The following is a 230,064-nucleotide window of genomic DNA, read 5'->3' as shown; positions in this document are numbered from 1 at the left end:
AGCTGTTCGGGCTGAAGCAGCACCCGGCCATTGCCGGCGGCCGCCTGCCGCTGCTGCTCGAACTCACGTCGCCGGCGCACCGGCCGATCCAGACCACGCGCGACCTGCCGGGCTTCTGGGCCGGCTCGTGGAAGGATGTGCGTGCGGATATGCGCGGCCGCTATCCCCGTCATCCCTGGCCGGAGCGGCCGGAAGATGCGTTGCCGACGACACGGGCAAAACCGCGTGGTACATGAGGCCCATTCAAGGAGCCCGCGGCATGATCGACAAGCCTGGCATGATCGACAAGACGGAAGGCTATACGCTGGAAGACCGGCATAATAGCCGCAGGCTGCGCCTGCAGACGCTGGTGCGGCTGCGCTGGCTGGCGGTCGGCGGACAGGCGCTGACGGTGTTCATCGTTGCCTTCTGGCTGAAATTTCCCTTGCCGCTGATTGCCAGCTCTTCGCTGATCGCTGCCCTTGCCTGGGTGAATTTCTACCTGACGATCCGTTATCCGCCGACCCACCGACTGGAAGCGCCGGCCGCCTTCGCTCTGCTCGGCTTCGACCTATTGCAGCTCTGCGCGCTACTCTTCATCACCGGCGGCCTGGCCAATCCCTTCGCCGCGCTCGTCTGCGTGCCCGTCATCATCTCCTTTGCCTCGCAGCCGATCCGCTACAGCACCGCGCTGATCGGCTTTGCGATGGTCTGCATCACGGTGCTTGCCTTTTCGCCCTTTCCGCTGCCCTGGTTCGACGGGGTCGAGATCAACGTGCACAATGTCATGCAGTTCGGCGTCTGGTGCTCGATCGCCTCGACAATGGCATTCGCCGCCTTCTATGCCTATCGGGTCTCGATGGAAGCGAGCCAGCTTGCCGATGCGTTGGCTGCGACCGAACTGGTGCTGCAGCGAGAAAAGCACCTTTCGCAACTCGATGGGCTGGCGGCGGCCGCCGCCCATGAGCTCGGGACGCCGCTGGCGACGATCAGCGTCGTCGCCAAGGAAATGGAGCGGGAACTCAAGGACGACGATCGTTTCCGCGAGGACGTGATGCTGCTGCGGAGCCAGAGCGAACGCTGCCGCGATATCCTGCGGCGGCTGACCACACTTTCCTCCGAGGGCGAAGCGCATATGCGCCGCCTGCCGCTTTCCTCGATGATCGAGGAGATCGTCGCGCCGCACCGGGAATTCGGCATCAGATTGGAACTCATCGAAAAGAGCCCACGCAAGGGCGAGCCGGTGACCGACCGCAATGCCGGCATCATGTACGGGCTCGGCAACCTGATCGAAAACGCCGTCGATTATGCCCGCGAGAAAGTGACCGTCACCATCGAGCACGATCACGACAAAGTGCTGATCGTCATTGAAGACGATGGGAACGGTTATGCGCCCGATATTCTGACGCGGATCGGCGAGCCCTATGTGACCAAGCGGCAGAAAGAGGATACGGCCGGCGGCCTGGGGCTCGGGCTTTTCATTGCCAAGACGCTGCTGGAGCGCTCGGGCGCGTCGCTGATTTTCGAGAACCGCGATCCGGAAAGTGCGGGCGCGCGTATCCGAATCGAATGGCCACGTATGCTGATCGACGCAAATTCGACAAAATGACTTTGTCGGCATAAACAGGATAGAGCGGCTGACGCAGATCGGGCGTTCAACCGCCGGGACCGAAACGATGACAGAACAGAACCATGACAATTTCGCCGCGTCAGATGAGGATCATATCGGTCCCGACGCCAGCCTGCTGATCGTCGACGACGACGGGCCGTTCCTGCGCCGCCTGGCACGGGCGATGGAGACGCGCGGCTTCCAGGTGGAGACGGCCGAATCAGTGGCGGAGGGCGTTGCCAAATCGAGAGGCAGGCCGCCGAAATATGCGGTGGTCGACCTGCGGCTCGGCGATGGCAATGGGCTCGACGTCATCGAGGCGATCCGCCAGCGGCGTGACGACACCAGGATCATCGTGCTGACCGGCTACGGCAATATCGCAACGGCGGTCACGGCCGTGAAGCTCGGCGCCGTCGATTATCTGGCAAAGCCTGCGGATGCCGACGACGTGTTTTCGGCGCTGACGCAGCGGCCGGGCGAAAAGGCGGAACTTCCCGAGAATCCGATGTCGGCCGACCGGGTGCGCTGGGAGCACATCCAGCGGGTCTATGAAATGTGCGAGCGCAATGTTTCCGAAACGGCGCGCCGGCTCAACATGCACCGGCGCACACTGCAGCGCATCCTTGCCAAGCGCGCGCCAAAATAAGCAGGCGCAGCATCAGACATCGTCCACGGTGAACGGTTTTCCGTTCGCCCATTCGGCCATCATCAGCCTTTGGGCGGCGGCACGCGAGAAATTGAGCGTGACGGATTTGCGCGTGGCCGGCGCCATGCGGTGTTCCGGCGCCTCGCGAATCATATGGGCGCCATAACCATCCGACAGGAACAGACCGCATTCCTCGGGAAATATGTCTAGCGGCACATCCTGGTGAGTCGCAAAGAACAGGCGGTCGCAATGCAGCCTGTATTCCGGCCATTTGCGATCCACCCGGAAATCCTCAATCGATGTCTTGATTTCGATGATCCAGACCTCGCCCTTCTCCGAAAGCGTGATCAGATCGGCGCGGCGGCCGCTGGCGAGCGGCAGTTCGGGCAGCACGGCATGGCGCATTTCATGCAGCAATATCTGCGTTCCCCGCCGCACCATCATGGCCCTGTCCGATTGCCGGCCATCGATTAACGGATTGTTATTGTAAACACTCAAAATCGTCATGGATAACCACCGCAGGGGCTGGCGTGTTGTTGCAAAAAAACCATGCGCTTCTAATTTGCGCCGCAGACGGATTTGTCGCGCTGCAGTAGCCTTGCAAAGCGCAAGTTAATCGAAAATAAACCATAATCAACGATGGTCGAGAGACCGTTCTCCTTGCCCCAAAACTTCAAGAGTCATCCATGCGCATCCGCAATGCATTCCCTGTATTTGGCCTGCTGACAACGCTCGCTCTGGCCGGTTGCTCCACGAGCTCAGACAGCGCGTCCGTCGACGACAAGGGCGCAGGCCCGACAGTACAGACGGCCCAGATCTTCGATGACGCCTACGGCGTGACGAAGGATGCCGGATACTCGCTGCCGGCGATCCCGATCAGCCGGGTCAAGCCGCAGTTCCGCCGCCAGGTCGTCAACTACGAGACCACCGAGCGCCCCGGCACGATCATCGTCAACACGCGCGAGCGCTTCCTCTATTACATCCTGGCCAACGGCAAGGCGATGCGCTACGGCATCGGCGTCGGCAAGCAGGGCTTCGCATGGGCCGGCACCGCCTACGTCGCCTGGAAGCAGGAATGGCCGACCTGGCACCCGCCGAAGGAAATGGCTGTCCGCCGGCCCGACGTCGCCAAATATGTCGAAGACGGCATGGGCCCGGGTCTCAGCAATCCGCTCGGCGCACGCGCCATGTATCTCTTCAACGAGGACGGCAAGGACACGCTCTTCCGCCTGCACGGCACGCCGGAATGGGCTTCGATCGGCACCGCCGCTTCCTCGGGCTGCATTCGCCTGATGAACCAGGATGTTATCGACCTCTACAGCCGCGTTCGTCCCGGCAAGGGCACATCAAAGGTCGTCGTCATTCAGTAAGCTAGATATCGAATTCGGTAAAAAAAGGGCCGCTGGGACTGTCGTTCCGGCGGCCTTTTCGTATCTTCCTATCACGCAGCCTGCTTCGCCTTCAGCTCGAGGCGGCGGCGGTGAAGCACCGGCTCGGTGTAGCCGTTCGGCTGCTCCCTGCCCTTCAGGACGAGATCGAGGGCGGCCTGGAAGGCGATCGAATCGTCGAAATTGCCGGCCATCGGCTGATAGGCCGGATCCGATTCGTTCTGCCGGTCGACAACAGCGGCCATGCGCTTCATCGTCTCGACGATCTGCGCTTCCGTGACGACCTTGTGATGCAGCCAGTTCGCCATGTGCTGAGCCGAGATGCGCAATGTGGCGCGATCCTCCATCAGGCCGACATTGTTGATGTCGGGCACCTTCGAGCAACCGACACCCTGATCGACCCAGCGCACGACGTAGCCGAGGATGCCCTGGGCATTGTTGTCGAGCTCGCGCTGGATTTCCTCCGGGGTCCAGTTCGGCCGCACCGCAACCGGCACGGAGAGAATGTCGGAGAGCTTGGCGCGGGCGCGATCCTTCAGTCCTTGCTGAATGCGGGCGACATTGACCCGGTGATAATGGGTGGCATGCAGGGTTGCAGCCGTCGGCGACGGTACCCAGGCGGTGTTGGCGCCGGCCTTCGGATGGGCGATCTTCTGTTCGAGCATCGCCGCCATCAGATCCGGCATCGCCCACATCCCCTTACCGATCTGGGCGTGGCCGGCAAGGCCGCATTCGAGCCCGATGTCGACATTCCAGTTCTCGTAGGCGGAAATCCAGGCCGCCTGGCGCATGTCGCCCTTGCGAATCATCGGGCCGGCTTCCATCGAGGTGTGGATCTCGTCGCCGGTCCGATCGAGGAAGCCGGTATTGATGAAGACGACGCGCTCGCGGGCGGCACGGATGCATTCCTTGAGATTGACGGTCGTGCGGCGCTCCTCATCCATAATGCCCATCTTGATGGTGTTGCGCGCCAAACCAAGCGCATCTTCGACCCTCGAGAAAATCTCGACGGCGAAGGCCACCTCTTCAGGTCCATGCATCTTCGGCTTGACCACATACATGGAGCCGGCGCGGGAATTCTTCTTCCGGCCGGCCGGGCCGATATCGTAAAGCGCGATCAAGCCGGTGATGACGGCATCCATGATGCCCTCGGGCACTTCATTGCCGTCGCGGTCGAGGATCGCCGGGTTGGTCATGAGGTGGCCGACATTGCGCACCAGCATCAGCGAGCGGCGATGCAGCTCGAAGGAGGTTCCGTCCGGACCGGCATATTGCAGATCCGGATTGAGCTTGCGGATGAAGCTGGTTCCGCCCTTTGCCACCTCTTCCTGCAGATCGCCCTTCATCAGGCCGAGCCAGTTGCGATAGACGGTGACCTTGTCCTCGGCATCGACAGCCGCAATCGAATCCTCGCAGTCCATGATCGTCGTGATTGCCGATTCCAGCCAGACATCGGAAATATGCGCCGGATCGACTTTTCCGATCGTCGTCGCCGCATCGATGACGATCTCGATGTGAATGCCGTTGTTCTTCAGGAGAATATGCGTCGGAGCGGCGGCGTCGCCGCGATAGCCGGCAAAATGGCGTGCGTCCGTCAGCGTGGCCTGCTCGCCATCGATCGATCTGACAGCGAGCACTCCATCCTTGACGGCGAAACTCCCGACATCCTTCCAGCGCAAATCCTGCAGCGGCGCTGACGTATCGAGGAAATCGCGCACCCAGGCGATGACCTTCTCGCCGCGCTTCGGATTGTAACCCTTGCCTTTTTCGGCGCCGTCGCTCTCGGCAATGGCGTCCGTGCCGTAGAGCGCATCATAGAGCGAGCCCCAGCGAGCATTGGCAGCGTTCAGGGCATAGCGGGCATTCATGACGGGAACGACGAGCTGCGGTCCGGCAATCGAGGCGATCTCCGGATCGACATTTTGGGTCGAAACCTGGAAGTCTGATCCCTCAGGCAGGAGATAGCCGATTTCGCGAAGGAAGGACTGGTAGTCGTCCATATCCGTCGGCGCGCCATGCCGGCGATACCAGTCATCGATCTTGACCTGTAGCTCGTCGCGTTTTGCCAACAGCGCACGATTCTTCGGAGCGAGATCGTGAACGATCGCCGAAAAATCGGCAAAGAACTTGTCCGCATCGACCGCCAAGCCCGGCAGCACCTCGCTGACGAGGAAATCATGAAGGACGGTTTCGACGGCAAGACCGTTCTTATCAACGCGGCTCATGCGGCATTCTCCCTGGCAACGACTTTGAATGCTGCCACTTTGCCCGGCTTTCATTCACAGTCAATTCCACAATAATTCGAAAGATTTATGCTTTCGCGGAAATTATGCGCGGGGTTACGCGCATCGGCAATCCATTCTGCGGCTGCGTCGTCAGCTTTTGCACCGGCCAAGGGTTGGTCTGATCGGTGGAATCGAAACGATAGCGATGCATCAGAACGGCAAGGGCGATCACCGCCTCCTGAAGCGCAAAGGTTGCGCCGATGCAGACACGTGGACCGGCGCCGAAAGGCAGGAACTGGAAGCGACCGATGGAGCCGCGATTTTCCGGCAGGAAGCGTTCGGGCATATAGGCGCGCGGCCTATCCCAATGACGTTCGTGGCGATGCAACGTCCAGGGCATGATGAGCACCGTGACACCGGCCTCGATCTCTATCCGCTCGCCCTTGGCGCTTGTCCAGGAATCATCCGATATGGCGGCACGATTGATGGATGGCGCCGGCGGATAGAGGCGCAAAGTTTCCTCGAAGGCGGCGCGCGTCTGCGGCATTAGATCCAGCCATTCCACAGGTTCGGCCCCGGTGGCGAGCACCGCGTCGATTTCTGCTTCCATCGCCTCGCGGATATGCGGGCTGTTCGATACGCAATACAGCGTCCACGCCAAAGCCCGGGCTGTCGTCTCATGGCCGGCGCCGATGAAAGTCAGAATATTGTCTTCGATCTCCTCCTTCGTCAGCCCCTCGGGGCCGGTCTGCTCCAAGAGCAGGGTCAGGAAATCTTCGGGCACAGCGCTGCGGTCAGCCTTCATCTTTGCGAGCCGCATATCCATCGTGTTGCGCACGATAGCGCGGAATTTCTCCAGCACTTTCTGGCCGCCGATGCGTGTCACACGTGGAACCCAGGACGGAGCGCGCATCAGATCCATCGGATCGACGCGGCCCATGCGATGCAGGAGTTCGTTGACGTCATCGGCGAAATGGCCGCTCGAGGTGACGATTTCACCGGAGAACAATGTATCAGCGAGAATCGCGAAGGTCAGCTCGGTCATGTCGGTGCTGATATCGAAAATTGTGCCTGCCTCGCCTGCGCTTTCATATTTGCAGGCATAGTCTTCGGATTGGCTTAACATCTGCCCGGCGAAGCCTTGGGCATGGCGGGGGGTGAAAACAGGCGCAACCGCCTTGCGCGATCTTTTCCAGACGGGACCTTCGGCGGTCAGAAGTCCGTCGCGGAGGATCGGACGCAGGACGAGCTGGCGCACATCCGACATGCGGTAATTATTGGCATTGTCGACCAGCACATGTTTGATGAGGCCGGGATCGTTGACGATCAGCGTCCTCTGGCCGAAGAAATTGGTGCGGATCCAGGGCAGCGTGTAGGACGGTTCGCCCCAGAGTTCGAGCGGATTGCGCAGGATAATGCGGATGATTTCCAGCCGGCTCGGCGGCACGGTACGCGGCAAGGGTGCTGGCGGAACGAAGGGGTCAGGACGCATGTCCATCGGAAAAGCCTTTCGGGGAAGATCTACGCTTCCCGTCAGGCTTGAAGCTAGAGCAGGCCCTTGAGTTCGTCCAGCTTGTCGTTGATCAGCCAGCCGTAATAATTCTCCTCCGGCCAGGCGGTCGTGCCGGCGCCACGGTTTTTCGCAGCAAGGGCTGCGGCGCGCTGGCGCGAATTGCCGACATTATAAAGCGTGGCGGTCAGGCCGGGATTGCCCGAAATATCCATGCCGGCAATCTCCTTGTAATCGTCGATCGACCTGCGGATCGAGGCCGCGACGAAGGCGAGCGAGATATCTGGATCCATGATGGCCTTGTAGACGGCGCCGGCATTCTTCTCGTTCAGCTTCGGATAACCCGACACGCGGGAGACGAGATCGGAGAGCATCAGCGCCGTCAGCGGATTGACCTGGCCGAGGCCGAAGGTCTGACCGGCATAGAAGGGCTGGAAAAACACCGCGCTGAAGCGGTTGTTGGGGAAGCTCTTGCCGCCCACCGACTTGCCGCGGAAATCGCTTTCCCAGACATCTTCGCGGCAGGACCAAAGCGTATAGGAATCACTCTTGCCATTGCATTCGGCAAATTGCGGCCGCGCCACGAATTCATCGACGCTTTCGCCGTCATAGGCGAAGCGGAAGCTTTCCCCGGCATAGGAGGCGGCCTTGACATAATAGGCCTGCAGCCGGTCGTAGGCGTCGACATTGTAGGTGTGCTCGCCGACGATCGCGCCGACGACATGGATGGGATTGATGCCGTAAGCGCTGGAGACCTTGCGAATCTTGCCCATCAGCTCGCGATCGGTCGCCAGCAGCTCATGGACCTTTTCATATTTCAGGTCGAAGCTGCTCTTGGTGCCCTTGGTGCGCCTGACCGAGGCGCCGGGAATATCGGGCTGCTCGGCGTGCCGATTGCCGGCCGGCACCGTCTGCATGGCGAAGGCGGGCGCCGAATTCACTAGGGCAACGGCAATCAAAAGGCTTGTCAAAAGGCGTCGCACGATCCGCTATCCCGTCCGTTCATCGTCCTGTTTGCGATGCGGCTGACTGGACCAGAATCTTGGCCGAATAAAGCCGGAGCGGAAAACAAAACGGGCCTTCACTAAAAAGTAAAGGGCCCGCTGTCGAGAGTCGAGTTCGTCACAATCCGGTATTCACATCGGTAAAGACATGAACCGGTGCGCCGATATCACAGAATGAAGCGCGAGAGATCGGTATTCTGCGCGAGATCACCGACATGTTCGCGGACGTAGGCGGCATCGATCGTCACGGCCGTCCCGCCCCGATCCGGCGCGTTGTAGGAAATATCGTCCAGGACCCGCTCCATTACCGTCTGCAGGCGGCGGGCACCGATATTCTCGACGGAGGAGTTCAAGTGCACGGCGACATCGGCAAGCGCGTCGATCGCGTCGTCGGTGAATTCGAGGCTCAGGCTTTCCGTTTCCATCAGCGCGCGGTACTGGCGGATGAGGCTCGCTTCGGTCTCTGTCAGGATCCGGCGGAAATCATCCTTGTTCAGCGGACGCAATTCGACACGGATCGGCAGGCGGCCCTGTAATTCCGGCAGGAGATCCGAGGGCTTGGAGACATGGAAGGCGCCGGAGGCAATGAAGAGGATATGGTCGGTCTTGACGGGCCCGTATTTGGTCGAGACGGTCGTGCCTTCGACGAGCGGCAGGAGGTCGCGCTGGACGCCTTCGCGCGAAACGCCGGCGCCCATGCCGCCGTCGCGGGCGGCGATCTTGTCGATTTCGTCGAGGAAGACGATACCGTCATTCTCGGTGGAGCGAACGGCCTCGCGCTGGATCACCTCGTTGTCGATCAGCTTGTCGGATTCGTCGCGGATCAGATCGCTGTAGGAGGCCTTGACCGTCGTGCGGACTTTCTTGGTGCGGCCGCCCATCGCCTTGCCGAACATTTCCGACAGGTTCAAAACGCCGATATTGGCGCCCGGCATGCCGGGAATTTCGAAGCCGCCCATGCCGGAACCGGCATCGGCCACCTCGATATCGATTTCCTTGTCGTCGAGCTCGCCGTCCCTGAGCTTCTTGCGGAAGTTTTCGCGGGTGGCGGGCGACGCTGTCGTGCCGACCAGCGCATCGAGAACACGCTCCTCGGCGCTCACATGCGCCTTGGCCTGCACCTCGGCCCGCTTCTTCTCGCGCACCAGACCGATGCCGACCTCGACCAGATCGCGGATGATCTGCTCGACATCGCGGCCGACATAGCCGACTTCGGTGAATTTGGTGGCTTCCACCTTGATGAAGGGTGCGCCGGCGAGTTTTGCCAGGCGGCGCGAGATCTCGGTCTTGCCGACACCGGTCGGGCCGATCATCAGGATGTTCTTCGGCATGACTTCGTCGCGCAGGCTCGGGTCGAGCTGCTGGCGGCGCCAGCGGTTGCGCAGCGCAATCGCGACGGCGCGTTTGGCGTCATGCTGGCCGATGATGTAACGGTCGAGTTCGGAAACGATCTCGCGGGGGGAAAAAGTCGTCATTGGGTGTCATTCTCCTGGCGGTCCGGGGCCTTCAGCAGCACCCGGCCGTAATTCGTCGTTGTTTCGCCAAGTCCTCGAAGGCCTGTCTGGTCTAGGCCAAGCGCCTAGAAGGCATGCGGTTCAGCCTTCGACATCCAAGGATTCCACCACGATGTTGTGGTTTGTATAGACGCAGATGTCGGCAGCGATATCGAGGGCGCGGCGAGCGATCTCTTCAGCCGATTTGTCAGTATCCATGAGAGCGCGGGCAGCCGCGAAAGCAAAATTGCCGCCGGAACCGATCGCCGTCGTGCCATGCTCAGGCTCCAGGACATCACCGTTGCCGGTGATCGCCAGCGTGATCGACTTGTCGGCGACGAGCATCATGGCTTCAAGATTACGCAGGTATTTGTCGGTGCGCCAGTCCTTGGCGAGTTCGACGGCAGCACGCATCAGCTGGCCGGGATATTGCTCGAGCTTCTTTTCAAGCCTTTCGAGCAGGGTGAAGGCATCGGCTGTGGCGCCGGCGAAACCGGCAATCACCTCGCCTTTGCCGATGCGGCGCACCTTCCGGGCATTGCCCTTCATGACGGTCTGGCCGAGGCTCACCTGGCCGTCGCCTGCCATCACCACCTTGCCGCCTTTTCGAACTGTAATGATTGTTGTCATAAAACACCTGTCTGCCCATGACACGGGCGTTACGCCATTCGTTGATTTCGATCCGGATTCCGACTTTAGGTCAGTCAGGCCTAAAGTCATCCGGGCCAGGCCGTTACCAGCCGTGTTGAGCCCTATGTAAGTGGGCCGGAGCCGATTGCAAATGGGCCGGCTTTTCTCGTCCCCGGCTTCTGGATATTTCCCGATGCGCCTGATAAGGAACGGCCTTATTCCCGATGGAGGGCCATATGGCCGAGACCGTAACAAGCCGCACGGGCAGCGTTTCCCGCAAGACCAACGAAACCTCGATTTCCGTTTCCGTCAATCTCGACGGCACCGGCAAATCGTCGATTTCGACAGGCGTCGGCTTCTTCGACCATATGCTCGACCAGCTTTCGCGACACTCCCTCATCGACATGGAGATCGAAGCCAAGGGCGACCTGCATATCGACGACCACCACACGGTCGAGGATACGGGCATCGCCATCGGCCAGGCGATCTCAAAGGCGCTCGGCGACCGGCGCGGCATCACCCGTTACGCTTCGATCGATCTCGCCATGGACGAGACGATGACCAAGGCCGCGGTCGATCTGTCCGGCCGGCCGTTCCTCGTCTGGAACGTCGCCTTCAGCGCGCCGAAAATCGGCACGTTCGACACCGAGCTCGTTCGCGAATTCTTCCAGGCGCTCGCCCAAAATGCCGGCATCACCTTGCATATTCTCAACCATTATGGCGCCAACAACCACCATATTGCCGAGACATGCTTCAAGGCCGTTGCCCGCGCATTGCGCACGGCGACAGAGATCGATCCGAGACAGGCGGGCCGCGTCCCTTCGACCAAGGGCACGCTCGTCTGAGCCCCTCAAGGGAGCGGCGACAATGACATCCAGCTATATTTTCCTGACACCGCCTGGCGGCTCGAGCGCCACGGTCAACGAGACGCGAACCATCCGTGACGGCTTCACGCTGCTCGGCTTCCTGTTTCCATGGGCTTGGCTGCTGGCGCATCGGCTGTGGCTGCATGCGGCCGCAGCCTTTCTGCTGCAGGGGATTGGCGGGGCGCTGATGGACGAACCGGGCCTCGGGCCGGCGGGAGCGGCAATCATGCTTGGCGTGAATATGCTGGTCGGTCTCGAGGGCCAGAACTTCCGTATTCGCAGCCTTGCCGCCAAGGGCTGGAACGAAGACGCGCTCATTGCAGCCGATACGATCGGCATTGCCGAGCAGGTCTATTTCGCAGACAGGACGGGCGTCGCGGCGAGTGACGACACCGCGGCACCGGACTGGGACAACAAGGCCCGTTCGAACAGCCCGCACGGCCAAGCCACATCGCTTGGTCTCTTTGGTTTTGATGGAGGACGCTGACGATGCGCGTCGCGATTATCGACTACGGCTCCGGCAATCTGCGCTCGGCGACCAAGGCTTTCGAGCGAGCGGCCCGTGAGGCGGGTATCGATGCGCATATCAATCTCACCGACAAGGCGGAGGATGTTGCCGAGGCCGATCGCATCGTGCTTCCCGGCGTCGGCGCCTATGCCGATTGCCGGCGCGGCCTCGATGCCGTGCCTGGGATGGCCGAGGTGCTGATCGAGGCTGTCGAGAAGAAGGCACGGCCGTTCCTCGGCATTTGCGTCGGCATGCAGCTCATGTCCTCGCGCGGCCTCGAGAAGACCGTGACGCATGGTTTTAACTGGATTCCCGGTGACGTCATCGAAATGACTCCTGACGATCCTACGCTCAAGATCCCGCAGATCGGCTGGAACACGCTCGACCTGAAACGCGAACATCCGCTCTTCGACGGCATTCCCACCGGCTCGCAGGGGCTGCACGCCTATTTCGTGCATTCCTACCATCTTGCCGCCGAAAACGCTGAGGATGTCATCGCGACCGTCGACTATGGCGGCCCGATGACCGCTTTGGTCGGGCGCGACAACATGGTCGGGGCGCAGTTTCACCCGGAAAAGAGCCAGAAGCTCGGCCTGGCGCTGATCGCCAATTTCCTGCGCTGGAACCCGTAATACCGCCGCCTTATTTCCCCTTTATGGAAACGGCGGAACAGGAGTGCGCTCGATGCCGACTTCGCGGAAATCAGGCAAGGTGTTCTACACGCTGAGACCCTCCAGGGAAGGCCTGCCGCCCTTCTCGGATATTCGGCTTCCCGACGGAACGATCATTCGTCGTGTCGACGAAACCATCCATAAGAAAGCGCTCTCCAATGCGGCCAAGGTGTTGAAAGAAAGGCTGGACCGATGATCCATGAATTTCTTGCCGGCAACGAGAATTCGCTGCTGCGCGCCAACGGCATCAACGCCGGCGACGTCACTGAAGCGGTGCTGGAATTCTATATCGAGGGCGAGGATGACCTGATCGGCCTGCTTGCCTATGCACTCTATGAGCGGCAGAAGCGCGATTTCGTCCTCAGCCATCGCAAGCGCAACGCCGGCCGTTCGCCCAACGAGGCCGAGCTTGCCGCCGTCAGCAGCAACTATCTCTCCACCGACCTGCGCAACACGCTGCGCGATCGCGCCTCGCAGATCCTGTCGAGTTATGCCGAGACCTATGTCGAGGCGATGGAGGCTGAAATCCGGCTCACCGCCGTCAACAGCGAAGCACTGCACCGGGTGCGCGAAATCGAGAAATCGATGAAGAGGCGCCTCGGCTTCTGGCGCCAGGTCCGGGCCGGCTTTGCCGTCATCCTGCTCCTTCTTTTGCTTTTCGGCGCGGCCACCATTGCCGCTGTCTTTTTCCGCTCGGATATCGTAGATGCGTGGAATGCGCTGATGGTACCGACCACTCTACGGACGTAAGACGACATGATCCTTTTTCCCGCGATCGACCTGAAGGGCGGCCAATGCGTCCGCCTGAAGCTCGGCGACATGCAGCAGGCGACGGTCTACAACACCGATCCGGCCGCCCAGGCGAGATCCTTCGAAGACCAGGGTTTCGAATGGCTGCATGTGGTCGATCTCGACGGCGCTTTCGCGGGACATTCGGCCAATGGCGATGCCGTCGAGGCGATCCTGAAGGCAACTGATAATCCGGTGCAGCTCGGCGGCGGCATCCGCACACTCGATCATATCGAGGCCTGGCTGTCGCGCGGGCTGCGGCGCGTCATTCTTGGCACCGTCGCGGTCAGAAATCCGGCTTTGGTCATCGAAGCCTGCCGGAAATTTCCTGGTCATGTCGCCGTCGGCATCGACGCCAAGGGCGGCAAAGTGGCCGTCGAGGGTTGGGCGGAGGCCTCCGAACTCGGCATCGTCGAGCTCGCCAGGAAATTCGAGGGCGCCGGCGTTAGCGCGATCATCTATACCGATATCGACCGCGACGGCATCCTGACCGGTATCAACTGGAGCTCGACGCTGGAGCTTGCCGATTCCGTCTCCATTCCCGTCATCGCCTCGGGCGGCCTTGCCTCGCTCGACGATGTCAGACGCATGCTGGAACCCGATGCACGCAAGCTGGAAGGGGCGATCTCGGGCCGTGCCCTTTATGACGGCCGTATCGATCCCAAGGAAGCGCTGGCGCTGATCAAAGCGGCCCGGGCGAAGGAGACCGCGTAAATGACCCTCAAGGCCCGTGTCATCCCCTGCCTCGACGTGAAGGACGGCCGCGTCGTCAAGGGTGTCAACTTCCTCAACCTCGTCGATGCCGGCGATCCCGTCGAAGCGGCGAAGGCCTATGATGCGGCCGGCGCCGACGAACTCTGCTTCCTCGACATCACCGCCTCCTCGGACAATCGCGAGACGATCTTCGATGTCGTGTCGCGCACGGCCGACCAATGCTTCATGCCGCTGACGGTCGGTGGCGGCGTGCGTGCTATCGCCGATATCCGCAAGCTTTTGCTGTGCGGCGCCGACAAGGTGTCGATCAATTCGGCAGCCGTCAGCAATCCCGACTTCGTCGCTGAAGCCGCCGACAAGTTCGGCGACCAGTGCATCGTCGTTTCGATCGACGCCAAGCGCCGGCGCACGCAGGCGGTCGGCGGCGACAATCTCAGCGCCTGGGAAATCTATACGCATGGCGGCCGCAACGCGACCGGCATCGACGCCGTCGAATTCGCCCAGAAGATGGTGGCGCGCGGCGCCGGCGAGTTGCTGGTCACCTCGATGGATCGCGACGGCACCAAGGTCGGCTACGATCTGGAACTGACGCGGGCGATCGCCGATGCGGTGCGTGTGCCGGTCATCGCGTCGGGCGGCGTCGGCGATCTCGACGATCTGGTCGCCGGGGTGAAGGAGGGCCATGCCAATGCCGTGCTCGCCGCGTCGATCTTCCATTTCGGCACCTATTCCGTCAGCGAGGCGAAGCACTATATGTCGAAGTGCGGCATCGACATGCGTCTCGACTGAACCTTGAAAGCGGACCTATGAGCGGATTTTCCCTTTCCGATCTCGAAATCATTGTCGCAGAGCGATCGAAAGCCTCGCCGGAGCAATCCTGGACAGCCAAGCTCGTGGCCGCTGGCCAGCCGAAAGCGGCAAAGAAGCTCGGCGAAGAAGCGATCGAAGCCGTGATGGCGGCGGTGACCGGCGACCGCGACAATCTGACCTATGAGGCCGCCGATGTGCTCTATCACCTATTGGTCGTATTGAAGATTGCTGAAATACCGTTAGAGAATGTCATGGCCGAACTCGAGCGCAGAACCGCGCAGTCCGGCCTCAAGGAAAAGGCCAGCCGGCAGAGTTCATGAGTATCGCGACTGAGATTATCGGGGTGCCGGAAACGTTGGATCACTTCCAGTCGGAATCCTATTCGCCCTACCACTTCTTCTCTTCCGAACAATGGGCGAAATTCCGCGCCGACACGCCGTTGACGCTGACTGGCGACGAGGTCAAACGGCTGCGTTCGATGGGCGATCCGATCGATCTCGACGAGGTCCGGCGCATCTATCTGTCACTGTCGCGGTTGCTTTCGGCGCATGTCGAATCCTCGCAGATGCTATTTGAACAGCGCAACCGCTTCCTCAGCCTGTCCGATGTGACGAAGACGCCCTTCGTCATCGGCATCGCCGGCTCGGTCGCGGTGGGCAAATCGACCACGGCCCGTATCCTCAAGGAGCTTCTGGGGCGCTGGCCTTCCAGCCCGAAGGTCGATCTCGTCACCACCGACGGCTTCCTCCATCCGAACGCCGTGCTGCAGCGGGAAAAGCTGATGCAGCGCAAGGGCTTTCCGGAAAGCTACGACACAGCGGCGATCCTGCGCTTCCTCTCGGCAATCAAGGCGGGGCAGCCGGATGTGAAGGCGCCCAGCTATTCGCACCTAGTCTACGACGTGCTGCCGGACGAATACAAGATCGTCGACCGGCCCGACATCCTGATCTTCGAGGGCATCAACGTGCTGCAATCGCGCGATCTGCCTGCTGGCGGCAAGATCGTACCGATGGTCTCCGACTTCTTCGACTTCTCGATCTATATTGATGCCGCGGAAGATCAGATCCACAATTGGTATGTGACGCGCTTCATGCGGCTGCGCGAGACGGCCTTCCGCGATCCGAATTCCTATTTCCATCGCTACGCCTCGATCAGCGACGCGGAAGCGCTTAATATCGCCGAGGATCTCTGGGCGAATATCAACCTGAAGAACCTGCGCCAGAACATTCTGCCGACGCGTCCGCGCGCCGATCTTATCCTGAAAAAAGGCAAGGATCATCTGATCGAACAGGTCGCGCTGCGAAAACTATAGCAGACGATTCTATTCCGAATATCAGCTTCAGGGATTGACGCGGCGCAGCGTCAGATTGATGCGGCCGCCATTTTTCAGGAGCGTCGACGTCGCCGGGTGAATGCGGTCGACGCCATGGAAACACAGTCTCCCCTCGCCGCCGAGCACGACCAGATCACCGCTCGAAAGCTTGAAAGATAGGGTACGGTCATTGCGGCTGAGACCGCCGACGCGAAAGAGGCAGCTGTTGCCGAGCGAGAGCGAGACAACCGGGGCCTTGAGATCCTGTTCGTCCTTATCCTGATGCAGGCCCATGCGCGCGTCGTCGGAATAGAAATTGACGAGGCAGGCTTCGGGCGGTTTGTCGTAACCGGCAACGTCATTCCAGATATCGAGCAGTTGCTGCGGCATATCAGGCCAGGGCCTGCCGGTCGCCGGATGCATCGGCTGGTAACGATAGCCGCGCTCCTTGTCCGTCACCCAGCCGAGCGGCCCGCAATTGGTCATGCGCACCGACATCGGTTTGCCGGTGCCGGGCATGGCGGGCACGTAAAGCGGCGCTTCGGCGACGACAGCGCGGATTACCTCGACCAATGCCTCCTGACGCGCGCGGTCGAGATAGCCGGGGAGATGGCGGATGCCGCTCAGGAGTACCGGCATGTCATTCACTACCGCCGGGACGGCCGCGCATTTTCTTGACTTCCGAGCGTCCGGCTTTTTCCTTCAGGCGGCGTTCGACCGAACCCTTGGTCGGTTTGGTCTTCTTGCGCGGCGGCGGCGGCGGCTTGGCGGCCTCCAATATCAGTTCCTTCAACCGGTCGCGCGCGTCCTCGCGGTTGCGGTCCTGGCTGCGAAAGCGGCTCGCCTCGATCATCAGCACGCCGTCCTTCGACAGACGCCGGCCGGAAAGCTTGATCGCGTTGGTTTTCACGCGATCATTGAGGGACGGCGAATTCGGAATGTTGAAGAACAGCTGGACCGCGGTCGAGACCTTGTTGACATTCTGCCCGCCGGGACCACCCGCCAGAACGAATTGTTCCGTCAGCTCCCATCCCGCGATGGTGATCCTGTCATCGATATAGAGCGCGTCGCTGGCCATGCGGCGTTCTATCTCACATCGACGATGAATTGAAAATATCGGCCGGCATCAAGGAAAACCCGGCAATCCTGCGATGCCGGGTTTCACGTGAGTCAGGGAGTCTGTTTAGCGCAATTCCGGACGCAAAACCGCTGCACACTTTTGCTGGAATTGCTTGCGCGCCTTATTCGGCGGCGACCTTCACGCCGGGGGCTGCATCGCGGACGCCGCCGTCGACGTGGTTTTCGAACTTGGCGAAGTTGGCAATGAACATCGAGACCAGCTTTTCGGCCTGCGCGTCATAGGCTGCCTTGTCGGCCCAGGTCGAGCGTGGATCGAGAATGCTGCCATCGACGCCGTTGACCGAGACCGGCACGGCGAAGCCAAAATTCGGATCCGCACGGAATTCGACATTGCCGAGTTCACCGGCCAGAGCGGCAGCGAGAAGCGCACGTGTCGCCTTGATCGGCATGCGCTTGCCGGTGCCATAGGCGCCGCCAGTCCAGCCGGTATTGACCAGCCAGCATTGCACACCATGACGGCTGATCAGCTCCTTGAGCAGATTGCCGTATTCGGCCGGATGCCGCGGCATGAACGGGGCGCCGAAACAGGTCGAGAAGGTCGCTTCCGGCTCGACGACACCCTTTTCGGTGCCGGCCACCTTGGCGGTGTAGCCGGAGAGGAAGTGATACATCGCCTGGTCGGGCGTCAATCGGGCGATCGGCGGCATCACGCCGAAGGCATCGGCGGTCAGCATGATGATCGTCTTCGGGTGCCCGGCGCGGCCCGTTTCCGAGGCGTTCGGGATGAAATCCATCGGATAGGCGCAACGGGTATTCTCGGTCAGCGACCCGTCGTCGAAATTCGGCTCGCGGCTTTCGTTGAGCACGACGTTTTCCAGTACAGTGCCGAAACGCTGCGTCGTCGCATAGATTTCCGGCTCGGCCTCGGCCGAGAGGCGGATGGTCTTGGCGTAGCAGCCGCCTTCGAAGTTGAAGATACCATTCTCGCTCCAGCCGTGTTCGTCGTCGCCGATCAGCGTCCGGGCCGGATCGGCCGAAAGCGTCGTCTTGCCCGTGCCGGAAAGGCCGAAGAAGACCGCCGCGTCACCGTCCGGGCCGACATTGGCCGAGCAGTGCATCGGCATCACGCCCTTGGCCGGCAGCAGGTAGTTGAGCACGGTGAAGACCGATTTCTTCATTTCGCCGGCATAGGACGTGCCGCCGATGAGGACGAGACCGTTGGTGAGATCGCAGGCGATCACCGTTTCCGAACGGCAGCCGTGGCGGGCCGGATCGGCCTTGAAGCTCGGCAGATCGATGATCGTCAGCTTCGGCACGAAGGTGGGGAGCGCTGCAGCGTCGGGGCGGATCAGCAGATTGCGGATGAACAGCGAATGCCAGGCGAATTCGGTGACGACGCGGGTCGGCAGGGCGTGGCCTTCCTCGGCACCGCCGACGAGATCCTGGACGAAGAGTTCCTTGCCCGCGGCATGCGCCAGCATATCGTCGCGCAACAGGGCGAAATGTTCCGGCGAGAGCGGCTTGTTGTTGTCCCACCAGATCTCGCCATCGGTATTGGCATCGCGAACAACGAACTTGTCGCGCGGCGAACGGCCGGTGTGCTGGCCGGTGATAGCCCGCAGTGCACCTTGAGCGGTCAGTTCGGCTTCGCCCCGGCGGATCGCTTCTTCATAGAGCGCGGCGGCGGAAAAGTTGTAGCGAGCGCTGGCTGCGCCGCCCAATCCAACCGTTGCCAGCTCTGTTGCCGGGTTATGAACTCCGAACATTTCCATGGCTAGTTCCCTTCGCTCAGGCTCGTTGCCGTTAAAACTAAGCGCGAAAATACGGGCAGAAATTTTAAAACACAAGATGTAGAAATTGAGAAAGTGCAGTAATATCAAATATTTAATCGATTTAAATTTATGGCCTACATTTTAAATCGTTTTAAGGAGCCGCGTTTAAACATTTTGCCGCACCACTTAAGATTGCCGGCGAATTTTACGACAATCTTCCCCTTTATCTTTGCCACAATTTGTTCCACCTTTATCCTCCATAAGCGCATCCGGTCATTGAGACCGCCTGGGGAGAGCAAAATCCGGGAGATTGCGCACTGATGACGGAGACCAACACCATGCCGACAATCGCGCTCGTTGATGACGACCGCAACATCCTTACCTCTGTGTCGATCGCACTGGAGGCCGAAGGATACAAGGTCGAGACCTATACGGACGGTGCCTCGGCGCTCGACGGCCTTTTGGCGCGACCGCCACAGCTGGCGATCTTCGACATCAAGATGCCGCGCATGGACGGCATGGAGCTGCTGCGCCGCCTGCGGCAGAAGTCGGATATTCCCGTCATCTTCCTCACTTCCAAGGATGAGGAGATCGATGAGCTGTTCGGCCTGAAGATGGGCGCCGACGATTTCATCACCAAGCCATTTTCGCAGCGCCTGCTGGTCGAGCGCGTGCGCGCCGTCCTGCGCCGCGCCTCCAGCCGTGAAGCCGCTGCCGCCGGCACCAGCCCCGCCGGCGCGCCGAAGGCCGGCGCGGTGCAGCAGGCCCGCTCACTGGAGCGCGGCCAGCTGGTCATGGACCAGGAACGCCATACCTGCACCTGGAAGGGTGAGGCCGTGACACTGACGGTGACCGAATTCCTGATTCTGCATTCGCTGGCGCAGCGCCCCGGCGTCGTCAAAAGCCGCGACGCGCTGATGGACGCGGCCTATGACGAACAGGTCTATGTCGACGACCGGACCATCGACAGCCACATCAAGCGGCTGCGCAAGAAATTCAAGATGGTCGACACCGACTTTGATATGATTGAAACACTCTACGGAGTGGGATACCGCTTCCGCGAAGCAGCCTGAGCCTAACCGGCGCGGCGCGACTGCATAATTCCTTGGAGCCGATCCAAGAATAAAATATGCAGCGGTTCAAACTGTTGCAGCGCCTTTTGCGCGTCTGAAAAGACGCGCGGCGCTGTGGGAATTGTTGAGGGCAGCGGGCCGGTTCCATCCGGCCCCGCCCTTCGAAAGGGCCTGTCATTGGCACAGTTGGTGCAGGAAAGGGATCTGGACGATGCGGAGGGCGTGAGCACCCGTCGCGTCCGAGGCCGCCGTTGGTCGCACCCCTTCACGCTGATCCGCCGCATCTTCGGCAATGCGGTGTTTTCGAGCCTGACGCGGCGTATCCTGTTCTTCAATCTGGCCGCGCTGCTGGTTCTCGTCGGCGGCATCCTCTACCTCAACCAGTTTCGCGAGGGATTGATCGACGCTCGCGTCGAGAGCCTGTTGACGCAGGGCGAGATCATCGCCGGCGCCGTTTCGGCCTCCGCCTCGGTCGATACCAACTCGATCACTATCGATCCGCAGAAGCTGCTCGAGCTGCAGGCCGGTCAGAGCATCACCCCGGTGCCGAACGACGAAGACCTGGAATTTCCGATCGACCCCGAGAAGGTCGCCCCGGTGCTGCGCCGGCTGATCTCTCCGACGCGCACACGCGCCCGCATCTTCGATGCCGACGCCAATCTGCTGCTCGATTCGCGCCATCTCTATTCGCGCGGCCAGGTGCTGCGCTTCGATCTGCCGCCGGTCGAAGAGGAGAAGCAGACCTGGAGCGAGTGGTTCGCGACCCTGTTCAACAAGGCGTTGCAGCCCGGCAATCTGCCGGTCTACAAAGAGGCGCCGGGTGGCGACGGCTCGATCTATCCCGAGGTGATGAACGCGCTGACCGGCGTGCGCGGGGCGGTCGTGCGCACGACCGAAAAAGGCGAGCTCATCGTTTCCGTCGCCGTGCCGATCCAGCGCTTCCGCGCCGTGCTCGGTGTGCTGCTGCTGTCGACACAGGCGGGCGACATCGACAATATTGTTCATGCCGAGCGGCTTGCCATCATGCGCGTCTTCGGCGTCGCGACGCTCGTCAACGTGCTGCTTTCGCTGGTGTTGTCCTCGACGATCGCCAATCCGCTGCGCCGCCTTTCGGCCGCCGCCATCCGTGTGCGCCGCGGCGCCAAGGCGCGCGAGGAGATCCCCGACTTTTCCGCCCGCCAGGATGAAATCGGTAATCTTTCCATCGCCTTGCGCGAAATGACGACGGCACTCTACGACCGCATCGATGCGATCGAGAGTTTCGCGGCCGATGTCAGCCACGAGCTCAAGAATCCGCTGACATCGCTGCGCAGCGCTGTCGAAACGCTGCCGCTCGCCCGCTCCGACGATTCCAAGAAGCGGCTGATGGATGTCATCCAGCACGACGTCCGCCGTCTCGACCGGCTGATCAGCGATATCTCCGACGCCTCCCGCCTCGATGCCGAACTCGCCCGCGTCGATGCCGGCTCCGTCGACATGGAGGTGCTGCTGCGCGACCTGATCGAGGTTTCGCGCCAGGTCCGGAGCAGCAAGAAGCAGGTGGAGATCGAATATGCGATCGAACGCAAGCCGAACGTCAAGACCCGCTTCGTGGTCAACGGCCACGATCTGCGCATCGGCCAGATCATCGCCAACCTGATCGAGAACGCCCGCTCTTTCGTGCCGGAAAAGGGCGGCAAGATTATCGTGCGGCTGGTGCGGACACGTTCGCGCTGCGTCACGACGATCGAAGACAATGGTCCCGGCATCCAGGCGGAAAATATCGACCGTATCTTCGAGCGTTTCTATACGGACCGTCCGGAATCGGAAGGCTTCGGCCAGAATTCGGGCCTCGGCCTTTCGATCAGCCGCCAGATCGCCGAAGCCCATGGCGGTTCGCTGAGAGCCGAAAACATTACCGATTCCGAAGGCGGACATGTGCTCGGCGCGCGCTTCATCCTCTCTTTGCCCGTCGATGCCGCCGCATGACCGACGCTCTGAACATTCATGCGACGGCGATCGTCGTCGGCAGGACGGGGCTCTTGTTCAGCGGCCCCTCCGGCTGGGGCAAATCGATGCTGGCCTTCACCTGCATGACCGAGGCGCGCCGGCTCGGGCTTTTCACGGCACTGGTCGCCGACGACCAGGTGCTTTTGTCGGGAGAGGCCGGCACGGTCATCGCCACATGCCCACCGTCGATCGCCGGGCTGATCGAGCTTCGCGGCACCGGCATCGTTCAGCAGGATCATATTCCGAGCGCAGCCATGCATTATGCCGTGCTTCCGGGCACCGCTTCCGGTGAAAACCGCCTGCCCCCCGAAGGCGAAACCGTCAGCCTTGCGGCCGGATTTTCGCTTCCCGCATTGCGGTTGCTCACAGGTGTTTCCGCACCGCTTGCGATCCTGATGGCGAAAGCACCCGATATCGGGCATTGAAGCCTTCCGGATTGGTCAATCTGCCTTATATATTCGCATTTTTATCTTGCACTTCGGCTTTTCATAGCCAAGATGTGCCCCCACCGGTGGACGTAATTGCTGCATTGCGATATTGGGGCCACCGATTGCGTATATGGGAGCAGTAATATCATGATCGGACTTGTGCTTGTCACTCATGGCAAGCTGGCTGAAGAGTTTCGTCATGCTGTCGAGCACGTCGTCGGTCCTCAGAAATTCATCGAGACGGTCTGCATTGGCCCCGAAGACGACATGGACCAGAGACGGCAGGACATTCTGGAAGCCGTTTCCGGTGCCGATGACGGCCATGGCGTCGTTATCCTGACTGACATGTTCGGCGGCACGCCGTCCAATCTCGCCATATCAGTGATGAGCAGCGGCCATACCGAAGTCATTGCCGGCGTCAACCTGCCGATGCTGATCAAGCTTGCCGGCGTACGCGGCGAGAACAACATGGAGAAGGCCCTGGTGGAGGCTTCCGAAGCCGGGCGGAAATATATCAATGTCGCGAGCCGTGTGCTCAGCGGAAAATAACGGGCCTTCATGACATCGCTCTCCCGGGAACTCCTGATCATCAACAAGCGCGGTCTTCACGCGCGCGCCTCCGCCAAATTCGTGCAGATGGTTGAAACCTTCGACGCAGCCATCACCGTTTCCAAAGATGGAATGACGGTTGGCGGCACTTCCATCATGGGCCTGATGATGCTTGCGGCCAGCCCCGGCTCAAGCGTCGTCGTCTCGGCGAGCGGCAGTCAGGCCGAGGAAGCCCTGGAGGCGCTGGATCAGCTGATCCAGAACAGGTTCGGCGAAGAAATGTGAGCTCCGGCCGAGCTCATATAAACATATAAAGACTTCTTTATATCCTTGTTGCCATCTCAGACGAAGCCTGCTAAACGGCGACATGCCGTGCGCTAACGCGCGTTCGCATCGAACTTGGTTCATGCAACGCACTTTAGCTCTTCGTCGTTATGCCTGTCGTTGTCCCGGAACCGCTGCACTTCCAGGCGACATGCATGAGCACGCGGCCCATCCGTCGCGCGGTCATCTTCGCGCCTGCGCCAATTTTGAGACGTTTTTCAGCCTGGAGACCTCTATGAGCACTGAAAAAGATTATGTCGTCGCCGATATCGGGCTTGCGGATTTCGGCCGCAAGGAAATTACGATCGCCGAAACCGAAATGCCGGGGCTGATGTCCTGCCGCACCGAATTCGGCCAGGCAAAGCCGCTGAAGGGCGCGCGCATCACCGGCTCGCTGCATATGACCATCCAGACGGCCGTGCTCATCGAAACGCTGGTTGCGCTCGGCGCCGAAGTCCGCTGGGCCTCGTGCAACATCTTCTCGACGCAGGATCATGCCGCAGCCGCGATCGCCGCTGCCGGCGTTCCGGTCTTCGCCATCAAGGGCGAGTCGCTCGAGGACTACTGGGTGTATACCGACAAGATCTTCCAGTGGGCCGATGGCGGCCTTTCCAACATGATCCTCGATGACGGCGGCGACGCCACCATGTATATCCTGCTCGGCGCCCGCGCCGAAGCCGGCGAGGACGTGCTGTCCCATCCGCATTCCGAAGAAGAGGAAATCCTCTTCGCGCAGATCAAGAAGCGTCTTGCCGCTTCGCCGGGCTGGTTCACCAAGCAGCGTGATGCCATCAAGGGCGTTACCGAAGAAACCACGACGGGCGTCAATCGTCTTTACCAGCTCAGCCAGAAGGGCCTGCTGCCCTTCCCGGCCATCAACGTCAACGACTCCGTCACCAAGTCGAAGTTCGACAACAAGTATGGCTGCAAGGAGTCGCTGGTCGATGGTATCCGCCGCGGCACCGACGTGATGATGGCCGGCAAGGTTGCCGTCGTCTGCGGTTACGGCGACGTCGGCAAGGGTTCTGCCGCTTCGCTTTCCGGCGCCGGGGCCCGCGTCAAGGTGACCGAAGCCGATCCGATCTGCGCCCTGCAGGCCGCCATGGATGGTTATGAAGTCGTCCTGCTCGAGGACGTCGTTTCCTCTGCCGATATCTTCATCACCACCACGGGCAACAAGGATGTCATCCGCATCGACCATATGCGTCAGATGAAGGATATGGCGATCGTCGGCAACATCGGTCACTTCGACAACGAAATCGAAGTCGCTGCGCTGCGCAATCTCAAGTGGACCAACGTCAAGCCGCAGGTCGACCTGATCGAATTCCCCAAGGGCAACCGGATCATCCTTCTTTCCGAAGGCCGCCTGCTCAATCTCGGCAACGCCACCGGCCATCCGTCCTTCGTGATGTCAGCTTCCTTCACCAACCAGACGCTGGCGCAGATCGAGCTCTTCACCAAGCCCGACCAGTATTCCAACAAGGTCTATATCCTGCCTAAGCATCTCGATGAAAAGGTCGCGCGCCTGCATCTCGACAAGCTCGGCGTGAAGCTGACCGAGCTTTCCGAGGAACAGGCTGCCTATATCGGCGTCTCGCCGAAGGGCCCGTTCAAGTCCGACCACTACAGATATTGATCCGACCGTTAATATCCACAAGATGTAGAAGCCGCGGCATTGACAAATGTCGCGGCTTATTTTTTGGACGCTCCCTTCCCGCCGATTCCCTTCCGAAGTATTGTTTTAAGACTTGATTCGTGGCGCCGGACTCCATCCGACCGCTGCGAAAATGGGATGTCTTGTCGTAATGCGGCACATTGAAGGACGGAGACATACCGCGGATGTCGGAAATGAAAAGCAGCCTGCCCGGTCAGGCGGATGATGGCGCTTGCGCCGGTCGCCGCCCGCTCATGGCAGGCCAAGGATATAAATCTGCAACGGCACACGAGGCCGCAAAGCAAGAGCATGGACCATTGGCGCGCTTCCTGAAAACCTGCGCGGCCGGTACCGCACTTGCCGCGTTGGCGCGGCCGGTTCTGGCACAGACGGAGCAGCAGGCGGCGGCCTCGGCCCACCTCTTCACATCCTCGCAAGTCGTCGGCGTTTCCGTCGTCATCGGCGTCATATCGGCGGCACTGCTTTCGACGCTGTGGCTCGTGCGCCAGCGCGGCAATCTGGAAAACGAGAGCCGGGAAATCCGCTCGGCACTCTCTGACGCCCAGCAGCGCATTTCCCAATACCAGGCTCTGATCGCCGACAAGAATCGGCGGATCGTCATCTGGGACGGCAATGCCCGCCCTGAACTGCTCGGCCAGCTTCCGCCCGAGACCGGCGCGCCGCAGGACGGCGAATTCCTGGCCTTCGGCCTGTGGCTGAAGTCACGTTCGGCCTCCGAACTGGAAAAGGCGATCGATCGGCTGCGCGACGAGGCACAGAGCTTCGACATGGTGGTCGAAACCATCCGCGACGAAATCCTCGAGGCGCAGGGCCGGGTTTCCGGCGGGCGTGCCTTCGTCCGTTTCGTGGCGCTCAACAATCTGCGCGCCGAACTCGCAGAGCTCAGGATCGAGCGCGACCGGCTGATGACCTCGATCTCGGCCTTCCAGACCATGCTCGACGCGATCGACATGCCGGCCTGGCAGCGCGACCCGGTGGGGCGCCTCACCTGGGTCAACCAGGCTTATGGCGAGACGGTCGAAGCGCGCTCGCCGCAGCAGGCGATCAATGAAGGCCGCGAGATGCTGACCACCGTGGCGCGCGAGCGCATTCGCGCGACGACGACGCCGGAATCGCCCTTCCACGACACGATCTCGACGGTCGTGCGCGGCAACCGCACATTCTTCGACGTCGTCGACGTCAGGGTTCCTGGCGGATCGGCCGGCATCGCGATCGATGTGTCCGACGTAGAGGCCGTGCGCGCCGAATTGGAGCGGACGCTGAAGAGCCATGCCGAGACGCTCGATCATCTTGCCACTCCCGTTGCCATTTTCGACGGCGACCGCCGCCTGCAATTCTACAACCAGGCCTTCGTGGCGCTCTGGCAGCTCGATATCGCCTTCCTCGAAGGCCGGCCTGACAACAGCGAGTTGCTCGAGCGGCTGCGGGCAGCCAAGAAACTGCCGGACCAGCTCAACTGGAAAAGCTGGAAGGAAACCGCGCTCTCCGTCTATCGCGCGCTCGACACGCAATCCGATCTCTGGCACCTGCCGAACGGTCAGACGCTGCGCGTCTTCGCGACTGCCCATCCCCAGGGCGGCGCCACCTGGGTGTTCGAAAACCTGACCGAGCAGGTCGATCTCGAAACGCGCTACAACACGCTGGTCAAGGTGCAGGGCGAAACGATCGACCATCTTTCCGAAGGTGTGGCGGTGTTTGGCCCTGACGGACGCATCCGCCTTTCGAACCCGGCCTTCCGCGCGCTCTGGGGAATCACGGAAACCGAAGCCAAGCCCGGCACCCATATTCGTGCGCTGGGCGAGGCCTGCGCGCCGTCTTATGACCGGCCGGACGGCTGGAAGGCCTTCGCCGAACTGATCACCAGCTTCGACGACGAACGCCGCTCGGGCCAGGGGACGCTGGAACTCTTCTCCGGCCTCGTGCTCGACTACGCCGTTATCCCGCTGCCGAACGCCCAGACCATGCTGACCTTCGTCAACATGACCGACAGCGTGCGGGCCGAGCGCGCGCTGACCGAGAAGAACGAAGCATTGCGCAAGGCCGACGAGCTGAAGAACGACTTCGTCCAGCACGTGTCCTACGAGCTGCGTTCGCCGCTGACCAACATCATCGGCTTCACCGATCTCCTGCGCACGCCGGGCGTCGGCCCGCTGACCGAACGGCAGGCCGAATATATCGACCACATCTCGACCTCGTCCTCCGTTCTCTTGACGCTGGTCAACGATATTCTCGACCTTGCGACCGTCGATGCCGGCATCATGCGCCTCAACTATGCGGATATTGATCTCAACGATCTGCTCGACGACGTGTCGATGCAGATCGCCGATCGTCTCCAGGAAAGCGGCGTCGCACTCGAAATCACCGCACCCGCCTATCTCGGCTCGATCGTTGCCGATCCACAGCGGCTGAAACAGATCCTGCTGAAGCTGCTTTCCAATGCGGCGAATTTCTCGCCAGAAGGCAGCTCGATCTCGCTGGAATGCCATCGCGACGGCACGGATTTCGTCTTCTCCGTCAGCGATCGCGGCCCGGGCATCTCGCCTGACATGATCGCCACCGTCTTCGACCGTTTCGCGACGGGAGCGAAAAGCGGCAAACGCGGCGGCGCCGGCCTCGGCCTTTCGATCGTCGACAGCTTCGTCAGCCTGCATCATGGCGACGTGACGATCGACAGCGAACCCGGCAATGGCACGACCGTCGTCTGCCGTATTCCCTCGGTCGATGTACCGCATTCCGCCGCCGCCGAATGACGACCGGCGATGCAATCTCGCTTTTTCTGGAAGACGAGGCGGCCACCCTCCGCCTCGGCGAAGATTTGGCGCTGGCCCTGAAAGCCGGTGACTGCCTTGCTCTTTCCGGCGATCTCGGCGCGGGGAAATCCTCGCTCGCCCGCGCGATCCTGCGCGCCATCGCCGATGACGAGGAGCTCGAAGTCCCGAGCCCGACCTTCACGCTGGTGCAATCCTACGACCTGCGCATCCCCGTTTCTCATTTCGATCTCTACCGGCTTGGCGATCCGGCCGAACTGATGGAACTGGGCTTCGACGAGGCTCTGCAAAACGGCATCTGTCTCGTCGAATGGCCTGAGATGGCCGAGAGCGAACTGCCTGCGGAGCGCATCGCGCTGACGCTGGAACATGAAGGTAATGGCCGCCGGGCGACAATCAGAGCTACCGGTGCGCAAAATTCACGCATCCGTCGTGTCCTGTCGATTCGCGATTTCCTTGACGATGCTGGTCATCCCGAAGCGAGGCGTCGCTTCCTGACCGGCGATGCCTCGTTACGTGCCTATGAGGCGATCTATCCGAAGGCCGAAAACCAGCGCGTCATCCTGATGGACTGGCCGCCGCTTGCCGAAGGACCGCCGGTTCTCGACGGCAAACCCTATCCCAAAGTCGCGCATCTCGCCGAAAACGCCTATCCCTTCGTGGCGATCGCCGATGTGCTGCGCAAGGACGGCTTTGCGGCGCCCGAGATCTACAAGGTGGATTATAACAAGGGTATTCTGCTGATCGAAGATCTCGGCAGCGACGGCGTTCTGGATGCCCGGGGTCAGCCTATTGTCGAACGCTATCGCGAAAGCGTTGCCTGCCTTGCCAAACTGCACGCCCTGAAATTTCCGCAGGACATTCCTGTTGGAAAGGCGCATGTCCATCATATTCCTGATTTCGACCGCACGGCGATGAAGATGGAGGTGCGGCTGGTGCTTGACTGGCACCTGCCCTGGAAGCGTCAGGGAGCACCGGCAACGGAAGAAGAGCGGGCGGATTATCTGGCGATCTGGGATAGGCTCATTGATGAGCTTGCATCGGCCGAGAACAATCTGCTGCTGCGCGACTTCCACTCGCCGAATATCATCTGGCGACCGCAGGCGAAGGGCATCCAACGGATCGGCCTCATCGATTTCCAGGACGCCATGATCGGCCCTACGGCCTATGATCTCGCCTCGATCGTCCAGGATGCGCGTGTAACGATCGAGCCGGATCTCTTCCGGCAATTGATGGCTGATTATCTGACGCTTCGCCACGCACAGGGCGGTTTCGACGAAACCGGATTCATGAAGGCCTGGGCGATCATGTCTGCGCAACGCAATTGCAAGCTTGCCGGCCTCTGGGTGCGGCTGTTGCAGCGCGACGGCAAGCCGGGTTATCTGAAACACATGCCGCGCACGCTCGCCTATCTGAACGTCGCGCTCGAGCATGAAACGCTTGCCCCCTTGCGCGATTGGTGCGCAAGGGCTGGAATAGGCCAGAGCGAATCATAAGTTCCGAATCAGGATGACCATCAGACAAGCCATGGTACTGGCCGCGGGTCTCGGAACCCGCATGCGCCCGATCACCGACACGATCCCGAAGCCGCTGGTGAAGATCGACGGCAAGCCGATGATCGACTACGCGCTGGATTCGCTGGTGGCGGCCGGCGTCGAACGCGCCGTCGTCAATGTTCACCACCACGCCGAACAGATGCTCGATCATCTCGGGAATTATCGCGGCCTCGACATCGTCATTTCCGACGAGCGTGACGCGCTGATGAATTCCGGTGGCGGGCTGGCGAAGGGGCTCAGCCTGCTTACCCGCGACAATATTTTCGTCATGAATGCCGATCTCTTCTGGATCGGCGAACAGCCGGGGCGGCCGACGAACCTGCAACGCTTAGCCGGATTCTTCGATGCCGACCACATGGATATGGCGCTGCTTTGCGTTGGGATCGAAGATACGACGGGTCACAACGGCAAGAACGACTTCAGTCTGGCGGCCGATGGCCGGCTGGCGCGTTATCGCGACGATCCATCCAATCCCGTCGTCTATGCCGGCGCCATCGCCATGAACCCATCGCTGTTCGACGATGCGCCGAAGGATGCCTTCAACCTCAATATCTATTTCGACAAGGCGATCGCGCGCGGACGACTTTTCGGCATGGTGCTCGAAGGCCATTGGCTGACTGTGGGAACGCCGGAGGCGATCGGCGAGGCGGAGGAAACGATCCGACGATTGCGGGCGTTCGCTTAAGCCATGGCGGAGCGGCACCAGCCACGCATCCTGACAATCCCGGCGGGTCTCTCCTTCCTGAAAACGCTGGCGACGACGCTTTGCGACGGCCGGCTGACGCCACTCTTCCGGCACGAGGCCGATGATCCGCTATCGCTGGCCAAGGTAACAATCTACCTGCCGACACGGCGCGCCGTGCGCGTTCTGCGCTCTGAATTCGTCGATCTGCTCGGCGGCCGCTCGGCGATTCTGCCGGTCATCCGTCCGCTCGGCGAAACCGATGACGACAGCGGTTATTTCGACGAGGCACTGCCGGCTACGATCGATCTCGCCCAACCACTGTCGAATACCGCCCGTCTTCTGGAACTGGCTCGCCTGATCCTCGCCTGGCGAAACAAGCTGCCTGAGATCGTCCGCCACATTCATTCGGACTCGCCGCTCGTCGCACCCGCAAGCCCGGCGGATGCGATCTGGCTCGCCCGCAACCTGGCGGAACTGATCGATTCAATCGAAACCGAGGATCTCGACTGGTCGGAGCTGTCGAAACTCGACACCGGCGACTATGCCGCCTGGTGGCAGCTGACGGCAGAATTCCTGCAGATCGCCAGTGCTTTCTGGCCGGAGCGGCTTTCGGAACTCGGCAAATCCTCGCCGGCGCGGCACAGAAACGCCATTCTCCGGGCCGAAGCAAGCCGGCTTTCGGGGACGAAACCCGCTGGGCCGATCATCATCGCCGGTTCGACGGGTTCCGTTCCCGCCACCGCCGATCTCATCGCCGCCGTCGCCAATCTGCCCGAAGGCGTCATCGTGCTGCCGGGCCTCGATCTCGTCATGCCCGAGAACCACTGGCAGATGGTCGCGCCGGAACCGGCGCCCGGCCAACATGCCAATCCGGCAAGTCGCAGCCATCCGCAATATGGCCTGTCGTCGCTGCTCAAGCGGCTGAAGCTGACGCGTGCCGACGTAACGCCCCTCGACGGACCGGAGGGCGATCTTGACCGGCGCGCCGAAATCCTGTCTCGAGCCCTCGCCCCATCGGAGGCGACCAGTGATTGGGGGGCATGGAAGAGCGGCCTGCCCGAGGGCACCCTGCCTTCAGCCTTCGCCGATGTTTCGCTGATCGAAGCCGCCAACGAACGCGAAGAAGCAACCGCGATTGCCATCGCGCTCCGGCTTGCACTGGAGAGGCCGGGACAGGACGGCGAGAGCCGGGCAGCACTCATCACGCCGGACCGCAATCTCGCGCGGCGGGTCATGGCCGAGCTTTCCCGCTTCGGCATCCTCGCCGACGATTCGGCGGGTACACCGCTTGCGGCCATGCCGCAGGGCACCTTGCTGCAATTGCTGCTCGAGGCAGCGCTGCGACCGGGCGATCCGGTGGCGATCGTCTCTTTGCTCAAACATCCGCTTGCCCGCTTCGGCCTGGAACGTGACGCATTGATTTCCGCTACCGAGGCGCTCGAGCTGCTGGCGCTGCGCGGCGGCGTGGCCGAGGTGGATATCAGCACGCTCGAGCCGTTGCTCACCCACCAACTTGCCGAACAGGCGCTGGACAGGCACGCGCCGCAATGGCGCAAAGCGCTTTCGCCTGATGCAGCCGACGCCGCAAACGACCTTGCCCGGCGGGTCACGCAGGCGACCGAGCCACTGGCGTCGGTACTGATGCGACACCGGCCGGAAGATCGCGGGAGAACTCTGAGCTTCACATTGTCCGAATGGGCGGAGCGCACCGGCCGTTCGCTCGAAGCGGTCGCGGTCGATCCGCAAGGCAATCTCGCCGAGCTCTGGTCTGGTGAAGCGGGAGATGCACTCGCCGCCCTGCTCAGCGAGGTGATCGACACGGACGGCCAGATGGAGGCCGACGGACCGCAATGGATCGACATCATGGCCGCCCTTGCCGCCGGTCATGCCGTGAAGCCGCGGGCGCTCAGTCATCCCCGCCTCTTCATCTTCGGCACGCTGGAAGCCCGCCTGCAGAGCGTCGATACGCTGATCCTCGGCGGCCTGAACGAGGGCACCTGGCCGGGGCAGACCGCCAATAACCCCTTCATTCCACGGATGATGAAGACGGAGATCGGCCTCGAACCGCCGGAACGACGCATCGGCCAGCTGGCGCATGATTTCGAGATGGCAAACGGCACGCGCCATCTGATCTATTCGCGCGCGCTGCGCCAGGGCTCGACGCCGACCGTCGCCTCGCGCTGGCTGCAGCGGCTGCTGGCGCTCGGCGGAGAGGCGTTCGAAGCGGAATTGAAAGGGCGCGGCAACCGGTTCCTGCAATGGGCCGGCCTCATCGATCGGGGAGATAGCCAGACGCCGGCGCAACGACCCTCGCCGAAACCGCCGCTGGCATTGCAGCCGAAATCCTATTCCTTCAGCGAAGTCGGCCGGCTGCGCCGCGACCCCTATGCCATCTATGCCCGCCGCATCCTGCGTCTCGACCCCGTCGACGCGTTCAACCGCGATCCGGGTGCGGCCGAACGCGGAACGCTCTACCACAAGATCGTCGACCGGTTCATCCGCGAGGCCCATATTGCCGGGACACCGGATGCGGCAGCGGCCATGGAGCGCATCCTTTCCGAACTTTTCGACATGGAGCGGCTACCGCCGCATATCGATGCCGTCTGGCGGCCGCGCTTTCGCGAGGTGGCCCGCGCCTTCCTCGAATGGGAGGCCGGACGGCGGCATGGCATCCTGAAAACGTTGACGGAGGTGCGGGGCGGTATGGAGCTGGAGCCGATCAATATCCGGCTCACTGGCGTCGCGGACCGGATCGACATAACAGGACCACACTCGGCCGACATCATCGACTACAAGACCGGCTACAATCCCTCGCCGGCGCAGGCGCGCGTGCTTCTCGATCCGCAGCTTGCGCTTGAAGCGGCGGCCTTGAGCGCCGGCGCCTTCCGCGATGCCGGCAGCCGCGTGCCGCAAGACCTGCTCTATGTGCGTCTGCGACCCGGGAGCCGCTTCCAGGTCGATACGGTCAACAACGAAAACTCTGCCCGCAGCGACAAGGCGAAATCCGCGATGGATCTCGCCGCCGAATCGATCGATCAACTGGTCAAATTCGTGGGTTTGCTGCAATCCAGCGAAAGAGGTTTTACCGCGCGGCTGATCCCGGCCCAGCAATTCGATTTCGGCGGCGACTACGATCATCTGGCCCGCGTCTCCGAGTGGTCGACGGCCGAAACCGAAGAGGGCGGCGGCGATGAGTGATGTGACCGCGCTTCCCACCGACGACGATCCCGGCGCCTGGATCGGCTGGACGACGATCCAGCAGGCGATTGCCTCCGATCCCCTGCGTTCGGCGTGGGTTTCGGCCAATGCCGGCTCCGGCAAGACGCATGTGCTGACACAGCGGGTCATTCGGCTGCTGCTCGCCGGAGCGCGGCCTTCGGCCATTTTGTGCCTCACCTATACCAAGGCTGCAGCCTCCGAAATGTCGAACCGGGTCTTCGAACGGCTGGCGGATTGGGTGGTGCTCGATGATGACGACCTTAGCCGGCGGATCATGCAGATCGAAGGTACGGCTCCCGACGGATTGAGGCTTGGCGAGGCGCGCCGGCTGTTTGCGAAGGCGCTGGAAACGCCCGGCGGCCTGAAGATCCAGACGATCCATGCCTTTTGCGAGGCGCTGCTGCATCAGTTCCCGCTGGAGGCCAACGTTGCCGGGCATTTCTCGGTTCTCGACGATCGCGCAGCGGCATCCCTGCTTTCCGATGCGCGCCGGGCGCTGCTGACGGCGACGGCGCCGGAGAAAGACAGCGCCCTTGCCGAGGCATTCGCCTATGTGCTCAATCTCGGCGACGAATCCGGGCTGGAGAACCTGCTCGGCGATATCGTCGCCAACCGCAACGCCATTCGTCGTTTCACCGCGACGGCCGAACAGCAGGGCGGTATGGAGATGGTCCTGCACCAAAAGCTCGGCCTCGCCGCCGACGACACGGAAAGCCGGATCGCGGCGCAATATTGGCCTTTGCCGGAGCTTTCGGGCCGAACGCTGGAACTCTATCTCTCGCTTGCCGACCAGAAGGGTGGTGCGAAGGCGCAGGAGGTTGCCTACGGCCTCAGGCTCGCCGGGCGGGAGCGCGACGACGCAAGGCGCGCTGAGTTTCTCGAAAAAATCTTTCTGACCGTGAAGGGCGAGCCCAAGGCGGACTCGCAATTCTTCGTAAAGGCCATGCTTGCCGAGGCACCACAGTTGGCGGACGCCATCGCCATTGCCCGCGCGCATGTCGCAGCAAGCCGCGACCGGCTGAAACTGATACGGATGTACGGCGCCACACATGCAGCACTCGTCCTCGCCGACCGGCTGAACCACGACTACGAGGAGCTGAAGAAGCAGCGCAGCCAGCTTGATTTCGAGGACCTGATCACCCGCACCGCCGACCTGCTGACGAAAAGCGGCGTCGGTCCCTGGGTCCACTACAAGCTCGATCGGGGTATCGATCATATCCTCGTCGACGAGGCGCAGGATACCAGCCCGATCCAGTGGAGCGTCATCCAGTCGCTCGCCGAAGATTTCTTCTCCGGCGAAAGCGCCCGGCCGATCGTGCGCACGCTGTTTGCCGTCGGCGACGAAAAGCAGTCGATCTATTCCTTCCAGGGGGCGCGGCCCGAGCGTTTTTCCGAGGAGAGCGACCGGACGCGGCGGCGCGTGTCCGATAGCGGGCAGAACTTTTCCTCCGTCCGATTGCCGCTGTCGTTCCGCTCGACCGCCGACGTGCTCGAGGCCGTCGACCATATTTTCAAGACACCCGAGAACGCGCGCGGCCTCAGCGCGCTCGGCGAGCCGGTCGTGCACCGCTCCAGCCGCATCGGACATCCCGGCGCCGTCGACCTCTGGGAGATGGTCGCGCCGGAAGCGGTGGTGAGGGAGGAAGACTGGACGGCGCCCTTCGACGCGACGCCGGAAAGCGCGCCGGCCGCAATCCTCGCGCGGCGGATCGCCCACTCGATCGGCACGCTCGTCGGCCGCGAGACGATCGTCGACAAAGGCAAGGAGCGCCTGATCGAAGCCGGCGACATCCTGGTGCTGGTGCGCAAGCGTGACGCCTTCGTCAATGCATTGACGCGCGCCTTGAAGCGCCGCGGCGACATTCCCGTCGCCGGCGCCGACAGACTGGTGCTGACCAGCCATATCGCCGTGCAGGATCTGCTGGCGCTCGGCCGTTTCCTGCTTCTGCCGGAAGACGATCTTTCGCTCGCCGCGGTGCTCAAGAGCCCACTTTTCGATCTTTCCGAGGACGACATCTTTGCGATTGCCGGCCTGCGCGGCGATAATGAGAGTGCCTGGAGCCATCTCAAAAGCTTCGCCGCCGACGGCACCGAACGCTTCCGCGTTGCCGTCGAAAGGCTGGAATTGTTCCTCCGGCAGTCCAGAAGCCTGTCGGTTCATGATTTCTATGCCCGTGTGCTGGGCAGCCATGGCGGGCGACGACAATTCCTTGCCCGTCTCGGCACCGAGGTCAGCGATATTCTCGACGAATTCCTGACCTTCACGCTCGACCACGAGAGCTCCGGCCTTCCCGGTCTGCAATCCTTCATCTCGACGCTTGAACTCGAAGCACCCGTAATGAAGCGTGAGCAGGACAAGGGGCGCAACGAAGTGCGAATCATGACGGTGCATGCTTCCAAGGGTCTTGAAGCACCGATCGTTTTCCTGGTCGACGGCGGTTCGAAGGCCTTCACCCATACTCATCTGCCCAAGCTTCGCCTGATCGAGACGGACGCCGACGAGCCGCCAATGCCGGTCTGGGTTCCCGTCTCCGATCTTTCCAATTCGCTGACGCAGGACGATGCGGCGCGGATCCAGATGCTGGCGGAAGAAGAATATCGCCGGTTGCTTTATGTCGCCATGACGCGTGCCGCCGACCGGCTGGTCGTCTGCGGCTATCGCGGCGTGCGCGTAAACAACGACACCTGGCATATGATGATCTCGACGGCACTGAGCGACGATCATCCACTTGTGGAAGCGACCACATTCTCCGGTCCCGATGGGGAATGGCCGGGCATCAAATGGCGTGTGCCGCGGGTGGAACGAAGCTTCGAGCGTGTCAACCGCAGCGAGGAGCGTGACAACGAGGAGAGTTTGCCGGACGGCCTGTTGCGGCCCTTGCCACCGCAGGCTGCGCTGCCCCGGCCGCTCAGCCCCTCCGGCGCCGGCACGATCATCGATGAAGACGAGGGCGGGTTGCTGGTCGTTTCGCCGCTGTTTACCGAGAAGCCGCGCAGCGATCGTTCACTGGAGAAGGGCAGACTGATCCATCGCATGCTGCAGGCGCTTCCCGACATTCCACCTGCCGAACAGCCCGATGCGGCGAGCCGTTATGCCGAACGGGCGGCTCGTTTCTGGCCGGAAGGCGAACGGCGCAAGCTTGTCGATTCGGTTCTGAAACTATTGGACGAGCAGGGCCTGCAGGACGTCCTCGGTGCGCAGGCCCAGCCCGAGGTCTCGGTCATGGGAACGCTGACGCTCGAAGGCCGGCGCTATGCCGTCTCCGGCCGCATCGACCGGCTTGCCGTCCTTACCGATCGCGTCGTCATTCTCGACTACAAGACCAACCGGGTGCCGCCGGCAACGGAAGAGGCCATCCCCTTCGCGCACAAGGCGCAGCTCGCGATCTATCGCGAGATCCTGGCGCCGCTCTATCCTGATAAGCGGATCGACTGCATGCTTGTCTATACCGAGAACGCCTCGCTCTACACGCTGAGCGAAAAGGCGCTCGGTTTGGCGCTTGCAGGAGTCAAGACAAAGTGAAATACCGGACATTGAAAATTCGGCGCCGCACCATCACATGTGGTTCAACATCCAATCCGGTAAAGGAGCAGCCCATGGCTACCGTGAAAGTCGATATCAATAACTTCCAGTCGGAAGTTCTGGAATCCGCAGAACCCGTCGTCGTCGATTTCTGGGCTGAATGGTGCGGCCCGTGCAAGATGATTGCACCGAGCCTCGAAGAAATCGCCGTCGAGCTGGAAGGCAAGGTCAAGGTCGCCAAGCTCAATATCGATGAGAACCCGGAACTCGCCGCACAGTTCGGCGTGCGCTCCATTCCGACCCTTGCGATCTTCAAGGGCGGCGAAGTTGCCGATATCTCTGTCGGCGCCAAGCCGAAGACCGCCCTTTCGAACTGGATTTCGAACGCTGCCTGATTGATATCGCCCTGATGATATCGCATTGACGAAAAGCCCGGTTTCGACCGGGCTTTTTCAATTTGCAGGGTTCACTTCGGCGGCGTGCCGTTGTCGGAAAGCACATCGCCAACGAGATAGAGCGAGCCGCCGACCAGAATGCGCGGCGGCAAGGCTTCCGGATCAAGCACGGCTTTGATGGTTTCCAGCGCATCGCCGACCGTCGACATCGGTTCGGCAACCAAGCCCGCATCATAGGCGGCATTCGACAATATCACCGGATCGATCATCGCTTCGCTGCCGCGGATCGGCACGCAGAAAACCTTCTCGACCAAGCCGGCAAAGGCCCTGAAATAACCGACCGGATCCTTGGTGTTGATCATGCCGATGATCAGGAAAAGCGGCCGAGGCTGGCGCTCCTCGAAATTGGCCATGGCTTCGGCGATCACTTCACCGGCACCGGGATTGTGCCCGCCATCGATCCAGATTTCGGCGCCGACAGGCGCATGCGAGAGCAGCCGGCCCTCGCTCAAACGCTGGAGCCGGCCCGGCCATTCGACCGAACTCATCGCCTTTTCCATCATCGTCTCGGTGACGGTGAAACCGGCCGCCTTGACGGCACGAATGGCGGCGGCGGCATTGGCATATTGGTGGCGACCGGGAAGGCGCGGCAGCGGCAGGTCGGCAAGACCGAACTCGTCCTGGTAGACGAGCCGGCCATATTCCTCATGCGCCATGAAATCCTGCCCGAAGACGGCGCTCGGGCAATGCAGCCGTTCGGCCGTCGACATAAGGACGTCGAGCGCTGCGTCATATTCCTGATGACCGATGACAACGGGAAATCCCGGCTTCATGATGCCGGCCTTTTCGACCGCGATCAGCTCCACTCTGTCGCCAAGATAGGGCTGGTGATCCAGCGAGATCGGCATGATCACCGAGACGGCCGGATCGGAAATGACATTCGTCGCGTCGAACCGGCCGCCGAGACCGACTTCGATGATCGCGGCATCGGCCGGATGTTCGGAAAACAGGATGAAGGTGACCGCCGTCAGGATTTCGAAGACGGTGATGTGCTGTCCTGCATTGGCATCTGCCACACGACGCACGGCCTCGGCGAAGACGGCATCATCCACGAGCTGTCCGCGTCCGCCTTTGACGCCGATGCGATAACGCTCGTGCCAATTGACGAGATGCGGCGAGGTGTGGACATGGGCGCTGTAGCCGCCGGCTTCGAGCAGGGCGCGGGAGAAGGCGGTAACCGACCCCTTGCCGTTGGTGCCGGCGACATGGATCACCGGCGGCAGTTTCCTGTGCGGATTGCCGAGCACATCGAGAAGACGGGTGATGCGATCGAGAGACAGATCGAACCCCTTGGGATGCAATCCCATGAGTTTGTCGATCTCCTGTGCTGCCTCACTCACCGCGGTTTGGCCTCTGGGTATCAATTCGGCACCCCGCCTGCTTATCGGTTATCAGGCGCTCGCCGCCAGAGCGATTGCGCCGCTATTCATGTTGTTCGCCGCCGAAACCGGCTTCTTCGTCAGGATCTTCAGGAGACGCGCCAGCGTTTCCGGAATATCGTGACGTTTGACGACCATATCGACCATACCATGCTCCAGCAGGTATTCGGAGGTCTGGAAGCCTTCGGGTAGTTTTTCACGCAGGGTCTGCTCGATCACGCGCTTGCCGGCAAAGCCGATTTCAGCGCCGGGTTCGGCCAGATGAATATCGCCAAGCATGGCATAGGAGGCGGTAACGCCGCCTGTGGTCGGATTGGTCAGCACAACGATATAGGGCTGGCCGGATTCCTTGAGCATGTCGACGGCAACCGTCGTGCGCGGCAGCTGCATCAGCGACAGGATGCCTTCCTGCATGCGCGCGCCGCCGGAAGCGGGGAACATAACCAGTGGGCATTTTTCAGCCGTCGCACGCTCGAAAGCCTTAACGATCGCCTCGCCGGCGGCAATGCCGAGCGAACCGCCGATAAAATTGAATTCGTGCACGACAGCCACGAGCTTCAATCCCCGCACCTTCCCGACACCGGCGAGAATCGTATCTTCCTGCTCGGTCTTGAGGCGGCTATCGCGCAAGCGATCGCTGTATTTCTTCGAATCGCGGAACTTCAGCGGGTCTTGCACGACCTTCGGCTGCGGCAGCGATTCGAACTCACCATTGTCGAAAAGATCAATCAGACGGGCCTTGGCCGGCATCTTCATGTGATAACCGGACGCCGGAATGACCCATTTGTTGCCTTCCAGATCCTTGTGGAAGACCATCTCGCCCGTTTCCGGGCACTTGATCCAGAGATTCTCCGGCACTTCGCGACGGCCCAGCATGGAATTGATCCGCGGGCGAACATAGTTGGTGATCCAGTTCAACTCGAATACTCCTGATTGACCAGAGCGGTTCAGCTTTTAACGGAAGCGGCGAACCGCTCTATCCTTTTGTACGCAATTCCGGACGGAAAACCGCTGCACAGTTTTGCGCGACATGCCTGAGTGCCAATGTGGGCAAACTATTCGGCAGCAACAAGGCGCGCCGAACGTGTTCCCGTGGAAAGGCCGCGCACCAGCGTGGCAACGGCCTGAACCGTGTCCGCCGTTGCCTTTCCGTCATTCGTCAAGCTGGTCGCGACCTGATTGACGATCGCGGTGCCGACAACAACGCCGTCGGCCGAACCGCCGATAACCTTTGCATGTTCCGCCGTCTTGACGCCGAAGCCGACGCAGACGGGCAGCTTGGTGTGCTGCTTGATGCGCTCGACAGCGCCCGAAACCAGCGACGGATCGGGCAGCGCCGAACCGGTGATGCCGTTCATCGAGACGTAATAGACGAAGCCGGAGGTATTCTTCAGCACCTTCGGCAGGCGCTTCTCATCCGTCGTCGGCGTCGCCAGGCGAATGAAATTGATGCCCTTGCGGATCGCCGGAATGCAGAGCTCGTCATCCATCTCGGGCGGCAGGTCGACGACGATCAGGCCATCGATGCCGGCGGCGAGCGCGTCGTCGAGGAATTTCTCGACGCCGTAAATATAGATCGGGTTGTAGTAACCCATCATCACGATCGGCGTCGCATCGTTGGTTTTGCGGAAATCGGCCGCCAACTGCAGCGTCTTCTTCAGCGTCTGGCCGCCTTTCAGGGCGCGCTGGCCGGCCAGCTGGATCGCCGGGCCGTCAGCCATCGGATCGGAAAAGGGCATGCCGAGCTCGATGATGTCGGAGCCGGCCTCCGGCAGCGCCTTCATGATGCCAAGCGAGGTGTCATAATCGGGATCGCCGCCCATGAAATAGGTGACAAGCGCCGGACGGCCCTCGGCCTTCAGCTCGGCAAAGCGTTTATCCATGCGTGCGGTCATGTCTTACAGTCCCATTCCCAGAATCTTGCCGACGGTGAAGATGTCCTTGTCGCCACGGCCGGAGAGGTTCATCAGGATGATCTCGTCCTTGCCCATCGTCGGTGCGCGCTTGATGACCTCGGCAATCGCATGCGAGGGCTCGAGCGCCGGGATGATGCCTTCGAGGCGGGTCAGCGTCTGGAAAGCCTCGAGCGCTTCGTGATCCATGATCGGCACATAGTCGACGCGGCCGGTGTCGTTCAGCCAGGAATGTTCGGGGCCGATGCCGGGATAATCGAGCCCGGCCGAAATCGAGTGGCCTTCCTTGATCTGGCCGTCGCCATCCTGCAGCAGATAGGTGCGGTTGCCGTGCAGCACGCCCGGTGAACCAGCGGTGATCGACGCGCAATGTTCGTCGCCCTGCAGGCCCTTGCCGCCGGCTTCGACGCCGACGATCTTAACGGAGGGATCGTCGAGGAAGGGATGGAAGATGCCGATCGCATTCGAACCGCCGCCGACGGCAGCGACGACCAGATCCGGAAGACGGCCTTCGGCCGCCAGGATCTGCTCTTTCGCTTCAGTGCCGATCACCGACTGGAAATCGCGGACCATCTCCGGATAGGGATGCGGACCGGCTGCCGTTCCGATCAGGTAATAAGTATCCTCGACATTGGTGACCCAGTCGCGGAGCGCCTCGTTCATGGCGTCCTTCAGCGTCCCGCTGCCTGCCGTCACCGGTTTGACTTCCGCGCCGAGCAGCTTCATGCGGAATACGTTCGGCGCCTGACGCTCGACGTCGGTGGCGCCCATGTAGACGACGCAGGGAAGGCCAAAGCGGGCGGCAACGGTCGCAGAGGCGACGCCATGCTGGCCGGCACCGGTTTCGGCGATGATACGGGTCTTGCCCATGCGCTTGGCAAGCAGGATCTGGCCGATGCAGTTGTTGATCTTGTGCGAGCCGGTGTGGTTCAGCTCCTCGCGCTTGAAATAGATCTTTGCGCCGCCGAGTTCGGCCGTCAGCCGCTCGGCGAAATAGAGCGGGCTCGGGCGACCGATATAATGTGCGCCGAGATGCTTCAATTCGGCCTGGAATGCCGGATCATTCTTCGCCTTGTTCCACTCGTCCTGCAGATCGAGGATCAAAGGCATCAACGTTTCGGCAACGAAACGACCGCCATAAATACCAAAACGGCCGTCTTCGTCGGGGCCGGAACGGAAGGAATTCGGTTTAGGCGTCTCGTTCACTCTCAACTCCCTGAGGCCATGACAGGCGCATTCGCCTTCTCGACCGCGTCAAAAAATTCATCGATCTTCGCGACGCTCTTCACGCCAGGCGCAGTTTCGACGCCTGAGGAAGCGTCAATGCCCGGTGCTTTGGTGATGAATAGCGCATCCGCGACGTTGTCCTTGTTCAGCCCGCCGGAAAGCATGTAGTCGACACTGCCGTCAAGCCAAGCGAGAAGGCTCCAATCAAAGGAAACACCATTGCCGCCCGGCAATTCGGAACCCTTCGGCGGCTTGGCATCGAAGAGGAAACGATCGGCGATGCCAATATAGGCCTCGACGCGCTTCAGATCGTCGGCCGTGCGCACCGGAAGTGCCTTCATAACAGGCAGACCATAGACCGCCTTTATGGTCAGCACATGTTCGGGGCTCTCGTTGCCGTGGAGCTGCAGCATGTCCGGCTTCAACAGCGATACGATCTCATCCAGTTCGTCATTGGTGGGATCAACGACGACGGCGACGATTTTCGCCTTGCCACGTGCAGGTTCGGCAAGTTTTGCCGCCAGGTCCGGCTCGATATAGCGCGGGCTTTTTTCGAAGAAGATAAAACCGATATGGGTCGCGCCGCGTTTCAGTGCGCGATCGACAGCGTCGGGCGTCTTCAAGCCACAGATCTTGATATCCGGTTTCATGGCAGCGAAGTGACACGAAATGCGGCAAGAGTCGAGCCAATTTGCATGGAAAGCTGTATTTAGCGCGGCTTTGGGCTAATCGAAATCGATGGCGTGCAACTGGCTACCATGCCGCTTCAGCCAGGATTTCGCTTCCTCCATACCTGGGCAAAGCTTCTTGCAAAGCGCCCAGAACCGCGGCCCATGATTCATTTCCTTGAGATGGGCGACCTCATGGGCGGCGAGATAATCGATCACTGCGGGCGGCGCCATGACGATGCGCCAGGAAAAGCTCAGATTTCCCTCCGACGAGCACGAGCCCCAGCGGCTGCGGGTATCCTTCATCGAGATCGAGCGGATCGGCGCCCGGATCGCTCCGGCATGCATGGTGGCCAGTCTGGCGAGATCGGCGCGCGCTTCCTTCTTGAGAAAGGCCGCGATGCGCCGTCCGACATGTTCCGGCATGCCGCTGACGCGCAGCACCGGCCTGCCGTCTATCAAAACCGCCTCCGTCAGCCCGCGCAAGCCGCCGGTATGCTGGATGTGATGGGAAACGCCGCGAAACAGAATTTGGCCGCCGTCGCGCAGGCCGGTATCGGTCGAAAACTTGGCAAGCTTGGTGAGCAACCAGCCCTGGTGGCGATCGAGGAAGGCATTGACCTCACGCGTCGCCAGGCCCTTCGGCACCGTCATCTTCAAGGCCCGGCCACCCGGTTCGATACGCAGCGTGATGCGCGTCGCCCGGTCATGCTGCTTGATGGTCAACGGCATCAGCCGGCCGGCGACGTCGAGCGTCCGCGTTTCGGGCGCAACCGGCTTTCGCGCTTTCGGCCTTGTCTTCAGAAGCGGAAACATGGCTGTTTTCTATCCGATTCGCCGCCGAATCTAAACGATTTGCCAGGCAGGCAGACATGGAAAAACCGGCATCGGAAGATGCCGGTCATCATTTGATGGTTCAGGCGTTCACGGCGTCTGATACTCAGCGACCGGGCCGTTGTCATCGCGCTTGGCGTTCTTGCGGTCGCGCATGAAGCGGTCGAACTCTTCTTGATCCTTGGCGCGGCGGAGTTCACGCATGTAAGCGTCAAATTCCTCGCGCATTTCGTCGAGCTTGCGGCGCTCTTCCTCGATCCGGTCGATCTCGGCCTTGCGCCAGTCGTCGAAGGCGACGTTGCCGGTCGAGAAGTGCGGGCGGTGCCGTCCATGCGGGCGGCGGCAGGAGGCAAAGAAGCCATCGGTCGCCTGGTTGACGTCACGCTTGAAGCCGCGCAGACGGTCGCCGAAGATGATGTAGGCAAGCATGGCAAGACCCAGAGGCCAGAAAACCATGAAGCCGAGAATCATCAGGGCAATGGTAGCCGGAGTCCAATCCGGTCGAAGCAATGCTGACTGGTTCATCGTGCGGGTATCCCTCGCTTTCCGCGCCCGGCAGGATACCGAACGCTGAAATCGATGTGGTTACCGCAATAGGTGCCTTCAAGACGATTGCCCGCGAAATCGAACAAGGCCTTGAATCCGTTTTGCTAATTCAGCTATCGCTGAATCAGCCCGTCCGACCGCCCTTGATGACACGCGGGACCGGAGGCTTAACGGCCGAACGGGAATGCTGGCGGACGAAATTGATGATGCGCGGCGCAATCTCGCGGCGGAAACGCGAACCGTTGAAAACGCCATAATGACCGACATCCGGCTGGAGATAATGCATGCGCATATCTTCGGGAATGTTCACGCAGATGGTCTGCGCCGCCTTTGTCTGACCGACCCCCGAGATATCGTCATTTTCACCTTCGACGGTCAGAAGCGCCACCTTGCGAATTGCCGCCGGATCGACGCGTTTGCCGCGATGCATCAACTCACCCTTCGGCAGTGAATGCTTGATGAAGACCTCCTCCACCGTCTGCAGATAGAATTCGGCGGTCAGATCCATGACGGCGAGATATTCGTCGTAGAAATCGCGATGTTTTTCCGGCTCGCCGTCGTTCTTCACGAGATGCATGAAGAATTCCTTGTGCGCGACGAGATGGCGATCGAGGTTCATCGACATGAAGCCCGAAAGCTGCAGGAATCCTGGATAGACCGGGCGCATGAAACCCGGCTGCGGCCAGGGCACGTTCATGATGACATTGTCGGAGAACCACTGCAGCGACCGCTCCTGCGCGAGCTTGTTGACCGCCGTCGGGTTGATGCGCGTGTCGATCGGGCCGCCCATCAGCGTCATGGACGAGGGCGACAGCGGATCATTGGCTTCCTCCATCACGGCAGCGGCTGCCAACACAGGGACGGAAGGCTGACAGACGGCGATAACATGCGTGTCATGGCCGAGGAAATGCAGCATCTCGATGACATAATCGACGTAATCGTCGAAATCGAACGTGCCTTCCGTCATCGGCACCATGCGGGCGTCGATCCAGTCGGTGATGTAGACATCCGCACTCGGCAGCAGCGCTTCGACCGTGCCGCGTAGCAGCGTGGCGTAGTGGCCGGACATCGGCGCGACGATCAGGATGCGCGGGTCATTGCCGCGGGCCGGCGGAACATTGCGGGCGAAATGCAGGAGATTGCAGAAAGGTCGCGACCAGATGATCTCTTCGCGGACGGAAACTGTCTGATCACCGACCGTGGTCTGCTTCAGTCCGAATTCCGGTTTGCCGTAGCGCCGCGTCGTGCGTTCGAACATTTCGAGGCTTGCCGCCATCGTCCGGCCGAACGGCGTGTGGGCGAACGGGTTCAGCGGATTGGCATAAGCAAACCGCATGATATCGGCCGCGGCGCGAAACGGCGCCATGGCGGCATGGTTCAATTCATAAAGCTGATAAAACATGGAAGGCGCCACCTTTCTCTATCGAAAAGATGACGCCGATTGAAAGGCATCGAGTCTTTTCGCCATGCGGGCACGTAACGCAGACTAACAGTTTTTTGTTGCACAGCAACATGGACGAGCCAGACCCACACAAGAAATGCCGCAGAATTGATCTCCGGCATCATCATCAGCCTGAAAACTTAAGTTTCTCAGCAGGAAGCGTCGTTAACGATCCGCTACGAAGGTCTGCTTCTGCGTGCCGAGACCTTCGATGCCGAGTTCGACCACGTCGCCGGCCTTGAGATAACGCGGCGGCTTAAGGCCCATACCGACGCCCGGAGGCGTACCGGTCGAGATCACGTCACCGGGATGCAGCGACATGAACTGGCTGAGGTAGGAGACGAGAAAAGCAACGCCGTAAACCATCGTCTTCGACGAGCCGTTCTGCATCTTCTGGCCGTTGACCGTCAGCCACATGCCGAGGTTCTGCGGTTGCGGAATTTCATCCTTGGTGACGAGCCAGGGGCCGATCGGGCCAAAGGTGTCGCAGGATTTGCCCTTGGTCCATTGACCGGACCGCTCGGTCTGGAAAGCGCGCTCGGAAACGTCATTGGAGACGCAATAGCCGGCGACATAATCCAGCGCTTCGGCTTCCGTTACATATTTGGCAGTTTTGCCGATAACGACGCCGAGTTCGACTTCCCAATCGGTCTTTTCCGAACCGCGGGGGATGATGACATCGTCGTTCGGCCCGACGATCGCCGATGTTGCTTTCATGAAGATGATCGGCTCGGGCGGCACGGTCGCACCGGTTTCGGCAGCGTGATCCGAATAATTCAAGCCGATGCAGATGAACTTGCCAGTGCCTGCGACGCAGGCGCCGATGCGGCCGGGGGAAAGCTCCGGAAGGCTCCTGGGATCGATCGCAGCGATCTTCGCAAGGCCTGCCGGCGTGATCGCCTCGCCGCCGATATCGGCGACATGACCGGAGAGATCGCGGATCTTGCCATCGGCATCGAGAAGCGCTGGTTTTTCACTGCCTGCTTCGCCAACACGCATCAGCTTCATGGAAATTCCTCCTCATCGAAAACGGATTTGCAACCACCTATGAACGAATTATTCATCGGTGTCATTACGGCTTTGCCGGCAAGCGGTACGGCTTTTCTGCAATTCGGATGATTTTTGCCGAAAACTGCCTCCATCCATTCGACATCATGCTTCAAAAAATTTCGGCCAGATCGGGGCCGGCAGGGACGATTTTCGTCGGATTGAGGCTTTCGACCGAATAGTAGCCGCGCTTGATGTGATCGAGATTCACCGTTTCTGCGATGCCCGGCCAATCCAGCATGCGACGGCAGAAGGCGCGCAGGTTCGGATAGTCGGAAAGACGGTGCAGATTGCATTTGAAGATGCCGTGATAGGCGACGTCGAAGCGCACCAGCGTCACGAAAAGCCGAATATCGCTTTCCGTCGGATGCTCGGCGAAAAGAAAAGGCCGGCCTTCGAATTGCGGATCGACCCAGTCGAGGCAGGAAAACACATCGGCGAAGGCTTCTTCGTAGGCGATCTGGGTGGTGGCGAAGCCGGCGCGGTAGACGCCGTTGTTGAGGGTCGGATAGATGCGATCGTTGAAAGCATCGATCTCGGCGCGCCTTTCCGCCGGGTAAAGATCGATCGGATTTTTTGCCAAGTTGCCGAAGCCGCCGTTCAGCATGCGCAGGATATCGGCGGATTCATTGTTGACGATGGTCTTTTTCCGCTTGTCCCAGAGAACCGGCACGGTGGCCCGGCCGGTGAAATCGGGTGCTGCCCTGGTATAGATTTCATGCATATAGGTTACGCCATTGACGTGATCCTGCGTCGCACCGGGATAATCACCGAAACGCCAGCCCTGCTTGCTCAGCAGCGGTTCGACGACGGAAACGGAGATGACGTCTTCCAGGCCCTTGAGTTTGCGGCCGATCAAGGTGCGCGAGGCCCAGGGGCAGATATAGGCGACATAGAGATGATAACGGCCGGCGCTGGCTTCAAAGCCGCCTTCGCCCGTCGGCCCGGCGGTGCCATCCGGGGTCACCCAATTGCGGAAACTCGAGGTCTGCCTGATGAAACCGCCCTTCTCGTCCTTGGCCTGGACGGGCTGCCAGTCTTCCGTCCATTTTCCGTTCACCAGCATGCGCAACTCTCCAATCGATTGACGAGACCGTTCATTATCCTGCTTCGACGCCAGCGTGAGGGCGCTTTTCTGGAGACAGTCTGTACACCCAAACTGCGACGATGCTGCGCTTGCCAAGCCGAGGACGCAGGAAATATGACTCCGCGATACAAGATGAAGTGGAGTTCGACATGCATCTCTCCAAGGCCGTCGTGCGGACCGAACATGCGAGCCGCTACCTGCAGCAGCTTTGCAAACACTGGAGCCACAAGTTCAGCGTCGATTTCGATCCCGTGAAGGGCCGGGTGCCGTTCAGCGATACGGCCGAGGTGACGTTTTCTGCCGACGATGCGGCGCTGACCATGACACTTTCCGTCGCCGATCCCGCGCAACAGCAAAGAATGCATGATGTCATCGACGATCACCTGAAGCGCTTCGCCTTCCGCGAGGAGCTCGACATCGTCTGGACCAACTGAGCCCGGCCCCCGATCCAAATTTTCTGCCCCGAACCCTGGAACAAGCATGACGAAGAGCAATCACCGCGAATCCGAATATCCGATCGATCCGATGTTTCTCGATCGCTGGTCGCCCCGCGCCTTCACCGGCGAAATCATCGAGGAAGCGCAGCTGCTCAGCCTGCTCGAAGCCGCCCATTGGGCTCCGTCCTCAGCCAACCATCAGCCCTGGCGCTTCATCTATGCGCTCAAAGGTTCGGAGCATTGGGAGAAATTCGTCGCATTGCTCGTCGACGCCAACCAGGAATGGGCGAGGAATGCGTCGGCCTTGATCTTCGTCGTGTCGCGCGCCTTCACCGGCGTTGCCGGCTCCGGCGAGGAGAAGCCGAGCTACACCCATTCCTTCGATGCCGGTGCGGCCTGGGGGCATCTGGCGATCCAGGCGCGGCTCTCCGGTTTCTACGCCCATGGCATGGGCGGCCTCAAACACGAGGAGATCAGGCAGGCTTTCGCCATTCCCGAGGGGTACCGGGTCGAGGCAGGCGTCGCCGTCGGCAAGCTCGCCGACAAGAGCGTTCTTTCCGAACGCAATCAGGCGCGCGAATTCCCCAGCCAGCGCAAGCCGCTCTCCGACGTCGCCTTCAACGGCCGCTTCGCTGCGAACTGACGCGAAGCCAGGGACCAAGCAGATATCCGGATAAACGAAAGCCCCGCCATCCAGGGATAGCGGGGCTTCTAATTCCTGAAATATCAATCAGATATCGAGGTTAGCGACGCTCAGCGCATTGTCCTGGATGAATTCGCGCCGCGGCTCGACTTCGTCGCCCATCAGACGGGCGAAGAGGCCGTCGGCATCGGTGGCGTCGTTGACCTTGACCTGCAGCAACGAGCGGACATTCGGATCGAGAGTCGTTTCCCAGAGCTGCTCGGCATTCATCTCGCCGAGGCCCTTGTAGCGCTGCATGGTCAGGCCCTTGCGGCCGCTGGCGAAGACCGCGTCGAGCAAGGCACGCGGGCCTGAGATCTCGACATCGCCTTCGCGCCGATGCAACGACGGCGGCGTCTGATAGATTTCCTTGAGACGTGCGGTCAGCTGGTCGATGTGACGGGCATCCGAAGAGCCGATCAACGCCATGTCGAGCACGACGATTTCCTTGACGCCGCGGACCATGCGTTCGAGGCGCAGGCCGCCATCGCTGGTCAGATCGCCCTGCCAGCCGCGCTCGGTTTCCTCGGCAATGATATCGAGGCGGCCTGCCACTTCGTTTGCCAGCGCCAGCGCCCTTGCCTGGTCGCTGACGAGGTCGGCGTTGAGCGCGCCGGCGATGGCAGCCTGTTCGACGACGGAACGATTGTAGCGCGAGTGGAGATTGTCGAGCAAAGCGCGCATGCGCAGCGCATCCAGGATGACCTCGCGCAGGTCTTGACCGGTGCGGACCTCGCCGCTGCCGAGCCGCAGTGCGGCATCTTCCAGACCCTGGCCGATCAAATATTCTTCGAGCGCCTTCTCATCCTTCAGATACTGCACCGATTTGCCGCGCGCGACCTTATAGAGCGGCGGCTGGGCGATGTAGAGATGGCCGCGTTCGATCAGTTCCGGCATCTGGCGGAAGAAGAAGGTCAGCAGCAGGGTGCGGATATGGGCGCCGTCGACATCGGCATCCGTCATGATGATGATCTTGTGGTAGCGCAGCTTTTCGACATTGAACTCGTCCTTGCCGATGCCGGTGCCAAGTGCGGTGATCAGCGTGCCGATTTCCTGGCTCGACAGCATCTTGTCGAAACGAGCACGTTCGACATTCAGGATCTTGCCGCGCAGCGGCAGGATTGCCTGGTTTTCGCGCGAACGGCCCTGCTTGGCCGAACCGCCGGCAGAATCGCCCTCGACGAGGAAGACTTCGGATTTTGTCGGATCGCGCTCGGAGCAGTCGGCGAGCTTGCCCGGCAGCGAAGCGATATCGAGTGCGCCCTTGCGGCGGGTCAACTCGCGCGCCTTGCGGGCCGCTTCGCGGGCGGCGGCGGCCTCGACGACCTTGCCAACGAGGATCTTGGCTTCGCTTGGATGTTCTTCGAACCAGGTGCTCAGCGCCTCGTTGACCAGACTTTCGACAACAGGACGGACTTCCGAGGAAACGAGCTTATCCTTGGTCTGCGAGGAGAATTTCGGATCGGGCACCTTGACCGACAGAACCGCCGTCAGGCCTTCGCGGCAGTCTTCGCCCTGCAGCGTTACCTTTTCCTTTTTGGTGATGCCGGAACTGTCGGCATAGGAAACCACCTGGCGCGTCAGCGCGGCGCGGAAACCGGCCATATGCGTGCCGCCATCGCGCTGGGGAATGTTGTTGGTGAAGCAGAGCACGTTCTCGTGATAGCTGTCGTTCCACCACATCGCCACTTCGACGGTGATGCCGTCCTTTTCGCCGCGGATGGCAACCGGCTTGTCGACGAGCGACTTCTTGGCACGGTCGAGATAGGCGACGAAGGCCTCGAGGCCGCCATCGTAACGCAGTTCTTCCTGCTTGATATCGGAATGACGCTTGTCGGTCAGCAGGATGCGCACGCCTGAGTTCAGGAAGGCGAGTTCGCGAAGGCGATGCTCTAGCGTGCCGTAATCGAACTCCGTCATCGTGAAGGTGTCGGTGCTCGGCATGAAGCTCACTTCGGTGCCGGTCTCATTCGGTGCTTCGCCCGTGACCTTCAGCGGCGCATCGGCCACGCCATGGCTGAAGCTCATTTCATGGATCTTGCCCTGGCGGCGGATCTTCAGTTTCAGCCAGACGGAAAGCGCATTGACGACGGAGACGCCGACGCCGTGCAGGCCGCCGGAGACCTTGTAGGAATTCTGGTCGAACTTACCGCCGGCATGGAGCTGCGTCATGATGACTTCGGCGGCCGAGACGCCTTCGCCGGTATGGATATCCGTCGGGATGCCGCGGCCGTTATCGGTGACCGTCACCGAGCCATCCGGATTGAGCGTGACGGTGACGATGTCGGCATGACCGGCAAGCGCTTCGTCGATTGCGTTGTCGACGACTTCATAGACCATGTGATGAAGGCCGGAGCCATCGTCGGTATCGCCGATATACATGCCGGGGCGCTTGCGCACGGCATCGAGGCCCTTCAGAACCTTGATGGAATCTGCGCCATATTCGGTGCTTACGCCGTTTTCCGTCGCGGATGTATCGCTCATTCTGTTGAGATTTTCCCTGTTGTCGTAAAGCTGCGGCGCGCCTTGCGAATCACCGGCTTTCTTCCCTCTTGTATATAGGTTTTTTGAACCCAGTTCCCATGGCACGCCCCTAAAACAGGGCATAAAACAGGGGATTATGACGCTTTTCCGTCGCCTTTGCCGCCATTTTCGAGAAGAGCCGATAGCCGGCCTATCTCCGCACTGTCAAGGCTGCGAATCCGCCGCGCCAGCCGGTTGGCAAATTCGGTATATTCGGGAGGCAGGCCTGACGTGTCGATGACGACACGCGGGTCGGATGAGCGGGCGAGCAGGAACAGTTCCTCGGCCTCATCCCAGATGATGTTGAAATAGCCGGCGATGCGCTGCAGCAGGTCGAATGTCGGCAGGCCACGCTTTCCATGTTCGAGCGCCGAGAGATAGGCGGGAGAGACGTTCAGCGCTTGCGCCATCTCCTTCTGCGAGACGCCCTTGCGCGCTCTCAGCCGGCGAACCGCCTCTCCGAAGGGTGTCATGGTCTTTCCCCATGCCGCCGCGACAGGCGAATATAGAGCGCGCCCTCGCCGCCATGATGCTGCGCGGCAGGTTCATATGACGAGATCAGGTAGCGGAATTCGGGCTTGGAGAACCAGAGCGGCACGGCCCGCTTCAGCGCGCCTTCGCTGCCCATCGAGCTGCCCTTGCCGGTGATGACAAGCACATGGCGCATGCCGCGCTCATGCGCCCGGATCAGGAAGTCGAGAAGGATGGAATGGGCCTCGCTCTGCACCAGCCCATGCAGGTCGATCCGCGCTTCGAGCGCCAGCCGGCCCTTGGCGATCTTGCGTTTGACCGGCTTTTCCAGCGGATGATGCACCCCCGCCGACGGTTTCGCCGCCGATGGTAGCGTCGGCTGCAGCGGCATGGGCGCGGCGGGTGTCTGTTTTTCCTGTTCCCGTTCGGCCGCCGCTTCGGCTTCGGCAAGAAAGGCGTCGAGTTCGGTCAGCGCGCCCGCCTTGCCGGGCATCGGCCGCGTGCTGCGGGCGACCTTGCCCCAGAGGATCCTCTCATCTGCGCTGAGCTTGCGATCCCTGGCCATCAGTCGAATCTTCCGGCGGCGGCATTGGGGATGAGGATGGCAAAATCGGCATCGTTGCGGACCGTGCCGGCACTTTCCCCAGCCATATCCCCCGAGCCGGTGAAGATGTCACCGCGCGCCGGCCCGACGATCGCCGAGCCGGTGTCGAGCGCCAGCATCAGCCGGCGGAACGGTCGACCGTGATCGAGATGGGTGAGGCTTTCGGCGCGAATGAAAAAGGGAAAACCGAACGTATGGATCATCCGGTCGACCGCAAGCGAGCGCCCGGCGAGAAGCGGCACCTTGGCGGCGGCGATCGGACCGGCCCCAGGATCGGCGGTTCGCAGGCTGAAAGCCTGCGAGGGCGCTTCCCGGAAGAAAATATAAGAGTGGTTATGCCACAGCACCTCGTCGACGCGCTCGGGATTGCGCGCCAGCCAGGCGCGGATCGCCTGCATCGAAATCTCCGCCCGATCGATCTCGCCCCTCTCGATCAGCAACTTGCCGATCGCCGAAAAAGCATGGCCGGCCTTCGCGGCATAGGTGATGCGGCCGATATGGCCATCCCGATAACGCAGGCGGGCAGCGCCCTGCACATGCACGAAGAAGACATCGACCTTCGACTTCGCCCAGGCGATTTCGAGGCCTCGGCCTTCGAGAAAACCCTGATCGATGGCGCGGCGGTCCGGATAGGCACCGATGCGGCCGTCATGCAGACGGCCGAAAGCATAGGCGCTGTCGAGCTCGGCGGGGCGATTGGCGTCGTCGAGATCGATCAGATCATCCGGGCGCCTGTAGAAAGGGAAACGGAATATTTCGTCCGGCCGCTCCGACACCTCGATGTCAGGCTCGTAGAAGGCGGTGACGAAGCCGGAATTGCCGTCCTTGCGGCGGATCAGAAAGGGTCGACAGTGCGTCTCGAAAAAGGCGCGCGCCGATGCCGGAGATGACGGACTGACATCTTCGGCGGCGACCAGAAGCGGGAGCAGGTCTTCCGAACTCAGGCCAAGCGATCCGGTGCGGTACGGTTTGACATCGCTGATTTGCCGCCGGCAGCGTCGCATGACTTCAAAAAGGCCGGAAGGATCATCATCCTTCCAGCCTTCCAGAGTGTCGAAGCTTATGGCCTGCAGGACGAAGTCCGCTGCGTGGTCACTCATGTTCCGATTCGGTCGCCACGAGTTTCCAGTTCGGGTCGCGCGAGCGGGTGTCGCGGGCAAAGGTCCAGAGGTCGTTGACCTCGGCGACGTTTTCGGCGTCGCCTTCGATCAGCACATCCGCCTTGTCGTAGGTGGCCGAAATGAGCTGGCTGATGATGCGCACGGTGATCTGCGCTTCGCTGCCCTTCGTCTCCGCATGGGTGATTTCGGCCTTGTCGATGCCGACGAAGGTGGACTTCACCTTCTCACCGCGGGCTTCGCGTTCGCCGATTGCCGCATCGAAACCGTCATAGACTTCACGGGACAGCAAGTTCTTGAGTGTTTTCCGGTCGCCATCGGCATAGGCCATGACGATCATCTCGTAAGCCATGCGGGCGCCGTTCAGAAACTCCTTCGGGCTGAAAGCGGGATCGGCCTTGTTCAGCGCACGCAGCGATTCGTTGAGCGGCGTTCCAGGCGCCGCAAAAGCATCGATGGCGGCGAAGCGATCCTCATCCTCGGTCGTCGCATCGCGCCGCGGCAGCGTTACGACTTTGCCGGCATCGGCGGCATCGGCCGGAGCCGCATCCCGCGGCGTATAGAGATCGCGCGGCGGCTTCTCATTTCCTGTGCGGCGCCCGAGCACGGAGCGAAGCTGAAAGAAAATCAGCACAGCCGCCACCAGGAAAAATAATGTGATGAAGTCGTTCGAACTCATATCGTATCGCAGCCGCCGTTAACATCTCTGATTTGTACTCCCATATAGTCCGCCTATACAGATGATTCAAATGATGGCTGGCATCTTCGCCGGCGCCAAGAGGAGACCGGCACGTCCGGGACATGACAGACATGCGTTTTTCGATCCTGCCAGCTTTCATTCTGCTGCTCCCGTTCGCCGAAATTGCCGGTTTCGTCGTCGTCGGCCGGGCGATCGGATTGTGGCTGACGCTCGCGCTCGTCATGCTGGGTTTCGTTCTCGGCGTGGTTCTGCTGCGCCGGCAAGGCATCGGTATTTTGCGCCGCATGTCGAGCGAAGGACGAAACGGGGTGATGCCTGGCCGAGATTTGCTGCGGCCGGCGATGAACGTCATCGCCTCGCTGCTGCTGATCATTCCCGGCTTCCTCACGGATATCATTGCCATCCTCATTCTCATTCCGCCGGTGCGCGATCTGGTCTGGCGGGCGATTGCCAAACGCTTCGTCGTCGTCAACGCCAAGGGCGGTTTTTCCTCCGAGCCACAACCCGATTTTCGCGACAGCAAGCCAAACTCAAAGGTGGTCGATCTCGACGAGGAGGACTATCATAGAGAGCCGGATCGCAACTCGCCGTGGTCCGGCAAGCATCTCGGCGATTGAGGCACTGCGGCTGATCAACCGCGCCAAGCGCTCAGGGTTGTAAGCCTTTCCCTGAAATGTTAGATGGCGGCACCATTCCCATGCCCCTCGAGGAAAAGCCAATGGCAGACGATAACAACAACAACGGTGCGGCCAACCCCACCCTTTCGATCCTTGCGCAATATACCAAGGATCTCTCCTTCGAAAATCCGGGTGCGCCGCGTTCGCTGCAGGCCCGCGACAAGGCGCCGACGATCAACATCAATGTGAACGTCAACGCCAACCCGCTTTCCGATACGGATTTCGATGTCGTGCTGTCGCTGAACGCCGAAGCCAAGGATGGCGACAAGACGGTCTTCCATACCGAACTCGCCTATGGCGGCGTCTTCCGCGTGGCCGGTTTCCCGCAGGAGCACATGCTGCCGGTTCTCTTTATCGAGTGCCCGCGCATGCTCTTCCCCTTCGCCCGTCAGATCATCGCCGACGTCACCCGCAACGGCGGTTTCCCGCCGCTGATGATCGACCCGATCGACTTTACGCAGATGTTCGCCCAGCGCGTCGCCGAAGAACAGGCCCGCGCCAAGGTTCAAGCCGTTCCAAACTGAGCGGATCTTTCTTCACTGAAATACGGATGCCCGGGCTGGTCCCGGGCATTTTCAATTGTGGCTGGTTCAATCGAGGTTGGCGTATTTCGCCCAGATACTTTTTTCCCCGAGCTTAGCGACGAGCGCCTCATGCGCCTGCTCCTCGGTTTGGCTGAGGCGGCTACCAAGCGGGCGGGGCCGCTCGAGCACTGCGGCAATCACTTCATCGTCATCCCCAGCCATGTCACCGCGAGCTGCCTGGTTGGATTTGCTGACCGTGCTCAGACCGAAGGCTGCCTGTCGGCCGCCGATCATCTCGATATAGACTTCGGCAAGCAGTTCGGAGTCGAGCAGCGCGCCGTGTTTGGTCCGGTGCGAATTGTCGATGCCGTAACGCCGGCAAAGCGCATCGAGCGAATTCGGCCCCATCGGATGTTTGCGTCGGGCCATCGACAAGGTATCGAGCACCCTTTCCGGCAGGATCGGCGGCAAGCCGATCCGCGCGAACTCCGCGTTGATGAAGCCCATATCGAAGGTGGCGTTGTGGGCAATCCACTTCGCATCGCCGAAAAAGGTAAGGATTTCTTCGGCGACGTCCGCAAAAGGCTTCTTGTCCTTCAGGAATTCATCGGTGATGCCGTGTACGGCGAGCGCATCCGGATGAACCTTCTGATCTCCGGGATTGATGAAGATATGGATCGTGTTGCCTGTGGGGAAATGGTTGAAGAGCTCGATGCCGCCGATTTCGATGATGCGGTCGGCGCGATTGTCGAGACCGGTGGTTTCCGTATCGAAGATGATCTCACGCATTCCGGAAATCTCCCTTGGCAATCCGCGTTTTCAGGTCGGCGACGATCTCGAGCACCCGTTCCCTCGTCTCCGCGATACTGTGACTGGTGTCGATCAGATAATCGGCCCGCCGCCGTTTTTCCGCGTCCGGTGTCTGGCGGGAGAGAATCATGCTGAATTTTTCCTCGGTCATGTCGGGACGCGCAAGCACCCTTTGACGCTGAATCTGTGGATCAGTGCTGACGACGACGATGACGTCGACTCTTTCCTCAGCGCCGGTTTCGAAGAGCAGCGGAATATCGAGCAGTACCATGTCGGCGCCAGCGGCACCTTGTTGCGCCAGAAATTCCATCTCGCGTTTGCGAACCAGCGGATGGACGATCGCTTCCAGGCGTTTAAAGCCGTCGGGATCAAGAGCGAGCTGGCGGCCAAGTTCATGCCGATCGACTGCTCCATCCTTCATCGTGCCGGGAAAGGCGGCATCCACCAGGGGCGCAGCCTCGCCGGCATAGAGATCGTGGACCACGGCATCAGAATCGTTCACCGGGATTCCGGCATCGGCAAAGAGCTTTGATGCCGTCGATTTTCCCATTCCGATGGAGCCGGTGAGACCGATCTTCAGCATCAGTGTGATTCCATATCTGCAATGATGAGCGCACGCAGTGCAGCGTCGACAACGGGACGCTGTCCGAACCATCTCTCGAATCCGGGCACGGCCTGATGCAACAGCATGCCGAGACCATCCACAATAGGAAATCCTTGCTCTTCTGCCTGTGCCAGGATCGGCGTCTTCAAGGGCACATAGACGATGTCGGTGACCACGGCATCGGCTGCAAGAGGTGAAAAATCGAGCTGGGGCGCAGCCTCGCCGTCCATGCCGAGCGAGGTGGTATTGATGAAGAGGCCGGCACCCTTCATGACTTCGGCAAGCGCCCCGGCAGGGTGGGCCTGAACACTCGGACCAAAACGGTCCGCGAGTTCACGCGCGCGTTCGACGGTGCGATTGACGACATGGATCTCGCGGAAACCACGATCCCGGACCGCCTGGATGATCGCCCGGCTGGCGCCGCCGGCACCAAAGACGACGGCTCTGCGGTGCCGGTCCCAGCCTGGATGGCGTTCATCAAGATTGGCGATGAAGCCGCGACCGTCGGTGTTTGTAGCATGCAAGACGCCATCCTCCAGCCAGAGCGTGTTCGCGGCGCCAAGTTCGCGTGACAACGCGTCCGGTTTATCGGCGAGCCGGAACGCCATTTCCTTGTGGGGAATGGTGACATTGCCTCCGGCAAAGCCGGAACTGCCGTCCTTCAGCGCACGAATGAAATCACCAAAGGCCTCGGGGGCGACTTCATGAGCGCGGTAGCTGCCTGGCAGGCCGAGCGTCTTCAGCCAATATCCGTGGATCAACGGCGAGCGCGAATGCTTGATGGGAAAGCCCGTGACAAACGCTTTCGGCCCAAATGTTTCACGTGAATCACCCATCGATCGCTCCCAGTTCTCGCAATTTTTTTAAGAGCGGCAGCATCGGTAGGCCAAGAATGGTGAAATAATCCCCCTCGATCTTTTCGAAAAGCTGGATGCCCTCTCCCTCCAACTGATAGGCGCCGACGCTGGAAAGCGCGCGTTCGCCAACCCGGCTCAGATGCCTGGCGATGAAATCCGCTGTCAGCGGCCGCATCGTCAGTTCGGCATGCGCCAGATATTCCCACAAGAGCACGCCATCGCGGACGATCGCAACGGCGCTGTTCAATCGGTGGGACACTCCCGAAAGCGCTTGAAGATGACCAGCCGCGTCGGCCATGTCCTTCGGCTTATGGAAAACGCGGTCGCCGAGCGACATAGTTTGATCCGAACCGATGACCAAGCCATCCGGAAAACGGCTGCTCACTTCCTCGGCCTTGGCTTTGGCCAGGACGAGAGCGACGGCATCCGGCTTGGCGCCAGCTTTTTCCAGAGGTACTTCGACCGCCCGTTCATCGATCCTTGCGGCATGCGCCTCGAAGGGTAGACCGGCATTTTCCATCAGCATCCGGCGAAAGGGACTCGACGATGCAAGAATGAGTTTCGGCGTCATGGGTTCCTCGGAGTGCCGGCATTTCGTCAGCGCTTAGCGCAGCTTCGGGCGCAGGGCAACGATTGCCGCGGCTGTTTCCTCGATTGAGCGGCGCGTGACGTCGATCAGCGGCCAGTTGTGACGGGCACAGAGCGAGCGGGCATATTTCAACTCCTCCGAAATCGCGGCGCGGTCGGTGTAGTGTTCGCGATCGAAGCCCTGCGTCACCCCGAGCACCCGATTTTCCCGCACCTGGGAAATACGGTCGGTGGTGGCGATCAGGCAGACGATGAGCGGTTTCGTCGCGACAAAGAGGCTCTCCGGCAATGGCACGCCGTAGACGATCGGAATGTTTGCCGTCTTGATGCCTCGGTTGGCGAGATAGATGCTGGTCGGTGTTTTCGACGTACGACTGATGCCGATGATGACGACATCGGCATCGTTATAATCGTCCGGCATCTGACCGTCGTCGTGATCCATGGTGAAATTCAGCGCTTCGATGCGCGCGAAGTAGCCGGCATTCATCACATGCTGTGCTCCGACCCGGCGGCGCGACGGGGCACCGAGATAGATCTGGAATGCATTCATGACCGGCTCCAGCACATTCACCGAGGCAACGCCCATCTCGACGCAGCGCTCATCGATCAGGCTCGCGAGCTCCCGGTCGACAATGGTGTAGAGCACAATGCCGGGGGCGTCATCGATCGCTTGGAGAACCGGCAGCAGCTGCTTGCGATTGCGGATCAGCGGATAGACATGTTCGATCGGCTGAGCGGATCTGAACTGCGCCGACGCGGCGCGGCCGGCGGAGATCAGAGTCTCTCCCGTTGAGTCAGAAATCAGATGCAGATGAAAGAAGTTCGTTCTGTTCTCCACGCTATTTTCCGCTGCCTGTTGAAAAGACTGGATGAAACAGAGCTACGGTGCCGAGGCAGCCTCCGGCAAGGGAAAACATGCCTGCTTATCCACATTTCGGATTTTGCGGATCGGTTTCGGTTGGCCCTGTGGACGATGGGGAGAAGATCGATTTCTGGAAAACTGGTCCACAGCCTATCCACAGCCACGAAAAAAATCACCCATTCCGAAGGGCTTGGAATCATTTTCAGATTCAGCTTTTCCCCGAACCTCGGAAACAACGGCGAAATCCTTCCAATGTTTTTTGCAGGTGCGCGACAAATGGCATCGGCAGTGGATGGATTTTAATCCTTGATAGACACCGACTCTAAGAAATAGAAACCTTTTAAAATATCTTTGATTTTTTATAGGGAAGAAGCGCTTGAGCGAGACGCGCCGAAAGATCATGAGGGTTCTGGATGGCGAAAGCCTCTCCCCTCCTCCTCTCTGGCTGATGAGGCAGGCGGGGCGCTATCTGCCGGAGTATCGGGAGACACGGGCAAAGGCGGGAAGTTTTCTCGATCTTTGCTATACGCCCGATCACGCCGTCGAAGTGACATTGCAGCCGATCCGCCGCTATGGCTTCGATGCAGCCATCCTGTTTTCCGATATCCTGGTCATTCCCGATGCAATGAAGCGGAACGTCCGGTTCACCGAAGGCCATGGTCCTGAGATGGATCCAATCGATGAAGCCGGGATCAGCAGATTGAATGGCGAAGAGGTTGTCGGTTATCTCAGGCCGGTGCTGGAGACGGTGCGGCGGCTGCGTGAGGGGCTGCCAGCCGAGACGACGCTGCTCGGCTTCTGCGGCGCGCCTTGGACGGTCGCGACCTATATGATCGCCGGACATGGCACGCCGGATCAGGCGCCTGCCCGCCTTTTCGCGTATCGGCATGCTCGCGCCTTCGAGCATCTGCTGATGCTGCTTGCTGACGTATCGGCCGATTATCTCGTGGCCCAGATTGATGCCGGCGCCGATGCCGTGCAGATTTTCGATTCCTGGGCCGGCGTTCTCGGTGAGAGGGAATTCGAGGCGTTCGCGATCAGGCCGGTTGCGCGGATGATCGCTTCGGTCAAATCGCAGCGACCACACGCGCGCATCATCGCTTTCGCCAAGGGCGCCGGCTACCAGCTGAAAACCTATCGCCAGAAGACTGGTGCGGATGCGATCGGTCTCGACTGGTCTGTCCCGCTGGCCTTTGCCGCCGAACTTCAAAAGGACGGGCCGGTGCAGGGCAACCTCGATCCTATGCGCGTCGTTGCCGGCGGTCGGGCGCTTGAAGAGGGCATCGACGATATTCTGCAGCATCTCGGCAATGGGCCGCTGATCTTCAATCTCGGTCACGGCATCACGCCGCAGGCCGACCCCGAGCATGTGCGTCTGCTGGTCGATCGTGTGCGTGGCGGGCGGATGCGAGGCGGGGCGTGACGATGGAGAAGCAGACCGATCGGAGACCTGGCGCTTACGCCCGGCGCCGAGCCCATTTTGCGCTGGTCTTCTTCGCGCTGATGGCGGTCGGGCTTTTCGCCTGGAACCCCGATAATCTCTATCTCTGGATCAAGGCACTGCACATCATCGCGGTCATTTCCTGGATGGCTGGATTGTTCTATATGCCGCGGCTGTTCATCTATCACACCGATGCCGAACCGGGTTCGGTGCAATCGGAAACCTTCAAGGTGATGGAACGCCGGCTGCTTCGAATCATCATGACGCCGGCGATGATGCTGACGTGGATTTTTGGCCTCTATCTCGCTTGGTCGGTCTATGGATTCCAAGGCGGCTGGCTGCACGCCAAGATCGGTCTCGTTGTGCTGCTGACGGGCGTTCATATGTTCTTCAGCCGTGCCGTCAGAGCCTTCGAGCGGGATGAAAACCGCCGCTCTGCGCGCTATTGGCGGTTCATGAACGAGGCACCGACATTGCTGATGATCCTGATCGTGATCCTCGTCGTGGTGAAGCCATTCTGAGGCAAAATCCATACTCAGGTTAAATTTGCTTCATTTTAAGCAGCCCTCTTGCGGCAGCGATTGCGAGTCGCTATTTTCCGCGCATCTCATCTACGTGGCATGTGTGTAGAGTTCAGTCGTCTGCGAGCCCTTTCGCAGTACCGAATACGACCCAACATCGCCTTTCCCCTTCGAAATTGAAAAGAGTATTGGTCACTTCATGGCTGAAATGAAGCTTCAGGAACTTAAGAGCAAATCCCCGACGGATCTTCTGGCTTTCGCCGAATCGCTCGAGGTTGAGAATGCCAGCACGATGCGCAAACAGGAATTGATGTTTGCTATCCTCAAGATGCTCGCCAGCCAGGATGTCGAAATCATCGGCGAAGGTGTCGTCGAAGTGCTCCAGGATGGTTTCGGTTTCCTGCGTTCCGCAAATGCCAACTATCTGCCAGGCCCAGATGATATTTATATCTCCCCCTCGCAGATCCGCCGTTTCTCGCTGAAAACAGGTGATACGGTCGAAGGCCCCATCCGCGGGCCGAAGGAAGGCGAGCGCTATTTTGCGCTGCTCAAGGTCAACACTATCAATTTCGACGATCCGGAAAAGATTCGTCATAAGGTTCATTTCGACAATCTGACGCCGCTCTATCCGAACGAGCGTTTCAAGATGGAACTCGATATTCCCACCACCAAGGATCTGTCGCCGCGCGTGATCGACCTGGTGGCGCCGCTCGGCAAGGGCCAGCGTGGACTGATCGTCGCGCCGCCCCGCACCGGTAAGACTGTGCTGCTGCAGAATATCGCGCATTCGATTACCGCGAACCATCCGGAGTGCTATCTCATCGTTCTTCTGATCGATGAGCGTCCTGAGGAAGTGACCGACATGCAGCGTTCCGTTCGCGGCGAGGTCATCTCCTCGACCTTCGACGAACCGGCCGTACGTCACGTCCAGGTGGCGGAGATGGTCATTGAAAAGGCAAAGCGTCTTGTCGAACATGGGCGCGACGTCGTCATCCTGCTCGATTCGATCACGCGCCTCGGCCGTGCCTACAACACCGTGGTTCCCTCCTCAGGCAAGGTCCTGACCGGCGGTGTCGACGCCAATGCGTTGCAGCGTCCGAAGCGCTTCTTCGGTGCGGCGCGCAATATCGAGGAAGGCGGTTCCTTGACGATCATCGCCACGGCGCTGATCGATACCGGCAGCCGTATGGATGAAGTGATCTTCGAAGAATTTAAGGGCACCGGCAACTCGGAAATCGTCCTTGATCGCAAGGTCGCCGACAAGCGCATCTTCCCGGCGATGGACATCCTCAAGTCCGGCACGCGCAAGGAAGACCTTCTCGTCCCACGCCAGGATCTGCAGAAGATCTTTGTGCTCCGCCGCATCCTTGCGCCAATGGGCACGACCGATGCGATCGAATTCCTGATCGACAAGCTGAAGCAGACGAAGAACAATTCCGACTTCTTCGATTCGATGAATACATAATCCTTAGCCGGATTCATCCTATGAGAGCTGGAGGCATCATGATGATGTCGCCAGCTTTTCTATTTAGGAGGAACCGATTCGAATTCGAAGATTAACCAGGCAATATGGCCATGTTGAATGATACCATATATGCGCTATCGAGCGGTGCTGCACCTTCAGGTGTTTCGGTTATTCGCATCAGCGGTCCGCTGACCAGAGACATATTGGTGAGCCTCGTCGGCTCGGTGCCGAAAGCTCGATACGCATCGCACCGAACGATTCGGACTCGTAACGACCAAGCGATCGACAGTGGTCTGGTACTGTTTTTTCCGGGGCCAAATTCTTTTACCGGGGAAGATGTCGCGGAGCTACAGCTCCATGGCAGCAAGGCTGTCCTGGCGGCGCTGTTTCAGACGCTTGGCGACATTCCAGGTGTTCGAATGGCTGTTGAGGGTGAGTTCTCCCGCCGGGCTTTTGGGAACGGCAAGCTTGACCTGGTCGAAGTCGAAGGTCTGGCCGACCTTATCGGTGCCGAGACGGAAATGCAGCGACGGCTTGCGGTCGAACATAGCGCGGGCGGACTTTCCATAATTTACGATTCGTGGGCGGAACGATTAACCCGCGCACGAGCGCTGATTGAGGCGGAACTCGATTTTCCCGACGAGGATGATGTTCCAGGGTCGGTATCGGATATGGTCTGGGCCGATATGAGTAAGCTACGCGCCGATATCGCGCACCATTTGGGTGCGGCTTCGGCAGGTGAGATTATCAGGGACGGCTTTAAGGTGGTTATTGCCGGTGCGCCGAATGCCGGAAAATCAAGCCTGCTGAATGCTCTGGCACGGCGCGATGTTGCGATCGTCACCGAGATCGCCGGCACCACCCGCGATGTCCTGCAGGTTGATCTCGATATCGATGGCTACCTGATCAAGCTCTATGATACAGCCGGCCTGCGCGATGCCGACGACCGGGTTGAAATAGAGGGCGTTCGGCGCGCGCGTCTTGCGCTTGGCGATGCCGATCTTGTGCTGCTGCTGGTGGACATGACCAATCCGCTGATTCCTGACGACTTGGAGCGAACCTGGGCTCATGTTACTGTTGGCACGAAGAAGGATCTCATCGATGTCGTCTCGGGTCGGTATGATTTGCAGATTTCGGCGGCAACGGGTGACGGCCTGCCGGAATTGCGTCAATTGATCGGCAACAGCGTCGCAGCGCGTTTCAGTGGTTTGTCGATGGCGATCCCTAGTCGGCAACGGCATAAAGATTCGCTAACGAAATGTTTGGCGGCGCTTGATACTGCGATTACGCAGAAGGACGTAAATCTCGAACTGCGGACCGAGCAGCTTCGAATTGCCGCCGAGTATTTGGGGAGAATTACCGGAAGAGTGGATGTCGAACAGCTGCTTGGGGTGATCTTCTCGGAGTTTTGTATCGGGAAATGATTCACGTGAAACGCGATCGGTGTCACGTTTATGGCTGGTTTCACGTGAAACGTACACACGATCTGGAGTCTTGAATGACCGATAATGTCTATGATGTGATCGTGATCGGTGGCGGCCATGCGGGGTCGGAAGCCGCCAGTGCGGCTGCGCGACTCGGTGCGAAAACCGCCTTGGTGACGCACAGGCGGGACACGATCGGTGTGATGTCCTGCAATCCGGCAATCGGCGGGCTTGGTAAGGGTCACTTGGTTCGCGAGATCGACGCTATGGATGGCCTGATGGGTCGTATCGCCGACGCTGCGGGCATTCAGTTCAGGATGCTGAACAAGAAAAAAGGGGCAGCCGTTCGAGGACCGCGAACCCAGGCCGATCGAAAGCTCTATCGTTTGGCGATGCTGGCGGCGATTGAGGCCACACCTGGTCTGGACATCGTCGAAGGCGATGCGTTTGATCTGGACGTTGTCGACGGGCGTGTTGCCGGGGTGGTCATGAAGGATGGTCGAACCCTAAAGACTCCTGCCGTCGTTTTGACGACTGGAACCTTCCTGCGTGGACTTATTCATATCGGTTCGGAAAAGACGCCGGCCGGTCGTGTCGGTGAAGCGCCGTCGATCGGGCTGTCTGCCACGCTGGCCAGGCTGGGATTGCGCTTGGGACGACTGAAGACCGGGACACCGGCGCGGTTGGACGGAAAGACCATAGACTGGCAATCCGTCGGCCGGCAGGGGGCTGACGAGGAACTCGTGCCCTTCTCCTTTATGACCGACAGGATTACGACGCCGCAGATCGAATGCGGGGTCACCAGGACGACTGAAGCGACCCATCGCATCATTGTCGACAACATCATGCGATCGGCGATGTATTCCGGACAGATCGAAGGCGTCGGTCCTCGCTATTGCCCGTCTATCGAAGACAAGCTGGTAAAATTTGGAGAGCGGGATGGGCATCAAGTCTTTCTCGAGCCCGAGGGACTGGACGACGACACAGTTTATCCGAACGGTATTTCCACCTCTTTGCCGGCAGACGTCCAGGCAGATTTCATCAAGACAATTCCCGGGCTTGAAGCGGCAAGAATTCTGCAACCCGGCTATGCAATCGAATATGATCATGTTGACCCGAGAGAGTTGACGCCGTCGTTGGAAGTCAAACGGCTGAAAGGTCTCTTTCTTGCGGGCCAGATCAATGGCACCACCGGCTATGAGGAGGCGGCCGCCCAAGGCTTGGCCGCCGGTCTAAACGCGGCACTGCAGAGCAGCGATTCGGATCCGTTTCATTTTAGTCGGACCAGCTCCTATATTGGCGTCATGATCGACGATCTCACGTCACGTGGCGTTACGGAGCCGTATCGAATGTTTACCTCGCGGGCGGAATATCGGCTGACTTTGCGTGCTGACAATGCCGATATGCGGTTGACGCCATTGGCCATGCGGTTGGGCTGCGCCAGCGGCGCACGCGCGCAGCGATTTACAGCCTATCAGGCTGAGATGGACATGGGTCGAGCGCTCTTGCAGTCGCTCACCGTTACGCCGAATGAAGCGCGGCGGGCCGGCTTAAATATCAATCTCGATGGGCAGCGCCGAACCGCTTATGATTTGTTGTCCTATCCAAATTATGATTTTGCTGAACTTCGCCGTGTTTGGCCTGAGACATTTGGTACGATGGGATCCAAGGTCGCGGAAGCGTTGGAAATCGAGGCCGGCTATTCAGTTTATCTGGATCGGCAAGCCACGGCGATTGCCGATCAGCAACGCGACGAGCAACGGCAGATACCGCTCGATTTCGATTACGATGCGCTTTCCGGCCTCTCCAACGAACTCAAGGTGAAACTCAGCGCGGCTCGCCCCTTCAACATTGCCCAGGCCTCCGTCGTTGAGGGGATGACGCCGGCGGCAATCGCATTGCTGCTTGTGCATTTGCGCCGCCTAACGTCCGCCGAGCGTCAAAGCGCCTGACGACGAGATTTGAAAGTCTTTCAGAATGGAATTAAACGGTTTGCGTGTTTCACGTGAAACACAGGAACGGCTTCAACACTTCGCGGTACTTTTTCAGAAGTGGGCCAAAACGATCAATCTGGTGGCGCCGTCGACACTCGAAGATCTATGGCACCGGCATATCGCTGATAGCAGCCAGGTGTTTCAGATCCATCCTCAACCGATCACCTGGGTTGATCTCGGCAGTGGCGGGGGCTTTCCGGGCGTTATTACGGCGATTTTTCTGGCCGAGCTGCAAAGCGGCTGGGTGCATCTGGTCGAAAGCAACCATAAAAAGGCGGCCTTTCTGCGGACAGCGCTGCGAGAGACGCAGGCGCGTGGGAGTGTGCATACCAATCGAATCGAAGATGCCTATGCCGAGATTGGCGACTGCGGTGCGATTTCAGCCCGAGCGTTGGCCGACCTGGACGGGCTCATGGACTATTCGGCTCCGTGGATGCTGGGCAAGCAAAATTGCCGTGGCTTTTTTCATAAAGGCCGGGATTACCTGCGGGAAATCGACAAAGCACGTGGTCGGTGGGAATTCGATCTGTTAGAACATAAGAGCGCCGTCGAGCAGGAATCTGTTATTTTGGAAGTATCAAATCTCCGGCGCTTGGTTTAACAGATCGGATATTGCGGCAATGGCTGGCGAACGACACCGGATTATCACCATCGCAAATCAGAAGGGTGGTGTTGGCAAAACAACCACCGCAATCAACCTGGCAACGGCTCTTGCTGCCATTGGCGAGCGTGTCTTGATCGTTGATCTCGATCCGCAAGGCAATGCCAGCACCGGCCTCGGTATCGACCGTCGCGATCGCAAACTCTCCTCCTATGATCTGATGGTTGGTGATCGCGGTATCACCGAGGTGACGCTCGAAACAGTGGTTCCCAATCTTTTTATCGTCCCGTCGACGATGGATCTGCTTGGCGTCGAGATGGAAATCTCGCAGCAAAGCGATCGAGTCTTCAAATTACGGAAAGCCTTGTCTTCGCCCGAAGCAATGGCGTTCTCCTATATTCTTCTGGATTGCCCGCCGTCATTCAATCTTTTGACGATGAATGCCATGGCGGCCGCGCATTCCGTGCTGGTGCCGCTGCAATGTGAATTTTTCGCGCTGGAGGGGCTGAGCCAGTTGCTCGAGACCGTCAGCCAGGTTCGTCGAACGGTGAATCCGCGCCTGGATATCCAGGGGATCGTCTTGACAATGTTTGATGCGCGCAACAATCTCGCCCAGCAAGTGGTCAATGATGTGCGCACCCATCTCGGCGAAAAGGTTTACCATACGTTAATCCCGCGCAATGTCCGGGTGTCCGAGGCGCCGTCCTACGGCAAGCCAGCTATTCTCTATGATCTGAAATGCGCGGGCAGCCAGGCCTATCTGCAACTGGCCTCAGAGGTCATTCAACGGGAGCGCCAGAGACTGGCCGCGTAATATCATTTCAGGGGTGTAGGTGAGTGTAGATCATGAATGACGATGTATCGAAAAGGCGATTGGGCCGTGGCCTCGCGGCGCTGATAGGCGAAATGGATCAGCCTGTCCCGGTGGAAGCCGAGCGGACCATCAGTGCCGACAGGATGATCCCGATCGAGTTCGTCAGCCGTAACCCCCGCAATCCTCGTCGTTTCTTCGATGACACTGAGCTGCACGATCTCGCAAGCTCCATTCGTCAGCATGGTATCGTGCAGCCAATCGTGGTGCGAACGATGTCGCGGGATCGATATGAAATCATCGCTGGTGAGCGCCGCTGGCGCGCCGCTCAGCTTGCCGGATTGATCGAAATTCCAGTCATTGTCCGTGACGTCGATGACAAGACGGCGTTGGAAATCGCCATTGTCGAAAACGTGCAGCGCGCGGATCTCAATCCGCTTGAGGAAGCCTTGGGCTATGAGCAGCTCATCGCAGAATATGGCTACACCCAGAACGACCTCGGCGAGATCATCGGCAAAAGCCGCAGCCACGTTGCCAATTCTCTGCGCCTGTTGAAACTGCCGGACCCGGTTCGTGATCTGCTTGCTGCCGGCAGCCTGTCGGCCGGGCACGCACGCGCGCTGGTTTCGACGCCGGATCCGGCCAGTCTTGCCCGTACGATCGTTGCGAAGGGCATGTCGGTCCGCGATGCGGAGAAGCTGGCGCAGAACAATATCAAGGCACAATCCGAGCCTCCGCCGGCCCTACGGCGCGATCAGAAGGATTCCGACACGCTGGCCCTGGAAAGAACACTTTCCGATGCCCTCGGCCTTGACGTTGCGATCAATCACAAAACCAGTGGCGGGCAGATTAAAATTTCCTACAAGTCGCTGGAGCAGCTCGAGGAAATCTGCCGCTTGCTCGAGCGGCGTTAGAGCGATTCCCAGAAAATAGCGAAGCGGTTTTCCGTCCAGAAGGGCGTGAAGGGGCAGAGCGTGCTTCGGTTGGCAGCTGAAGCGCTCCAAATCACGCCGATTTTCGACCGGATTGAAGGGTGGTGGAAAGAAGCGTTTGCATCGCAACGCTGTCTTCCAGTACCTGGCGCCGCCGACTCTGCAGAATTGCGGCCTGCAGGCGATTGGATTCACGGGCGATGCTTTCGGCGGTCCATTGGCGCAGCGCCTGTTCGATGATCGGCTTGCGGCGAAAATGCAGATGCCGCCCCATGGTCTGCATGATCTGAGGCGGCTGCAGGCGTTTTTCCTCCATTTCAGCGCGCATCGTATCGAGAAGCTGAAACTGCTTCAGACATGCCTGAAGCACGAGAAAGATTGCGGTTTTTGAACTGCTGATCTTCTGCATGGCGTGCAGAAAGGCGGTGAGATCGCCGCTGAGAATCGCGTCGACGGCATCGTCGACGGAGATCGCGCTGGCATCGCCAATTATTTCGGTAACGTGATGTTCTTCAACCGTATCGGCGCCGCGACAATAGAGCGCGAGCTTGCGCACCTCGTTTCGGGAAGCGATGCGATCACCGCCAATCAGTGCGATCAGCGCCTGCCGCGCCGCCGGCGTGATACCGAGTTTCTCTGCACCGAGTTCGGTATCGATCAGCGTATTCAGAGCACGGCTGTCATCGGCGTAAGAGGGGATCGTCATGACAGATCGCGCGGCTTCGGCGGTCTTGCGCAGCAGCGAACCCTTTTTCAGGTCGCCGGCCTCCACGACTAGATAGGCGGCTTCGAGTGGCTTTTCGGCGAGCAGGGCCAGGGAATCGACGAGGTATTTTTCGTTTGCGGCGCCGCGGATCCAAATCAGCTTCTCACCGCCGAACAGCCCGATCGACTGGACCTCATCGACCAATCGTCCGGGATCCTTCTGCAGATCGCCGATATCGAGCTTCGTCAGCGAGAATGGGTCGTCGAGGGCCACACCACTTTTACCGGCAAGCAGACCCGCCCGTTCCGAAACGAGGCCGCGATCCGGCCCATAGATGACGAAGATCCGATAGTTCCGCGCCGATTTCTGCAGAAAGGTCTCGAATTCGTGGGATTTTATCTCTGCCACATCTCGCCTCAGCGGCTGAGGGCAGCGGCGATGTCGGCCCCTACGAATTCCGCCGCCTGATCCGCTGCGCGGTTCTCGGCATCACGGATCGCCCGCTGCTTGGCAAATTGCTGTTCGGAGAAATCCACCAGCGCTGTGGCCTGACGGCTGCCGGCCTTGATGACATGATTGTCGGTTATGGCACGCAGCGTGTAGGTGACGGTGACGGTCACCCGGCCGGCTTTCGACGTATCGCCGGATTCCTGAAGCAGCGTATCGGCGACGCTCGACGTGGCGTGCATCTCAACCTGATATTGCGGGTTTGCGGCTTCGCCGGCGCCACGTGCTGCAAAGAAGATCAGGTGATTGCGAACCTGCTGTTCAACCCGGCTGCCTGCCGAGGAAAAGCCGACGGAGGAAAGCTTTTCGGTGAGACCGGAATTCTCGGAGTAAAGCGGCCGGACCTGGCAGGCAGAGAGAAAAGCCGCGGAGGCAAGGATCATGGCGATGCCGGCATTGCGAGCCAGCTTGCAAGCGATATCAAACGACAATGTTTACAATCCTTTGGGGAACCACGATGATCTTCTTCGGTGCCTGTCCGTTCAGCGCGTTCTTCACCGCATCCAGATCCAGCACGGCGGCGGTGACGGCATTCTGATCTGCATCGCGAGAAATTGTCAATTCGGCGCGTTTCTTGCCGTTGATCTGTACCGGCAGAACGACGTCGTTTTCGACAACGAGCGTTTCGTCGTAGCGCGGCCAGCTTGTCCGGGCAAGCAGCCCTTCATTGCCGAGCGCCGTCCAGCACTCCTCAGCCAGATGCGGCGTCATCGGTGCGACCAGCTGGATCAGGATCTCTGCGGCATCGCGGACTGCCGCGCGATAGGCGGCATCACCCTCGCCCGCCGCAACCCTGGTCAGCGGTGCGGCCAGTGCGTTCACGAGTTCATAGATGCGGGCGACGGCCTTGTTGAACCAGAGCTTGTCATAATCGTTTTCGACAGCCTTCAGCGTCTTGTGGGCGACCTGTGAGATCGGCAAGGCTTCCCCCTCGCTCGCCGGCGCAGCTGCGACGGCGGAGAGTGCGTCCGCGGCTTCCGAAATCAGCCGCCACAGGCGTTGGGTGAAACGATGGGCGCCTTCGACACCCGCCTCGGACCAAATGACATCACGCTCGGGCGGAGAGTCGGACAGAACGAAGAAACGGGCGGTATCGGCGCCATAGGAGGCGATGATATCGTCGGGATCGACGACGTTCTTTTTCGACTTCGACATCTTCTCGATCGAGCCGATCGCAACTTCCTCGTTGTTGGTCAGCAGGAAGGCCCGGCGTTTGCCGTCGAGTTCGTCGATGCGGATATCGGCAGGGGCCACCCACTCGCGGCTGGCGCCGGCACCGCGGCTATAGGTTTCGTGGACCACCATGCCCTGGGTGAAGAGACCCTTGAAGGGTTCGGTGGCCGCCACGTGACCGGTTTCGCGCATGGCGCGGGTGAAGAAGCGCGAATAGAGCAGGTGCAGGATCGCGTGCTCGATGCCGCCGATATACTGGTCGACCGGCAGCCAGCGGTTCGCGGCTTCGGGATCGGTTGGTTTTCCTTCCCAGGGCGCGGTAAAGCGGGTGAAATACCAGCTCGAATCGACAAAAGTATCCATCGTATCCGTCTCGCGGCGGGCATCCTTGCCGCAGGTCGGGCAGGAGACATGACGCCAGGTCGGATGACGGTCGAGCGGGTTGCCGGGCTGATCGAAGGTGACGTCGTCGGGCAGCTTGACCGGCAGGTCCTTCTTCGGCACCGGCACGACGCCGCAATCATCGCAGTGGATGACCGGGATCGGGCAGCCCCAATAACGCTGACGAGAAATGCCCCAGTCGCGCAGGCGGAAATTGACCTTGCGCTCGCCCTGCGGCGCATTGCCGAGCGAAGCGGCCGCCAGGCGGTCGGCAACGATATTGAAGGCCTCCTCCGTCGTCTTGCCGTCGAGGAAGCGCGAATTGATCATCACGCCCTCACCGTCATAGGCGGTATCGCCGACGGCAAAGCTCGCAGCGTCGCCATCCCTCGGCATGACGACGGCCACGACCGGCAGGCCGTATTTGCGAGCAAAATCAAGGTCGCGCTGGTCGCCTGACGGGCAGCCGAAGATCGCGCCGGTGCCGTAATCCATCAGGACGAAGTTGGCGATATAGACAGGCAGCTCCCAGGAGGGATCAAGCGGATGCCTGACGCGGATACCGGTATCCATGCCTTTCTTTTCGGCGGTCTCGAGTGCGGCGAGCGACGTGCCGGCACGGCGGCACTCCTCGCAGAAGGCTTCGATATCGGCATTCTTTGAGGCGGCATCCTTTGCCAGCGGGTGATCGGCGGCGATCGCCAGGAAGGAGGCGCCGAACAGCGTGTCCGGCCGGGTGGTATAGACCGTGACCTCGCTCTCGCCGGCAGGCGCCGTTTCCGGCACAATCTCCCAACGAATCGTCAGGCCTTCCGAGCGGCCGATCCAGTTCTTCTGCATCAGCCGCACTTTTTCCGGCCACTGTTCAAGCGTGTCCAGCGCGTCGAGCAGATCCTGGCTGAAATCGGTGATCTTGAAGAACCACTGCGTCAGTTCGCGCTGTTCGACCAGCGCACCGGAACGCCAGCCGCGGCCATCGATCACCTGTTCGTTGGCGAGCACAGTGTTGTCGACAGGATCCCAATTGACCTTCGACTGCTTGCGGTAAACCAAGCCCTTTTCCAGGAAATCCAGGAAGAGATGCTGCTGGTGCTGGTAATATTCGACATCGCAGGTGGCGAATTCGCGGCTCCAGTCCAGCGAGAGCCCCATGGCCTTCAACTGCGCCTTCATCGAGCCGATATTCTGGTAGGTCCAGGAAGCGGGATGCACGCCGCGCTCCATGGCGGCGTTCTCTGCCGGCATGCCGAAAGCGTCCCAGCCCATCGGGTGCAGCACATTATAGCCCCGCGCGCGCTTATAGCGGGCGACGACATCGCCCATGGCGTAATTGCGGACATGGCCCATATGGATGCGCCCCGACGGATAGGGGAACATTTCGAGGACGTAATATTTTTCGCGCGGATCGGCATTGTCGGTCTCGAAGACCTTGTCTTCATTCCATTTCTGCTGCCAGCGGGGCTCGGCATCGCGCGGATTATAACGTTCGGTGGCCATCGTATTCGTATTTCCGGAAAATCAGGGGAGTTGGTCGAGACCTTCACCATGAAACCACCGTAGCGTCAAGTTTTGCAGGCGCTGCAAGCGTCTGATCTTGATCACGTGCAAGCGATTTCGCGAAGGCGGGTCTTGGCAAGCACAGGTTGGCTGGTTAGTTCATTGCCAATCCTTTCATGCTGGTATGTCGAGGCAGAACGATGGAACTTCAAGAGCGGTTGAACGACGTGCGATCACGGATTGCGGCCGGGGAACGCGCGGCAGGTCGGCCGGCGGGTTCCGTTCAGCTGGTCGCGGTATCGAAGACCTTCGAGGCGGACGCGATCCGCCCGGCCATCGAAGCGGGACAGCGCGTCTTCGGCGAGAACCGGGTGCAGGAAAGCCAGGGCAAGTGGCCGGCGCTGAAGGCCGAGCGTCCGGATATCGAATTGCATCTGATCGGGCCGCTGCAATCGAACAAGGCGGCGGATGCGGTGGCGCTCTTCGACGTCATCGAGACGGTGGACCGGGAAAAGATCGCCCGCGCGCTTGCCGAGGAGATGAAGCGGCAGGCCAAGACGCCGCGGCTCTACGTCCAGGTCAATACCGGGCTTGAACCGCAGAAGGCCGGTATCGCTCCTGACGACACGCCAGCCTTTGTGGCGCTCTGTCGCGACGAGCTCGGCCTTTCTGTTGAAGGTTTGATGTGTATTCCGCCGGCCGAGGAAAATCCCGGGCCGCATTTTGCCCTGCTGGCAAGACTTGCGTCCAAATGCGGCGTCGGAAAACTTTCCATGGGAATGTCCGGTGACTACGAGATGGCAATCGCCTTCGGCGCCACCAGCGTCCGCGTCGGATCGGCGATTTTCGGCGCGCGCTGAAACTCTGCTTTGGTCGGGCTTCCCGTTCCTCTCACCGCTGCCTAGATTGATATCGAGGCGTGCATGTCCTGGGGAGGAGCAGATGCAGAACGACTATCATCAGGTCTACGCGGCCTGGAAACGCGATCCCGAAGCCTTCTGGCGTGAAGCCGCTGCCGACATAGACTGGTTCAAGCCGCCGGAGCGGGTGTTCTCGCCCGACGACGGTGTCTATGGCCGTTGGTTCTCAGCCGGGGAAACCAATACCTGCCACAATTGCCTGGACCGGCATATCGCTGCCGGGCGCGGCGGCGAGACAGCCGTTATCTTCGACAGCGCGATGACCGGCGAGAAGCGGCGTTTCACTTACGACGAGGTGCTTGTCGAGGTAAAGGCGATCGCCGCAACGCTGCTCGAATTCGGCATCGGCAGGGGCGATCGCGTGATCCTCTATATGCCGATGCTACCGCAGGCGGTCTTTTCGATGCTCGCCTCCGCTCGCATCGGTGCGGTTCACTCCGTCGTTTTCGGTGGATTTGCCGCCAGCGAACTTGCAGCGCGCATCGACGATTGCGGTGCGAAGCTGGTGATCACCGCAAGCTGTGGGCTCGAGCCCGGCCGTATCATTGTCTATAAGCCCTTGGTCGACCAGGCGATCGAGATCGCGGGTTCGAAGCCGGAGCGTTGCCTGGTGCTGCAGCGGCCGGAGCTTCGGGCAGATCTCGTCAATGGCCGCGATCAGGATTTCGAGACGGCAGTGGCGCGCCATCGCGGCGCCGAGGTCGCCTGTGTTTCGGTCAAGGCGACCGATCCGCTCTATATCCTCTACACCTCCGGCACCACGGGCCAGCCGAAGGGTGTGGTGCGCGACAATGGCGGCCATATGGTTGCGCTCAACTGGTCGATGCGGAATATCTACGGCTTGAAGCCGGGTGAGGTCTTCTGGACGGCTTCGGATATCGGTTGGGTCGTCGGGCATTCCTATATCGTCTACGCTCCGCTGATATCAGGCGTAACCACCTTGATCTTCGAGGGAAAACCGGTCGGTACTCCGGATGCCGGCACATTCTGGCGCATCGTTTCGGAGCATAAGGTGCGGGTGCTATTCACGGCGCCGACGGCGTTCCGCGCCATTCGGCGGGAGGACGCGGACGGCGATCTGATACGCAAATATCCGATGCCGGATTTGCGGGCGCTGTTTCTTGCCGGCGAAAGGGCGGATCCGGAGACCCTGAAATGGGCGGAGCGCATGCTCGGCATACCCGTCATCGATCATTGGTGGCAGACGGAGACCGGCTGGCCGATCGCCGCAAATCCGCTCGGTCTCGGCGCCCTTCCCGTCAAGCACGGTTCGCCGGCGCTGCCGATGCCCGGTTATGAGATCGCGGTGCTCGACGATGCCGGCCATCCGATCGAGGCCGGAACGCTCGGCAATATCGTCGTGAAGCTGCCCTTGCCGCCCGGCTGTCTGCCGACCCTCTGGAACGCCGACCAGCGTTTTCGATCGGCTTATCTCGATGAGTTTCCGGGCTACTACAAGACGGCTGACGCCGGATATGTCGATGAAGACGGCTATCTCTTCATCATGTCGCGCACCGACGACATCATCAATTGCGCCGGTCATCGGCTCTCGACAGGGGCCATGGAGGAGGTCTGTGCGCGTCATCCCGATATCGCCGAATGCGCTGTTATCGGCGTGATCGATGCGCTGAAGGGTCAGGTGCCCTGCGGTTTCCTGGTGCTGAAGCGCCATGTTTCCCGTGAGGCGACGGTGATCGAATCAGAGGTCGTGGCGATGATTCGTGATTCGATCGGACCCGTCGCCGCCTTCAAGATGGCCATCATCGTTAACCGGTTGCCGAAGACGCGCTCCGGCAAAATCCTGCGCGGCACCATGCAGAAAATCGCCGACGGCATACCCTGGAAAATGCCTGCAACCATTGATGATCCAACGATTTTGGAAGAAATCGCCGAGGCGCTGCGGGCGCGCGGGTTCGGCTCGCTGCCGATGTGAATTAAACTTTCGGTAAGTCTAATTGAGGAATTGTTAACCATATCGATGCAAGCATTTGTTAACGGCAATGGCTTGCATAGCAGGCTTTGCATGACGCGGTCGCCGTTACCGGCTTAGTCCGGATTGCCCCTTTCTCAACGATTGTGGAACGGATCATGACAAGCATCCTCACCAACAACGCTGCCATGGCAGCGCTGCAGACTTTGCGCGGTGTAAACGATAGTCTCAAGGACACCCAGGGTCGCGTTTCCTCGGGTTATCGTGTTGAAAAGGCGGCTGATAATGCCGCCTATTGGTCGATCGCAACGACCATGCGTTCTGACAATAAAGCGCTTTCGGCCGTCTCGGATGCCCTCGGTCTCGGCGCGGCGAAGGTCGATACCGCCTATTCGGCCATGGACAGTGCCCTCGACATCGTCAGCGAAATCAAGGCCAAGATCGTCGCCGCCACGGAAAAAGGCGTCGACAAGACGAAGATCCAGCAGGAGCTCGATCAGCTGCAGGAGCAGCTGCTCAGCATCGCCCAATCGGCATCCTTCTCGGGTGAAAACTGGGTCGCCGGCGCTTCCGGCACGAAGAGCGTCGTCTCGTCCTTCGTCCGCGACGGCAGCAATGCCGTCTCGGTCAAGACGACGGACTATGTGCTCGATTCAGGCACGCTTGGAAACGTGCTCTTCGGCATGACCAGCACCGGCGCGATCGAAACGACCAGCGGCATCATCGGCACGGCTTTCAACGGAACCTATGGCGGCAAAGTTATCGTCATGGCGTCGATCTATGATCTCGACATTACCGGTTTCACCCAGGGCCAGCTCGACGCGGCCTTGACCGGCGTCGAATTGGTCCTCGGCGCCATGACCGCCGCCGGCTCGGCTCTCGGCTCGATCTCGACCCGTATCCAGCTCCAGGAAAATTTCGTCAGCGGTCTTCACGATTCAATCGACTCCGGCGTCGGACGTCTGGTCGATGCCGATATGGAAGAGGAATCGAGCAGGCTCTCGGCGTTGCAGACGCAGCAGCAACTGGCCGTCCAGTCGCTGTCGATTGCCAACAGCTCGGCGCAGAACATCCTCACCCTGTTCCGCAGCTAAAGCGCGTCGTGATCTTCTACAGGCAATAGGCAATAAAAAACCCCGCCAGACCGGCGGGGTTTTTCATGAGATAACCGATATCTCAGTACTGGTCGTCGTCCTCGTCCTTCGGGGCTGAGCGCAGCGAGCTCAGCTTGCGGAAGACGGCGTCGGCATCGATTTCCTTTTCCTCTTCGCGCTCGTAGCTCGGGGTCAGGCGCTCGGTTTCCTGTGCCGATTGCAGCGTCGCGCCAAGCTCGGCGGCGGTCGGCAGCGGACGACCCTTGGAGGCCTTTTCCACTTCCATGTCCAGATCGATCTGGCTGCAGAGGCCGAGCGTTACCGGATCCATCGGCGCCAGGTTGGCCGAGTTCCAGTGGGTGCGCTCGCGGATCTGCTCGATGGTCGATTTCGTCGTGCCGACGAGGCGGGAAATCTGCGCGTCCTTCAGCTCCGGATGGTTGCGAACGAGCCAGAGAATGGCGTTCGGGCGGTCCTGACGCTTCGAAACCGGCGTATAACGCGGGCCGCGGCGCTTGGATTCCGGCACGCGCACCTTTGGTTCGGAAAGCTTCAGCTTGTGGTTCGGATTGGCTTCGGCGCGGGCGATCTCGTCGCGGGAGAGCTGTCCCGTCGAGATCGGGTCGAGGCCCTTGATACCCTGCGCCGCTTCGCCATCGGCGATCGCCTTGACTTCGAGCGGATGCAGTTTGCAGAACTGCGCAATCTGATCGAAAGACAGTGCCGTATTGTCGACGAGCCAGATGGCTGTCGCCTTCGGCATGAGCAGTGTTTGAGCCATGGATATAGTCCTTCTATCGTCCGCGCCGGTCGCGGTCCGTGGATTGTCACCACAATGTCCGGGAAATATGCCGCTATATAACCGCACTGTCGCAGAATTGCAATTCTTCCAAAATGAAATGACCTTTGTCTAATTGCCGCCACGATGCGAACTGCTATGAATTGCCCTGATTTGAAATCCAGGCCCGCTTTGCCGGCGCGGCCCATCGCATGTCCCATGAGGAGGAGTTCCATGTCGGAGAAGATCTATCCGGTTACGAAGCCGGTGAAGGCGCGCGCCCTGATCGATAAGGAAAAGTACCTGAAATGGTACGAGGAAAGCGTCGAGAACCCGGACAAGTTCTGGGGCAAGCACGGCAAGCGGATCGACTGGTTCAAGCCCTATACCAAGGTCAAGAACACCTCCTTTACCGGCAAGGTCTCGATCAAGTGGTTCGAGGACGGCCAGACCAACGTCTCCTACAACTGTATCGACCGCCATCTGAAAACGAATGGCGACCAGGTGGCGATCATCTGGGAAGGTGACAACCCCTATATCGACAAGAAGGTCACCTATAACGAGCTCTACGAGCATGTCTGCCGGATGGCGAACGTCTTGAAGAAGCACGGCGTCAAAAAGGGCGATCGCGTCACCATCTATATGCCGATGATCCCGGAAGCCGCCTATGCGATGCTCGCCTGCGCCCGCATCGGCGCGGTGCATTCGGTCGTCTTCGGCGGTTTCTCGCCGGAGGCCTTAGCGGGGCGCATCGTTGACTGCGAATCCACCTTCGTCATCACATGCGACGAAGGTGTGCGCGGCGGCAAGCCGGTGCCGCTGAAGGACAATACTGATACCGCAATTCATATCGCGGCACGCCAGCACGTGATCGTGGAGAAGGTTCTGGTCGTTCGCCGCACCGGTGGCAAGACCGGCTGGGCGCCAGGCCGCGATCTCTGGCATCACCAGGAAATCGCCACCGTGAAGGCGGAATGCCCGCCGGTGAAGATGAAGGCGGAAGATCCGCTCTTCATTCTTTATACGTCAGGCTCAACCGGTAAGCCGAAAGGCGTGCTGCACACGACCGGCGGTTATCTCGTCTATGCGGCGATGACGCATGAATATGTCTTCGATTATCACGACGGCGACGTCTACTGGTGCACGGCCGATGTCGGCTGGGTCACCGGCCACTCCTATATTGTCTATGGGCCGCTCGCCAACTGCGCAACGACGCTGATGTTCGAGGGCGTGCCGAATTTCCCGGACCAGGGCCGCTTCTGGGAAGTCATCGACAAGCATAACGTCAATATCTTCTATACGGCGCCAACAGCGATCCGCTCGCTGATGGGCGCCGGCGACGACTTCGTCACGCGCTCCTCGCGCTCTTCGCTACGCCTGCTCGGCACCGTTGGCGAGCCGATCAACCCCGAAGCCTGGGAGTGGTATTACAATGTCGTCGGCGACAAGCGTTGCCCTGTCATCGACACGTGGTGGCAGACGGAAACCGGCGGCCATATGATCACGCCGCTGCCAGGTGCCACCGATCTGAAACCCGGTTCGGCGACGACCCCGTTCTTCGGCATCAAACCGCAGCTGGTCGACAATGAGGGCAAGGTGCTGGACGGCCCGGCCGACGGCAATCTGTGCATCACCGACAGCTGGCCGGGTCAGATGCGCACGGTCTACGGCGATCACGAGCGCTTCATCCAGACCTACTTCTCCACCTATAAGGGCAAGTATTTCACCGGCGACGGCTGCCGGCGCGATGCGGACGGTTATTACTGGATCACCGGCCGTGTCGACGACGTGCTGAACGTCTCCGGCCATCGGCTCGGCACGGCAGAGGTGGAATCGGCACTCGTCTCGCACAATCTGGTTTCGGAAGCTGCTGTTGTCGGTTATCCGCATCCGATCAAGGGCCAGGGTATCTATTGCTATGTGACGCTGATGGCCGGTCACGATGGTTCGGACGCGCTTCGCCAGGAACTGGTGAAACATGTGCGGGCGGAAATCGGCCCGATCGCCGCGCCCGACAAGATCCAGTTCGCGCCCGGTCTGCCGAAGACCCGGTCCGGAAAGATCATGCGCCGCATCCTGCGCAAGATCGCCGAGGACGATTTCGGTGCACTTGGCGACACCTCGACGCTCGCCGATCCCGCCGTGGTCGACGATCTGATCGCCAACCGACAGAACAAGGCGACGGCCTGAGAGTTCGAGCCGCTCCGGTTCCCGGGGCGGCTCACTTTGCCACGCATTGGGATGCTTGGCTTGCGGCCCCCGCCATTCACGGGGGAAGCCCATAGAGAGAATATTGCCGGCGAGGTCACGTCCGGCAGAGTGACACTCGCCAGCATGCGGCCGAAATATTTGCCCCGAAAATCTTTATTAGCCGGATTCTTGGCGAGCGCGCACCATTATCTCCCAGGGGATGGCGTGCATCCGGTTTCGACCAAGATGAGAAAATTACTTAGAAATCGATTGCCCGGCCGTTGATCTCATAGTCGCCGAAGCGCGCCGGTTCGGCTCCGCCGCGACCGCCGGTCTCCGGCGGCAGTTCCAGCGGTTTCTGGTTCTTCCGCCGCTCTTCGGCTTCGGCAAGCGCGCGCCTGGCAGCCGGGGACAGCGTCTTGCGCGGCGGCTCCGACCCCTCGGCTACCGGCGTTTCGCTATTGTCATTATCAGCGTCCTGCATGCCTTCTCCTGCCGGAAAATATTGAAAATGGCTGGTGAATAACCAAATCATAATGCGCCGGCGCCGGGATTGAAAGCTTGGGACGCCGAAATCGGAGATGGAGATCCGCAATGAACCTCGTCCGCACTGCCATGTTGCTTGCCTTCATGACGGCGCTTTTCATGTTCGTCGGCTTCCTGATCGGCGGTCGGGCCGGCATGATGATCGCCTTCGTCATTGCCGCCGGCATGAATTTCTTCTCCTACTGGAATTCCGATCGGATGGTGCTTTCGGCCTATCGCGCGCAGGAGGTCGACGAGCGCAACGCGCCTGAGTTTTTCCGGATCGTGCGCGATCTCGCCGGCAATGCCGGCTTGCCGATGCCGAAGGTCTATCTCTACGACAGCCCGCAGCCGAATGCCTTCGCCACCGGCCGCAATCCCGACAATGCTGCCGTGGCCGCCTCGACCGGCCTGCTCAGCGCATTGTCTCCCGAGGAGGTGGCGGGCGTAATGGCGCATGAACTGGCGCATATTCAGAACCGCGACACGCTGACGATGACGATCACGGCAACACTTGCCGGTGCGATCTCGATGCTTGGCAACTTCGCTTTCTTCTTCGGGGGCAATCGTGACAACAACAGCAATCCTCTCGGCTTCATCGGCGTCATCGTCGCGATGATCGTGGCGCCGCTCGCCGCCATGCTGGTGCAGATGGCGATCAGCCGCACGCGCGAATATTCGGCCGACCGCCGCGGCGCCGAGATCTGCGGCAATCCGCTCTGGCTCGCTTCGGCGCTCGGCAAGATCGCGCGCGGTGCCGCCCATGTTCCGAACGAGGATGCCGAGCGCAATCCGGCGACGGCACATATGTTCATCATCAATCCGCTCTCCGGAGAGCGGATGGACAATCTGTTTTCGACCCATCCGAACACGGAAAACCGCATCGCTGCCCTGTATGACATGGCGCAAGGCGGCATGAATGTCTCGACGTCGCCGGCGCGTGCTGCTAATCCGTCGCGCAAATCGCGCTCTGTTCCGGATACGGGCCTTGGTCGCGGTGGTTCGCAACCGCCAAAAGGTCCGTGGTCTTGAATTCAGACGGCACGAAGAAGCCATTCCGCAAGCAAAAGCCCTCCGCCGAGCGTTCCGCACCGGCTAAACCCGGCATGCAGGCGCGCGCCGCCGCGGCAAAAATTCTTGCTGCCGTCGTCGACCGCAAGCTGCCGCTCGACGGCGCTCTCGATCATGAACACGGCAATCCGGCCTATCGGGCGCTCGGCGAAAGCGACCGGGCGCTCGTCCGCGCCATCCTGAACACGACGCTGCGTCATCTGCCGCGCATCGATGCCGCCATTGCCGGGCTGCTGGATTCGCCGCTGCCGGAGGGGGCAAGGGCGCTGCATCATGTGCTTGCGATCGGCGCGGCGCAGATCCTCTATCTCGACGTGCCCGATCATTCGGCTGTCGATCTTGCCGTCGAGCAGGCCAATCAGGACCCGCGCAATCGCCGTTTCGCCAAGCTGGTCAATGCCATCCTCCGTCGGCTCGGCCGCGAAAAGGCTGAGGTGCTGGGTGAGATCGGCAAGGTCGCGCCGATGCCGGCCTGGTTCATCGCCAGGCTGGAGAAGGCTTATGGCCGGGATGCGGCGCTGGCGATTTCGGAATCCCAGCTCGAGCCGGCCGCGATCGATCTGACCGTCAAATCCGACCCTGAAGGCTGGGCCAAGCGGCTGAACGGTGTTGCCCTGCCGACGGGCGGTGTGCGGCTTGCTGCCTTCGACGGCGGCATTCCTGCGCTCGAAGGCTTCGATGAGGGCGAATGGTGGGTGCAGGATGCGGCAGCAAGCATCCCCGCCAAGCTTTTCGGCGATCTCTCGGGCAGACGTACCGCCGATCTCTGCGCCGCGCCCGGCGGCAAGACGGCGCAGCTCATTCTTGCCGGTGGCGAAGTCACCGCCCTCGACCAGTCGGAAAGCCGGCTAAGACGGCTGCGGTCGAATCTCGACCGGCTTGGCCTCAAAGCCGAGACGATTGCGGCAGACCTGACGACGTTCGAGCCGGCGGAGCGTTTCGATGCGATCCTGCTCGATGCCCCCTGCTCTTCCACCGGCACGACACGCCGGCACCCTGACGTGCTGTGGACCAAAGGAGCTGAGGATATTGCCAGGCTGGCGGCGCTGCAGGAACGGCTGCTGCGCCATGCGCTGACATTGCTGAAGCCGGGCGGCACGCTGGTTTTTTCGAATTGCTCGCTCGACCCTGCCGAGGGCGAGGACGTCGTCGCCCGTGTTCTTTCCGATACGGATGCGGTCGAGCGCGTTTCGATCGGTGCCGGCGACTGGCCCGGCCTCGAAGCGGCGATCACACCGCTCGGCGAATTCCGCACGCTTCCCACCATGCTGAAAATGCCCGATGGCATTGCCTCCGGCCTCGACGGCTTCTATGCGGCCGTACTGCGGCGCGTTGCCTGATTGCAGGCTTGAGCGCGCCCAGGCGAAATTCCGCCAAGCCAGACATTTCACAGCCCGGCATCACGCATGCCGTTCTCACAAAACCGCCCGCATGATGCCGTTGAAACGCGTTAATTGCGTATATTCGAACCTTGTCACGAATTAATTCATTGCGGACGATGAAATCGGCCGCTTTTCACCTATTCTTAACCACGAGGGTCAATAGACAATAGAATATGCAGTTTGGTCGGCGTTTTGCGAGCATGTATGTTCGGGAGGCTTGGCGGCGCGCCTTGCGCCGCGTCGCGTTGCTGCGCCTGAAGCTCTTTCGCCATTCGATCAAGGTGCCCGAGCGTCTGATCGTCGCGCCGACCGATCTGCGCAGCATCGATCCGCATGTGGCCGACGAGATCCTCAACGGACGTTTTCTCCTGGCCGGGCGGATGCTGGAAACCAACGGAAAGTCGCCCTTCACCTTCACCCTGCCCTCGCGCCCCTTCGCGATCCGTCTTCATAGCTTCGGCTGGTTGCGTCATATGCGGGCGAACAAGACGGAGCGCAGCTCGGCTGCCGCCCGCGCGATCGTCGACAGCTGGCTTTCCATCCATGCCGGCCGGATGGAGGGGGTCGCCTGGGAGACCGACGTCACCGCCCAGCGCGTCATTGCCTGGCTGTCGCATTCACCGGTGGTGCTGCAGAACGCCGATCGCGGCTTCTATCGCCGCTTCATGAAGTCGCTGGCGTTCCAGGTGAGGTTCCTGCACCGCATGGCGCCGTTCACCCTCGGCGGCCTGGAGCTGTTTCGGCTGCGTATTGCGCTCGCCATGGCCTCCGTTGCCATGCCGGCGCGCGCCTCCACGCTCAGAAGGGCGGCGCAGGCGCTCGACCGCGAGTTCGATAGCCAGATTCTGTCGGATGGCGGCCATATCTCGCGCAATCCACGTGTCGGGCTGGAATTGCTGCTTGATCTGCTGCCGCTCAGGCAGACCTATGTCAATCTCGGTCATGACCTGCCGCAGAAGCTGATCTCCGGCATCGACCGCATGTATCCGGCATTGCGGTTCTTTCGCCATCAGGACGGCGACCTGGCGCTCTTCAACGGAGCGACCTCGACGCTCGCAAACGAGCTGATGTCGGTGCTGCGATATGACGAGACCGCCGGTCAGCCGTTCAAAGCTTTGCCGCATTCGCGCTATCAGCGGCTTTCCGGCGGGAAGACCGTGATCATTGCCGATACCGGCACGCCGCCTTCGGCAGGCGGGCTGCGGGCCGCGCATGCCGGCAGCCTCTCCTTCGAGATGTCGTCCGGCCGCCATCGCTTCATCGTCAATTCCGGTTCGCCGAAATTTGCCGGGCACCGCTATGTCCAGATGGCGCGAACGACGGCGGCGCATTCGACCGTCATCCTCAACGACACCTCGTCCAGCCGTTTTTCGCCCTCGCCCTTCCTCAATCACGCGATCATCGAACCGGTCAAGACAGTCACCGTCGAGCGCACCGAAACGGAGGATGGACGCGACGGCATCAAGCTCAGCCATGACGGTTATCTCAGGGTGTTCGGGGTGCTGCACGAGCGTGAACTGACCCTCAATCCCGCGGGCTCGATCGTGACAGGCCGCGACCGGCTCGTCGTCCGCGAAGGATATGAGAGTGACGAGCCCCTGAATGCTGTCGCCCGTTTTCATATCCATCCCGCGATCGTCCTGCATCAGAGTGACGGCGAGTCCGTGCTGTTGACGGCGCCGGACGGTGAAAGCTGGCTGTTTTCGGCACCCGGCAATGAAGTGCTGATCACCGAGGACATTTTCTTCGCCGACAGCTCCGGCATCTGCGGTTCGGACCAGATCGAGATCGATTTCGATCTTGCCGAGAAGACGGAAATCCGCTGGTTCCTGTCCCGCAAGGGCTAGATCATGTGCCGACGCCTGTTTGCGCGGCGGCAAAGCTGTGCTAACGCGACGCCAGCATGCGAGCATCCCTCGCGGATATCTCCCGAAGCCCGAACGGAGAAGGTTTCATGGCCGTCATTTCCAAGAAGATCCCCGCCCCCGACAAGGTCGAAATCAAGACCGCACTCATTTCCGTCTTCGACAAGACCGGGATCGTCGAGCTCGCCCACGCCCTGTCTGCCAGGGGTGTCCGCCTGCTTTCGACCGGTGGCACCTATAAAGCGATCACTGCTGCCGGTCTCGCCGTCACCGATGTCTCCGAAATCACCGGGTTTCCGGAGATCATGGACGGGCGCGTCAAGACGCTGCATCCGACGGTGCATGGCGGTCTGCTGGCGATCCGCGACGACAGCGAACACCAGGAGGCGATGAAAACGCACGGTATCGAGAGCATCGACCTCGCCGTCATCAATCTCTACCCCTTCGAGGAGGTGCGCGCCGCCGGCGGCGACTATCCGACGACTGTCGAGAATATCGATATCGGCGGTCCGGCGATGATCCGCGCATCGGCCAAGAACCATGCCTATGTGACGATTCTGACCGATCCGGCCGATTATGCCGAACTCACGGAGCAGCTTTCCGCAGATGACGGCAAGACTGGCTATGCCTTCCGCCAGCGCATGGCCGCCAAGGCCTATGCCCGCACCGCCGCCTATGATGCGATGATTTCCAACTGGTTCGCCGAGGCGCTGTCGATCGACACGCCGCACCACCGGGTCATCGGCGGTGCGCTGAAGGAAGAGATGCGCTACGGCGAAAACCCGCATCAGAAGGCGGCCTTCTATGTCACCGGCGAGAAGCGCCCGGGTGTTTCTACGGCCACCCTTCTCCAGGGCAAGCAGCTCTCCTACAACAACATCAACGATACGGATGCCGCCTACGAGCTCGTCGCCGAGTTCCTGCCTGAGACAGCGCCGGCCTGCGCCATCATCAAGCATGCCAATCCCTGCGGTGTTGCCACCGGATCGAGCCTGGTCGAAGCCTATCAGCGGGCGCTCGCCTGCGATTCCGTTTCCGCCTTCGGCGGCATCATTGCCCTCAACCGGACGCTGGACGCCGAAACGGCCGAAGAGATCGTCAAGCTCTTCACCGAAGTGATCATCGCGCCGGATGTGACGGAGGAGGCGAAGGCGATCGTCGCCCGCAAACCGAATCTGCGGCTGCTGTCGGCCGGAGGCCTGCCCGATCCGCGTGCCGCAGGCCTGACGGCAAAGACCGTTTCCGGCGGCCTGCTGGTCCAGAGCCGGGACAACGGCATGGTCGAAGATCTGGAACTCAAGGTCGTCACCAGGCGCGCGCCGACGGCACGGGAACTTGATGACATGAAGTTTGCCTTCAAGGTCGGCAAACATGTGAAATCGAATGCCGTGGTCTATGCCAAGGACGGCCAGACAGCCGGTATCGGCGCCGGCCAGATGAGCCGCGTCGATTCGGCCCGCATCGCCGCTTTGAAGGCCGAGGAGGCCGCCAAGGCGCTCGGCCTTGCCGTGCCGATGACCCATGGTTCGGCAGTCGCCTCCGAAGCCTTCCTGCCTTTTGCTGACGGTCTTCTGTCGATGATCGCCGCAGGGGCGACCGCGGTTATCCAGCCGGGCGGCTCGATGCGCGACCAGGAAGTCATCGATGCCGCCAACGAACACGGCATCGCGATGGTGTTCACCGGCATGCGCCATTTCCGCCATTGAATAAGGATCGGGCGCGGCCACGCGCTCATCTCCGGCTTGATCGGGCCCGTTCCTATGCCCGATCGGCCGGATAGGGCGTGCGGATCAAGAGCACCAGTCCGCCGGCGAGAAACAGGATCAGCGTTGCCATTCCGAGCCGCGGTGATCCGCTGATATAGGTCACCAGCGAGAAGAGCAGCGTCGCCATGAAACTCGTGGCGCGCCCCGAAAGCGCATAAATGCCGAAATAGCGGCCGGCCTCCTCGGGGCTGACGCTGCGGGCGAGATAGGAGCGCGACGAGGCCTGCACCGGCCCGAAGGCGAGCCCGATCAGCAGACCATAGAGGATATAAGCCTTTTCCGCCGCGGTCCCGAAGAGGCCACCGGAATCGGCCATCGGCAGCGGCATCAGTCCGAACAGCGTGTAACCCGGTCCTGTCGAGATGATGCCGATGGTGGCGAGAAGCAGCATGGTCAGGCTGATGACGACGGTCACCTTCGAACCGACGCCCTTGTCGATGCGGCCGGCGATCAGGCAGCCGAAGATCGCGACGACATTCAGGATGATGCCGTAGATGCCGATCTCGATTGTCGCCCAGCCGAACATGCCGGCCGCAAAGATTCCACCGAGGATCAGCAGGCCGTTTACGCCGTCCTGATAGATCATCCGGGCAACGAGGAATGTCAGGATGCCGCGGCGCTCCTTAAGTTCGGCTAGCGTGTTTCTGAGCTCCCGCAAGCCGGAGCGGACGGCGGTGCCGAAGGGAAGACCCTTGCCGACATCGGGTGTGAACAAGAACATCGGCAGGATGAAGATCAGGTACCAGACGGCCGAGATCGGCCCGGTGATGCGTGCATCCTGGCCGGTCTTGGGATCGAGACCGAATAACGGATCGAGGCCGAGGATGGTCTTGCCGCTCTCGGGGCTTGCCGCCAAAAGCGTCACGACGGCAATGAGCACGATCATGCCGCCGAGATAACCGAGCCCCCAGGCGGTGTTGGAGAGTTTTCCGACCTCGTGCCTGGCGACCAGGCGCGGCATCATCGAATCGTTGAAGACGATCGAAAACTCCGCCGAGATCGAGGCGAGGATCATGAAAATGACGGGATAGAGGACTGGTGAACCCGGGGCGGCAAACCACAGGCAGGAAAGGCTGGCGATCTTGATGACGGCGAAGAAGCCGATCCAGGGTTTGCGTGCGCCGGACTGGTCGGCGATCGAGCCGAGAACGGGTGAGAGCAGGGCGATGATCACCGAGGAGATCGTCGCCATGTTGCTCCACGTCGTCTGCGCGGAAACCGGGTCATCGGTCAGGCGGGAAACGAAATAGGGCCCGAAGATAAAGGTTGTGACCACGGTAAAGAAGGGCTGCGCTGCCCAATCGAAGAACATCCACCCCCATATGCCCTTCTCCGTGGCCTTCGGCGGTTGCGTTCCTGTCCAGTCAATGCGATTCAACATCCGCTCCTTTTTTCGCGGACTGTCTCACCTCGCCCGGTCGCGCGCAAGATCGGTCAGGATACCTGCGGCAACGGTAATACGCGCAAGGTTGGGATCGCCGCCGTCGCTGAGGCTCGAAAGCTCTTCGAGGATACGGTTGATGCGGATGCGATCCTGCGCATGCCAGGCCTGAACCGGAAGCTTTTCCTTGCCGTGATCGGAAAGAGCCGAGATGACGATGTCGCGTCTGGCGCTGGCGATCTGGTCGATGCTGCGGGCAAGCGCCAGATTCTCGTAATGGTCGGAGGTGAGGATCCGTCCTCCGGCCGCCAGCAGCCTAGCGATACGGAAGGTCTGCGACACCGCGAAGTAGTTTTCAGCGGCGCGCACCAGGGGCTCGCCGGTGCGTTCGGCAATCTGCATGATCTCCGGCACCAGCGCGAAGCTTTGGAGGTTGGCAATCTCGGCCGCGAGTTTTTCGGGCACGCCTGCGTGGCCGTACTCTGCCTGGCGGGCGGCGGTATCGCCGGCCGCCTGTTCGGCGAAGGCAGGCCTCAGCTTCTTCAGGGCCGCCTGCAGCCGGCTAATCACCTCCGCCATATCGGCCTTGGTCATGCCGGTCTTCAAGAGCAGGCGCGTCAACACGATAAAGCTATGGCTGATTTCCTCGTAGATGCGGTTCTGCATCTCACCTGATATCTTGCCGTCGAGAGCGTCCGTTTCGGACCAGAGCCGGGTCAGGTCGAACCCGTCGCGGGCAACGATCGCGGCGCGCACCACTTCCGGCGCCGAGGCCGCCGTCGCGTCCATCATGGCGACGGTGAAGCTCGGCCCGCCGCGGTTGATCGCTTCATTGGCAAGCACCGTCGCGACGATTTCGCGCTTCAGGCGATGGCTGGCGATATCGCCGGCATTCGTCTTCTGCATCTTGACGGGGAAATAATTCGAAAGCGTCGCGGTGAAATAGGGATCATCCGGCAGATCGCTTGCGGCCAGCGCATCGAAGAGCACGATCTTGGCATAAGACAGCAGCACGCCGATTTCCGGCCGCGTCAGCGGCTTGCCGGCAGCATAGCGTTCGGCGAGGGTCTGGTCGTCCGGCAGCGTCTCGACCTTGCGATTCAGCTGCTTGGCGCCTTCGAGAACCGTCATGAAGCGCGCAAGTTCCAGGCCATTTGCCGTGCCCTTGCGTTCTGTCAGCGAGATCGCCAGCGACTGCAGGTAATTGTTGCGCAGCACCAGGGCCGCCACTTCGCCGGTCATCGAGGAAAGAAGCTGGTCGCGTTTTGCCCGCGTCAGGCGTCCGTCATGCATGGCGGCGGCCAGCGCGATCTTGATGTTGACCTCAACGTCCGAGGTGTTGACGCCGGCCGAGTTGTCGATGGCGTCGGAATTGCAGCGTCCACCCTTCAGACCATAGGCGATGCGGCCCTTCTGGGTAACGCCGAGGTTTGCGCCCTCGCCGATCACCTTGGCGCGCACCTCAACCGCGGTGATGCGGATTGGGTCGTTGGCGCGGTCGCCGACTTCGGTGTCGGTTTCGGAAGGCGCTTTCACATAGGTGCCGATGCCGCCGAACCAGAGCAGGTCGACCTCACTCTTCAGGATCGCCGTGATGATTTCGAAGGGCGTGGCCACGGCCTTGTCGATGCCGATTGCAGCAACCGCTTCCGGCGTCAGCGTGACCGATTTCGCCGAGCGAGAAATGATCATTGCCCCCTTCGAGAGCTTGCTCTTGTCGAAATCCTGCCAACTCGAACGCGGCAGGTCGAAGAGCCGCTGACGTTCGGCCAGCGCCTTTTCCATGTCGGGATCGGGATCGATGATGATGTCGCGATGATCGAAGGCGGCAATGAGCCGGATCTTTGGAGACAGCAGCATGCCGTTGCCGAAGACGTCGCCCGACATGTCGCCGACGCCGGCGACGGTAAAGGGTGTCGTCTGGATATCGATGTCCATTTCGCGGAAATGGCGTTTTACGGTTTCCCAGGCGCCGCGGGCGGTGATGCCCATCTTCTTGTGGTCATAACCGGCCGAGCCGCCGGAGGCGAAGGCGTCGTCCAGCCAGAAGCCGGCTTCCTGCGCCAGTGCATTGGCGGTGTCGGAGAAGGTCGCGGTGCCCTTGTCGGCGGCGACGACGAAATAGGGGTCGTCACCGTCGAGCCTGACCGTATCCTTCGGCGGCACGATATCGGCGCCCGATATGTTGTCGGTGATCGAAAGCAGCGTGCGGATATAGGTCTTGTAAGCCTCGCGGCCGGTATTGAAGATCTCGTCGCGGGTGCCGCCGACCGGGAGCTTTTTCGGATAGAAGCCGCCCTTGGCGCCGACCGGCACGATGACCGCGTTCTTCACCTGCTGCGCCTTGACGAGGCCGAGCACTTCGGTGCGGTAATCCTCGGCGCGATCCGACCAGCGCAGGCCGCCGCGCGCCACCTTGCCGAAGCGCAGGTGCACACCTTCGACTTCGACGCCGTAGACGAACATCTCGCGGAAGGGTTTCGGTTCCGGCAGCCCGTCGACCAGGTGCGGATCGAGCTTGAAGGCCAGCATCGGTTTCGGCGAGCCGTCAGGGTTCTTCTGGAAATAATTGGTGCGCAACGTCGCATCGACGATATTGACGTAGCGGCGCAGGATACGGTCGTCGTCAAGGCTCGGCACGTCGGCGAGCTCTGCCTCGATCGCCTGGTGCAGCTCGGCAAGTTTCTTCACGCGGACCTTTTCCGAAAGCCGGGTGTCGAGCGTGTCATGGAAGAGACGAAAGATGGCGGCGGCGACGACAGGATATTTGTCGAGCGTCGTTGCGATATAGTCCTGCGAATAGGCGATGCCGGCCTGGCGGAGATAACGGGCATAGGCGCGCAGCACGTTGGTCTCGCGCGCCGAAAGCCCGGCCGAAATGATCAGCCGGTTGAAGCTGTCATTGTCGATCGTGCCGGCGAAGGCGGCTACGAAGGCTTCCTCGAGGGCGGCGCCGTAACGCGCCAGATCGATTTCGCCGCCATTGCGGGTTTCGAGCTCCATGTCGTGCAGCACGACGAGTTTCGTTTCTGCATCGGCGGCCGGCACTCCGATGTCGAAGGTACGTTCGCTGACGACATTGAAGCCGAGGTTCTCGAGAAGCGGCACGCGGCGCGACAGCGCCAGCTGGCCGCCGGCGTGGAAGATCTTCAAGGAAAGGGTGCGGCCCTGCTCTTCCTGGCGATGGTAGAACTGGATGCGAAGCGGCTCGCCTGCGGCGCAGGCGCCGATATCGGCAAGGTCGGCCACGGTTTCCTCCGGGGTGAAGGAATCCTGGAAGGCCTGGTCGACCGATATCTTCGGCGCCTTTGCCCCGGCCAGTGCCTCGAAACGGTCGTCCCAGCGGGCGGTGATCTCACGGATCATCTGCTCGAGCTTTGCCTGCGGAATGCGTGGCGTCTTGCCGCCGGAGCGGCCGATGATGAAATGTACGCGCGCCACGCCGCCTTCCGGGAAAGCCGGGTAATAGGCAGAGACACGGCCGTCATAGACGGTCTTCAGATAGGTGCCGATCCGCTCACGAACGATCGAGTCATATTCCTCGCGCGGGACGTAGACGATCACCGAGACGAAGCGATCGAAATGGTCGATGCGCGGCAGGACGCGCACGCGCGGCCGATCGGCCAGGTCGTTGATTTGTTCGGCAAAACTTGCAAGCAGCGTCGTGTCGATCTGGAAGAGATCGTCGCGCGGATAGGATTCCAGCGTATTGTCGAGCATCCGGCCGGAATGGCTCATCGGGTCGAAGCCGAAATGCTCCTTCACCTTCTCGACCTTCGAACGCAGCAGCGGGATTTCCGAGGCCAGCGACGTATAGGCCGTCGAGGTGAAAAGGCCGACGATACGCAGTTCGCCGGTGACCTTGCCTTGCGCGTCGAAGCGCTTGACGCCGACATAATCCATATAGGCCCGGCGATGGACGATCGATTTCACATTCGCCTTGGTGACGATCAGGAAGTCGGGGCCGTCGAGGAAGGCAAGAATCTCAGGCGTGGTCGTCACTGCGTCCTTGCCGGTGCGCAACACGAGAACATCGGGGTTGGAGAGGATGCCGAGGCCTGCGCCCTTGTCGCGTTCGACCCTGGCATCGCTCCCCTTACCGGAATAGACATATTCACGCATGCCGAGGAAAGTGAAATTCTCATCGCGCAGCCAGGTCAGGAAGGCGACGGCTTCGTCGCGATCGGCCTTCTTGCGGCCGGTGCCATTGGCCGAAAGCTCGGCGATCACGCCGTCGACTTTGGAAAGCATCGGCTTCCAGTCGGACACCGACAGGCGCACCTGTTCGAGCACGGTTTCGATGCGTTTGACGAGATCGGCGGCCTGGGTGAAATTGAGCGGCGCAATATGAAGCTGGATATGGCTGACGCGATTGGTCGGGTCGCTCGGATGATCGGCGGAATAGAGCGCAGGCGCCTTGCCCTTTTCCATGACCAGGATGGGATGCACGGCCATGAACAGGTCGCGATAGCTGCTTGTCACTTCACCCATGACCGATTCAAACAGAAAAGGCATGTTCCGGTCGGTGACGGAAAGCACCGAGACGGCGATGCCATCCGGCGTCACGTCGGCAATGGTGTCGATGCTGACGCGCGGCGCCTTGCCGCTCCAGGCGGCGAGTTCCTTTGCCGAGTGTACCGCAGAGAGTGCCAGCATTTCAGGCGTATAGAGTTCGAGATCATCATTGCTTGCCCGGCCGAAGAGAATTTCCGGATCGAGATGCGCCTCGCCCGTCGCCTTGGCGATCTTGCGCGCGCTTTCGATCTGCTTTTCCCGTTTCGGATTGTTTCTGGCAGCCATGGATCGCCTCCCTCAATGGTCTGATTTTCTGCAAGCTAGCAGAAGATTCTTCGAAAAAATCTCTAAAAGAGAGGTTCGAAGGATTGTTTTGGCGCTTTTTTGGCGCTCGAAACGAGAAAATCCAAGAAATTTTCCGCTTTCGTGGCGAAATGAAAGAGAAAGTTCCGTCTTCAGGATTTTCGTTCCGCCGCACATTTCCACGCCCGCATGAACAATGGTTGACAGCGTGGCGTCAAAAAGATCATCAAACGCGGTCATCATTCGGATCTGGATATCATGTCGGAAAATGCAGCGGGTGCAGTCATCGTCATCTCCAGCCATGTGGTGCGTGGCTCGGTCGGAAACCGGGCAGCCGTCTTTGCGCTGGAGACGCTTGGCCACCCGGTCTGGGCCCTGCCGACCGTCGTGCTGCCCTGGCATCCCGGCCATGGCCGCTCGACGAGGCTGACTTTTGCGGAAACGGATTTCGACGCGGCGATCGACGATCTCATCCGCGCGCCCTGGATCGGCGAAGTCAAGGCGGTGCTTTCCGGCTATTTCGGCAACGCCGCTCAGGTCCGCTCCGTCGCCCGGCTGGTCGATGCGCTCCGGCAAAACAATCCCGAGCTCATCTATGTCTGCGATCCCGTCATGGGCGATCTCGGCGGCCTTTATGTGCCGGAAGCAACCGCGGAGGCCATTCGCGACCACCTTATTCCGCTCGCCTCGCTGGCGACGCCGAACCGCTATGAGCTCGCATGGCTTTCAGGGGCAGCGCTCGAAGACAATGGCGCGATCATGGAGGCGGCGCTCGCGCTCGGACCATCGCGCATGCTTGTCACTTCGGCCGTGCCGATGATGGCGGGCGGCACCGGCAATCTCTATCTTTCCGGCCGTCACGCGCTTCTTGCCGAGCACCGCGTCGTCGACAATCCGCCGAATGGTCTGGGCGACCTGCTTGCCGCCGTCTTCCTGTCGCGCCTGCTTTCCGGGCTCGAGGACGAGAAGGCGCTGCAGCTTGCCACCGCCAGCGTCTTCGAGGTCCTCGCGCGTGCCGTCAAGCGCGGCAGCAACGAACTGATGCTGGCGAGCGATGCGTCCAGTCTTTCGACGCCGATGGCCATGGTGCAGATGCGCCGACTCGTGCACCCGGTGCAGCGGCGGAAAAAATGACGCATCGGCCAATGCGCTCATTTTGCGGTGCAGCAGTTGATCTTGTCTTCCGCGCGCGCTAATCCAGAAGCATGCAGCGTTTTCCAACACCTCTTCTGGACGGCTATCGCAACTTTATGAACGGGCGTTATGCCGACGCCCGCGACAGGTATCGGCAGCTGGCCGAAAATGGCCAGAGTCCGCATACGCTGGTCGTTGCCTGTTCGGATTCGCGGGCGGCGCCGGAACTGATCTTCGATGCCGGCCCGGGCGAGCTCTTCGTCATCCGCAACGTCGCCAACATGGTGCCGCCCTACGAGCCGGATGGCCATTTCCATTCGACGTCGGCCGCTCTCGAATTTGCCGTGCAGGTGCTGAAGGTCACGGATATCGTCGTCATGGGCCATGGCCGTTGCGGCGGCATCCGGGCTGCGCTCGATCCGAACGCCGAGCCATTGTCGCCGGGTGACTTCATCGGTCGCTGGATGTCGCTGGTCAAACCCGCCGCCGAGCAGATCCAGAGCAACGACGTGATGACGGCCGCCGAACGGCAGACGGCGCTGGAGCGCGTCTCCATTCGCAATTCGATCAGCAATCTCAGAAGCTTTCCCGACATCAAGGCGCTCGAGGAAGCTGGGAAACTTCATCTCCACGGCGCCTGGTTCGACATTTCGACCGGTGAACTCTGGGTCATGGACGCCGAGACACGCGACTTCATTCGTCCCGAAATCTAAGGACGCGCCGGTTTATCAGTTTTTTAAGGATTGTTGTTAAGCTCACCGTCAATTGGTCGCTCACGACCGACGTTTTGATCACCGTGGCGATTGGCGATGAAGTTCGAAACCATCAAACGGGTTATCCTGGCCGCCATTCTGCTGCCCTTCGTCTTCATGCTGATTGAAGGCGTCGTCGTCATACGCTCTTCAATCAAACAATACAGGGATCTCGAAAAGGACCGGCAGTTCGCCGATGTGCTTGCCCGCGGCGGATCCATCGCCGCCACGGAGATCCTGAGTGAAATTGCCGCCACCCGCCTCTACCTCGCATACCCCGGCAGCACGACTGCCGCCGAAATGCAACGAAGCCGGGTGACGCTCGATCGCGAGCGCCGCGCTTTCTATGCCAGCCTGCCCTCCCGCGATACGCTCGACGACGGCCTCGTCGGCGAATTGTCGGTTCTCAGCCTTGCATACAGCCGCATCATTGCCGCGCGCAGCGCCGTCGACCAGGGCCGTTATGCCGGCAGCGATCCCGGTTCCATCTACTGGTATGCGGCTCTCAAGCAGCTTGCCGTCGTCGATGCGCTTTCACCACTGATCAGCGATCCGATGCTGCTTGAGAAATCCAACCAGCTGATGGGCATCCTGCTGACGTATTACGGCGAAAGGCTGATTACCGGCGTCAGCACCCGCTATCTCGATCGCGGCGTTTCCGCCAGATTTCCGGTGGAGCAGTTCGTACAGGGCAAGACCATGCTCGGTGAGGGCATGGACCACATGGTCTTTCATTCCGCGGCACCGATCGTGCGCGAGATCGTCGCGTATCTCGCCCGCAGCAGTCAGGTGAAGGCGAATGCGATCACCGACGCCATCCTTGCCGGATCGCGGCCGACGCGGGCCGTGCGCGATGTCTGGGCCGCCGCGCAGAGCGAACGCATGACCTTTCTGCAGCAGAAGATGGTCGAGGCCGCAAAAGATATTCACGAGACCGGCGAAAGCCTTTCGAGACGCGCGCACATACATCTGACGCGGATCCTGGCGCTGTGTGCCGGTCTGCTCATTCTCGCCACGTTGGTGATGGTGCTGGCGGCAAGGGGCCTGCGCCTGATCGACCGGCTGACGCGGGATCGCGAGACGCTGGTGGGCGAGTTGCGCAATGCCGCCCAGACAGACCTTCTGACCGGCCTGTACAACAGGCGCGGCTTCGAGGTCGCCGCATCGGCGCTTCTCACACAAGCCGAGCACGGGTCGCGCTGGATCTCCGTCGTGCTCTTCGACCTCGATCATTTCAAGAGGACCAACGATGTTCACGGCCATGACGCCGGCGATGCCGTGCTCCGGCAGGTCGCGGGCGTTGCGCGCGAGAATTTCCGTTCCTTCGATCTGCTGGTGCGCCATGGCGGCGAGGAGTTCCTGGCGCTTCTGCCGGATTCGACGCCCGACGATGCCGTAATCGTTGCCGAGCGTGTGCGGCTGGCGATCGAGGCGGCAGAAATCCCCTTGCCGAGCGGCGAAATTCTCAAGGTAACGGCGAGTTTCGGATGCGCCGGCCGGGCAAATGAAGTCTCCAACAGGAACTTCGAGGATCTGGTCAAACGCGCCGACCTGGCGCTCTACGCCGCCAAGGCCTCCGGCCGCAACTGCGTGGTTTCGGGACCGATCGTGCAGGCTTCGGCCCCGGAGGAGCGACGCAAGACGGCGTCCGGCGGCGGTTTTGATTCCCGCAAATGAAAAACGCCGCATATCGCAGCGGCGTTTCCGGCTATCGGTGTCGATAAAGACTTAAAGTCCTTTTGTTTTATGCATGTCGTTGTCCCGGAACCGCTGCACGCTTCCGGGCGACATGCATTATCTGCCGTCGATCTGCTGGCCGATATAGGCGATCGCCTGCTGGTAGACGGTGGCGGCGTTCCAACCCTGGATGGCAACGAAATTCGGCTCTCCGGGCTGATAGCCGGCGCCGGGGCGCCAACCGTGACCCTTGAGGAAATTCGCCGTCGAGGCCAGCGCATCGGCGCGGGAACCGACCATGTCGACGCGGCCGTCGCCGTCGCCATCGGCACCGAAGCGCACGACATTGCGCGGCAGGAACTGCGTCTGGCCGATTTCACCATGGGCAGCACCCTTGGCCTGCGGGCTCAGATAACCTTCGGAAACGAGCTGGAGCGCGGCATAGAGCTGGTCAGTGAAATATTCCGAACGGCGGCAGTCATAGGCAAGGGTCGAAACAGCCGACAGCGTATGCTGGTTGCCCATATAGCTGCCAAAACCGGTTTCCATGCCCCAGATTGCGATCAGTGGGCCAGCCGGAACGCCGAAACGGCGCTCGATCGAAGCAAAAAGCGCCTGGTTGGCAGTCTTCATGCTGCGGCCGCGGGAGATGATGGCGGCACCGCCGCGCTTCTGCATGAAAGCGTCAAAGGACAGTTTGAAGCTCTTCTGGCCACGGTCGGCGGCAATCGTCGGTTTGTTGTAATTGACGTTGGCGAAGGCGCGGTCGAGGACCGAGCGGTTGACGCCGTTTGCCGCTGCTTCCTGCTTGAAGTCGGCGACCCATGCATTGAAACCGCTGCTATTGTTGCCACATTGGGCGCCCTGGGCCGCTGCCGGCAGCGCGTGAAGAACGCCGGCTGCCGTAAACGCTGCCAGAAGGAATGTTGTCATGCGCATGAGAAACCCCGCTCCAGTCTGCTGAAGCGCGCCGCGGCCGATCGGAACCATGCGACGCGCCCTAAATCTTCGGTCTGTGCATGCCGTTTTCCCAAAACCACTCAACGGTTTCGGGCGGCACGCCTTGGCTTGACGCCGGGAAGAATGCCAGCCGAAAGCGATCTTGTCACGATCACCTTTTAGTAAGCGCTTATGAATAGAGGCGCTTACGGCCCGGCAAAAAGCCCCGCCTTCATCGGCAGGGCTTTAACCTATTATGGTTTACAAATGGTATCAGGCGGCCTGCTTGCGCGGCTTGACAAGACCGCGATTGACGAGCAGCTCGGCGATCTGGATGGCGTTCAACGCCGCGCCCTTGCGCAGATTGTCGGAGACCACCCAGATGTTGAGGCCATTTTCGACCGTCGCATCCTCACGGATGCGTGAGATGTAGGTCGCATCTTCGCCGGCGGATTCATATGGCGTGATGTAGCCGCCGTTCTCGCGCTTGTCGATAACGAGGCAGCCCGGTGCATCGCGCAGGATGTCGCGAGCCTGGTCGGCCGTGATCTCGTTTTCGAATTCGATATTGACCGATTCCGAATGGCCGATGAAAACCGGCACGCGCACTGCCGTGCAGGTCACCTTGATCTTCGGATCGAGCATCTTCTTCGTCTCGGCCAGCACCTTCCACTCTTCCTTGGTATAGCCGTCCTCCATGAAGACGTCGATGTGCGGAATGACGTTGAAGGCGATGCGCTTGGTGAACTTCTTGTTCTCGATCGGATCGGCGACGAAGACGGCGCGCGTCTGGTTGAAGAGTTCGTCCATGCCGTCCTTGCCGGCGCCGGAGACCGACTGATAGGTCGAGATGACGACGCGCTTGATCTTGGCGAAGTCATGCAGCGGCTTCAGCGCCACCACCAGCTGGGCGGTCGAGCAATTCGGATTGGCGATGATGTTGCGCTTGGTGAACTGGCTGATGGCATCCGGGTTCACTTCCGGCACGATCAGCGGCACGTCGGCGTCGTAACGCCAAGCCGACGAATTGTCGATGACGATGCAGCCCTGCTGGCCGATCTTCGGCGAGAACTTCTTGGAGACCTCGCCGCCGGCCGACATCAGGCAGATGTCGGTATCGGAGAAATCGTAATTCTCCAGATTGGAGACCTTCAGCGTCCGGTCACCGTAGGAAACCTCGGTGCCCTGCGAACGCGAGGAGGCGAGTGCCACAACCTCATCGGCGGGGAAGCCGCGCTCGGAGAGGATGTTGAGCATCTCCCGGCCGACATTTCCGGTCGCTCCCGCAACTGCTACTTTGAAACCCATTTCTCAAGCTCTCTTTCTCTTCTCTCCTCTTGTTCGGTGAGGGGAAAGGCGCGACGGATCGCGTCTTCCTGTCCCCAGCCGAGCCGGGGAGAGAGCGGCAGGCCAGAGACGTCAGACGGTTTTCGTCGTCGTTTTGGCCTTGGTTTTGGCGGAAACCGGAACGGCAATGTCCACCCCGGCAACTCGTGCCCGGTCATTGCATTCGGCAATGGCGTGTTCGTCGCGAACCATGGAGATTCCTTTTCCGCTGTTGCTCTTAGAAGGTTTTCCACAGGAGTCAAGGTTTTTGCACTCAGAGCCGGCAGGCAAAAGCGGCGGCCGCAGCGCTGCGACGTTTTGTCATGCCGCTGTCATCCTTGGGAGGTATCCCGGCCCGGTCATCAATGTCTGCAACGAAAACGGGGGTTTTCCATGCGTACGCTTCTTGCCGCCTTTGCGGCCACCACCATCCTTGCGGGCGCCGCTCAGGCGACAACGGTCTATCCGCTCGATCGCGCGACGATCCTCGTCGGTTCGCCATTCGATTTCAAGGTCGAGCTCAACAAGCAGGTCAAGCCCGAAGACGTGAAGATCACCGTCAACGGCCAGGATTACAAGACGGTGCTCGGGGGCGAAGCGCAGTTCGTCGAGTTGGAAGAAGGCAAGGATGACAAGGCTCTCGGCTCCGCTCTCCTGCTGCGCGGCCTGAAGATTTCCGCGCCGGGCGACTACAAGGTCGAAGTTGCTGCCGGAGACGAGACGAAGTCCGTCACCTGGAACGTTTACGAAACCGTAGCCCAGCCGAAGGCCAAGAACATCATCTTCCTGCTGGGCGACGGGCTTTCCGTTGCGCATCGCACCGCTGCCCGCATCATGTCCAAGGGCATGACTGAAGGGAAGGCGAATGGCCGCTTGAACATGGACGATCTCGAGCGCATGGCCTTCATCGGCACGTCGGCGACCAACGCCGTCGATACGGACTCGGCCAATACAATGTCGGCCTACATGACGGGCCACAAGACGGCCGTCAACGCGATCGGCGTCTACGCGGACCGTACGCCGGCCTCACTCGATGACCCGCGTGTCGAAACCTTCGCAGAAGCCGTCCGCCGCCTGACCAAGAAGTCGATCGGCATCGTTGCAACGGCCGAGGTCGAGGACGCTACGCCGGCTGCGGTCGTTGCCCATACCCGCAACCGCAACGACAAGGCCGATGTGGTCGGCATGCTGCTCGACGTCAAGCCCGAAATCCTGCTTGGTGGCGGCTCGGCCTATTTCCTCGGCAAGGAGGTCGCCGGTTCCAAGCGGAAGGACAACCAGGACTACATCAAGCTGTTTCAGGATGCCGGCTACAAGCTTGCGACCGACAAGAACGAGCTCGCAGCCAATGCATCGGCGGAAGGCAATCTGCTCGGTCTCTTCCACACCGGCAATATGGACGTGACGCTCGATCGCGAGTTCCTGAAGAAGGGCACCGTCGACAAGTTCCCGAACCAGCCGGGTCTCGTCGCCATGACCAAGGTTGCGCTCGACCGCCTCTCCAAGAATCCTGATGGTTTCTTCCTGATGGTCGAAGGTTCCTCGATCGACAAGATGTCCCATCCGCTCGATTGGGACCGCGCCGTCGTGGAAACCATCGAATTCGACCAGGCCATCGGCGTTGCCCGCGAATTCCAGAAGGCCCATCCGGACACTCTGATCGTCGTCACCGGCGACCATACGCATGGTGTATCGATCATCGGCACCGTCGATGATGACAAGCCCGGCACGGAAATGCGCGAAAAGGTCGGGATCTATGCCGAGGCCGGCTTCCCGAACTACAAGGATGAAAACGGCGACGGCTATCCCGACAGGATCGACGTCAGCCGCCGGCTGTTCCTGAGTGCCAATAACGGCCCCGATCACTACGAGACCTTCCGTCCGAAGCTCGACGGTCCGTTCGTTCCGGCTGTCCAGAACGAAAAGAAGGAATATGTCGCCAACGAGCAGTATAAGGATGTTCCGGGCGCCGTCTTCGTCCAGGGCAATATTCCGAAGAGCGGCGACTCCGGCGTGCACGCCGCTGACGACGTCGTCTTGCAGTCGGCCGGTCCGGGCGCTGAAGGTTTCCATGGCTACATGGAACAGAGCGACGTCTATCGCGTGCTCGCCGACACCTTCGCGCTCGGCGCCAAGCAGACGAATTGATCTGAAGCCCGTTCAGCAAGGTCGCTTGCCGGCCTTGCCTCTTTCATCGATCATGGTCCCGGCCGATTGCAGCGCCGCGCGTCTTTCAGACGCGCAAAAGGACGCTGTAACACTTTGAAGCTAGCATCGTGCTTTCCGAAAATCGTTCCGATTTTCGGGCCGATGCTAACGGCCGGGACTTCATTCTTGGAGATCGCCATGGAGAAACTCCGTTCGCGGCATCTCAGCCGCCGCGGCCTGATCGGGGCCATCGGTACGCTGGCTTTCGCGGCTGTGGTTCGCCCGGGTTTTGCTGCGGATTCCTCGATCAGCTTCGCTGAGCTCTACGGCAAGTTCGGCGTGCTCGGCCTCGAATTCTCCGACAAGGTGAAGCGCCTTGCCGGCAAAGATGTCAGCATGAAAGGTTTCATGGCGCCGCCCTTGAAAGCCGAAGCCCAGTTCTTCGTGCTCACCGAAGTGCCGATGTCGCTCTGCCCCTTCTGCTCCTCGGATACGGACTGGCCGGACAATATCGTCGTCGTCTATCTCTTGGAGAAACAAACCTTCGTGCAGCCCCGCCAGACGATCGAAGTGCGCGGCATGCTGGAATATGGTTCGTGGACGGATCCGGACACCGGCTTCGTCAGCCTGCTGCGTATCCGCCAGGCGGAATATTCCGCCGTCTGAACCGATATGCTCGCTCTCAATATCGAAAACCTTTCCGTTGTCTTCCCTGGCCTGTCCTCGCCGGCGCTGGCGATCGGCGACCTGTCGATCGCTGCCGGCAGCAGGGTCGCCATTACAGGGGCGTCCGGCTCCGGCAAGAGCACCTTCGTCAATATCGTTGCCGGGCTGGAGCGGACACGGCAAGGCCGCATCCGCTGGAACGGCGAGGATATCGCGGGTTTTTCAGAAAGCCGGCGCGACCGGTTCCGTGCCGCCAATATCGGCCTGGTGATGCAGGAGTTTCATCTCTTTCCCGGCCTGTCGGCGCTGGAAAACGTGCTTCTGCCGGCGCGGCTTGCCGGCGCCGCCACAGCTGATGTCATCGAGCGGGCGCATGCGCTTTTGGCCACGGTTGGTCTTTCACGCCCCGGCCAGAAGATCGAAACCATGTCGCGCGGCGAGATGCAGCGGGTGGCGATCGGCCGGGCGCTGCTGCGCAAGCCCGGCGTCATCATCGCCGACGAACCGACCGCAAGCCTCGATGCCGAAAGCGGCGAGGCTGTCGGCGATCTCATTCTCGATCTTGCGATTGCCGAAGGCAGTACGCTGATCGTCGTTTCACACGATCAGCGCCTGGCCAGCCGCCTCGACCGTTGCATCACCTTCGGCTCCGGCCGGATCAGCGAAGATTCCACGGCAACGGCGGGAGAGGCTGCATGATCCGCTTCATTCTTTCCGATCTTCGTCGCCTCTGGGCGGGGTCGCTGGTGGTGGTGTTTTTGGTGGCGCTTGCGACCGCGCTTGGCGTTTCCGTCGTGCTGCAGGAACGGGCGCTTCGCCTCGGCAGCGCGCGCGCCGCCGACAAGTTCGATCTCGTCATCGGCGCAGGTGGCAGCGAGACGCAGCTGGTGCTGTCTTCCGTCTTCCTGCAGGCCTCGCCTTTGCCGCTCATGCCGGGCGAGATGCTGGGCAAGCTTGCCGCGGATCGGCGTGTCGACTGGGCCGCTCCGATCGGCTTCGGGGATTCCTTCTCCGGCTATCCGATCGTCGGCACGACGACCATGCTGGCGCAAAACCTGTCCGGCGGCTTCATCGAGGGCAAGATTTTTGCGCGCGAGGGCGAGGCGCTGATCGGCTCCGCCGTCAGACTGTCGCTCGGCGGCGAGATCAAGCCGATGCACGGTTTGCCGGAAGAGGGCGGCGAGACCCACACCGAACTCGTCTATCATATCGCCGGCCGCCTGCGGCCGACCGGTACCGCCTGGGACCGGGCTATTCTCGTTCCGATCCAGGCCGTCTGGCATATCCATGGCCTGGAGGCGGAGGAACATGCGGAGGAAGGGGCCGAGAGCGAGCACGAGCATGAAGCGGCGTCCGGCACGGGGATGGCCGAACATGGCCATGAGCATGAGGAAGCCGGCGAGCATCACGATGGACATGAGCATCACGGCAAGCTTGACCCGGATGCCGCACTCGACGAGAGCTGGACTGCCGACGCTCCCGGCCTTCCCGCCATTCTCGTCAAGCCGAAGACGATCGCCGATGCCTACAAGCTGCGGCAGGAATATCGCAGCGGCAATACCGTCGCCGTTTTTCCCGGCGAGGTGTTGACCAATCTCTACGCCACGCTCGGCGACGCCAAGCAGATCCTCGTCGCGGTCGCCTCCGGAGCGCAAGCTCTCGTCGCGGCCTCGCTGGTGCTGGTCACTGTCATCCATATCGGCCAGCGCCGCCGCCAGATCGGCGCGCTGAGGGCCTTCGGCGCGCCGCGAGGGGCGATTTTCGGCATTGTCTGGCTGGAATTCTTCTTCCTGGTGGCAGTCGGCATCGGGCTCGGATTCGCCCTCGGTTATGCTGCGGCCCTCCTCTTGTCCGGCATGTTCTCCGAGACGAGCGGGATCACCATGCCGGTCGTCTTCGCCCGTGAAGATGCCGGGCTTGCGGCGGTTCTGCTTGCCTTTGCCACAGTCCTCGCCGCTTTGCCGGCAGTGCTTGCCTATCGCCTATCGCCGGCGCAGGCGCTGAGAGCGTAACGGATCCAACCTCCGGCGGCGGAGGGCTGGATCTGCATGACACTGCCCGGCATCGTTAGACTAAAGTCATAATCCCAAAGCATCTCTCTTTTTGATCTGCCGTTTCTGGCACACTCCCGTCAGGCGTGTCGCGGCCAGGGGTCTGCTTTGAGGAGAGTAGGTCGCGCGCGTTGCTCATCACTCTGTGGAGGACAGACAATGGCAAATGTCGCAAGCATCGACGGCGCGAAGGCCGGTCCGATGACCGGCGAGGAGAAGAAGGTCATCTTCGCCTCTTCGCTCGGCACCGTTTTCGAATGGTATGATTTCTATCTCTACGGTTCGCTCGCCACCTATATCGGCGCGACCTATTTCACCCAGTATCCCGAGGCCACGCGCAACATCTTCACGCTGCTCGCCTTTGCCGCCGGCTTCCTGGTGCGCCCCTTCGGCGCGCTGGTGTTCGGCCGTCTCGGCGATCTCGTCGGCCGCAAGTATACCTTCCTGATGACGATCATGATCATGGGTCTGTCAACCTTCCTCGTCGGCATCCTGCCGGGTGCGGCCACCATCGGCATCGCAGCCCCGATCATCCTGATCGCGTTGCGTCTGCTGCAGGGCTTGGCGCTCGGCGGTGAATATGGCGGTGCGGCAACCTATGTCGCCGAACATGCGCCGAACGGGCGCCGCGGCTATTTCACCTCATGGATCCAGACGACGGCGACGCTCGGCCTGTTCCTGTCGCTGATCGTCATCGTCCTGGTTCAATATCTGATGGGTGCGGCTGAGTTCGCCGCCTGGGGCTGGCGCATTCCGTTCCTGGTGTCGGTCGTCCTGCTCGGCATCTCCGTCTGGATCCGCCTGAAGATGAACGAATCGCCGGCGTTCCAGCGCATGAAGGCGGAAGGCAAGGGCTCCAAGGCGCCGCTGACCGAAGCCTTCGGGACATGGAAAAATGCCAAGATCGCGATCATCGCGCTTCTCGGCGCCACGATGGGCCAGGCGGTCGTCTGGTACGGCGGCCAATTCTATGCGCTGTTCTTCCTGCAGAACGTGCTGAAGGTGGACCTGTTCTCGGCCAATGTCATGGTCGCGATCGCACTTCTCCTCGGCACGCCGTTCTTCGTCATCTTCGGCGGCCTCTCCGACAAGATCGGCCGCAAGCCGATCATCATGGCAGGCCTTCTCATCGCGGCGGTGACGTATAATCCGCTGTTCAAGGCGATGACCTGGACGGCCAATCCGGCGCTTGCCGAAGCGCAGGCTTCGATCCGGGCAACGGTCACGGCTGATCCGGCGGATTGCCGGTTCCAGTTCAACCCGACCGGCACGGCGAAGTTCACCAGTTCCTGCGACGTGGCGACGGCATTCCTGACCAGAAATTCGGTGCCTTATGATGTCGTGCCGGGTCCAGCCGGACAGCCGGCAACGGTGAAGGTCGGCAACGCGACGATCCCGAGCTTTGACGTCGTCGCTGCCGGCGACAAGGCCAAGGGCATGACCGCCGCCTTCGAAAAGGGCGTCAACATCGCGCTTCACGATGCCGGCTATCCGCTGAACCGCGGCGCCGCCAAGGTGGCGGATGCCAAGCTCGATGCCTTCATCGCCGCCAATCCGGAACTGTCGCTCAATGCCGATGCCGTGCGCGCCGGTACGAAGGAAACCGTGCCGGCCGCCAAGCTGGTCGAGACCAAGCTGCTGACGGCGGATGAAGCCAATGGCGTCACCGACATGGCGGTCTACAACATCGCCAATGGCGGCACTTTCGCCATGGCCGCCGATCCCGCCCGCGTCAACTGGATCGGCACGATCGCCATCCTGTTCATCCTCGTCCTCTATGTGACGATGGTCTACGGGCCGATCGCCGCACTTCTGGTCGAGCTCTTCCCGACCCGCATCCGCTACACCGGCATGTCGCTGCCCTATCACATCGGCAACGGCTGGTTCGGCGGCCTGCTGCCGGCGACGGCCTTCGCGATGAGCGCTGCCGCAGGCGATATCTATTACGGTCTCTGGTACCCGATCGTCTTTGCGACGATCACGCTGGTGATCGGCCTGATCTTCCTGCCAGAAACGAAGAACAGGGATATCCACGCAATGGATTGAGCGGTTGGCTGAGCCGCGTTCCGCTTGAGAAAAGGCCCGGCGCTCACAAGGCGCCGGGTTTTTTCGTGTCAGGGAACAGGCACTTGGCGATCGGCCAGCCATCCGGCGCCAGTGTGAAGAGCAGACCACAGCGGGCGAAGACGATCGCCGTCAGCAGCGAGAACCAGGCGCCGAAGGCAAGGCCGGCGATGACATCGCTCGGATAATGGGCGCCGACCATGACACGCGTCATGCCGAGCCAGATGGCGCAGGCGATAAAGGCGACGCGGTAGCGCGGAAACAGCAGCGCGAATGCGGCGAAGAAAGCGCCGACCGTGGTGGAATGGCCGGATGGAAAACTTTCGAAAGCGGCATGGCCTGAAAAGGGCGTGAAGGAAAACATGCCGTAATCGTGGAAATGATCGGGACGTGCCCTGCCGATCGCGCGTTTCAGCAGATTGGCGAGAAGCCCCGAGAAGACGACCGTGATGAACAGATAGGCGCCGATCCAGCTGACATAGAGCGCCTGCGCCTTGGAGCGCGCCGTCTTGACAAGCTTGTAACCCGCCCGCCCCTGAAAGAACAACAGGATGCTGGTGCAGATCAGCCAGGCGGAATCGCCGAAACCGGTCAGCATCTGGCCGAGCTGCTTCACCGGTGCAGGAACTTCGCTGGCGCCGATCGGCGCATCGAAGAGCAGCATGGAGAGGATGACGGCATTGAGCGTGATGAAGAGGCATGCCTGCCAGCGCAAAGGCGGCATGCCGGCGCTGCTCCGGCGCCAGCGCCTGTCCAGGGAAGCCCAAAATGCCCGCATGCCGTCGTCCATTCGAATTTTGTCCTGGAGCGCCGCCATATCCTACAGGACGCGCTAAGGACGCTTTATCACTTGAATTGGCGCATAATGCTTTCCGAATATCGATTCCGATTTCGAGGTCATGCGCTCGTTAAAATCCGGCGCAAAAATACACGAGATTGTGGCCGAGAATAGTCCGGTTGGGATAATTCGACCAAGCCGATGCGGCTCGCGCTCCAGAGAGAAAAAGCCCTCCGCATGCATCATGCGAAGGGCCGGAACTGTTTCACGTGAAATATCAGGCGGAAAGCGTCTTGAACTCGGCCAGGATCGCATCGCCCATCTCGACGGTGCCGACCTGCCTTGCGCCATCGGCCATGATGTCACCGGTGCGGATGCCCTTGTCGAGCACGTTGGCGATCGCCTTTTCCAGGTCGTCGGCTTCCTTCACCAGGTTGAAGGAGTAACGCAAGCACATGGCGAAGGAGGCGATCATGGCGATCGGATTGGCGATGCCCTTGCCGGCGATGTCGGGAGCCGAGCCGTGCACCGGCTCGTAGAGCGCCTTGCGCTTGCCGGTCTTGCCGTCAGGCGCGCCGAGCGAGGCCGACGGCAGCATGCCGAGCGAACCGGTCAGCATGGCAGCGACGTCGGAGAGCATGTCGCCAAAGAGGTTGTCGGTGACAATGACGTCGAACTGTTTGGGCTGGCGCACCAGCTGCATGCCGCCGGCATCGGCCAGCATGTGTTCGAGCTGAACGTCGGAATATTTCGCCTTGTGCGTCTCGGTCACCACCTGGTTCCAGAGCACGCCCGACTTCATGACGTTGCGCTTTTCCATGGAGCAGACGCGGTTTTGCCGGGTGCGGGCCATTTCGAAGGCGACGCCGGCGATGCGCTCGATCTCGTAGGTATCGTAGACCTGTGTGTCGATGCCGCGCTTCTGACCGTTGCCGAGGTCGATGATCTCCTTCGGCTCGCCGAAATAGACGCCACCCGTCAGCTCGCGGATGATCAGAATATCAAGGCCTTCGACCAGCTCCGGCTTCAGCGACGAGGCTGACGCGAGGGCCGGATAGCAGATGGCGGGACGCAGGTTTGCGAAGAGCTGCAGATCCTTGCGCAGGCGCAGCAGGCCGGCTTCCGGACGCACTTCGTAAGGCACGCTATCCCATTTCGGGCCACCGACGGCGCCGAAGAGAACGGCATCGGCGGCAAGTGCCTTCTGCATGTCGGCTTCCGAGATCGCCGCGCCATGCGCATCATAGGCAGAGCCGCCGACAAGGCCTTCGTCGATGACGAAACCGGCGTTCATCGCCTCGTTCATATAGGCGATGATCTTGCGGACCTCGCCCATGGCCTCGGGACCGATGCCGTCACCCGGCAGCAGGAAAAGATTGCGCGCTGTCATGAAACCCTCCTGGGAAAAACAAGTTGCGGCTTCTTAGACCCCGGAAATGGGCATTTCAAGCGAGAGAAGAGGTGAATCGGTACGCTTCGCTCTTCGCCGCGATGGTTGCTCCCGTGCCTGCAAACGGATTAGAAACGGCGGGCCTACCCTTTTCTTTCCCTGGATGTTGCCCATGCCTTTCGCACCTCTCCATCTCGACACGCCCTTGGTTCAGACAGCATCCGGTTATAGCGCCAGCGGCAAACGGCTCTGGCTGAAGCTTGATGCGCTGCAGCCTTCCGGCAGCTTCAAGCTGCGCGGCGTCGGCAGGCTTTGCCAGCACGAGGTGGAAAATGGGGCGCGCGAGATCTTCTGTGCTTCCGGCGGCAATGCCGGGATTGCCGCGGCTTATGCCGGCCGGGCGCTCGGCATACCGGTCACGATCGTCGTGCCGGAGACGACGACGGCCGATGTGCGGCAGACGATTACCGCGACGGGCGCCAATGTCCTCGTCCATGGTTCGGTCTTCGACGAAGCCAATGCCCATGCCGTCGAACTCGCCCGGAGCCGCAAGGCGACCTATGTGCACCCCTTCGACCATCCGCTGCTGTGGGATGGCCATGCCACGCTGATCGACGAAGTGGTGGCGAAGGGTGCAAAATTCGATTGCGTCGTCACCAGCGTCGGTGGTGGCGGGCTGCTTGCCGGCATTGTCGCGGGGTTGCAGCGAAACGGGCTATCCGATGTGCCCGTCATCGCCGTCGAAACGGAAGGGGCGGCCTCGCTGAACGCCAGCCTCAAGGCGAATGAGCGTATCATCCTTCCCGCCATTACCTCGATTGCCACTTCGCTCGGGGCGCGGCAGGTGGCGCAGCATGTCTTCGACCTGCCGAAGCAGCATCCGATCGAAAGTATCGTCGTCAGCGACGCCGATGCCGTTGCCGCCTGCCTGAAATTCGCCGATGCGCAGCGCATTCTGGTCGAGCCGGCTTGCGGTGCCGCCCTTGCCGTTGCCGATGTGCATGCCGGGCTGCTTCAGCGCTTCGACAATCCGCTGATCGAAGTCTGCGGCGGCATCGGCGTATCGCTCGAAAAGCTCAGAGCTTGGAAAGAGAAGTTTCTCTGATCTGCGGCAATTCGGTACTGTAAAGAAAAAGCCGGGCGAAAGCCCGGCTTGATCGGCAATTATTGGATTGTGCTCAGGCCGCCCAAGGGTGCGAAGCGGCGTTCTTCTTTTCGAAACTGTCGATCGCCTTGCCCTTTTCGAGCGTCAGGCCGATATCGTCGAGGCCGTTCAGCAGGCAGTGGCGCTTGAACTCGTCGAGATCGAACTTGATCGAACCGCCATCGGGGCCGGTGATCTCGAGGCTCTCGAGGTCGACGGTCAGGATGGCGTTGGAGCCGCGCGAGGCGTCGTCCATCAGCTTGTCGAGATCGTCCTGGCTGACCTTGATCGGCAGAATGCCGTTCTTGAAGCAGTTGTTGTAGAAAATGTCGGCGAAGCTGGTCGAGATCACGCAGCGGATGCCGAAATCGAGAAGCGCCCAGGGCGCGTGCTCGCGCGAGGAGCCGCAGCCGAAATTGTCGCCGGCAACGAGGATCTTGGCATCGCGATAGGCCGGCTTGTTGAGCACGAAATCCGGGTTTTCCGAGCCGTCCTCATTGTAGCGGGCTTCGGCGAAGAGGCCGGTGCCGAGGCCGGTGCGCTTGATCGTCTTCAGATAATCCTTCGGAATGATCATGTCGGTGTCGATGTTGACGACCGGCAGCGGCGCTGCAACGCCCGTGAGCTTCACGAATTTATCCATGATCCATGCTCCATTTCAGCAAATCTACTTTCTGAATTTGCATCTAGTCCAGTTTTTCGTCGAAATGAAGGAGAATCTTTCACAGATGGCGGCCACGCGACGTTTCGCGCGGCCTGCCGATTGCGCCGGTCCCCTTATTTGGACGGTGCGTTCAACCCCCAGAGGACGCCGAACGGATCACGAAGCTGGCCGTAGCGGTCGCCCCAGAACATCAGTTCGACCGGCATGACGACTTCGGCGCCGGCCGCAACCGCGCGATCCCACCAGAAATCGATATCGTCGATAACCAGCTGGATGGCGAAGCCTTCGTGGCCTTTGAAGGGATGGCCGTATTCGGGATAGGCATCCGACAGCATGAGGGAGCTGCCGTTGATGTAGAGATGCACATGCATCGTTCTGCCGTTTTCGTCGACCGGCACGCGATAGGCCTCTTCGGCGCCGAAAGCCTTCGTGTAGAATTCCGCAGCTTTCACCGCGCCATTGACCGTCAGATAGGGCAGCAGGCCATTCTTGACCGGCGGCATCTTGGTCGGGTTGCTCTCTGTCGCATCCATGCTTGTCCTCCATTCGTTTTTAGCGCCGGCTGAATGCCTGGCTGCTTCAAGGACGCAGCATGGAAGCGTGATCCGACAGTGTCGGCCGAAATTTTTCAGCGAACGAAATCTTCAGTGAAAAGGTGATCAGAGATCGATGATCGTGCCGCGGCCGTCGTTCCACACCCGCATCTCCGGCTTACCGTTGTTTGCCTTGGCACGGATCGGAGCGGGCTTCATCTTCATCGACAGCGCGCGCCCGACCATGAGTACGGTCAGGATGCCGCCGACAGCAAGCGTCACCGAAAAGGTGAGAAGCAGCATGGCCACGAAAACGGTGGCGCCGGCAAGCATGAGGAAGATGGAGCGAATGTTCTGCATGGTTAGAGACCTTTCTTCGGAAAGGAATGTGGTCCTTCTCTTTCCTCTCTGCAAGGCAAGCATGGCTTTTTGTTGTTCTGCTGGATGTTCTGGGGCAGGTTGCTTGCTTCGGCTGTCAAAGCTTGGCACTAATTCGCCATGAGCCGAAACCCCGTGACCCCTCGCCTGCGCCGTTCGGTGCTGAGCGTGCCTGCCATCAACCCCCGCGCCCTCGAAAAGACCCATGCGGTCGATTGCGATGCAGTGATCTTCGATCTCGAGGATTCGGTGGCGCCGGAAAAGAAGGCGGAAGCGCGGGAAAACCTGAGGCGCTTTTTTTCGGATCGGCCGCTCCAAGGCAAGGAGCGGATCATCCGTATCAACAGCCTGTCGTCCAATTTCGGCCTGGCCGATCTGAAGCTGGTGACGGCGCTTGGTCCCGATGCCGTTCTGCTGCCGAAGGTCGACGAGCCGCAGGATGTCACTGATATCAGCGACCTTCTCTCCGAGGCGGATGCGCCCGAAGATCTGCGCATCTGGGCGATGATCGAGACGCCGCGCGGCATCCTGAATGCGGCTGATATCGCCGAGGCCGGGCGCACGCCGGGCTCGCGGCTCGATTGTCTCGTCGTCGGGCTCAACGACCTGCGCAAGGAAACCGACGTGCTGCCGCAGCCGGGACGGAGCTATCTCGTGCCGTGGCTGATGCAGGTCGTCCTTGCGGTCAGCGCCTACGGGCTCGATGCGATCGACAGCGTCTTCAACGATTTCAGGGACGAGCAGGGTTTCGATGCCGAATGTCAGCAGGGCCGGGCCATGGGCTTTACCGGCAAGATGCTGATCCATCCCGCGCAGATCGAGCCCGCCAATCGCCATTTCGGCCCGGATTCGGCCGCGATTGCGGAAGCGGAGGCGATCATATCAGCCTTTGCCGATCCCGCTTCCGAGGGGCTGAACGTCATCAATGCAGGCGGTCGGATGATCGAGCGGCTGCATCTTGTCCAGGCGGAAAGTCTGGTTCATAAAGCCCGCCTGATCGCAGCCCGCCAGGCTGCAGCACGAAAGACGATGTGATGAAACTCTACCGCTTCCTGACCGGTCCCGACGATGCTTCCTTCTGCCACAAGGTTACCGCCGCCCTCAACAAGGGCTGGTCGCTGGAGGGCTCGCCGACCTATGCCTTCAATGCCGCAACCGGCGCGATGCAGTGCGGCCAGGCCGTCGTCAAACATGTCGAAAGCAAGGATTACGATCCTGAGATGAAGCTCTCCGAGCAGTAGCGCGTTCTGCCGAACGCGCGGTTTAGCGCTCGGCGGCTTCCTCGGCGCTGGCCTCGATCCGCTCCATGTCATCGTCGCTCAGCCCGAAATGATGGCCGATCTCGTGGATCAGGACATGGGTGATGATATCGCCGAGCGTCTCATCGTTCTCAGCCCAGTAATCGAGGATGGGGCGGCGGTAGAGGCGGATGCGGTTCGGCATCTCGCCGGTTTCCACCGTGAAACGTTCGGAAATGCCCCTGCCCTCGAAAAGGCCGAGCAGGTCGAAAGGGGTTTCCAGCGCCATGTCCTCGAAAACGTCGTCATCGGGGAAATCCTCGATCTCGATCGTGAGGTTGGTCGTCAGCTGGCGGAATTCATCCGGCAGATGGCTGTAGGCCTCCATTGCCAGCGACTCGAAGGTGCTGATCGTCGGCGCATGGCGGTCCCGCCAATCATCGCTCTGGTCTCTGCGGGCCATGAATATTCCTTCCTTTGCGGGCCCATATAGAACCTTTATCGCCGATTTTCGAGTGCGGAATCAAAGGCAGGAATAAATTCATAGAGAATGGCCGTTGACTCTTCATTAGCTCTCTGGAATCTATAAGAACATAACAGGAACAAGACGGATTGGAGAACGCCATGGCGCAGCACGCCCTGGCGCGCGAGCGGCTTTTTGCGCTCCGCGAAACCATCGCCAGACTGGAGGGAAAGCCCGCGCCGGCGCTTGCCGCGGCGGAACGGGAAGCCGTGGCGGAAGGACGCAAGGCCCGCCAGGAGCGCACTCTGCCGCCCCTGCCGTTTGGAATAGAGTTCCTCGATGGGGCACTGGAAGGCGGCCTGCCGCTCGATGCGATCACCGAATTCCGCTCGGCTCTGTCTCGCGATGCCGGTGCGGCAAGCGGGCTGGCTATGGCTGTTGCCGCACGGCTGCAGAAACAGGAAGCGGATGCCGGCAGGTTTCTGCCGTTGCTCTGGATCGGCGATGCAATCGGCACGCTGGAGGCCGGCCGTCCCTATGCCCCCGGACTTCGGGATTTCGGACTGAGCCCGGAGCGGTTTCTCCACGCCGCGCCACGCAAGCTGGACGAGGCGCTCTGGCTGGTGGAGGCGGCGGTGGAAAGCGCTGCCTTCTCGGCCGTCATCTTCGAAGTGCGAGGCAATCCCGCCCATTTCGGGCTGACCGAAAGCCGCAGGCTCAGTCTTCGGGCGCGGGCTGCCCGCCATCCACTCTTTCTCGTGCGCCAGGCCGGAGCGGAGGAGGCAAGCAGTGCGGCTTTCCGTCTGCATGTCGAACCGGCCCCGGCCGGTCTACGGCCGTTGCCGGACGGATCGAGGCTTTCCGGCAGCATCGGCAATCCGATTTTCCGTCTCACGCTGGAGAAGAGCCGCAATCCGGCTCCGCTCTCCTTTCTTCTGGAGTGGAATCCCCATGAACGCGAATTTCTCCCTGTCGCCGAACCAAACCTCGTTCGTCCTCCAGGCCAACAGTCAGCGCATTCTGGCGCTCAGCTTCCCGCATCTGCCAACGGACCGCATCGCCCGCAAACGATGGGGGCTCTCCTGGCGTTCGAAAGGGCGTCCTGAGACGCCGCCTATCGTCTGTTCCGGCAAGCTCAACAATGCCATTCGGCTGACGGCACTGGACGAGTTGGCCGAGAGGCTGGGGTTGAGGAAGGATTTGGGCGTTGCCGAAGCGCGCGCCATGTATCCAATGCTCGAGGTCGCGGAAGAGGATCCGGCGGCCGACCGCCGGCTGCTGGAGGCAATTGCCGACTGGTGCGACCGTTATACGCCGCTGGTGGCATTCGACGGCAAGGACGGTCTGTTTCTCGACATTAGCGGCTGCGCCCATCTGTTCGGCGGTGAAAAGGCGCTTCTTCGGGATGTGCTGTCGCGGCTTTTTCATATGGGGTTCGATGCACGGGGCGCGATTTCATCATCGCCCGGCCTTTCCTGGGCGGTGTCCCGCTTCGGGCAGAGTGGCGTGATCGAGGACGAAGAGGCGGAACATGTGCTGGTGTCCTTGCCGGTTACAGCCTTGCGGCTGGAAGGACAAACCGTCGATGCTCTGAAGAAGCTCGGCCTGAAATATATCGGCGATGTCATCGATGCGCCGCGAGCGCCGCTAACCCGCCGGTTCGGGCCGGAGCTGCTTCTGCGTCTCGACCAGGCGCTGGGGCATGAAGAAGAGCCGGTCTCTCCCCGGCGTCCTGTCGCCAGCCTCTCGGCCGAAAGCCGGCTGATGGAGCCCATCGGGACGGAAGAGCAGATCCTTGCCGTCACCAGGCAGGTCGCCATGTCGCTGCAGCCGTCGCTGGAGGCGCGAGGGGCTGGCGGGCGGGTGTTCGAACTGGTCCTGTTCCGCGTCGACGGCAGGGTCTTTCGTATCTCCGTCGGCGCTTCGCAGCCGCTGCGCGAACCAAAGCTCATTGCCGGGCTTTTTTCCGAGCGATTGCAGGCGGTCTATGATGATCTCGATGCCGGCTATGGTTTCGAGATCCTGCGGTTGAATGTGTTGCGGCACGATTCCTTCAACGAAGCGCAGGAGGATTTCGAGGGCGATCGTCAGGGAGAGATCTCGCTTTCTGTTTTCGTCGACCGGGTGTCGGCCCGGCTTGGTGCGGATTGCCTGCAAAGCTTCCAGCTTCGCGAGAGTCATGTGCCGGAACGCGCCGTCATTACGGTTCCTGTAATGGAGAGTCTTCCCAGGCGGAAGGTAGCGCGGGACATCCAACTTCCTTTCCGCGAAGAGCGCCCGTTGCGGCTCTTTGCAACGCCGGAGCCGGTCGAGATCATGATGGCCGAAGTGCCCGATGGTCCGCCGCAGATCTTCCGCTGGCGGCGCATGCAGCATCAGGTGGCAAGAAGCGAAGGGCCGGAACGGATTGCCATGGAGTGGTGGATCGATGGGGATGAGGCCGAGGCGCGTGACTATTTCCGCATTGAGGATGAGACCGGGCATCGCTTCTGGATCTATCGTCGTGGTTTTTATGGTCAGGAGCTTGACCCTCGCTGGTTCATGCACGGCGTGTTCGCATGACAACCGCACGGGCATTCTTCGAGGTCGGCACGAGAACGAATTTCTCGTTTCTCGAAGGCGCCTCCGGTCCGGAAGAGATGGTTGTGCAGGCCGCTTATTTGAAGCTCGGCGGTCTCGGGATTGCGGACCGCAATTCGGTTGCCGGCGTTGTGCGAGCGCATGCCCAGGCGGAGCAGCTTGAGGAGAGATACAAGAACAGGGATGAGATTCTGGCTGAGGCGAAGAAGAAGGGAAAAACAGAGGTCATTCTCGATCCTATCCGGGTTCAACCGGGCGCGCGTCTCGTCTTTTCCGACGGAACGCCTGATATCCTTGCCTATCCACAAAACCGGCGAGGCTGGGCAAACCTCTGCCGCCTTCTCAGCGCCGGCAATCTGAAGGAAGAAGCGGTCAAGGGAAGCTGCATCCTGACGGAAGCGGAGCTTGCGGAATGGGGGGACGAGATGATGCTCGCCCTCGTTCCCGACCGCAGCCTTGTCGATCATCAGGCGGGGCAGTCGACGCTGGACGATTATCTGGAGCGGCTTCGCAGGCGATTCCGCAAGGCCTTTTTCATGGCGCTGGCGCCAGCCTATGACGGCCGCGAGAGGCAGGTCTTTGCGGTGCTTTCGATGCTGGCTGCCCGAAACCGCGTGCCGCTGATTGCCACCAACCAGCCGATTTACCACCATCCTGAACGCCGGCCGCTTTCGGATGTCGTGATCGCGATCCGGGAGCATGTGCAGATACCACAAGCCGGATTCCTGCTGGCGCCGAATGCCGAACGTTACCTCAAGGATTCACGTGAAATGGCCCGGATCTTCCGGGACTATCCTGATGCGATCGAAAATACGCAGACCTTTTTCGGCAAGCTGAGCTTTTCGCTGAAGGAACTGGAGCACAATTATCCGCCTGAAAACGATCCGGGCGAAACGCCGCAGGAGACCCTGGAAAGACTGACGAGAGCGGGCGCCGCAAGGCGTTATCCCGACGGTATCCCGCCCAAGGTGGCGCAACAGATCGATTATGAACTGAAACTCATTGGGGATAAGCAATATGCCTCCTACTTCCTGACGGTTCACAAGATCATCCAGCACGCCCGCTATGAACTTAAGGTCTTGTGCCAGGGGCGCGGATCGGCGGCAAACTCGGTCATCTGCTATTGTCTTGAGATAACGGAAGTCGATCCGCAGAAGAGCACGCTGCTCTTCGACCGCTTCATTTCGATGGATCGTGACGAACCGCCGGATATCGATGTCGATTTCGAGCATGACCGGCGCGAAGAGGTCATCCAGTTCATCTACAAGAGATACGGCATAGAACATGCCGGACTGACGGCGGGGGTGACCACCTATCGGACCCGTTCGGCCGGCCGTGAGGTCGCCAAGGCCTTTGGGCTCTCGGAGGATGTTCAGTCGGCGATCAGCAGCCTCGTCTGGGGCTGGTCGGAGGACAATCTCTCCGAACGGGATGCCAAGGCGGCCGGCCTCGACATCAAGGATCCGGTGACGCAGAACGTGCTGAAATATGCGTCCGAGCTTCTCGGTTTCCCCCGCCACCTCACCCAGCATGTTGGCGGCTTCGTCATCACGCGGGACCGTCTCGACGAGGTGGTGCCGATCATGAAGACGGCGATGCCGGATCGCTACATGATCGAGTGGGACAAGGACGACCTCGACAATGTCAAGATCCTCAAGGTGGATGTGCTGGCGCTTGGCATGCTGACCTGCCTGCGGAAGGCCTTCTCGCTGCTTGAACTGCATTACGACGTGAAGAAGACGCTCGCAGACCTCGGCAACAAGGAGCATGGGGACGAAGGCGAGCCGGTTTACGAGATGATGGGCCGGGCCGATACGCTCGGCGTCTTCCAGATCGAAAGCCGGGCGCAGATGAGCATGCTGCCGCGTCTGAAGCCGAAGCTATTCTACGACCTCGTCATCGAGGTGGCGATCGTGCGGCCAGGACCGATCCAGGGCGATATGGTGCATCCCTATCTGAAGCGCCGGGAGCAGCAGGCCAAGAACATTCCGATCGAATATCCGAGCAAGGAGCTGGAAACGGTTCTGGAAAGAACCCTCGGCGTGCCCTTGTTCCAGGAACAGGCCATGCAGATCGCCATTACCGCCGCAGGCTTCAGACCGGCGGAAGCCGACAAGCTTCGCAGAGCGATGGCGACATTCAAGAGAACCGGGACGATCGGCAATTTCGAAAAGCGGTTCATCGAGGGAATGGTCTCAAAGGGCTATGCCCAGGAATTCGCGCAGCAGTGTTTCAACCAGATCAAAGGCTTCGGCGAATACGGCTTCCCCGAAAGCCACGCCGCCTCCTTCGCGCTGCTCGTCTATGCCTCCTCTTGGCTCAAGGCCTATTATCCCGATGTCTTCTGCGCGGCGATGCTGAACTCCCAGCCGATGGGGTTTTATGCGCCGGCGCAGCTGGTGCGGGATGCACGCGAGCACGGGGTAAGGATCCTGCCGGTCGATATCAATGAATCGGACTGGGATTGCGGACTGGAAGAAGCTGTCTTCGATCGGAATGCCGTCGATTTCCGGCATGAGAAGATGCGCACGATCATCAAGACCCGGCATGCGATGCGACTGGGTTTTCGCCAGATCAAAGGCCTCTCGATAGACGATATGGAACGACTGGTCGGCAATCGAGGCGAAGGTTACAGTTCGGTGCGCGATCTCTGGCTGCGGTCCGGTCTGCAAAAATCCGTCATCGAGCGGCTGGCGGATGCCGATGCATTCCGGTCGATCGATCTGTCGCGGCGCGAAGCGCTCTGGGCGGTGCGGGCGCTGGATGTGAAGAGCGCAGCCGAGGAACTACCGCTTTTCGAGCAGGCCCGTCATATCGACCTCCAGATCGAACCTATGGCGAAGCTGCCGGACATGCTGCCGGGAGAACAGGTCATCGAGGACTATCGTTATCTCTCGTTGTCGCTGAAGGCGCATCCGGTCTCTTTCCTGCGGGAGGAGTTTCAAAGGACGGGCATCACGCGCAATGTCGATCTGTTGAAGATCGCCAGCGGAAAGCGGGTGACGATCGCCGGCCTCGTGCTGGTGCGCCAGCGACCGGGTTCGGCCAAAGGTGTGATCTTCATGACGCTGGAAGACGAAACCGGTGTGGCCAATGCGATCGTCTGGCCGAAAATGTTCGATAAATACCGATCGGTCGTGATGGGTGCTCGGCTGGTGAAAATCCGCGGCAGGCTGCAAAGCCAGAGCGGAGTGATCCATACCGTTGTCGAGCATATCGAGGATATGACGCCGGCGCTCGGGATCCTGCACCGCGAGGCCCGGCGTTTCGGCGCCTGCGAACGAGCAGACGAAGTGCTGAGACCGGGGGGCGATCCGCGGCAGAAAAAGCTTGCGCATGCGCAAGAGAGGGTGGAGCTGGAAAAACGCATGGTTGCAACAGACCGCCATGCGGGCGCGGCGGCAACGGCTGAAGTGATGCCGCGCGGACGCAACTTCCATTAAAATAGCGTCACCCGATCAGGGCATGCGGCGCGTCTTCATCGGCCTTGTGGCGTCATCATCCTGAAACCTCTGCATAATTTTAGACGATATGCATGGGGTCTCATCCGGACGCTGTTATTCAATGATGCGGGGCTCGAATTTTTTCTTGACAGCCACCATCTTCTTTAGCAGAAAACACGATAGTCAGTGTCATGTTTGGAATGAAGACGTGCTCGTCTGCAGCTGCAATTATATAACCGATAAGGAAATCCGGGAGGTTATCACCAACCTTCTCGATGAAGACTGTTGGCAGCTTATCGTGCCTGCGAAGGTCTACCACGCCATGGAAAAACGCGGCCGCTGCTGCGGCTGTTTTCCCAACGTCGTCGACATCATTATCCAGACGACCGAGGAATATCACGCCCGTCGCCACTCGACGGAGACCGAAATATTTGATTTCATGTCCCGCTTGAAACAATTCCATGAGGAAAACAGGAGAGCGGACATTGAAAGGCGACAAAAAGGTCATCGAGCGGCTTAACGAGGCGTTGTTCCTCGAACTCGGTGCGGTCAACCAATATTGGGTTCACTATCGTCTTCTTGAGGACTGGGGCTACACCAAGCTCGCCAAGAAGGAGCGCGCCGAATCCATCGAAGAGATGCATCATGCCGACCGGCTTGTTGCGCGCATCATCTTCCTCGAAGGCCATCCCAACCTGCAGACCCTTGCACCTCTGCGCATCGGCCAGAACGTCAAGGAAGTGCTGGAAGCCGATCTTGCCGGCGAATATGACGCCCGCACGGCTTACAAGAAGTCGCGCGATATCTGTCATGAGGCCGGCGACTACGTCTCCATGAAGCTTTTCGAAGAGCTGCTGGCGGACGAGGAAGGTCATATCGACTTCCTCGAAACACAGATCGATCTGCTCGAGAAAATCGGCGAGAGCAAATACGGCCAGCTCAACGCCGACTCCGCCGACGAGGCTGAATAAGGCCCCTGCCGATATCGGCCGCCCCATCGGCGGCCGATATTCTTCACCTGGCCCGATATTCTTCATCTGGCATTGTCGTGGACCTTGCTCCCGTTTGCCGAGCGCAAACCGAAGCGGTCTTCCTGCTCAATCAATCTTCCGATTGCAGCGTCGTCAGATGCTGGAATTCGGCCACGACCTGGTCGTAGACGGCGCGCTTGAAGGGGACGATCAACCCCGGCAGCTGCTGCATCGGCTTCCACTCCCAGGCATCGAATTCCGGCTCGTGGCCGCCCGGCGGCGGGTTGATGGCGATCTCGCTGTCGTCGCCGTCGAAGCGGAAGGCGAACCAGCGCTGCGTCTGACCGCGGAATTTTCCTTTCAGCCCGATGCCGATCAGTGCCGGCGGCAGATCGTAGTTGATCCAGTCTCGCGCTTCGGCGAGCAGGGTCACCGTCTTCATGCCGGTCTCCTCGTAGAGCTCGCGGTAGGCGGCGTCCAATGGATCCTCGCCCTTGTCGATGCCGCCCTGAGGCATCTGCCAGAGCTGCGGCGAGCCGTCATATTCGGAATTGCCGTCGGGGATGCGCCGCCCGGCCCAGACGAGACCCTGGCGGTTCAAGATCATCACGCCGACGCAGGGGCGGTAGGGCAGATCCTCGGCTTTCACAGTCGCCTGGCTCATCTTTTTCTCCGTTAGGGGATTCTTCTCAGGGATCCTTATCAAGGATTCTTATCAAGGATTCCGGGGGTCGTTGGAAAGGGCGGCGACGCCGACGATCTCGATGCCGCGCATCGCGGCCCCCTCGCTCCATTTGGCGATGGCGTCAACGCTCTCATCGAAAGCCGATGCGACGCCGATCGCCTGACCGTTCTTGCGGGCGATGCGCTCGAGCTCGTCGAGCTTCTTCAGGATGGCGTTGATATCGAGCTGGCCGTCGAGCTGCAGATCGGCAAAAGCATAAGGCAGTTCGGTTCCCTTGGCCACCGTCGCCGTCTTTGATTGTGCCGAAGTGCCGTCGTCGAGGAACAGCAGGCCGCGTTTGCCGATATCGCGCATCACGGGTTCCATGGCGGCGGGATCCGACAAGAAACGGCCGCCGAGATAATTCATGACGCCGGTATAATTGGTGATCTCGCCCATCGCCTTGTGCAGGTTCTCGATGTTGCGGGCGGCCGGCTTCGTGGTCAGCAGGGTTTCAGGACCCGGATCATTCGCCGGATAATCAAATGGTTCGAGCGGTACCTGCAACAGGATCTCGTGGCCGCCGCGGCGGGCTTCCTGCATCCAGCGCTGCAGACTGTTGCCGCTCGCGGCGAAAGCGAAGGTGATCTCTTCCGGCAGGTCCGCTATGGCGCGCTGCGTTCCGGTCTGGCTGAGCCCGAGACCGCTGACGACGATGGCGATGCGGACGCCGCGCGCGCCGGACGAAGGACGGGCATATTGATCCATCGGCCGCCGGCCATCCGGACCGACGATCGGAAGCCTGCCCAAGGGGGTTTCTTCGAGCAATGCTTCATTCGGCTGAGCTGCCATGCGCGGATCCTGGCCGATCTGCATGGCATCGACCAGCACCGGCCCGCTGCCGTCACGCGGGCGCGGGCTGTATTTGGTGACGACGGAGCCGTCACCGGTGACCATCTGCTCGACATTGGCGCCCGAGCGCGGCTCGGCGCGCGGCATGCCGTCAGCCGCCTGGTTGGCGGCTGACGTTGGTGGCCGAGGCTGGGAAGGCGGCGTTGCTGGCTGCTCGGCCGCAGGCGGTTTGCTGCGTTCGAGCCCATCGCCGCGAAATGCCGTATAGAGCGAAAAGCCGCCTATCGCGAAAAGGCAGAGACTGGCGGCGATGCGGCCCAGGCGCAGAACACCCGGGCGCCGGCTGCCGGTTTTGCGGTTGCGGCCCAAAGGCGCATGCAGGTCCGTTCCCAATTTTTCGCCCGCTCCAAAACCGGGAAACAGCAGAAAGGGAAGGCCGGGCGAGGTGCCCGGCCTTGAGATGATCGATTACTTGGCGACGACGGCCTTGTCCGGGTTCGGCGGGAAGGCCGGATCGGTCTTCTTGCCGCGCAGCAGGTCGAGCGCGTAGTTCAGCTGAACGTCGTCCTTCGGGTCCGGCGGGACGTAAGCAACGGAGCCCGAACCTTCATCCGTCTCGCTCTGGCCCTTGATGTGGCCGCGCAGGCTGGATTCGCCTTCGGTCACCATCTTGCCCTGCAGTTCCTCCGGCAGCGGCTCCTCGACCTTGATGTCGGGCGTGATGCCGGTACCCTGGATCGAGCGGCCCGACGGCGTGTAATAGAGCGCCGTGGTCAGGCGCAGCGCGCCGTTTTCGCCGAGCGGGATGATCGTCTGGACGGAGCCCTTGCCGAAAGAGCGCGTGCCGAGAATGGTGGCACGGCGCAGATCCTGAAGAGCGCCGGCGACGATTTCCGATGCGGAAGCCGAACCGCCATTGATCAGCACGATCACCGGCTTGCCATCCGTCAGGTCGCCCGGGCCGGCATTGAAGCGGCGGGTTTCATCCGGATTGCGGCCGCGGGTCGAAACGACCTCGCCGCGCTGCAGCAGGGCATCGGAGACGTTGATCGCCTGGTCGAGCAGGCCGCCCGGATTGAGGCGCAGGTCGAGAACATAACCCTTCAGCTTGTCAGCCGGAACGGTGTCCTTGATCTTCTTGATCGCCTTTTCCATGTCGGGATAGGTCTTCTCGGTGAAGGAGATGATGCGGAGATAACCGACATCGTCCTCGACACGCGACTTGACTGCCTGGACGGCGACGACGTCACGGACGATCGTCAGTTCGATCGGCTTATCGGCGCCCTTGCGGATCAGCGTTAGCTTGATCGGCGTGTTGACGGCGCCGCGCATCTTCTCGACGGCGTCCTCCAGCTTCAGGCCGCGCACGGACTGGCCGTCGATCTCGGAGATATAGTCACCGGCGAGAACACCGGCCTTGGCGGCGGGCGTATCATCGATGGGGGTGATGACCTTGACGAGTTCGTCTTCCATCGTGACTTCGATGCCGAGACCGCCGAACTCACCCTTGGTCTGGGTGCGCATGTCCTCGGCGTCCTTCGCATTCATGTAGCTCGAATGCGGATCGAGAGAGGAGAGCATGCCGTTGATGGCGTTCTCGATCAGCTTGTCTTCGGCCGGCGGCGTCACGTATTGCGCACGCACGCGCTCGAAGACATCGCCGAAAACCGAAAGTTCCTTGTATGTAGAGGATCCGGCCGCTTCTGCCGGCACACCCGCCGAGTAAATGACGCTCATTGCGGTCGCACCCATCAATGCGCCGACCAGAACAAGAGAAGCCCTACGAATCATTGCGTGCCTTTCCAGTGTCTTTGGAGGTCCACCACGGCCGGGAATCGACCGGTTTACCGTCCTTTCGAAATTCAATGTAAAGCGTTGGCCGGTCCGTTTCCAGCGCCAATGCAGTTGCGCTTGCCACTCTTTTTGCGCCCATCACGGCAAGCGGCTCGCCGGAGAAAACGAACTTTCCCTGACGGGTATTGATCGTATCCATTCCCGAGAGAACCAGGTGATATCCATCGCCCACGTCGAGGATAATCATCTGGCCGTAACTGCGGAACGCGCCGGCGAAAACCACCAGGCCATCCGCAGGCGCCGTCACCACCGTCTCCGGATTGGTGGCGACCGTCATTCCCATGGCCTCGTGTCCGGTGCCGTCGGCATCGCCGAACTGGCGCAGGATATCGCCCGCAACGGGCACCTCCAATTTCGCCTTCAATTCTCCGAAGGGATATGCGGGCGCAATGCGGTTTTTATCAGGCACGCCGCTGTCGGCGAGCGCCCTGGCCTGAGCGCGCTGCTCGTCCGTCATAAGCCTGCGGTTCTCCTCCGCCTGGCGGGCGGCGGCGGCAGCGTCCCGCACCGAAGCGATCTCGGATTCCATCGAGGCGACAAGGCCTTCAAGGCTCGTCGCCTTGCCCGCCAGCTCTTCGGAGCGTCTTCTCTCGGCTGCGAGTTCGGCGGCATTGTTGCGGCTGAGCTTGTCGTTTTCGGCAAGCAGCAGGTCCATGCGCCGCTCCTCCTCGATGCCATCCGTCATCGTCGCGGTCAGCGAGGCCTTTTCGGCGGCGCTTGCGGTTTGCAATGCGGCGAGGTTTGCGAGGTCTGCGGCAAGTTTGTCGGTCTCCTTGCGGATGCCGGGCACGACCGCGCCGAGCAGAATGGCGCTCCGCACCGATGCGAGCGCGTCATCGGGGGTGACGAGCAAAGCGGGCGGCGGGTTGCGGCCCATGCGCTGGAGTGCTGCCAGCACCTCGGCCAGAAGGCCGCGGCGCTCATGCAGGGAACGGCGGATGCCATCCTCCTTGACGCCGAGACCGGCAAGCTTCTTCTCGCTTTCGAGGATCTGCCTTTCAAGCGCCTTGCGGCGTGCGGCGGAATCGATCAGCGCCTGGCGGATGCTCTCCGTGCTCTTTTCCAGATCGGCAATGCTCCGGCGAAGCGCGCTCACCTTGTCGGTGGAGAGACTGATGGTCTTCGACAGGGTTTCGAGTTCGGCTCGGGTCTGATCACGCTTGGCGGCAAGTTCGGCGGCGGGATCGGGCGGTGGCGGCTCGGCTGCCGGCTGCGGTGCGGATTGTGCCGCTTCGGGGGCGGCTTCCTGCGCCCGGACGATGAACGGATTTGCCGACACGACAATCACCGCCACACCGACACCGGCCGCGATAGCCGGCAGGATCATGCGGTGTCGCCTGGTGGATGCTCTCGTCATGCGTGTTGGGGCACTTTCTCAAATCGCGCGAAGACTAAGCTGATTTGGCGCGCTTTGCCAGAACGTTCGACGGACAGCGAGTGTCCAAGCAAACACGGCTGCGTGACATTACGACGCGCTGGGCGACGCATTGGGCCGCCGCGGCATCAGACGCGGTGATAGGGGTGGCCGGACAGGATGGTAACGGCGCGGTAGAGCTGTTCGGCGATCAGCGTGCGCACCAGCTGGTGCGGCCAGGTCATCTTGCCAAGACACAGCGTGGCGTCGGCACGATCGTACAGGGAGGGATCGAGGCCGTCGGCGCCGCCGATCGCGATGGTCAGTTCGCGTTTGCCCTGATCGCGATAGGAGCCGAGCAGATTTGCGAAGGCTTCACTGTCGAGCGCCTTGCCGCGTTCATCGAGAAGAATGAGAATGCTGCCATCGGCAAGCGATTTCAAAAGCATCGCCGCCTCTTCACGCTTGCGGGTTTCCGCATTGGAGGCACGGCTTTCGGCCACTTCGGCAACACGGGTAAATTCGAGGCCGACGGCAGGGCCGGCCTTGGCAAAACGGTCGAGATAGCGGGCCACAAGATCCTTTTCGGGGCCGGACTTCAGCCGTCCCACCGCAAAAAGACCTATTCGCATTCATCCGCTCCCGCTCATGCGGCACATCGGGCGCACACTGCGCCACCGGCCGGCTTGTGATATTTTCCGGCCAGCCAATGCCACGTCTCAGGCGCCGGACAGAATGCCGGCCTGCCTGTCAGTGCCGTGTTTCTTCATCCATATCCGGAGCCGCCCACATCTTTTCGATGTTGTAGAACTCGCGGATTTCGGGACGGAACACATGCACGATAATGTCACCCGTGTCGATCAGGACCCAATCCCCGCCTTCCTGACCTTCGACGCGGGCCGTACCGAGGCCGTCGTCCTTAAGGTCGGTCAGCAGATGATCCGAGATCGCCATGACATGCCTGTTCGAGCGGCCGGAGACGACGATCATGTAGTCTCCCAGCGCCGATTTTCCGGCAATGTCGATGGTGACGATATCTTCAGCTTTGGAGTCCTCAAGGCTGGCGAGGACGGTTTCTAGGGCACGGGCGGCGGCATCGGCGCCACGTTCCGCACTCTTCGGGATAACGGCGAGCGTTTTTCCCTTGGCGTGTACTGTTGTCAGTGCTTTCCCTTTCCTGGAATGACAAACTATGCACAACACAGATCCGATCGAGACCGGATCATGGTTAAGATAGGCATCAAACCATTAATGTTTCAAGACATGCTAAGGTACGGAACGGCCGAAAATCCGATCTAACGTCCGAATTGAAGAATATTGCCACGCGGGCTGCTTCCGGCGGGCGGTGTACAGTTTCCATACCGCAGCGTAAAGTGCCGAAAATTCCGCGATCTCTGGATTCAATGACCGACTCAGCCGCAAAAACACTCGTTCCCGTCCTGCGAATCAGCTTCCCGGACCAGGATCGCCTCGGTCGCGGAAAGATGGAGCTCCTGGAGCACATCCGCTCGACCGGTTCGATCTCGGCGGCGGGGCGGGCGATGGACATGTCCTATCGCCGGGCATGGCTGCTCGTCAGCGAGATGAACCGGATGTTCTCTGAACAGGTGGTGGAATCGCAGCGCGGCGGGCAAAGGGGCGGCGGCGCGGTGCTGACGCCGTTCGGCGAGGAACTGCTCGAGCGTTTCCGCCGGATGGAAAAGACGGTGCGCACCAGCCTTGCCGACGATCTCGCCTGGCTCGAAGGCAAGCGCAATCTGCAACAGGGCAAGCGCGGCTGATCAGGCCTCCAGGGCAACCGTCTTGATGACGGCGAAGACCGCCCTTCCCGGCCGAAGATCGAGGCGCTCGCAGGAGAGCGTCGTGATCCGGGAAAGAATGATATCGCCGCCGCAATCGAGCCGGATTTCCACCGTTCCGTCCTCGGCCGGCGATATCTGCTCTATCCTTGCTTCCAGGATATTCAGCGCGCTGAGCCCCTCCGGCTTTGCGGTCGCCAACATGACATCGCGGGAGGGAATGCGGATGCGGACCGATTTGCCGGGCGCAAGGGCCGCACCCGGAATATGGAGCCGGCAGGATTTCAGCGCGACGGTCGACAGGCGGTGAAGCGGATCGAAGCTTTCCACGGTGCCTTCGAGTAGCGCGCCCGCCTCGCGCCGATCGGCGGAGGTTGACGGACGGCTCAATATGTCGATGGCGGAACCGGTCGCTTCCACCTTGCCGTCGCGTATGACGACGACATGGTTTGCCAGCCGCGCCACCTCTGCGATCGAATGGCTGACATAGACGATCGGGATGTCGGTCTCGTCGCGCAAACGTTCCAGATAAGGCAGAATCTCAGCCTTGCGCGCCTCGTCGAGGGCGGCGAGCGGCTCGTCCATCAGCAGCAGGCGGGGCGAGGAGAGAAGCGCGCGGCCGATGGCGACGCGTTGCTTCTCGCCGCCGGAGAGTTTCGCGGGGCTGCGCGCCAGCAGCGTCTCGATGCCGAGCAGGTCGACGATGCGATCGAAGCTCTCACTGCCTGCCGTTCTCGCCGCGAACCAGCGGCCGTAGGAGAGATTGGCGCGAACGCTGAGATGCGGGAAAAGCCGCGCCTCCTGGAAGACATAACCGAAACGGCGGCGATGTTTCGGGATGAAGATGCCGGTTGCGGTGTCGGTCAGGGCCTCGCCGTCAAGGGCGACGCGGCCTGCGTCCGGGCGCGCGAGGCCGGCGATGATGCGGATCATCGCGGTCTTGCCGGAACCGGAACGGCCGAACAGCGCGGTGACGCCACGCTCGGAGGTGAAGGCGGCATCGAGCGAAAAGGCGCCAAGCTTCTGTTTTGCCTCGACAATCAGCGTCATTCCGGATCGATCCTCCGGCCGGCGAGACGGGCGAGGAATTCGGAGGCGAGCAAAGCGGCCATGGAAATGACGACGGCAACGAGCGTCAGGCGGAGTGCGCCGGCATCGCCGCCCGGAACCTGGGTAAAAGTGTAGATCGCCGCCGACAGCGTCTGGGTTTCGCCGGGAATGTTGGAGACGAAGGTGATCGTCGCGCCGAATTCGCCCATTGCCTTGGCAAAAGACAGGATCATGCCGGCGATGATGCCGGGCAGGGTCAGCGGCAGGGTGATCGTCAAGAAGACCCAGACAGGTCCGGCGCCGAGCGTTCCGGCGGCCTCCTCCAGCTTGCGGTCGACCGCCTCGATCGACAGGCGGATGCTGCGCACCATCAGCGGAAAGGCCATGATGGCGCAGGCCAAGGCCGCACCCGTCCAGCGGAAGGAGAGAACGATGCCGAAATACTGGTCGAGCAGGCTGCCGACCGGACCGCGGCGGCCGAACAGAATGAGCAGAAGGAATCCGGTGACGACCGGGGGCAGGACCAGCGGCAGGTGAACGACGCCATTCAGCACCGACTTGCCCCAGAAGCGGCCGCGGGCAAGCAGCAGGGCGACGAGGATGCCGAAGGGCAGGCTTGCCAGCATGGCGACGATCGAGACGCGCAGGCTGAGCAGGATCGCCGTCCATTCCTCATTGCTCAACCCCAACATGTCCAAATGCAGCTGTCTCCCTGGAAGTCTGGGGGCACGCCGGGGCGAGCCTCAGTTTGTTGACAATGCTCGTTCTTTACATGGCGTCATCCGACGCCTGCCCCTCATCCGCCTGCCGGCACCGACCGGGGTCAAGCCACGGGTCTCGACCCGTCCTTCAAACCCCCCGCTCGCGGGGCGAAGGGACCCTGTCGCACCGTCTTCCTCAACCTCAACGCGGCGTTTGCCACGTCCCTCGCCCGCGAGCGGGTTTGGGTGAGGGGCAATCCCACGGCACGAACAAGACAGCCTCTGCCACTTATCGATCGATGCAAATGCTTGGGGTACAAGACAAGCATCACGAAACACTAATTGGTCGACTATTTCAGAATCGTGAAACCCTGCGCCGTGAAGAAGGCAGCAGCCCTGTCGGATTTCAGGAAGTCGAGATAGGCTGCTGCATCCGGGTTCTTGCTCTCGTTAAGGATTGCGATCGGATACATGATCGGCGGGTGGGAATCGGCCGGGAAGGTGCCGACGACGGCGACACCCTTATCGGCTGCGGCATCCGTCTGGTAGACGATGCCATAAGGCGCTTCGCCGCGGGAGACGAGGGCAAGGGCGGCGCGCACGCTTTCGGCGCCGGCGACCTTGCTTTCGACCGATTTCCAGACGCCGAGCTTTTCGAGCGCGGCCATGCCATATTTGCCGGCCGGAACCGATTTCGGCTCACCCATGGCCAGCTTGCCGTCACCCAGCAGTCCTGCAAGATCGAAGCCCTGCTTGATCTCGACCGGTTTTGCCTTGGCCTTTTCGGCAACGAGCACGATGCGGTTGCCGAGCAGATTGGAGCGGGTATCGGCCTTGATCAGGTTTTTCTTGGCGACGTAATCCATCCAGTCGAGATCGGCCGAGATGAAGACATCGGCAGGAGCCGCGTTTTCGATCTGCTTGGCCAGGGCTCCGCTCGCCGCATAGGAGGCGACGGTTTCCTTGCCGCTTTCCTTGGCCCAGGCGGTGTTGGCGGCGTCGAGCGCATCCTTGAGGCTGGCGGCCGCAAAGACGATGAGCTTTTCGGCTGCGGCAGCAGGCGCCGGAAGCGCTGCCGTGCCAAGCCAGAGGGCTGCGATCGCGGCGGTTGCCTGTTTCATCCATCGGCGGCGGTTCTGCATGATGTCTCCCCAGGTTTCGAAATATTGCGACGAATATAACGGGTGAGGTGCTTTGGCTAGGGATATATCCAGAAAAATATAACCATATCGGGCCGCTGTGTTCGCAGCGATCCAATGGTTTTGGCATTGTTGAAGTGCATGGCTCGAACCGCAGCATGAGATCCAAAGGGCGGAAATATCCAAACGACAGTTGGCAGACCGCAAGGATTCCCGGCGGTAGAGTATGCTCCGTCGATTTCTGCCAAGAAAAACGGCAATGCCAAAGCCATAAGGCTGCATAGGATTGCAAGTGACGCATTGCTGCAATGCAACAATCGATATTCATCTTCCTGCGAAATATGGTACAACACTCTCATCGAAACGGCTTCTCCTCCTCCCATAGCCGTTCGGTAGGATCGACAACACTCCTCCTCCCAGTTGTCGATCGAGTTTATAAGCCCGACGGATCTCCTCCCCCGTCGGGCTTTCTCGTTTTCGGGACATCCTTGGAAATCAAACTAAAGCGCGTCGCCGGGCGCCGAGCCGTTGCGGATTGCCGTCGAGCTCAGGCCGGAGCGCGGCCCGTGGATGAAGGTCCAGGCCGGCGCACGCTTCTTCCAGAGAACACGGGCATCATCCTCGTCGACCCGGGCGAAATCGAAGGTCCTGGCCATTTTCGAGGAGAGGAAGGAGAGCGTCGCACCCGGCCGGTCGATCACCGCGATCGGGAAGGTGCGGGCAATCTCCTGCCATTTCTGCCATTTGTGAAAGGTCTGCAGGCTGTCTGCGCCCATGATCCAGATGAAATGCACATGTGGATTGCGGGCCTTGACGCGGGCAAGCGTGTTGGCAGTGTAGCTGACGCCGAGCGTCTGTTCGAAGGCCGTCACCTTGACGCGGGGGTCGGCGGCAACACGCTCGCTTTCGGCAATACGCTCGGCAAGCGGGGCGAGCTGGTTGCGGCTCTTCAGCGGATTGCCCGGGGTGACCATCCACCAGAGCTGATCGAGGCCAAGCCGCTTGAGGGCGATCTCGGCGACCAGCGCGTGGCCCTGATGCGGCGGATTGAACGAACCGCCGAACAGACCGACGACCATGCCGCGCTCGCTGTGCGGCATGCGGAGATAGTGCCGGTCCACATTCTCAATCGTCACGTCTGGCTCGGTCGTCACCTCAGGGCCGCGTCTGTCCGGCACCATGCACCCGATATTTGAACGAGGTGAGCTGTTCGACGCCGACAGGACCGCGGGCATGCATCTTGCCGGTGGCAATGCCGATTTCCGCACCCATGCCGAACTCGCCGCCATCGGCAAATTGCGTCGAGGCATTGTGTAGCAGGATCGCCGAATCGACTTCGGTGAAGAAACGCGCGACGACGTCAGGGTCCTCGGCGATGACGGCCTCGGTGTGGTTCGAGGAATAGGTCTGGATATGGGCGATCGCGCCCGATATGCCGTCGACGACGGCAACCGAAATGATCGCGTCGAGATATTCGGTCGACCAATCCTCCTCGGTCGCGGGCTTCATGCCGGGTGCGACCTTCAGCACCGTTGCCGAAGCGCGGATCTCGCAGCCGGCCTGCGCGAGAACCTCGAGCAGCGGCGTCAGATGCGTGCCGATCGCGGCGCCATCGACGAGCAGGGTTTCGGCCGCGCCGCAGATACCGGTGCGGCGCATCTTGGCGTTGACGACGATCTTCTTCGCCATTTCGATATCGGCCGAGGCATCGACATAGATATGGCAAAGGCCTTCGAGATGGGCAAAAACCGGCACGCGGGCCTCGTTCTGCACGCGGGCGACCAAGCTCTTGCCGCCGCGCGGCACGATGACGTCGATCGCACCCTCCAGGCCGCGCAGCATGGCGCCGACGGCGGCGCGGTCGGTGACCGGAACGAGCTGGATAGCATGCTCTGGAAGTCCTGCTGCCTTCAAGCCTTCGACCAGGCAGGCATGGATAGCCTGCGATGAGCGGCGCGAATCCGAGCCGCAACGCAGGATAACGGCATTGCCCGCCTTGAGGCAGAGGGCGCCGGCATCCGCCGTGACGTTCGGCCGGCTTTCGAAGATGACGCCGATGACGCCGAGCGGCGTGCGGACGCGCTCGATCTTCAACCCGTTCGGCCGGTCCCAGGCGGCGATGACTTCGCCGACCGGATCGGCAAGCGCGGCAATGGCGCGGATGCCCTCGGCCATTTCGGCGACACGCTTGTCGTTCAGCGTCAGCCGGTCGACGAAGGAGGCAAGCATTTCGGTGCCTTCGATATCCTTCAGGTCCTTGGCGTTCTCGGCAAGAATATGCGCCTTGTTCGCCAGGATCGCATCGGCCATGGCGTTCAGCGCCCTGTTCTTCACCTCGGTGGACGCAAAGCTCAGCGGTCGCGCGGCAGCCCTCGCCTTGCGGCCGATGTCGTTCATCAGCACGTCAATGTCAGGGCTTGGCGCCACGGTATCAAGCATAGCTCGCGTCCTTCTTCTGCCTTTCCGATTTCGAACCGATCTGGGCCGTCATGACCATGTCGTCGCGATGGACCATGGCGGCGCGCCCGGCATAACCGAGGATGGCGGCGATTTCCGCCGATTTGCGGCCGGCGATCCGGCGGGCGTCGTCGGCATCGTAGCTGACAAGACCGCGGCCGATCTCGCGGCCGGCCGGGCCGATGATCGCCACCGTATCACCGCGGCTGAAGAGGCCGGAAACGCTGCGCACGCCGGCCGGAAGCAAGCTCTTGCCGGCCCCGAGTGCAACGACGGCGCCGTCATCGACATGCAGTTCGCCGGCCGGCTGCAACTGCCCGGCAATCCAGGTCTTGCGGGCGGTGACGGGCGTGCCAGACGGCGCGAACCAGGAGGAACGCGCGCCGTTTTCGATTGCCGACAGCGGACTGTCGGTCTTGCCCGACGCGATTATCATGGCGCAGCCCGATGTGGTGGCAATCTTGCCGGCATCGATCTTGGTGCGCATGCCGCCACGCGAAAGCTCGGAGGCCGCACCCCCGGCCATTGCCTCGATCTCCGGCGTGATCGCGGCAATCGTCTCCAGGAAGGTCGCGTTCGGATCGAGATGCGGCGGCGCGGTGTAGAGGCCGTCGATATCGGAGAGAAGAATGAGCAGATCGGCGCCGGTCATCGTCGCGACGCGGGCGGCGAGGCGGTCGTTGTCGCCGTAGCGGATTTCGCTGGTGGCGACGGTATCGTTCTCGTTGATGATCGGCACGGCGCCGATTTTCAAAAGCTGATTGATGGTGGCGCGGGCATTGAGATAGCGGCGGCGTTCCTCGGTATCTCCGAGCGTCAGCAGGATCTGGCCGGCGACGATCTCGTCGTGCGACAGGCTTTCCGACCAGGCACGCGCCAGCGCGATCTGGCCGACGGCGGCGGCGGCCTGGCTTTCTTCCAGCTTCAGCGCGCCCGAGGGCAGGTCGAGCACCGAGCGGCCGAGCGCGATCGCGCCCGAGGAGACGACGAGCACATCGATGCCCTTGGCCTTCAGGCCGGCGATATCGGCGCACATGGCGTCGAGCCAGGCCTTCTTCAGCCCGGCCCTGCGATCGACCAGCAGCGCAGATCCGATCTTGATGACGATACGGCGGTAGCGGCCGAGCGGCTTACGGCTGGTCATCGGCCTCGTCCTCGCCCTGAACCTCGCCCTTGTCCTCATCGGAGACGACCATGTCGCGATGGCGAAGCTTCGGCACCTTGGCCGGCTTCTCCTCGGTATTGGCCTCGACGATGATGTCGCGCAGGGCGCGCAGGACCTCGGTCATGCCCTTGCCGGTGACGGCCGAAATCTGGAAGGGCGTCTTGCCGCAGGCCTTGGCCAATTCCTTGGTCTTCTTCTTCAATTCGGCATCGTCGAGCAGGTCGATCTGCGACAGCGCCACGATCTCAGCCTTATCCGTCAGCTCGTTTCCATAGGCTTCGAGCTCGTGCTTGACCGTCTTGTATACCTTGCCGACCTTTTCCTCCTGGGCGGAGACGAGGTGGAGCAGCACGCGGGTGCGCTCGACATGGCCGAGGAAACGGTCGCCGATGCCGACACCTTCATGGGCGCCTTCGATCAGGCCCGGAATGTCGGCGAGGATGAATTCCCGCTCGTCGATGGTGGCAACACCGAGGTTGGGATGCAGCGTGGTGAAGGGGTAGTTGGCGATCTTCGGACGGGCGCGGGTGACGGCAGCCAGGAACGTCGACTTGCCGGCATTGGGCAGGCCGACGAGGCCGGCATCGGCAATCAGTTTCAGCCGCAGCCAGAGGGTCTTTTCCTCGCCGGGCAGGCCGGGATTGGCCCAATCCGGCGCCTGATTGGTCGAGGTCTTAAAATGGGCGTTGCCGAAGCCGCCATTGCCGCCATGGGCGAGGCAGAAACGCTGGCCTTCGACGGTGAGATCGCAGATCAGCGTTTCCCGGTCTTCCTCGAAGATCTGGGTGCCTACGGGAACCTTGAGCGTCACGTCGCTTCCATTGGCGCCGGTGCGGTTCCTACCCATGCCATGGGTGCCGATCGTCGCCTTGAAATGCTGCTGATAGCGGAAATCGATCAGAGTGTTCAGTCCGTTGACAGCCTCGACCCAGACGTCGCCGCCGCGTCCGCCATCACCGCCATCCGGGCCGCCGAACTCGATGAATTTCTCGCGCCGGAAGGAAACGCTGCCGCCGCCGCCGTCTCCGGACTTGATATAGACCTTTGCTTCGTCGAGAAATTTCATTTTACTTCCAATATTCAGTGGCAGTTGGACGGCCGTCTTGGCCCATTCGATATAGGCGGTTCCGACGGAGGTCAAAGATTATCGTGAATTTCGTGAGCTATAACATACAGTACGGCTTCGGTCTCGATGGCAGATACGATCTGCCGCGCATTGCCCGGAGCCTCGAGGGGGCCGATGTCATCGCGCTGCAGGAGGTGACCCGCGGCTTCTCCCGCAACGGTTTTGCCGATATGGCGGCTGATGTTGCCGCCTTCTTTCCCGACTATTTCTGGGTGTATGGGCCAGCCTGCGATATGCATGTCGAGGCAGCCAAAGAGGGGCTCCGGCCGGTGCCCGGCACGCGATTCCAGTTCGGCAACATGGTGCTGTCGCGCTGGCCTGTTATCTCCACCCGGACGCTGCTTCTGCCGCGCAGCCGGACGATTGGCAAGATCAACCTGCAGCGCGGCGCAACCGAGGCGGTGATCAAAGCACCCGGCGGCGCGTTCCGCGTCTACTCCGTCCATCTCGACCATGTCTCTGCCGACGAGCGCATCCGCCAACTGCAATTCCTGAACGCGCAGATCAATGCCTTCGTCCAGGAGGGCGGGTCGCTGACGGGAGGCGGCGAATTCGATCTGCCGGAGCCGCCGCTGCCGGAAGATTACGTCATCATGGGCGATTTCAACATGGAGCCGGAATCGCCGGAATATTGCGCGCTTGCCGGTGCCGGCGGCGGATATTACGGCCGTATCGCCAGGGTCGGCACGCCGATCGACGCCTTTGCGGCGCTCTCGGCCTATCGGCCGGGGAGCTACAGCTGGATGGATCCCGAAGATCACGGCAAACGCATGCATCTCGATTATTGCTTCGTCAGTTGCGGCCTTGAGGGCCGGTTGAAATCCGCCCGGATCGATACGCAATCCGAGGGCTCCGATCATTTTCCCCTATGGGTTGAGATCGGGGATTGAGGGAGACGCCGCCGGGGCGGCGTCTCCTTTTCGGTTATGCGACCTTCCGCGGCTGCAGCATGCCCGGCTGCAGCACGGTTTCGATGTGCGACACCATGGTGTTGCGGGCGAAACAATAGATTTCGCCGCAACCCGTCATGCGGAAACCGAGCTTCTCCTGTAGTCGCAGCGAGGCCGGGTTGTCGGCGAAGACGCCGGAATGGATCGGCGTCTCCGGCATGCGGCGCGAGAAGCGCTCGATGATCGCCGCCACCGCCTCGCTCATATAGCCGCGCCGCCAGTAGTAGCGGTTCAGCCAGTAGCCGAGGTGCCAGCGGCCGTGGCGCAGCTCGATCGAGACGTTGCCGATATGGACATCGTCCTGACCGGTGATCGCCAACGGCCAGTCGGGCAAGGTGCCCGAGGTGACCGGGATCAGCCAGTCCAGCGCATCCTGCCGGTCGAACGGCGCGGGTACGCGGGACAGCATGCGCGTGACCGCGAAATCGGAGAGCGATTCCGCGATCGCAGGCGCATCGCTCAGCCTGTGCGGGCGGAGCGTCAGCCTGGCGGTCGAGATGACCGGCGCGGGGCCGGGCATCATCGGCTTGAGCTCAGGCCTTTGCAGCGCGGTCGTGCTCATGCGATGTTCCCCCAGCTTCGGAGGGACATCCAGGTCTTGCGGTCGAGCCTGTACCATTCGACCGGCACGTTGCTGCCGAGCGCCAGCGAGGCAGCGAGCCCCGATCCCTGGAACTGGAAACCGCACTTCTGGATGACGCGGCGCGAGGCGACGTTCATCACCCGGCAGCGCGCATCGATCTGATCGACGTCCTGGCGGGTTCTGAACACCATGTCGACCAGGGCATGGCAGGCCTCGGTCGTATAGCCCTTGTTCCAATAGGGCTCGCCCAACCAGTAGCCGATCTCGACGGTTCTGCCGTCGGCATGCGGCTCGACGCCGCAGCAGCCGATAAAGGCGCCGTTTTCGGCCTTGGTGATCGCATAGACGCACTTGCCAATCTCGCCATTTTTCGTGCGACGCACGAAGTCAGCAGCATCATTGGCGGTATATGGGTGCGGCATACGCGATACCATGGTGGCGACTTTGGCGTTGTTGGCGAGATGGGCAAGGGCGTCGATGTCTTCTTCGTGGGGCGCGCGCATGACGAGCCTTTCCGATAACAAGACAGGGCAATCGGTCCTTAACCGCTCCGGCCTCAGCCGTTCTTCGGAAGACCGCTGGTCTTCCCGGGGCGACCGTGATTGGTCTGCCCTTAACAATTCGCCTTGCATGGTTCAGTCCTCCTTGAGGGGTAAAGAAAAAGGGGAGATGGCGCCCCATCTCCCCTGTTTTCTAGACTGAACCTGATACGGCCAGCCGGGTCGATGAGACGCCGGCTGTTTTTGAGCGCTACCGGCTTATTCCGCTGCTTCCGCTTTCGGCATGACAGACACGTAGACGCGACCGTTGGCCTTCGTTCGGTAGTTCACATTGCCGGCGGTAAGCGCAAAAATCGTGTGATCCTTGCCGAGGCCGACGTTGGAACCCGGATGCCACTGCGTCCCGCGCTGACGCACGAGGATGTTGCCTGCGATGACGGCTTCGCCGCCGAACTTCTTCACGCCAAGGCGCTTGGATTCGGAATCGCGACCGTTGCGTGAGGAACCGCCAGCTTTTTTGTGTGCCATTGGAGTTCTCCTTTAAACCTTGTCCCGTTGATCTTACTTGGCAGCCACGATGTCCGTGATACGGACGACCGTGTGATGCTGACGATGGCCGCGCGAACGCTTCGAATTCTGACGGCGGCGCTTCTTGAAGGCGATGACCTTCTTGCCGCGGTTCTGTTCGACGACTTCTGCCTTGACAGAGGCGCCGGTAACGAAGGGCGCACCGATCGCAGCGTCGGCGCCTTCGCCGATCACGAGCACTTCGGTGAATTCAATGGAATCGCCAGCGGTGGCTTCCAGCTTTTCGATGGTCAGCACGTCGTTGGCTGCCACACGGTACTGTTTACCGCCGGTCTTGATGACTGCGAACATTTTTTATCCTTTCATGTTCGTTCCAGCTCTCCTCGCTCGCTGAGCAAGGTGGCCGTCTTTTTATCAGTCGAAGTTAAGCAGGGATTTCAGAGGGAAACCTCGAACTCTTCCTGCCGGTGAAACGCCCCACGCAAGCGCAGGACAAGCAAGGCACGGATTTCTCCAAACCTATTGCGCAGCCGAGATACGCGAGCGACAAAAAAGTGTCAAGGCAAAAGGATGGAATGCTTCGACTTTTCGGCTTGCCAACCTGTCATATGCTCGTTATGAGAACGCCCGCGCCGAACAAGCGCCGACCAGACCGCGGAGAGGTGGCAGAGTGGTCGAATGCACCGCACTCGAAATGCGGCATACCTGCAAGGGTATCGTGGGTTCAAATCCCACCCTCTCCGCCATAACGCTTCAAGCGCATAATTTTCCTGCAAACCGCTGAAATACCGAGACATCAGAGCGGGAAGGCGCCGTAGCTCTTTCGGCGGACAAGCGGATGCCGGACTGCGGTGTCGCAGTTCCAGTGCGGATGCGTCAATAATCAATCTGGGCGAATTGCTTTTTAAGGCATTGCTGATGAAGTGCCGGCATGACAAAGCCGCCCCGCAAGCCTTCCAAGCCGCTGCTCGGTGAAGCCTACGAGCCGCTCCGCAGCCGACCGCACTGGCTGCGAGATCCCGCTCAGCCCAATCTTCCTCTCGATCCGATGCCGGACGACCCGGATTTGAACCAGGCCGAAGGTCAGCCATACCCGCAGCGGGCGACCGACCGGGACATGGCGGCTCGCAACTTCCTGAGCTTCAACACGGCGATCTTGCTGGGGATCTTGTTCATTGCGATCGTCTTCAGGTTCCACAAGATCACCTTGCCGCTGGTCGACGGCTTCAGCTGGCGCGAGGTCAGCACCGCAATGATGGCCGACAATTTCCAGCAGCGCAGCTGGAACATCTTCTTTCCGGAGGTCAGCTGGACCGGGCCCGGGCCAAGCTATCAGGGCCGCGAGTTCCAGATCGTCAGCTATCTCACAGCCCTGCTCTACCAACTGTTCGGCTGGCACGACTGGTTCGGCCGCATGGTTGCGGCCTTCTTCAGCCTGGTGACGGTGTTTTCGCTGCACAGGCTGACGGCGCGCTGCTGGGGCGAGATGCACGCCCACGCGGCAGCACTTGCCTACGCGCTGATGCCGGCGTCGATCATGATCGACAGCTCGTTTCTTCCCGATCCCGCGATGCTGGCCTTGGTCACTCTCGGCGTCTGGCTGTTCGTCAGATATTGGGCCGGCGGCAGCGGTTGGCTCTTGCCGTTCGCCACGGTCAGCTTCTCGCTCGGCGCACTGTCAAAGCCGCCAGGCCTCGCTGCCGGTGCCATTATCTTCTATCTGATGGTCTGCTGGATTCTGGAGAAGAAGTGGAAGCAGGCGAGTGGGGTCTTCCTGTCGGGGCTCCTGAGCCTGGCCGTCATCGGCGCTTATTTCAGCTGGGCGATTTATCTCGGCCGCAGCTATCCGCCGTTTCATGTCGCCGGCACCGGCGGCTATATCTGGGAGGATGGCTTCCGGACATACCTCAGAAACAGGTTCTATTTCCAATCCGCGTGGAACACCTCGGCTTTGTGGTTCTACGGCTATCCGTTCATGGTGCTGTTTGCGGTCGGCTTGTGGATACCGCCCAGACCTGCCGAAGACCCTAGGCGACGCACCCTTTCGCGCATTCCCTATGTGTGGCTGGCTGCGGCCGTGATCGTCTATCTGGCGGCGGCCGGCGAGATCACCGGCAATGTGTGGAACTTCCACATCTTCCATGTACCGGTCGCGATATTCTCAGGCCGCGGCGCGCTTCTTCTGGCAACCCTTGCATCGAGAACCGTTCTAACGCCGGCGGTCGTGCTTCGCTCGATCTGCATCGTGGCGGTCGCACTTGCCTGGTCGACCCTTCCCCTCGTCAGGACGATGAAGAAGCCAATCGCCATGAAGGGCAAGCTGCTTGGCGAGGAACTGGCGCGGCTGGCGCAACCGGGCGACCTCGTCGTCGCCATCGCGCCCGAGGTCGGCGATCCCGTCGCAATCTACTACAGCAGGGCGCGGGGCTGGGTGTTCCCGCCCGGCGGAGGCGATGAGGAATGGTCGAAATTCGTCGCCGATGACGCCATTGCGATCGCGCAGCTGGAGGAGTTGCGCGCGCAAGGCGCGGATCTGTTCGGCGTTGCCAAGAACGCCACCGACAAACAGGACCTGCTGTTCGTCGAGCATCATGACGGGGTCATCGACTATCTGGACAAGACCGCAACCAAGCTTGTGGATTCGGATGATTTGCTGGTCTACAGGATCACTCGTCCATGAGAGCCGACAACAGTCGCTGCGGGCGCTCTCATTGTATGTCAGAGCCGTTTGATCTCTGTTTTATTGTATTTTCTTCACCCAGACTCCGACCTCATCGCCGCTGCTCAGATCGGGCTGCACCAGCCCATCGATCATGAAGGTCGGCGAGACATGGATGCCGTTCTGCCGGGCATATTTGCAATGCCATTTGATCTCCCGGTCGAGATCCGGAATTGCGAAGGCCTCCTTCAGCCTGACGCCGCTGTAGGTTTCCAGGCGCTCGATGGTCTGGTTCGGCGTCACGTCCATGTTCGGGCCGCCGGCATGGCGTTCAAACTCGAAATCCTCGCGATGGGCGGCAATGGCGGCCATCACTTTCTTGGCTGTCTGCTTGCCGCCTTCCAGCGTTGAGGCTGCGATGATGCAGCGGACAAGGACGCCCGAATACATATGCCAGGGTTGCGACTGCAGACGGATCTTCACGGTGATCCTGTCTTCGCCGGCTCGGCTCAGCAATTCGTCGAGCTTGTTGAACGCCCTGACCGAATAAGGGCAAGTCGGCTCCAGAAAGGCTTCGAAGATGCGGGAGCCAGTTCCCCAGGTGAGCGGATCTGCGTGCCAGGCGGTGGTCGTCATGGGATTCCTCTCTGAAGGCAGGGTATTTGAAGCGACTTAGGTCACCAGGCTCCAGAAGCCATGCTTCTTGCCGTGCCGGCGCTTGAGGTCCGCGACATAGACGTCATGGGATCTTGTGTTGCCAAAGTCATCGATATGAGGCGTAAGGGACGCGCAGTCCGAAAGATGCCTTGCGGCGTGTTTATAGCGGCTGGGCCTGTTGTTATCGAGGGCGAAATCGATCATGGAGCGCAAGAGAATGGTCGCCGCGAGCGGATGTTTCTCCGCCAGAGCTTCGGCCGCCGGCGTCATCAGCTCATAGAGATCGCCGTCGAGTTCGGCTTTCCTGATCACCACCAGTTTTGCCGCCTCGGCAGGCGCCGGCCAATTCAGGAAAAAGGCAAGCGCCTGATGGACGTTCGGGAAAGCCCGGGCATGGGCAAATGCCTTCTCCTCGGCGTCGAGATCGTCGAAATCCGGCAGCCGCTTGAGGAAAGCCCTGAGATGCTCGCCATCCAGCGCCTGCTCGAAGCGCCCCCATCGATAGGTTTGGGCCTCTTCGGCGCGCCCCAGGGCCTCGAGCGCGGCGACGCGAGCGAGCTGCCATTCGAATGGCATGTTGGCCCAGCCTCTCGCGTCGGCCTCATCCAACGTCTCAAGCGCTTCTTTCGCCCGCCCGGCCGAGAGCAGGCGATTGGCGATATCGGCCGCAATCATCGGCGCCTTGCGCGTTTCCTCGGGGTGCTGGCCAATGTAGGCATCAACATCGCCCTGGGCGTCGGCAATTTGCTGTAAGGCCATGCGCACCGTCAGATCCCGGTGAGTGCCGTAGATCTCATCCTCGTAAATCGGGCCTCCCGCGCCCCAGCCGATGACCTTGCGCTCATCTTCCGCCGGCTTGTCCTTCGGCTCCTTGGACCATTGGACGAAGAGGGTTTTCAACCGATCGATACCATCCTTGCCGAGGGCCGGCACCATCGCCGCAAGCAGGTTGTCGTACTGGCCGTAACCATTGTCCTGCACGGCTTTGAACACCTTATCGGCCAGAACATTGACGTCAATTTTGACGAGCCTGGCGATTGCAGCAGCATCCTCGCAAGCCTGGTGAAAACTTTGGATCAGTGAGCCGCCGCGGTCGTTGGATCTTTCAAAGATCGAATCCGCCATTGCGAGGAACTGCCATATCAGTTCGAAAGCCTCCCGGGGATCATCGGCGGCAATCGTCTCTGAGATCGTCTTGCGTTGAGTTTCCAGATCGGTCTTCAGCGCCTTCGCTTTGTGCCAGTTTATGACGGTGCGAGCGCGGGTAATGCTGGCAAGCCGCTTTCGCACCTCACGCGCCACTTCGGCGCTGCCGTGATTGCCGGCAAGCTCCATTCGAAGCCGTCGCTTGTGGGCGGCGCTGCCCGTGCTGATCTCGATCAGCAGCTCGGCAAGGCGCTGGACACCGAGGGATTCGAGATTCTTGGCATTGAGTGTTGTCTTGGCTGCCATCGGTCATCGCTGTCGTTTCTGCGGCTGACCCTACCCTGGAGCCGGTACGAGGCCAAGGTCGGGGAATGCATGCGAGGGATAATCCCCTGCTCCTCGATATTAGCTAAAAACTAACGCTGCCTCGTAACGACTCCTAAAGCCGGTTTTGGCACCTTGTTGCCTGTCGAATATTGCTTCCAAATTTCTCGCTGGGGTTGATTATGAGTCATAATAAGGACGCCTGGGTCAGCCAGCGCGCTTATTCGCTGTGGGAATCGGAAGGCAGGCCGGATGGGCGCGGGGAAAGCCATTGGGCGCAGGCGCTACGGGAGTTCGAGCAGCTGGAGCTGACGAAGGCCTCGCCTGATGGAAATGATCTTATCGAGAAGCTGAAGGCCGCGGGGCGGCTGATGCGTGTCTATGACGAGACGGTTCCCGCCGTCGAGAATGACCGGCAGATCAAGGCGGTTCGCTAGCCTGTATTTATAATCCCTGGGTTGCCGAAATATTCAGCGGCATTCCAGGCGGACGATCGGCCTTGCCGGCAGGCGTCTTGCCACTTCGACGAAGCCGGCATCCAGAAACATCGAGAGCGCTCCCGGATAGAGCTCGGCTCCGTTCGAAGCGCGGGCTGCCTGATCGACGGGGTAGGCTTCGAGGCATTCAGCGCCATTCGCGTTTGCGAATTTGACGGCGTGTTTCAATAACAATCGCGACAGGCCCTGCCGCCGGAACGGTTTGCGGACGATGAAGCAATTGATCGACCAAACCGGCTTGTCGTCGACCGGCGCGAAGGGCTTTGAGCGGCGCAGCCGGTCGAATACGGCGCGCGGCGCGATACCGCACCATCCGGCCGGCTCGTTCTCGTGGTAGCCGAGAATGCCTGGCGGGCGCGGCCCGGCGACGAGGCTTCGAAACCAGTTGCGATTTCCCTCGCCCCATCCTGCCTTGTAGTCGGCATTCGGAAGATACCAGTAGGCGCAGCGACAATTCCGGCCGCCCGAGCAATCGTCGAACACCTCTTCTAGATCAGCCAGGCGGTCGGCGGTGGCGGGGAAGAAAGAGAAGCGATCCTGCATCCGGGCAAATTATGACGCAGACGGACGATCGGCAAGCGGTCGCCCGTGCCGGACGATCAGGCGAGGTTGCTCTCCAGCTTGAAATACTCATTCTTCAGCGGCCGACGTCGCCCGGCTGTCGCCGCCGGTCGGCATTCTCCGGCGCGCGGCCCGTCCTGACGCTACTGGCGTGCGGCCCAGCTCAAACCCCGCCGCAGGATGAGCGGCATATAGGGATGGTCGAATTCGGCAGCGATATGGCCGAGGGCGGAATAGAAGATGCGGCCGGCACCGAAATGGCGCTTGAAGACGACGGGCATCACGACATTGCGGGCCGCCGGATCGTAGGCACCGGTGAAGGTGGTGGTCGCAAGGATTTCGACCGTGGGATCATAGTGGAGATAATATTGCTCGGAACGGTAGTCGAAGTCGGGAATGCCCTCCATCACTGGATCGTCCTGGCGGGTGACGGCGACACGGAAGTCGATGATATTGCCGGGATGGGCCACCCAGGTGACGCCGGAAACATATCGGAAAGGCGCGCTTTCCTTGAAGGACGTGGCAAGGGCGCCGTGATGGCCGGCGAGCCCCAGCCCGCCGCGCACGGCTTCGACCAGGGCCGCGGCATGAGGCTTTTCGAGCGTTTCGCCGGTAATGATGGGCACCAGCAGATCGGCCTGCGCCAGCGTCGGTGATCCGAATATTCCGAGATCGCCGGTCACCTCGACCGTAAAATCGTCTTCACGCAGCAGGTCGGCGACGATATGAGCGCATTGCTCCGGCTCATGACCCTGCCAGCCGCCCCAAACGACCAATGCCTTTCTCATTCGTGCCCTCCCTGGCTGATGTTGCAGACCGTTGCATCACATGGTGGTACAAGGCCCTTAGATCGGGCGGCTATGCAAATCACGCGAATAATTTTCGAATATCGCCGATGCGGCCCAAATTGCGGGGCGGGCGGCGTCATTGTCGTTCGGCGTTGGAGTTGAAGTCATCGATAGGGCCGCCATGGCGACGAATCGCGCATCGATTGAAGTGGCATCGGCAATTGACGTATTGTCTGTTCACGCCGATCGCAGTTCTTTCTTTTTATTGACGTGTATCTCGTCTAGGTTTCCCTCATCTCTCACGAAGAATAGGGTGGTGCATGGCAGGTGAAACGGTTCTTGTTGTCGGCGGCGCCGGCTATATCGGGTCGCATACGTGTCTCGACTTGGCGAACAAGGGTTATACGCCTGTCGTCTTCGACAATTTTTCGAACGGCCATCGCGAGTTCGTCAAATGGGGGCCGGCCGAAGAGGGCGATATTCGCGATCGCGCCCGGCTGGATGAGGTGCTGGCAAAGCACAAACCGGCGGCGATCCTGCATTTCGCGGCGCTGATCGAGGTTGGCGAATCGGTGAAAGATCCGGTTTCGTTCTACGAGAACAATGTGATCGGCACGCTGACGCTGCTTTCGGCGGCACAGGCTGCCGGCATCAACGCCTTCGTCTTCTCCTCCACCTGCGCCACCTACGGTCTGCCGCAGAGCGTGCCGCTCGACGAGACGCACCGGCAGGTGCCGATCAATCCCTACGGGCGGACGAAATATATCGTCGAACAGGCGCTTGCTGATTACGACCAATATAAGAGCCTGCGCTCGGTGGTGCTGCGCTATTTCAATGCGGCCGGCGCCGACTTCGAGGGCCGGATCGGCGAATGGCACCAGCCGGAAACGCATGCGATACCCCTGGCGATCGACGCAGCCCTCGGCCGCCGCCAGGGTTTCAAGGTGTTCGGCAGCGACTACGAGACCCGCGACGGCACCTGCGTGCGCGACTATATCCATGTGCTGGATCTTGCCGATGCGCATGTGCGCGCCGTCGAATATCTGCTGAAGGGCGGCGATTCCGTCGCGCTCAACCTCGGCACCGGCACCGGCACGACAGTCAGGGAATTGCTCGGCGCGATCGAGGAAGTGTCGAACCGGCCTTTCCCCGTCGAATATATCGGCCGTCGTGAAGGCGATTCGCATACGCTGGTTGCCAATAACGACAAGGCGCGCGACGTGCTCGGCTGGGTGCCGCAATATGATCTGTCCGAGATCATCCGCTCCGCCTGGGCCTGGCATGCAAAATCCAACCAGCATTGAGAAGGCGCGCCGGCCGAACATCCTGCTGATCACGGCCGACCAGTGGCGTGGCGATAGCCTGTCGGCCGTCGGTCACGCTTGCGTAAAGACACCTGGTGTCGATGCGCTGGCGCGGGAAGGCACGCTCTTCCGGCGGCACTATGCCGGGGCGGCACCCTGCTCGCCGGCGCGGGCCACACTCTATACCGGCCTTTATCAGATGAACCACCGCGTCTGCCGCAACGGTTCGCCGCTCGATGCCCGCTTCGACAATCTGGCGCTCGCCGCCCGGCGGGCCGGATACGATCCGACCCTGTTCGGCTACACGGATACCGCGCCCGATCCGCGCGGCATGGATGCCGGCGATCCGCATCTGACGACCTATGAAGGCGTGCTGCCGGGCTTTACGGCCCGCCAGCTTCTGCCCGAGCATGAAAAACAGTGGCTCTCCTGGCTCAGGTCCCGCGGCCATGCGAATGCCGTCAGCCGCGACATCCATATTCCGGTCGGTGCCGAAGCAGGCGAAATTTCAAATGCGGCGCCGGCCTATTCGCGCGACGAGACCCAGACGGCGTTCCTGGCCGGCGAGTTCATTCGCTGGGTGGGCGAACAGGACAGGCCGTGGTTTGCACATGTCTCTTTCTTGCGTCCGCATCCGCCATTTTCCGTGCCGGAGCCGTTCAACCGGATGTTCAAGCCCGACGAGGGACCGGCTTTTGCCCGCGCTGCAAACCGCGACGCCGAACAGAATAGTCATCCTTATCTCGCCTACGAGATGCCACGCTCTGGCAAGGGCAACTTCATCTACGGGGCAACGGGGCCGCTCAGCGGCTGGAACGCTGAGGATTTTGCCGCGATCCGGGCGATCTATTACGGGATGATATCAGAGGTCGATGCGCAACTCGGCCGCATCTGGCAAGCCCTGAAGGATGCGGGCGCCTGGGACGACACGCTTATTGTCTTCACCTCGGACCACGCCGAGATGGCGGGCGATCACTGGATGCTCGGCAAGGGCGGTTTCTTCGACGGCAGCTATCATATTCCTCTTGTCATTCGCGATCCCGCAAGCAGTGCTGCGGGTAGGGTCGTCGACAAATTCACCAGCGCTGCCGATATTTTTCCCACCCTTTGTCAAAGGCTCGGCATCGACGCGAAGAACGGGCTCGATGGCCAGTCGCTCATGCCGTTTGTCAGGGGTGGGAGCGGACCGGGCTGGCGGGACGCGGCATTCTGGGAATTCGATTTTCGCGACATTGCGCATGGCGAGGCGGAGCGGCATTTCGGGCTCCGGTCCAACCAATGCAATCTGGCGGTGATCCGCGACGGACGGTTCAAATATGTGCATTTTACCGCATTGCCGCCGCTGCTCTTCGATCTTCTCAACGATCCGATGGAACTCGACAATGTCGCAGCGGATCCGGCCTATGCGGCGATACGGCTCGATTATGCCGAGAAGCTTCTGTCGCTGCGGGCACGGCATCTCGACCAGACGCTTGCCTATACCGAGCTGACGGAAAGAGGGCCGGTGACGCACCGACCCTGGTAGAGCATTGCCGTCTTCTTCGAATGACGGCAATGCTCTCTTTCTCTTTGTACGCAATTCCCGGCACAAGCGTTTCACGCTTTGCCTGGCAAAACCGCTGCACATTTTTGCTGGAATTGCTTTGTTCAGCCGAGATAATCGCGCTTGCCGATCGGGGCGCCCTGGTTGCGCAGAATGGCGTGAGCCGTCGCAACGTGGAAATAGAAGTTCGGCAGGGCGAAGGTGGCGATATATTCGTCACCGGGCAGCACGATACCGCTCTTTCCCGGCAGGGTGATCTGGCGGGTTTCCGTGCCTTCCAGCGCTTGGGCCGAGAAGCCGGCGAGATAGGCTTCGGTTTTTGCCAGGCGCTCGCGCAGGGCATCGAGCGTCGTTTCGTTGTCTTCGAACTTCGGGGCGTCGGTCGCGGTCAGGCGGGCGAGCGCGAATTTGGCGGTGTCGCTGGCGCGCTGATATTGGCCGGAGAGCGGCAGCATGTCGGGCGCAAGTCGAGCGGCGACCAATATGGCGGGATCGATATTCTTTTCCCTGGCATAGGCTTCGGCCTTGTCGAGGTAGGTTTTCAGGCTGGCGATGCCGCGCTGGAACATCGGAACGGTGAGGCGGTAGATCGAAATGGACATGTGTCCTGTCTCCAAAATCTTCAAATGATTGGGCCGCGGCAAAAGATCAAAGATGCCTGCGGCTCTGGGCCTGTCTTCGACCTCGCATAGATGGATGCTCGCTTCGTCTTTCACAACGGCGGAAATGCAGGTGCTGGCCGTGAAGGCCCACGGCATTGCGCTTCATCCATATCCGGTCGCCGCTAAAGAGGCTTGACGCCGTTCCCAGAAAATGGAATGAATATTCCGCAGGGCGGATTTGACGGTTTGTTTGTTCCGTTTTGCAGAGCGCCGCGGGAGAGGTGGCGCGGGGAAGTTGCGGCTTCAGGGCAAATGCCTGGAGCTCCGGCGTGAGGAGGGTGCAGCCGGGCACCGCTTTGTGGAGGAAGTGAAATGAAAAAGTTTATCCTGGGCACTGCGATGGCGCTCGTCATGTCGACGGCGGCTCACGCAGAAACCGTCGGCGTCTCGATGGCGAAGTTCGACGATAATTTCCTGACCGTTCTGCGCAACGGCATGACCGATTATGCAAAGACACTCAGCGGCGTGACGCTGCAGGTCGAAGACGCACAGAACGACGTGTCCAAGCAGCAGAGCCAGATCCAGAATTTCATCGCCTCCAAGGTCGATGCGATCATCGTCAACCCTGTCGATACCGATGCGACGACGGCGATGTCGAAGCTTGCGGCCGATGCCGGCATTCCGCTGGTTTACGTCAACCGTCAGCCGGTCAATGTCGACACGCTGCCGGAGAAGCAGGCTTTCGTCGCCTCCAACGAGCAGGAATCCGGCACGCTGGAAACCAAGGAAATCTGCCGCATTCTCGGCGGCAAGGGCAAGGCCGTGGTGATCATGGGCGAGCTCTCCAACCAGGCTGCGCGCATGCGCACCCAGGACATTCATGACGTCGTCAAGACGGATGAATGCAAGGGCCTGGAGATCGTCGAAGAGCAGACGGCCAACTGGGACCGCACCCAGGGCGCCGACCTGATGACCAACTGGCTCTCCAGCGGCATCGAATTCGACGCCGTCATCTCCAACAACGACGAAATGGCGATCGGCGCCATCCAGGCGCTGAAGGCAGCCGGCAAGGATATGACCAAGGTCGTCGTCGGTGGCGTCGACGCCACCCAGGACGCGCTTGCCGCCATGCAGGCGGGTGATCTTGACGTCACCGTGTTCCAGGATGCCGCCGGCCAGGGCAAGGGCTCGCTCGATGCGGCGCTGAAGCTTGCCAAGGGCGAAAAGGTCGACAAGAAGGTCTATATTCCCTTCCAGCTCGTCACGCCTGAGAACGTCAAGGACTTCGTCACCAAGAACTGAGGCGAATGCCAAGCAGGATGCGGGCCTTGCCCGCATCCTTTCCGCCTGTCCGTATCCGGAGGAGATGATATGGCCGTCAGCCCGACAACCATGGCCGCCGTGCGCGCCAGTGGTGCAGTTCCGAATGCGGAATATCTCTTGAGCGCCGAGGGCGTTCGCAAGGAATTTCCGGGTGTCGTCGCGCTCGACGACGTGCAGTTCCGGCTGAAGCGCGCCTCGGTGCATGCGCTGATGGGCGAAAACGGCGCCGGAAAATCGACACTGATGAAGATCCTCGCCGGCATTTATATCCCCGACAAAGGCGATATCCGCCTGAAAGGGGTCGAGATTCGGCTGAAATCTCCGCTCGATGCGCTGGAGAACGGGATTGCCATGATCCATCAGGAACTGAACCTGATGCCGTTCATGACGGTCGCGGAAAATATCTGGATTCGTCGCGAACCGAAAAACCGCTTGGGTTTCATCGATCACGGCCTCATGCATCGCATGACCGAGGAGCTGTTTGCCCGGCTCAATATCGAGATTGATCCCGATATCGAGGTCCGGCACCTGTCGGTCGCCAACCGGCAGATGGTCGAGATCGCCAAGGCGGTTTCCTATAAGTCCGACGTGCTGATCATGGACGAGCCGACCTCGGCGCTGACGGAGCGCGAGGTCGAGCATCTTTTCCGTATTATCCGCGACCTCAGGGCCCAGGGCATCGGCATCGTCTACATCACCCACAAGATGAACGAGCTTTTCGAGATCGCCGATGAGTTCTCCGTCTTCCGCGACGGCCGATATATCGGCACGCATGCCTCGACCGACGTCACCCGCGACGACATCATCCGCATGATGGTCGGGCGCGAGATCACCCAGATGTTTCCCAAGGAAGAGGTGCCGATCGGCGAGGTCGTGCTCTCCGTCAAGGATCTCTGTCTCAAGGGGGTCTTCCACGACGTTTCCTTCGATGTCAGAGCCGGCGAGATCCTCGGCGTGGCAGGCCTTGTCGGTTCCGGCCGATCGAATGTTGCCGAAACGCTGTTTGGCGTGACGCCGGCAAGCTCCGGCTCGATCGAACTCCACGGCAAGCCGGTGACGATTTCTTCTCCGACCGAGGCCATCCGTCACCAGATGGCGTTCCTGACCGAGGACCGGAAAGATACCGGCTGCCTGCTGATCCTCGATATTCTCGAGAATATGCAGATCGCCGTTCTGCAGGACAGATACGTCAAGCGCGGCTTCGTGCAGCAGGGCGCTATCGAGGCAACCTGTGAAGACATGGCAAAGAAACTGCGCGTGAAAACGCCCAATCTTTACGAGCGGGTGGAAAATCTTTCGGGCGGCAACCAGCAGAAGGTGCTGATCGGACGCTGGCTGCTCACCAATCCGCGCATCCTTATCCTCGACGAGCCGACGCGCGGCATCGATGTCGGCGCCAAGGCGGAAATCCACCGGCTGGTCGTGGAGATGGCGCGCAACGGCGTGGCGGTGGTGATGATCTCGTCCGAGATGCCTGAGGTTCTCGGCATGAGCGACCGCATCATGGTCATGCATGAGGGACGCGTGACCGGTTTCCTCAATCGCGACGAAGCAACGCAGATCAAGGTGATGGAACTGGCTGCGCAGTGATGCGTCACCGGCAATCGCCCAAGGGAGGTTTGACATGACTACCAAGGCAGCAGAGGGCGGAGCCCCGCTCGCAACCCGGCAAAGGCGGCGGCGCATACCGACCGAGCTCAGCATTTTCCTCGTGCTCGTCGGCATCGCGCTCATCTACGAGGTGCTCGGCTGGATGTTCATCGGCCAAAGTTTCCTGATGAATTCGCAGCGCCTGACGATCATGATCCTTCAGGTCTCCGTCATCGGCATCATCGCCGTCGGCGTCACGCAGGTCATCATCACCGGCGGCATCGACCTTTCGTCGGGCTCTGTCGTCGGCATGACGGCGATGATTGCAACAAGCTTCGCCCAGTCGTCGACCTGGGGACGGGCCGTCTTTCCGTCGCTGACCGACCTGCCGGCTTTCGTGCCGATCATAATCGGCCTGCTGATCGGAGCGGCAGCCGGTCTGGCGAACGGCGCACTCATCGCCTATACGAAGATCCCGCCGTTCATTGCAACGCTTGGCATGTTCGTTTCGGCCAGAGGTGTCGCCAAGTGGTATACGAAGGGACAGCCGGTTTCCGGGATCACCGAACAGTTTCATTTCATCGGAACGAAAGCCTGGCCGGTTGTCGTCTTCCTGGTCGTTGCGCTGATCTTTCACATTGCGCTGCGCTATACCCGCTACGGAAAATTCACCTATGCGATCGGCGCGAACCCGCAGGCGGCACGCGTGTCCGGCATCAACATCGAGGCGCATCTCGTCAAGGTCTATGTGATTGCCGGATTGCTTGCCGGTCTCGCCGGGATCGTCACGGCGGCACGTGCTGAAACCGCACAGGCCAGCATGGGCGTCGGCTACGAACTCGACGCGATCGCCGCGACCGTCATCGGCGGCACCTCGCTGACCGGCGGCGTCGGGCGCATCACCGGCACCGTCATCGGCACCATCATCCTCGGCGTCATGACCTCCGGCTTCACCTTCCTCAGGATCGACGCCTATTACCAGGAGATCGTCAAGGGTCTCATCATCGTCGCGGCTGTCGTCATCGACGTCTACAGACAGAAGAAACGACGCAAGCACTGATCTCTCATGGTTTTTTACGGGGGCTTCGGCCCCCGTTCTGTTTTCCGCACCATGACGGATTTTAAAAAAAGGGGTGGCGAATCCCGTCAGCTTTTCTATTCTGCCGCTTCATTCGCCCTCTACGGCGCCGCGCGTCTGAAAAGACGCGCTACGGAGGCTGTAGCACTTTGAATGCTGCATAATTTGTCCTTAAATCGATTCCGATTTAAGGAATTATGCAGTAGGGCAGCGCAGGAAGACAGATGCAATTCGTATTTGACGGTCACAACGACGTTCTCCTTCGACTCTGGACACATTCAAAAGACGGCAGCGATCCGATCGCAGAATTCGCGGACGGCACGACGGTCGGCCATATCGATGCGCGTCGGGCCAGAGAGGGCGGTCTTTCCGGCGGTCTCTGTGCCATCTACATTCCCTCGGGCGATCTCGTCTTCGCCGATCCGGATGCCAACGGTCGCTATATCACGCCGATGGCCGCCCCCCTTGATCCGCTGCCTTCCCTTGCCATTGCCAATGAAATGGCGGCGATCGCGTTGCGGCTCGACCAGGCAGGCGCCTGGCGGCTCTGCCGGACGGTGAAAGACATCCGCGGCGCCATGGTGGACGACATTTTCGCCGCCGTCATGCATATGGAGGGCTGCGAGGCGATCGGCGCCGATCTCTCGGCACTCGAGGTATTCTACGCAGCGGGGCTGCGGTCGCTCGGGCCGGTCTGGAGCCGGCACAATGTCTTTGGTCACGGCGTGCCCTTCGCCTTCCCGATGTCGCCGGACACAGGCCCCGGCCTGACCGATGCCGGCTTCGCACTGGTCAGGGAATGCAATCGCCTCGGGATCCTGATCGATCTGGCCCATATCACCGAGAAGGGTTTCTGGGACGTGGCGAAGACGACGGACCAACCGCTGGTCGCCAGCCACTCCAATGCCCATGTGCTGACGCCGGTCGCACGAAACCTGACGGACAAGCAGCTCGATGCGATCCGCGAAAGCCGCGGGCTCGTCGGCATCAACTATGCGACCGCCATGCTGCGTGCCGACGGCCGCTCGGACAGCGATACGCCGCTTGCCGACATGATCCGCCATATCGACTATCTCGTGAACCGCATCGGCATCGAATGCGTGGCGCTCGGATCGGATTTCGACGGGGCCACCATTCCCGAGGAAATCGGTGATGCGGCTGGCAATCAGAAGCTGATTGCCGCTCTCAAAGAGGTTGGCTATGCTGATGCCGACCTCGCAAAACTTGCCCGTGAAAACTGGCTTCGCATTCTGGCCCAAGCTTGGCGGGAGGACCGCGCCTAAGCCTTTCCTAATCCAATCAAAAAACAGGGGAACAGATCATGATGATGACCAAACTCAGCCGCAATTTTCGCATGCTTTCCGCCGGAGCCGCGCTTTCGCTCCTGATGATGGCGGCACCCGCCGCCTTCGCCGAGACGCCGAAGGATACGCTGGTCGAAGGTTTTGCCATCGACGATATCATTACGATGGATCCGGGCGAGGCTTTCGAGCTTTCGACCGCCGAGATTACCAGCAACAGCTACAGCCTGCTCGTCCGTCTCGACATGGACGATACGTCGAAGGTGAAGGGCGATCTGGCCGAGAGCTGGAGCGTTTCCGATGACGGCCTCACCTATACGTTCAAGCTGAAGCCCGGCCTGAAATTCGCCTCGGGCAATCCGATCACCGCCGAAGACGTCGCCTATTCGTTCGAGCGCGCCGTCAAGCTCGACAAGAGCCCGGCCTTCATCCTCACCCAGTTCGGCCTCACCGGCGACAACGTCACGGAAAAGGCCAAGGCGGCTGATGCCGGCACCTTCGTCTTCACGGTCGACAAGGCCTATGCGCCGAGCTTCGTGCTGAACTGCCTGACGGCAACCATCGCTTCCGTCGTCGACAAGAAGCTGGTGCTGGAACACGTGAAGGCGGTGACGCCGGATGCCGAGCACAAATACGACAATGATTTCGGCAATGAATGGCTGAAGACCGGCTATGCCGGCTCCGGCGCCTACAAGCTGCGCGAATGGCGTGCCAACGAAGTCGTCGTGCTGGAGCGCAACGACAATTATTACGGCGACAAGGCGAAGCTCAACCGCGTCATCTACCGCTACATGAAGGAAAGTTCTGCCCAGCGGCTGGCGCTCGAAGCCGGCGATATCGATATCGCCCGCAACCTCGAGCCGGGCGATATCGACGCCGTTTCGAAAAATGCCGATCTCGCGACGACAAGTGCGCCGAAGGGCACGATCTATTATGTCAGCCTGAACAACAAGAACGAGAACCTCAAGAAGCCGGAAGTCCAGGAAGCTTTCAAATATCTGGTCGATTACGATGCGATCGGCGCGACCTTGATCAAGGGTATCGGCGAAATCCACCAGACCTTCCTGCCGAAGGGCCAGCTCGGCGCGCTCGACGAGAATCCCTATAAGCTCGATGTCGCCAAAGCCAAGGAACTGCTCGCCAAGGCGGGCCTGCCCGACGGTTTCTCGGTCACCATGGATGTGCGCAACAACCAGCCGGTGACGGGTATCGCCGAATCCATGCAGCAGACGCTGGCGCAGGCCGGCGTGAAGATGGAAATCATCCCCGGGGACGGCAAGCAGACACTGACCAAATACCGCGCCCGCACCCATGACATGTATATCGGCCAGTGGGGTTCGGACTATTTCGATCCGAACTCCAATGCCGATACCTTCACCGGCAATCCCGACAATTCCGATGCCGGCACGGTGAAGACGCTCGCATGGCGCAACAGCTGGGAAGCGCCGGAACTCGACAAGCAAGCCAAGGCCGCACTTCTGGAACGCGACGCCGCCAAGCGTGCCGCCATATATCAGGATATCCAGAAGAAGTACCTGGCCAGCAGCCCCTTCGTCTTCATCTTCCAGCAGACCGAGGTGGCCGGTTACCGCAAGAGCCTGAAGGACTTCAAACTGGGTCCGAGCTTCGATACCAATTTCGTCGGTCCGATCGCCAAGGAATAATCCGGCAGGATTGAGGGGCTTGAGCACCGTCGAAACACCACAGGAGGCGCGGCCCCGAAGGGGCCGTGCCAGCGCCTTCGCAAAGGCGCTAGGGCGGTTCCTGTTTGCCGCTGTCACTACCTATTTCGGCCTGTTGGCCGTCACCTTCTTTATCGGCCGCGTCGTGCCGATCGATCCCGTGCTCGCCATCCTCGGCGACCGCGCGCCCAATCATGTCGTCGAGCGCGTACGCCAGGAAATGGGCTTCAATCTGCCGCTCTATCAGCAGTTCTTCATCTATATCAAAGGCATCCTATCCGGCGATTTCGGCAATTCGGTCCTGACGACCAATCCTGTCATGGTCGATATTCGCCGTGCATTTCCGGCGACGGTGGAGCTTGCAACGCTCGGAACGCTGATCGGCGCTTTCGTCGGCGTGCCGCTCGGCGTTCTCGCCGCGGTGCGCCGCGGCAGCATCGCCGACCAGGTCGTGCGGGTCATCGGCCTGATCGGTTATTCGGTGCCGATCTTCTGGCTGGCGCTGATTTCGCTCGTCATCTTCTACGCGCAACTGCGCTGGGTGGCCTTTCCCGGCCGCATCGACATCGTTTTCGAATACACCTTCACGCCGATCACCGGCTTCTATCTCCTGGACAGTGCCTGGCAAGGACAATGGGATGTCTTCTACGATGTCTTCCGCCACATCATCCTGCCGGCATCCCTGCTCGGTTATTTCTCGCTCGCCTATATCAGCCGCATGACGCGCAGCTTCATGCTGAACGAGCTTTCCCAGGAATATATCGTTGCCGCGCGCGCCAAGGGGCTTTCGGAAACGCGGGTGATCTGGGGCCATGCGCTGCGCAATGCCGCCGTGCCGCTCGTCACCGTGATTGCGCTTTCCTATGCCGGCCTGCTCGAAGGCTCGGTGCTGACCGAGACCGTCTTTTCCTGGCCGGGCATCGGACTCTACATCACCAATTCGCTGCAGAACGCCGACATGAACGCCGTGCTCGGCGGCACGATCGTCATCGGGACGGTCTTCATCGGCATCAACCTTCTGTCCGATCTTCTCTACCGGACGCTCGACCCGAGGACGCGAAACCGATGACGGCCTCCGCCAGCCCACCTCCTGCGATGAGCCGCCGCGACTGGCTGCTTTCCGACCGGCCGCAATCGCGCCTGCAGGCTCGCCTCGGCCGCGCCTATGTCACTTGGCGGCAGTTTACGGCAAACAGGCTCGCCGTCCTCGGCCTGCTGATCATCGTGGCGCTGCTTTTGACCGCCGCCTTTGCCGATGTCATCGCCACGCATAATCCCGTTGTCGGCGATCTGCGCAATGCCCGGCTGCTGCCGCCGGGAACCGGGGAATTCCTGCTCGGTTCGGACGACCAGGGCCGCGACATCTATTCACGGCTGATCTACGGATCGCGATTGACGCTGCTCGTCGTCGCGCTCGTCGCCATCATCTCGGCGCCGATCGGGCTGATCGTCGGCACGGTCTCCGGTTATGCCGGAGGCTGGGTGGATGCGACGCTCATGCGCATCACCGATATTTTCCTGGCCTTTCCGAAGCTGGTGCTGGCGCTCGCCTTTGTCGCAGCCCTCGGGCCTGGCATCCAGAACGCGATCATCGCCATTGCCATCACCTCCTGGCCGCCCTATGCCCGCATCGCGCGCGCCGAGACGCTGACGGTCCGGCGCTCCGACTATATTTCGGCGGTGAAGCTGATGGGCGCCTCGCCGCTTCGCATCATCGTGCGCCATGTCATGCCGCTCTGCATTTCCTCACTGATCGTGCGCGTAACGCTCGACATGGCGGGTATCATCCTGACGGCGGCCGGTCTCGGTTTCCTCGGCCTGGGCGCACAGCCGCCGCTGCCGGAATGGGGGGCGATGATCGCCTCGGGACGGCGCTTCATCCTCGATCAATGGTGGGTTGCAGCGATGCCCGGCATCGCCATCCTCATCGTCAGCCTTGGCTTCAATCTCCTCGGCGACGGCCTGCGCGATGCGCTCGATCCGAAGGAGAGTGGCCAATGACGACACTTCTGACGGTTGATAAGCTCAAGGTCAGCTACCCCACGCGCACCGGCGTGATCGAGGCCGTGCGCGGCGTCTCCTTCACGCTCGGCAAGGAAAGGCTCGGCATTGTCGGCGAATCCGGTTCCGGCAAGTCGCAGACCGGACGGGCGATCATGGGCCTGACGCCGAAACACGGCGTCGTCACGGCCGAAAGGCTGAATTTCAGCGGCATCGATCTGATCAATGCCCCGGCCGGCGAAAGGCGCAGGCTGCGCGGCAAGCGCATCGCCATGATCCTGCAGGATCCGAAATATTCGCTCGATCCCGTCATGTCGATCGGGCGGCAGATCTGCGAAACGCTGCGCACGCATGAGAAGGTCGGTAAGGCCGAGGCGCGCGAGCGCGCGCTCGCCATGCTGGAAGCGGTGCAGATTCGTGATCCCCAGCGTGTCTTCGACCTGCATCCGCACGAGGTGTCGGGCGGCATGGGACAGCGGGCGATGATCGCCATGATGCTGATTGCCGGGCCAGAATTGCTGATTGCCGACGAGCCGACCTCGGCGCTCGACGTGACGGTCCAGCTCGACGTGCTGAGGATCATGGACAGGCTGGTGTCCGAGCGTGGCATGGGGCTGATCTTCGTCTCCCATGATCTGAGGCTGGTTTCTTCCTTCTGCGACCGCGTCATCGTCATGTATGCCGGAAAGATCGTCGAGGAGCTCGCGGCCGCCGATCTCAAACATGCGCAACATCCCTATACGCAAGGCTTGCTGAATTGCATGCCCGAGATCGGCTCAAACCGTCACCCGCTGCCGGTGCTCGACCGCAGGCCGGAGTGGGCGGCATGAGCGCAGCTCTCCAAGTCGACGATCTCAGCGTCGTCTACGACCATTTTCATGCGCTGAAGGATGTCAGCATCGCCGTCGAAGGCGGCGAATCCTTCGGTCTCGTTGGCGAGTCCGGATCGGGAAAATCGACCTTGTTGCGGGCTGTTGCCGGACTTGCGCCGATCAGCGGCGGCGCGATCAACATCAATGGCGAAGTGCTGAAGGGTTCGAAACGCAGCAAGTCTTTCTATCGCCGCGTGCAAATGGTCTTCCAGGATCCTTATGGTTCTCTGCATCCGCGCCAGACGATCGACCGGCTTCTGCTCGAACCGCTCGCGATCCATGGCATCGACGACAGCGACAAGCGCATCGCTCGCGCACTCGACGAAGTCGGCCTCGGCAATGGTTTCCGGTTCCGCTATCCGCACCAGCTTTCCGGCGGCCAGCGGCAGCGCGTGGCGATCGCCCGGGCGCTGATCGTGGAACCGTCGATCCTGCTGCTCGACGAGCCGACATCGGCGCTCGACGCCTCGGTGCAGGCCGAGGTGCTGAACCTGCTGGAGCAGATCCGACGTGACCGCAAGCTCACCTTCGTGATGGTGAGTCATGATCTCGGCGTCGTCACCCATATGTGTGAAAGGCTCGCGGTAATGCGCAACGGCGCCGTCGTCGAGCGGCTGAGCTCTCAGGAACTGGCGGGCGGCGCGGTTCACGAGGACTACACGCGAAATTTGATGATCGCGAGCAAGGGTTTCGTCAAAGCCTGAACGGCAATCTTTTCAAGCCCTTGAAAAGGAAAGATCGATAGCGGCGTTAAGGATAACGCTTTGCTAAAAGACGACCATTCAACTAGACTATTGACAGCTGCCTTGCTTCTGTCATGATCCTGTTAACGTTTGTTAGCTTTCGTGATCAATGGAGGTTGAGGCATGTTCTTTCTCGGTGGGATGACCATGGGCTACCTCGATCCTCCCGTGAAAACCGATCGCCAAGAACAGGCTTCGGTATCTCTTCCTGCGGAAAAGGACCGCCGGCTGATCGAGACTTCCTCCAACCTGCCCGAGAATGAGAGTGCCGTCGAGCGCTCCTGGATCTGGGCATGGCGCACGCTCTGCTAAAAAGGCTGGTTGAATTTTCTCTTCCTTTCGCTCTGGACGGAAATTTATCTCTACCTACTTGATAGAGAAAATAAGAATATAAGCGCGAGCCGCACAACCGGCCGCACGAGAACAACGGAGGCGACATATGGCAGATCTGGGTATTTCGCATGCTCACGTGAACCAATATGGTTCCGTACCGGCCAAGAAGCCGCTCACCACGCGTCACAGGCTTCAGGCGCTGCTCCATGGAGCGATCTTCACTGCGGCATTTCTGTTCGTCGTCGCCATGGTTTGCGGCGTCGTCGGCTAATCGGCGAATGGTAAGCGTTGGCAAGTGCCGGCGCCGCGGCGGTTTCCGCCCCTATAGAATTCCGAACATTTGATGTGTCTCGGCATTCTCCTGGCACTCGAATGTCAAAGGGAGAGTGGCCATGAGGGCATCTTATTGTGGTTGATCGGCATTCCGATCCCCATCATCATTCTTCTGTACTTTTTTCACGCCATCTGAATACCGGTGACGGAGCGGCAAAGGACAAGGGTCGCAAGCTGTGCTAACCGCCGCCAGGCACATGGTCTATCGATCCTGCCCTTTCCTTTTTCCGAAATCGAAGCTTTCGCATTGCCGCCAGCCGCGCTCGCGGGCGGCGGCTGATGCCTCTTGGCTTGAATTATTCCGATAGTGTCCAAATTTTCGCCATGGCTTTCGTGGAGAGGGTATCGATGGCCGCGATCAGCCGTCGGGCCACGTTCTGAACCGGGGCTTAGCCCGTTTGCCTCGCTTGGCCCAAGTCTCATCCGCCCCGGTTTCTTCGATCTTTGAAGAATAGGGCTCCGTTCATGTAGCAGTCATGATAAGCAGTGCAAAAGGCTGAGCAAAACAGCCATAACTTCGTTTGGATCCAGAACCGAACCCATGTCTATTTCACATCTTTCTCCGAGCCCTTCGCGCGAAACCGAGACGAAGCAGATCGATCACAACGATTCGATCCGTTCGACCTATCTTGCCATCGAGGACATCAAGGCGATGGGCGATGGGGTCGCCCGCAACGGCGTCGACAAGCTGCCGGCCTTTGCTCCCTTCGATTTTTTCGCGCGCCATAAGGAAAACGAGAAGGAAATCCTGCGCGTCTACCGGACCACGGCGACAGATGTCGAGGCCGGCGAGACGATCACGCCGGCGGCAGAATGGCTGCTGGACAATCACTATATCGTCGAAGAGGCGATCCAGGAGGTGCGGCGCGACTTCCCCCGCCGCTTCTATCGCGAATTGCCGACCATGGCCGTCGGCGGCGTCGAGGTACCGCGCACCCTCGTGCTTGCCTGGCTCTATGTCGCCCATACCCACAGCACGATCTCGCAGGAAAGCCTGACGGCGCTGGTCGATGGCTTCCAGGCCAGCGAGACGCTGAAGATCGGCGAACTCTGGGCGTTGCCTTCGCTGGTGCGTTACGTGCTCGTCGAAAACCTTCGCCGCATTTCCAGCCGTGTCGAAGCCAGCCGCCGCATGCGCCGCCGCGCCAATGAGGCGGCCGACGAATTGGTGCGCCTGACCGATCCGGCCGGAGCGGCCGCCTATCTGAAGACGCTGGAACCGCTTGCCGAGGACAATACATTCTCGACGCAGTTCCTCTATCGCCTGCGCGACGGCTCACAGACGTCGAGCCTGGCGATCACCTGGCTCGACGAGCGGCTGGAAGAACTCGGCCGCAACACCGAAGAGGCGACGACGGCCGAACATAGCCGCCTGTCTTCCGGCAACGTGACGATGGGCAACATCATCCGCAGCCTTCGCGAGATCGATGATGCCGAATGGTCGGTCTGGGTCGAGCAGGTCAGCCATGTCGACAGGCTGCTCTGGGAGCATTCGGATTACGGCATCCTCGATTCCGGCTCGCGCAACAAATATCGAAAACAGATCGAGAAGCTGGCCAAGCGCTCGCCGCTGACGGAAATGGAAATCGCCCAGCTGGCGCTCGACATGACCGATGCCGCCAAAGCTTCGGACGAGCCGCAGCCGCATGAACCGAATGTCGGTGGTTTCCTGTCGGGCGCGCAGCGGCCGAAGCTCGAGTCGCGGGCGAGCTATCGCCCGACGATCATCCAGCATTTCGTTCGCGCCGTGCGCCAGTTCAACTGGCTGGCGATTGCCTTGCCGGTCATGCTGCTGACGATCATCGCCATGGCGATCGTCGGCAGGTTCATGGCCAATGCCGGCATGGGGGCGATCGAAATCGCCGTGCTGCTGATCATGTTCTCGGTACCGGCGTCAGAAGGGGCGACGGGTCTCTTCAACACTCTGCTTTCTTTCTTCGTGACGCCGGCGCGCCTTGTCGGTTACGAGTTCAAGGAAGGCATTCCGGAGGACGCACGCACGCTGCTCGTCGTGCCCTGCCTGATCTCGAACCGCGACAGCGTCGACGACCACGTGCGCAATCTCGAGGTTCACTATCTCGCCAACCCGCGCGGCGAGATCTATTTCGCACTGCTCAGCGACTGGCCGGACAGCGAGGTCGAGGAAACGGCTGCCGATCTCGAGGTTCTCGATTATGCGCGGCGTGAGATCGCCAATCTTTCCGCCCGCTATGCCTATGACGGCAAGACGCGCTTCTATCTGCTGCATCGCCGCCGCCTCTATAATCCTTCGGAAGGCGTGTGGATGGGCTGGGAGCGCAAGCGCGGCAAGCTGCACGAACTGAACATGTTGCTGCGCGGCGACCGCGACACGACCTATCTGCCGGGCGCCAATGCGGTGCCGGCCAATGTGCAATATGTCATGACGCTCGATGCCGATACGCGCCTGATGCGCGATGCCGTCACCAAGCTCGTCGGCAAGCTCTATCATCCGATCAACCGCCCGGTCATCAATCCGAAAACCGGCCGTGTCGAAAGCGGCTACGGCGTCTTGCAGCCGCGTGTCACCCCGTCGCTGACGACGGGCAAGGACGCCTCGGTCTTCCAGCGCGTCTTTTCGATCAATCGCGGCCTCGATCCTTATGTCTTCACCGTTTCCGACGTCTATCAGGATCTCGCCGGCGAAGGCACTTTCACCGGCAAGGGGCTTTATCATGTCGACGCTTTCGAAGCCTCGCTGAAGGGCCGGATCGACGAGAATTCCGTGCTCAGCCACGATCTTCTCGAAGGCTCGATGGCGCGCTGCGCGCTCGTCACCGATCTCGAACTGGTTGAGGATTTCCCGATCCGCTACGAGGTGGAAACCTCGCGCCAGCATCGCTGGGCGCGCGGCGACTGGCAGCTTCTGCCCTACATGTTCAATCCGAAATACGGCGTCACGGCACTCGGCCGCTGGAAGATGTTCGACAATCTGCGCCGCTCGCTGACGCCGATCGCCTGGTTCTTCGCCTCCGTGCTCGGCTGGTATTTCATGGGTCCGCTCGGCGCACTCATCTGGCAGATTCTGCTGATCTTCTGCCTTTTCGTCGCGCCGACGCTGTCGCTCATCAACGGCATCATCCCGCGCACCAGCGATATCATCGCCCGCGCCCATCTCTATACGGTCTGGTCCGATATCACGGCGGCCAATGCACAGGTTGCGCTGCGCATCGTCTTCATCGCCGACTCGGCCTGCATGATGGCGGATGCGATCGGCCGTTCGCTCTACCGCCTGTTCGTCAGCCGCAAGCTGATGCTGCAGTGGCGCACCGCCGCCAGCGTCCAGGCCGGCGGCCAGGGGACGCTGATCTCCTATTACAAGGCGATGTGGCATGCGCCGGTGCTGGCGCTGCTGGCGCTCGGTTTCGCAGCCCTTCCCGGCGACAACGCCTTCCTCGTCGGCATTCCCTTCGCCCTGCTGTGGGTCCTGTCGCCTGTTGTTGCCTGGTATGTCAGCCAGTCGGCGGAGACCGAAGACCGGCTCGAAGTCGCCGATTCCGTGTCGAGCGAACTGCGCAAGATCGCCCGGCGCACCTGGCGGTATTTCGAGACCTTCACGACGGCCGAGCAGAACTATCTGCCGCCTGATAATATCCAGGAAACGCCGCATGTGATCGTCGCGGCGCGCACCTCGCCGACCAATATCGGCGTCTATCTGCTCTCCGTCGTTTCCGGCCGGCATTTCGGCTGGTTCTCCTTCGAGGAGACGCTCGAGCGGCTGGAGCAGACGATCGCGACGATCGACAGGATGGAGAAATTCCGCGGCCATCTGTTCAACTGGTATCACACCGATACGCTGCAGACGCTTGGGCCTCGTTACGTCTCGGCCGTCGACAGCGGCAATCTCGCCGGCCATCTGATCGCCATTTCATCGGCCTGCCGCAACTGGGCCGAGGCGCCGTCGGCGCATATGCAGGGCAATCTCGACGGCGTCGGCGACACCGCCGGCATTCTCGGCGAAGTGCTGGCGGACCTGCCCGATGACCGCAAGACCGTGCGCCCGCTGCGCCGGCGCCTGGAGGAGCGCATCGTCGGCTTCCAGAACGCGCTTGCCGCGGTCAAACGCGAGCATGAATTCGCCTCGATCCGCATCATCAACCTCGCCGTTCTCGCGCGCGACATCGAGAAGCTTGCCGCCAATCTCGACCATGAGGTCAAGTCGAAGCAGAGCGAAGAAGTCACCCAATGGGCGGCATCGCTGGTAAAGGTCTGCGAGGCGCATATTTCCGACAGTACCTTCGACCTTTCCAAGGTCGATGCGCTGCGGCCGCGCCTGGTGGCGCTGCGCGACAAGGCCCGCGATCTGGCTTTCTCGATGGATTTCGGCTTCCTGTTCCGGCCGGAACGGCGCCTGCTATCGATCGGCTACCGCGTCGAAAGCGGCGAGCTCGACCAGGCGTGTTACGACCTTCTTGCCTCGGAATGCCGCCTGACCAGCCTCTTCGGCATCGCCAAGGGCGACCTGCCGACGGAACACTGGTATCGCCTCGGCCGCCAGGTCGTGCCTGTGGGGTCACGCGGCGCGCTGGTCTCCTGGTCCGGCTCGATGTTCGAATATCTGATGCCGCCGCTCGTCATGCAGGAGCGTGGCGGAGGCATTCTCAACCAGACCAACAATCTGGTCGTCGTCGAGCAGATGAATTACGCCCGCAAGCTCGGCATTCCGTGGGGCATTTCGGAAGCGGCCTTCAATGCCCGCGACCATAACCTCAATTATCAGTACACGAATTTCGGCGTACCGACGCTCGGCCTGAAGCGCGGTCTTGGCCACAATGCCGTCATCGCGCCTTACGCATCGCTGCTCGCCAGCCAGTACGACCCGCCGGGCGCGCTGGAAAACCTGCAGAGGCTGCGCAAGGTCGGCGCGCTTGGCAAGTTCGGCTTCCACGATGCCGTCGACTTCACGCCGACGCGTGTGCCGGAAGGCAAGAAATGCGCGGTGGTCTACAATTATTATGCCCACCATCACGGCATGTCGATCGCGGCCGTCGCCAACGTCGCCTTCAACGGTCATCTGCGCGAGCTCTTCCACTCCGATCCGGTCATCGAGGCGGCCGAGCTGCTGCTGCAGGAAAAGGCGCCGCGCGACATCCCGGTCATGAGCGGCAAACACGAATCCGACACGCCGGCCAGCATCCAGGACGATCTCCTGCGACCGGAGCTCCGGAAGATCAACGATCCGGCTTCGCGCGACCGCGAACTCGTATTCCTGTCGAACGGTCATTATTCGCTGATGCTGACGGCGACGGGTGCTGGTTATTCCCGCTGGAACGGCCTTTCCGTTTCCCGCTGGAAAGCCGATCCGACCGAAGACCGCTGGGGCAGCTTCATCTTCCTGCGCGATACCGCCACCAGCGAATGGTGGTCGGCGACGGCTGAGCCGAAGGGTGTCGAAGGCGAGAAGATCAAGGTCGAATTCGCCGACGAGAAGGCGCAGTTCACCAAGACGGTCGGCGACCTCACCAGCGAAGTGGAGTGCATCATTGCGACCGAGCATGATGCCGAGGCTCGCCGCGTCACCTTGCTCAACATGGGCACGGAAGACCGCTTCATCGAAGTCACCTCCTATCTCGAACCGGTGATCACCTCCGATGATACCGACAATGCGCATCCGGCATTCGCCCGCATGTTCGTCAAGACCGAGATCGGCAAGCGCGGCGACGTCATCCGTGCCGAACGCAACAAGCGCGACCCGAACGAGCCGAACATCAGCATCGCCCATCTGATCGTCGACAATGCCGGCGACACCCGCCATACCGAATTCGAGACCGACCGCCGCAAGTTCATCGGCCGTGGCCGCAGTCTTGCCGATGCGGCGGCCTTCGATCCGGGCGCGACACTTTCGGGCAGCGACGGCTTCATGCTCGATCCCGTCATGTCGCTGCGTCGCACCGTCCGCGTGCCGGCCGGCAAGAAAGTCAGCGTGATCTTCTGGACGATCGCGGCGCCCAGCCGCGACGAAGTCGACAAGGCGGTCAATCGCTATCGCCATCCAGACGCCTTCAACCACGAGCTCGTCCAGGCCTGGACACGCACGCAGGTGCAGATGCGCCATGTCGGCGTCACCTCGCAGCAGGCGGCGGCCTTCCAGCATCTCGGACGCTACCTCGTCTATCCCGACATGCAGCTGCGCAAGGACGAAGCGACCGTCGAGGCCGGCCTGCAGTCGCAATCGGCGCTCTGGCCGCTGGCGATCTCCGGCGACTTCCCGATTTTCACGCTGCGCATCAACGACGACATGGATCTCGATATCGCCCGGGAAGCGCTGCTGGCGCAGGAATATCTACGCTCGCGCGGCGTCACTGCCGATCTCGTCATCATGAACGAACGCGCCTCTTCCTATGCGCAGGACATGCAACATGCGCTCGACGCCATGTGCGAGAACGTCCGTCGCATGGGCCAGGCCGACGGCTTGCGCCAGCATATCTTTGCGGTGCGCAAGGACCTGATGGAGGAGAGCACCTATCATGCGTTGATCGCGGCCTCCCGCGTCACGCTGCATACCAAGAACGGCAAGGTGGTCGACCAGATCAACCGCGCCGTGGCGCTGTTTGCACCCTCCAAGGAGGAGCTGCAGGAGATGGAACGGGCCGAGCGCAACAAGGCCCCCGTCAAGCGTGTCGTGCCGGTGCCGCCGCCCGTCGTGCCCGCCGTCGTCATCGAGGAGGAAGGCGATCTCGACTTCTGGAACGGCATCGGCGGCTTTGCCCGCGACGGACGCGAATATGTCGTTCGGCTGCCTGGCGGTCATGCAACGCCGCAGCCCTGGATCAACGTCATCTCCAATGACAGGTTCGGCTTCCACGTGTCGGCGGAGGGCTCCGGCTTTACCTGGAGCGCCAATTCGCGCGACTACCAGCTGACCTCCTGGTCGAACGATGCCGTGGTCAACCGTTCGGGTGAGGCCTTCTATCTCACCGATCTCCACAGCGGTGCCGTCATGACGCCTTTCGCTGCGCTTTCCCGCCGGCCGGACATTCGTTTCGAAGCCCGCCACGGGCTCGGCTATTCCGTCTTCTCCAGTGTCCAGCACGATATCGCGCTCGAACTGACGCAGACGGTCGACCGCGAAAGGCCGGTGAAACTGCAGCGCCTGCGCCTGCGCAACACCGGTTCTGCCAGCCGCAAGCTGCGTCTCTACGGTTATGTCGAATGGATCCTCGGCAGCAATTCGGCACGCACGGTGCCTTTCATCCTGTCGAGCCATGACGAGGAGACGGGGGCGCTGTTTGCCACCAATCCCTACAGCATCGATTTTTCCAACCGAACCGCCTTCTTCGCGGCGAGCGAGACGGTTTCGAGTTTCTCGGCAAGCCGGCGCGAATTCATCGGCAAGGCGGGGACGATCCAGGCGCCGCAGGCCGTCATCTCGGCCGCCGCCCTTTCCGGCGGCACCGAACTCGATGGCGATCCGGCCGCGGCTCTTGCGATCGACATCGAACTTGGCGCCGGCGAGGAGCGTGATTTCACCTTCTTCCTCGGCGACACGCCGACGGAAGAAGAGGCGCGCACTGTCATTGCCGATATCCGCAAGGTTTCGTTCGACGACGCCGTCGAGGCTAACCGCGCCTTCTGGCGGGACTTCACCGGCAGGCTGCAGATATCGACGCCGGATCGCGGGATGAACAATCTCGTCAACACCTGGCTGCCTTATCAGAGCCTCGGCTGCCGCATCATGGCCCGCACCGCCTTCTACCAGGCAAGCGGCGCCTTCGGCTTCCGCGACCAGTTGCAGGATACGCTCGCCTTCGTGCTGCACGAACCCTCGCTTGCCCGCCGGCAGATCCTGAATGCCGCTTCGCGCCAGTTCCGCGAAGGCGACGTGCAGCATTGGTGGCTGCCGGGAACGGGTGCGGGCGTGCGCACGCTGATCTCGGACGACGTCGTCTGGCTGAGTTATGCGATCCATCACTATTGCAGCGTCACCGGCGACAAGAACGTGCTCGACGAGGAGATCGCCTTCCTGGAAGGGCCGGCACTGCTCGAAGGCCAGCACGACTCCTTCTACAAGCCGGAGATTTCCGAGGACAAGGCGAGCGTCTACGAACATGCGGCGCTGGCTCTTGATCTCGCCATCGCCCGCAAGGGGACCAATGGCCTGCCGCTGTTCCTCGGCGGCGACTGGAACGACGGCATGAACCGCGTCGGCATCGGCGGGCGCGGCACCAGCGTCTGGCTCGGCTGGTTCCTGGCGGGTGCATTGCGCTCCTTCATTCCCTATGCCGAAGAGCGCGGCGACACCGTCCGCACGGAGCGCTGGTCGGCGCATCTCATCGAACTGAAGAAGGCGCTCGAAACTGCGGCCTGGGATGGCGGCTACTATCGCCGCGGCACCTTCGACGACGGTGCGCTGCTCGGCTCCAAAGAAAGCCCCGAATGCCGGATCGATTCGATCGCGCAGTCCTGGAGCGTACTCTCGGGCGAGGGCGATCCGGCCCGCGCCGTCACGGCGATGGAGGCCGTGCTCGACCAACTGGTCGACGAGGATGCCCGGATCATCCGGCTGTTCACGCCGCCTTTCGTCAATTCCGCCAGGGATCCCGGCTATATCAAGGCCTACCCGCCGGGTGTGCGCGAAAATGGCGGGCAATATACCCATGCCTCGACCTGGGTGGTGATGGCGCTGGCGCAGCTGAAGCGGGGTGACGATGCCTTCCGCTGCTTCCAGATCCTCAACCCGATCACCCATGCGCTCGACAAGGTTTCAGCGGAGCAATACCGCGTCGAGCCCTATGTCGTGGCCGCCGACGTCTATGGCCATGAGCCCTATACATCACGCGGCGGCTGGACCTGGTATACCGGGTCGGCCGGCTGGCTCTACCGCGCCGCCGTCGAGGGCATCCTCGGCATCCGGCTGAAGGACGGCCGGCTCTACGTGCGTCCGGCGCTCCCGTCCGAATGGGACGGTTTTGCGGCAGAGGTGGAGCAAGGCGGCGGCAAATACCGCATTTCGGTCTCAAAAGCGTCCAATGATCGCGGCTACACTCTGTCGATCAACGGCTGCGAAGTCACCGATCCCGAAGAGGGATATCCGCTCGGATAACAGCGTTCTCCACGCTGAAAAACACGGCGATTCGCGACGGCCAAAAGGGAACCCTTTTGGCCGTCGTCGCGTTTGCAAATCGGATAATAAGGAGAGACCCATGGCAAGCACGCCGTCCGAAGCCATCGTCCCTGGGCGCAGTACTCTATCCGCAGCTGCGCCAGCGCGCGACACAAGGCTCGACGTCCTGCGCGGTGTGGCCCTGATCATGATCTTCATCAATCATGTTCCCGGACAGATTTTCGAATATGTGACGACGAAGAATTTCGGCTTCTCCGATGCCGCCGAGGCCTTTGTGCTGATCTCGGGCATTGCCGTCGGCCTTGCCTATGGGGCTCGCTTTCAGCCGGGGAACCGGCTCAAGGTGGCGATCAAGGCAGCGAAGCGCGCCTTCACGCTCTATCTCGCCCATATGATCACCACCTTCATGACGCTGGCGCTGTTCATCTGTGGTGCCTGGCTGTTCCACCGACCGGGATTGCTGGTCGAAATCAATATCCTGGCGGTTCTGATGAACCTGAAGGAAGGCATTCCGGCTCTGCTCCTGCTCGGCCATCAGATCGGTTACAACAATATCCTGCCGATGTACGGCGCGCTGATGCTGATGGTGCCTATTATCCTCTTCTTGAATGCGCGGAGCCCGTTGCTGGCGCTCGGTGTCTCGGGCACCGTCTGGCTGCTTGCAGGGATCTACGAGGTGGCGCCGCACAACATGCTCATCGAGGGCTACTGGTTCCTCAATCCGCTCTCCTGGCAGTTCCTGTTTTCGATCGGCATCGTCTCGATGCTGCATATCAAGCGCGGCGGCACGATCCCGCGGCATCCGCTGCTGCTGGCGGCCGCTGCCGCTTACGTCTTACTGTCCTTCGTCTGGGTGACGGGCCATCTCTGGATTTTCGGCAACTCGCTGGCCGCACTTGGCCTGCCGACCGTTATCACCGGTTTCGACAAGACGTTCCTGTCGCTGCCGCGGCTGCTGCATGTGCTGGCGCTGACCTATCTCGTCATCAGCATCCCGGCGCTCTCGCGGATCCTGCGCCGTTCTGCGGATCATCCGCTGACGATCCTCGGGCGCCATTCGCTGAACATCTTCGTCGCCGGCACGATCCTCGCCATGATCGGCCAGGTGGTGCTCTACCTCACCAACAAGGACCCGCTGGTCGGCCCGCTCTTCGTGATATCAGGGGTCGCGATACAATTCGCCTATGCATATTATCTCGAGCGCAAGCGCCAACAGGGCAAGCTCAAGGGAAAAGTCGTCGCCGATACCGCCAGCATCCCCGTTCCCGTCCGCATCGGCGGAACGGCCAATGCCTATCGCCGGAGCGATCGGAAATAGGGTTCGGATTTATGTCAGATGTAGGAGCCGGTAGCCGAAAGGCCGCCGGCTCATTTTTTATGAACGAGGATGTTCACCAACTTTCCCAGCGGATCGCGCACATAGAAGCGCCTGACGCCCCAAGGCTCATCGGCTGGGCCATACTCGATCGGAAAGCCTGAGGCCGACATCGCCTCGAAAGCGGCATCCAGATCGTCAACCTCGATCGAAAGGTCCGGCACCTCCGTTCCGGAACCACCTTCACTGGCGATGCTGAGCTGAACATTCATCGAACGCGATGCGCCGAACGTCGTGATCCAGCCGTGATCCATGATGACGTCGAGACCGAGGATATCCTGATAGAAACGCCGGGCCAGGGTGATATCCGCTGCCTGGATATTGGCGACGATGCGCAGGACCTTCATGGGCTTTCTCCCTATGCTCGTTGACTGCCGAAGGTTAGGGAAGATCGGCGGGGTGATCAATCGTGTGGGTCAGAGCGGAGATGTTGTGCCGTGCGGTACCCCTCTGCCCTGCCGGGCATCTCCCCGCACGGGGAGATTGGATGGCGCGAGGGCTTCCCGAACAACTGGCCGTCGCATGACTCTAAACTGAAGGCGATATGGCACGGCAACCGGAGTGGTTGATGCTTTACGGGGAGCAAGCTCCTGCCGACCTGCCGAAAAACATTCTGGAAGTGTCAGGCATGTCTCCGAACAGCTGTCACGTATATATCCGGGCTTTACACCTGTGGGGGAGATATCCGGCAGGGCAGAGGACGATCAGATGGTAAGGCGCCGCTCCCGGGGCTCTGGCAAACAAAAAGACCGGAAGGGAGCTACCCTTCCGGCCTTTGTCTTGAGACCCGAACCGATCAGGCGGCTTCGGTGGTATGGGCCTTGCGGACTTCTTCGTCCGTCAGGATGCCGCTGGCGCGCAGCAGGGCGGCGAAGCGGCCGTTGCTGTGGCTGAGTTCGTCGAAGCTGCCCTGTTCGACCACACGGCCGTCGTCCAGGAAGAGCACCATATCGGCTTCGCGGACCGTCGACAGGCGGTGGGCGATGATGAAGGTGGTGCGGTTCTGGCGCAGATTGTCGATCGCGGCCTTGACGCGGGCTTCGGTCTCGACGTCGAGCGCCGAGGTCGCCTCGTCGAGCACCAGGATCGGCGCGTCCTTGAGGATGGCGCGGGCGATCGCGATGCGCTGACGCTCGCCGCCGGAGAGCTTGTTGCCGCGTTCACCGACATGCGTATCGTAGCGATCCTCACGGGTCTCGATGAAGTCGGCGGCGGCGGCGGCTTCAGCCGCACGGCGCATTTCCTCTTCGCTGGCGCCCTCGCGGCCGAGGCGGATATTGTCGCTGATCGAACGGTTCAGCAGGCCCGCATCCTGGAAGACGGTGGCAATGTGGCGGCGCAGCGACTTGCGGGTCACCTTGGTGATATCGGTGCCGTCGACGAGGATCTTGCCGCCCTGGGCATCGTAGACACGCTGCAGCAGGTTGACGAGCGTCGTCTTGCCGGCGCCGGTCGGGCCGACGATCGCGACCGTCTGGCCTGCCTTCACCGAGAAGGAGACATTGTGCAGGCCCTGCGAGCTGTTGCCGAAGCCGAAGGAGACGTCGCGGAATTCAATCGCACCCTTGACGTCCTTGATCTCGCCGTTGCCAGCCGGCTCTTCACGTTCACGTACCGAGTCTTCGAGCGTATAGAAGTCCTCGAGTTTGGAGCGAGCCTCGAAAATCTGCGTGGCGAACTGGCGCATCAGGTCGAGGCGGCCGATCAGCAGGTTGGCGAAGCCGATGAAGGCGATGACGTCGCCGACGCGCAGCTGGCCGGCCTGGACGAGCATGGTGCCGATGATCAGGACCACCATCATCGCGATGGTCGAAGCCATGCGGTTCAGCGCGCTGGCGATCGCCCACCAGTCGAGCACCGGATACTGGGCTTCGAGCAGACGGTCGGCGAAGGATTTCAGCGCCCGGGTTTCAGCCTCGATGCGGTTGTAGCTGTGCAGGACCGAAACGTTGCTAATCGAGTCGCTGACATGCGAGAAGACAGTGTGATAATGGTTCTCGACCGAAGCCTGGCCGTCCTTGGTGCGGCTCATGACGACGCGGCCGATCAGCCAGTAGGCGATGGCGAGCACCATGAGCACGGCGGAAAGGCGCAAGTCCATCGACATTGCGGTGGGCACCAGAAGGGTAAGCGCGATAACCGTCGACAGGTGGTTGCGCATGAATTCCAGCCAGAGGCCGAACAGCGTTTCGCAGGCACGCAGCAATGTATGCAGCGCGTTGGAGGTGCCGCGCTGGTGGTGCCAGCCAAGCGGCATGGAGATGATGCGGCCAAAGGCTTCCGTCAGCAGCGTTGCCCGGCGTCCATGCGCCAGCCTGTCGGCCTCGCGGGCCACCAGGACGAAGGCGATGGTGTTGAAGACGGCGAAAGTCGCCCACATGAAGAGGATAGGCTTCACCTCTCCCTTGCCGGAAATCGCATCGATGATGCGGCCGAACAGGATCGGCTCCGCAATGGTGATCGTCGCCAGAACAATGTTTGCGATAACGACCAGGGATACGCGCAGCTTGTAGGCGCCAAGATAGCGCAGAGCTCTTGCATAGACCTTGAATAGCGTCACGTCGAACCTCTTGTGCATCTGCGAAAACGGGATGATGCGATGCTACAAAAGGCTACCTGAACCGGCGATTAACGGAGCATTCAGGCTTCGATCGTCGCGACGATTAAACCCGATCGTACTATCGCAGGATGCGACGAGATGGCTATGGCGCTGAAATTGCTGCATGAACATATCTCGCAACAATTTGCGCTTGCATTTTATTAAATGTTTAGCACAGCATTAAATTAGTGACTGCATTTTTTGAAGAAGACCGTTTCGCGACCAATTTGAAAAGCCGCCGACGGCCTCGATGCGGGCGTCAAGTCCGGGCAAGGGGCATTTTTGTGAATATTAATTCGTTAATTCAATTGCTTATAATTCTGGAAGAATGTTCAAATCCTGAGGTCGTCGTCACCGAGTTGGAGCAGGGCATCCACGGTTGCGGCTTCGACTATTACGGCCTGCTGCGCCATGTGCCGCAGAATCCGGCGCAGCCGAATCCGGAACCCTGGGCCGCGGCGCTTGCCGGCCGCTGGCCGGAACAATGGCCGCAGATATATACCGCGAAAAAATATGTGCTGATCGATCCGATGGTGCGTTATCTCGCCCATGCCCAGCGGCCTTTCCGCTGGCGAGACAGCATGGCGGCGTTCAGCAAGGATGGGCAGCAACGCCGTATGGAGCAGATGATGGTCGATGCCTTCGGCCATGGACTGGAAGATGGCTACATCTTTCCGATCCACGGACGAAACGGCATTCTCGGCAGCCTCAATCTCGCCGGCAAGCCGATCGAGCTGTCGCCGGTGGAGATCGCACTGTTCGAGGCGGTGGCGCGCAAGGCCTTCTGGCGGTTGCTCGACCTGAAAGGCGAAGTGCAGGCGCTGGAGACCGTGCTGCCGGCCGAGACGCCGCTGACCCGACGCGAGATGGAAATCCTGCACTATCTCGCCGAAGGCATGACCTCGATGGAGATCAGCAAGATGCTGAAGATCTCAAACCATACCGTCGATTGGTATATGAATGGCCTGCAGGACAAGCTGAAGGCGAAAAACAGGCAGCAAGCGGTGGCGCTTGCCTTCCGCCACGGCCTGATAAGCTGATGCATGTCGTCCAAAACGGGGTAGCGGCTTTGGACAACGACATGCATGATCATAAGATAAGCGCGTCAAATGACGCGAGTCCGATGCTATGCGCTTCAGAATGGCGAGAAAGTGCATTTCGCAGTCGCAAGAGAAATTGAACTTCCTGTGACAAGAAGTTAAGAATTTTCTTCGCGGGTGCAGCATGCCCGCGTCTGAACGTCTGAGGAGACCGTTTTGCCCATTTCCAAGATTCTCGTTGCCAACCGCTCCGAAATTGCCATTCGCGTGTTCCGCGCGGCCAACGAACTTGGAATAAAAACGGTGGCCATCTGGGCGGAAGAGGACAAGCTGGCACTGCACCGCTTCAAGGCGGACGAGAGCTATCAGGTCGGCCGCGGCCCGCATCTCGCCAAGGATATGGGTCCGATCGAGAGCTATCTCTCGATCGAGGAGGTGATCCGCGTCGCCAAGCTTTCGGGCGCGGACGCGATCCATCCCGGCTACGGCCTGCTGTCGGAAAGCCCCGAATTCGTTGATGCCTGCAACAAGGCCGGCATCATTTTCATCGGCCCGAAGGCCGATACGATGCGCCAGCTCGGCAACAAGGTTGCAGCGCGCAACCTGGCGATCTCGGTCGGCGTGCCTGTGGTGCCGGCCACCGGCCCCCTGCCCGAGGATATGGCCGAAGTGGCCAAGATGGCCGAGGAGATCGGCTATCCCGTCATGCTCAAGGCTTCCTGGGGCGGCGGCGGGCGCGGCATGCGCGCCATCCGCGATCCGAAGGACCTTGCCCGCGAAGTGACGGAGGCCAAACGCGAGGCGATGGCCGCCTTCGGCAAGGACGAGGTCTATCTGGAAAAGCTCGTCGAGCGCGCCCGCCATGTGGAAAGCCAGGTTCTCGGCGATACGCACGGCAATGTCGTGCATCTCTTCGAGCGTGACTGCTCGATCCAGCGCCGTAACCAGAAGGTCGTCGAGCGCGCACCGGCCCCCTACCTCTCGGAAGCGCAGCGCCAGGAGCTTGCCGCCTATTCGTTGAAGATTGCGGCGGCGACCAATTATATCGGCGCCGGCACCGTCGAATACCTGATGGATGCCGATACCGGCAAATTCTACTTCATCGAAGTCAATCCGCGTATCCAGGTCGAGCATACGGTGACCGAAGTCGTCACCGGCATCGACATCGTCAAGGCGCAGATCCACATCCTCGACGGCTTTGCAATCGGCACGCCGGAATCGGGCGTGCCCGGGCAGAAGGATATCCGTCTCAACGGCCATGCGCTGCAGTGCCGCATCACCACGGAAGATCCGGAGCATAATTTCATTCCGGATTACGGTCGGATCACCGCCTATCGCTCGGCCTCCGGTTTCGGCATCCGGCTCGACGGCGGCACCTCCTATTCCGGCGCCATCATCACCCGCTTTTACGATCCGCTTCTCGTCAAGGTCACGGCATGGGCGCCAAATCCATCCGAAGCGATTTCCCGCATGGACCGGGCGCTGCGCGAATTCCGCATTCGCGGCGTCGCCACCAACCTGACCTTCCTCGAAGCGATCATCGGCCATCCGAAGTTCCGGGATAACAGCTACACGACCCGCTTCATCGATACGACGCCGGAGCTTTTCCAGCAGGTCAAGCGCCAGGATCGCGCCACGAAGCTGCTCACCTATCTCGCCGACGTCACCGTCAATGGCCATCCCGAGGCCAAGGACCGGCCGCGGCCGCTTGATAACGCGGCCGAACCGGTGGTTCCCTATGCCAACGGCAATACGGTCAAGGACGGTACCAAGCAGCTCCTCGACACGCTCGGCCCGAAGAAATTCGGCGAATGGATGCGCAACGAAAAGCGCGTACTCTTGACCGACACGACGATGCGCGACGGCCATCAGTCGCTGCTCGCCACCCGCATGCGCACCTATGACATCGCCCGCATCGCCGGCACCTATGCGCATGCGCTGCCGAATCTTTTGTCGCTCGAATGCTGGGGCGGCGCGACCTTCGACGTTTCCATGCGCTTTCTGACCGAGGATCCGTGGGAGCGCCTGGCACTGATCCGCGAGGGGGCGCCGAACCTTCTGCTGCAGATGCTGCTGCGCGGCGCCAACGGCGTCGGCTACACCAATTATCCCGACAATGTCGTCAAGTATTTTGTTCGCCAGGCGGCCAAGGGCGGCATCGATCTCTTCCGCGTCTTCGACTGCCTCAACTGGGTCGAGAACATGCGCGTCTCGATGGATGCCATTGCCGAGGAGAACAAGCTCTGCGAGGCGGCGATCTGCTACACCGGCGATATCCTGAACTCGGCCCGTCCGAAATATGATCTGAAATACTATACCGACCTTGCGGTCGAGCTCGAAAAAGCCGGCGCTCACATCATCGCGCTCAAGGATATGGCGGGCCTGCTCAAGCCCGCGGCTGCCAAGGTTCTGTTCAAGGCGCTGCGTGAGGCGACCGGCCTGCCGATCCATTTCCACACGCATGATACATCGGGTATTGCGGCTGCGACCGTCCTTGCCGCCGTCGATGCCGGTGTCGATGCCGTCGATGCGGCCATGGATGCGCTTTCCGGCAATACTTCGCAGCCCTGTCTCGGTTCGATCGTCGAGGCGCTGCGCGGTACGGAGCGCGATCCGGGCCTCGATCCGGAATGGATCCGCCGTATCTCCTTCTATTGGGAAGCGGCGCGCAACCAGTATGCGGCCTTCGAAAGCGATCTGAAGGGTCCGGCATCCGAAGTCTATCTGCACGAAATGCCGGGCGGCCAGTTCACCAACCTCAAGGAACAGGCGCGCTCGCTCGGCCTCGAGACCCGCTGGCATCAGGTGGCGCAGGCCTATGCCGACGCCAACCAGATGTTCGGCGATATCGTCAAGGTGACGCCGTCTTCCAAGGTCGTCGGCGACATGGCGCTGATGATGGTTTCGCAGGACCTGACGGTGGCCGATGTCGTCAGCCCCGACAAGGAAGTCTCCTTCCCGGAATCGGTCGTATCGATGCTGAAGGGTGATCTCGGTCAGCCGCCGTCTGGATGGCCCGAAGCGCTGCAGAAGAAGGCGTTGAAGGGTGACAAGCCCTATACCGTGCGCCCCGGCTCGCTGCTCAAGGAGGCCGATCTCGATGCCGAGCGTAAAGTCATCGAGACGAAACTCGAGCGAGAGATCAGCGACTTCGAGTTTGCCTCCTATCTGATGTATCCGAAGGTCTTCACCGACTTCGCGCTCGCCTCCGACACCTACGGCCCGGTCTCGGTGCTGCCGACGCCGGCCTATTTCTACGGTCTCAAGGATGGCGAGGAACTGTTTGCCGATATCGAACGCGGCAAGACGCTCGTCATCGTCAACCAGGCGATGAGCGCGACGGACAGCCAGGGCATGGTGACCATCTTCTTCGAGCTCAACGGCCAGCCGCGCCGCATCAAGGTGCCGGACCGGGCTCATGGGGCGACGGGTGCCGCCGTCCGCCGCAAGGCTGAGCCGGGCAATGCCATCCATGTCGGTGCGCCGATGCCGGGTGTCATCAGCCGTGTCTTCGTCTCGCCCGGCCAGGTCGTCAATGCCGGCGACGTGCTCGTCTCCATCGAGGCGATGAAGATGGAAACGGCGCTGCACGCGGAAAAGGATGGCACGATTTCCGAGGTGCTGGTGCGCGCCGGCGATCAGATCGACGCCAAGGACCTGCTCGTCGTCTACGCCGGCTGAGCAGGCGGGGTCGATGTTTCCGAAGGGTTGCATTCGGCCATGCTATCGATCACCCGATTGTGTACGGTCGGGCTGTTAAAAAGCTGATTTTGTGAAAAGTGAGCGGCCTCCTTGCCTTGCCCGGCGAGGAGGCTTTCTCATAGATTGGCACGCTCACCACCCGCCCCCAAGACCCATCAGGAAATCGTCTATGAGCAAGTTGAAGATTGCCGTCATTGTCGGCAGCACGCGTATTGGCCGTTTTGCCCAGCATCCGGCCAAGTGGATCGCAGATTTCGCCAGTCAGCGCTCTGATCTCGAAGTCGAAGTTCTCGACCTTCTCGACTACCCCATGCATTTCTTCGGGGAAGAGCGCGCCACCACGGCGGAAAGCGAAACCGCAGAGAACTGGAAGAAGAAGCTGCGCGAGTTCGACGGCTTCATTTTTACCGCCGCCGAATATAACCATGCGCCGACCGCGGTTCTGAAGAACGCGATCGATCTCGGCGAATTCATTCAGAAGCCGGTCGGTTTCGTCGGTTACGGCGGCGTCGGCGGCGCACGTGCGGTCGAGCAGCTTCGCCTGATCTTCGTCGAAATGAGCGCAGCGTCCGTCAAGACCGCCGTCCACATCGCGTTCAGCGAATATCTTGCGGTTCTCAAGGAAGGCAAGAGCCTCGGTGATTACGCCCATCTCAATGAGGCCGCCAAGAACATGCTCGATCAGCTCACCTGGTGGGGCAATGCGCTGAAGGCCGCGCGCGCCGTCGTTACGGCCTCCTGATTGCAGCGAGCAATGCCGGGATGTTCGCATCCCGGCACCAGAGCCTTTCCCGGTTGGATTGCAGCATTCTGCCGGCGCAAAGATGCCCGGCCCACCGGCCGCACTGCTTCACTATGCGAAGCAATAGGTGCGTCCGGCGCTTCTAAAGTCTTGCAGATTTGCAAGGCAAATCTGCGGGAGGGTTGGCTGAAACGGGCCGGCTTGGCCGTAGAGCCGGGCTACGACGCGCGCCGGCCGGTCGACCATCCGACTCCGTTTGAGCCAACAGAATGCTGCAATCTAACCCGGAAAGGCTCTAGCTCAGATATCGTAAGTATTGGCGGCGTTGATCGTCGAGATGAAGCGCTTGGTGCGCTCGCGCTCCGGCGTATTGAAGATCGCCCTGGCGCTGCCCGTTTCCACCACGCTTCCGGCTTCCAGGAAAACGACGTCATTGGCGATCTTCGAGGCGAGCCGGAGATCATGGGTCGCCATCACCATCGTCGTGCCTTCGCTGGCAAGCTTGCCAAGCACATCGACCACCTCGGCCGAAAGTTCGGGATCGAGCGCGGATGTCGGCTCGTCGCAAAGAAGCACGCGCGGCGATGGCGCCAGTGCCCGGGCAATTGCGACGCGCTGCTGCTGGCCACCCGATAGTGTCGAAGGCCAGGCGTCGGCCTTGTGGGTCATGCCGACCTTGGTCAGCAATTCCATTGCGCGTTCGCGGGCCTTTTCCCTCGGCCATCTCAGCACCGTCACCAGACCTTCCATGACATTCTCGATCGCGGTCTGATGCGGGAAGAGCTGGAAGTTCTGGAAGACCATGCCGGTCTGGCGGCGGATCTTCTGGATCGCCTGCCAGCTCGTTCGTTTGTCCGGGGTAAAGGCCAGCGTTTCCTCTCCCAGGCGGATCGCGCCTGCTGTCGGAATTTCGAGCAGGTTGATGCAGCGCAGCAGCGTGCTCTTGCCGCCGCCGGAAGGTCCCACCAGCGCGGTGACGCTGCCTTCGGGGATGCGGATGCTGATATCCTTCAGGATGACCGCATCGCCGAAGCGCTTTTCGATGTTGGAAAGCTCGATCATGCATTTGCCTCCAGCATACCGCCATAACGCGCGAAGCGGCGTTCCAGCCGCACTTGCAGCTGCGAGAGGACGGAGCTCAGGACGAGATAGATCAGCGCCGCCTCGATATAGAGGATCAACGGCTCATAAGTGGTGGCGACGATGCGCTGCGCCGCCTGGAAGAGTTCCGGCACGGTGATGGCGGCGGCAAGCGACGTGTCTTTGACCAGCGAGATGAAAGTATTCGACAAAGGCGGCACGGCGACACGGGCGGCCTGCGGCAGGATGGTGCGGCTCATCGCCTGGCGCCAGCTCATGCCGATCGAATAGGCAGCTTCCCACTGGCCTTTCGGCACCGAGGAAATGACGGCGCGGATGATCTCGGAGCTATAGGCGCCGATATTCAGGGTGAAGCCGATGAGGGCGGCCGGGAAGGCATCGAGCAGGATGCCGAGGCTCGGCAGGCCGTAGAAGATGACAAAGAGCTGAACGAGCAGCGGCGTGCCGCGGATGACCCAGACATAGAAGCGCGCGACGGCGGAGAGCGGCATCGGCCCGAAGAGTCGGGCGATCGCGGTGGCGAGCCCGAGGGCCAGGCCAAAGACGAAGGAGAGCAGGGTCAGCGGAATGGTGAAGATCAGCCCCGCCCACAGGAGCGAAGGCAGCGATTCCGCCATCAGTTGGAGCCAGTGCGCCAAGGGAATTCCTTCTGGTCGGTTGGTGCGTCGAAGTGGAATACCCCTCCCCAACCCCTCCCCACAAGGGGGAGGGGCTTATCGGGGCCTTCGGCGCGCCAAATAGCGACCGTACTGTGGCGGGGAGGCTGTTCTGAGATGAGGCGGCGCGGCATCGAACCCCCTTGCCCTTGTGGGGGAGGGGGTTCTTTTCTTGAACGAAGCTTACTTGGAAACGTCCTGGCCGAAATACTTGTCGGCGATCTTCTTATAGGTGCCGTCGGCCTTGATGTCGGCAAGCGCCTTGTTGATTTCGGCGAGAAGCTCCGGCTCGTTCTTGCGGATGATGACGCCGGAGTAGTCGGCATTTTCCTGTTCGGCGACGATCTTCACCGGCGCGTCCGGCTTGTGCTTCTTGAAATCGAGGAAGGAGAGGCTGTCGTTGATCGTGGCGTCGGCGCGCTTGGTCAGCACGAGCTGGATCGACTGATCGAAACCGTCGGTGCCGACGAGTTCGGCGCCGGCTTCGGTGGCGAGCTTGCCGAAGTTGCTGGTCAGTGATTGCGCGGCCTTCTTGCCCTTCAGATCGGCGAAGGACTTGATGCTGTCATCGCCGTCACGGGCGATCAGCACGGCCTTGGAGGCAATATAGGGCTCGGAGAAATCATATTTCTGCTTGCGGGTTTCGGTGATGCCGACCTGATTGATGACGGTGTCGTAGCGCTTGGCGTCGAGGCCGGCGATCAGGCCGTCCCACTTGCCTTCGACGAACTCGGCCTTGACGCCGAGCTTGGCGGCGATCGCTTCGCCGATCTCGACATCGAAGCCGACGAGCTTGCCGCTTTCGTCATGATAGGTGAAGGGCGCATACGTGCCTTCGGTACCGATCTTGAAGACGCCGGCCGATTTGATGGCGGCGAGGTTCTCGCCGGCATGGGCAGGCAGGAGGGCCGCAGCCTGAATGAGGGCGGCAGCGGCGACGGTTTTCAACCAGTTCATTGTTTTATCCATCCTTGGGAGGTTGTCATCGGATGGGGATACTTTGCAGAAAATTATGGCGCCGGAAGCGTAGAAAACTGCGAATAAAAGCAGCAACTGCAAATAATTTTCTCAAGCGGCCGTTCCAACCATGAATCCTGCAGAAACAGGCATCATGCTCCGGCCCGGCGGCGCAGCCTTTCGCTGACGATGATGATCAATCCGGCGCTGAGGATCAGGGCCGCGCCGACGACCACATTGTGCGTTGGGATGTCGGCCCAGATCAGATAGCCCAGGAGGAAGGCCCAGACGAGAGAGCTGTATTCGAATGGTGCAAGCACGGAGACGGGCGCCTGGCGCATGCCTTCGAAAAGGGCGAATTGGGCGCAGCCGGCAACGATGCCTGTGGCAATGAGCAGCGCGAGCTGCGTCATATCGGGGGTCTGCCAGGTGTAGAGAACGGCAAGGCCGGTCAGGGCAAGAAAAAAGACGTTGGAAACGGTGAGCTGCACGATGGTCTTTTCGTGCAGCGAGGTCTTGCGCAGCAGCACCATGGCGGATGCCCAGAGGACGGCCGCCTGCAGCGCAAGATAGACCGGCCAGGAAATGGTGAGGCCGACCGGATTGCAGGCGATCAAGACACCGACGAAACCGACGCCGACGGCCAGCCAGCGCGCCGGCGTGACCTCTTCCTTCAGGATGACCCATGCGAGCAGGGTACCGACGACAGGTGCGGCGTAATAAAGCGTCGTCACTTCGGCAAGCTGCAGGCGGCTTGCCGCGGAATAATAGGAAAGCCAGGCACAAAGAAGAAGGATGCTGCGGGCGATCATCGGCTTGACGATCGGCGATGTGATCGTTTGGCGAACGAGTTTGCCGCGACCATAGGCGAGACAACCGAGGAAGATCGTGAGGCTGCGGAAAAACAGGATCTGCCAGACGGGAATGCTTGAAGTCAGGATCTTGATGATCGCGTCATGGAAGGTAAACGCCATATAGGCGACCGTCGTGAGCAGGATGCCCAGGCTGACGGAGTTTTTCACAGGAAGACGCACCAAATGGCGGATATGCCGGAGGGAATCGGGAATGATGAATCGATATTCCTGCCTCTTAGACCGGTCAATAGGACATATTTCGCTCTGGTAGTGACTTTGTTTCAAAACGTCAGAAAACGTGTAGCAATGCGTATTGCCTGCACGATCATAAGTGTTTATGCACGTTCTGGATTTGTAAGATGTCGATCCGGTAGGAACATGCAGGATTTTCTATTACGCGAGCGTCAAGGGGTGATTTCCGAGAGGTTGCGGATGAATGGCCGCGTGCTGGCGGCGGAACTTGCGCTCGAATTCGGCGTCTCCGAGGATACGGTGCGGCGCGATCTGCGCGAGATGGCGGCCGCGGGGCTCTGCGAGCGGGTCTATGGCGGCGCATTGCCGGTCTCGCCGGCGCATGGAAGCCTGACGCAGCGCATCGGCTTTGCCGCCGACCGGAAACAGGCGCTGGCGCGCGCTGCGGCACAGCAGATCGCCGCCGGTTCGACCGTGTTCTTCGATGCCGGCAGCACCAATCTGGCGATTGCCCATGCATTGCCGGCCGATCTTGCGCTGACGGCTGCGACGAATGCGCCGGCGATTGCCGCAGCGCTGATCGACAAGCCTGCCATCAACGTCATCCTGATCGGCGGGATGGTCGATCGGCAGACGGGCGGTGCGCTCGGCGCCAAGGCCCTGCGCGATATGGAGCAGATTTCGCCCGACCTCTGCATTCTCGGCGCCTGCGGCGTCGACCTTGAGGCCGGCATCACGGTGTTCGGTTTCGAGGATGCGGAGTTCAAGCGGTTTGCGACGTCGAGGAGCAAAAGGGTGCTGGTGGCTGCAACCTCGGAGAAATTCGGCACTGCCGCCCCCCATAGTGTCCTGCCGGTTGCCCATTGCGAATGTCTGGTGGTCGAACACGATGCCGATCCGGCAATTCTCGGCCGCTACCGCGAGCGCGGATGCAGGACTGTTATCGCCGAGAAAACGAACTGAGGCGACGTCACAGAGTTTAGGGAAATCGGGCGCTTGCAAGCCCGGCAATGAGGAAAGACCGAGAAATGGACAGTCATGTAAGTGCGCCGGGGGTCCGGAGCGGCTTCGTTACCAGAAGCAGGGCGGCGGTTTCCCTGCTCTTTCTCATGAATGGCTTCGTCGTCGGCTGCTGGGCGCCGAAGATTCCGGACTTTGCCGAGCGTCTGGCGCTGAGCAAGTTCGAGCTTGGGCTGATGATCCTCGTCTTCGGCGTCGGCTCGCTGGTCATGATGCCGATTGCCGGTGCGCAGATTGCCAAGCACGGCTCGCGTATCGTCGTTCAGGTGACGGCTGTCTGCGTGCTGCCGTTGCTGCTGGCATTGACGCTCGCGCCAAATGTGATCACCGGGGCCATCTCGCTCTTCCTGTTCGGCGGCTTCATTGGCGCAATGGATGTGGCGATGAATGCCAATGCGGTGTCGGTCGAGAAATCCATGCGCCGCGCCATCATGTCGTCCTGCCATGCGTTCTGGAGTCTTGGTGGACTGATCGGCTCAGGTCTCGGCGGCATCGTGATTTCCAAGCTCGGTATTCTCGGTCATGCGGAACTGGCGACGGTGCTGGCGGCAATCTTCCTTGCTCTGGCATGGCCGATGATCCTTGCGGACCCGCCGCATCCCGACACCAAGAAGGAAAAGACGAAGCTGCCGATGGTGCCGCTGCCGTGGCTGCTCGGATTGATGGCGCTGTTCAGCATGGTGCCGGAAGGTGCGGTTCTCGACTGGGGCGCGCTCTATCTCCGGCAGGAAATGGATGCATCCGTGGCACTTTCCGGTCTTGGTTTCGCAGCCTTTTCGGCGACCATGGCGATCATGCGCTTTGCCGGCGATCTGGTGCGCGACCGTCTGGGCGGCGTCAAGACGCTGCGCATCTGCACGCTGTTTGCGATCGTCGGCATGCTGCTTGCAGGCTTGGCCCCCAATGCCGAGATCGCTATCCTGGGTTTTGCCTTTTGCGGGATCGGGATTTCCAACATGGTGCCGATCGCTTTCTCGGCGGCGGGCAATATTCCCGGCCTCAAGCCCGGCATCGGCATCTCGGTCGTCACGACCATGGGCTACTCCGGCATGCTGGTCGCACCGTCCTTGATCGGCTTCGTCGCCGAGCATGTCGGCTTCGCTGCGGTCTTCATGGCGCTGCCGGTGCTGCTGCTCGTCGTCCTCCTGTTTTCCAAACTGGCCCATTATGCCGATGGGACCTCCGGAGGCGGCCACTGAACCGCCTCCAACCAAAAGTGATATCGGGGGCGGTTGACAAGAAAGCGGTCATGATCCACCTGAAAGGCGCTGTTTCTAAAGCGCGTCGCAATCTTTCAGATTTGCTTCTCGCGCTTTAGGTCTTTATTTTGCGCATGTCGTGATCGCAAAACCGCTGCATACTTTTGCGCGACATGCTTTAGGGGTGCAAGAACTCTTCATGTTGTCAGCCGCCGATTTTGATCCGAAACCGCGCCGCGCTTCCGTTGCCGTCGATGTCGGCGGCGTCATCGTCGGCGGCGGGGCGCCGGTCGTCGTGCAATCCATGACGAATACCGATACCGCCGATATCGACTCGACCGTCGCGCAGGTCGCCGCCCTGTTCCGGGCTGGCTCGGAGCTTGTGCGTATCACCGTCGACCGTGACGAGAGTGCGGCTGCCGTGCCGAAGATCCGCGAGCGGCTGCTGCGGCTCGGCATGGACGTGCCATTGATCGGCGACTTCCACTATATCGGCCACAAGCTGCTCGCCGATCATCCCGATTGTGCCGCGGCGCTGGCGAAATACCGCATCAACCCCGGCAATGTCGGCTTCAAGGACAAGAAGGACAAGCAGTTCGCCGAGATCATCGAGATGGCGATCCGCCATGACAAGCCGGTGCGTATCGGCGTCAACTGGGGTTCGCTCGACCAGGATCTGCTGACGGCGCTGATGGACCAGAATGCCGCGGCCGGTTCGCCGCTTTCGGCCCGGCAGGTGACGCGTGAGGCGATCGTGCAGTCGGCGCTGCTTTCGGCAGCCCTTGCCGAGGAGATCGGCCTGCCGCGCAACCGCATCATCCTGTCGGCCAAGGTCAGCCAGGTGCAGGATCTGATCGCCGTCAATTCGATGCTCGCCGAACGCTCCAATCACGCGCTGCATCTCGGTCTGACCGAAGCCGGCATGGGCACCAAGGGCATCGTCGCCTCGTCGGCGGCCATGGGCTTCGTGTTGCAGCATGGCATCGGCGATACGATCCGCGTGTCGCTGACGCCCGAGCCGAATGGCGACCGCACCCGCGAAGTCCAGGTGGCGCAGGAGATCCTGCAGGTCATGGGCTTCCGCCAGTTCATACCGGTCGTTGCCGCCTGTCCGGGCTGCGGACGCACGACCTCGACGGTGTTCCAGGAGCTTGCCCAGAACATCCAGAACGACATTCGCAAGAACATGCCGGTCTGGCGCGAAAAGTATCCCGGAGTCGAGGCGCTGAACGTCGCCGTCATGGGCTGCATCGTCAACGGGCCGGGTGAAAGCAAGCATGCCGATATCGGCATTTCGCTTCCCGGCACCGGCGAGACGCCGGCCGCCCCTGTTTTCATCGATGGCCGTAAGGCGCTGACGCTGCGCGGCCCCAATATCGCCGCCGACTTCGAGGCGCTTGTCGTCGATTATATCGAGAAGCGTTTCGGCCAGCGGACGGCGGCGGAATGAACGCCTTCGAGTTCGAATGAGCCGGTATTGGTCTGATATCGTCAGCAAGCTTCGGCCCTATGTCGCCGGAGAGCAGCCGCGTATCGCCGGCTTGGTCAAGCTCAACACCAACGAGAATCCCTACGGGCCGTCTCCGAAGGCACTCGAGGCAATCCGGCAAGCGACGGACGATCGTCTGCGGCTCTATCCCGATCCCGCGGCGACGGAATTGCGCGAGACGATCGCCGCCCGTTTCGGCCTGATGGCGGAAGAAGTATTCGTTGGCAACGGCTCCGACGAGGTCCTCGCCCTCGCGTTTCAGGCGCTGTTGAAACACGAACGGCCGCTTCTCTATCCCGATGTGACCTATAGCTTCTACCCGACATATAGCCTGCTATACGATGTCGAAGCGATCGAAGTGCCTGTCGATCACGGGTTCCAGATCCGACTGGCGGATTACGACAGGCCGTGCGGCGCGATCATCATCCCCAATCCGAATGCACCGACCGGGATCGGCCTGCCGCGTGCCGACATAGAGGCGCTTGTCGCCGCTCACCCGGATGCGGTCGTCGTCATCGACGAGGCCTATGTCGATTTCGGCGGCGAAAGCGCCGTCCCGCTCATTTCAAAATATCCCAATCTGCTTGTCATTCAGACCCTGTCGAAATCCCGCTCGTTCGCAGGCCTGCGCGTCGGCTTCGCGCTGGGGCAGCGGGAACTGATCGAGGCGCTGGTGCGCGTCAAGGACAGTTTCAATTCCTATCCGCTCGATCGCCTGGCGCAGGTCGCCGCGACGGCGGCGATCAAGGACGAGGCGTGGTTCGAGACATGCCGGAGGAAGCTTATCGCCAGCCGGGAAAACCTCGTCTCCGAACTCCAAGCGCTGGATTTCGAGGTCTTGCCGTCCCAGGCGAATTTCGTTTTCGCAAGGCACCAAAGTCAGTCGGGTGCAGCGCTTCTCACCGCCCTGCGCGAGCGGAACATTCTCGTCCGGCTTTTTGCCAAGCCGCGTATTTCGGACTTCCTGCGGATCAGCATCGGCACGGACGAGGAATGTGCCCGCCTGGTTTCGGCTCTCACGGAAATATTGGCAGCCTGACCTGGAAAGGGATAGAGCGGTTCAGCTTTTAACGGAAGCGCAGAACCACTCTATTCCTTTGTTTTACGTAATTCCCGGTAAAAACGCTTCGCGCTTTGCCTGGGAAAACCGCTTCGCACTTTTCCTGGAATTGCTCTAGCTCTTCCGGTCGGCGATGAAATGCGCCGCAGCGGTAAGGGTCGAGGCACGGGCGCCGTAAGGGGTAAGCAGCGCCTCGGCATCGCGGACATGCTGGTGGAGCTGGCGCTCGGCCCATTCCATACCGCGCAGGGCGACGAGCGTTCCCTTGCCCCGGGCTGCGTCCTTGCCGGTCGCCTTGCCCATGGTCTCGGTGTCCGAAGTCAGGTCAAGAATGTCGTCGGCCAGCTGGAAGGCAAGGCCGATCTTTTCGCCGAAGGCGCGCAGGCGGCGGCGGTCTTCCGGCGCACTTGCCGAGATGATGGCGCCGGCTTCGCAGGCGAAGCGGATCAACGCGCCCGTTTTCATCGCCTGCAGGCGGATGATGCCGGCCTCGTCAGGGGCTTGTTTTTCCGCTGCCAGATCGAGGGCCTGGCCGCCGGCCATGCCGCCAAGACCGGCGGCGCGGGCAAGGGCCAGCACCAGCGATGCCTTGCTGGTATCGGGAAGCGCCGTTTCCGGCGCGGCGACGATATCGAAGGCGTAGGTCAGCAGGCTGTCGCCGGCGAGGATCGCGGTCGCTTCATCGAATTTAATGTGTACCGTTGGTTTGCCGCGGCGCAGGTCGTCATCGTCCATGGCCGGCAGGTCGTCATGGACGAGGGAATAGCAGTGGACGCATTCGAGTGCCGCGCCGACGCGAAGTGCTGCCTCAGCGTTGCCGCCGAGAAGGGCAGCGCTTTCGACGACCAGGAATGGGCGCAGCCGCTTGCCGCCGTTCAGCACGGCATAATGCATGGCATCGCGCAGCCTTTCGGGCCTGGCGATTTCATCGGAAAGGATGCTTGGTGAAAGCAATGCGTCGAGCAGCGCCTCGATCTCGTGGGCGTTGTTCTTCAGCCTCGTTTCGAAAGTGTCCCGGTTCGCGTCCATGGGCGCTGTTTGGCATGAGCGCCCCCGGGCTTGCAACGGAATTGTCGATGACAGCGGCAAGATTCACCACGCACTCTGGCATAAGCTCTGTACAGGCGCTATGAGAACGAGAGGAGCGAAATCGGACTGGGGAACATTGGATATAGCGCCGGAGAGAGAGGACAGCGTCGACATGCCGGTTCGTCGGCAATGGTTCGGAGATCGGCGGTTCGGAGATCGGCGCGTGTTGAAACGCATTGTTCTTGCCGTCCTGGTCTTTCTGATCCTTCCCTACGCGCTGATCTTTTTCTATCTGCTGCCCTTCATTCACCCCGTCTCGACGCTGATGCTGCGCGATCTTCTGCTGCTGCGCGGTTACGACAGGCAATGGGTGTCGCTGGATGACATCGCCCCGGTCGTGGTGCAGTCGGTGATGATGTCGGAGGATGGGCAATATTGCTTTCACGGCGGCGTCGACTGGGCTGAAATGCGCATGCTGGTCGAGGATACGCTGAAAGGCCAGGCGACGCGCGGCGGCAGCACCATCCCGATGCAGACGGCGAAAAACCTCTTCCTCTGGAACAGCCGCTCCTTCGTGCGCAAGGCCCTGGAGCTTCCACTCGCGGTCGCCACGGATTTCGTCCTGTCGAAACGGCGGCTGATGGAAATCTATCTCAATATCGCCGAATGGGGTCCCGGCATCTACGGCATCGAGGCGGCCGCCCAGCATCATTTCAAGGTGCCGGCCTCGAAGCTGACGCGGCGCCAGGCATCGCTGCTAGCCGTCTCGCTGCCGAACCCGATCGACCGTAATGCCGGCAAGCCCGGACGCGGCCTTCGCCGGCTTGCCGGCGTGATTGAGAGGCGTGCGCAAGGTTCGGGCGATTACATCAAGTGCATCTATGATTGACATCAGAGATTGACATCAGAACTTGTCGTCAGAACAGGATGATTTTAGGCCAGGGGCGGCCTGAAATCTGAATCCTGTTCTAAATTATATTGTGAGAGCGTGATGTCATGAGAAAACCGCGCACACTTTTCGGCATCATGCTCTAGAGGCGGTAAGCGTCATCTGACATTCTTGGTTCTGCCATATGGACGGATGCAGTCCAACCAGAGCTCCGATTCGCCCATGACCATCACGACATTTTCGCCCGAGCTTCTCTCTTATTCGAAGACGCACAATCCGAACCCGCCCGCCCATCTCGGCAGCCGCTATCGCAAAATCGGCGGCTTTCTCCCGGAAGCCGGCAACACCATCGTCTGCCATATCGAGAAGGGTTCGCAGACGCAGATGGCGCTGATCGAGGCGCGCGAGACATATCTGGCCATGCCCGAGGCTCCGCAGTTCCTCTTCACGCCGATATCAAGTCTTCACATGACACTTTTCGAAGGCGTCATCGAAACCCGGCGCCGGCAGGATTGCTGGCCGGGCGATCTGCCGCTCGATACGCCCATCGAAGACATGACCGAGTTGATGGTGGCCAGGCTCGAAGGTTTCTCGATGGCTGACCCCTTCAGGGTCGCGATCGTCGAAGCTCGCCCGTCGGGCCTGCTCGTCGACGGGGCGACGGAGACGGACCGCAAGGTCATGCGTGCCTGGCGCAACGCGCTGGCCGATCTTCTCGGCTATCGCCAGCCGAACCACGAGGATTATAAGTTCCACATGACCTTCGCCTATGCGGTCGAACGGCTTGAGGACGAAGCCTTGCCGCGCTGGCAGGCGATGCTCGATGACGTGGCCGAGGATATCCGCCGCAAGGCTCCCGTTTTCGAGCTTACCCCGCCGGCATTCTGCGTGTTCGAGGACATGAACCATTTCCACGAATTGCTGATCTTTGATTTCGAAGCCTGAACGGAGGAGGCCCATGGACAAACCGACGCTCTATATCGCCAACAAGAACTATTCCTCCTGGTCGTTTCGGCCCTGGATGGCGCTGACGGGCGTCGGCATCGATTTCGAGGAAGTGCTGATCCCCTTCGATTATCCTGGTGGCAATCCCCATATCAAGGCGGTTTCGCCGACCGGGCGAGTGCCGCTTCTCAAGCACGGCGCGTTGAAGATCTGGGAATCGCTGGCGATCATCGAATACGCCGCCGAGCTTTATCCGGAGGCCGGCCTTCTGCCTGGGGATCGGGCCGAGCGGGCGCTTGCCCGTTCGGTTTCGATGGAAATGCTCTCGAGCTTTCGGGCGCTGCGCAACGCCTGCCCGATGAATATCCGCCGGCCGAAGGCCAAGATCGCATTGCCGGATGGTGTCGACGCCGATATCAGCCGCATCGAGACAATCTGGCGCGACCTGTTGCAGCAATCCGGCGGACCGTTTCTCTTTGGTGCGTTCAGCGGGGCGGATGCGATGTTTGCGCCCGTCGTCAACCGCTTCGACATTTATGATCTCGTCAGCCGAAACGATACGCTGGCCTATATGGAGACCATGAAGGCGCATCCGGCCTGGCGAAAATGGGAAGAGGCGGCCCGCGCGGAGCCTTGGATCGTGCCGGAAGACGAAGTCTGAGCCCGGAATCATCGGCTTCGCAAAAAATACGCATGGGGACTGGTCAAGGCCACCCCTTGCATGTATAAGCGCGCCAAATTCCGAAATCGCGACATGTCCGTTTCGGCCGCCAGTCTGGCCGTGGGAATGTTTTGCCCGCAAGTGGAGTAAGAGAAATGGCTGTACCGAAGAGAAAAACAAGCCCGTCCAAGCGCGGTATGCGCCGTTCGGCAGATGCACTGAAGGCTCCGACCTATGTCGAAGACAAGAACTCCGGCGAACTGCGCCGCCCGCACCATATCGACCTGAAGACCGGTATGTATCGCGGCCGTCAGGTTCTGACGCCGAAGGAAAGCGCATAATTTCGCGATCCGGCTTGTCCGATCGAAAGTTTCAAGGCCGGCCTCAAGCCGGCCTTTTCTGTTTCGACGATATAATATTTGCAATGACTTGCGGTCTGGCAGCGGTTTGCGGCAGTATTCTTCTTGCGCTGAGGAGACTGCCGATGATAGCCGCAATGCCGCTGATGATTATCCCGTTTATTCTTTACAATCTGGCGATGCTGGGCCTGATGGGCGATGGCGGCATTCCGGCCCTGCAACATGATGTCATCGTGCTGTCGATGATCTCGGGCGCGATCTGGAGCATGGCGCTCGGCGATCTGTTCATCGTCATCGCCCTTGTCGTGCTGTTCTTCGAAATCCTCAAGGCGACCAGAACCGGCCCCGGCAATCTCGTCAACCATATGTTGTCGATGCTGGTGTTCATCGCCTTCCTGGTCGAGTTTCTGCTCGTCCGGGATGCTGCGACGCAGGTATTCTTCATTTTGATGACGATCGCCCTGATCGATGTGATCGGCGGTTTTGCCGTCTCGATCCGGAGCGCCGGGCGTGATGTCTCGATCGGATTATAGGTTGTCGAGTTTGTTCTGAAGGGCGCGGAGCTGTTCCTTCAGCTCATCGATATCCTTGGCCTCGGCCTTGCGGCTTTCCTTGGCAGGCGGCGTCATGAAGGGCGAGAACATCTGCATCGCCTGCTGAAACAGCTCGGTGTTGCGGCGAACCTGATCTTCGACCATCTGCATCGGCAATTGCAGGTTCTTGCCGAGCGGCGTCTCGCCGAAGGCGCGGTTCACCTGCTCGCGCATCTGCGACTGCTGTTCGGTGAAGGCGCGCATCGAATGTTCGAGAAAGCTCGGCACCACCATCTGCATCTGGTCGCCGTAATAGGTGATGAGCTGGCGCAGGAAGGAGATCGGGAGCAACGTGTTGCCGGTCTTCGATTCCTGTTCGAAAATGATCTGGGTCAGCACCGAATGGGTGATGTCATCTCCGCTTTTTGCATCCTGTACGGTGAAGTCTTCGCCTTTCTTCACCATCTCCGCCAAGTCTTCCAGCGTCACATAGGTGCTGGTGCCGGTGTTGTATAGGCGGCGATTGGCGTATTTCTTGATAACGATCTGACCCTCATGCTTCGCCATATCAGTCTCCTGAACCCCCGTCTGATTTATGGATCTTCCTCCACTTGAGACTGTAAACGCAAAAGAAGGCCGGTGACAATCTCTTTGTGCGATGCGGCAAACCTTTAACAGAGCAGATGAATCGGGCTTGGGAGCGCTTCGGCTGAAAAATGGCGGCAGCCGGTCTTCGCGTTTGACTTGTGCTCCAAGCTTTGCCAGTTTCTCCTTATGTAAGTGAGACGAAAACGAGGAGCGTCCCCATGAGCAATTCATCCATCGTCATCGCCAGTGCAGGGCGAACAGCAGTCGGCTCGTTCAACGGCGCTTTCGCGACGGTCCTCGCGCATGAGCTCGGGGCGGCGGTCATAAAGGGGGCGCTCGAGCGCGCCGGCGTCGATGCCGGCGAGGTGGATGAGGTGATCCTCGGCCAGGTGCTTGCCGCCGGCGAGGGCCAGAACCCGGCCCGCCAGGCGGCGATAAAGGCCGGCATTCCGAAGGAGGCGACTGCCTGGGGCGTCAACCAGCTCTGCGGCTCGGGCCTGCGCGCGGTCGCGCTCGGCATGCAGCAGATCGCCACCGGCGACGCCAAGATCATCGTTGCCGGCGGCCAGGAATCCATGTCGATGGCCCCGCATGCCGCGCACTTACGCAGCGGCGTCAAGATGGGCGACATGAAGATGGTCGACACGATGATCAAGGACGGTTTGACCGACGCCTTCCATGGTTATCACATGGGCATCACCGCCGAAAATGTCGCGCGTCAGTGGCAGCTGTCGCGCGACGACCAGGATCAGTTCGCCGTGGCTTCGCAGAACAAGGCGGAAGCGGCGCAAAAGGCCGGCCGTTTTGCCGACGAGATCATCCCCTACGTCATCAAGACACGTAAGGGCGACGTTACGGTCGATGCCGACGAATATATCCGTCACGGCGCCACACTGGAAGCGATGGGGAAATTGCGCCCGGCCTTCGACAAGGACGGCACTGTGACGGCCGCGAATGCATCCGGCCTTAACGACGGCGCCGCTGCGGCGGTGCTGATGAGCGAAGCGGAAGCCGTCCGGCGCGGCATCCAGCCGCTCGCCCGCATCGTTTCCTGGGCAACGGCGGGCGTCGATCCTTCCATTATGGGCACCGGGCCGATCCCGGCTTCGCGCAAGGCGCTCGAAAAGGCCGGCTGGTCGGTGAACGATCTCGATCTCGTCGAAGCGAACGAAGCTTTCGCGGCGCAAGCCTGCGCTGTCACCAAGGATCTCGGATGGGACCCGGCGATCGTCAACGTCAATGGCGGCGCGATCGCGATCGGCCATCCGATCGGCGCGTCCGGCGCGCGCGTTCTCAACACACTGCTGTTCGAAATGAAGCGCCGCGGCGCCAAGAAGGGTCTCGCCACGCTCTGCATCGGAGGCGGCATGGGTGTGGCCATGTGCTTTGAAGCACTTTAAATAGCATACGATCCAGGATTGATTGAAAATCCCGCCATGCGGCGGGGCGAAAAACAAAAGGGGAGCGAAGCATGAGCAGAGTGGCTGTGGTCACCGGGGGTACACGCGGCATCGGCGCGGCAATATCCATGGCACTGAAAAATGCCGGATACAGGGTCGCGGCCAGCTATGCCGGCAACGACGAGAAGGCCAAAGCCTTTCACGATGTCACCGGCGTTCCGGTGTTCAAATGGGATGTTTCCGACTACGCTGCCTGCGGCGAAGGGATCGCCAGGATCGAAAGCGAGATCGGGCCGGTCGAAATCCTCGTCAACAATGCCGGCATCACCCGCGACGCGATGTTCCACAAGATGACGCCGCAGCAGTGGCACGAGGTGATCAATACCAACCTCACCGGCCTGTTCAACATGACGCATCAGGTCTGGACCGGCATGCGCGATCGCGGCTTCGGCCGCATCGTCAATATCTCGTCGATCAACGGCCAGAAGGGCCAGATGGGCCAGGTGAATTATTCGGCGGCCAAGGCGGGCGATCTCGGCTTCACCAAGGCGCTGGCCCAGGAAGGGGCAGCCAAGAACATCACCGTCAACGCCATCTGCCCCGGTTACATCGGCACGGAAATGGTGCTTGCCGTGCCGGAGAAGGTGCTGAACGAACGCATCATTCCGCAGATCCCCGTCGGCCGTCTCGGCGAGCCGGAAGAGATCGCGCGCTGCGTCACCTTCCTCGTCTCCGACGATGCCGGCTTCATCACCGGTTCGACGCTGACGGCCAATGGCGGACAGTTCTTCGCCTAATTATTCCTTTAAACGGTTATACGCAGATTCAAAGCGATGGCGCGTCCGGCAGGACGCGCCATCGCTTTGATCATTTACGGGATTAAGAGCGGCGGTCGGCATTCGGTTGCCGCTCTGTCCGAACCTTGACCGGTACTTTCCGCAGCGAGCGATCCTGGCTGCTAAGGGCTGTTATCGCATTCGTCAGAAAGGCCGATGCGATGAGAACGGCGACAAGGGAATTCAGGAAAATCTGGATCATGAAAGCGTTCCTTTCCGGTGCGCCGGGCGGCTGTGCCTGTCCGTTGCGCTGGTGAAGGAAATATGTGCCTGCCTGTTGGGTAGCAGTAGGTGTGGCTTTCATAACCGATTGTCAACGTCTCGTTGACGGATGCGGCAGGCCAAAAAAACGGGCGCAGAAGCGCCCGTTGGGAGTCCGATATGGTTTTGCCGATTAGCGGCAACGAGCCTCGTAGCGGCGGCCGTAGCGGTCGCGATAGACGCAGTAGCCGCGGCGTTCGACCGAGTGGCCGATGAGAGCGCCGGTTAGACCGCCGGCCACGGCGCCGACGGCGGCACCGCCCCAGCTGTTGGTGACGACACCGCCGATGACCGCACCGGTGCCGGCGCCGATCGCCGTACCTTGCTCGGTTGCTGTGCAGGATGCCAGAGCGCCGACCAGCGCACCAATAAGAACAATCTTCTTCATCATGTCGTAACTCCCCAGGTTCGTTGGCCTTTAGATGCGGCCCATTAGTACAAGGATAATGATAATCACGAGAACTAGCCCCAAACCGCCAGAAGGTCCATAGCCCCAGCCACGGCTGTAACCCCAATTCGGCAAGGCTCCGATCAAGAGCAGAATGAGGATAATTAGAAGTATCGTGCCAAGCATGGTGTGTTTCCTTCATTTCATCCGCAATTTGGATGGACCAGAAACACGCATTGGCGATTTTTGTTCCCGGTTAAGCTTGGAAATGTGACAAGGGCGTGATTCACGGTTAATTTCCGTCATCTCGGAAAATTGCCGCTATGGTTAAAATTACATTTAAATACAATATGTTGCGGTGAACAAAGAGGGAAAGCCGCGGTGTCGCCGATTCGTCAGCGATTCGTTCCGCTTTTGATCGACCCATCGCGATTGGCCGCCTTGACTTAACGCTGTCTGAATCCGGCTTCAAAAAGATTAATGCCTATGCCAGGAGGCGGGCGAAGAGTTCCGCTGCCGATTCCGCATCTAGCGTCCGGACCTGGTGATGCCACCAGATTTGGTCGTGAACGAAAGGCGAAAACCGCGGAGTCAGCGATTCGTCTCCGATTCGTTCCGGCTTTGGTCGAGAGGTTAATTTCGGGACGCTCTCGCCTGTTCAAAATCGGCGCGGGAATCGTCGCTCACGACGGCGAAAATGCGAATGGGAGGGAGTCTCGCGATTCAGCATCTAGTGGGAAAAAGTGATTCAAAATCAATACTTAGCCGTGAACAAAAGCTGAATCAGCTGGAGTCAGCGATTCGTCGCTGATTCGTTCTCACGCTGTTCCGAATCGTGAATTCAGACGTTCCACAAGACTCGCAAAGGTCGTAATCCCCGGTGCATTTTGAAATCTGCCCTTGCGTTTGCGGCGGCAGCTGTCCATGTGTTCTTTAGCTTCCCTCGTGGGGCTGAGATTTTCCTGGGGCCACCCGCCTCATTTGCATGGACCCATGACTCTGACTTCGCAGCCGATGATTCTGAGTGGACGCGGTGTGACCGCGGTGCTCGGACCGACCAATACCGGCAAGACCCATTATGCCATCGAGCGCATGGTCGCGCACGGGACCGGCGTGATCGGCTTGCCGCTCAGGCTGCTGGCGCGCGAGGTCTATACGCGGGTGGTGGAGAAGGTCGGCGTGCAGAATGTGGCGCTGGTCACCGGTGAGGAAAAGATTTCGCCGCCCAATGCGCGTTTTTCCGTCTGTACCGTCGAGGCGATGCCGCGTGAGACCAAGGCCGCCTTCGTTGCCATCGACGAGGTTCAGCTCGCCGGCGATCTCGAGCGCGGTCATATCTTCACCGACCGCATCCTGCATCTTCGCGGCCGTGAGGAAACGCTGCTGCTTGGCGCGGCGACGATGCGGCCGATCCTGCAGCAGCTCCTGCCGGGCATCACTGTCGTCGAGCGGCCGCGGCTTTCGCATCTTTTCTATGCCGGCCAGAAGAAGATCACCCGGCTGCCGCAGCGTTCTGCCATCGTCGCGTTTTCGGCCGACGAGGTCTATGCCATCGCCGAGCTCATCCGCCGCCAGCGTGGCGGCGCGGCTGTCGTGCTCGGCGCGCTCAGCCCGCGCACCCGCAATGCGCAGGTCGCACTCTATCAGGCGGGCGACGTCGAATATCTGGTGGCGACCGATGCGATCGGCATGGGCCTCAACCTCGATGTCGATCACGTCGCCTTTGCCCAAGACCGGAAATTCGACGGTTACCAGTTCCGCAATCTCAATCCGGGCGAACTCGGCCAGGTCGCCGGGCGCGCCGGGCGGCACGTGCGGGACGGGACCTTCGGCGTCACCGGACAGGTCTCGCCCTTCGACGATGAATTGGTGCAACGTATCGAGGGGCACGAATTCGACAACGTCAAGGTTTTGCAATGGCGCACGACTGAGATGGACTTCTCCTCGATTCAATCCTTGCGGACAAGCCTTGAGGCGGGACCGCGCGTGCCGGGACTGACGCGAGCGCTGCCTGCTGTCGACCAGCAGGCGCTGGAACAGCTTTCGCGTTATCCAGAGGTCATCGATCTCGCCGACAGGCCGGCGCGCGTCGAAAAACTCTGGGAGGCTTGCGCGCTTCCCGATTACCGGCGTATCACTCCTGCGCAACACGCCGATCTTATCTCGACCCTCTTTTCCGATCTCGTCCGCTATGGCACGGTGAATGAGCAGTTTCTCGCGGAGCAGGTGCATCGCTCCGATCGGACAGATGGGGAAATTGACACGCTTTCGGCGCGAATCGCGCAGATAAGGACCTGGACCTACGTTTCGAATCGGCCTGGCTGGCTTGCCGATCCGACACACTGGCAGGAAAAGACGCGGGAAATCGAAGATCGATTGTCCGACGCGTTACATGAAAGGTTGACGAAACGCTTTGTTGATCGCAGGACATCTGTGCTCATGAAGCGCCTGAGAGAGAATGCGATGCTGGAAGCTGAAATCAGTGTGAATGGTGATGTCTTCGTTGAAGGACATCATGTAGGGCAATTGAGCGGATTCCGTTTCACGCCGGTGGCGGGAACGGACGGACCGGATGCCAAGGCGGTTCAGGCTGCGTCGCAGAAGGCGCTCGCGCTCGAATTCGAAGCCCGCGCGGCGCGGATGCATGCCGCCGGCAATAGTGATCTGGCGATCGGCTCGGATGGGTTGATTCGTTGGCTGGGCGACCCGGTGGCGCGGCTTTCGGGCAGTGATCACGTCATGCGTCCGCGCGTGCTTCTGCTGGCCGACGAGCAGTTGACGGGCAATGCCCGGGATCACGTTGCGGCCCGCATCGAACGCTTCGTCAACCATCATATCAGCACGGTGCTGAAACCGCTCGATGATCTGTCGCGCGCCGAGGATCTGCAGGGTCTTGCCAAGGGGCTTGCCTTCCAGCTCGTCGAAAATCTCGGCGTGCTGTTCCGACGCGACGTGACCGAGGAGGTGAAGTCGCTGGACCAGGATGCCCGCGCCTCCATGCGCCGCTACGGCGTGCGTTTCGGCGCCTATCATATCTTCGTTCCGGCACTTCTGAAGCCGGCGCCGGCCGAGCTCATCACGCTGCTCTGGGCGCTGAAGAACGACGGTCTCGACAAACCGGGCTACGGCGATCTCATTCCCGTGCTTGCCGCCGGCCGCACCTCCGTCGTCACCGACCCGAGCTTCGAGCGGATGTTCTATAAGCTCGCCGGCTTCCGGTTCCTCGGCAAGCGTGCCGTGCGAATCGACATCCTGGAACGGCTTGCCGACATCATCCGTCCGCTGCTGCAGTGGAAGCCCGGTCAGAATAATCGTCCGGAGGGCGCCTATGACGGCCGCCGTTTCACGACGACGACGGCTATGCTGTCGATTCTTGGTGCGACGCTCGAGGACATGGAAGAAATCCTCAAGGGTCTCGGCTATCGCGCCGATGCCGTGAAGGCGGAAGAGGCATCGGCACATCTTGCGGCGCAGGATGCGGCCTCAGTGCCCGCCGCCACCGCGGAAACGTCGGCGGATGAGACAGCCGAAAAGGCCGATCACGACGATGCCGACGGGGCGGCGGAAGAGACTGCTGCCGAAGCGCCCGCAACCGAGGCGGCGCCCGTGGCTGCCGACGCGCCCGTGGCCGAAACGGTCCAAACCCCTGCTCCTGTCGAAGCAGCCGAGACAGCCGCTTCGGTGGAAGCGTCTGCCGAGACGGCGGTATCCGCTGCTGAGGACGCCGGCGAGCCGGTCGAACCGAAGCCGGTTCTTCTGTGGCGTCTCGGCGGCCGCAACGACAATCAGCGCCAGGCGCGCGGCGGGCATGGCGAACGCCGTGACGGCCAGGGTCAGGAGCGCGGTCAGAACCAGGAACGCGGCGACCGCAATCGTCGGCCGGGCGGCGGTGAAGGCGGCGAGGGCAATCGCGGCGAAGGCCGTGACAACAATCGCAACAATCGCGGCAAGGACGGCGGCGGTCGTGATGGCGGCCGGCCGCAGCAGGCAAGGGGCGATCGCAACAATCAGCCACGGGGCGATCAGCCGCGCGGCGACCGGCAGGACCGTGGTGACCGCAAGGATCGTGGTGACCGCAACGATCGTAACGACCGCAACAACAATCGCGGCGGCTCGCAGCCGCTGCGCTTCGAGGCCAAGCCGCCGCGCAAGGAGAAGCCGATCGATCCGGATTCGCCTTTCGCCAAGCTCGCGGCTCTCAAGGAGCAGATGAAGAAGTAATCATGAGCGCGGAGACACAGCCGACAAGCGGTTCGCGCCAGCGCATCGACAAGTGGCTGTTCTTCGCGCGCATGGTGAAGTCGCGTTCATTGGCGCAGAGCCAAATCCAATCCGGCCATGTGCGCATCAACGGCGAACGCTGCAGCCATCCGAGCCAGATGGTCAAGCCGGGTGACCGTATCGAGATGACGCTGGAACGGCGCGACGTCGTTCTCGTGGTGCGCCTCGCCGGTGAGCGGCGGGGACCTTACGAGGAGGCGCGCCTGCTGTATGACGACCAATCGCCGCCGCCTGATGAGGCAAAACGTCTCACGCCCTACGAACAGGCGATCCGGGCGACCGGTACCGGCCGTCCGACCAAAAAGGAAAGACGTGCAATCGACAGGCTGATGTCGGACGAGGATTAGAAAACTCTGTCTGCGCTGGCGGCTTTTGCAGATCGTTTATCCTTGAAATCCGGCGCCAAAGCCGATAGGTCACTGTCAACCTGCCGGAAGCGTGCTTGCCGCCCAAGCCTGCCCACGCTTTTCCTCCGGCACGGGGATAGGCGCGACGTTCCAGGTTGCCCGGCCCCACCGCATGGAAATCCTGGAGTTCTTCATGACCTATGTCGTGACCGACAATTGCATCAAGTGCAAATACACCGATTGCGTGGAAGTCTGCCCTGTCGACTGCTTCTATGAGGGCGAGAACTTTCTCGTCATTCATCCCGACGAATGCATCGATTGCGGCGTCTGCGAACCCGAATGTCCCGCCGAGGCGATCAAGCCCGATACCGAGCCGGGTCTCGACAAATGGCTGAAGATCAATACCGAATATGCGACGATCTGGCCGAATATCACGGTCAAGAAGGAGCCGTTGCCTGAGGCCAAGGAAATGGATGGCGAGACCGGAAAATTCGAGAAGTATTTCTCCGAGAAGCCCGGTTCCGGCGATTGAGACAGCGCCCACATTCGGCCTCCGAATTCGGGCGGCTGCGGGGCGAAACGTTTTAAAAGCTGCGTGAGGCATATGGGTGACATGTGTTGCCCGCATGACTCAAGCGAAGCAAATTATTGATTTCCTCATATTTTTATGATAGGTTTCGTCTACTGTTCCATTTGTGGCATGACGCATGCCCAAAACCATCACGAAAGCAAAACAAATCCGTACGCGGTTTCCGTGACATATCAACGCTTTGAGCGCCGGGTCCCAAGATCGTGCGCAAAAAGTCTTTGCTTTTGCCCGATAGGACCAGAGTGAAGTCACCCGACGGATACTACCGTCTCACCCGGGCCTGACTGACCCGGCTCCGGCCGCCGCCGGATGCGTAACAGGGAGTTTTTGAATAGAATGACGACTCAGCAGAAAAAGCCTTCTACAGCACGTCACGGCTTCAAGACCGGTGAATCGATCGTCTACCCCGCTCATGGCGTCGGTACCATCACCGCTATCGAAGAGCAAGAAGTTGCCGGCATGAAGCTCGAACTTTTCGTTATCGATTTCGAGAAGGACAAGATGCGTCTGAAGGTTCCGGTCGCGAAGGCCATGAGCATCGGTATGCGCAAGCTTTCGGAAACGGATTTCGTCGAGCGTGCTTTGAAGGTCGTGCAGGGCAAGGCGCGCGTCAAGCGCACCATGTGGTCCCGTCGCGCCCAGGAATATGATGCCAAGATCAATTCCGGCGACCTGATTTCCATCGCTGAGGTCGTGCGTGATCTCTATCGTGCCGAGAACCAGCCCGAACAGTCCTATTCCGAGCGTCAGCTTTATGAGGCTGCGCTCGATCGCATGGCGCGCGAAATCGCCGCCGTCAACAAGATGTCGGAAACCGAAGCCGTCCGTCTCGTCGAGACCAATCTCAACAAGGGTCCGAAGCGCGGAAAGGCAATCGAAGAAGACGATTCGCAGGACGAAGCCGCATAAGGCGAGCCTGTTTTCCTGTCAAAAAACCCGGCCTTCGCGCCGGGTTTTTTTATTGGAACTTTTTCCCGACTGCCGCGTTTAACACACGTAATTGCGGACTGCTCGCGGGCAATGGCCTCGACGGGCGAACTGCTATTCCGTCAATGTTCGATGAGGAGCGGATCATGCCTTTTCAATATTGCCCATCCGGCAACGTGAAGAAACAGGTCCAGCCCGGCCGTCTTAGCGGCACATGATGAGAAATAGGGCCTCCCCCTGAAAAGTCCAGGGGCGGGGCCTTTATGCATTCAGAACCCCATTCAGTCTGGAACAGCGATGTTCCGGAAGGTGCGTTTTATTGTTCATTTTAGGGCGAGAGGCCTGTTTCAGGAGATCGAAATGAAGAACATGTCTGCAGATCGGCGCATGATCAAAATCGCGATGGCCGCCCCCTATCTCGCCCGTCAGGAAGAGCACGATCTTGCCACTCGTTGGAAGGATCACGACGATCGCGGTGCCCGCAACCAGATCGCCATGGCCCATATGCGCCTGGTCATCTCTATGGCCGGCAAGTTCCGCAACTTCGGCCTGCCGATGAGCGATCTCGTGCAGGAGGGCTATGTCGGGCTGCTGGAGGCCGCCGCCCGCTTCGAACCGGAACGCGACGTGCGCTTTTCGACCTATGCAAGCTGGTGGATCAGGGCTTCGATCCAGGATTATATCCTGCGCAACTGGTCGATCGTGCGCGGCGGCACGAGTTCGGCGCAGAAGGCGCTGTTCTTCAATCTGCGTCGCCTGCGCGCCAAGCTCGCCAAGGGTGACACGCAGCTGACGCTGCAATCCATTCACCAGGAAATCGCCGCTGCCCTCGGGGTCAGCCTCGCCGATGTACAGACCATGGATGCCAGGCTTTCTGGCAACGATGCCTCGCTGCAGGCGCCTTCGGTTTCCGGCGATGCCGAGAGTGCGGAGAAGATGGATTTCCTCGTCAGTGACGATCCCCTGCCGGATGAGCAGGTTTCCAACATGATCGACGGCGAGCGCCGCCGCGTCTGGCTCGCCTCGGCGCTGAAACATCTCAACGAACGCGAGATGAAGATCATCAGTGCCCGGCGTCTGGCGGAGGACGGAGCCACGCTCGAAGAACTCGGCGCCGACCTCGGCATTTCCAAGGAACGCGTGCGTCAGATCGAAAGCCGGGCGATGGAGAAGCTTCGCAGCGCGCTCGTCAGCGCCGATCCGCATATGGCCGCCTATGCTTGAACCCAAAGCGCGTCGCGATCCTTCAGATTCGCTCCTCGCGCTTCAGGTCTTTGTTTTACGCATGTCGTTATCGTAAAACCGCTGCACAGTTTTGCGCGACATGCTTTGTCCCCTCCAGCAGCACAGACTGGCCCGGCGTAAGCCGGGCCTCTTTTATTCGGCGATGATCTTGACGCGGTCGCCCGGTGAAACGGCTGCGCCCGTGGGCAGGGCGTTGATGAGCTTGAAGAGATCGAGCTTGCGGTCGGTGCCCATCATGCGGGCGGCGAGCGTCGAGATGTTCTCCCCCGGCCGGACGGTGACGACGCGGATGCGCAGCGGCTTCAGCGAGGCTGCCTCTGCCGGCGTCATACGCCGGAAACTCGCACGCAGGACATTGGCCGTCGGCTCAAGGGCGTCACTGCCTTTCGGCACGGCGGTCAGGAAGCGGAAGATTTGCGAATTGTTGCGGATCACGGTGACATCGAAATCCCAGCGGTCGGCGCTTGCGCGCGCGGTGGCTGCTTCCATGCCGTTGATGGTGATCGGCTGGATGGTCGAGGGGTCGAGACCGGTCACCCAGCCGCTGGAGATATAGTTGGTGAGGCTCTGGTTCTGATTGTCGGCGACGCCGTCGAAGCGGACGGCGATGTCGTTCGGGCCGGTGGCCATCACGGCTTCGACCTTGTTGTCGATGTGGAAATCCGGTGGCACGTCGAAGCGGATCCCGAGACCGCCATGCAGGAAGGTCTGGCCGCGCACATAGCCTTCCTCCGGGCTATCGCCGTAGAGCAGTCCATCTATGCCATCGAGATAATAATCGCGGCCCTTGTCGCCGACGGAACCTTCCTGGCCGAAAGCGCGGGCGTGGGTGCGGGCAAGCTCGATGCGCTGGGCGGAGTTCGGGTGGCTCGACAGGAAGTCGAGGCTCTGGTCGGCTTCGGGATCGACCGACATGAAGCGGCTGTATGCCGCCATCGAATCGAGGAAACGGGCTGCGGCATAGGGATCGTAGCCGGCTTCGCCGAGCATGCGCACGCCGATGACATCGGCTTGCAGCTCCTGCTGGCGGGAGAAGGCGGCGAGCCGCAGCTTGCCGCGGGCCAGCGCCTGCTTGCCTGCGATGTCGCTGGAAAGCACCTCGGCGACGACGCGGCTGGCGATGACCTCAGCCTCTTCGCGCTTCTGCCGCTCGATGCCGTGGTTCGCCGTCACATGGCCCATCTCGTGCGACAGCACGGCGGCGACTTCCGAGGCGTCGTTGGCAAGGGCGAGCAGGCCGCGGGTGACATAGAGATAACCGCCCGGCAGCGCAAAGGCGTTGATCGCCGGCGAATTCAGGATGGTGATGCGGTAGGACTGGCTCGGATTTTCCGACACCGCCGTCAGCGCGCCGGCGATGCGGGCAACGAGGCGTTCGGTCTTGGCATCCTTGTATTCGCCGCCGTAGCTTGCCACGATGCGCGGATGCTCACGGGCGCCCATCGCCGCGCGCGGGTCGTTCTTCTGCACCTCGTCGACGATCTGCGGATTGGAAGAAGGCGAAACACTCGGCTGATAGGATTGGTCAATCAGCGATTGACAGCCATTCAGCGCCATTGCGAGGGCTGAAAGCAGCATTAGGCGACGCGGGAAGCGCCGCGGCGTGGAGATGGCATCACTGGAAAGCGCGGGCGATTTCCACGTCGTCAAGCTGTCCAGTCTGTTTCTCCGCATCATGTCGCTGTTTTGCCGGTTTGCCGCAGATTCAAACCGACCGTGGCAAGGGGAATTCAACAGGTGCGCACCCCTGATCTCGCGCTGCACAATCGGCCGATACAAGTCCTTGCTGTAGCTGATTTACGCATCGGTTGCATAGCGAGACTCTGTTTAAATGTGGCGCCGTTGCATTTTGGCAAGCCTCGGGCATTGAGGCCTCCCTTCGCTCGGATGAAATTATGGCGAAAGTTCCGTCACAGAGGGGAGATTCGTCAACGGCGCGGAAAAAGAACGGGCCGATTGAATTAACCGGCGCGGCCGCGACAGCCATGCGCGAAAAGCGCAACCAGAAATATGTTCTTTGTGAGGGAGCGCCTCTTGGTGAGGCATTTCCGCGGGGCGATTCGACTATTCGGCAGCTTCCGCCGTCGCCGCTTGCGGCTTCTCCGTCTCGCCGGCGCGGGGCAATTGCACTGGCTTCAGCATGATGGCAGCCACAAGGCCGATCAGCGCAATGGCGCAGGAGGTCATGAAGAGCGGCGAGAAAGCGGCAGCATAGATATCGGCCACGGCCTGGCGGCTTGGCTCGGGAAGGGCAGCCATCATCTTTGGCGTCAGTTGCTCGATATCGGTGACGCCGGGAATGGAAATGCCGACCGTGCCGAGCCCAGAGGCAATGATCGCGCCGTAGATCGAGATGGCGATCGAAGCGCCTCCCATGCGCGACAGCGTCACCGAGCCGGTGGCCGCACCGACGTCGCGGGCCGGTGCTGCATTCTGCACGCCGATGATGGGAACCTGCTGGGCAAGGCCGATGCCGATACCGTGCAGCATCATGATCGCGCCGATGAAGGCGATCGGCGTTCCCGCATGGACCTGCGACAATAGCGCAAAGGCGGTGGCGCTGCAGGTGAGGCTTGCGATGGCGAAGGGCTTGTAGCGCCCCGTCCTCGAGATGATGCGGCCTGCCGTCAACGATCCGCAGACGAGGCCGCCGGTCAGGAGGATGAAGAGCAGGCCGGCGGCGGACGGTGAAAGGCCTGTGGTGGTCTGCAGGAAGAGGGCGAGATAATTGACCATGCCGATGGCGATGGCGCCGCCCATGATCGAGATCACCAGGAGCAGGCTGAAGGTCGAATTGCGAAAGAGCTGCAGGGGAACGATCGGCTCCGGCGCGCGGCGCTCCGTGAAAACCCAGATGACGGCACAGATCACACCGAAGGCGACGATGCCGACGCTCTGGGGTGAGATCAATGCGCCGAACAGTTCGCTGCTGTCGGTGGCAAGCACGATGCTTGTCGTCGTCATGGCAAGCAGAAGTGCACCTGCATAGTCGATCTTCGGTCGGCGATGCGGTTTTCGGTACGGCAACATGAAAGCAAGGCCGGCAAGTACGATGAAGCCGATCGGCACATTGACGAGGAAGATCGAGCGCCAGCCGAAGAGATCGCTCATCGTACCGCCGAGCACCGGGCCGATCGCACCAGATGCCATCAGCACGAGGCTGGAATAGCTTTGATAGCGCGCCCGCTCGCGCGGCTCGAACAGATCGGCGTTGACGGCGAAGATCGACACCATGATGCCGCCGCCGCCAAGGCCCTGCAGCACACGGGCGGCGATCAGCGTGTCCATCGAGACCGCAAGGCCGCAGACCGCTGAGCCGACGGTGAAGATCGTGATCGCCGTCATCATCACATATTTGCGGCCGAAGAGATCGCCGAGCTTGCCGTAAAGCGGCATGACGGCGCTCAGCGACAGGAGATAGGCCGAACCGATCCAGCCGAAGCGCTCGAGATGGCCGAATTCGCCGACGATCGTCGGCAGCGCCGTGGAAACGATCTGATTATCCAGCGTCGCCATGAACATGGCCGTCATCAGGAAGAAGAACAGGATAAGCCGGCGACGAGGATCGGTCACGAGCGGCGCAGGCACGAATTGCATGTCCATGGGAGCGTCATTCCGGGTTTGATGAGCTTTTATGTGCTAACAGCATATAATTGTCAACAGCACATTATTGACATCAGCATGTTCAAATTCCGCATCGGCTCTGTTATGGTCTCGTCATGAGTGACGTGCTGACCAAGACCATTTCCGCGCAATCCGCCACGCCGAATGAGGAAAACGTGCCTCGTATCGGCCGCAGCATGGCGCGCATGCGATTGATGACCGGTCGGCGGCTGATCGGTCGGCTGGCGATCCAGAGTGCCGCACCGGGCCTTGAACTTTCGCATCTCGATGTGCTCGATGCCGTGCGGAGGGCGCAGCCTGCCGGCGAGGTCACGGTCGGCATGATCGCGGAGATGCTGCGCATCGATCCGTCACGGGCAAGCCGCGTGGTGGCCGACATGGTCGGGCGCAACGTCCTGCGCCGCGAGGCCTCGCAGGCCGACGCGCGGCGGATCGTTGTCGTCATGACCGAGGTCGGCCAGGCTCTGCTTGCCGAGATCGTCGCGCAGAAGCTCGCGATCATCTCCGAGATCGTCGCCGACTGGCCGCAGGAAGATATCGATCGCTTCGCGATACTTTTCGAGCGTTTCATCGGCGGTTACGAGGCGGTCTTCCTGTCGCGCGACAAGGATACGCCGGGCTGAGGCGAGGCACGTCGTTCGGCGCCCCTTCCCCTCGACCCCCCGTTTGCGCTAAGGGCAGTGCCCATGAGCCAATCCACCTTCACCATTCTCCTTGGCGGCGAACTCAGCCTGACGGAGCGCCTGCGGCATGCCATCGGCGACAGCCGCTTCATTGCGGCCGATGGCGGGATGCGGCATGCGGCAGCACTCGGCATTATGCCCGAGCTCTGGGTCGGCGATTTCGATTCGACGCCCGCCGATCTCGAGGATGCATTTCCCGATGTGCCGAAACAGCCTTATCCCGCAGCGAAGGCGGCGACCGATGGCGAAATCGCAGTGTCGGAAGCGATCGCGCGCGGTGCGCGGCGGCTGATTCTGGCCGGTGCGCTCGGCGGCGAACGCTCGGACCATGCGCTTCAGCATCTGCTGTCGGCCGTCAGCCTGGCGGAAGAGGGCTTCGACGTGCTGCTGACCTCGGGCAAGGAAGAGGCCGTGCCGTTGATTGCCGGGACGATCGAACTGGACCTTCCCAAGGGCAGCCTGTTTTCCGTGCCCGGGTTCAGCGAGCTGATCGGGCTTTCCATCGAGAATGCGCGTTATCCGCTGGCCGATTTTCATCTGCCTTTCGGCTCGTCGCGCACCATTTCCAACGTCGCGGAAGGCAAGGTTCGCTTTTCGCTCCGCAGCGGCCAGGCGATCGTGCTCGCCAGGCCCTATGATCTTTCCGGAGTCTGATTTTGGCCCCTCCCATTCTGAAACTCGACGATATCTTCCTGAGCTTCGGCGGTGCACCGCTCCTCGCGGGGGCGGCGCTGCAGATCGAGCCTGGTGACAAGATCTGTCTCGTCGGCCGCAACGGCTCGGGAAAATCGACGCTGCTGAAGATCGCCGCCGGCCTGGTCGAGGCACAGTCCGGCGAGGTCTTCCGCCATCCGTCCTCGACGGTGCGTTATCTCGAACAGGCGCCGGATTTTGCCGGCTTCAACACGGTTCAGGCCTATGCCGAGGCCGGTCTCGGGCCGGGCGATGATCCTTACCGCGTCACCTATTTGCTCTCCCATCTCGGGCTGACCGGCGAGGAAGATCCGAAGACCCTTTCCGGCGGCGAATCGCGCCGGGCCGCCCTTGCCCGCGTCCTGGCGCCGGAGCCCGACATTCTCCTGCTCGACGAACCGACCAACCATCTCGACCTTCCCACAATCGAATGGCTGGAAGGCGAGTTGCAGAAGACCCGCAGCGCTTTGGTGCTGATCTCGCACGACCGGCGTTTTCTCGAAAAGGTCTCGACCGCAACCGTCTGGCTCGACCGCGGCACCTCACGCCGGCTCGACAGGGGCTTTGCGCATTTCGAAGCCTGGCGCGACCAGGTGCTGGAGGCCGAGGAGCTGGAGCAGCACAAGCTCGGCAAGGCGATCGAGCGCGAGGAGCACTGGTTGCGCTATGGCGTCACGGCGCGACGCAAGCGCAACATGCGCCGCCTCGGTGAACTGCAGACGATGCGCTCGCAATATCGTGGCCACAAAGGGCCACAAGGTACCGTGCAGGCGACCGTTTCGGACGCGCAGGAATCCGGCAAGCTGGTGATCGAGGCCGACAAGATCACCAAGAGCTTCGGCGACCGGACAATCGTCATGCCCTTCTCGATCCGCGTGCATCGCGGTGACTGCATCGGTCTGGTCGGGCCGAACGGCGCCGGCAAGACGACGCTGTTGAAGATGCTGACCGGGCAGCTTTCCCCGGATAGCGGCACGATAAAGCTTGGCACCAATCTGGAGATCGCGACGCTCGACCAGAAGCGCGAGGATCTCGATCCCGAGAATACGCTTGCCAACTACCTGACGGACGGGCGCGGCGAAAACCTGCTCGTCAACCGCGAGCAGCGTCATGTTACCGGCTATATGAAAGAGTTCCTGTTCCAACCGGAACAGGCGCGGACGCCGATCAAAAGCCTCTCCGGCGGCGAGCGCGCCCGGCTGATGCTGGCACGTATCCTCTCGCGTCCGGCGAACCTCCTGATCCTCGACGAGCCGACCAATGATCTCGATATCGAAACGCTCGATCTGCTGCAGGAAATCGTCGCCGGCTTTCCCGGCACCGTCATTCTCGTCAGCCACGACCGCGATTTCCTCGACCGCACCGTGACCTCGACGATCGCGCCTGCCGTGCCGGATGCGCCTGACGGTCGCTGGATCGAATATGCCGGCGGCTATTCCGACATGCTTGCGCAGCGCAAGGGCGCGCTTGAGGAGCGCAAGAGGGCGGAGAAAGCGGCGGAGAAGCCGAAGACGCAAGAGGCAGCGCCGTCCGCAGGAAGTGCCAAGACCAAGCTTTCCTTCAAGCAGAAATTCGCGCTTGACAATCTGCCGAAGGAGATGGCGAAAGCCGAAGCCGAGATCGCCAAGCGCGAACAGGCGATGGCCGATCCCAATCTGTTTACGCGCGATGCCGCGGCCTTCAACCGGCTTGCCGCCGAGATGGAAAAACTGCGCTCCAGCCTGACCAAAATGGAGGAGGAGTGGCTGGAGCTCGAAATGCTACGCGAAGAGCTGGAAGGCTGAGGCTTCCCAAACGCGCCGGCTCACCTTTCCTTGATTCGCCAGTTGATCGTCGTGCGGCATAGAGTGCCGCCCGGCAGCCGGGGATATTGCCGATCGCAATGGCGACAAGGAAAAGTCATATGTCTCGCAAGCCCAATTCCAAAATTTTCACAACCCTTGCCGCCGGCGGCATTGTCGCGCTTGCCCTATCGCAGGCCGTCGAGGCGCAGGATAGCCAGCGCGTCCGCATTCGCGGCGCCATCGAAAGCCTCAGCGGTGATCAACTCGTTGTCAAGACGCGCGAAGGCAGCGATGCGACGATCACGCTGAAAGCCAGCTGGAAAGTCGGCGGTATCCGGAAAGCCTCGGTCGAGGATATCAAGCCCGGCGATTTCGTCGGCGTTGCCTCACTTCCGAAGGGCAACGGCCCGGATGGGGCGATCGAAGTGCTGATCTTTCCGGCGTCGATGAAAGGCACCGGCGAGGGCAACCGTCCCTGGGATGCGCAGCCGAACAGCCAGATGACCAACGCGACCGTCAGCAACGCCGTCAAATCCGTCGAAGGCCACACGATCACGCTGACCTATCAGGGCAAGGAAAAGACCATCACGATTGCCGATGCGACACCGATCGTGACACTGGCGCCGGCGACCAAGGATGATTTGAAGACTGGCGCCGGCGTTATCGTCACCGGCGAGAAGGCGGCTGACGGCAGTATCTCGGCCAGCCAGGTGGCTGTCGGCCTCAACGGCATCACGCCGCCGATGTGAGCGGCCGGCTCATATCTTTATCTTAACGCATTCCGTTATGCCAAAACCGCTCTACACTTTGGGGCGGCACGCATCAAAGCGCCGGCGCGGGCACGGCGGCAGCGCCTGCACTGGCGCTGGCGCCAGTCTGGGCGACAGGCGGTTCCTCGGATCTTGACGGCAGCGCCTGCAGATGCAGCACGCGCGGCTTCAGCACCTCGAGATAGGCTTCGGAACGGCCGATATAGATCATGCCGCTTTCGGGCAGGGTGGTGAGCAGTTTGGCCATGGTTTCCTGCCATTCCGGCTCCATGCCTTCCAGCACCTCGTCGAAAATGATCCAGCGCGGGCGTACGAGCAGCAGGCGGGCGAAGCCGATCGCCTTCTGCTCGTCGCTGTCGAGCAGCTTGTCCCAGCGGGCGCGGGTATCGAGCCTGGCGATCAGCGAATGCAGGCCGGCCTTCTCGAGGGCAGCCTCGACGGCGGCTTTCTCGTAGGCATCAGGACTTTCGGGAAAGGCCAGCGCCTCGCGCAGTGTGCCGCCGGGAACATAGGCGATCTGCGGCACGAACAGCATGTCGTCGACCGGCGGCAGCCCCATCGTGCCGCTGCCGCACGGCCAGAGGCCGGCCATCGCCTGGAACAGCAGCTTACGATTGACGCTGTGATCGCCGTTGATCATGACTTTTTCGCCGGCCTTGATCACGACATTGGTTTCACGCAGGCGGAAACCGCCGCATTCGTCGATGTCTTCGCCGATCTTGGCGACGATCACCACATCCTTCAGTGTCAGCGTATCGGGCGCGGTGCTTTCATAGGCGATGCTGTCCTTCAGGTCGAAGTCCTCGTCCATGTCGAGCAGCGCCTGACGGAAATCGGTGACGCGCATCAGCGTGGCGCGCCATTCGGCGATCGGGCCGAAATTGGCGACGTACCAGCGCAATGCCGTGTTGACCTGATTGAAGGCGCCGACGGACATCATCAGCTGGCCAAGGGTGAGGCCGCCGGAGAAATAGGCGGGGGCGGCGACGATGATCGGGATGACGATCACCAGCCAGCCGTAGCCGGCCGAAACCCAGGTGAGGTTGGTATTGGCCATGGCGAGCCGCTTGACGACCCTCAGTACCGAGCTGATATCGGTGTTGATGCGCCGACGCTCGTTTTCCTCGCCGCGGGCGACGGTGATCGCCGGCATGTTCTCATTGGCATGCATCAGCGTGAAGCGAAGCTCGGCTTCCTTCGAGAACCGGTCGGCATTGAGCTTCACCAGCTTGCGGCCGACGACCTGGCTCAGCACCGAGGCGGAAGCGGCATAGAAGATCGCCGCCCAGACCATGTAGCCCGGAATGGAGAAGCTATGGCCGCTGATGCGGAAGATGAATCCGCTCGAAAGCTCCCAGAGCACGCCGATGAAGCTCACCAGAAGAATGGTCGACTGCAGCAGGCCGAGAACGAGCCCTGTCGTGCTTTCGGCGAGATTGCGGGAATCCTCGTGCAGGCGCTGGTCCGGATTGACGCCGATCAGGCCACTGGAAGCAAGCCGCAGCGCCCGCTTGCGCTTCAACCACTGGTCGACGAGATCACGCGACAGACCTTCGCGCATATAGAGCGCGGTCATCTGGTTCAGCCACGCCTGCAGCACGTTGAGCAGCAGCAGCGTGCCGGCGATCATCGCGAAGATTTCAAGCTGGTGGAAGAATTCGCCGAGGTCGCGGCGCTCCAGCGAGTCGTAGAACGGAGCATTCCATTCATTGAGGATGACCTGGCCGTAGGACGTCGCCAAGATGACGAGAATCAGCACGGTCGCCAGAAACAGCACCTTGCCACGCACTTCCGAATTCCAGAATGCTGAGAACATCACCCCGAGGCGATATGTCAGGCTGAGATCATACCCTACCCTATCCTGCCTCCGGATTCCCGGCCTCCTCTCGATCTTATCTGCCATTACACTTTTCCACACCGCCCATGCCCCCATTATTAACATGGTGGCGTTACCGGTCTATCAACAGATTCTATCAGTCATTAAAGTGTGATGATGCTTGCATGGGCCGTGCCTGCATGCTTTCGCCATTGATTCGCGGTCCGACTGGGGCTAATTAAAGTGCTCCGTGGTGATTTGGCCGGCCGGCTTGCAGCCACGTTAAAAAAGTCGCTAAAGGGCCGCGTGCGGACCGGTAGCGATTTTTTTCGCCGCCGGTTTTTTGTTTTTGATCGAGTGACCGCAATGCCCATCAAGATCCCCGATACGTTGCCCGCCTTCGAAACCCTGGTTCAGGAAGGTGTGCGGGTGATGACCGAGACGATGGCGATCCGTCAGGATATCCGTCCGTTGCAGATCGGGCTGCTCAACCTCATGCCGAACAAGATCAAGACCGAGCTGCAGATGGCCCGCCTCGTCGGCGCCTCGCCGCTGCAGGTGGAGCTGTCGCTGATCCGCATCGGCGGCCACAAGGCGAAGAATACCTCCGAAGACCATCTGCTTTCCTTCTATCAGACCTGGGAAGAGGTGAAGCAGCGCAAGTTCGACGGCTTCATCATCACCGGGGCGCCGATCGAGCTTTTGCCCTATGAGGACGTCACCTATTGGGCGGAAATGCAGCATATCCTCGACTGGACGGAAACGAATGTCCATTCGACGATGAACGTCTGCTGGGGCGCGATGGCTGCGATCTATCATTTCCACGGCGTTCCGAAATACGAGTTGAAGGAGAAGGCCTTCGGGGTTTATCGCCACCGGAACCTGAAGCCTTCCTCCATCTATCTCAACGGCTTTTCCGACAATTTCGAAGTGCCGGTGTCGCGCTGGACCGAAGTGCGCCGCGCCGATATCGAGAAATCCGAAGATCTGGAGATCCTGATGGAATCAGCCGAGATGGGCGTGTGCCTCGTGCACGAGAAGAAGGGCCGGCGGCTCTACATGTTCAACCATGTCGAATATGATTCCACCTCGCTCTCCGACGAGTATTTCCGTGACGTCGATGCCGGCGTGCCGATCAAGATGCCGCACAACTACTTCCCGCATAACGATCCGGCGCTTGCGCCGCAGAATCGCTGGCGCAGCCATGCGCATTTGCTGTTCGGCAACTGGATCAACGAAATCTACCAGACGACGCCCTATGACGTGGAAGAGATCGGCATGGACCTCTGAGGGCACCATCGCGCCTTGAGCCGATGCCGCATCGCTGCTGCGGCATTTCTTTCTACTCCGCCCGGTTGCGGTTTGGAACAAATGCGGGCAGGTTCCGGTCCGGAACACCACAGCGCCCGCGCGTCTTTGTCAGCCGTGCAAGGACGCTGCAACAGTTTGAATCGCTGAAATTCCTAAATCGATTTCGATGAGGAATAGGCAGCCGGGATAGAATGGACGGTCGATGATGTCGGATAAGTTGAAGCGGGATGTTTTCGGGCAGACGAAGGCGGGCGAGACCGTCTATCGCGTCGAGATCAAGGGCGGCGGGCTGACGGCCAAGATTATGACCTGGGGTGCGGTCATCCAGGATCTGCGCCTTGAGGGACATGACGCTCCGCTGCAGCTCGGCTTTGACGATTTCGACAGCTATCCCCTTTATTCGGCCTACTTCGGCGCGACCCCCGGCCGCTGCGCCAACCGTGTCGGCGGCGGCAAATTCACGCTTGACGAAAAGGACCATCAGCTCGAGCTGAACGAAAATGGCGTGACGCATCTGCATGGCGGCAGCGACAATATCGCCAAACGCAACTGGACGATCGTCGAGCATGACGTCGACCGCGTGGTGCTGAAGATCGTCGATCCCGATGGCCGTGCGGGCTATCCCGGCAATTGCACCATCCAGGCGACTTTCCGGGTGCATGGCAACGGCGAACTGTCGATCACCTACGAATCGACCAGCGACCAGCCGACGCTCGCCAATGTCTGCCAGCACGCCTATTTCAATCTCGACGGTCGCGAAGATGCGCTTGGCCACGACATCATGATTGCCGCCGATCACTATCTGCCGACCGATGAGAAGCAGGTGCCGACCGGGGAGATCCGTTCCGTCGACGGCACGGAATTCGATTTCCGCGAGATGGCGCCGATGAAGCGTTTCGTCGGCAGCGAACAAGTGTTGTACGATCATAATTTCTGCCTGTCCGCCGAGCGCACCGCCAAGCGGAGCGTCGCGCTTGCCCGCAGCCTCTATTCCGGGGTGTCGCTGGAAGTGCGCAGCACTGAGCCGGGCGTGCAGTTCTATGCCGGTTTCAAGCTTAATACCGAGGCGCTCGGCATCGGCGGGCGCAAATATGGTCCATTCGCCGGGTTCTGCCTGGAGACGCAGGTCTGGCCGGATGCCATCAATCACCAAGGTTTTCCGAATGCCGTCCTGCGTCCCGGCGAGGTGCTTCGCCAGGAGACGGATTATATCTTCACCAAGAACTGAGTTTCTGCGCACGCACGGCTGTCAAATTTGATTGCTATGAAACCCTTGCCGGTCCAGCGGTGAGGGTTTTTTCTTTCTATGCTCGATTCCGTCTTGCCGATTGGTTCTAGATAGGTTCTATTATGCGCCCATGGATAGAACCAGTCTGATAGCGGAACTGAAGAACCGCGGCCTGCGTGACGAGGCGCTGACCGGGCCGCTCTACAAGCGGCTGGCGCAGACGCTGACCGGTCTTATTCAGGAAGGATTGCTGAAGCCGGGCACTGCGCTGCCGGGCGAGCGCGACCTTGCCGAGGCACTGAAGCTCGGACGCGTCACCGTGCGCACCGCCTATCGCGATCTGATGGCTTCAGGGGCGCTGGAATCGCGCCACGGAAGCGGTACTTTCGTCTCGAGCAGAGTAGAACGCATGGAGCAGTCGCTCTGGCGGCTTTCCTCCTTCTCCGCCGACATGCGCTCGCGCGGGCGTCTGCCGGCTGCGCGGGTATTGTCGCGGGCGGTCAATACGCCGTCGCCGGAGGAATCCTTCCTGCTCGGCCTCGGCGGCGACGAGCCGGTGCTGAGACTCGACCGCTTGCGCCTTGCCGATGGCCTGCCGCTGGCGATTGAACGCGCCGTGGTGCCGATCAAGTTCCTTGGGCACGATGCCGGTGGCGAGGGATCGCTCTACGATGCGCTGACGGCCAGCGGCCACAGGCCCGTGCGCGCGCTGCAGCGGCTCACTGCGGTTACGCTCGACCCGTCTTCTGCGGCGATCCTGAACGTCAAATCAGGCGCGCCGGCGCTTCTGATCGAACGTGTCTCGCGCCTGGAAGACCAGCGCGTCGTCGAATACACCCGCTCGCATTATCGCGGCGATGCCTATGATTTTGTTGCCGAATTGAGAATTGGAGATGACCTATGAGTGAGAACCAGTCGCTGATGCTGCAGGAAGCCGGCCAGTCGCCAGAGGTGGTGGCCACGCTTCTCGAAAAGGAAAAGCCGGTCTTTGCCGAGATCGCCCGGCTGTTTTCGTCCGCCCGCCCGAGCGTGGTGACCACGGCGGCGCGCGGCTCCTCCGACCATGCCGCCACCTTCTTCAAGTATCTCTTCGAGATCACCTGCGGCGTTCCGGTCGCCTCGGTCGGTCCGTCAATCGCTTCCGTCTATGGTGCCGCGCTGCATCTGAAGGGCGGCGTCCATTTCACCGTCTCGCAGTCGGGCGCCAGCCCCGATATCGTTGCGCTGCAGGATGCGGCGAAGAAGGGCGGAGCGACGACGATCGCCGTCGTCAACGTCACCGACAGCCCGCTTGCGAAACAGGCCGATATCGTTCTCGGCCTCAATGCCGGTGCCGAAAAGAGTGTCGCGGCGACGAAATCCTTCATTGCCTCGGTCGCCGCCCTTTCCGGGGTGACGGCTGCGATCGGCGGCGCATCCGATCTGCAGACTGCGCTCGACAAGCTGCCGGAGGCGCTGTCGGCAACTGCCGGGATCGACACGGCGGCGGCCGAGGAGGTGCTCTTCAACGCAACCTCGCTCTATACGGCCGGCCGCGGCCCAGCTTTCGCGATCGCGCTCGAAGCGGCGCTGAAGGCTAAGGAGACCTCCGGCTTGCATGCCGAGGCCTTCTCGCTGGCGGAACTGATGCATGGTCCGATGCGCCTGGTGCAGCCGGGCTTTCCGATCGTCGCCTTTACGCCCGACGATGCCGCCTTCGCCAACAACGTCCAGGCACTCGAGCGCCTGCAGAAACTCGGCGCCACCACCGTCGGCTTCTCGGCGCAGCCGCTGTCCGGCGTCCATCTCCGCGTACCGACCACGGGCAACGGCCTCGTCGATCCGCTGGTGTCGCTGCTCGTCTATTACCGGCTGATCGAGTCGGTGACGCGCCGCAAGGGCTTCGATCCCGACAGACCGGCAAACCTGCTCAAGGTGACGGAGACGGTCTGATGGCCCGCAAGATCTTCCTTGGCGCCCGCATCTTCGACGGCGAACGCTTCCATGACGACAAGGCGCTCATCACTGCCGGCGGCCGAGTCGAAGCGATCGTCGCAAGAAACGATCTGCCGGACGGCGAGGTCGTGACACTTGCGGGCGGGGTTCTGTCGGCCGGTTTCATCGATGCGCAGGTCAATGGCGGCGGCGGGCGAATGCTGAACGACGAGCCTTCCGCCGCTTCGATGGACATCATCGCCGGAGGACACCGGCCCTATGGCACGACGTCGTTGCTGCCGACGCTGATCACCGATACATCGGAAGCCTCCATTGCCGCGATCGAGGCGGCCAAGGAGGCGGTCAAGGCGAGCCGCGGCGTCGCTGGCCTGCATCTCGAAGGCCCGCATCTGGCGCCGGCGAGAAAAGGCGCGCATCTGGCCGAGCTGATGCGGCCGGTGGAGGAACGTGACGTCAAGACCTTCATCCGAGCACGCGAGGAGATCGGCACGTTGCTCGTCACCATGGCGGCCGAGCAGGTGACGGTTGCCCAGGTGCGCGAGCTTGCGGAAGCCGGCGTCACGGTCAGCATCGGGCATTCCGATTGTTCGAGCGAGGCGGCGGAAGAACGCTTCGATGCCGGCGCACGCGGCGTCACGCATCTCTTTAACGCCATGAGCCAGCTGGGACACCGCACACCCGGCCTCGTCGGCGCGGCAATCGACCATCCCTCGACCTGGTGCGGCATCATCGCCGATGGCCATCACGTCGATCCGAAGGCCTTGCGCACGGCCCTGCGCGCCAAGCGCGGCGAAGGCAAGCTGTTCTTCGTCACCGACGCGATGTCGCTCGTCGGCTCGGAGAAAGACTCGTTCACGCTGAACGGGCGCACCGTCCGGCGAGAAAGGGGTGGCTTCTGCTCGAAGCTGGTGCTTTCCGACGGCACGCTCGCCGGTTCCGACGTCGATATGATCTCGACGATCCGGTACGGTGTCACCTATCTCGACCTGACGCTCGCCGAGGCCCTGCGCATGGCGACCCTATATCCCGCCCGCTTCCTCAGGCTTGCCGATCGCGGTCATCTCTCGCCGGGCATGCGCGCCGATCTCGTGCATCTCACCGATGCGCTTGCCGTCACCGCCACCTGGCTCGGCGGCGAAGCGGCCTGACATCAAGGAGACGTGGGATGACCGACATTACCGATGCCTATTTCGCCAACCTCATCGGCCGGCTGGAAGAGCTGAAGCAGGCGCTTGCCGAGCCGATGGCGCAGGCCGCGGCCGTCATCCTCGATGCTGCCCACGGCGACAAGCGCGTCTATGTCTTCGGCACCGGCCATTCGCATATGCTGGCGGAAGAGGTGCACTATCGTGCCGGCGGGCTCGCCTTCACCGTGCCGGTGCTGGTCGGCTCGGCCATGCTGCATGAGGGTGCGGTCATCAGTTCGGTCTATGAGCGCACGCAGGGCCTGGTGCGGCCGATGCTGGAGCGCTACGGCATGCAGCCGGGCGATGTCATCATCATCGCTTCCAATTCGGGCGTGAACGCCGCGCCGATCGAGGCGGCCGACTATGCGCGCGAAATCGGCGCAAAGGTGATTGCCATCACGTCGATCGCCTATTCGTCAGCGATCGCCAATGGCCGCCGGCGGCTCGCCGACGTGGCCGATGTGGTGCTCGACAACGGGCTGCCACCGGGTGATGCCGTTGTCGATCTCGAAGGCACGGGGCTTCGGGTTGGGCCAGTCTCGACGGCGGTCGGGGTAACGGTGATCAATGCGGTCTTCGCCGAAGTCGCCTCGCAGCTTTCGAAATCCGGCGATGCGCCAATTTATCTCAGCGCCAACATGCCGGGTGCGGCCGAGATCAACCAGAAGCTCGTCAAGAAATACCGGCCGCGCAACCCGCATCTCTAGAGCATGATGCCGAAAAGTGTGAGCGGTTTTCGGACAACATCATGCTGCAAAGAAGGCGGATACAAAAAGGCCGGCATAAGCCGGCCTCTTCAAGAGTTTGTCACTCAGGATCAATCCTTGGCGCGTTCGACGTAGGAATTGTCTTCCGTGGCGATGACGACGCGGGTGCCGGCATTGATGTGCGGCGGCACCATGGTGCGCACGCCGTTCGACAGCATGGCCGGCTTGTAGGAAGACGACGCCGTCTGGCCCTTGACGACCGGTTCCGTCTCGGTGATTTCGAGCGTGACGTGACGCGGCATCTGGATCGCCAGAGCAATGCCTTCATGCATTGACAGAACGCAGGTCATGCCTTCCTGCAGATAAGCCTTGTCGTCACCCATCGTCTCGACATCGACGACGACCTGATCGTAGTTTCCAGGGTTCATGAAGTGAAAGCCTTCGCCGTCCTCGTAGAGGAACTGATGGTTCACGTCTTCGACGAAGGCGCGCTCGACCTGTTCGGTGGTGCGCCAACGCTCGGAAACCTTCACGCCGTCGACGATGCGTCGCATGTCGACCTGGGTGACCGGCGTGCCTTTGCCCGGATGAAAGTTCTGGGCGGTGAGGACGACGTAGAGCTTGCCGTCGACGTCGAGAACGTTGCCCTTGCGGACCGAAGAGGCGATGACCTTGACCATAAGACTTCCTTGTAACTCGGCTTTCGGCGTCGTAGAGGACTGTCGAGACGCCCCGAAGACGCAAATGTTTTTCTTTGGGGGCGCAACTAACCTAAAATCCGGGAAATAGCCACCCCATACCGGCTTCTCCGGCGAAGAAAGCTTGGAATGAACTCTTCGGCCAAAGCGTCCCCCTGGTGGACCTCGTCCGTACATGCCGATCGCCGTCCGTTCCTGATCGGGCGCAATGCGATCCAGGCGGCGTTGCGCGGGTTTTTCGCGCGCGAGGATTTCATCGAGGTGGATACGGCGGTGCTGCAGGTCTCTCCGGGCAATGAGGCGCATCTGCATGCCTTCGCGACGGAAGCGCTGACGACGGACGGGCAAAGGGCTCCATTTTACCTGCACACCTCGCCGGAATTCGCCTGCAAGAAGCTGCTTGCGGCGGGCGAGGAACGGATCTCGTGTTTTGCCCATGTCTATCGCAATCGCGAGCGCGGGCCGCTGCATCATCCCGAATTCACCATGCTCGAATGGTATCGGGCGGGCGAAAGCTATGAGAGCCTGATGATGGATTGCGTGCGGATCCTGGCGCTGGCGGCAGAAACGGTAAAGGCGGGGACGCTTGCCTATCGCGGCGTCGCGAGCGATCCCTTCGCCGGGCCGGAGCGGCTCAGCGTTGCCGAAGCCTTCGAGCGGCATGCCGGCATCGATCTTCTTGCCTCGGTCGCCGCCGATGGTTCGACCGATCGCAACCATCTGGCAGCCGAACTCAGGCGCGTCGGCATGCGGGTTGCCGATGACGACGGCTGGGCCGATCTCTTCAGCCGGGTGCTGGTCGAGAAGATCGAACCGCATCTCGGCTTCGGCCGCATCACCATCCTCGACGAATATCCGGTCTCGGAGGCGGCACTTGCGCGTCCCTCGGCACGCGACCCCAGGGTCGCGGAACGTTTCGAGCTCTATGCCTGCGGCGTCGAGCTTGCGAACGGCTTCGGCGAGCTCACCAACGCTGCCGAACAGCGGCGACGGTTCGAGATCGAGATGGCCGAGAAGGCGCGGGTCTACGGCGAGACCTATCCGATCGACGAGGATTTCCTCGCCGCGCTGGCGCTGATGCCAGAGGCAAGCGGCATCGCGCTCGGTTTCGACCGGCTGGTAATGCTGGCAACGGGAGCATCGCGCATCGACCAGGTGCTCTGGGCGCCGGTTGCGGAGTATGGAAGATGAATGTCGTCAAACCGATCAAGAGCGTCGACGATCTTGTGAAGGCAGGGCTCGCCGCGTCTGCCGATCGTGCAACGCTCGAAGAGGTTGCTGCGCGCTATGCGATCGCGCTGACGCCGGTGATCAGCAAGCTCATCGACCGCACCGATCCCGATGATCCGATCGCCCGGCAGTTCGTGCCCGATATCGCCGAACTCACGATCGCCAGCGAGGAACGCGCCGATCCGATCGGCGATCATGCCCACAGCCCCGTCGAAGGCATCGTTCACCGCTATCCCGATCGTGTGTTGCTCAAGGCCGTGCATGTCTGCCCGGTCTATTGCCGTTTTTGCTTCCGGCGCGAAATGGTCGGACCGCAGGGCCTCGGCACGCTCGATGCCACGGCGATGCAGGCCGCTTTCGACTATATCCGAGGTCATGAGGAGATCTGGGAGGTCATCCTCACCGGTGGCGATCCGCTGGTGCTTTCTCCGCGCCGTCTCCACGACATCATGGAGACGCTCGCCGGGATCGCCCATGTGAAGATCGTGCGTTTCCACACGCGTGTTCCGGTCGTCGATCCGGAAAGGATCGATGCGGCGCTGGTCGCCGCGCTGAAAGCAGGCGGCAAGACGGTCTATGTGGCGCTGCACGCCAACCATGTCAGGGAACTGACGATGGAAGCGCGCGCAGCCTGCGCCCGCCTTGTCGATGCCGGCATCGCCATGCTCAGCCAGTCGGTGCTGCTCAAGGGCGTCAACGACGATCCCGACGTGCTTGCGGCGCTGATGAAGGCCTTCGTCGAAATCCGCGTCAAACCCTATTACCTGCATCATCCGGATCTGGCGCCCGGCACCGGTCATTTCAGAGTGACGATCGAGGAGGGGCAGGAGATCGTCGCGGCGTTGCGCGGGCGGATTTCCGGTCTCTGCCAGCCGACTTACATTCTCGATATTCCAGGCGGTCACGGCAAGGCCGTCATCAGTGGGAGCGCTATCCGGGCGACAGGCGACGGATGTTATTCCATCACCGATTATCGCGGCGGCGAGCATTCCTATCCGCCGGCCGATTGAGACAAAAAGCGGCGCGTTTGCGTGTCATTTCTGTACTCGTCACGCCAGAAGCTATTGTGTGTCGCAGCGGCAAGATTGTCCTAAGTCGTTGATAGAAAATCGTTGTTTACGACAATGCCGGAATGATCGCTAAAATCCTAACTGTGAGCCTTAGTCATATTTAACCCAACAAATTAGCGGAATGTTCTGTTTTCCGCACTAAAAGAACGCTCATGACAAGGCGATGAACGCCGGTTCGGGATCATGAGAATCTTGGAGTGATGGGATGAATACGACAATCCGCGACCTCGTAGCCAAATTCGGCAAGCTTCCTGTGTCGATCGACCAGGTTGGCGACGATGCCGATCTTTATGCGGCAGGTTTGACGTCCTTTGCTTCCGTGCAGCTGATGCTTGGCATCGAAGAGGCCTTCGACATCGAATTTCCCGACAATCTCCTGAACCGCAAATCCTTCGCGAGCATCTCGGCCATCGCCAGGACCGTCGATCTCATCCGGGACAGCCGGAAGGTCGCCTGATGAATTTCCCCGTCAAGATCATGCAGGACGGTCTTGTCGCAAGAGTGGCCCGCGTCGCCGAAATCGCGGCAAAGCACGCCGATGCCGTCGATGTCGAAGGCCGCTTTCCCCGCGAAGCCGTGGAGGCGATGAAGGCCGAAAGGCTGCTCGGCATCCAGGTGCCGCGCCATCTCGGCGGTGAATCCGCCTCGATCACCGAGATCGCCGAATTGTGCTCGATGCTCGGCCAGGCCTGCGCGGCAAGCGCCATGGTCTTCGCCATGCATCACATCAAGCTGTCGAGCCTCGTTGAACACGGCGCCGACAGCGAATGGCATCGCAGCTTCATGCGCCGCATCGCCGCAGAGCAGCTGCTGATTGCTTCCGCCACCACCGAAGGCGGCATCGGCGGAAACCTGCGCAACAGCATCTGCGCGGTCGAGGTCGATGGCGATACTTGCCGCCTCGAAAAGGATGCGACCGTCATTTCCTACGGCTCGCATGCCGACGCGATCCTCATCACGTCGCGTGCCCACGCGCAGGCGGCTTCCTCCGATCAGGTGCTGACGGCCTTCCTCAAGGATCAGTACACGCTCGAGAAGACCCATGTCTGGAATACGCTGGGCATGCGCGGCACCTGCTCCGACGGCTTCCTGTTCAAGGGCGAGGCGCCGGCGCATCAGATCCTGCCGAAGCCTTTCGCCGAGATCGCGGCGCAATCCATGCTCGCCTCCTCGCACCTGTTGTGGAGTGGCGTCTGGTACGGCATCGCAGTCGATGCCGTCGCACGTGCCCAGGCCTTCGTGCGCGCCGCCGCCCGCAAGGCGCCGGATGCCCAGCCGCCGGGCGCGTTGCGCCTCGCCGAGGTTTCGAACCTGCTGCAGATGGTGAAATCCAATGTGGTTGCCGGCCTCAAGGCCTACGAGGATGCCAAGGCCGATGTCGACAGGCTGTCCTCGATGGGCTTTGCGGTGGCGATGAACAACGTCAAGATCGCCTCGTCCGAGACGATCCTGGAGATCGTCAACCATGCCATGCTGATCTGCGGCATCATGGGCTACAAGAACGGCACGCCGTTCAGCCTCGGACGCCATCTGCGCGACGCGCATTCCGCACAGCTGATGATCTCGAACGACCGCATCCTCGGCAATACGTCGAGCATGCTTCTTGTCCATAAGCAGGACACTAGCCTACTGGGGTGACAGTCATGGATATGCAGACCTCGTTTCTGGACCGGCTTTTCGAATCCGGCCTGCTGATCGATACCGGCATCGACGGGCTCTATGGCCGCAGCGGCCAGTTCGAAGACGTGATCGCTGCCTTCGAGCGGCTGATCGACAGGTTCGGCGGCGCCGACGGCGCGGAGGCGATGCGCTTCCCGCCGGGCATGAACCGCGCCTTTTTCGAAAAGAGCGGTTACATGAAGAGCTTCCCGCAACTGGCTGGCACGGTGCACAGTTTCTGCGGCAGCGAACTCGATCATGTCAGCCTGCTGCAATGCATGGAAGTCGGCGAGGACTGGACCAAGGGGCAGGAGGCGACCGACATCGTGCTGACGCCGGCTGCCTGCTATCCGCTCTATCCGACGATCGCCAAGCGCGGCAATCTGCCAAAGACGGGCGGCCTCTTCGACCTGCAATCCTATTGCTTCCGCCATGAGCCGTCGAAGGATCCTGCCCGCCAGCAGCTGTTCCGCATGCGCGAATATATCTGCATGGGCACTGAACAGCACGTCACCGATTTCCGCCAGCGCTGGATGGATCGCGGCGTCGAGATGATGAAGGCCGTCGGTCTCGACGTGACGATCGACGTCGCCAACGATCCGTTCTTCGGCCGCGCCGGCAAGATGCTCGCCAACAATCAGCGCGACCAGAACCTGAAATTCGAGCTGCTGATCCCGATCACCTCGGCTGCCAATCCGACCGCCTGCATGAGCTTCAACTACCATCAGGATGCCTTCGGCACGAAATGGGGTCTCAATCTCGAAGACGGCAGCGTCGCGCACACCGCCTGCGTCGGCTTCGGGCTGGAGCGCATCGCGCTTGCCCTCTTCCACCATCACGGGCTCGATGTGAAGCAATGGCCGGCCAGCGTACGGAAAGCGCTGTGGGGCTGAGCACATCCATGACATCGGTATTTTCGGGAATCGACCCGGAAACCTACCGGGCGCATGCGCTGCATTCCAGTGAGCGCGCCTGGCCGGAAACCAATTGCTATGTCGATCTCTGGATCGAGGTGCTGGCATCATCCGGTGTCGCGCCCGAGGCGATGCTGGGTTTTACCCTGACGCAGGATTTCGAGGGCGACCAGTTCACCTTCTTCAAGGTGCCGCTCCAGGATCTCGAAGCGCTCTACGGTATTCGCGCCACCGAGCTTGCCATCTACGACCGTGTCGAACGCCATGTCGAGGTTCAGATCGCCCGTGCCCGTCTCTGCCTGATCGAGATGGATTCCTTCTACATGCCGGACACGCGCGGCACCGCCTACCGGCAGGAGCACGGCAAGACGACGGTGGCGATCAACCGGCTGGATGTTGCGGCCAAGCGCGTCGATTATTTTCACAATGCCGGTTATTTCCGCCTGGAAGGCGAGGATTTCGACGGGCTGTTCCAGCTGCATCTGACGGAGAACGATCCGCCGTTCCTGCCCTATACGGAATTTGCGCGGTTTCCGGAAAAGCCGGCTGATGAAACGCATCTGCGGAAGACCGCGCGGCAGCTTGCCGGCTTTCATTTCATCAGGCGTCCCCGCGAAAACCCGATCCGCGCCTTTGCAAGCGTCTTTCCGCAGCAGGTCGAAGCGGTAGCGGAACGGCCGTTCGGCTTCTTCCACAAATACGCCTTCAACACGCTTCGCCAGGTAGGCGCCAATTTCGAGCTGGCGGCCGATTACCTCACCTGGCTTTCCGCCGGTGAATTCGCGGCTGCCGCCGAGCATGCCAGGCGCATTTCCGAGGTGGCGAAATCGGTGCAGTTCCAGCTTGCCCGCGCCGTCACCCGCAGGAAGTTCGAGCCGTTGCAGGCAGCACTTGATCCGGCCGCCGATGCATGGGATTCCATGATGGCGTCGCTTGCGGGGCGAATCTGAAGCCGGAGATCTGACCATGCGGGGGCGTTTGGCAAGCATCGGTGCCGAGGAAAGCCTGCTTTCCGAAGGCTGGAACCTGATCCTGACGGAGCCGGGCGCCTGCGCCGTGCCGCACGACATTCACCTTTCCGCCCAGTTCATTCCCGCGCCCGTTCCCGGCACTGTCGCCGCGGCGCTCGAAAAGGCTGGGCTCTTCGACCGTGAAAATCCCGAGCCGCTGAACACGCGGGATGCCTGGTATCTCTGCCGGCTTTTCGATGCCGAGCCCGGCGAAGCGATCCTGCATTTCCAAGGGCTCGCGACGCTCTGCCATGTCTTCCTGAACGGCCAGGAAATCCTGTTTTCCGAGAGCATGTTCACGGCGCACGAGATTCCGGTGACGCTGTCGGGCGGCGACGAACTGGCGCTCTGCTTCCGGGCGCTCGGCCCCCGTCTGTCGGAGCCCGGCCCGCGCGCGCGCTGGCGGCCGCAGATGATCACGCCGGCGGGCCTGAAGAATTTTCGCACGACGCTGCTCGGCCATATGCCGGGCTGGTGCCCCGATATTCATGCTATCGGGCCGTGGCGACCGATTTCCATGGTGCGGCGCAATCCCGTCTCGATCGACAACGTCTCCATCCGCGCCCTCTTGGCGGAGAGCGGCGCCGGCCGTCTCAGCGTATCGCTGCATAGCAATGCCGAGGATCCCGCCATGCTGCTGCGCTGCGGCGGAATGGAGCAGCCTTTCGAGAAGGTCGGCGACAGTCATTACTCGGCTATTCTCAAGCTTCCCGACATCGAGCCATGGTGGCCGCACACCCACGGCGCTCCGCGTCTCTACGAGCTGACACTGGTTTCCGACGGCGTCGAATATCCGCTCGGCACGACTGGCTTCCGCCGGATCGATGTCGACCGCGGTGCCGATGGTGATAACTTCGCGCTCACCGTCAACGGCGAACGCATCTTCTGCCGCGGCGCGGTGTGGACGACGGCCGATATCGTGCGATTGCCGGGCGGCCGGGCGGATTACGAACCGTTCCTGCGGCTTGCCGCGGAGGCCGGGATGAACATGATCCGCATCGGCGGCACCATGGCCTATGAGACGCCGGATTTCTTCGCGCTCTGCGATGAACTCGGCCTGCTCGTCTGGCAGGATTTCATGTTCGCCAATTTCGATTATCCGCGCAACGACAAGGCCTTTCTTGGCCATGTGCATGCGGAGGTCGAGGAATTTCTGCACGGTGTCCAGGCGTCGCCCTCCCTCGCTGTGCTTTGCGGCGGCAGTGAAATCCACCAGCAGGCGGCGATGCTCGGCCTGCCGGCGGAATTCTGGAGCGGGCCGGTCACCGACGAGATCATCCCGGCGGTCGTCGCGCGCATGCGTCCCGACGTGCCCTATGTCCCGAATTCGCCCTATGGCGGGGCCATGCCTTTTTCGCCCAATGCCGGAATTGCACATTATTACGGCGTCGGCGCCTATATGCGGCCGATTGCCGATGCGCGCCGCGCCGATGTGCGGTTTGCCTCCGAAGGCCTCGCCTTCGCGCATGTGCCGCAGCAAAGGACGCTGCAGCGTCATCTCGACGTGCCCGCCGTCCATAGCCCGCTCTGGAAGGCCCGCGTGCCGCGCGACCGCAGCGCATCGTGGGATTTCGAGGATGTTCGCGACTTCTATCTGCACCTTCTCTACGGTTTCGATCCGGCCCAATTGCGCCGTGAGGATCCGGAACACTATCTCGATCTCTCCCGCGCCGTCACCGGCGAGGTGATCGAGGAGGCTTTTGCCGAATGGCGGCGCAAGGGCTCCGGCTGCAACGGCGCGCTCGTCTGGACGCTGCAAGACCTGTTGCCCGGTCCCGGCTGGGGGGTGATCGATTCCACCGGAGAGCCGAAGCCCGTCTGGTATGCGATGCGCCGTGCCTTCCGGCCGGTGCAAGTGGTCTTCACCGACGAGGGAACCAACGGTCTCGACGTGCATGTCGTCAACGAGGCGGACGCCGCGCTCGACGTGGAGCTCGAGGTCGTCTGCCTGCGGGACGGCAAGCAACAGGTCGTCAGCGGCAGCATGGCCTTCAAGCTGGCGGCAAGGAGCACGGAGCGTTTTGCCTGCACAACGCTGTTCGGCGCCTTCTTCGATACGACCTATGCCTTCCGTTTTGGACCACCATCGCACGACGCAAGCGTGGCGCGTCTGCGCTCGCTGGCAGATGGCGCCATTCTCGCCGAAAGCTTCCACTTCCCGTGCGGCCGGGGGAAGGCGCTCCATGACGCAGGGATCGAAGCGTCACTCGGCAGAGATGGCGACGACTGGTTCGTCGATTTGAGGACCGACCGGCTGGCGCAATCGGTGCATATCGACGTCGAAGGCTATCGGGCCGACGACGACTGGTTCCATCTCGCTCCCGGCGTGGCGTGGCGCGTGAAGCTGCATGCGCTCCTGAGCGCGGAAAGCGATGTTCCGCCTACGGGTGAGATCAGAAGTTTAGGCAGTTCGCATCGTGTCGCGTTCTAGAAAAGAGATAGAGCATGCTGCCGTCCGAAAACCGCGCACACTTTTCGGCATCATGCTCTGGGGCTGATGCCGATCCATTTGGAAAGACCGTGATTTGAGAACGATATACCGCTTTCTGCGCGCCCATGTCCTGCAGCGGCTGATTCCACGCGCGCGTCTTGCCTTCAATCCGCGCAAGCCGGTGGAGATCGTCGGCTATCTCTCGATGGCGGTCGGCGTCGGCGAATCGGCAAGGCTCTGCGCCGGCGCGTTGTCGGAGGCGGGGCGGGCGATTGCGCTTTCCGACGTCAGCACGCATCCCGACGAGAATGCCTTCGCCGGATGGATGCCGTCGCACCTTTCCACCGAACCCGCGGGAAGCCGGATCTGGCATCTCAATCCGCCGATGCTGCCGCGCGCCATCCTGAAGAAGGGCGTTGGAAATTTCACCCGCGCCTTCAACATCGGCTATTTCGCCTGGGAGCTCGAAGTTGTGCCGGCGGAATGGCGCAATGCGATGCATTACATGAATGCGGTCTTCGTGCCGTCGGAATTCACCCGGCGGACGATTGCGCCGCTGACCGCGGCACCCGTCATCGTGGTTCCGCATCCCGTCACGGAGAAGCCGGCGACGGAAGGCATGCGCCAGAAATTCGGCATCGAGGAAGACGCCTTTCTCGTCAGCTTCATCTTCAGTGCCGGCTCCTCGATCAACCGGAAGAATCCGAAGGCCATCATCGAGGCCTTCAGGATCTTCGTCGCCGAAGCCCCAAGCGCCTTCCTGTTGATGAAGGCCAGTGGCAATATCGATAGGGATGAAGGCCTGCGCGAACTGATCGCTTCGGTCGCCGGCAACCCCCGGATCAAGATCGTCACCGACAGGCTGTCGGACGCCGATATCAACGGCCTCATCCGCTGTTCAGACGCCTATCTTTCGCTGCATCGTTCCGAGGGTTTCGGGCTGACGGTGGCCGAGGCGATCATGCAGCGCACGCCGGTGATTTCTACCGCCTGGTCGGGCACGGTGGATTTCTGCGATCCCGACAATAGCTGGATGGTCGCCTCTCCGCTCATTCGGGTCATCGATACCCATCCCGAATTTGCCGGGCTCGCGGGCGCGGTCTGGGCTGACCCTTCTCCAGAGGCGGCGGCTGCGCACTTGCGGGACATCTTCCTCGCGCCCCAGCGTGCACGAGAGAAGGCCGAGAAGGCGCGGGAGTTCCTGCTGAAATACCTTGCAGAGAACAGCTATGAGAAGGCGCTCCAGAGGCTGTCGGCGATGCAAGCCAGCTAAGGTGAGGTCGTCACTCCGCTTTATTTTAACATTTTCGCATTAGAGATGGCGGGTATGCGGCTTTAGAGCATGGCGCGCAAAAGTGTGCAGCGGTTTTGCGATAACGACATGGGTAAAAACAAAAACCTAAAGTGCGAGAAGCGATCTGAAGATCGTGACGCGCTTTAGGCCGATGCTGACGGATGGATAGATGTCGAAGGGTATTATCGCAAACTCGGTGATGAATGCGGCGGCAGGCATGCTGCTGCTTCTGACGGGCTTCGTTTCCTCGATCATAACTGCGCGGCTGCTCGGGCCGGAAGCCAACGGCATCGTCGCTTTCTCGCTCTGGCTGGTGGTCACGGGCGCCTCGATCGCCGAACTCGGCTCCAGCATCACGCTGCTGAAGACCTTGCCGCAGCTTTCGGCGGAGGGCTACGATACACGCCGCCGGCGGGGTTTTGCCGCGATCCTCGTCAGCTTCATGATGTTCTCGACCGTCGCGCTGCTGGCGCTCTATGCGCTGTTCTTCCTGACTTCGGAAAAGATGCACTGGGCGGAGACCGCGCCATCCGTCGCTTTGGTCACGGGCGTGCTGTTTTTCGTCCAGGCGATCGGTTCCTTCGTCAAATTCTACCTGATCGGCGAAAAGAAACTCGGCGCCTTCTTTCGGCTGACGGTCGCCGTTTCGATTGTGCAGCTTGCCGGCGTTGCCGTCGGCGCCGTTCTCTATGGCGTCGAAGGCGTCCTCGTCGGTTATGCGCTCGGCCAGCTCGTGCTGTTTTTCGCCACGCTGCCGATCCTTCTTGCGCGGCGCGACTGGTGCGGGGTCTCGCTCAAATATCTCGCCTCCTCCTCCGCCATCCTGTCGATCCAGTTCATCATCGATTCCATCTTCCTCAACCGGCTCGAACTGCTCTTCCTGCAGCAGTTCTGGTCGGTGGAGATGGTCGGCTATTATGCCGTCGGCCTGTCGATCGCCAATATCGCGCTGCAGTTGCCGATCCAGATGACCGGCAGCCTGCTGCCCTATTATTCCGAGCGGCGGCATAACAGCGACGACTCGACATTGCCGGTCGAGGTCTTCGCCGCCGTCACCCGCTCCATGGCCTATATCGTGCTGCCGATGAGCCTCGGGCTTGCGGCGATCTCCAGCGAACTGGTGATCGTGGTGTTCGGCGAAGCGTTCCGCCGCAGTGGGACGGTGGTGGCGCTGCTTGCGCTGGTCGCGCCCGCCTATACGTTCATGCAGATCCTCAGCCTCTATTTGCTGTCGATGGACAGGGCCCGCTCCCGCCTGAATATCAGTGTCATAGGTGGCCTACTGATGGTAGCGGGTTGTTTACTGATCGTACCTAGGCTTGCCGCCGAGGGTGCCGCACTCGTGCGCATCCTCGTCTTCGTTGCGATGTCGGTGATGATGATCAGACAGACAGGATTCGGATCCCAACTATCGGGTCTCTACGCAAGCCTGACGAAGGTGACGCTCGCCTCCGTGCTGTGTGCTTGCGGAGCGATTTCGGTGCTGGAATTCGTCGGGGGTCCGGCCGGTCTCATCGGCGCGATCATTGCCGGTGCGTTCTGTTATTTCGCGGCACTGCGCGTGCTGCGCGCCGTGCCGGGCGAGGATGTCGACGTCATGCACTCCATTCTCGACAAGATGCCGTCCCTGCTGCGCCGGCCGGTCGGCCACGCGATCAATTTCATCGCGCCGCGGCTTCCCGGCGATCCCGATCGCGCCAAGGTCGCGCCCGGCGAATTCTCGCTCGAACCAGCCGAGGGCGCGGGACGCAGTGCTGCCCTGCCGGTTGTCTTCGACGGCACGATCGGGCTGTTCATGCCGGAGAATCGTCTCGTGAAGAAACGTTCGGCCGCCGTGCTTTTCGTCAGCCCCTGGGGGTTCGAGGAGATGTGCAGCCGCAAATTCTTCCGCGTCGCGGCCGAGCATTTCGCCGATATCGGCGTGCCGAGCCTGCGCTTCGACTATCGCGGCACCGGCGATGCGCTCGATTTCGATGCGCTGCCGGCAAGGCTGGAAACCTGGGAAAATTCGATCCGCGCCGCCGCCGTCAAGCTGAAATCGCTGAGCGGCTGCGACCGTATCATCCTCATCGCACAGGGCCTCGGCGCAACGCTTGCCCATCGCATCGGTTCCTCGATCGAAGGCGTCGACAGCCTCGTCATGCTGGCGCCGGTGCTGAGCGGCCGGGCCTATCTGCGCGAACTCAACATGTGGTCGAAGATCATCGATGCCGATCTCGGCCTCGGCAAGGAACATGTCCAGACCGCGAAGGTGCAGATTGCCGGGCTCGTCATGCCCGAAGAGATTGCCGCCGAGCTCGGCAAGCTTACCATCGCCTCGCCACAGGGGCTCGCAGCCTCCCGCTATCTGATCCTCGAACGTCCCGCGAAGGCCGAGGATACCGGTTTTGCCGATGCACTGAAGGCGCTTGGCGCCGATGTCGAGCAGAAGGCTTTCGAAGGCTATGACGAGCTCGCCACCAATCCGCTGTTTGCCAAGACGCCGATGGCCGTCGTCGAACTGCTGACGACCTGGCTGGAGGCGACGACGACGGAGACATCCGCGGCGCATTCGCCTGATGTGATCGAGAATCCGCCGCTTGCCGGCGAGGGTTTTGCCGAAACGCCGGTGCGTTTCGGCAGCCACAATCATCTGATCGGCGTCGTCAGCCGGCCACTCGGTGAGATCAAGGGCAATGCCGTGCTCTTTCTGTCGACAGCCTATGACCGGCATGCCGGCTGGGGACGGACGACGGTCGATATGGCGCGCGCACTTGCCCGCCAGGGCGTCGTTTCGCTGCGCTTCGATTCCGCCAATGTCGGTGACAGCCCGCCGCGGCCGGACGCGCCGGAACAGGTGCTTTATTCGGATACCCAGACCGCGGATGCGGTCGCCTCGCTCGATCTGCTCGAAAGCGTCGTCGCCGGTCCCGTCATGGTCGCCGGCCGATGCAGCGGCGGTTACGTCGCCTTCCGCGCCGGTGTCGCCGACGACCGCTTGAAGGCTGTCGTATCGATCAATCCCTTCGTCTATTACTGGGATCCGAAGATACCGGTGCGTAGGGAGCATGTCGTCTCCGTTCCGCGCAGCCTTGACGACTACGGCCAGCGCATGGCGCGGCTCGACACGCTGAAGCGGCTGCTGCGCGGCCAGGTGGACGTCGTTGCGGCGCTGCAGAATATCGTCATCGCCGCCGGCCGCCGGCTATCGCCGTGGATCGCACCGCTGCTCGAGCTGCTTCCCGACCGGCGCCATATCGCCCGCGAGGTCCGGCACTCCTTTGCGCTGTTCGGCAAGCGCAAGGTGCCGCTGACGCTGATTTACAGCGAGGGCGATGTCGGGCTCGACCACGTCTATTTCCACTTCGGGCCGCGCGGCGCCCGGCTTTCGCGCTATCCGAACGTGCGGTTGCTGATGCTGCCGGATGCCGATCACAATCTGACGCCGCCGCAATCGCGCAAATTCGTGCTCGACGAGATCATTCGCTTAGCGAGGGCGTGAGGCGGGTAGGATCAGCCCTAGCGAACGGTAAACGAAATCAACCAGTTTCTGCGTCCGACTGCATGATAGGCGTGGATTCGCGTTGTCTCGTGTGGAAGATACGATTTAAAGACGCATCAATTGGGCATTAAGATGACAGTATTCCTCCACGCGCTTTCCCTACAGTTTTACCGAGGAATAGGCGCAGAAGAACAAAAGCTTCGCGAATTTCGAGATTTCAACTTCTTCATCGGCGTAAACAATTCGGGGAAATCGACCGTCCTCAATTTCGTGTCAAAGTATTTGCCTTTTCGTGCGGATAATGTCGTGGACAGCGAAATTACTGCGTCAATAGAGCGCTACCGGGGAGCAAAAACCGGTGAGATTCAAGCTTTGATTGGCTTTCCGCTAGACATCTTCGTGGACTCGGCTCGCAGAAAATTTTCAACTTTAAAGTCTTCCCAATGGCCAGTGCTAGTTAAACTTATTGAAGCTTTGCCAGACAGAAACATTATCTGGATGGGCCGAAACGGGAAGGTAACCGAACCGGTTTTTGCGGAAGCCGGCCTCCAAGAGCGAATTGCAACCGTGCTCATCCGCGAGGAGTGGTATTACCTTTGGAATGCGTTGACCGGTCAGACAAATGGCAGCTTGGATCAGCACTGGATCCCCGAAATCCTTACGCGGCTGCAGCAAGTGATAAGCCTGAAACTTCCGGCAACCAGGCTAATTCCCGCTAAGCGCCAAATCGGGCCAGCAGGTGCAACTTTAAGCGATCTTAGCGGCGCTGGGTTAATCGACCGATTGATGGAAGTACAAAGTCCGGATCACGACAAACGGGCAGACAGAGTTGTTTTCGACAACATAAACCGATTTCTACAGAGCGTCACAGACCGCGACGATGCACTAATTGAGATCCCGCATAATAGGCAGCACATTCTCGTTCATATGGACAATAAGGTTCTGCCGCTTTCTTCGTTGGGCACGGGAATTCATGAAGTTGTACTGTTGGCATCTTTCTGCACGCTCTTTGACAGACAGATAATATGCATTGAGGAACCAGAGATACATCTCCATCCCATTCTCCAGCGGAAGCTTATTAAGTATTTGAAGGAATACACTTCAAACCAATACTTTATCGCCACCCACTCCGCGAGTTTCATCGACACCCCGGGCGCGGCGATTTTCCACGTATCGAACGATGGGACGCAGACCAAGATATCTGAGAGTATTCTACGCAGCGAGCGATATCAAATATGCGCGGACCTAGGATATCGGGCGTCCGACATAGTGCAGGCTAACGCGGTCATATGGGTCGAAGGACCATCCGATCGCATCTATCTGAAACACTGGCTCGTCAAGGCCGCACCTGACCTAAGCGAGGGCATTCACTTTTCAATCATGTTTTATGGCGGTCGTTTACTCAGCCACTTGAGCGCTGATGCAGACGAGATTGGCGAGTTCATCGCGCTCCGATCCCTCAATCAGAACCTTGCGCTTATTATGGATAGCGACAAAACAAGTGCTCGCGACACCATCAACGATACAAAGCAGAGACTGCAAGGTGAATTTCAGAAGGGAAGCGGCTTGTGCTGGCTGACCAAAGGACGTGAGATCGAAAATTACGTGGACTACAATAAACTCCAATCTGCGGTTTCTGAGGTTTACGGCGAGGTGTACGACCGCCCTGACCTTGCCCCGTTGAAATAATCCATTTTGAAGTAAGCTCTGGCCCATTGAGAGGACCAGAGAATGAAGCGCAACCGTTTCACAGACGAACAGATTATCGGCATT

At 61.0% G+C, this 230,064-nt stretch carries 203 protein-coding genes, 1 tRNA gene and 1 riboswitch (1 of these 205 only partly in view); of the genes, 121 read left to right on the top strand and 83 right to left on the bottom strand.

Annotation, left to right across the window (positions count from 1 at the left end):
* From hrpB to EEQ99_RS23245, 3 genes are all read left to right on the top strand, one after another.
* Positions 1-236: the end of an ATP-dependent helicase HrpB gene (hrpB, locus tag EEQ99_RS23255; RefSeq protein ID WP_127431164.1), read on the top strand. The gene continues 2,230 nt to the left of window position 1, outside the view; 236 of the gene's 2,466 nt are visible here — the last part of the coding sequence; its start codon lies off the left edge, out of view; its stop codon occupies positions 234-236.
* A 23-nt stretch (positions 237-259) separates the two neighbouring features.
* Positions 260-1,588, top strand: a complete 1,329-nt coding sequence (locus EEQ99_RS23250; RefSeq protein WP_174824491.1) for an ActS/PrrB/RegB family redox-sensitive histidine kinase — start codon at positions 260-262, stop codon at positions 1,586-1,588.
* A 67-nt stretch (positions 1,589-1,655) separates the two neighbouring features.
* Positions 1,656-2,234 carry an ActR/PrrA/RegA family redox response regulator transcription factor gene (locus EEQ99_RS23245; protein ID WP_011649881.1) on the top strand — a complete coding sequence of 193 codons (579 nt, stop codon included), beginning with the start codon at positions 1,656-1,658 and terminating at the stop codon, positions 2,232-2,234.
* A 12-nt stretch (positions 2,235-2,246) separates the two neighbouring features.
* On the opposite strand, the gene EEQ99_RS23240 is transcribed toward EEQ99_RS23245, so the two are convergent.
* Complete coding sequence (locus tag EEQ99_RS23240) at positions 2,247-2,741, bottom strand: MmcB family DNA repair protein (protein WP_010029986.1); 495 nt, start codon at positions 2,739-2,741, stop codon at positions 2,247-2,249.
* A 179-nt stretch (positions 2,742-2,920) separates the two neighbouring features.
* Between EEQ99_RS23240 and EEQ99_RS23235 the strand changes: the two genes are divergently transcribed.
* Complete coding sequence (locus tag EEQ99_RS23235) at positions 2,921-3,604, top strand: L,D-transpeptidase (RefSeq protein WP_029733130.1); 684 nt, start codon at positions 2,921-2,923, stop codon at positions 3,602-3,604.
* Between the two features lie 71 nt (positions 3,605-3,675).
* Here EEQ99_RS23235 and EEQ99_RS23230 read toward each other — a convergent pair whose 3' ends face one another.
* The 5 genes from EEQ99_RS23230 to hslV form a co-directional block, all read right to left on the bottom strand.
* Entirely contained in the window at positions 3,676-5,847 is a 2,172-nt protein-coding gene (locus EEQ99_RS23230; protein WP_097544625.1) for a malate synthase G, read from the bottom strand.
* An 85-nt stretch (positions 5,848-5,932) separates the two neighbouring features.
* A complete protein-coding gene (locus tag EEQ99_RS23225; RefSeq protein ID WP_097544624.1) occupies positions 5,933-7,345 on the bottom strand; it encodes a cytochrome P450 in 1,413 nt (470 codons plus the stop codon).
* A 47-nt stretch (positions 7,346-7,392) separates the two neighbouring features.
* Positions 7,393-8,340 carry a DUF1402 family protein gene (locus EEQ99_RS23220; RefSeq protein ID WP_063473906.1) on the bottom strand — a complete coding sequence of 316 codons (948 nt, stop codon included), beginning with the start codon at positions 8,338-8,340 and terminating at the stop codon, positions 7,393-7,395.
* Positions 8,341-8,528: 188 nt separating this feature from the next.
* Complete coding sequence (hslU, locus tag EEQ99_RS23215; RefSeq protein WP_011649875.1) at positions 8,529-9,836, bottom strand: ATP-dependent protease ATPase subunit HslU; 1,308 nt, start codon at positions 9,834-9,836, stop codon at positions 8,529-8,531.
* A 120-nt stretch (positions 9,837-9,956) separates the two neighbouring features.
* Entirely contained in the window at positions 9,957-10,484 is a 528-nt protein-coding gene (gene hslV, locus EEQ99_RS23205; protein WP_004677140.1) for an ATP-dependent protease subunit HslV, read from the bottom strand.
* 236 nt (positions 10,485-10,720) lie between these two features.
* On the opposite strand from hslV, the gene hisB reads away from it, so the two are divergent.
* Genes hisB through coaA form a run of 9 tightly spaced genes read left to right on the top strand, consistent with a single transcriptional unit; the run spans position 10,721 to position 16,154 of the window.
* Entirely contained in the window at positions 10,721-11,329 is a 609-nt protein-coding gene (gene hisB / locus EEQ99_RS23200) for an imidazoleglycerol-phosphate dehydratase HisB (protein WP_047616097.1), read from the top strand.
* Between the two features lie 22 nt (positions 11,330-11,351).
* Positions 11,352-11,837 (top strand): DUF2628 domain-containing protein, encoded by a 486-nt coding sequence (locus EEQ99_RS23195; protein WP_048338401.1) that lies wholly within the window; start codon positions 11,352-11,354, stop codon positions 11,835-11,837.
* A 2-nt stretch (positions 11,838-11,839) separates the two neighbouring features.
* Complete coding sequence (gene hisH, locus EEQ99_RS23190; RefSeq protein ID WP_063473905.1) at positions 11,840-12,490, top strand: imidazole glycerol phosphate synthase subunit HisH; 651 nt, start codon at positions 11,840-11,842, stop codon at positions 12,488-12,490.
* A 52-nt stretch (positions 12,491-12,542) separates the two neighbouring features.
* Entirely contained in the window at positions 12,543-12,725 is a 183-nt protein-coding gene (locus EEQ99_RS23185; RefSeq protein WP_063473904.1) for a hypothetical protein, read from the top strand.
* Complete coding sequence (locus tag EEQ99_RS23180) at positions 12,722-13,279, top strand: hypothetical protein (protein WP_127431163.1); 558 nt, start codon at positions 12,722-12,724, stop codon at positions 13,277-13,279. The genes EEQ99_RS23185 and EEQ99_RS23180 overlap by 4 nt, the downstream gene beginning before the upstream one ends.
* A gap of 6 nt (positions 13,280-13,285) precedes the next feature.
* Positions 13,286-14,032 carry a 1-(5-phosphoribosyl)-5-[(5-phosphoribosylamino)methylideneamino]imidazole-4-carboxamide isomerase gene (gene hisA / locus EEQ99_RS23175; RefSeq protein ID WP_127431162.1) on the top strand — a complete coding sequence of 249 codons (747 nt, stop codon included), beginning with the start codon at positions 13,286-13,288 and terminating at the stop codon, positions 14,030-14,032.
* On the top strand, positions 14,033-14,821 hold the full coding sequence (gene hisF / locus EEQ99_RS23170) for an imidazole glycerol phosphate synthase subunit HisF (protein ID WP_047615982.1): 789 nt from the start codon (positions 14,033-14,035) through the stop codon (positions 14,819-14,821).
* A gap of 17 nt (positions 14,822-14,838) precedes the next feature.
* Complete coding sequence (locus EEQ99_RS23165; RefSeq protein ID WP_047615980.1) at positions 14,839-15,162, top strand: phosphoribosyl-ATP diphosphatase; 324 nt, start codon at positions 14,839-14,841, stop codon at positions 15,160-15,162.
* Positions 15,159-16,154, top strand: coding sequence for a type I pantothenate kinase (gene coaA / locus EEQ99_RS23160; protein ID WP_047615979.1), 996 nt, complete (start codon positions 15,159-15,161; stop codon positions 16,152-16,154). The genes EEQ99_RS23165 and coaA overlap by 4 nt, the downstream gene beginning before the upstream one ends.
* Before the next feature lie 27 nt (positions 16,155-16,181).
* Here coaA and EEQ99_RS23155 read toward each other — a convergent pair whose 3' ends face one another.
* From EEQ99_RS23155 to EEQ99_RS23145, 3 genes are all read right to left on the bottom strand, one after another.
* Positions 16,182-16,793: an alpha-ketoglutarate-dependent dioxygenase AlkB family protein gene (locus EEQ99_RS23155; protein WP_127431161.1), complete on the bottom strand. Its 612-nt coding sequence runs from the start codon at positions 16,791-16,793 to the stop codon at positions 16,182-16,184.
* Between the two features lies 1 nt (position 16,794).
* Positions 16,795-17,232: an alternative ribosome rescue aminoacyl-tRNA hydrolase ArfB gene (gene arfB, locus EEQ99_RS23150; protein ID WP_127431160.1), complete on the bottom strand. Its 438-nt coding sequence runs from the start codon at positions 17,230-17,232 to the stop codon at positions 16,795-16,797.
* Between the two features lie 163 nt (positions 17,233-17,395).
* Positions 17,396-19,006: a phosphoenolpyruvate carboxykinase gene (locus EEQ99_RS23145; protein ID WP_097544617.1), complete on the bottom strand. Its 1,611-nt coding sequence runs from the start codon at positions 19,004-19,006 to the stop codon at positions 17,396-17,398.
* A 338-nt stretch (positions 19,007-19,344) separates the two neighbouring features.
* On the opposite strand from EEQ99_RS23145, the gene EEQ99_RS23140 reads away from it, so the two are divergent.
* The 12 genes from EEQ99_RS23140 (at position 19,345) to trxA (ending at position 37,190) form a co-directional block, all read left to right on the top strand.
* Positions 19,345-20,079, top strand: coding sequence for a response regulator transcription factor (locus EEQ99_RS23140; RefSeq protein WP_188947094.1), 735 nt, complete (start codon positions 19,345-19,347; stop codon positions 20,077-20,079).
* 177 nt (positions 20,080-20,256) lie between these two features.
* Positions 20,257-22,047: a sensor histidine kinase gene (locus EEQ99_RS23135; protein ID WP_048338405.1), complete on the top strand. Its 1,791-nt coding sequence runs from the start codon at positions 20,257-20,259 to the stop codon at positions 22,045-22,047.
* Positions 22,044-22,493, top strand: a complete 450-nt coding sequence (locus tag EEQ99_RS23130) for an HPr kinase/phosphorylase (protein ID WP_048338406.1) — start codon at positions 22,044-22,046, stop codon at positions 22,491-22,493. The genes EEQ99_RS23135 and EEQ99_RS23130 overlap by 4 nt, the downstream gene beginning before the upstream one ends.
* Positions 22,494-22,643: 150 nt before the next feature.
* A complete protein-coding gene (locus EEQ99_RS23125) occupies positions 22,644-23,045 on the top strand; it encodes a PTS sugar transporter subunit IIA (protein ID WP_003544139.1) in 402 nt (133 codons plus the stop codon).
* Between the two features lie 9 nt (positions 23,046-23,054).
* Positions 23,055-23,330, top strand: a complete 276-nt coding sequence (locus EEQ99_RS23120) for an HPr family phosphocarrier protein (RefSeq protein ID WP_003544133.1) — start codon at positions 23,055-23,057, stop codon at positions 23,328-23,330.
* Between the two features lie 274 nt (positions 23,331-23,604).
* On the top strand, positions 23,605-25,005 hold the full coding sequence (gene ahcY, locus EEQ99_RS23115) for an adenosylhomocysteinase (RefSeq protein ID WP_047616091.1): 1,401 nt from the start codon (positions 23,605-23,607) through the stop codon (positions 25,003-25,005).
* Between the two features lie 203 nt (positions 25,006-25,208).
* Positions 25,209-27,794, top strand: coding sequence for a sensor histidine kinase (locus EEQ99_RS23110; protein WP_127431159.1), 2,586 nt, complete (start codon positions 25,209-25,211; stop codon positions 27,792-27,794).
* Positions 27,791-29,308: a tRNA (adenosine(37)-N6)-threonylcarbamoyltransferase complex ATPase subunit type 1 TsaE gene (tsaE, locus tag EEQ99_RS23105; protein ID WP_097544612.1), complete on the top strand. Its 1,518-nt coding sequence runs from the start codon at positions 27,791-27,793 to the stop codon at positions 29,306-29,308. The genes EEQ99_RS23110 and tsaE overlap by 4 nt, the downstream gene beginning before the upstream one ends.
* A gap of 13 nt (positions 29,309-29,321) precedes the next feature.
* The gene (locus EEQ99_RS23100; protein WP_047615959.1) at positions 29,322-30,053 is read left to right on the top strand and encodes a nucleotidyltransferase family protein; all 732 of its coding nucleotides are present in this window, start codon (positions 29,322-29,324) and stop codon (positions 30,051-30,053) included.
* Between the two features lie 3 nt (positions 30,054-30,056).
* Positions 30,057-33,251 carry a double-strand break repair protein AddB gene (gene addB, locus EEQ99_RS23095; RefSeq protein WP_127431158.1) on the top strand — a complete coding sequence of 1,065 codons (3,195 nt, stop codon included), beginning with the start codon at positions 30,057-30,059 and terminating at the stop codon, positions 33,249-33,251.
* The gene (gene addA, locus EEQ99_RS23090) at positions 33,244-36,795 is read left to right on the top strand and encodes a double-strand break repair helicase AddA (protein WP_127431157.1); all 3,552 of its coding nucleotides are present in this window, start codon (positions 33,244-33,246) and stop codon (positions 36,793-36,795) included. Before addB ends, addA begins: the two co-directional genes overlap by 8 nt.
* 74 nt (positions 36,796-36,869) lie before the next feature.
* Positions 36,870-37,190, top strand: coding sequence for a thioredoxin (gene trxA, locus EEQ99_RS23085; protein WP_063473894.1), 321 nt, complete (start codon positions 36,870-36,872; stop codon positions 37,188-37,190).
* A 71-nt stretch (positions 37,191-37,261) separates the two neighbouring features.
* Here trxA and EEQ99_RS23080 read toward each other — a convergent pair whose 3' ends face one another.
* The 10 genes from EEQ99_RS23080 to EEQ99_RS23035 all read right to left on the bottom strand — a co-directional run bounded on the left by EEQ99_RS23080 (position 37,262) and on the right by EEQ99_RS23035 (position 47,371).
* Positions 37,262-38,614 (bottom strand): bifunctional folylpolyglutamate synthase/dihydrofolate synthase, encoded by a 1,353-nt coding sequence (locus tag EEQ99_RS23080; RefSeq protein ID WP_174824490.1) that lies wholly within the window; start codon positions 38,612-38,614, stop codon positions 37,262-37,264.
* A 27-nt stretch (positions 38,615-38,641) separates the two neighbouring features.
* Positions 38,642-39,547 carry an acetyl-CoA carboxylase, carboxyltransferase subunit beta gene (gene accD, locus EEQ99_RS23075; RefSeq protein WP_047615946.1) on the bottom strand — a complete coding sequence of 302 codons (906 nt, stop codon included), beginning with the start codon at positions 39,545-39,547 and terminating at the stop codon, positions 38,642-38,644.
* Positions 39,548-39,684: 137 nt separating this feature from the next.
* A complete protein-coding gene (gene trpA / locus EEQ99_RS23070) occupies positions 39,685-40,524 on the bottom strand; it encodes a tryptophan synthase subunit alpha (RefSeq protein WP_047615944.1) in 840 nt (279 codons plus the stop codon).
* 3 nt (positions 40,525-40,527) lie between these two features.
* Complete coding sequence (gene trpB / locus EEQ99_RS23065) at positions 40,528-41,748, bottom strand: tryptophan synthase subunit beta (RefSeq protein WP_047615941.1); 1,221 nt, start codon at positions 41,746-41,748, stop codon at positions 40,528-40,530.
* Between the two features lie 2 nt (positions 41,749-41,750).
* Positions 41,751-42,419: a phosphoribosylanthranilate isomerase gene (locus EEQ99_RS23060; RefSeq protein ID WP_063473891.1), complete on the bottom strand. Its 669-nt coding sequence runs from the start codon at positions 42,417-42,419 to the stop codon at positions 41,751-41,753.
* Positions 42,420-42,494: 75 nt separating this feature from the next.
* Positions 42,495-43,253: a M48 family metallopeptidase gene (locus EEQ99_RS23055; protein WP_127431156.1), complete on the bottom strand. Its 759-nt coding sequence runs from the start codon at positions 43,251-43,253 to the stop codon at positions 42,495-42,497.
* 108 nt (positions 43,254-43,361) lie between these two features.
* Complete coding sequence (locus EEQ99_RS23050; RefSeq protein ID WP_063473889.1) at positions 43,362-43,796, bottom strand: DUF2852 domain-containing protein; 435 nt, start codon at positions 43,794-43,796, stop codon at positions 43,362-43,364.
* Positions 43,797-43,941: 145 nt separating this feature from the next.
* Positions 43,942-45,219, bottom strand: a complete 1,278-nt coding sequence (locus EEQ99_RS23045; RefSeq protein ID WP_127431155.1) for a polyhydroxyalkanoate depolymerase — start codon at positions 45,217-45,219, stop codon at positions 43,942-43,944.
* Positions 45,220-45,423: 204 nt separating this feature from the next.
* Positions 45,424-46,266, bottom strand: a complete 843-nt coding sequence (locus EEQ99_RS23040) for a fumarylacetoacetate hydrolase family protein (RefSeq protein WP_127431154.1) — start codon at positions 46,264-46,266, stop codon at positions 45,424-45,426.
* 151 nt (positions 46,267-46,417) lie between these two features.
* Positions 46,418-47,371, bottom strand: coding sequence for a glutathione S-transferase family protein (locus EEQ99_RS23035; RefSeq protein ID WP_127431153.1), 954 nt, complete (start codon positions 47,369-47,371; stop codon positions 46,418-46,420).
* Between the two features lie 170 nt (positions 47,372-47,541).
* Here EEQ99_RS23035 and EEQ99_RS23030 point away from each other — a divergent pair, with 170 nt between their 5' ends.
* A complete protein-coding gene (locus tag EEQ99_RS23030) occupies positions 47,542-47,826 on the top strand; it encodes a DUF2218 domain-containing protein (protein WP_047616089.1) in 285 nt (94 codons plus the stop codon).
* Between the two features lie 46 nt (positions 47,827-47,872).
* A complete protein-coding gene (locus EEQ99_RS23025) occupies positions 47,873-48,472 on the top strand; it encodes a nitroreductase family protein (RefSeq protein WP_127431152.1) in 600 nt (199 codons plus the stop codon).
* 87 nt (positions 48,473-48,559) lie between these two features.
* Here the strand turns inward: EEQ99_RS23025 and gyrB are convergent, their stop codons facing one another.
* The 5 genes from gyrB to EEQ99_RS23000 form a co-directional block, all read right to left on the bottom strand.
* Positions 48,560-50,995, bottom strand: a complete 2,436-nt coding sequence (gene gyrB, locus EEQ99_RS23020) for a DNA topoisomerase (ATP-hydrolyzing) subunit B (protein WP_047615921.1) — start codon at positions 50,993-50,995, stop codon at positions 48,560-48,562.
* Positions 50,996-51,129: 134 nt separating this feature from the next.
* Positions 51,130-51,507: a helix-turn-helix domain-containing protein gene (locus EEQ99_RS23015; RefSeq protein WP_047615918.1), complete on the bottom strand. Its 378-nt coding sequence runs from the start codon at positions 51,505-51,507 to the stop codon at positions 51,130-51,132.
* A complete protein-coding gene (locus EEQ99_RS23010) occupies positions 51,504-52,070 on the bottom strand; it encodes a Smr/MutS family protein (RefSeq protein ID WP_047615916.1) in 567 nt (188 codons plus the stop codon). Before EEQ99_RS23010 ends, EEQ99_RS23015 begins: the two co-directional genes overlap by 4 nt.
* On the bottom strand, positions 52,070-53,209 hold the full coding sequence (gene mltA / locus EEQ99_RS23005; protein WP_063473887.1) for a murein transglycosylase A: 1,140 nt from the start codon (positions 53,207-53,209) through the stop codon (positions 52,070-52,072). Before mltA ends, EEQ99_RS23010 begins: the two co-directional genes overlap by 1 nt.
* Positions 53,202-53,906, bottom strand: coding sequence for a Tim44/TimA family putative adaptor protein (locus tag EEQ99_RS23000; protein WP_047615912.1), 705 nt, complete (start codon positions 53,904-53,906; stop codon positions 53,202-53,204). The genes mltA and EEQ99_RS23000 overlap by 8 nt, the downstream gene beginning before the upstream one ends.
* A 131-nt stretch (positions 53,907-54,037) precedes the next feature.
* Here EEQ99_RS23000 and EEQ99_RS22995 point away from each other — a divergent pair, with 131 nt between their 5' ends.
* Together EEQ99_RS22995 and secB are read left to right on the top strand one after the other, a co-directional pair.
* The gene (locus tag EEQ99_RS22995; RefSeq protein ID WP_127431151.1) at positions 54,038-54,544 is read left to right on the top strand and encodes an FxsA family protein; all 507 of its coding nucleotides are present in this window, start codon (positions 54,038-54,040) and stop codon (positions 54,542-54,544) included.
* Positions 54,545-54,645: 101 nt separating this feature from the next.
* Complete coding sequence (gene secB / locus EEQ99_RS22990) at positions 54,646-55,128, top strand: protein-export chaperone SecB (protein WP_047616084.1); 483 nt, start codon at positions 54,646-54,648, stop codon at positions 55,126-55,128.
* A 66-nt stretch (positions 55,129-55,194) separates the two neighbouring features.
* Here the strand turns inward: secB and dnaQ are convergent, their stop codons facing one another.
* The 5 genes from dnaQ to EEQ99_RS22965 are packed head-to-tail and all read right to left on the bottom strand — an operon-like array spanning position 55,195 to position 58,825.
* On the bottom strand, positions 55,195-55,917 hold the full coding sequence (gene dnaQ / locus EEQ99_RS22985; RefSeq protein ID WP_063473886.1) for a DNA polymerase III subunit epsilon: 723 nt from the start codon (positions 55,915-55,917) through the stop codon (positions 55,195-55,197).
* Positions 55,910-56,521, bottom strand: a complete 612-nt coding sequence (coaE, locus tag EEQ99_RS22980; RefSeq protein ID WP_047615905.1) for a dephospho-CoA kinase — start codon at positions 56,519-56,521, stop codon at positions 55,910-55,912. Before coaE ends, dnaQ begins: the two co-directional genes overlap by 8 nt.
* The gene (locus tag EEQ99_RS22975; RefSeq protein WP_047615904.1) at positions 56,521-57,378 is read right to left on the bottom strand and encodes a shikimate dehydrogenase; all 858 of its coding nucleotides are present in this window, start codon (positions 57,376-57,378) and stop codon (positions 56,521-56,523) included. The genes coaE and EEQ99_RS22975 overlap by 1 nt, the downstream gene beginning before the upstream one ends.
* On the bottom strand, positions 57,371-57,970 hold the full coding sequence (locus EEQ99_RS22970) for a Maf-like protein (protein WP_047615902.1): 600 nt from the start codon (positions 57,968-57,970) through the stop codon (positions 57,371-57,373). The genes EEQ99_RS22975 and EEQ99_RS22970 overlap by 8 nt, the downstream gene beginning before the upstream one ends.
* A gap of 33 nt (positions 57,971-58,003) precedes the next feature.
* Positions 58,004-58,825 (bottom strand): pyruvate, water dikinase regulatory protein, encoded by an 822-nt coding sequence (locus EEQ99_RS22965; protein ID WP_047615900.1) that lies wholly within the window; start codon positions 58,823-58,825, stop codon positions 58,004-58,006.
* 31 nt (positions 58,826-58,856) lie between these two features.
* Here EEQ99_RS22965 and EEQ99_RS22960 point away from each other — a divergent pair, with 31 nt between their 5' ends.
* The 9 genes from EEQ99_RS22960 (at position 58,857) to EEQ99_RS22920 (ending at position 68,020) form a co-directional block, all read left to right on the top strand.
* Positions 58,857-59,159 (top strand): hypothetical protein, encoded by a 303-nt coding sequence (locus EEQ99_RS22960; RefSeq protein WP_155295761.1) that lies wholly within the window; start codon positions 58,857-58,859, stop codon positions 59,157-59,159.
* Positions 59,160-59,225: 66 nt separating this feature from the next.
* A complete protein-coding gene (gene hemE, locus EEQ99_RS22955; protein WP_047615898.1) occupies positions 59,226-60,272 on the top strand; it encodes a uroporphyrinogen decarboxylase in 1,047 nt (348 codons plus the stop codon).
* Between the two features lie 2 nt (positions 60,273-60,274).
* Positions 60,275-60,811 (top strand): protoporphyrinogen oxidase HemJ, encoded by a 537-nt coding sequence (hemJ, locus tag EEQ99_RS22950; protein WP_047615896.1) that lies wholly within the window; start codon positions 60,275-60,277, stop codon positions 60,809-60,811.
* A 199-nt stretch (positions 60,812-61,010) separates the two neighbouring features.
* Entirely contained in the window at positions 61,011-62,276 is a 1,266-nt protein-coding gene (gene rho / locus EEQ99_RS22945; RefSeq protein ID WP_011654069.1) for a transcription termination factor Rho, read from the top strand.
* A gap of 104 nt (positions 62,277-62,380) precedes the next feature.
* Positions 62,381-63,700, top strand: a complete 1,320-nt coding sequence (gene mnmE, locus EEQ99_RS22940; RefSeq protein ID WP_127431150.1) for a tRNA uridine-5-carboxymethylaminomethyl(34) synthesis GTPase MnmE — start codon at positions 62,381-62,383, stop codon at positions 63,698-63,700.
* Positions 63,701-63,774: 74 nt separating this feature from the next.
* On the top strand, positions 63,775-65,652 hold the full coding sequence (gene mnmG, locus EEQ99_RS22935; protein WP_127431149.1) for a tRNA uridine-5-carboxymethylaminomethyl(34) synthesis enzyme MnmG: 1,878 nt from the start codon (positions 63,775-63,777) through the stop codon (positions 65,650-65,652).
* Positions 65,653-65,677: 25 nt separating this feature from the next.
* Positions 65,678-66,295: a 16S rRNA (guanine(527)-N(7))-methyltransferase RsmG gene (rsmG, locus tag EEQ99_RS22930; RefSeq protein ID WP_047615890.1), complete on the top strand. Its 618-nt coding sequence runs from the start codon at positions 65,678-65,680 to the stop codon at positions 66,293-66,295.
* 19 nt (positions 66,296-66,314) lie between these two features.
* Complete coding sequence (locus tag EEQ99_RS22925) at positions 66,315-67,109, top strand: ParA family protein (RefSeq protein WP_063473880.1); 795 nt, start codon at positions 66,315-66,317, stop codon at positions 67,107-67,109.
* A gap of 32 nt (positions 67,110-67,141) precedes the next feature.
* The gene (locus EEQ99_RS22920; protein WP_047615886.1) at positions 67,142-68,020 is read left to right on the top strand and encodes a ParB/RepB/Spo0J family partition protein; all 879 of its coding nucleotides are present in this window, start codon (positions 67,142-67,144) and stop codon (positions 68,018-68,020) included.
* 91 nt (positions 68,021-68,111) lie between these two features.
* Here EEQ99_RS22920 and holA read toward each other — a convergent pair whose 3' ends face one another.
* Genes holA through leuS form a run of 3 tightly spaced genes read right to left on the bottom strand, consistent with a single transcriptional unit; the run spans position 68,112 to position 72,302 of the window.
* Positions 68,112-69,152: a DNA polymerase III subunit delta gene (holA, locus tag EEQ99_RS22915; RefSeq protein WP_097544602.1), complete on the bottom strand. Its 1,041-nt coding sequence runs from the start codon at positions 69,150-69,152 to the stop codon at positions 68,112-68,114.
* 8 nt (positions 69,153-69,160) lie between these two features.
* Complete coding sequence (gene lptE / locus EEQ99_RS22910; RefSeq protein WP_063473877.1) at positions 69,161-69,682, bottom strand: LPS assembly lipoprotein LptE; 522 nt, start codon at positions 69,680-69,682, stop codon at positions 69,161-69,163.
* Positions 69,672-72,302, bottom strand: a complete 2,631-nt coding sequence (gene leuS, locus EEQ99_RS22905; RefSeq protein WP_127431148.1) for a leucine--tRNA ligase — start codon at positions 72,300-72,302, stop codon at positions 69,672-69,674. The genes lptE and leuS overlap by 11 nt, the downstream gene beginning before the upstream one ends.
* A 200-nt stretch (positions 72,303-72,502) precedes the next feature.
* Between leuS and EEQ99_RS22900 the strand changes: the two genes are divergently transcribed.
* The 3 genes from EEQ99_RS22900 to EEQ99_RS22890 all read left to right on the top strand — a co-directional run bounded on the left by EEQ99_RS22900 (position 72,503) and on the right by EEQ99_RS22890 (position 76,246).
* On the top strand, positions 72,503-73,162 hold the full coding sequence (locus EEQ99_RS22900; RefSeq protein ID WP_047615880.1) for a YggS family pyridoxal phosphate-dependent enzyme: 660 nt from the start codon (positions 72,503-72,505) through the stop codon (positions 73,160-73,162).
* A gap of 82 nt (positions 73,163-73,244) precedes the next feature.
* Positions 73,245-75,155, top strand: coding sequence for a propionyl-CoA synthetase (locus EEQ99_RS22895; RefSeq protein ID WP_097544600.1), 1,911 nt, complete (start codon positions 73,245-73,247; stop codon positions 75,153-75,155).
* 155 nt (positions 75,156-75,310) lie between these two features.
* Positions 75,311-76,246: a flagellin N-terminal helical domain-containing protein gene (locus tag EEQ99_RS22890; RefSeq protein WP_047615876.1), complete on the top strand. Its 936-nt coding sequence runs from the start codon at positions 75,311-75,313 to the stop codon at positions 76,244-76,246.
* Positions 76,247-76,328: 82 nt separating this feature from the next.
* On the opposite strand, the gene EEQ99_RS22885 is transcribed toward EEQ99_RS22890, so the two are convergent.
* Positions 76,329-77,027: a DUF1013 domain-containing protein gene (locus EEQ99_RS22885; protein WP_047615874.1), complete on the bottom strand. Its 699-nt coding sequence runs from the start codon at positions 77,025-77,027 to the stop codon at positions 76,329-76,331.
* 231 nt (positions 77,028-77,258) lie between these two features.
* Here EEQ99_RS22885 and acs point away from each other — a divergent pair, with 231 nt between their 5' ends.
* A complete protein-coding gene (gene acs, locus EEQ99_RS22880) occupies positions 77,259-79,214 on the top strand; it encodes an acetate--CoA ligase (protein WP_047615873.1) in 1,956 nt (651 codons plus the stop codon).
* Between the two features lie 259 nt (positions 79,215-79,473).
* Here acs and EEQ99_RS22875 read toward each other — a convergent pair whose 3' ends face one another.
* Positions 79,474-79,698, bottom strand: coding sequence for a DUF1674 domain-containing protein (locus EEQ99_RS22875; RefSeq protein WP_097544599.1), 225 nt, complete (start codon positions 79,696-79,698; stop codon positions 79,474-79,476).
* 110 nt (positions 79,699-79,808) lie between these two features.
* Between EEQ99_RS22875 and htpX the strand changes: the two genes are divergently transcribed.
* From htpX to purH, 4 genes are all read left to right on the top strand, one after another.
* The gene (gene htpX / locus EEQ99_RS22870; RefSeq protein WP_047615869.1) at positions 79,809-80,771 is read left to right on the top strand and encodes a zinc metalloprotease HtpX; all 963 of its coding nucleotides are present in this window, start codon (positions 79,809-79,811) and stop codon (positions 80,769-80,771) included.
* Positions 80,762-82,150, top strand: coding sequence for an RsmB/NOP family class I SAM-dependent RNA methyltransferase (locus tag EEQ99_RS22865; protein ID WP_028758414.1), 1,389 nt, complete (start codon positions 80,762-80,764; stop codon positions 82,148-82,150). Before htpX ends, EEQ99_RS22865 begins: the two co-directional genes overlap by 10 nt.
* A 215-nt stretch (positions 82,151-82,365) precedes the next feature.
* Positions 82,366-84,039 (top strand): heparinase II/III family protein, encoded by a 1,674-nt coding sequence (locus EEQ99_RS22860; RefSeq protein WP_097544598.1) that lies wholly within the window; start codon positions 82,366-82,368, stop codon positions 84,037-84,039.
* A 107-nt stretch (positions 84,040-84,146) separates the two neighbouring features.
* Entirely contained in the window at positions 84,147-85,763 is a 1,617-nt protein-coding gene (gene purH / locus EEQ99_RS22855; protein WP_047615862.1) for a bifunctional phosphoribosylaminoimidazolecarboxamide formyltransferase/IMP cyclohydrolase, read from the top strand.
* Positions 85,764-85,815: 52 nt separating this feature from the next.
* Here the strand turns inward: purH and EEQ99_RS22850 are convergent, their stop codons facing one another.
* Genes EEQ99_RS22850 through EEQ99_RS22840 form a run of 3 tightly spaced genes read right to left on the bottom strand, consistent with a single transcriptional unit; the run spans position 85,816 to position 92,262 of the window.
* Positions 85,816-87,204 carry an MFS transporter gene (locus tag EEQ99_RS22850; RefSeq protein ID WP_052213387.1) on the bottom strand — a complete coding sequence of 463 codons (1,389 nt, stop codon included), beginning with the start codon at positions 87,202-87,204 and terminating at the stop codon, positions 85,816-85,818.
* A gap of 24 nt (positions 87,205-87,228) precedes the next feature.
* Positions 87,229-92,004: an NAD-glutamate dehydrogenase gene (locus tag EEQ99_RS22845; protein WP_127431147.1), complete on the bottom strand. Its 4,776-nt coding sequence runs from the start codon at positions 92,002-92,004 to the stop codon at positions 87,229-87,231.
* A gap of 12 nt (positions 92,005-92,016) precedes the next feature.
* Complete coding sequence (locus EEQ99_RS22840; RefSeq protein ID WP_174824488.1) at positions 92,017-92,262, bottom strand: hypothetical protein; 246 nt, start codon at positions 92,260-92,262, stop codon at positions 92,017-92,019.
* Between the two features lie 18 nt (positions 92,263-92,280).
* Here EEQ99_RS22840 and pdxY point away from each other — a divergent pair, with 18 nt between their 5' ends.
* From pdxY to EEQ99_RS22825, 3 genes are all read left to right on the top strand, one after another.
* Positions 92,281-93,156: a pyridoxal kinase PdxY gene (pdxY, locus tag EEQ99_RS22835; protein ID WP_127431146.1), complete on the top strand. Its 876-nt coding sequence runs from the start codon at positions 92,281-92,283 to the stop codon at positions 93,154-93,156.
* 71 nt (positions 93,157-93,227) lie between these two features.
* Positions 93,228-93,869, top strand: a complete 642-nt coding sequence (locus tag EEQ99_RS22830; RefSeq protein WP_047615856.1) for a carbonic anhydrase — start codon at positions 93,228-93,230, stop codon at positions 93,867-93,869.
* Between the two features lie 96 nt (positions 93,870-93,965).
* Complete coding sequence (locus EEQ99_RS22825; protein WP_127431145.1) at positions 93,966-95,585, top strand: GGDEF domain-containing protein; 1,620 nt, start codon at positions 93,966-93,968, stop codon at positions 95,583-95,585.
* A 117-nt stretch (positions 95,586-95,702) separates the two neighbouring features.
* Here the strand turns inward: EEQ99_RS22825 and EEQ99_RS22820 are convergent, their stop codons facing one another.
* The 3 genes from EEQ99_RS22820 to EEQ99_RS35495 form a co-directional block, all read right to left on the bottom strand.
* The gene (locus EEQ99_RS22820) at positions 95,703-96,524 is read right to left on the bottom strand and encodes a lytic murein transglycosylase (protein WP_047616076.1); all 822 of its coding nucleotides are present in this window, start codon (positions 96,522-96,524) and stop codon (positions 95,703-95,705) included.
* A 273-nt stretch (positions 96,525-96,797) separates the two neighbouring features.
* Positions 96,798-97,832, bottom strand: coding sequence for an aspartate-semialdehyde dehydrogenase (locus tag EEQ99_RS22815; RefSeq protein ID WP_047615853.1), 1,035 nt, complete (start codon positions 97,830-97,832; stop codon positions 96,798-96,800).
* A 111-nt stretch (positions 97,833-97,943) separates the two neighbouring features.
* Positions 97,944-98,156, bottom strand: a complete 213-nt coding sequence (locus EEQ99_RS35495) for a hypothetical protein (RefSeq protein ID WP_127431144.1) — start codon at positions 98,154-98,156, stop codon at positions 97,944-97,946.
* Between the two features lie 87 nt (positions 98,157-98,243).
* Between EEQ99_RS35495 and EEQ99_RS22805 the strand changes: the two genes are divergently transcribed.
* The 5 genes from EEQ99_RS22805 to EEQ99_RS22785 all read left to right on the top strand — a co-directional run bounded on the left by EEQ99_RS22805 (position 98,244) and on the right by EEQ99_RS22785 (position 104,761).
* Complete coding sequence (locus EEQ99_RS22805; protein WP_127431143.1) at positions 98,244-99,998, top strand: alkaline phosphatase; 1,755 nt, start codon at positions 98,244-98,246, stop codon at positions 99,996-99,998.
* 198 nt (positions 99,999-100,196) lie between these two features.
* Positions 100,197-100,664, top strand: coding sequence for a hypothetical protein (locus tag EEQ99_RS22800; protein ID WP_127431142.1), 468 nt, complete (start codon positions 100,197-100,199; stop codon positions 100,662-100,664).
* 6 nt (positions 100,665-100,670) lie between these two features.
* Positions 100,671-101,363 carry an ABC transporter ATP-binding protein gene (locus tag EEQ99_RS22795; protein WP_127431141.1) on the top strand — a complete coding sequence of 231 codons (693 nt, stop codon included), beginning with the start codon at positions 100,671-100,673 and terminating at the stop codon, positions 101,361-101,363.
* Complete coding sequence (locus tag EEQ99_RS22790; protein ID WP_127431140.1) at positions 101,360-102,676, top strand: ABC transporter permease; 1,317 nt, start codon at positions 101,360-101,362, stop codon at positions 102,674-102,676. Before EEQ99_RS22795 ends, EEQ99_RS22790 begins: the two co-directional genes overlap by 4 nt.
* Before the next feature lie 198 nt (positions 102,677-102,874).
* Complete coding sequence (locus EEQ99_RS22785) at positions 102,875-104,761, top strand: MFS transporter (RefSeq protein WP_047615844.1); 1,887 nt, start codon at positions 102,875-102,877, stop codon at positions 104,759-104,761.
* Positions 104,762-104,804: 43 nt separating this feature from the next.
* Here EEQ99_RS22785 and lpxE read toward each other — a convergent pair whose 3' ends face one another.
* Both lpxE and leuB read right to left on the bottom strand, forming a co-directional pair.
* Positions 104,805-105,557, bottom strand: coding sequence for a lipid A 1-phosphatase LpxE (gene lpxE / locus EEQ99_RS22780; protein ID WP_174824487.1), 753 nt, complete (start codon positions 105,555-105,557; stop codon positions 104,805-104,807).
* A gap of 277 nt (positions 105,558-105,834) precedes the next feature.
* Positions 105,835-106,947 (bottom strand): 3-isopropylmalate dehydrogenase, encoded by a 1,113-nt coding sequence (gene leuB, locus EEQ99_RS22775; RefSeq protein ID WP_047615840.1) that lies wholly within the window; start codon positions 106,945-106,947, stop codon positions 105,835-105,837.
* Positions 106,948-107,119: 172 nt separating this feature from the next.
* On the opposite strand from leuB, the gene EEQ99_RS22770 reads away from it, so the two are divergent.
* Positions 107,120-108,052: a pyridoxal-phosphate dependent enzyme gene (locus tag EEQ99_RS22770; protein ID WP_127431138.1), complete on the top strand. Its 933-nt coding sequence runs from the start codon at positions 107,120-107,122 to the stop codon at positions 108,050-108,052.
* A 73-nt stretch (positions 108,053-108,125) separates the two neighbouring features.
* Here the strand turns inward: EEQ99_RS22770 and leuD are convergent, their stop codons facing one another.
* The 3 genes from leuD to EEQ99_RS22755 all read right to left on the bottom strand — a co-directional run bounded on the left by leuD (position 108,126) and on the right by EEQ99_RS22755 (position 109,648).
* Positions 108,126-108,734: a 3-isopropylmalate dehydratase small subunit gene (gene leuD / locus EEQ99_RS22765; RefSeq protein WP_047615835.1), complete on the bottom strand. Its 609-nt coding sequence runs from the start codon at positions 108,732-108,734 to the stop codon at positions 108,126-108,128.
* 134 nt (positions 108,735-108,868) lie between these two features.
* The gene (locus EEQ99_RS22760; protein WP_063473864.1) at positions 108,869-109,288 is read right to left on the bottom strand and encodes a VOC family protein; all 420 of its coding nucleotides are present in this window, start codon (positions 109,286-109,288) and stop codon (positions 108,869-108,871) included.
* 126 nt (positions 109,289-109,414) lie between these two features.
* Positions 109,415-109,648, bottom strand: a complete 234-nt coding sequence (locus tag EEQ99_RS22755) for a hypothetical protein (RefSeq protein WP_047615832.1) — start codon at positions 109,646-109,648, stop codon at positions 109,415-109,417.
* Positions 109,649-109,786: 138 nt separating this feature from the next.
* On the opposite strand from EEQ99_RS22755, the gene EEQ99_RS22750 reads away from it, so the two are divergent.
* Both EEQ99_RS22750 and EEQ99_RS22745 read left to right on the top strand, forming a co-directional pair.
* Entirely contained in the window at positions 109,787-110,701 is a 915-nt protein-coding gene (locus EEQ99_RS22750; RefSeq protein ID WP_127431137.1) for an HpcH/HpaI aldolase/citrate lyase family protein, read from the top strand.
* Entirely contained in the window at positions 110,701-110,907 is a 207-nt protein-coding gene (locus EEQ99_RS22745) for a DUF1737 domain-containing protein (protein ID WP_063473862.1), read from the top strand. Before EEQ99_RS22750 ends, EEQ99_RS22745 begins: the two co-directional genes overlap by 1 nt.
* Before the next feature lie 22 nt (positions 110,908-110,929).
* Here the strand turns inward: EEQ99_RS22745 and EEQ99_RS22740 are convergent, their stop codons facing one another.
* Entirely contained in the window at positions 110,930-111,367 is a 438-nt protein-coding gene (locus EEQ99_RS22740) for a metallopeptidase family protein (RefSeq protein WP_028759144.1), read from the bottom strand.
* Between the two features lie 161 nt (positions 111,368-111,528).
* On the opposite strand from EEQ99_RS22740, the gene EEQ99_RS22735 reads away from it, so the two are divergent.
* The 5 genes from EEQ99_RS22735 (at position 111,529) to bfr (ending at position 118,361) form a co-directional block, all read left to right on the top strand.
* A complete protein-coding gene (locus EEQ99_RS22735; RefSeq protein WP_063473861.1) occupies positions 111,529-112,473 on the top strand; it encodes an ImuA family protein in 945 nt (314 codons plus the stop codon).
* Complete coding sequence (locus EEQ99_RS22730; RefSeq protein ID WP_280178098.1) at positions 112,385-113,929, top strand: Y-family DNA polymerase; 1,545 nt, start codon at positions 112,385-112,387, stop codon at positions 113,927-113,929. Before EEQ99_RS22735 ends, EEQ99_RS22730 begins: the two co-directional genes overlap by 89 nt.
* Entirely contained in the window at positions 113,926-117,390 is a 3,465-nt protein-coding gene (locus tag EEQ99_RS22725) for an error-prone DNA polymerase (RefSeq protein ID WP_063473860.1), read from the top strand. The genes EEQ99_RS22730 and EEQ99_RS22725 overlap by 4 nt, the downstream gene beginning before the upstream one ends.
* A gap of 121 nt (positions 117,391-117,511) precedes the next feature.
* The gene (locus tag EEQ99_RS35205; RefSeq protein WP_080759938.1) at positions 117,512-117,910 is read left to right on the top strand and encodes a (2Fe-2S)-binding protein; all 399 of its coding nucleotides are present in this window, start codon (positions 117,512-117,514) and stop codon (positions 117,908-117,910) included.
* Positions 117,876-118,361, top strand: coding sequence for a bacterioferritin (bfr, locus tag EEQ99_RS22715; protein WP_047615824.1), 486 nt, complete (start codon positions 117,876-117,878; stop codon positions 118,359-118,361). The genes EEQ99_RS35205 and bfr overlap by 35 nt, the downstream gene beginning before the upstream one ends.
* Before the next feature lie 130 nt (positions 118,362-118,491).
* Here bfr and EEQ99_RS22710 read toward each other — a convergent pair whose 3' ends face one another.
* The 6 genes from EEQ99_RS22710 to rsfS form a co-directional block, all read right to left on the bottom strand.
* Positions 118,492-119,025: an RNA pyrophosphohydrolase gene (locus EEQ99_RS22710; protein WP_047615822.1), complete on the bottom strand. Its 534-nt coding sequence runs from the start codon at positions 119,023-119,025 to the stop codon at positions 118,492-118,494.
* Between the two features lie 51 nt (positions 119,026-119,076).
* Positions 119,077-120,270, bottom strand: coding sequence for a divergent polysaccharide deacetylase family protein (locus EEQ99_RS22705; RefSeq protein WP_063473858.1), 1,194 nt, complete (start codon positions 120,268-120,270; stop codon positions 119,077-119,079).
* Positions 120,271-120,345: 75 nt separating this feature from the next.
* Positions 120,346-121,668, bottom strand: a complete 1,323-nt coding sequence (locus tag EEQ99_RS22700) for a S41 family peptidase (protein ID WP_028759099.1) — start codon at positions 121,666-121,668, stop codon at positions 120,346-120,348.
* A complete protein-coding gene (locus tag EEQ99_RS22695; RefSeq protein WP_063473857.1) occupies positions 121,658-123,058 on the bottom strand; it encodes a murein hydrolase activator EnvC family protein in 1,401 nt (466 codons plus the stop codon). The genes EEQ99_RS22700 and EEQ99_RS22695 overlap by 11 nt, the downstream gene beginning before the upstream one ends.
* Positions 123,059-123,234: 176 nt before the next feature.
* Positions 123,235-123,717: a 23S rRNA (pseudouridine(1915)-N(3))-methyltransferase RlmH gene (gene rlmH, locus EEQ99_RS22690; protein WP_063473856.1), complete on the bottom strand. Its 483-nt coding sequence runs from the start codon at positions 123,715-123,717 to the stop codon at positions 123,235-123,237.
* 118 nt (positions 123,718-123,835) lie between these two features.
* The gene (gene rsfS / locus EEQ99_RS22685) at positions 123,836-124,279 is read right to left on the bottom strand and encodes a ribosome silencing factor (protein WP_032984631.1); all 444 of its coding nucleotides are present in this window, start codon (positions 124,277-124,279) and stop codon (positions 123,836-123,838) included.
* A gap of 209 nt (positions 124,280-124,488) precedes the next feature.
* Between rsfS and EEQ99_RS22680 the strand changes: the two genes are divergently transcribed.
* Positions 124,489-124,866: a winged helix-turn-helix domain-containing protein gene (locus EEQ99_RS22680; RefSeq protein ID WP_028759070.1), complete on the top strand. Its 378-nt coding sequence runs from the start codon at positions 124,489-124,491 to the stop codon at positions 124,864-124,866.
* On the opposite strand, the gene modC is transcribed toward EEQ99_RS22680, so the two are convergent.
* From modC to obgE, 7 genes are all read right to left on the bottom strand, one after another.
* The gene (gene modC, locus EEQ99_RS22675) at positions 124,867-125,934 is read right to left on the bottom strand and encodes a molybdenum ABC transporter ATP-binding protein (RefSeq protein WP_127431136.1); all 1,068 of its coding nucleotides are present in this window, start codon (positions 125,932-125,934) and stop codon (positions 124,867-124,869) included.
* Positions 125,931-126,632 (bottom strand): molybdate ABC transporter permease subunit, encoded by a 702-nt coding sequence (gene modB / locus EEQ99_RS22670; RefSeq protein WP_127431135.1) that lies wholly within the window; start codon positions 126,630-126,632, stop codon positions 125,931-125,933. The genes modC and modB overlap by 4 nt, the downstream gene beginning before the upstream one ends.
* Positions 126,633-126,985: 353 nt before the next feature.
* Complete coding sequence (gene modA / locus EEQ99_RS22665) at positions 126,986-127,777, bottom strand: molybdate ABC transporter substrate-binding protein (protein ID WP_063473854.1); 792 nt, start codon at positions 127,775-127,777, stop codon at positions 126,986-126,988.
* Between the two features lie 497 nt (positions 127,778-128,274).
* Positions 128,275-128,955: a nicotinate-nucleotide adenylyltransferase gene (locus tag EEQ99_RS22660; protein ID WP_028758416.1), complete on the bottom strand. Its 681-nt coding sequence runs from the start codon at positions 128,953-128,955 to the stop codon at positions 128,275-128,277.
* Positions 128,930-130,213, bottom strand: coding sequence for a glutamate-5-semialdehyde dehydrogenase (locus EEQ99_RS22655; RefSeq protein WP_127431134.1), 1,284 nt, complete (start codon positions 130,211-130,213; stop codon positions 128,930-128,932). The genes EEQ99_RS22660 and EEQ99_RS22655 overlap by 26 nt, the downstream gene beginning before the upstream one ends.
* Positions 130,206-131,375 (bottom strand): glutamate 5-kinase, encoded by a 1,170-nt coding sequence (gene proB, locus EEQ99_RS22650; RefSeq protein WP_047615805.1) that lies wholly within the window; start codon positions 131,373-131,375, stop codon positions 130,206-130,208. The genes EEQ99_RS22655 and proB overlap by 8 nt, the downstream gene beginning before the upstream one ends.
* Positions 131,362-132,462, bottom strand: coding sequence for a GTPase ObgE (gene obgE / locus EEQ99_RS22645; RefSeq protein WP_127431133.1), 1,101 nt, complete (start codon positions 132,460-132,462; stop codon positions 131,362-131,364). Before obgE ends, proB begins: the two co-directional genes overlap by 14 nt.
* An 83-nt stretch (positions 132,463-132,545) precedes the next feature.
* Here obgE and EEQ99_RS22640 point away from each other — a divergent pair, with 83 nt between their 5' ends.
* A complete protein-coding gene (locus EEQ99_RS22640) occupies positions 132,546-133,412 on the top strand; it encodes an endonuclease/exonuclease/phosphatase family protein (RefSeq protein ID WP_047615803.1) in 867 nt (288 codons plus the stop codon).
* A gap of 34 nt (positions 133,413-133,446) precedes the next feature.
* Here the strand turns inward: EEQ99_RS22640 and EEQ99_RS22635 are convergent, their stop codons facing one another.
* From EEQ99_RS22635 to rplU, 4 genes are all read right to left on the bottom strand, one after another.
* On the bottom strand, positions 133,447-134,034 hold the full coding sequence (locus EEQ99_RS22635; protein WP_127431132.1) for a GNAT family N-acetyltransferase: 588 nt from the start codon (positions 134,032-134,034) through the stop codon (positions 133,447-133,449).
* Positions 134,031-134,687, bottom strand: a complete 657-nt coding sequence (locus EEQ99_RS22630) for a GNAT family N-acetyltransferase (protein WP_047615800.1) — start codon at positions 134,685-134,687, stop codon at positions 134,031-134,033. The genes EEQ99_RS22635 and EEQ99_RS22630 overlap by 4 nt, the downstream gene beginning before the upstream one ends.
* A 126-nt stretch (positions 134,688-134,813) precedes the next feature.
* On the bottom strand, positions 134,814-135,083 hold the full coding sequence (gene rpmA, locus EEQ99_RS22625) for a 50S ribosomal protein L27 (protein WP_003567620.1): 270 nt from the start codon (positions 135,081-135,083) through the stop codon (positions 134,814-134,816).
* A gap of 33 nt (positions 135,084-135,116) precedes the next feature.
* Complete coding sequence (gene rplU, locus EEQ99_RS22620; RefSeq protein ID WP_003543907.1) at positions 135,117-135,434, bottom strand: 50S ribosomal protein L21; 318 nt, start codon at positions 135,432-135,434, stop codon at positions 135,117-135,119.
* A gap of 305 nt (positions 135,435-135,739) precedes the next feature.
* On the opposite strand from rplU, the gene EEQ99_RS22615 reads away from it, so the two are divergent.
* Positions 135,740-135,829: transfer RNA gene (locus EEQ99_RS22615), tRNA-Ser, on the top strand.
* A gap of 302 nt (positions 135,830-136,131) precedes the next feature.
* Positions 136,132-137,763, top strand: a complete 1,632-nt coding sequence (locus tag EEQ99_RS22610) for an ArnT family glycosyltransferase (protein ID WP_028757234.1) — start codon at positions 136,132-136,134, stop codon at positions 137,761-137,763.
* Positions 137,764-137,823: 60 nt separating this feature from the next.
* On the opposite strand, the gene EEQ99_RS22605 is transcribed toward EEQ99_RS22610, so the two are convergent.
* Together EEQ99_RS22605 and EEQ99_RS22600 are read right to left on the bottom strand one after the other, a co-directional pair.
* Entirely contained in the window at positions 137,824-138,378 is a 555-nt protein-coding gene (locus EEQ99_RS22605; RefSeq protein WP_028758422.1) for a DsbA family protein, read from the bottom strand.
* A 36-nt stretch (positions 138,379-138,414) separates the two neighbouring features.
* Positions 138,415-139,851: a DUF6880 family protein gene (locus tag EEQ99_RS22600; RefSeq protein WP_127431131.1), complete on the bottom strand. Its 1,437-nt coding sequence runs from the start codon at positions 139,849-139,851 to the stop codon at positions 138,415-138,417.
* 200 nt (positions 139,852-140,051) lie between these two features.
* Here EEQ99_RS22600 and EEQ99_RS22595 point away from each other — a divergent pair, with 200 nt between their 5' ends.
* Positions 140,052-140,306 carry a DUF2934 domain-containing protein gene (locus EEQ99_RS22595; protein WP_028757237.1) on the top strand — a complete coding sequence of 85 codons (255 nt, stop codon included), beginning with the start codon at positions 140,052-140,054 and terminating at the stop codon, positions 140,304-140,306.
* A 33-nt stretch (positions 140,307-140,339) separates the two neighbouring features.
* On the opposite strand, the gene EEQ99_RS22590 is transcribed toward EEQ99_RS22595, so the two are convergent.
* Both EEQ99_RS22590 and EEQ99_RS22585 read right to left on the bottom strand, forming a co-directional pair.
* Positions 140,340-140,909 carry a GNAT family N-acetyltransferase gene (locus EEQ99_RS22590; RefSeq protein WP_063473851.1) on the bottom strand — a complete coding sequence of 190 codons (570 nt, stop codon included), beginning with the start codon at positions 140,907-140,909 and terminating at the stop codon, positions 140,340-140,342.
* Positions 140,910-141,070: 161 nt separating this feature from the next.
* Positions 141,071-141,715: a ThuA domain-containing protein gene (locus EEQ99_RS22585; RefSeq protein WP_063473850.1), complete on the bottom strand. Its 645-nt coding sequence runs from the start codon at positions 141,713-141,715 to the stop codon at positions 141,071-141,073.
* Between the two features lie 320 nt (positions 141,716-142,035).
* Here EEQ99_RS22585 and galE point away from each other — a divergent pair, with 320 nt between their 5' ends.
* Together galE and EEQ99_RS22575 are read left to right on the top strand one after the other, a co-directional pair.
* Positions 142,036-143,019 (top strand): UDP-glucose 4-epimerase GalE, encoded by a 984-nt coding sequence (gene galE, locus EEQ99_RS22580; RefSeq protein WP_028757679.1) that lies wholly within the window; start codon positions 142,036-142,038, stop codon positions 143,017-143,019.
* Positions 142,997-144,544 (top strand): alkaline phosphatase family protein, encoded by a 1,548-nt coding sequence (locus tag EEQ99_RS22575; RefSeq protein ID WP_097544583.1) that lies wholly within the window; start codon positions 142,997-142,999, stop codon positions 144,542-144,544. The genes galE and EEQ99_RS22575 overlap by 23 nt, the downstream gene beginning before the upstream one ends.
* 122 nt (positions 144,545-144,666) lie before the next feature.
* On the opposite strand, the gene EEQ99_RS22570 is transcribed toward EEQ99_RS22575, so the two are convergent.
* A complete protein-coding gene (locus EEQ99_RS22570; RefSeq protein ID WP_028757739.1) occupies positions 144,667-145,164 on the bottom strand; it encodes a DUF1993 domain-containing protein in 498 nt (165 codons plus the stop codon).
* 372 nt (positions 145,165-145,536) lie between these two features.
* On the opposite strand from EEQ99_RS22570, the gene EEQ99_RS22565 reads away from it, so the two are divergent.
* From EEQ99_RS22565 to EEQ99_RS22510, 13 genes are all read left to right on the top strand, one after another.
* Complete coding sequence (locus EEQ99_RS22565; RefSeq protein ID WP_127431130.1) at positions 145,537-146,466, top strand: sugar ABC transporter substrate-binding protein; 930 nt, start codon at positions 145,537-145,539, stop codon at positions 146,464-146,466.
* Positions 146,467-146,535: 69 nt separating this feature from the next.
* The gene (locus EEQ99_RS22560; protein ID WP_028757414.1) at positions 146,536-148,077 is read left to right on the top strand and encodes a sugar ABC transporter ATP-binding protein; all 1,542 of its coding nucleotides are present in this window, start codon (positions 146,536-146,538) and stop codon (positions 148,075-148,077) included.
* Positions 148,078-148,111: 34 nt separating this feature from the next.
* Complete coding sequence (locus EEQ99_RS22555; protein WP_028757415.1) at positions 148,112-149,137, top strand: ABC transporter permease; 1,026 nt, start codon at positions 148,112-148,114, stop codon at positions 149,135-149,137.
* A gap of 242 nt (positions 149,138-149,379) precedes the next feature.
* A complete protein-coding gene (locus EEQ99_RS22550) occupies positions 149,380-150,438 on the top strand; it encodes a dipeptidase (protein ID WP_028757416.1) in 1,059 nt (352 codons plus the stop codon).
* A gap of 38 nt (positions 150,439-150,476) precedes the next feature.
* Positions 150,477-152,120 carry an ABC transporter substrate-binding protein gene (locus tag EEQ99_RS22545; RefSeq protein ID WP_127431129.1) on the top strand — a complete coding sequence of 548 codons (1,644 nt, stop codon included), beginning with the start codon at positions 150,477-150,479 and terminating at the stop codon, positions 152,118-152,120.
* Between the two features lie 19 nt (positions 152,121-152,139).
* Positions 152,140-153,207 (top strand): ABC transporter permease, encoded by a 1,068-nt coding sequence (locus EEQ99_RS22540; RefSeq protein WP_028757418.1) that lies wholly within the window; start codon positions 152,140-152,142, stop codon positions 153,205-153,207.
* Positions 153,204-154,139, top strand: coding sequence for an ABC transporter permease (locus tag EEQ99_RS22535; protein ID WP_028757715.1), 936 nt, complete (start codon positions 153,204-153,206; stop codon positions 154,137-154,139). Before EEQ99_RS22540 ends, EEQ99_RS22535 begins: the two co-directional genes overlap by 4 nt.
* Complete coding sequence (locus EEQ99_RS22530) at positions 154,136-154,969, top strand: ABC transporter ATP-binding protein (RefSeq protein ID WP_028757716.1); 834 nt, start codon at positions 154,136-154,138, stop codon at positions 154,967-154,969. The genes EEQ99_RS22535 and EEQ99_RS22530 overlap by 4 nt, the downstream gene beginning before the upstream one ends.
* On the top strand, positions 154,966-155,715 hold the full coding sequence (locus EEQ99_RS22525; RefSeq protein WP_127431128.1) for an ABC transporter ATP-binding protein: 750 nt from the start codon (positions 154,966-154,968) through the stop codon (positions 155,713-155,715). The genes EEQ99_RS22530 and EEQ99_RS22525 overlap by 4 nt, the downstream gene beginning before the upstream one ends.
* 162 nt (positions 155,716-155,877) lie before the next feature.
* Positions 155,878-156,066, top strand: a complete 189-nt coding sequence (locus tag EEQ99_RS22520; RefSeq protein ID WP_063473847.1) for a hypothetical protein — start codon at positions 155,878-155,880, stop codon at positions 156,064-156,066.
* A gap of 127 nt (positions 156,067-156,193) precedes the next feature.
* The gene (locus tag EEQ99_RS34680) at positions 156,194-156,358 is read left to right on the top strand and encodes a hypothetical protein (RefSeq protein WP_164735954.1); all 165 of its coding nucleotides are present in this window, start codon (positions 156,194-156,196) and stop codon (positions 156,356-156,358) included.
* A 603-nt stretch (positions 156,359-156,961) separates the two neighbouring features.
* Positions 156,962-165,481: a glycoside hydrolase family 94 protein gene (locus EEQ99_RS22515; RefSeq protein ID WP_127431127.1), complete on the top strand. Its 8,520-nt coding sequence runs from the start codon at positions 156,962-156,964 to the stop codon at positions 165,479-165,481.
* A gap of 100 nt (positions 165,482-165,581) precedes the next feature.
* Positions 165,582-166,820: an OpgC family protein gene (locus tag EEQ99_RS22510; RefSeq protein WP_047615756.1), complete on the top strand. Its 1,239-nt coding sequence runs from the start codon at positions 165,582-165,584 to the stop codon at positions 166,818-166,820.
* A gap of 50 nt (positions 166,821-166,870) precedes the next feature.
* Here the strand turns inward: EEQ99_RS22510 and EEQ99_RS22505 are convergent, their stop codons facing one another.
* Both EEQ99_RS22505 and EEQ99_RS22500 read right to left on the bottom strand, forming a co-directional pair.
* Positions 166,871-167,224: a VOC family protein gene (locus EEQ99_RS22505; protein WP_047615754.1), complete on the bottom strand. Its 354-nt coding sequence runs from the start codon at positions 167,222-167,224 to the stop codon at positions 166,871-166,873.
* 449 nt (positions 167,225-167,673) lie between these two features.
* A complete protein-coding gene (locus tag EEQ99_RS22500) occupies positions 167,674-169,437 on the bottom strand; it encodes a glucan ABC transporter ATP-binding protein/ permease (RefSeq protein WP_028758321.1) in 1,764 nt (587 codons plus the stop codon).
* Positions 169,438-169,760: 323 nt separating this feature from the next.
* Between EEQ99_RS22500 and EEQ99_RS22495 the strand changes: the two genes are divergently transcribed.
* The 3 genes from EEQ99_RS22495 (at position 169,761) to EEQ99_RS22485 (ending at position 174,960) form a co-directional block, all read left to right on the top strand.
* Positions 169,761-170,516: a helix-turn-helix transcriptional regulator gene (locus EEQ99_RS22495; protein ID WP_047615753.1), complete on the top strand. Its 756-nt coding sequence runs from the start codon at positions 169,761-169,763 to the stop codon at positions 170,514-170,516.
* Positions 170,517-170,732: 216 nt separating this feature from the next.
* The gene (gene pyc / locus EEQ99_RS22490; protein ID WP_028756541.1) at positions 170,733-174,197 is read left to right on the top strand and encodes a pyruvate carboxylase; all 3,465 of its coding nucleotides are present in this window, start codon (positions 170,733-170,735) and stop codon (positions 174,195-174,197) included.
* 190 nt (positions 174,198-174,387) lie between these two features.
* A complete protein-coding gene (locus EEQ99_RS22485; RefSeq protein WP_028756540.1) occupies positions 174,388-174,960 on the top strand; it encodes an NADPH-dependent FMN reductase in 573 nt (190 codons plus the stop codon).
* 300 nt (positions 174,961-175,260) lie between these two features.
* On the opposite strand, the gene EEQ99_RS22475 is transcribed toward EEQ99_RS22485, so the two are convergent.
* From EEQ99_RS22475 to EEQ99_RS22460, 4 genes are all read right to left on the bottom strand, one after another.
* Positions 175,261-176,022: an amino acid ABC transporter ATP-binding protein gene (locus EEQ99_RS22475; protein ID WP_028756539.1), complete on the bottom strand. Its 762-nt coding sequence runs from the start codon at positions 176,020-176,022 to the stop codon at positions 175,261-175,263.
* On the bottom strand, positions 176,019-176,699 hold the full coding sequence (locus tag EEQ99_RS22470; RefSeq protein WP_012759450.1) for an amino acid ABC transporter permease: 681 nt from the start codon (positions 176,697-176,699) through the stop codon (positions 176,019-176,021). Before EEQ99_RS22470 ends, EEQ99_RS22475 begins: the two co-directional genes overlap by 4 nt.
* A gap of 201 nt (positions 176,700-176,900) precedes the next feature.
* Positions 176,901-177,674 (bottom strand): amino acid ABC transporter substrate-binding protein, encoded by a 774-nt coding sequence (locus EEQ99_RS22465; RefSeq protein ID WP_017995516.1) that lies wholly within the window; start codon positions 177,672-177,674, stop codon positions 176,901-176,903.
* Positions 177,675-177,826: 152 nt separating this feature from the next.
* Positions 177,827-178,696 (bottom strand): DMT family transporter, encoded by an 870-nt coding sequence (locus EEQ99_RS22460; protein WP_028756538.1) that lies wholly within the window; start codon positions 178,694-178,696, stop codon positions 177,827-177,829.
* A gap of 210 nt (positions 178,697-178,906) precedes the next feature.
* Here EEQ99_RS22460 and EEQ99_RS22455 point away from each other — a divergent pair, with 210 nt between their 5' ends.
* From EEQ99_RS22455 to hisC, 4 genes are all read left to right on the top strand, one after another.
* Positions 178,907-179,683, top strand: coding sequence for a DeoR/GlpR family DNA-binding transcription regulator (locus EEQ99_RS22455; protein ID WP_028756537.1), 777 nt, complete (start codon positions 178,907-178,909; stop codon positions 179,681-179,683).
* A gap of 65 nt (positions 179,684-179,748) precedes the next feature.
* The gene (locus EEQ99_RS22450; RefSeq protein ID WP_028756536.1) at positions 179,749-180,939 is read left to right on the top strand and encodes an MFS transporter; all 1,191 of its coding nucleotides are present in this window, start codon (positions 179,749-179,751) and stop codon (positions 180,937-180,939) included.
* A gap of 199 nt (positions 180,940-181,138) precedes the next feature.
* Entirely contained in the window at positions 181,139-182,389 is a 1,251-nt protein-coding gene (ispG, locus tag EEQ99_RS22445) for a flavodoxin-dependent (E)-4-hydroxy-3-methylbut-2-enyl-diphosphate synthase (protein WP_028756535.1), read from the top strand.
* 16 nt (positions 182,390-182,405) lie between these two features.
* Positions 182,406-183,467, top strand: coding sequence for a histidinol-phosphate transaminase (gene hisC / locus EEQ99_RS22440; RefSeq protein WP_028756534.1), 1,062 nt, complete (start codon positions 182,406-182,408; stop codon positions 183,465-183,467).
* Between the two features lie 135 nt (positions 183,468-183,602).
* Here hisC and EEQ99_RS22435 read toward each other — a convergent pair whose 3' ends face one another.
* Positions 183,603-184,517 (bottom strand): polyprenyl synthetase family protein, encoded by a 915-nt coding sequence (locus EEQ99_RS22435; protein WP_028756533.1) that lies wholly within the window; start codon positions 184,515-184,517, stop codon positions 183,603-183,605.
* A 136-nt stretch (positions 184,518-184,653) separates the two neighbouring features.
* Here EEQ99_RS22435 and mtgA point away from each other — a divergent pair, with 136 nt between their 5' ends.
* The 5 genes from mtgA to EEQ99_RS22410 all read left to right on the top strand — a co-directional run bounded on the left by mtgA (position 184,654) and on the right by EEQ99_RS22410 (position 187,904).
* Entirely contained in the window at positions 184,654-185,406 is a 753-nt protein-coding gene (mtgA, locus tag EEQ99_RS22430; protein WP_028756532.1) for a monofunctional biosynthetic peptidoglycan transglycosylase, read from the top strand.
* A gap of 222 nt (positions 185,407-185,628) precedes the next feature.
* Positions 185,629-186,351 (top strand): DUF1868 domain-containing protein, encoded by a 723-nt coding sequence (locus EEQ99_RS22425; protein WP_127431126.1) that lies wholly within the window; start codon positions 185,629-185,631, stop codon positions 186,349-186,351.
* A gap of 13 nt (positions 186,352-186,364) precedes the next feature.
* Positions 186,365-187,012, top strand: coding sequence for a glutathione S-transferase family protein (locus EEQ99_RS22420; protein WP_028756530.1), 648 nt, complete (start codon positions 186,365-186,367; stop codon positions 187,010-187,012).
* A 155-nt stretch (positions 187,013-187,167) separates the two neighbouring features.
* Positions 187,168-187,353, top strand: a complete 186-nt coding sequence (rpmF, locus tag EEQ99_RS22415; protein WP_003543812.1) for a 50S ribosomal protein L32 — start codon at positions 187,168-187,170, stop codon at positions 187,351-187,353.
* Positions 187,354-187,496: 143 nt separating this feature from the next.
* On the top strand, positions 187,497-187,904 hold the full coding sequence (locus EEQ99_RS22410; protein WP_028756529.1) for a hypothetical protein: 408 nt from the start codon (positions 187,497-187,499) through the stop codon (positions 187,902-187,904).
* Here the strand turns inward: EEQ99_RS22410 and phaR are convergent.
* On the bottom strand, positions 187,899-188,471 hold the full coding sequence (gene phaR, locus EEQ99_RS22405) for a polyhydroxyalkanoate synthesis repressor PhaR (protein WP_028756528.1): 573 nt from the start codon (positions 188,469-188,471) through the stop codon (positions 187,899-187,901). The two genes, EEQ99_RS22410 and phaR, sit on opposite strands and share 6 nt — an antisense overlap.
* 239 nt (positions 188,472-188,710) lie before the next feature.
* On the opposite strand from phaR, the gene EEQ99_RS22400 reads away from it, so the two are divergent.
* Together EEQ99_RS22400 and phbB are read left to right on the top strand one after the other, a co-directional pair.
* Positions 188,711-189,892 (top strand): acetyl-CoA C-acetyltransferase, encoded by a 1,182-nt coding sequence (locus EEQ99_RS22400; protein ID WP_028756527.1) that lies wholly within the window; start codon positions 188,711-188,713, stop codon positions 189,890-189,892.
* 71 nt (positions 189,893-189,963) lie between these two features.
* On the top strand, positions 189,964-190,689 hold the full coding sequence (phbB, locus tag EEQ99_RS22395) for a beta-ketoacyl-ACP reductase (protein WP_028756526.1): 726 nt from the start codon (positions 189,964-189,966) through the stop codon (positions 190,687-190,689).
* An 82-nt stretch (positions 190,690-190,771) separates the two neighbouring features.
* Here the strand turns inward: phbB and EEQ99_RS34675 are convergent, their stop codons facing one another.
* The 3 genes from EEQ99_RS34675 to EEQ99_RS22385 form a co-directional block, all read right to left on the bottom strand.
* Entirely contained in the window at positions 190,772-190,930 is a 159-nt protein-coding gene (locus EEQ99_RS34675) for a hypothetical protein (RefSeq protein ID WP_164735953.1), read from the bottom strand.
* Positions 190,931-191,122: 192 nt separating this feature from the next.
* Positions 191,123-191,380, bottom strand: coding sequence for a YMGG-like glycine zipper-containing protein (locus tag EEQ99_RS22390; RefSeq protein ID WP_018244057.1), 258 nt, complete (start codon positions 191,378-191,380; stop codon positions 191,123-191,125).
* A 27-nt stretch (positions 191,381-191,407) separates the two neighbouring features.
* On the bottom strand, positions 191,408-191,563 hold the full coding sequence (locus EEQ99_RS22385) for a DUF3309 family protein (RefSeq protein WP_017962528.1): 156 nt from the start codon (positions 191,561-191,563) through the stop codon (positions 191,408-191,410).
* 807 nt (positions 191,564-192,370) lie between these two features.
* On the opposite strand from EEQ99_RS22385, the gene EEQ99_RS22380 reads away from it, so the two are divergent.
* The 5 genes from EEQ99_RS22380 (at position 192,371) to EEQ99_RS22360 (ending at position 198,745) form a co-directional block, all read left to right on the top strand.
* Entirely contained in the window at positions 192,371-195,598 is a 3,228-nt protein-coding gene (locus EEQ99_RS22380) for a helicase-related protein (RefSeq protein ID WP_127431125.1), read from the top strand.
* 2 nt (positions 195,599-195,600) lie between these two features.
* Positions 195,601-196,005: an RNA-binding S4 domain-containing protein gene (locus EEQ99_RS22375; protein WP_028756524.1), complete on the top strand. Its 405-nt coding sequence runs from the start codon at positions 195,601-195,603 to the stop codon at positions 196,003-196,005.
* A gap of 193 nt (positions 196,006-196,198) precedes the next feature.
* On the top strand, positions 196,199-196,537 hold the full coding sequence (gene fdxA, locus EEQ99_RS22370; RefSeq protein ID WP_007632346.1) for a ferredoxin FdxA: 339 nt from the start codon (positions 196,199-196,201) through the stop codon (positions 196,535-196,537).
* A 393-nt stretch (positions 196,538-196,930) separates the two neighbouring features.
* A complete protein-coding gene (locus EEQ99_RS22365; RefSeq protein WP_003543775.1) occupies positions 196,931-197,503 on the top strand; it encodes a CarD family transcriptional regulator in 573 nt (190 codons plus the stop codon).
* Between the two features lie 378 nt (positions 197,504-197,881).
* The gene (locus tag EEQ99_RS22360) at positions 197,882-198,745 is read left to right on the top strand and encodes an RNA polymerase factor sigma-32 (RefSeq protein ID WP_018244054.1); all 864 of its coding nucleotides are present in this window, start codon (positions 197,882-197,884) and stop codon (positions 198,743-198,745) included.
* 153 nt (positions 198,746-198,898) lie between these two features.
* On the opposite strand, the gene EEQ99_RS22355 is transcribed toward EEQ99_RS22360, so the two are convergent.
* Both EEQ99_RS22355 and EEQ99_RS22350 read right to left on the bottom strand, forming a co-directional pair.
* The gene (locus EEQ99_RS22355; RefSeq protein WP_097543555.1) at positions 198,899-200,443 is read right to left on the bottom strand and encodes a M48 family metalloprotease; all 1,545 of its coding nucleotides are present in this window, start codon (positions 200,441-200,443) and stop codon (positions 198,899-198,901) included.
* A 387-nt stretch (positions 200,444-200,830) separates the two neighbouring features.
* Positions 200,831-202,369 carry an MDR family MFS transporter gene (locus EEQ99_RS22350; protein WP_028756522.1) on the bottom strand — a complete coding sequence of 513 codons (1,539 nt, stop codon included), beginning with the start codon at positions 202,367-202,369 and terminating at the stop codon, positions 200,831-200,833.
* 116 nt (positions 202,370-202,485) lie between these two features.
* Between EEQ99_RS22350 and EEQ99_RS22345 the strand changes: the two genes are divergently transcribed.
* From EEQ99_RS22345 to EEQ99_RS22330, 4 genes are all read left to right on the top strand, one after another.
* Positions 202,486-203,013 carry a MarR family winged helix-turn-helix transcriptional regulator gene (locus tag EEQ99_RS22345; RefSeq protein ID WP_028756521.1) on the top strand — a complete coding sequence of 176 codons (528 nt, stop codon included), beginning with the start codon at positions 202,486-202,488 and terminating at the stop codon, positions 203,011-203,013.
* Between the two features lie 63 nt (positions 203,014-203,076).
* A complete protein-coding gene (locus EEQ99_RS22340; RefSeq protein WP_028756520.1) occupies positions 203,077-203,727 on the top strand; it encodes a thiamine diphosphokinase in 651 nt (216 codons plus the stop codon).
* Between the two features lie 2 nt (positions 203,728-203,729).
* A complete protein-coding gene (locus EEQ99_RS22335) occupies positions 203,730-205,550 on the top strand; it encodes an ABC-F family ATP-binding cassette domain-containing protein (RefSeq protein ID WP_127431124.1) in 1,821 nt (606 codons plus the stop codon).
* 119 nt (positions 205,551-205,669) lie between these two features.
* The gene (locus EEQ99_RS22330; protein WP_127431123.1) at positions 205,670-206,299 is read left to right on the top strand and encodes a DUF5666 domain-containing protein; all 630 of its coding nucleotides are present in this window, start codon (positions 205,670-205,672) and stop codon (positions 206,297-206,299) included.
* 73 nt (positions 206,300-206,372) lie between these two features.
* Here the strand turns inward: EEQ99_RS22330 and EEQ99_RS22325 are convergent, their stop codons facing one another.
* The gene (locus EEQ99_RS22325) at positions 206,373-208,262 is read right to left on the bottom strand and encodes an ABC transporter ATP-binding protein/permease (RefSeq protein ID WP_174824485.1); all 1,890 of its coding nucleotides are present in this window, start codon (positions 208,260-208,262) and stop codon (positions 206,373-206,375) included.
* 114 nt (positions 208,263-208,376) lie between these two features.
* Positions 208,377-208,454: riboswitch (SAM riboswitch) on the top strand.
* A 48-nt stretch (positions 208,455-208,502) separates the two neighbouring features.
* Here EEQ99_RS22325 and metA point away from each other — a divergent pair.
* From metA to EEQ99_RS22295, 6 genes are all read left to right on the top strand, one after another.
* Positions 208,503-209,426 (top strand): homoserine O-acetyltransferase MetA, encoded by a 924-nt coding sequence (gene metA, locus EEQ99_RS22320; protein ID WP_127431122.1) that lies wholly within the window; start codon positions 208,503-208,505, stop codon positions 209,424-209,426.
* A 226-nt stretch (positions 209,427-209,652) separates the two neighbouring features.
* On the top strand, positions 209,653-210,675 hold the full coding sequence (locus EEQ99_RS22315) for an aldose epimerase family protein (protein ID WP_028759059.1): 1,023 nt from the start codon (positions 209,653-209,655) through the stop codon (positions 210,673-210,675).
* A 130-nt stretch (positions 210,676-210,805) separates the two neighbouring features.
* Positions 210,806-211,579 carry a GntR family transcriptional regulator gene (locus tag EEQ99_RS22310; protein WP_028759060.1) on the top strand — a complete coding sequence of 258 codons (774 nt, stop codon included), beginning with the start codon at positions 210,806-210,808 and terminating at the stop codon, positions 211,577-211,579.
* A complete protein-coding gene (locus EEQ99_RS22305) occupies positions 211,576-212,607 on the top strand; it encodes an SIS domain-containing protein (RefSeq protein ID WP_127431121.1) in 1,032 nt (343 codons plus the stop codon). The genes EEQ99_RS22310 and EEQ99_RS22305 overlap by 4 nt, the downstream gene beginning before the upstream one ends.
* Positions 212,607-213,758 carry an N-acetylglucosamine-6-phosphate deacetylase gene (nagA, locus tag EEQ99_RS22300; protein ID WP_097543560.1) on the top strand — a complete coding sequence of 384 codons (1,152 nt, stop codon included), beginning with the start codon at positions 212,607-212,609 and terminating at the stop codon, positions 213,756-213,758. Before EEQ99_RS22305 ends, nagA begins: the two co-directional genes overlap by 1 nt.
* Before the next feature lie 17 nt (positions 213,759-213,775).
* Entirely contained in the window at positions 213,776-214,504 is a 729-nt protein-coding gene (locus EEQ99_RS22295; RefSeq protein WP_127431120.1) for an SIS domain-containing protein, read from the top strand.
* A 110-nt stretch (positions 214,505-214,614) separates the two neighbouring features.
* Here the strand turns inward: EEQ99_RS22295 and efp are convergent, their stop codons facing one another.
* Positions 214,615-215,184, bottom strand: a complete 570-nt coding sequence (gene efp, locus EEQ99_RS22290; RefSeq protein WP_028758989.1) for an elongation factor P — start codon at positions 215,182-215,184, stop codon at positions 214,615-214,617.
* Between the two features lie 147 nt (positions 215,185-215,331).
* On the opposite strand from efp, the gene epmA reads away from it, so the two are divergent.
* The 10 genes from epmA (at position 215,332) to EEQ99_RS22240 (ending at position 229,980) form a co-directional block, all read left to right on the top strand.
* A complete protein-coding gene (epmA, locus tag EEQ99_RS22285; protein ID WP_047615719.1) occupies positions 215,332-216,393 on the top strand; it encodes an EF-P lysine aminoacylase EpmA in 1,062 nt (353 codons plus the stop codon).
* Positions 216,390-217,442: a lysine-2,3-aminomutase-like protein gene (locus tag EEQ99_RS22280; RefSeq protein ID WP_127431119.1), complete on the top strand. Its 1,053-nt coding sequence runs from the start codon at positions 216,390-216,392 to the stop codon at positions 217,440-217,442. The genes epmA and EEQ99_RS22280 overlap by 4 nt, the downstream gene beginning before the upstream one ends.
* Before the next feature lie 265 nt (positions 217,443-217,707).
* The gene (locus tag EEQ99_RS22275) at positions 217,708-217,959 is read left to right on the top strand and encodes an acyl carrier protein (protein ID WP_028757744.1); all 252 of its coding nucleotides are present in this window, start codon (positions 217,708-217,710) and stop codon (positions 217,957-217,959) included.
* A complete protein-coding gene (locus tag EEQ99_RS22270; RefSeq protein WP_047615710.1) occupies positions 217,959-219,140 on the top strand; it encodes an acyl-CoA dehydrogenase family protein in 1,182 nt (393 codons plus the stop codon). Before EEQ99_RS22275 ends, EEQ99_RS22270 begins: the two co-directional genes overlap by 1 nt.
* A 5-nt stretch (positions 219,141-219,145) precedes the next feature.
* Entirely contained in the window at positions 219,146-220,054 is a 909-nt protein-coding gene (locus EEQ99_RS22265; RefSeq protein WP_047615705.1) for an amino acid--[acyl-carrier-protein] ligase, read from the top strand.
* Between the two features lie 8 nt (positions 220,055-220,062).
* Positions 220,063-221,025: a DUF1839 family protein gene (locus EEQ99_RS22260; protein ID WP_127431118.1), complete on the top strand. Its 963-nt coding sequence runs from the start codon at positions 220,063-220,065 to the stop codon at positions 221,023-221,025.
* A 16-nt stretch (positions 221,026-221,041) separates the two neighbouring features.
* Positions 221,042-223,516, top strand: a complete 2,475-nt coding sequence (locus EEQ99_RS22255) for a glycoside hydrolase family 2 protein (RefSeq protein WP_127431117.1) — start codon at positions 221,042-221,044, stop codon at positions 223,514-223,516.
* Between the two features lie 94 nt (positions 223,517-223,610).
* Positions 223,611-224,789 (top strand): glycosyltransferase family 4 protein, encoded by a 1,179-nt coding sequence (locus EEQ99_RS22250; RefSeq protein ID WP_127431116.1) that lies wholly within the window; start codon positions 223,611-223,613, stop codon positions 224,787-224,789.
* 190 nt (positions 224,790-224,979) lie between these two features.
* Positions 224,980-228,291: an oligosaccharide flippase family protein gene (locus EEQ99_RS22245; RefSeq protein ID WP_127431115.1), complete on the top strand. Its 3,312-nt coding sequence runs from the start codon at positions 224,980-224,982 to the stop codon at positions 228,289-228,291.
* Between the two features lie 132 nt (positions 228,292-228,423).
* Positions 228,424-229,980 (top strand): AAA family ATPase, encoded by a 1,557-nt coding sequence (locus tag EEQ99_RS22240; protein ID WP_127431114.1) that lies wholly within the window; start codon positions 228,424-228,426, stop codon positions 229,978-229,980.
* The last annotated feature ends 84 nt before the right edge of the window (positions 229,981-230,064 follow it).

This window comes from Rhizobium anhuiense, from assembly GCF_003985145.1.
GTDB classification, from domain to species: domain Bacteria; phylum Pseudomonadota; class Alphaproteobacteria; order Rhizobiales; family Rhizobiaceae; genus Rhizobium; species Rhizobium anhuiense.
Note: the sequence above shows the minus strand (reverse complement) of the source record. Positions and strands in the feature narration are given on the sequence as shown.

Excerpts from the sequence above, each read along its gene's own strand:
- EEQ99_RS22425 (WP_127431126.1), top strand. The coding sequence starts at position 185,629 with ATGACCATCACGACATTTTCGCCCGAGCTTCTCTCTTATTCGAAGACG.
- obgE (WP_127431133.1), bottom strand. The coding sequence starts at position 132,462 with ATGAAATTTCTCGACGAAGCAAAGGTCTATATCAAGTCCGGAGACGGC.
- EEQ99_RS22400 (WP_028756527.1), top strand. The coding sequence starts at position 188,711 with ATGAGCAATTCATCCATCGTCATCGCCAGTGCAGGGCGAACAGCAGTC.
- EEQ99_RS22455 (WP_028756537.1), top strand. The coding sequence starts at position 178,907 with ATGCAGGATTTTCTATTACGCGAGCGTCAAGGGGTGATTTCCGAGAGG.
- EEQ99_RS23140 (WP_188947094.1), top strand. The coding sequence starts at position 19,345 with ATGCCGACAATCGCGCTCGTTGATGACGACCGCAACATCCTTACCTCT.
- EEQ99_RS23240 (WP_010029986.1), bottom strand. The coding sequence starts at position 2,741 with ATGACGATTTTGAGTGTTTACAATAACAATCCGTTAATCGATGGCCGG.
- EEQ99_RS23245 (WP_011649881.1), top strand. The coding sequence starts at position 1,656 with ATGACAGAACAGAACCATGACAATTTCGCCGCGTCAGATGAGGATCAT.
- EEQ99_RS22890 (WP_047615876.1), top strand. The coding sequence starts at position 75,311 with ATGACAAGCATCCTCACCAACAACGCTGCCATGGCAGCGCTGCAGACT.
- pdxY (WP_127431146.1), top strand. The coding sequence starts at position 92,281 with ATGTCGGAAAATGCAGCGGGTGCAGTCATCGTCATCTCCAGCCATGTG.
- phbB (WP_028756526.1), top strand. The coding sequence starts at position 189,964 with ATGAGCAGAGTGGCTGTGGTCACCGGGGGTACACGCGGCATCGGCGCG.
- EEQ99_RS22850 (WP_052213387.1), bottom strand. The coding sequence starts at position 87,204 with ATGTTGAATCGCATTGACTGGACAGGAACGCAACCGCCGAAGGCCACG.
- EEQ99_RS22385 (WP_017962528.1), bottom strand. The coding sequence starts at position 191,563 with ATGCTTGGCACGATACTTCTAATTATCCTCATTCTGCTCTTGATCGGA.
- tsaE (WP_097544612.1), top strand. The coding sequence starts at position 27,791 with ATGACGACCGGCGATGCAATCTCGCTTTTTCTGGAAGACGAGGCGGCC.
- rlmH (WP_063473856.1), bottom strand. The coding sequence starts at position 123,717 with ATGCGAATAGGTCTTTTTGCGGTGGGACGGCTGAAGTCCGGCCCCGAA.
- EEQ99_RS22745 (WP_063473862.1), top strand. The coding sequence starts at position 110,701 with ATGAAACTCTACCGCTTCCTGACCGGTCCCGACGATGCTTCCTTCTGC.
- metA (WP_127431122.1), top strand. The coding sequence starts at position 208,503 with ATGCCCATCAAGATCCCCGATACGTTGCCCGCCTTCGAAACCCTGGTT.
- EEQ99_RS23055 (WP_127431156.1), bottom strand. The coding sequence starts at position 43,253 with ATGTTTCCGCTTCTGAAGACAAGGCCGAAAGCGCGAAAGCCGGTTGCG.
- EEQ99_RS22755 (WP_047615832.1), bottom strand. The coding sequence starts at position 109,648 with ATGCAGAACATTCGCTCCATCTTCCTCATGCTTGCCGGCGCCACCGTT.
- EEQ99_RS22295 (WP_127431120.1), top strand. The coding sequence starts at position 213,776 with ATGACCGACATTACCGATGCCTATTTCGCCAACCTCATCGGCCGGCTG.
- hisC (WP_028756534.1), top strand. The coding sequence starts at position 182,406 with ATGAGCCGGTATTGGTCTGATATCGTCAGCAAGCTTCGGCCCTATGTC.
- EEQ99_RS22275 (WP_028757744.1), top strand. The coding sequence starts at position 217,708 with ATGAATACGACAATCCGCGACCTCGTAGCCAAATTCGGCAAGCTTCCT.
- EEQ99_RS22535 (WP_028757715.1), top strand. The coding sequence starts at position 153,204 with ATGACGGCCTCCGCCAGCCCACCTCCTGCGATGAGCCGCCGCGACTGG.
- hisA (WP_127431162.1), top strand. The coding sequence starts at position 13,286 with ATGATCCTTTTTCCCGCGATCGACCTGAAGGGCGGCCAATGCGTCCGC.
- EEQ99_RS23060 (WP_063473891.1), bottom strand. The coding sequence starts at position 42,419 with ATGAAACCGGATATCAAGATCTGTGGCTTGAAGACGCCCGACGCTGTC.
- EEQ99_RS22510 (WP_047615756.1), top strand. The coding sequence starts at position 165,582 with ATGGCAAGCACGCCGTCCGAAGCCATCGTCCCTGGGCGCAGTACTCTA.
- EEQ99_RS23050 (WP_063473889.1), bottom strand. The coding sequence starts at position 43,796 with ATGAACCAGTCAGCATTGCTTCGACCGGATTGGACTCCGGCTACCATT.
- EEQ99_RS22695 (WP_063473857.1), bottom strand. The coding sequence starts at position 123,058 with ATGATCCTGCCGGCTATCGCGGCCGGTGTCGGTGTGGCGGTGATTGTC.
- EEQ99_RS22785 (WP_047615844.1), top strand. The coding sequence starts at position 102,875 with ATGGCAAATGTCGCAAGCATCGACGGCGCGAAGGCCGGTCCGATGACC.
- EEQ99_RS23010 (WP_047615916.1), bottom strand. The coding sequence starts at position 52,070 with ATGGCCAGGGATCGCAAGCTCAGCGCAGATGAGAGGATCCTCTGGGGC.
- EEQ99_RS34675 (WP_164735953.1), bottom strand. The coding sequence starts at position 190,930 with ATGATCCAGATTTTCCTGAATTCCCTTGTCGCCGTTCTCATCGCATCG.
- gyrB (WP_047615921.1), bottom strand. The coding sequence starts at position 50,995 with ATGAGCGATACATCCGCGACGGAAAACGGCGTAAGCACCGAATATGGC.
- EEQ99_RS22750 (WP_127431137.1), top strand. The coding sequence starts at position 109,787 with ATGAGCCGAAACCCCGTGACCCCTCGCCTGCGCCGTTCGGTGCTGAGC.
- EEQ99_RS22360 (WP_018244054.1), top strand. The coding sequence starts at position 197,882 with ATGAAGAACATGTCTGCAGATCGGCGCATGATCAAAATCGCGATGGCC.
- trxA (WP_063473894.1), top strand. The coding sequence starts at position 36,870 with ATGGCTACCGTGAAAGTCGATATCAATAACTTCCAGTCGGAAGTTCTG.
- EEQ99_RS35205 (WP_080759938.1), top strand. The coding sequence starts at position 117,512 with ATGATGCGGGGCTCGAATTTTTTCTTGACAGCCACCATCTTCTTTAGC.
- EEQ99_RS22875 (WP_097544599.1), bottom strand. The coding sequence starts at position 79,698 with ATGCAGGACGCTGATAATGACAATAGCGAAACGCCGGTAGCCGAGGGG.
- EEQ99_RS22960 (WP_155295761.1), top strand. The coding sequence starts at position 58,857 with ATGAAACAGAGCTACGGTGCCGAGGCAGCCTCCGGCAAGGGAAAACAT.
- EEQ99_RS22545 (WP_127431129.1), top strand. The coding sequence starts at position 150,477 with ATGATGATGACCAAACTCAGCCGCAATTTTCGCATGCTTTCCGCCGGA.
- EEQ99_RS22575 (WP_097544583.1), top strand. The coding sequence starts at position 142,997 with ATGCAAAATCCAACCAGCATTGAGAAGGCGCGCCGGCCGAACATCCTG.
- EEQ99_RS23195 (WP_048338401.1), top strand. The coding sequence starts at position 11,352 with ATGACATCCAGCTATATTTTCCTGACACCGCCTGGCGGCTCGAGCGCC.
- proB (WP_047615805.1), bottom strand. The coding sequence starts at position 131,375 with ATGACCAGCCGTAAGCCGCTCGGCCGCTACCGCCGTATCGTCATCAAG.
- EEQ99_RS23235 (WP_029733130.1), top strand. The coding sequence starts at position 2,921 with ATGCGCATCCGCAATGCATTCCCTGTATTTGGCCTGCTGACAACGCTC.
- EEQ99_RS22830 (WP_047615856.1), top strand. The coding sequence starts at position 93,228 with ATGCAGCGTTTTCCAACACCTCTTCTGGACGGCTATCGCAACTTTATG.
- EEQ99_RS22410 (WP_028756529.1), top strand. The coding sequence starts at position 187,497 with ATGATAGCCGCAATGCCGCTGATGATTATCCCGTTTATTCTTTACAAT.
- EEQ99_RS22795 (WP_127431141.1), top strand. The coding sequence starts at position 100,671 with ATGCTCGCTCTCAATATCGAAAACCTTTCCGTTGTCTTCCCTGGCCTG.
- EEQ99_RS22365 (WP_003543775.1), top strand. The coding sequence starts at position 196,931 with ATGACGACTCAGCAGAAAAAGCCTTCTACAGCACGTCACGGCTTCAAG.
- EEQ99_RS22330 (WP_127431123.1), top strand. The coding sequence starts at position 205,670 with ATGTCTCGCAAGCCCAATTCCAAAATTTTCACAACCCTTGCCGCCGGC.
- leuS (WP_127431148.1), bottom strand. The coding sequence starts at position 72,302 with ATGGCCACCGAACGTTATAATCCGCGCGATGCCGAGCCCCGCTGGCAG.
- mltA (WP_063473887.1), bottom strand. The coding sequence starts at position 53,209 with ATGAGTGACCACGCAGCGGACTTCGTCCTGCAGGCCATAAGCTTCGAC.
- EEQ99_RS22550 (WP_028757416.1), top strand. The coding sequence starts at position 149,380 with ATGCAATTCGTATTTGACGGTCACAACGACGTTCTCCTTCGACTCTGG.
- EEQ99_RS22585 (WP_063473850.1), bottom strand. The coding sequence starts at position 141,715 with ATGAGAAAGGCATTGGTCGTTTGGGGCGGCTGGCAGGGTCATGAGCCG.
- EEQ99_RS22565 (WP_127431130.1), top strand. The coding sequence starts at position 145,537 with ATGAAAAAGTTTATCCTGGGCACTGCGATGGCGCTCGTCATGTCGACG.
- EEQ99_RS23225 (WP_097544624.1), bottom strand. The coding sequence starts at position 7,345 with ATGGACATGCGTCCTGACCCCTTCGTTCCGCCAGCACCCTTGCCGCGT.
- EEQ99_RS22555 (WP_028757415.1), top strand. The coding sequence starts at position 148,112 with ATGACTACCAAGGCAGCAGAGGGCGGAGCCCCGCTCGCAACCCGGCAA.
- EEQ99_RS22895 (WP_097544600.1), top strand. The coding sequence starts at position 73,245 with ATGCAGAACGACTATCATCAGGTCTACGCGGCCTGGAAACGCGATCCC.
- coaE (WP_047615905.1), bottom strand. The coding sequence starts at position 56,521 with ATGCTGAAGATCGGTCTCACCGGCTCCATCGGAATGGGAAAATCGACG.
- EEQ99_RS22995 (WP_127431151.1), top strand. The coding sequence starts at position 54,038 with ATGCGTTTTTCGATCCTGCCAGCTTTCATTCTGCTGCTCCCGTTCGCC.
- EEQ99_RS22380 (WP_127431125.1), top strand. The coding sequence starts at position 192,371 with ATGACTCTGACTTCGCAGCCGATGATTCTGAGTGGACGCGGTGTGACC.
- dnaQ (WP_063473886.1), bottom strand. The coding sequence starts at position 55,917 with ATGCGTGAGATCATCTTCGATACGGAAACCACCGGTCTCGACAATCGC.
- hisH (WP_063473905.1), top strand. The coding sequence starts at position 11,840 with ATGCGCGTCGCGATTATCGACTACGGCTCCGGCAATCTGCGCTCGGCG.
- EEQ99_RS22390 (WP_018244057.1), bottom strand. The coding sequence starts at position 191,380 with ATGATGAAGAAGATTGTTCTTATTGGTGCGCTGGTCGGCGCTCTGGCA.
- htpX (WP_047615869.1), top strand. The coding sequence starts at position 79,809 with ATGAACCTCGTCCGCACTGCCATGTTGCTTGCCTTCATGACGGCGCTT.
- EEQ99_RS22255 (WP_127431117.1), top strand. The coding sequence starts at position 221,042 with ATGCGGGGGCGTTTGGCAAGCATCGGTGCCGAGGAAAGCCTGCTTTCC.
- EEQ99_RS23035 (WP_127431153.1), bottom strand. The coding sequence starts at position 47,371 with ATGCTGGTGAACGGAAAATGGACGGAAGACTGGCAGCCCGTCCAGGCC.
- EEQ99_RS22590 (WP_063473851.1), bottom strand. The coding sequence starts at position 140,909 with ATGCAGGATCGCTTCTCTTTCTTCCCCGCCACCGCCGACCGCCTGGCT.
- EEQ99_RS22325 (WP_174824485.1), bottom strand. The coding sequence starts at position 208,262 with ATGTTAATAATGGGGGCATGGGCGGTGTGGAAAAGTGTAATGGCAGAT.
- EEQ99_RS22660 (WP_028758416.1), bottom strand. The coding sequence starts at position 128,955 with ATGGTGCCGGACAGACGCGGCCCTGAGGTGACGACCGAGCCAGACGTG.
- rpmA (WP_003567620.1), bottom strand. The coding sequence starts at position 135,083 with ATGGCACACAAAAAAGCTGGCGGTTCCTCACGCAACGGTCGCGATTCC.
- EEQ99_RS22825 (WP_127431145.1), top strand. The coding sequence starts at position 93,966 with ATGAAGTTCGAAACCATCAAACGGGTTATCCTGGCCGCCATTCTGCTG.
- rpmF (WP_003543812.1), top strand. The coding sequence starts at position 187,168 with ATGGCTGTACCGAAGAGAAAAACAAGCCCGTCCAAGCGCGGTATGCGC.
- EEQ99_RS22305 (WP_127431121.1), top strand. The coding sequence starts at position 211,576 with ATGAGTGAGAACCAGTCGCTGATGCTGCAGGAAGCCGGCCAGTCGCCA.
- EEQ99_RS22485 (WP_028756540.1), top strand. The coding sequence starts at position 174,388 with ATGAGCAAGTTGAAGATTGCCGTCATTGTCGGCAGCACGCGTATTGGC.
- ispG (WP_028756535.1), top strand. The coding sequence starts at position 181,139 with ATGTTGTCAGCCGCCGATTTTGATCCGAAACCGCGCCGCGCTTCCGTT.
- EEQ99_RS23015 (WP_047615918.1), bottom strand. The coding sequence starts at position 51,507 with ATGACACCCTTCGGAGAGGCGGTTCGCCGGCTGAGAGCGCGCAAGGGC.
- EEQ99_RS23100 (WP_047615959.1), top strand. The coding sequence starts at position 29,322 with ATGACCATCAGACAAGCCATGGTACTGGCCGCGGGTCTCGGAACCCGC.
- EEQ99_RS22725 (WP_063473860.1), top strand. The coding sequence starts at position 113,926 with ATGACAACCGCACGGGCATTCTTCGAGGTCGGCACGAGAACGAATTTC.
- EEQ99_RS22885 (WP_047615874.1), bottom strand. The coding sequence starts at position 77,027 with ATGGCTCAAACACTGCTCATGCCGAAGGCGACAGCCATCTGGCTCGTC.
- EEQ99_RS22515 (WP_127431127.1), top strand. The coding sequence starts at position 156,962 with ATGTCTATTTCACATCTTTCTCCGAGCCCTTCGCGCGAAACCGAGACG.
- EEQ99_RS22700 (WP_028759099.1), bottom strand. The coding sequence starts at position 121,668 with ATGATTCGTAGGGCTTCTCTTGTTCTGGTCGGCGCATTGATGGGTGCG.
- EEQ99_RS23165 (WP_047615980.1), top strand. The coding sequence starts at position 14,839 with ATGAGCGGATTTTCCCTTTCCGATCTCGAAATCATTGTCGCAGAGCGA.
- EEQ99_RS23155 (WP_127431161.1), bottom strand. The coding sequence starts at position 16,793 with ATGCCGGTACTCCTGAGCGGCATCCGCCATCTCCCCGGCTATCTCGAC.
- EEQ99_RS22265 (WP_047615705.1), top strand. The coding sequence starts at position 219,146 with ATGGATATGCAGACCTCGTTTCTGGACCGGCTTTTCGAATCCGGCCTG.
- EEQ99_RS22505 (WP_047615754.1), bottom strand. The coding sequence starts at position 167,224 with ATGAAGGTCCTGCGCATCGTCGCCAATATCCAGGCAGCGGATATCACC.
- EEQ99_RS22845 (WP_127431147.1), bottom strand. The coding sequence starts at position 92,004 with ATGGCTGCCAGAAACAATCCGAAACGGGAAAAGCAGATCGAAAGCGCG.
- EEQ99_RS22860 (WP_097544598.1), top strand. The coding sequence starts at position 82,366 with ATGCAGTTTGGTCGGCGTTTTGCGAGCATGTATGTTCGGGAGGCTTGG.
- EEQ99_RS22605 (WP_028758422.1), bottom strand. The coding sequence starts at position 138,378 with ATGACGACCACCGCCTGGCACGCAGATCCGCTCACCTGGGGAACTGGC.
- EEQ99_RS23230 (WP_097544625.1), bottom strand. The coding sequence starts at position 5,847 with ATGAGCCGCGTTGATAAGAACGGTCTTGCCGTCGAAACCGTCCTTCAT.
- EEQ99_RS22760 (WP_063473864.1), bottom strand. The coding sequence starts at position 109,288 with ATGGATGCGACAGAGAGCAACCCGACCAAGATGCCGCCGGTCAAGAAT.
- EEQ99_RS23040 (WP_127431154.1), bottom strand. The coding sequence starts at position 46,266 with ATGAAGCTGATGCGTGTTGGCGAAGCAGGCAGTGAAAAACCAGCGCTT.
- EEQ99_RS22270 (WP_047615710.1), top strand. The coding sequence starts at position 217,959 with ATGAATTTCCCCGTCAAGATCATGCAGGACGGTCTTGTCGCAAGAGTG.
- EEQ99_RS22595 (WP_028757237.1), top strand. The coding sequence starts at position 140,052 with ATGAGTCATAATAAGGACGCCTGGGTCAGCCAGCGCGCTTATTCGCTG.
- modC (WP_127431136.1), bottom strand. The coding sequence starts at position 125,934 with ATGACGCTGATTGTCGAGGCAAAACAGAAGCTTGGCGCCTTTTCGCTC.
- EEQ99_RS22570 (WP_028757739.1), bottom strand. The coding sequence starts at position 145,164 with ATGTCCATTTCGATCTACCGCCTCACCGTTCCGATGTTCCAGCGCGGC.
- EEQ99_RS22280 (WP_127431119.1), top strand. The coding sequence starts at position 216,390 with ATGAATGTCGTCAAACCGATCAAGAGCGTCGACGATCTTGTGAAGGCA.
- EEQ99_RS22240 (WP_127431114.1), top strand. The coding sequence starts at position 228,424 with ATGACAGTATTCCTCCACGCGCTTTCCCTACAGTTTTACCGAGGAATA.
- EEQ99_RS22655 (WP_127431134.1), bottom strand. The coding sequence starts at position 130,213 with ATGCTTGATACCGTGGCGCCAAGCCCTGACATTGACGTGCTGATGAAC.
- rho (WP_011654069.1), top strand. The coding sequence starts at position 61,011 with ATGGCTGAAATGAAGCTTCAGGAACTTAAGAGCAAATCCCCGACGGAT.
- hslU (WP_011649875.1), bottom strand. The coding sequence starts at position 9,836 with ATGACGACTTTTTCCCCCCGCGAGATCGTTTCCGAACTCGACCGTTAC.
- EEQ99_RS22355 (WP_097543555.1), bottom strand. The coding sequence starts at position 200,443 with ATGATGCGGAGAAACAGACTGGACAGCTTGACGACGTGGAAATCGCCC.
- EEQ99_RS23145 (WP_097544617.1), bottom strand. The coding sequence starts at position 19,006 with ATGGAAATGTTCGGAGTTCATAACCCGGCAACAGAGCTGGCAACGGTT.
- galE (WP_028757679.1), top strand. The coding sequence starts at position 142,036 with ATGGCAGGTGAAACGGTTCTTGTTGTCGGCGGCGCCGGCTATATCGGG.
- EEQ99_RS22815 (WP_047615853.1), bottom strand. The coding sequence starts at position 97,832 with ATGGGTTTCAAAGTAGCAGTTGCGGGAGCGACCGGAAATGTCGGCCGG.
- EEQ99_RS22790 (WP_127431140.1), top strand. The coding sequence starts at position 101,360 with ATGATCCGCTTCATTCTTTCCGATCTTCGTCGCCTCTGGGCGGGGTCG.
- EEQ99_RS22920 (WP_047615886.1), top strand. The coding sequence starts at position 67,142 with ATGAATGACGATGTATCGAAAAGGCGATTGGGCCGTGGCCTCGCGGCG.
- modA (WP_063473854.1), bottom strand. The coding sequence starts at position 127,777 with ATGCAGAACCGCCGCCGATGGATGAAACAGGCAACCGCCGCGATCGCA.
- EEQ99_RS23250 (WP_174824491.1), top strand. The coding sequence starts at position 260 with ATGATCGACAAGCCTGGCATGATCGACAAGACGGAAGGCTATACGCTG.
- addA (WP_127431157.1), top strand. The coding sequence starts at position 33,244 with ATGAGTGATGTGACCGCGCTTCCCACCGACGACGATCCCGGCGCCTGG.
- EEQ99_RS22840 (WP_174824488.1), bottom strand. The coding sequence starts at position 92,262 with ATGACCGCGTTTGATGATCTTTTTGACGCCACGCTGTCAACCATTGTT.
- EEQ99_RS22530 (WP_028757716.1), top strand. The coding sequence starts at position 154,136 with ATGACGACACTTCTGACGGTTGATAAGCTCAAGGTCAGCTACCCCACG.
- hemJ (WP_047615896.1), top strand. The coding sequence starts at position 60,275 with ATGGAGAAGCAGACCGATCGGAGACCTGGCGCTTACGCCCGGCGCCGA.
- secB (WP_047616084.1), top strand. The coding sequence starts at position 54,646 with ATGGCAGACGATAACAACAACAACGGTGCGGCCAACCCCACCCTTTCG.
- EEQ99_RS22600 (WP_127431131.1), bottom strand. The coding sequence starts at position 139,851 with ATGGCAGCCAAGACAACACTCAATGCCAAGAATCTCGAATCCCTCGGT.
- EEQ99_RS23045 (WP_127431155.1), bottom strand. The coding sequence starts at position 45,219 with ATGTTTTATCAGCTTTATGAATTGAACCATGCCGCCATGGCGCCGTTT.
- EEQ99_RS22900 (WP_047615880.1), top strand. The coding sequence starts at position 72,503 with ATGGAACTTCAAGAGCGGTTGAACGACGTGCGATCACGGATTGCGGCC.
- EEQ99_RS22680 (WP_028759070.1), top strand. The coding sequence starts at position 124,489 with ATGACCGACTCAGCCGCAAAAACACTCGTTCCCGTCCTGCGAATCAGC.
- EEQ99_RS22820 (WP_047616076.1), bottom strand. The coding sequence starts at position 96,524 with ATGCGCATGACAACATTCCTTCTGGCAGCGTTTACGGCAGCCGGCGTT.
- nagA (WP_097543560.1), top strand. The coding sequence starts at position 212,607 with ATGGCCCGCAAGATCTTCCTTGGCGCCCGCATCTTCGACGGCGAACGC.
- hisB (WP_047616097.1), top strand. The coding sequence starts at position 10,721 with ATGGCCGAGACCGTAACAAGCCGCACGGGCAGCGTTTCCCGCAAGACC.
- mnmE (WP_127431150.1), top strand. The coding sequence starts at position 62,381 with ATGGCCATGTTGAATGATACCATATATGCGCTATCGAGCGGTGCTGCA.
- EEQ99_RS22740 (WP_028759144.1), bottom strand. The coding sequence starts at position 111,367 with ATGGCCCGCAGAGACCAGAGCGATGATTGGCGGGACCGCCATGCGCCG.
- EEQ99_RS22315 (WP_028759059.1), top strand. The coding sequence starts at position 209,653 with ATGTCGGATAAGTTGAAGCGGGATGTTTTCGGGCAGACGAAGGCGGGC.
- EEQ99_RS22475 (WP_028756539.1), bottom strand. The coding sequence starts at position 176,022 with ATGATCGAGCTTTCCAACATCGAAAAGCGCTTCGGCGATGCGGTCATC.
- EEQ99_RS22340 (WP_028756520.1), top strand. The coding sequence starts at position 203,077 with ATGAGCCAATCCACCTTCACCATTCTCCTTGGCGGCGAACTCAGCCTG.
- EEQ99_RS22520 (WP_063473847.1), top strand. The coding sequence starts at position 155,878 with ATGTTCTTTCTCGGTGGGATGACCATGGGCTACCTCGATCCTCCCGTG.
- EEQ99_RS22710 (WP_047615822.1), bottom strand. The coding sequence starts at position 119,025 with ATGAGCCAGGCGACTGTGAAAGCCGAGGATCTGCCCTACCGCCCCTGC.
- EEQ99_RS22450 (WP_028756536.1), top strand. The coding sequence starts at position 179,749 with ATGGACAGTCATGTAAGTGCGCCGGGGGTCCGGAGCGGCTTCGTTACC.
- EEQ99_RS22630 (WP_047615800.1), bottom strand. The coding sequence starts at position 134,687 with ATGCAAGGCGAATTGTTAAGGGCAGACCAATCACGGTCGCCCCGGGAA.
- trpA (WP_047615944.1), bottom strand. The coding sequence starts at position 40,524 with ATGACCGCACGCATGGATAAACGCTTTGCCGAGCTGAAGGCCGAGGGC.
- leuB (WP_047615840.1), bottom strand. The coding sequence starts at position 106,947 with ATGACAGCGCGCAATCTTTTCCTGCTGCCGGGTGACGGCATCGGTCCC.
- EEQ99_RS22635 (WP_127431132.1), bottom strand. The coding sequence starts at position 134,034 with ATGAGCACGACCGCGCTGCAAAGGCCTGAGCTCAAGCCGATGATGCCC.
- addB (WP_127431158.1), top strand. The coding sequence starts at position 30,057 with ATGGCGGAGCGGCACCAGCCACGCATCCTGACAATCCCGGCGGGTCTC.
- EEQ99_RS22735 (WP_063473861.1), top strand. The coding sequence starts at position 111,529 with ATGGCGCAGCACGCCCTGGCGCGCGAGCGGCTTTTTGCGCTCCGCGAA.
- EEQ99_RS22310 (WP_028759060.1), top strand. The coding sequence starts at position 210,806 with ATGGATAGAACCAGTCTGATAGCGGAACTGAAGAACCGCGGCCTGCGT.
- purH (WP_047615862.1), top strand. The coding sequence starts at position 84,147 with ATGGCCGTCATTTCCAAGAAGATCCCCGCCCCCGACAAGGTCGAAATC.
- rsmG (WP_047615890.1), top strand. The coding sequence starts at position 65,678 with ATGGAATTAAACGGTTTGCGTGTTTCACGTGAAACACAGGAACGGCTT.
- EEQ99_RS23000 (WP_047615912.1), bottom strand. The coding sequence starts at position 53,906 with ATGAGTTCGAACGACTTCATCACATTATTTTTCCTGGTGGCGGCTGTG.
- EEQ99_RS22420 (WP_028756530.1), top strand. The coding sequence starts at position 186,365 with ATGGACAAACCGACGCTCTATATCGCCAACAAGAACTATTCCTCCTGG.
- lpxE (WP_174824487.1), bottom strand. The coding sequence starts at position 105,557 with ATGCGGGCATTTTGGGCTTCCCTGGACAGGCGCTGGCGCCGGAGCAGC.
- leuD (WP_047615835.1), bottom strand. The coding sequence starts at position 108,734 with ATGGATAAATTCGTGAAGCTCACGGGCGTTGCAGCGCCGCTGCCGGTC.
- EEQ99_RS22245 (WP_127431115.1), top strand. The coding sequence starts at position 224,980 with ATGTCGAAGGGTATTATCGCAAACTCGGTGATGAATGCGGCGGCAGGC.
- hslV (WP_004677140.1), bottom strand. The coding sequence starts at position 10,484 with ATGACAACAATCATTACAGTTCGAAAAGGCGGCAAGGTGGTGATGGCA.
- EEQ99_RS22345 (WP_028756521.1), top strand. The coding sequence starts at position 202,486 with ATGAGTGACGTGCTGACCAAGACCATTTCCGCGCAATCCGCCACGCCG.
- EEQ99_RS22770 (WP_127431138.1), top strand. The coding sequence starts at position 107,120 with ATGCCTTTCGCACCTCTCCATCTCGACACGCCCTTGGTTCAGACAGCA.
- acs (WP_047615873.1), top strand. The coding sequence starts at position 77,259 with ATGTCGGAGAAGATCTATCCGGTTACGAAGCCGGTGAAGGCGCGCGCC.
- hisF (WP_047615982.1), top strand. The coding sequence starts at position 14,033 with ATGACCCTCAAGGCCCGTGTCATCCCCTGCCTCGACGTGAAGGACGGC.
- EEQ99_RS22925 (WP_063473880.1), top strand. The coding sequence starts at position 66,315 with ATGGCTGGCGAACGACACCGGATTATCACCATCGCAAATCAGAAGGGT.
- EEQ99_RS22975 (WP_047615904.1), bottom strand. The coding sequence starts at position 57,378 with ATGGGTGATTCACGTGAAACATTTGGGCCGAAAGCGTTTGTCACGGGC.
- EEQ99_RS22435 (WP_028756533.1), bottom strand. The coding sequence starts at position 184,517 with ATGGACGCGAACCGGGACACTTTCGAAACGAGGCTGAAGAACAACGCC.
- EEQ99_RS22560 (WP_028757414.1), top strand. The coding sequence starts at position 146,536 with ATGGCCGTCAGCCCGACAACCATGGCCGCCGTGCGCGCCAGTGGTGCA.
- EEQ99_RS23125 (WP_003544139.1), top strand. The coding sequence starts at position 22,644 with ATGATCGGACTTGTGCTTGTCACTCATGGCAAGCTGGCTGAAGAGTTT.
- EEQ99_RS23120 (WP_003544133.1), top strand. The coding sequence starts at position 23,055 with ATGACATCGCTCTCCCGGGAACTCCTGATCATCAACAAGCGCGGTCTT.
- ahcY (WP_047616091.1), top strand. The coding sequence starts at position 23,605 with ATGAGCACTGAAAAAGATTATGTCGTCGCCGATATCGGGCTTGCGGAT.
- coaA (WP_047615979.1), top strand. The coding sequence starts at position 15,159 with ATGAGTATCGCGACTGAGATTATCGGGGTGCCGGAAACGTTGGATCAC.
- efp (WP_028758989.1), bottom strand. The coding sequence starts at position 215,184 with ATGGTCAAGGTCATCGCCTCTTCGGTCCGCAAGGGCAACGTTCTCGAC.
- phaR (WP_028756528.1), bottom strand. The coding sequence starts at position 188,471 with ATGGCGAAGCATGAGGGTCAGATCGTTATCAAGAAATACGCCAATCGC.
- EEQ99_RS22350 (WP_028756522.1), bottom strand. The coding sequence starts at position 202,369 with ATGGACATGCAATTCGTGCCTGCGCCGCTCGTGACCGATCCTCGTCGC.
- EEQ99_RS22525 (WP_127431128.1), top strand. The coding sequence starts at position 154,966 with ATGAGCGCAGCTCTCCAAGTCGACGATCTCAGCGTCGTCTACGACCAT.
- fdxA (WP_007632346.1), top strand. The coding sequence starts at position 196,199 with ATGACCTATGTCGTGACCGACAATTGCATCAAGTGCAAATACACCGAT.
- EEQ99_RS23130 (WP_048338406.1), top strand. The coding sequence starts at position 22,044 with ATGACCGACGCTCTGAACATTCATGCGACGGCGATCGTCGTCGGCAGG.
- EEQ99_RS23025 (WP_127431152.1), top strand. The coding sequence starts at position 47,873 with ATGACGAAGAGCAATCACCGCGAATCCGAATATCCGATCGATCCGATG.
- EEQ99_RS22375 (WP_028756524.1), top strand. The coding sequence starts at position 195,601 with ATGAGCGCGGAGACACAGCCGACAAGCGGTTCGCGCCAGCGCATCGAC.
- EEQ99_RS22465 (WP_017995516.1), bottom strand. The coding sequence starts at position 177,674 with ATGAACTGGTTGAAAACCGTCGCCGCTGCCGCCCTCATTCAGGCTGCG.
- EEQ99_RS22260 (WP_127431118.1), top strand. The coding sequence starts at position 220,063 with ATGACATCGGTATTTTCGGGAATCGACCCGGAAACCTACCGGGCGCAT.
- EEQ99_RS22800 (WP_127431142.1), top strand. The coding sequence starts at position 100,197 with ATGGAGAAACTCCGTTCGCGGCATCTCAGCCGCCGCGGCCTGATCGGG.
- EEQ99_RS23110 (WP_127431159.1), top strand. The coding sequence starts at position 25,209 with ATGTCGGAAATGAAAAGCAGCCTGCCCGGTCAGGCGGATGATGGCGCT.
- EEQ99_RS22805 (WP_127431143.1), top strand. The coding sequence starts at position 98,244 with ATGCGTACGCTTCTTGCCGCCTTTGCGGCCACCACCATCCTTGCGGGC.
- rplU (WP_003543907.1), bottom strand. The coding sequence starts at position 135,434 with ATGTTCGCAGTCATCAAGACCGGCGGTAAACAGTACCGTGTGGCAGCC.
- epmA (WP_047615719.1), top strand. The coding sequence starts at position 215,332 with ATGAACTCTTCGGCCAAAGCGTCCCCCTGGTGGACCTCGTCCGTACAT.
- EEQ99_RS23030 (WP_047616089.1), top strand. The coding sequence starts at position 47,542 with ATGCATCTCTCCAAGGCCGTCGTGCGGACCGAACATGCGAGCCGCTAC.
- EEQ99_RS22610 (WP_028757234.1), top strand. The coding sequence starts at position 136,132 with ATGCCGGACGACCCGGATTTGAACCAGGCCGAAGGTCAGCCATACCCG.
- EEQ99_RS23180 (WP_127431163.1), top strand. The coding sequence starts at position 12,722 with ATGATCCATGAATTTCTTGCCGGCAACGAGAATTCGCTGCTGCGCGCC.
- mnmG (WP_127431149.1), top strand. The coding sequence starts at position 63,775 with ATGACCGATAATGTCTATGATGTGATCGTGATCGGTGGCGGCCATGCG.
- EEQ99_RS23185 (WP_063473904.1), top strand. The coding sequence starts at position 12,543 with ATGCCGACTTCGCGGAAATCAGGCAAGGTGTTCTACACGCTGAGACCC.
- EEQ99_RS34680 (WP_164735954.1), top strand. The coding sequence starts at position 156,194 with ATGGCAGATCTGGGTATTTCGCATGCTCACGTGAACCAATATGGTTCC.
- EEQ99_RS22970 (WP_047615902.1), bottom strand. The coding sequence starts at position 57,970 with ATGACGCCGAAACTCATTCTTGCATCGTCGAGTCCCTTTCGCCGGATG.
- arfB (WP_127431160.1), bottom strand. The coding sequence starts at position 17,232 with ATGGCCAGCGACGCGCTCTATATCGATGACAGGATCACCATCGCGGGA.